Annotated in this window: 199 protein-coding genes, 7 tRNA genes, 13 pseudogenes and 1 riboswitch (2 of these 220 cut by a window edge); of the genes and pseudogenes, 123 read left to right on the top strand and 96 right to left on the bottom strand. The window is 64.2% G+C overall.

Annotated elements, in window-relative coordinates; genetic code table 11:
• A pseudogene (locus NMQ03_RS08355) lies at positions 1-14 on the bottom strand (M56 family metallopeptidase) (it extends 979 nt beyond the left edge of the window).
• A 6-nt stretch (positions 15-20) separates the two neighbouring features.
• On the bottom strand, positions 21-404 hold the full coding sequence (locus tag NMQ03_RS08360; RefSeq protein ID WP_018769682.1) for a BlaI/MecI/CopY family transcriptional regulator: 384 nt from the start codon (positions 402-404) through the stop codon (positions 21-23).
• Positions 405-664: 260 nt separating this feature from the next.
• On the opposite strand from NMQ03_RS08360, the gene NMQ03_RS08365 reads away from it, so the two are divergent.
• From NMQ03_RS08365 to cydD, 3 genes and pseudogenes are all read left to right on the top strand, one after another.
• A complete protein-coding gene (locus tag NMQ03_RS08365) occupies positions 665-2,269 on the top strand; it encodes a cytochrome ubiquinol oxidase subunit I (protein WP_255175177.1) in 1,605 nt (534 codons plus the stop codon).
• Between the two features lie 39 nt (positions 2,270-2,308).
• Positions 2,309-3,358 carry a cytochrome d ubiquinol oxidase subunit II gene (cydB, locus tag NMQ03_RS08370; protein WP_255175178.1) on the top strand — a complete coding sequence of 350 codons (1,050 nt, stop codon included), beginning with the start codon at positions 2,309-2,311 and terminating at the stop codon, positions 3,356-3,358.
• 1 nt (position 3,359) lies between these two features.
• Positions 3,360-6,822 (top strand): annotated as a pseudogene (cydD, locus tag NMQ03_RS08375) (thiol reductant ABC exporter subunit CydD).
• Positions 6,823-6,882: 60 nt separating this feature from the next.
• On the opposite strand, the gene NMQ03_RS08380 reads toward cydD, so the two are convergent.
• On the bottom strand, positions 6,883-7,401 hold the full coding sequence (locus NMQ03_RS08380) for a DinB family protein (RefSeq protein ID WP_255175179.1): 519 nt from the start codon (positions 7,399-7,401) through the stop codon (positions 6,883-6,885).
• Between the two features lie 69 nt (positions 7,402-7,470).
• Between NMQ03_RS08380 and NMQ03_RS08385 the strand changes: the two genes are divergently transcribed.
• Both NMQ03_RS08385 and NMQ03_RS08390 read left to right on the top strand, forming a co-directional pair.
• On the top strand, positions 7,471-8,451 hold the full coding sequence (locus tag NMQ03_RS08385; protein WP_255175180.1) for an ABC transporter ATP-binding protein: 981 nt from the start codon (positions 7,471-7,473) through the stop codon (positions 8,449-8,451).
• Complete coding sequence (locus tag NMQ03_RS08390; protein WP_255175181.1) at positions 8,441-9,241, top strand: ABC transporter permease subunit; 801 nt, start codon at positions 8,441-8,443, stop codon at positions 9,239-9,241. The genes NMQ03_RS08385 and NMQ03_RS08390 overlap by 11 nt, the downstream gene beginning before the upstream one ends.
• A 19-nt stretch (positions 9,242-9,260) precedes the next feature.
• Here the strand turns inward: NMQ03_RS08390 and NMQ03_RS08395 are convergent, their stop codons facing one another.
• On the bottom strand, positions 9,261-11,783 hold the full coding sequence (locus tag NMQ03_RS08395; protein ID WP_255175182.1) for a DNA topoisomerase (ATP-hydrolyzing) subunit A: 2,523 nt from the start codon (positions 11,781-11,783) through the stop codon (positions 9,261-9,263).
• 76 nt (positions 11,784-11,859) lie between these two features.
• Between NMQ03_RS08395 and NMQ03_RS08400 the strand changes: the two genes are divergently transcribed.
• The 5 genes from NMQ03_RS08400 (at position 11,860) to NMQ03_RS08420 (ending at position 18,861) form a co-directional block, all read left to right on the top strand.
• Positions 11,860-14,544 (top strand): GNAT family N-acetyltransferase, encoded by a 2,685-nt coding sequence (locus tag NMQ03_RS08400; RefSeq protein ID WP_255175183.1) that lies wholly within the window; start codon positions 11,860-11,862, stop codon positions 14,542-14,544.
• Positions 14,545-14,585: 41 nt separating this feature from the next.
• The gene (locus NMQ03_RS08405) at positions 14,586-15,329 is read left to right on the top strand and encodes a DUF5998 family protein (RefSeq protein WP_142134246.1); all 744 of its coding nucleotides are present in this window, start codon (positions 14,586-14,588) and stop codon (positions 15,327-15,329) included.
• Positions 15,329-16,555 carry an alkaline phosphatase family protein gene (locus NMQ03_RS08410; RefSeq protein WP_255175184.1) on the top strand — a complete coding sequence of 409 codons (1,227 nt, stop codon included), beginning with the start codon at positions 15,329-15,331 and terminating at the stop codon, positions 16,553-16,555. Before NMQ03_RS08405 ends, NMQ03_RS08410 begins: the two co-directional genes overlap by 1 nt.
• Positions 16,548-17,288 (top strand): thymidine kinase, encoded by a 741-nt coding sequence (locus NMQ03_RS08415; RefSeq protein ID WP_255175185.1) that lies wholly within the window; start codon positions 16,548-16,550, stop codon positions 17,286-17,288. Before NMQ03_RS08410 ends, NMQ03_RS08415 begins: the two co-directional genes overlap by 8 nt.
• A gap of 112 nt (positions 17,289-17,400) precedes the next feature.
• Positions 17,401-18,861: an HNH endonuclease signature motif containing protein gene (locus NMQ03_RS08420; protein WP_255175186.1), complete on the top strand. Its 1,461-nt coding sequence runs from the start codon at positions 17,401-17,403 to the stop codon at positions 18,859-18,861.
• Positions 18,862-18,905: 44 nt separating this feature from the next.
• Here the strand turns inward: NMQ03_RS08420 and NMQ03_RS08425 are convergent, their stop codons facing one another.
• The 3 genes from NMQ03_RS08425 to NMQ03_RS08435 all read right to left on the bottom strand — a co-directional run bounded on the left by NMQ03_RS08425 (position 18,906) and on the right by NMQ03_RS08435 (position 21,568).
• Entirely contained in the window at positions 18,906-19,493 is a 588-nt protein-coding gene (locus NMQ03_RS08425; protein WP_255175187.1) for a dihydrofolate reductase family protein, read from the bottom strand.
• A gap of 124 nt (positions 19,494-19,617) precedes the next feature.
• Positions 19,618-20,949, bottom strand: coding sequence for a septation protein SepH (sepH, locus tag NMQ03_RS08430; protein WP_255175188.1), 1,332 nt, complete (start codon positions 20,947-20,949; stop codon positions 19,618-19,620).
• Positions 20,950-21,079: 130 nt separating this feature from the next.
• A complete protein-coding gene (locus NMQ03_RS08435; protein ID WP_255175189.1) occupies positions 21,080-21,568 on the bottom strand; it encodes a DUF3093 domain-containing protein in 489 nt (162 codons plus the stop codon).
• A 116-nt stretch (positions 21,569-21,684) separates the two neighbouring features.
• Between NMQ03_RS08435 and dut the strand changes: the two genes are divergently transcribed.
• From dut to NMQ03_RS08455, 4 genes are all read left to right on the top strand, one after another.
• Entirely contained in the window at positions 21,685-22,203 is a 519-nt protein-coding gene (dut, locus tag NMQ03_RS08440; RefSeq protein WP_255175190.1) for a dUTP diphosphatase, read from the top strand.
• 108 nt (positions 22,204-22,311) lie between these two features.
• Positions 22,312-23,025 (top strand): DUF3710 domain-containing protein, encoded by a 714-nt coding sequence (locus tag NMQ03_RS08445; protein ID WP_255175191.1) that lies wholly within the window; start codon positions 22,312-22,314, stop codon positions 23,023-23,025.
• A 100-nt stretch (positions 23,026-23,125) separates the two neighbouring features.
• Entirely contained in the window at positions 23,126-23,377 is a 252-nt protein-coding gene (locus tag NMQ03_RS08450) for a hypothetical protein (protein WP_369693209.1), read from the top strand.
• On the top strand, positions 23,374-24,147 hold the full coding sequence (locus tag NMQ03_RS08455) for a DUF3159 domain-containing protein (protein WP_255175192.1): 774 nt from the start codon (positions 23,374-23,376) through the stop codon (positions 24,145-24,147). The genes NMQ03_RS08450 and NMQ03_RS08455 overlap by 4 nt, the downstream gene beginning before the upstream one ends.
• 24 nt (positions 24,148-24,171) lie before the next feature.
• Here the strand turns inward: NMQ03_RS08455 and NMQ03_RS08460 are convergent, their stop codons facing one another.
• Together NMQ03_RS08460 and NMQ03_RS08465 are read right to left on the bottom strand one after the other, a co-directional pair.
• Positions 24,172-24,930: a TrkA family potassium uptake protein gene (locus NMQ03_RS08460; RefSeq protein ID WP_255175193.1), complete on the bottom strand. Its 759-nt coding sequence runs from the start codon at positions 24,928-24,930 to the stop codon at positions 24,172-24,174.
• A complete protein-coding gene (locus NMQ03_RS08465) occupies positions 24,927-25,601 on the bottom strand; it encodes a TrkA family potassium uptake protein (RefSeq protein WP_141160783.1) in 675 nt (224 codons plus the stop codon). Before NMQ03_RS08465 ends, NMQ03_RS08460 begins: the two co-directional genes overlap by 4 nt.
• Positions 25,602-25,719: 118 nt before the next feature.
• Between NMQ03_RS08465 and NMQ03_RS08470 the strand changes: the two genes are divergently transcribed.
• The 12 genes and pseudogenes from NMQ03_RS08470 to NMQ03_RS08520 all read left to right on the top strand — a co-directional run bounded on the left by NMQ03_RS08470 (position 25,720) and on the right by NMQ03_RS08520 (position 40,839).
• Positions 25,720-27,696 (top strand): APC family permease, encoded by a 1,977-nt coding sequence (locus NMQ03_RS08470; protein ID WP_255175194.1) that lies wholly within the window; start codon positions 25,720-25,722, stop codon positions 27,694-27,696.
• A gap of 41 nt (positions 27,697-27,737) precedes the next feature.
• Positions 27,738-29,098: pseudogene (locus NMQ03_RS08475) on the top strand (class I SAM-dependent RNA methyltransferase).
• A 166-nt stretch (positions 29,099-29,264) separates the two neighbouring features.
• A complete protein-coding gene (locus NMQ03_RS08480; RefSeq protein WP_255175195.1) occupies positions 29,265-32,090 on the top strand; it encodes an aconitate hydratase in 2,826 nt (941 codons plus the stop codon).
• A gap of 143 nt (positions 32,091-32,233) precedes the next feature.
• Entirely contained in the window at positions 32,234-34,207 is a 1,974-nt protein-coding gene (dxs, locus tag NMQ03_RS08485; protein WP_255175196.1) for a 1-deoxy-D-xylulose-5-phosphate synthase, read from the top strand.
• Positions 34,204-34,824: a DUF402 domain-containing protein gene (locus NMQ03_RS08490; protein ID WP_159632169.1), complete on the top strand. Its 621-nt coding sequence runs from the start codon at positions 34,204-34,206 to the stop codon at positions 34,822-34,824. The genes dxs and NMQ03_RS08490 overlap by 4 nt, the downstream gene beginning before the upstream one ends.
• Positions 34,821-35,381: a hypothetical protein gene (locus NMQ03_RS08495; RefSeq protein ID WP_255175197.1), complete on the top strand. Its 561-nt coding sequence runs from the start codon at positions 34,821-34,823 to the stop codon at positions 35,379-35,381. The genes NMQ03_RS08490 and NMQ03_RS08495 overlap by 4 nt, the downstream gene beginning before the upstream one ends.
• Positions 35,382-35,391: 10 nt before the next feature.
• Positions 35,392-36,369, top strand: a complete 978-nt coding sequence (locus NMQ03_RS08500; RefSeq protein ID WP_255175198.1) for an aldo/keto reductase — start codon at positions 35,392-35,394, stop codon at positions 36,367-36,369.
• Positions 36,370-36,375: 6 nt separating this feature from the next.
• A complete protein-coding gene (locus NMQ03_RS08505; RefSeq protein ID WP_255175199.1) occupies positions 36,376-37,392 on the top strand; it encodes a nucleoside hydrolase in 1,017 nt (338 codons plus the stop codon).
• A 186-nt stretch (positions 37,393-37,578) separates the two neighbouring features.
• Positions 37,579-38,475 carry an ECF transporter S component gene (locus NMQ03_RS08510; RefSeq protein ID WP_255175200.1) on the top strand — a complete coding sequence of 299 codons (897 nt, stop codon included), beginning with the start codon at positions 37,579-37,581 and terminating at the stop codon, positions 38,473-38,475.
• Between the two features lie 10 nt (positions 38,476-38,485).
• A complete protein-coding gene (locus NMQ03_RS08515) occupies positions 38,486-39,268 on the top strand; it encodes an energy-coupling factor transporter transmembrane component T (RefSeq protein ID WP_255175201.1) in 783 nt (260 codons plus the stop codon).
• Between the two features lie 4 nt (positions 39,269-39,272).
• Positions 39,273-39,419 (top strand): annotated as a pseudogene (locus tag NMQ03_RS21140) (hypothetical protein); the annotation flags it as partial.
• Positions 39,420-39,582: 163 nt separating this feature from the next.
• Positions 39,583-40,839: an ATP-binding cassette domain-containing protein gene (locus NMQ03_RS08520; RefSeq protein ID WP_369693210.1), complete on the top strand. Its 1,257-nt coding sequence runs from the start codon at positions 39,583-39,585 to the stop codon at positions 40,837-40,839.
• Positions 40,840-40,851: 12 nt separating this feature from the next.
• Here the strand turns inward: NMQ03_RS08520 and NMQ03_RS08525 are convergent, their stop codons facing one another.
• From NMQ03_RS08525 to NMQ03_RS08565, 9 genes and pseudogenes are all read right to left on the bottom strand, one after another.
• Positions 40,852-43,017, bottom strand: coding sequence for a 3-hydroxyacyl-CoA dehydrogenase NAD-binding domain-containing protein (locus NMQ03_RS08525; RefSeq protein ID WP_255175202.1), 2,166 nt, complete (start codon positions 43,015-43,017; stop codon positions 40,852-40,854).
• Positions 43,014-44,291: an acetyl-CoA C-acyltransferase gene (locus tag NMQ03_RS08530; protein ID WP_255175203.1), complete on the bottom strand. Its 1,278-nt coding sequence runs from the start codon at positions 44,289-44,291 to the stop codon at positions 43,014-43,016. The genes NMQ03_RS08525 and NMQ03_RS08530 overlap by 4 nt, the downstream gene beginning before the upstream one ends.
• 121 nt (positions 44,292-44,412) lie before the next feature.
• A complete protein-coding gene (locus NMQ03_RS08535) occupies positions 44,413-45,747 on the bottom strand; it encodes an HRDC domain-containing protein (RefSeq protein ID WP_255175204.1) in 1,335 nt (444 codons plus the stop codon).
• A 12-nt stretch (positions 45,748-45,759) separates the two neighbouring features.
• Complete coding sequence (locus NMQ03_RS08540) at positions 45,760-46,452, bottom strand: DUF3000 domain-containing protein (RefSeq protein ID WP_255175205.1); 693 nt, start codon at positions 46,450-46,452, stop codon at positions 45,760-45,762.
• Positions 46,453-46,510: 58 nt separating this feature from the next.
• Positions 46,511-47,608, bottom strand: a complete 1,098-nt coding sequence (locus tag NMQ03_RS08545) for a low specificity L-threonine aldolase (RefSeq protein WP_255175565.1) — start codon at positions 47,606-47,608, stop codon at positions 46,511-46,513.
• A gap of 43 nt (positions 47,609-47,651) precedes the next feature.
• A pseudogene (locus NMQ03_RS08550) lies at positions 47,652-48,400 on the bottom strand (SDR family NAD(P)-dependent oxidoreductase).
• Positions 48,400-49,764 (bottom strand): annotated as a pseudogene (locus NMQ03_RS08555) (DUF6421 family protein); the annotation flags it as partial. The pseudogenes NMQ03_RS08555 and NMQ03_RS08550, both read right to left, overlap by 1 nt.
• A 204-nt stretch (positions 49,765-49,968) precedes the next feature.
• Entirely contained in the window at positions 49,969-50,487 is a 519-nt protein-coding gene (gene msrB / locus NMQ03_RS08560; protein ID WP_255175206.1) for a peptide-methionine (R)-S-oxide reductase MsrB, read from the bottom strand.
• A gap of 14 nt (positions 50,488-50,501) precedes the next feature.
• Positions 50,502-50,993 (bottom strand): hypothetical protein, encoded by a 492-nt coding sequence (locus tag NMQ03_RS08565; RefSeq protein WP_255175207.1) that lies wholly within the window; start codon positions 50,991-50,993, stop codon positions 50,502-50,504.
• 234 nt (positions 50,994-51,227) lie between these two features.
• On the opposite strand from NMQ03_RS08565, the gene NMQ03_RS08570 reads away from it, so the two are divergent.
• From NMQ03_RS08570 to NMQ03_RS08585, 4 genes and pseudogenes are all read left to right on the top strand, one after another.
• A complete protein-coding gene (locus NMQ03_RS08570; protein WP_255175208.1) occupies positions 51,228-52,517 on the top strand; it encodes a S9 family peptidase in 1,290 nt (429 codons plus the stop codon).
• A 1-nt stretch (position 52,518) separates the two neighbouring features.
• Positions 52,519-54,098 (top strand): annotated as a pseudogene (locus NMQ03_RS08575) (succinic semialdehyde dehydrogenase).
• A gap of 36 nt (positions 54,099-54,134) precedes the next feature.
• The gene (locus NMQ03_RS08580; protein WP_255175209.1) at positions 54,135-55,019 is read left to right on the top strand and encodes an SDR family oxidoreductase; all 885 of its coding nucleotides are present in this window, start codon (positions 54,135-54,137) and stop codon (positions 55,017-55,019) included.
• A 266-nt stretch (positions 55,020-55,285) separates the two neighbouring features.
• Positions 55,286-56,866, top strand: coding sequence for a multicopper oxidase family protein (locus NMQ03_RS08585; RefSeq protein ID WP_255175210.1), 1,581 nt, complete (start codon positions 55,286-55,288; stop codon positions 56,864-56,866).
• Between the two features lie 24 nt (positions 56,867-56,890).
• On the opposite strand, the gene ybaK is transcribed toward NMQ03_RS08585, so the two are convergent.
• The 3 genes from ybaK to NMQ03_RS08600 are packed head-to-tail and all read right to left on the bottom strand — an operon-like array spanning position 56,891 to position 58,821.
• A complete protein-coding gene (ybaK, locus tag NMQ03_RS08590) occupies positions 56,891-57,403 on the bottom strand; it encodes a Cys-tRNA(Pro) deacylase (protein WP_255175566.1) in 513 nt (170 codons plus the stop codon).
• Positions 57,404-57,413: 10 nt separating this feature from the next.
• Positions 57,414-57,866, bottom strand: a complete 453-nt coding sequence (locus tag NMQ03_RS08595) for a SufE family protein (RefSeq protein WP_255175211.1) — start codon at positions 57,864-57,866, stop codon at positions 57,414-57,416.
• Positions 57,867-57,894: 28 nt separating this feature from the next.
• The gene (locus NMQ03_RS08600; RefSeq protein ID WP_255175212.1) at positions 57,895-58,821 is read right to left on the bottom strand and encodes a sulfurtransferase; all 927 of its coding nucleotides are present in this window, start codon (positions 58,819-58,821) and stop codon (positions 57,895-57,897) included.
• A gap of 215 nt (positions 58,822-59,036) precedes the next feature.
• Between NMQ03_RS08600 and zapE the strand changes: the two genes are divergently transcribed.
• Positions 59,037-60,074, top strand: coding sequence for a cell division protein ZapE (gene zapE, locus NMQ03_RS08605; protein ID WP_224025730.1), 1,038 nt, complete (start codon positions 59,037-59,039; stop codon positions 60,072-60,074).
• Here the strand turns inward: zapE and NMQ03_RS08610 are convergent.
• From NMQ03_RS08610 to NMQ03_RS08640, 7 genes and pseudogenes are all read right to left on the bottom strand, one after another.
• Positions 60,071-61,291: pseudogene (locus NMQ03_RS08610) on the bottom strand (benzoate/H(+) symporter BenE family transporter). The gene zapE and the pseudogene NMQ03_RS08610 sit on opposite strands and share 4 nt — an antisense overlap.
• Positions 61,292-61,435: 144 nt before the next feature.
• Entirely contained in the window at positions 61,436-61,699 is a 264-nt protein-coding gene (locus NMQ03_RS08615; protein ID WP_255175213.1) for an antitoxin, read from the bottom strand.
• Positions 61,700-61,847: 148 nt separating this feature from the next.
• Positions 61,848-61,919 (bottom strand) — tRNA-Val (locus tag NMQ03_RS08620).
• A gap of 33 nt (positions 61,920-61,952) precedes the next feature.
• A tRNA-Gly gene (locus tag NMQ03_RS08625) sits at positions 61,953-62,025 on the bottom strand.
• Between the two features lie 57 nt (positions 62,026-62,082).
• A tRNA-Val gene (locus tag NMQ03_RS08630) sits at positions 62,083-62,154 on the bottom strand.
• Between the two features lie 37 nt (positions 62,155-62,191).
• A tRNA-Cys gene (locus tag NMQ03_RS08635) sits at positions 62,192-62,262 on the bottom strand.
• 47 nt (positions 62,263-62,309) lie between these two features.
• Positions 62,310-62,382, bottom strand: a tRNA-Gly gene (locus NMQ03_RS08640).
• Positions 62,383-62,721: 339 nt separating this feature from the next.
• Between NMQ03_RS08640 and NMQ03_RS08645 the strand changes: the two genes are divergently transcribed.
• The 14 genes and pseudogenes from NMQ03_RS08645 (at position 62,722) to hisF (ending at position 74,025) form a co-directional block, all read left to right on the top strand.
• Positions 62,722-62,793 (top strand) — tRNA-Val (locus NMQ03_RS08645).
• A gap of 104 nt (positions 62,794-62,897) precedes the next feature.
• The gene (locus NMQ03_RS08650) at positions 62,898-63,752 is read left to right on the top strand and encodes a cytochrome (RefSeq protein WP_255175214.1); all 855 of its coding nucleotides are present in this window, start codon (positions 62,898-62,900) and stop codon (positions 63,750-63,752) included.
• Between the two features lie 77 nt (positions 63,753-63,829).
• Positions 63,830-64,432: a peptide deformylase gene (gene def / locus NMQ03_RS08655; protein WP_255175215.1), complete on the top strand. Its 603-nt coding sequence runs from the start codon at positions 63,830-63,832 to the stop codon at positions 64,430-64,432.
• Positions 64,429-65,349: a methionyl-tRNA formyltransferase gene (gene fmt, locus NMQ03_RS08660; RefSeq protein WP_255175216.1), complete on the top strand. Its 921-nt coding sequence runs from the start codon at positions 64,429-64,431 to the stop codon at positions 65,347-65,349. Before def ends, fmt begins: the two co-directional genes overlap by 4 nt.
• Positions 65,346-66,977, top strand: coding sequence for an RsmB/NOP family class I SAM-dependent RNA methyltransferase (locus NMQ03_RS08665; protein ID WP_255175217.1), 1,632 nt, complete (start codon positions 65,346-65,348; stop codon positions 66,975-66,977). Before fmt ends, NMQ03_RS08665 begins: the two co-directional genes overlap by 4 nt.
• Positions 66,978-67,026: 49 nt before the next feature.
• The gene (rpe, locus tag NMQ03_RS08670; RefSeq protein WP_255175218.1) at positions 67,027-67,704 is read left to right on the top strand and encodes a ribulose-phosphate 3-epimerase; all 678 of its coding nucleotides are present in this window, start codon (positions 67,027-67,029) and stop codon (positions 67,702-67,704) included.
• A gap of 39 nt (positions 67,705-67,743) precedes the next feature.
• Positions 67,744-67,892: riboswitch (FMN riboswitch) on the top strand.
• Positions 67,893-68,063: 171 nt separating this feature from the next.
• Positions 68,064-69,203, top strand: coding sequence for a bifunctional diaminohydroxyphosphoribosylaminopyrimidine deaminase/5-amino-6-(5-phosphoribosylamino)uracil reductase RibD (gene ribD, locus NMQ03_RS08675; RefSeq protein WP_255175567.1), 1,140 nt, complete (start codon positions 68,064-68,066; stop codon positions 69,201-69,203).
• On the top strand, positions 69,203-69,865 hold the full coding sequence (locus tag NMQ03_RS08680; protein WP_255175219.1) for a riboflavin synthase: 663 nt from the start codon (positions 69,203-69,205) through the stop codon (positions 69,863-69,865). Before ribD ends, NMQ03_RS08680 begins: the two co-directional genes overlap by 1 nt.
• A gap of 83 nt (positions 69,866-69,948) precedes the next feature.
• Positions 69,949-70,647 (top strand): 3,4-dihydroxy-2-butanone-4-phosphate synthase, encoded by a 699-nt coding sequence (ribB, locus tag NMQ03_RS08685; protein ID WP_255175568.1) that lies wholly within the window; start codon positions 69,949-69,951, stop codon positions 70,645-70,647.
• Positions 70,644-71,378, top strand: a complete 735-nt coding sequence (ribA, locus tag NMQ03_RS08690) for a GTP cyclohydrolase II (protein ID WP_255175220.1) — start codon at positions 70,644-70,646, stop codon at positions 71,376-71,378. Before ribB ends, ribA begins: the two co-directional genes overlap by 4 nt.
• 33 nt (positions 71,379-71,411) lie before the next feature.
• Positions 71,412-71,900: a 6,7-dimethyl-8-ribityllumazine synthase gene (gene ribH / locus NMQ03_RS08695; RefSeq protein WP_018770776.1), complete on the top strand. Its 489-nt coding sequence runs from the start codon at positions 71,412-71,414 to the stop codon at positions 71,898-71,900.
• A gap of 104 nt (positions 71,901-72,004) precedes the next feature.
• Positions 72,005-72,268 carry a phosphoribosyl-ATP diphosphatase gene (locus NMQ03_RS08700; protein ID WP_009358176.1) on the top strand — a complete coding sequence of 88 codons (264 nt, stop codon included), beginning with the start codon at positions 72,005-72,007 and terminating at the stop codon, positions 72,266-72,268.
• 79 nt (positions 72,269-72,347) lie between these two features.
• Positions 72,348-73,208 (top strand): annotated as a pseudogene (gene hisG, locus NMQ03_RS08705) (ATP phosphoribosyltransferase).
• Between the two features lie 40 nt (positions 73,209-73,248).
• A complete protein-coding gene (gene hisF, locus NMQ03_RS08710; RefSeq protein WP_255175221.1) occupies positions 73,249-74,025 on the top strand; it encodes an imidazole glycerol phosphate synthase subunit HisF in 777 nt (258 codons plus the stop codon).
• Between the two features lie 146 nt (positions 74,026-74,171).
• On the opposite strand, the gene NMQ03_RS08715 is transcribed toward hisF, so the two are convergent.
• A complete protein-coding gene (locus NMQ03_RS08715) occupies positions 74,172-74,816 on the bottom strand; it encodes a TIGR03085 family metal-binding protein (protein ID WP_110544633.1) in 645 nt (214 codons plus the stop codon).
• Positions 74,817-74,928: 112 nt separating this feature from the next.
• On the opposite strand from NMQ03_RS08715, the gene hisI reads away from it, so the two are divergent.
• The 11 genes from hisI to pyk all read left to right on the top strand — a co-directional run bounded on the left by hisI (position 74,929) and on the right by pyk (position 90,291).
• Positions 74,929-75,384 carry a phosphoribosyl-AMP cyclohydrolase gene (hisI, locus tag NMQ03_RS08720; RefSeq protein WP_255175222.1) on the top strand — a complete coding sequence of 152 codons (456 nt, stop codon included), beginning with the start codon at positions 74,929-74,931 and terminating at the stop codon, positions 75,382-75,384.
• A 114-nt stretch (positions 75,385-75,498) separates the two neighbouring features.
• Positions 75,499-77,061: an anthranilate synthase component I gene (locus tag NMQ03_RS08725; RefSeq protein ID WP_255175223.1), complete on the top strand. Its 1,563-nt coding sequence runs from the start codon at positions 75,499-75,501 to the stop codon at positions 77,059-77,061.
• A complete protein-coding gene (locus tag NMQ03_RS08730; protein ID WP_255175224.1) occupies positions 77,061-77,714 on the top strand; it encodes a Trp biosynthesis-associated membrane protein in 654 nt (217 codons plus the stop codon). The genes NMQ03_RS08725 and NMQ03_RS08730 overlap by 1 nt, the downstream gene beginning before the upstream one ends.
• 105 nt (positions 77,715-77,819) lie before the next feature.
• Positions 77,820-78,107: an HGxxPAAW family protein gene (locus tag NMQ03_RS08735; RefSeq protein WP_141160741.1), complete on the top strand. Its 288-nt coding sequence runs from the start codon at positions 77,820-77,822 to the stop codon at positions 78,105-78,107.
• Positions 78,107-78,928, top strand: a complete 822-nt coding sequence (gene trpC / locus NMQ03_RS08740; RefSeq protein WP_255175225.1) for an indole-3-glycerol phosphate synthase TrpC — start codon at positions 78,107-78,109, stop codon at positions 78,926-78,928. Before NMQ03_RS08735 ends, trpC begins: the two co-directional genes overlap by 1 nt.
• A 121-nt stretch (positions 78,929-79,049) precedes the next feature.
• Positions 79,050-80,369 carry a tryptophan synthase subunit beta gene (gene trpB, locus NMQ03_RS08745; RefSeq protein ID WP_255175226.1) on the top strand — a complete coding sequence of 440 codons (1,320 nt, stop codon included), beginning with the start codon at positions 79,050-79,052 and terminating at the stop codon, positions 80,367-80,369.
• Positions 80,366-81,214: a tryptophan synthase subunit alpha gene (gene trpA / locus NMQ03_RS08750; RefSeq protein ID WP_255175227.1), complete on the top strand. Its 849-nt coding sequence runs from the start codon at positions 80,366-80,368 to the stop codon at positions 81,212-81,214. Before trpB ends, trpA begins: the two co-directional genes overlap by 4 nt.
• Positions 81,215-81,216: 2 nt before the next feature.
• Positions 81,217-82,380: a prolipoprotein diacylglyceryl transferase gene (gene lgt / locus NMQ03_RS08755; RefSeq protein ID WP_255175228.1), complete on the top strand. Its 1,164-nt coding sequence runs from the start codon at positions 81,217-81,219 to the stop codon at positions 82,378-82,380.
• 261 nt (positions 82,381-82,641) lie between these two features.
• Positions 82,642-87,255 carry a glutamate synthase large subunit gene (gene gltB, locus NMQ03_RS08760; protein ID WP_255175229.1) on the top strand — a complete coding sequence of 1,538 codons (4,614 nt, stop codon included), beginning with the start codon at positions 82,642-82,644 and terminating at the stop codon, positions 87,253-87,255.
• A complete protein-coding gene (locus NMQ03_RS08765; protein ID WP_159632128.1) occupies positions 87,248-88,705 on the top strand; it encodes a glutamate synthase subunit beta in 1,458 nt (485 codons plus the stop codon). Before gltB ends, NMQ03_RS08765 begins: the two co-directional genes overlap by 8 nt.
• 77 nt (positions 88,706-88,782) lie before the next feature.
• Entirely contained in the window at positions 88,783-90,291 is a 1,509-nt protein-coding gene (gene pyk, locus NMQ03_RS08770) for a pyruvate kinase (protein ID WP_255175230.1), read from the top strand.
• 122 nt (positions 90,292-90,413) lie between these two features.
• On the opposite strand, the gene NMQ03_RS08775 is transcribed toward pyk, so the two are convergent.
• Positions 90,414-91,019: an ANTAR domain-containing response regulator gene (locus NMQ03_RS08775; RefSeq protein WP_009358190.1), complete on the bottom strand. Its 606-nt coding sequence runs from the start codon at positions 91,017-91,019 to the stop codon at positions 90,414-90,416.
• A 201-nt stretch (positions 91,020-91,220) separates the two neighbouring features.
• Between NMQ03_RS08775 and NMQ03_RS08780 the strand changes: the two genes are divergently transcribed.
• From NMQ03_RS08780 to NMQ03_RS08795, 4 genes are all read left to right on the top strand, one after another.
• A tRNA-Leu gene (locus NMQ03_RS08780) sits at positions 91,221-91,302 on the top strand.
• An 87-nt stretch (positions 91,303-91,389) separates the two neighbouring features.
• The gene (locus NMQ03_RS08785; protein WP_255175231.1) at positions 91,390-92,520 is read left to right on the top strand and encodes a site-specific integrase; all 1,131 of its coding nucleotides are present in this window, start codon (positions 91,390-91,392) and stop codon (positions 92,518-92,520) included.
• A 41-nt stretch (positions 92,521-92,561) separates the two neighbouring features.
• Positions 92,562-92,870 (top strand): hypothetical protein, encoded by a 309-nt coding sequence (locus NMQ03_RS08790; RefSeq protein WP_255175232.1) that lies wholly within the window; start codon positions 92,562-92,564, stop codon positions 92,868-92,870.
• A gap of 153 nt (positions 92,871-93,023) precedes the next feature.
• Positions 93,024-93,746 (top strand): HNH endonuclease family protein, encoded by a 723-nt coding sequence (locus tag NMQ03_RS08795; protein ID WP_255175569.1) that lies wholly within the window; start codon positions 93,024-93,026, stop codon positions 93,744-93,746.
• Between the two features lie 497 nt (positions 93,747-94,243).
• Here the strand turns inward: NMQ03_RS08795 and NMQ03_RS08800 are convergent, their stop codons facing one another.
• From NMQ03_RS08800 to NMQ03_RS08810, 3 genes are all read right to left on the bottom strand, one after another.
• On the bottom strand, positions 94,244-94,648 hold the full coding sequence (locus NMQ03_RS08800; protein ID WP_255175233.1) for a hypothetical protein: 405 nt from the start codon (positions 94,646-94,648) through the stop codon (positions 94,244-94,246).
• Between the two features lie 604 nt (positions 94,649-95,252).
• Complete coding sequence (locus NMQ03_RS08805; protein WP_255175234.1) at positions 95,253-95,414, bottom strand: hypothetical protein; 162 nt, start codon at positions 95,412-95,414, stop codon at positions 95,253-95,255.
• 2 nt (positions 95,415-95,416) lie between these two features.
• On the bottom strand, positions 95,417-95,608 hold the full coding sequence (locus NMQ03_RS08810; RefSeq protein WP_255175723.1) for a hypothetical protein: 192 nt from the start codon (positions 95,606-95,608) through the stop codon (positions 95,417-95,419).
• A 71-nt stretch (positions 95,609-95,679) separates the two neighbouring features.
• Here NMQ03_RS08810 and NMQ03_RS08815 point away from each other — a divergent pair.
• A pseudogene (locus tag NMQ03_RS08815) lies at positions 95,680-96,028 on the top strand (ribonucleotide-diphosphate reductase subunit alpha); the annotation flags it as partial.
• 78 nt (positions 96,029-96,106) lie between these two features.
• On the opposite strand, the gene NMQ03_RS08820 reads toward NMQ03_RS08815, so the two are convergent.
• A complete protein-coding gene (locus NMQ03_RS08820) occupies positions 96,107-96,484 on the bottom strand; it encodes a hypothetical protein (RefSeq protein WP_255175235.1) in 378 nt (125 codons plus the stop codon).
• Positions 96,485-96,608: 124 nt separating this feature from the next.
• Between NMQ03_RS08820 and NMQ03_RS08825 the strand changes: the two genes are divergently transcribed.
• Positions 96,609-96,869: a hypothetical protein gene (locus tag NMQ03_RS08825; protein ID WP_255175236.1), complete on the top strand. Its 261-nt coding sequence runs from the start codon at positions 96,609-96,611 to the stop codon at positions 96,867-96,869.
• Positions 96,870-96,972: 103 nt separating this feature from the next.
• Positions 96,973-97,782: a hypothetical protein gene (locus NMQ03_RS08830; protein WP_255175237.1), complete on the top strand. Its 810-nt coding sequence runs from the start codon at positions 96,973-96,975 to the stop codon at positions 97,780-97,782.
• Between the two features lie 375 nt (positions 97,783-98,157).
• Here the strand turns inward: NMQ03_RS08830 and NMQ03_RS08835 are convergent, their stop codons facing one another.
• The gene (locus NMQ03_RS08835) at positions 98,158-98,787 is read right to left on the bottom strand and encodes a GIY-YIG nuclease family protein (protein ID WP_255175238.1); all 630 of its coding nucleotides are present in this window, start codon (positions 98,785-98,787) and stop codon (positions 98,158-98,160) included.
• Between the two features lie 809 nt (positions 98,788-99,596).
• On the opposite strand from NMQ03_RS08835, the gene NMQ03_RS21145 reads away from it, so the two are divergent.
• The 3 genes from NMQ03_RS21145 (at position 99,597) to NMQ03_RS08845 (ending at position 102,325) form a co-directional block, all read left to right on the top strand.
• Positions 99,597-100,094, top strand: a complete 498-nt coding sequence (locus tag NMQ03_RS21145) for an HNH endonuclease (RefSeq protein WP_369693212.1) — start codon at positions 99,597-99,599, stop codon at positions 100,092-100,094.
• Between the two features lie 773 nt (positions 100,095-100,867).
• Entirely contained in the window at positions 100,868-101,251 is a 384-nt protein-coding gene (locus tag NMQ03_RS08840) for a hypothetical protein (protein ID WP_255175239.1), read from the top strand.
• Between the two features lie 375 nt (positions 101,252-101,626).
• Positions 101,627-102,325 (top strand): restriction endonuclease, encoded by a 699-nt coding sequence (locus tag NMQ03_RS08845; RefSeq protein WP_255175240.1) that lies wholly within the window; start codon positions 101,627-101,629, stop codon positions 102,323-102,325.
• Positions 102,326-103,284: 959 nt separating this feature from the next.
• On the opposite strand, the gene NMQ03_RS08850 is transcribed toward NMQ03_RS08845, so the two are convergent.
• Complete coding sequence (locus NMQ03_RS08850; RefSeq protein WP_255175241.1) at positions 103,285-103,644, bottom strand: helix-turn-helix domain-containing protein; 360 nt, start codon at positions 103,642-103,644, stop codon at positions 103,285-103,287.
• Between the two features lie 162 nt (positions 103,645-103,806).
• On the opposite strand from NMQ03_RS08850, the gene NMQ03_RS08855 reads away from it, so the two are divergent.
• Complete coding sequence (locus tag NMQ03_RS08855; RefSeq protein WP_255175242.1) at positions 103,807-104,316, top strand: hypothetical protein; 510 nt, start codon at positions 103,807-103,809, stop codon at positions 104,314-104,316.
• A gap of 11 nt (positions 104,317-104,327) precedes the next feature.
• Here the strand turns inward: NMQ03_RS08855 and NMQ03_RS08860 are convergent, their stop codons facing one another.
• Positions 104,328-104,657 (bottom strand): helix-turn-helix transcriptional regulator, encoded by a 330-nt coding sequence (locus NMQ03_RS08860; protein ID WP_255175243.1) that lies wholly within the window; start codon positions 104,655-104,657, stop codon positions 104,328-104,330.
• A gap of 181 nt (positions 104,658-104,838) precedes the next feature.
• Here NMQ03_RS08860 and NMQ03_RS08865 point away from each other — a divergent pair, with 181 nt between their 5' ends.
• Together NMQ03_RS08865 and NMQ03_RS08870 are read left to right on the top strand one after the other, a co-directional pair.
• The gene (locus NMQ03_RS08865) at positions 104,839-105,738 is read left to right on the top strand and encodes a hypothetical protein (protein ID WP_255175244.1); all 900 of its coding nucleotides are present in this window, start codon (positions 104,839-104,841) and stop codon (positions 105,736-105,738) included.
• A 742-nt stretch (positions 105,739-106,480) separates the two neighbouring features.
• Complete coding sequence (locus NMQ03_RS08870; RefSeq protein ID WP_255175245.1) at positions 106,481-107,602, top strand: C40 family peptidase; 1,122 nt, start codon at positions 106,481-106,483, stop codon at positions 107,600-107,602.
• Positions 107,603-107,768: 166 nt separating this feature from the next.
• On the opposite strand, the gene NMQ03_RS08875 is transcribed toward NMQ03_RS08870, so the two are convergent.
• Entirely contained in the window at positions 107,769-108,563 is a 795-nt protein-coding gene (locus tag NMQ03_RS08875) for an HNH endonuclease (RefSeq protein WP_255175246.1), read from the bottom strand.
• Positions 108,564-108,609: 46 nt separating this feature from the next.
• A complete protein-coding gene (locus tag NMQ03_RS08880) occupies positions 108,610-110,088 on the bottom strand; it encodes an ATP-dependent endonuclease (protein ID WP_255175247.1) in 1,479 nt (492 codons plus the stop codon).
• Between the two features lie 313 nt (positions 110,089-110,401).
• Here NMQ03_RS08880 and tcmP point away from each other — a divergent pair, with 313 nt between their 5' ends.
• A complete protein-coding gene (gene tcmP / locus NMQ03_RS08885; RefSeq protein WP_255175248.1) occupies positions 110,402-111,610 on the top strand; it encodes a three-Cys-motif partner protein TcmP in 1,209 nt (402 codons plus the stop codon).
• On the opposite strand, the gene NMQ03_RS08890 is transcribed toward tcmP, so the two are convergent.
• A complete protein-coding gene (locus NMQ03_RS08890) occupies positions 111,598-112,350 on the bottom strand; it encodes a DUF5131 family protein (RefSeq protein WP_255175249.1) in 753 nt (250 codons plus the stop codon). The genes tcmP and NMQ03_RS08890 overlap by 13 nt on opposite strands.
• Positions 112,351-112,673: 323 nt before the next feature.
• On the opposite strand from NMQ03_RS08890, the gene NMQ03_RS08895 reads away from it, so the two are divergent.
• From NMQ03_RS08895 to NMQ03_RS08935, 8 genes and pseudogenes are all read left to right on the top strand, one after another.
• On the top strand, positions 112,674-112,961 hold the full coding sequence (locus NMQ03_RS08895; RefSeq protein ID WP_255175250.1) for a hypothetical protein: 288 nt from the start codon (positions 112,674-112,676) through the stop codon (positions 112,959-112,961).
• Positions 112,962-113,273: 312 nt separating this feature from the next.
• Entirely contained in the window at positions 113,274-114,335 is a 1,062-nt protein-coding gene (locus NMQ03_RS21150; RefSeq protein ID WP_369693217.1) for a type IV secretion system protein, read from the top strand.
• Positions 114,328-115,824 (top strand): annotated as a pseudogene (locus tag NMQ03_RS21155) (SCO6880 family protein). Before NMQ03_RS21150 ends, NMQ03_RS21155 begins: the two are co-directional and overlap by 8 nt.
• 227 nt (positions 115,825-116,051) lie before the next feature.
• Positions 116,052-117,266: an ATP-binding protein gene (locus tag NMQ03_RS08915; protein ID WP_133247125.1), complete on the top strand. Its 1,215-nt coding sequence runs from the start codon at positions 116,052-116,054 to the stop codon at positions 117,264-117,266.
• Between the two features lie 254 nt (positions 117,267-117,520).
• Positions 117,521-119,080, top strand: coding sequence for a type IV secretory system conjugative DNA transfer family protein (locus NMQ03_RS08920; protein ID WP_255175254.1), 1,560 nt, complete (start codon positions 117,521-117,523; stop codon positions 119,078-119,080).
• Positions 119,073-119,585 carry a hypothetical protein gene (locus NMQ03_RS08925; protein ID WP_141160684.1) on the top strand — a complete coding sequence of 171 codons (513 nt, stop codon included), beginning with the start codon at positions 119,073-119,075 and terminating at the stop codon, positions 119,583-119,585. Before NMQ03_RS08920 ends, NMQ03_RS08925 begins: the two co-directional genes overlap by 8 nt.
• Positions 119,586-119,768: 183 nt before the next feature.
• A complete protein-coding gene (locus tag NMQ03_RS08930) occupies positions 119,769-120,815 on the top strand; it encodes an ArdC-like ssDNA-binding domain-containing protein (protein WP_255175570.1) in 1,047 nt (348 codons plus the stop codon).
• Positions 120,816-120,873: 58 nt separating this feature from the next.
• Positions 120,874-121,365, top strand: a complete 492-nt coding sequence (locus tag NMQ03_RS08935) for a single-stranded DNA-binding protein (protein WP_255175255.1) — start codon at positions 120,874-120,876, stop codon at positions 121,363-121,365.
• A gap of 120 nt (positions 121,366-121,485) precedes the next feature.
• Here the strand turns inward: NMQ03_RS08935 and NMQ03_RS08940 are convergent, their stop codons facing one another.
• From NMQ03_RS08940 to NMQ03_RS08985, 10 genes are all read right to left on the bottom strand, one after another.
• Entirely contained in the window at positions 121,486-121,770 is a 285-nt protein-coding gene (locus tag NMQ03_RS08940; RefSeq protein WP_255175256.1) for a hypothetical protein, read from the bottom strand.
• 654 nt (positions 121,771-122,424) lie between these two features.
• Positions 122,425-125,979, bottom strand: coding sequence for a MobF family relaxase (mobF, locus tag NMQ03_RS08945; RefSeq protein WP_255175257.1), 3,555 nt, complete (start codon positions 125,977-125,979; stop codon positions 122,425-122,427).
• Positions 125,980-126,586: 607 nt separating this feature from the next.
• A complete protein-coding gene (locus NMQ03_RS08950) occupies positions 126,587-127,591 on the bottom strand; it encodes a hypothetical protein (RefSeq protein WP_255175258.1) in 1,005 nt (334 codons plus the stop codon).
• Entirely contained in the window at positions 127,591-128,073 is a 483-nt protein-coding gene (locus tag NMQ03_RS08955) for a hypothetical protein (protein ID WP_134164281.1), read from the bottom strand. Before NMQ03_RS08955 ends, NMQ03_RS08950 begins: the two co-directional genes overlap by 1 nt.
• On the bottom strand, positions 128,060-128,986 hold the full coding sequence (locus tag NMQ03_RS08960) for an oxygenase MpaB family protein (RefSeq protein WP_255175259.1): 927 nt from the start codon (positions 128,984-128,986) through the stop codon (positions 128,060-128,062). Before NMQ03_RS08960 ends, NMQ03_RS08955 begins: the two co-directional genes overlap by 14 nt.
• A 95-nt stretch (positions 128,987-129,081) precedes the next feature.
• Entirely contained in the window at positions 129,082-129,594 is a 513-nt protein-coding gene (locus tag NMQ03_RS08965) for an SRPBCC family protein (protein WP_255175260.1), read from the bottom strand.
• Between the two features lie 273 nt (positions 129,595-129,867).
• On the bottom strand, positions 129,868-130,536 hold the full coding sequence (locus NMQ03_RS08970) for a 3-oxoacid CoA-transferase subunit B (protein WP_255175261.1): 669 nt from the start codon (positions 130,534-130,536) through the stop codon (positions 129,868-129,870).
• Position 130,537: 1 nt separating this feature from the next.
• The gene (locus tag NMQ03_RS08975; RefSeq protein ID WP_255175262.1) at positions 130,538-131,227 is read right to left on the bottom strand and encodes a 3-oxoacid CoA-transferase subunit A; all 690 of its coding nucleotides are present in this window, start codon (positions 131,225-131,227) and stop codon (positions 130,538-130,540) included.
• Entirely contained in the window at positions 131,227-132,426 is a 1,200-nt protein-coding gene (locus tag NMQ03_RS08980) for a thiolase family protein (RefSeq protein ID WP_255175263.1), read from the bottom strand. Before NMQ03_RS08980 ends, NMQ03_RS08975 begins: the two co-directional genes overlap by 1 nt.
• Before the next feature lie 167 nt (positions 132,427-132,593).
• Positions 132,594-133,304, bottom strand: coding sequence for an SDR family oxidoreductase (locus NMQ03_RS08985; RefSeq protein WP_255175264.1), 711 nt, complete (start codon positions 133,302-133,304; stop codon positions 132,594-132,596).
• Positions 133,305-133,452: 148 nt separating this feature from the next.
• On the opposite strand from NMQ03_RS08985, the gene NMQ03_RS08990 reads away from it, so the two are divergent.
• The 9 genes from NMQ03_RS08990 to NMQ03_RS09030 all read left to right on the top strand — a co-directional run bounded on the left by NMQ03_RS08990 (position 133,453) and on the right by NMQ03_RS09030 (position 141,900).
• Positions 133,453-134,397: a LysR substrate-binding domain-containing protein gene (locus tag NMQ03_RS08990; protein ID WP_255175265.1), complete on the top strand. Its 945-nt coding sequence runs from the start codon at positions 133,453-133,455 to the stop codon at positions 134,395-134,397.
• A 252-nt stretch (positions 134,398-134,649) separates the two neighbouring features.
• The gene (locus NMQ03_RS08995) at positions 134,650-135,705 is read left to right on the top strand and encodes a zinc-binding dehydrogenase (RefSeq protein ID WP_255175266.1); all 1,056 of its coding nucleotides are present in this window, start codon (positions 134,650-134,652) and stop codon (positions 135,703-135,705) included.
• A 381-nt stretch (positions 135,706-136,086) separates the two neighbouring features.
• The gene (locus NMQ03_RS09000; RefSeq protein WP_255175267.1) at positions 136,087-137,448 is read left to right on the top strand and encodes an MFS transporter; all 1,362 of its coding nucleotides are present in this window, start codon (positions 136,087-136,089) and stop codon (positions 137,446-137,448) included.
• Positions 137,449-137,472: 24 nt separating this feature from the next.
• Positions 137,473-138,642 (top strand): mandelate racemase/muconate lactonizing enzyme family protein, encoded by a 1,170-nt coding sequence (locus NMQ03_RS09005; RefSeq protein ID WP_255175268.1) that lies wholly within the window; start codon positions 137,473-137,475, stop codon positions 138,640-138,642.
• A gap of 53 nt (positions 138,643-138,695) precedes the next feature.
• Entirely contained in the window at positions 138,696-139,154 is a 459-nt protein-coding gene (locus NMQ03_RS09010) for a VOC family protein (RefSeq protein WP_255175269.1), read from the top strand.
• A gap of 187 nt (positions 139,155-139,341) precedes the next feature.
• A complete protein-coding gene (locus NMQ03_RS09015; protein ID WP_255175270.1) occupies positions 139,342-139,932 on the top strand; it encodes a cyclase family protein in 591 nt (196 codons plus the stop codon).
• A 69-nt stretch (positions 139,933-140,001) separates the two neighbouring features.
• Positions 140,002-140,178, top strand: a complete 177-nt coding sequence (locus NMQ03_RS09020; RefSeq protein WP_255175271.1) for a hypothetical protein — start codon at positions 140,002-140,004, stop codon at positions 140,176-140,178.
• Between the two features lie 25 nt (positions 140,179-140,203).
• On the top strand, positions 140,204-140,959 hold the full coding sequence (locus NMQ03_RS09025) for an SDR family NAD(P)-dependent oxidoreductase (RefSeq protein ID WP_255175272.1): 756 nt from the start codon (positions 140,204-140,206) through the stop codon (positions 140,957-140,959).
• Between the two features lie 131 nt (positions 140,960-141,090).
• Positions 141,091-141,900, top strand: a complete 810-nt coding sequence (locus NMQ03_RS09030; protein WP_255175273.1) for an alpha/beta fold hydrolase — start codon at positions 141,091-141,093, stop codon at positions 141,898-141,900.
• Between the two features lie 43 nt (positions 141,901-141,943).
• On the opposite strand, the gene NMQ03_RS09035 is transcribed toward NMQ03_RS09030, so the two are convergent.
• Complete coding sequence (locus tag NMQ03_RS09035) at positions 141,944-142,582, bottom strand: TetR/AcrR family transcriptional regulator (protein WP_255175274.1); 639 nt, start codon at positions 142,580-142,582, stop codon at positions 141,944-141,946.
• Positions 142,583-142,783: 201 nt separating this feature from the next.
• Between NMQ03_RS09035 and NMQ03_RS09040 the strand changes: the two genes are divergently transcribed.
• From NMQ03_RS09040 to NMQ03_RS09075, 9 genes and pseudogenes are all read left to right on the top strand, one after another.
• The gene (locus tag NMQ03_RS09040; RefSeq protein ID WP_255175275.1) at positions 142,784-144,283 is read left to right on the top strand and encodes an ABC transporter substrate-binding protein; all 1,500 of its coding nucleotides are present in this window, start codon (positions 142,784-142,786) and stop codon (positions 144,281-144,283) included.
• A 69-nt stretch (positions 144,284-144,352) separates the two neighbouring features.
• Positions 144,353-145,294: an ABC transporter permease gene (locus NMQ03_RS09045; protein WP_255175276.1), complete on the top strand. Its 942-nt coding sequence runs from the start codon at positions 144,353-144,355 to the stop codon at positions 145,292-145,294.
• Positions 145,291-146,070 carry an ABC transporter permease gene (locus NMQ03_RS09050; RefSeq protein ID WP_255175277.1) on the top strand — a complete coding sequence of 260 codons (780 nt, stop codon included), beginning with the start codon at positions 145,291-145,293 and terminating at the stop codon, positions 146,068-146,070. Before NMQ03_RS09045 ends, NMQ03_RS09050 begins: the two co-directional genes overlap by 4 nt.
• A 51-nt stretch (positions 146,071-146,121) precedes the next feature.
• Entirely contained in the window at positions 146,122-147,138 is a 1,017-nt protein-coding gene (locus NMQ03_RS09055) for an ABC transporter ATP-binding protein (protein ID WP_255175278.1), read from the top strand.
• Positions 147,135-147,995 carry an ATP-binding cassette domain-containing protein gene (locus tag NMQ03_RS09060; RefSeq protein ID WP_255175279.1) on the top strand — a complete coding sequence of 287 codons (861 nt, stop codon included), beginning with the start codon at positions 147,135-147,137 and terminating at the stop codon, positions 147,993-147,995. The genes NMQ03_RS09055 and NMQ03_RS09060 overlap by 4 nt, the downstream gene beginning before the upstream one ends.
• 44 nt (positions 147,996-148,039) lie before the next feature.
• Complete coding sequence (locus NMQ03_RS09065; protein WP_255175280.1) at positions 148,040-150,520, top strand: beta-glucosidase; 2,481 nt, start codon at positions 148,040-148,042, stop codon at positions 150,518-150,520.
• 305 nt (positions 150,521-150,825) lie between these two features.
• Positions 150,826-151,361 (top strand): annotated as a pseudogene (locus tag NMQ03_RS21160) (alpha/beta hydrolase fold domain-containing protein); the annotation flags it as partial.
• A gap of 27 nt (positions 151,362-151,388) precedes the next feature.
• Complete coding sequence (locus tag NMQ03_RS09070) at positions 151,389-151,535, top strand: hypothetical protein (RefSeq protein WP_255175281.1); 147 nt, start codon at positions 151,389-151,391, stop codon at positions 151,533-151,535.
• Between the two features lie 24 nt (positions 151,536-151,559).
• Positions 151,560-152,726 (top strand): serine hydrolase domain-containing protein, encoded by a 1,167-nt coding sequence (locus NMQ03_RS09075; protein WP_255175282.1) that lies wholly within the window; start codon positions 151,560-151,562, stop codon positions 152,724-152,726.
• A gap of 45 nt (positions 152,727-152,771) precedes the next feature.
• On the opposite strand, the gene NMQ03_RS09080 is transcribed toward NMQ03_RS09075, so the two are convergent.
• The 4 genes from NMQ03_RS09080 to NMQ03_RS09095 form a co-directional block, all read right to left on the bottom strand.
• Positions 152,772-153,128 carry a luciferase family protein gene (locus NMQ03_RS09080; RefSeq protein ID WP_255175283.1) on the bottom strand — a complete coding sequence of 119 codons (357 nt, stop codon included), beginning with the start codon at positions 153,126-153,128 and terminating at the stop codon, positions 152,772-152,774.
• Positions 153,116-153,940 carry an alpha/beta hydrolase gene (locus NMQ03_RS09085; protein ID WP_255175284.1) on the bottom strand — a complete coding sequence of 275 codons (825 nt, stop codon included), beginning with the start codon at positions 153,938-153,940 and terminating at the stop codon, positions 153,116-153,118. The genes NMQ03_RS09080 and NMQ03_RS09085 overlap by 13 nt, the downstream gene beginning before the upstream one ends.
• Complete coding sequence (locus NMQ03_RS09090; RefSeq protein ID WP_255175285.1) at positions 153,937-154,461, bottom strand: VOC family protein; 525 nt, start codon at positions 154,459-154,461, stop codon at positions 153,937-153,939. Before NMQ03_RS09090 ends, NMQ03_RS09085 begins: the two co-directional genes overlap by 4 nt.
• A 112-nt stretch (positions 154,462-154,573) precedes the next feature.
• Positions 154,574-155,149, bottom strand: coding sequence for an NADPH-dependent F420 reductase (locus NMQ03_RS09095; RefSeq protein WP_255175286.1), 576 nt, complete (start codon positions 155,147-155,149; stop codon positions 154,574-154,576).
• 102 nt (positions 155,150-155,251) lie between these two features.
• On the opposite strand from NMQ03_RS09095, the gene NMQ03_RS09100 reads away from it, so the two are divergent.
• Entirely contained in the window at positions 155,252-155,749 is a 498-nt protein-coding gene (locus NMQ03_RS09100) for a MarR family winged helix-turn-helix transcriptional regulator (RefSeq protein WP_255175287.1), read from the top strand.
• A gap of 151 nt (positions 155,750-155,900) precedes the next feature.
• A complete protein-coding gene (locus tag NMQ03_RS09105) occupies positions 155,901-156,353 on the top strand; it encodes a DoxX family protein (protein WP_255175288.1) in 453 nt (150 codons plus the stop codon).
• Positions 156,354-156,428: 75 nt separating this feature from the next.
• On the opposite strand, the gene NMQ03_RS09110 is transcribed toward NMQ03_RS09105, so the two are convergent.
• From NMQ03_RS09110 to NMQ03_RS09145, 8 genes are all read right to left on the bottom strand, one after another.
• Entirely contained in the window at positions 156,429-156,998 is a 570-nt protein-coding gene (locus tag NMQ03_RS09110) for an adenylate kinase (RefSeq protein ID WP_255175571.1), read from the bottom strand.
• 26 nt (positions 156,999-157,024) lie between these two features.
• Positions 157,025-157,774, bottom strand: coding sequence for a maleylpyruvate isomerase family mycothiol-dependent enzyme (locus NMQ03_RS09115; RefSeq protein ID WP_255175289.1), 750 nt, complete (start codon positions 157,772-157,774; stop codon positions 157,025-157,027).
• Positions 157,774-158,598 carry a fumarylacetoacetate hydrolase family protein gene (locus NMQ03_RS09120; RefSeq protein WP_255175290.1) on the bottom strand — a complete coding sequence of 275 codons (825 nt, stop codon included), beginning with the start codon at positions 158,596-158,598 and terminating at the stop codon, positions 157,774-157,776. The genes NMQ03_RS09115 and NMQ03_RS09120 overlap by 1 nt, the downstream gene beginning before the upstream one ends.
• Positions 158,598-159,719, bottom strand: a complete 1,122-nt coding sequence (locus NMQ03_RS09125) for a cupin domain-containing protein (protein ID WP_255175291.1) — start codon at positions 159,717-159,719, stop codon at positions 158,598-158,600. The genes NMQ03_RS09120 and NMQ03_RS09125 overlap by 1 nt, the downstream gene beginning before the upstream one ends.
• A 9-nt stretch (positions 159,720-159,728) precedes the next feature.
• Positions 159,729-161,402 (bottom strand): (2,3-dihydroxybenzoyl)adenylate synthase, encoded by a 1,674-nt coding sequence (locus NMQ03_RS09130; protein ID WP_255175292.1) that lies wholly within the window; start codon positions 161,400-161,402, stop codon positions 159,729-159,731.
• Positions 161,399-163,435 (bottom strand): acetate--CoA ligase family protein, encoded by a 2,037-nt coding sequence (locus NMQ03_RS09135; RefSeq protein ID WP_255175293.1) that lies wholly within the window; start codon positions 163,433-163,435, stop codon positions 161,399-161,401. The genes NMQ03_RS09130 and NMQ03_RS09135 overlap by 4 nt, the downstream gene beginning before the upstream one ends.
• On the bottom strand, positions 163,428-165,002 hold the full coding sequence (locus NMQ03_RS09140) for an FAD-dependent monooxygenase (protein WP_255175294.1): 1,575 nt from the start codon (positions 165,000-165,002) through the stop codon (positions 163,428-163,430). Before NMQ03_RS09140 ends, NMQ03_RS09135 begins: the two co-directional genes overlap by 8 nt.
• An 88-nt stretch (positions 165,003-165,090) precedes the next feature.
• The gene (locus NMQ03_RS09145; protein ID WP_255175295.1) at positions 165,091-165,942 is read right to left on the bottom strand and encodes a PaaX family transcriptional regulator C-terminal domain-containing protein; all 852 of its coding nucleotides are present in this window, start codon (positions 165,940-165,942) and stop codon (positions 165,091-165,093) included.
• 250 nt (positions 165,943-166,192) lie between these two features.
• On the opposite strand from NMQ03_RS09145, the gene NMQ03_RS09150 reads away from it, so the two are divergent.
• Genes NMQ03_RS09150 through NMQ03_RS09160 form a run of 3 tightly spaced genes read left to right on the top strand, consistent with a single transcriptional unit; the run spans position 166,193 to position 170,192 of the window.
• The gene (locus NMQ03_RS09150; RefSeq protein ID WP_255175296.1) at positions 166,193-167,542 is read left to right on the top strand and encodes an aromatic acid/H+ symport family MFS transporter; all 1,350 of its coding nucleotides are present in this window, start codon (positions 166,193-166,195) and stop codon (positions 167,540-167,542) included.
• 59 nt (positions 167,543-167,601) lie between these two features.
• Positions 167,602-169,053 carry an aldehyde dehydrogenase gene (locus NMQ03_RS09155; protein WP_255175297.1) on the top strand — a complete coding sequence of 484 codons (1,452 nt, stop codon included), beginning with the start codon at positions 167,602-167,604 and terminating at the stop codon, positions 169,051-169,053.
• A gap of 32 nt (positions 169,054-169,085) precedes the next feature.
• Positions 169,086-170,192, top strand: coding sequence for an NAD(P)-dependent alcohol dehydrogenase (locus NMQ03_RS09160; protein ID WP_255175298.1), 1,107 nt, complete (start codon positions 169,086-169,088; stop codon positions 170,190-170,192).
• A 117-nt stretch (positions 170,193-170,309) separates the two neighbouring features.
• Here NMQ03_RS09160 and NMQ03_RS09165 read toward each other — a convergent pair whose 3' ends face one another.
• Positions 170,310-170,888, bottom strand: a complete 579-nt coding sequence (locus NMQ03_RS09165) for a TetR/AcrR family transcriptional regulator (protein ID WP_255175299.1) — start codon at positions 170,886-170,888, stop codon at positions 170,310-170,312.
• Between the two features lie 447 nt (positions 170,889-171,335).
• Between NMQ03_RS09165 and NMQ03_RS09170 the strand changes: the two genes are divergently transcribed.
• A complete protein-coding gene (locus NMQ03_RS09170) occupies positions 171,336-172,436 on the top strand; it encodes an NAD(P)-dependent alcohol dehydrogenase (protein WP_255175300.1) in 1,101 nt (366 codons plus the stop codon).
• A gap of 69 nt (positions 172,437-172,505) precedes the next feature.
• On the opposite strand, the gene NMQ03_RS09175 is transcribed toward NMQ03_RS09170, so the two are convergent.
• The 6 genes from NMQ03_RS09175 to NMQ03_RS09200 form a co-directional block, all read right to left on the bottom strand.
• Positions 172,506-173,027, bottom strand: coding sequence for a TetR/AcrR family transcriptional regulator (locus tag NMQ03_RS09175; protein ID WP_255175301.1), 522 nt, complete (start codon positions 173,025-173,027; stop codon positions 172,506-172,508).
• Between the two features lie 318 nt (positions 173,028-173,345).
• A complete protein-coding gene (locus tag NMQ03_RS09180; RefSeq protein WP_369693213.1) occupies positions 173,346-174,656 on the bottom strand; it encodes an MFS transporter in 1,311 nt (436 codons plus the stop codon).
• A 279-nt stretch (positions 174,657-174,935) separates the two neighbouring features.
• The gene (locus NMQ03_RS09185) at positions 174,936-175,544 is read right to left on the bottom strand and encodes a cysteine hydrolase family protein (protein ID WP_255175303.1); all 609 of its coding nucleotides are present in this window, start codon (positions 175,542-175,544) and stop codon (positions 174,936-174,938) included.
• Positions 175,545-175,699: 155 nt separating this feature from the next.
• A complete protein-coding gene (locus tag NMQ03_RS09190) occupies positions 175,700-176,749 on the bottom strand; it encodes a 2,3-butanediol dehydrogenase (protein WP_255175304.1) in 1,050 nt (349 codons plus the stop codon).
• A 28-nt stretch (positions 176,750-176,777) separates the two neighbouring features.
• Positions 176,778-178,088: an NAD-dependent succinate-semialdehyde dehydrogenase gene (locus tag NMQ03_RS09195; RefSeq protein WP_255175305.1), complete on the bottom strand. Its 1,311-nt coding sequence runs from the start codon at positions 178,086-178,088 to the stop codon at positions 176,778-176,780.
• A 137-nt stretch (positions 178,089-178,225) separates the two neighbouring features.
• On the bottom strand, positions 178,226-179,857 hold the full coding sequence (locus NMQ03_RS09200) for an NAD(P)/FAD-dependent oxidoreductase (RefSeq protein ID WP_255175306.1): 1,632 nt from the start codon (positions 179,855-179,857) through the stop codon (positions 178,226-178,228).
• Positions 179,858-180,054: 197 nt separating this feature from the next.
• On the opposite strand from NMQ03_RS09200, the gene NMQ03_RS09205 reads away from it, so the two are divergent.
• Positions 180,055-181,794, top strand: coding sequence for a helix-turn-helix domain-containing protein (locus NMQ03_RS09205; protein ID WP_255175307.1), 1,740 nt, complete (start codon positions 180,055-180,057; stop codon positions 181,792-181,794).
• On the opposite strand, the gene NMQ03_RS09210 is transcribed toward NMQ03_RS09205, so the two are convergent.
• The 8 genes from NMQ03_RS09210 to NMQ03_RS09245 form a co-directional block, all read right to left on the bottom strand.
• Complete coding sequence (locus tag NMQ03_RS09210) at positions 181,774-182,718, bottom strand: LysR family transcriptional regulator (protein ID WP_255175308.1); 945 nt, start codon at positions 182,716-182,718, stop codon at positions 181,774-181,776. The two genes, NMQ03_RS09205 and NMQ03_RS09210, sit on opposite strands and share 21 nt — an antisense overlap.
• A gap of 89 nt (positions 182,719-182,807) precedes the next feature.
• A complete protein-coding gene (locus tag NMQ03_RS09215) occupies positions 182,808-183,674 on the bottom strand; it encodes a 3-hydroxyacyl-CoA dehydrogenase family protein (protein WP_255175309.1) in 867 nt (288 codons plus the stop codon).
• A gap of 2 nt (positions 183,675-183,676) precedes the next feature.
• Positions 183,677-184,483, bottom strand: a complete 807-nt coding sequence (locus NMQ03_RS09220; RefSeq protein WP_255175310.1) for an enoyl-CoA hydratase/isomerase family protein — start codon at positions 184,481-184,483, stop codon at positions 183,677-183,679.
• The gene (locus tag NMQ03_RS09225) at positions 184,483-185,706 is read right to left on the bottom strand and encodes an acetyl-CoA C-acyltransferase (protein WP_255175311.1); all 1,224 of its coding nucleotides are present in this window, start codon (positions 185,704-185,706) and stop codon (positions 184,483-184,485) included. Before NMQ03_RS09225 ends, NMQ03_RS09220 begins: the two co-directional genes overlap by 1 nt.
• Before the next feature lie 49 nt (positions 185,707-185,755).
• Positions 185,756-186,958: an acyl-CoA dehydrogenase family protein gene (locus NMQ03_RS09230; RefSeq protein WP_255175312.1), complete on the bottom strand. Its 1,203-nt coding sequence runs from the start codon at positions 186,956-186,958 to the stop codon at positions 185,756-185,758.
• Positions 186,955-188,250, bottom strand: a complete 1,296-nt coding sequence (locus tag NMQ03_RS09235; RefSeq protein ID WP_255175313.1) for a CaiB/BaiF CoA-transferase family protein — start codon at positions 188,248-188,250, stop codon at positions 186,955-186,957. Before NMQ03_RS09235 ends, NMQ03_RS09230 begins: the two co-directional genes overlap by 4 nt.
• Positions 188,251-188,438: 188 nt before the next feature.
• Positions 188,439-189,227, bottom strand: coding sequence for an SDR family oxidoreductase (locus tag NMQ03_RS09240; RefSeq protein WP_255175314.1), 789 nt, complete (start codon positions 189,225-189,227; stop codon positions 188,439-188,441).
• 289 nt (positions 189,228-189,516) lie between these two features.
• On the bottom strand, positions 189,517-190,038 hold the full coding sequence (locus NMQ03_RS09245) for a PadR family transcriptional regulator (RefSeq protein WP_255175315.1): 522 nt from the start codon (positions 190,036-190,038) through the stop codon (positions 189,517-189,519).
• A 105-nt stretch (positions 190,039-190,143) separates the two neighbouring features.
• On the opposite strand from NMQ03_RS09245, the gene NMQ03_RS09250 reads away from it, so the two are divergent.
• From NMQ03_RS09250 to NMQ03_RS09270, 5 genes are all read left to right on the top strand, one after another.
• Entirely contained in the window at positions 190,144-191,019 is an 876-nt protein-coding gene (locus NMQ03_RS09250) for an MFS transporter (protein WP_255175316.1), read from the top strand.
• Between the two features lie 10 nt (positions 191,020-191,029).
• The gene (locus NMQ03_RS09255) at positions 191,030-191,497 is read left to right on the top strand and encodes an MFS transporter (RefSeq protein ID WP_255175317.1); all 468 of its coding nucleotides are present in this window, start codon (positions 191,030-191,032) and stop codon (positions 191,495-191,497) included.
• A complete protein-coding gene (locus NMQ03_RS09260; protein ID WP_255175318.1) occupies positions 191,490-192,488 on the top strand; it encodes a zinc-binding alcohol dehydrogenase family protein in 999 nt (332 codons plus the stop codon). Before NMQ03_RS09255 ends, NMQ03_RS09260 begins: the two co-directional genes overlap by 8 nt.
• Positions 192,481-193,143: a family 16 glycoside hydrolase gene (locus NMQ03_RS09265; protein ID WP_255175319.1), complete on the top strand. Its 663-nt coding sequence runs from the start codon at positions 192,481-192,483 to the stop codon at positions 193,141-193,143. Before NMQ03_RS09260 ends, NMQ03_RS09265 begins: the two co-directional genes overlap by 8 nt.
• 250 nt (positions 193,144-193,393) lie before the next feature.
• Entirely contained in the window at positions 193,394-194,026 is a 633-nt protein-coding gene (locus NMQ03_RS09270; RefSeq protein ID WP_255175320.1) for a TetR/AcrR family transcriptional regulator, read from the top strand.
• 111 nt (positions 194,027-194,137) lie between these two features.
• On the opposite strand, the gene NMQ03_RS09275 is transcribed toward NMQ03_RS09270, so the two are convergent.
• Positions 194,138-195,166 (bottom strand): DUF4192 domain-containing protein, encoded by a 1,029-nt coding sequence (locus tag NMQ03_RS09275; protein ID WP_255175321.1) that lies wholly within the window; start codon positions 195,164-195,166, stop codon positions 194,138-194,140.
• A 345-nt stretch (positions 195,167-195,511) separates the two neighbouring features.
• On the opposite strand from NMQ03_RS09275, the gene NMQ03_RS09280 reads away from it, so the two are divergent.
• Complete coding sequence (locus NMQ03_RS09280; protein WP_255175322.1) at positions 195,512-197,245, top strand: DUF4236 domain-containing protein; 1,734 nt, start codon at positions 195,512-195,514, stop codon at positions 197,243-197,245.
• Between the two features lie 183 nt (positions 197,246-197,428).
• Here the strand turns inward: NMQ03_RS09280 and NMQ03_RS09285 are convergent.
• The 6 genes and pseudogenes from NMQ03_RS09285 to NMQ03_RS09310 all read right to left on the bottom strand — a co-directional run bounded on the left by NMQ03_RS09285 (position 197,429) and on the right by NMQ03_RS09310 (position 204,154).
• A pseudogene (locus tag NMQ03_RS09285) lies at positions 197,429-198,679 on the bottom strand (IS256 family transposase).
• Positions 198,680-198,773: 94 nt separating this feature from the next.
• Positions 198,774-199,553, bottom strand: coding sequence for an alpha/beta fold hydrolase (locus tag NMQ03_RS09290; protein WP_255175323.1), 780 nt, complete (start codon positions 199,551-199,553; stop codon positions 198,774-198,776).
• 1,077 nt (positions 199,554-200,630) lie between these two features.
• The gene (locus tag NMQ03_RS09295; protein ID WP_255175324.1) at positions 200,631-201,254 is read right to left on the bottom strand and encodes a YoaK family protein; all 624 of its coding nucleotides are present in this window, start codon (positions 201,252-201,254) and stop codon (positions 200,631-200,633) included.
• A gap of 265 nt (positions 201,255-201,519) precedes the next feature.
• Entirely contained in the window at positions 201,520-202,092 is a 573-nt protein-coding gene (locus NMQ03_RS09300) for a flavin reductase family protein (protein ID WP_255175325.1), read from the bottom strand.
• Between the two features lie 2 nt (positions 202,093-202,094).
• Positions 202,095-203,141 (bottom strand): methionine synthase, encoded by a 1,047-nt coding sequence (locus NMQ03_RS09305; RefSeq protein ID WP_255175326.1) that lies wholly within the window; start codon positions 203,139-203,141, stop codon positions 202,095-202,097.
• A 20-nt stretch (positions 203,142-203,161) separates the two neighbouring features.
• A complete protein-coding gene (locus NMQ03_RS09310) occupies positions 203,162-204,154 on the bottom strand; it encodes a DUF1852 domain-containing protein (protein WP_255175327.1) in 993 nt (330 codons plus the stop codon).
• Between the two features lie 123 nt (positions 204,155-204,277).
• On the opposite strand from NMQ03_RS09310, the gene NMQ03_RS09315 reads away from it, so the two are divergent.
• From NMQ03_RS09315 to NMQ03_RS09340, 6 genes are all read left to right on the top strand, one after another.
• Entirely contained in the window at positions 204,278-205,219 is a 942-nt protein-coding gene (locus tag NMQ03_RS09315) for a LysR family transcriptional regulator (RefSeq protein WP_255175328.1), read from the top strand.
• A gap of 1,072 nt (positions 205,220-206,291) precedes the next feature.
• Positions 206,292-207,332 (top strand): ABC transporter substrate-binding protein, encoded by a 1,041-nt coding sequence (locus NMQ03_RS09320; protein ID WP_255175329.1) that lies wholly within the window; start codon positions 206,292-206,294, stop codon positions 207,330-207,332.
• Positions 207,329-208,231, top strand: coding sequence for an ABC transporter ATP-binding protein (locus tag NMQ03_RS09325; protein ID WP_255175330.1), 903 nt, complete (start codon positions 207,329-207,331; stop codon positions 208,229-208,231). The genes NMQ03_RS09320 and NMQ03_RS09325 overlap by 4 nt, the downstream gene beginning before the upstream one ends.
• Positions 208,231-209,139 (top strand): ABC transporter permease, encoded by a 909-nt coding sequence (locus tag NMQ03_RS09330; RefSeq protein WP_255175331.1) that lies wholly within the window; start codon positions 208,231-208,233, stop codon positions 209,137-209,139. The genes NMQ03_RS09325 and NMQ03_RS09330 overlap by 1 nt, the downstream gene beginning before the upstream one ends.
• A gap of 89 nt (positions 209,140-209,228) precedes the next feature.
• Entirely contained in the window at positions 209,229-210,179 is a 951-nt protein-coding gene (locus NMQ03_RS09335) for a TauD/TfdA family dioxygenase (RefSeq protein ID WP_255175332.1), read from the top strand.
• On the top strand, positions 210,176-211,519 hold the full coding sequence (locus NMQ03_RS09340) for an LLM class flavin-dependent oxidoreductase (RefSeq protein WP_255175333.1): 1,344 nt from the start codon (positions 210,176-210,178) through the stop codon (positions 211,517-211,519). Before NMQ03_RS09335 ends, NMQ03_RS09340 begins: the two co-directional genes overlap by 4 nt.
• A gap of 1,744 nt (positions 211,520-213,263) precedes the next feature.
• Here the strand turns inward: NMQ03_RS09340 and NMQ03_RS09345 are convergent.
• The 3 genes from NMQ03_RS09345 to NMQ03_RS09355 form a co-directional block, all read right to left on the bottom strand.
• Positions 213,264-213,842, bottom strand: a complete 579-nt coding sequence (locus tag NMQ03_RS09345; RefSeq protein WP_255175334.1) for a GNAT family N-acetyltransferase — start codon at positions 213,840-213,842, stop codon at positions 213,264-213,266.
• A 26-nt stretch (positions 213,843-213,868) separates the two neighbouring features.
• On the bottom strand, positions 213,869-215,230 hold the full coding sequence (locus tag NMQ03_RS09350; protein ID WP_255175335.1) for an LLM class flavin-dependent oxidoreductase: 1,362 nt from the start codon (positions 215,228-215,230) through the stop codon (positions 213,869-213,871).
• Positions 215,231-215,303: 73 nt separating this feature from the next.
• Entirely contained in the window at positions 215,304-216,188 is an 885-nt protein-coding gene (locus tag NMQ03_RS09355) for a MetQ/NlpA family ABC transporter substrate-binding protein (RefSeq protein ID WP_255175336.1), read from the bottom strand.
• A 248-nt stretch (positions 216,189-216,436) separates the two neighbouring features.
• On the opposite strand from NMQ03_RS09355, the gene NMQ03_RS09360 reads away from it, so the two are divergent.
• From NMQ03_RS09360 to NMQ03_RS09385, 6 genes are all read left to right on the top strand, one after another.
• Complete coding sequence (locus NMQ03_RS09360) at positions 216,437-217,528, top strand: methionine ABC transporter ATP-binding protein (RefSeq protein ID WP_303695263.1); 1,092 nt, start codon at positions 216,437-216,439, stop codon at positions 217,526-217,528.
• Positions 217,525-218,187 carry a methionine ABC transporter permease gene (locus NMQ03_RS09365; protein WP_255175337.1) on the top strand — a complete coding sequence of 221 codons (663 nt, stop codon included), beginning with the start codon at positions 217,525-217,527 and terminating at the stop codon, positions 218,185-218,187. Before NMQ03_RS09360 ends, NMQ03_RS09365 begins: the two co-directional genes overlap by 4 nt.
• A 28-nt stretch (positions 218,188-218,215) precedes the next feature.
• Positions 218,216-219,388 carry an LLM class flavin-dependent oxidoreductase gene (locus NMQ03_RS09370; RefSeq protein ID WP_255175338.1) on the top strand — a complete coding sequence of 391 codons (1,173 nt, stop codon included), beginning with the start codon at positions 218,216-218,218 and terminating at the stop codon, positions 219,386-219,388.
• A 130-nt stretch (positions 219,389-219,518) separates the two neighbouring features.
• Positions 219,519-220,037 (top strand): flavin reductase family protein, encoded by a 519-nt coding sequence (locus NMQ03_RS09375; RefSeq protein ID WP_255175339.1) that lies wholly within the window; start codon positions 219,519-219,521, stop codon positions 220,035-220,037.
• A complete protein-coding gene (locus NMQ03_RS09380) occupies positions 220,034-220,321 on the top strand; it encodes a hypothetical protein (protein WP_255175340.1) in 288 nt (95 codons plus the stop codon). The genes NMQ03_RS09375 and NMQ03_RS09380 overlap by 4 nt, the downstream gene beginning before the upstream one ends.
• Before the next feature lie 14 nt (positions 220,322-220,335).
• Positions 220,336-220,764: a hypothetical protein gene (locus NMQ03_RS09385; protein WP_255175341.1), complete on the top strand. Its 429-nt coding sequence runs from the start codon at positions 220,336-220,338 to the stop codon at positions 220,762-220,764.
• Here NMQ03_RS09385 and NMQ03_RS09390 read toward each other — a convergent pair.
• The gene (locus tag NMQ03_RS09390) at positions 220,731-222,152 is read right to left on the bottom strand and encodes a PLP-dependent cysteine synthase family protein (RefSeq protein WP_255175342.1); all 1,422 of its coding nucleotides are present in this window, start codon (positions 222,150-222,152) and stop codon (positions 220,731-220,733) included. The two genes, NMQ03_RS09385 and NMQ03_RS09390, sit on opposite strands and share 34 nt — an antisense overlap.
• 236 nt (positions 222,153-222,388) lie before the next feature.
• Between NMQ03_RS09390 and NMQ03_RS09395 the strand changes: the two genes are divergently transcribed.
• Together NMQ03_RS09395 and NMQ03_RS09400 are read left to right on the top strand one after the other, a co-directional pair.
• The gene (locus NMQ03_RS09395; RefSeq protein WP_255175343.1) at positions 222,389-223,954 is read left to right on the top strand and encodes an MFS transporter; all 1,566 of its coding nucleotides are present in this window, start codon (positions 222,389-222,391) and stop codon (positions 223,952-223,954) included.
• The gene (locus tag NMQ03_RS09400) at positions 223,951-224,967 is read left to right on the top strand and encodes an LLM class flavin-dependent oxidoreductase (protein ID WP_255175344.1); all 1,017 of its coding nucleotides are present in this window, start codon (positions 223,951-223,953) and stop codon (positions 224,965-224,967) included. Before NMQ03_RS09395 ends, NMQ03_RS09400 begins: the two co-directional genes overlap by 4 nt.
• A 103-nt stretch (positions 224,968-225,070) precedes the next feature.
• Here NMQ03_RS09400 and NMQ03_RS09405 read toward each other — a convergent pair whose 3' ends face one another.
• From NMQ03_RS09405 to NMQ03_RS09435, 7 genes are all read right to left on the bottom strand, one after another.
• Positions 225,071-225,454, bottom strand: coding sequence for a rhodanese-like domain-containing protein (locus NMQ03_RS09405; RefSeq protein ID WP_255175345.1), 384 nt, complete (start codon positions 225,452-225,454; stop codon positions 225,071-225,073).
• Positions 225,455-225,678: 224 nt separating this feature from the next.
• The gene (locus NMQ03_RS09410; RefSeq protein ID WP_255175346.1) at positions 225,679-226,878 is read right to left on the bottom strand and encodes a PLP-dependent aminotransferase family protein; all 1,200 of its coding nucleotides are present in this window, start codon (positions 226,876-226,878) and stop codon (positions 225,679-225,681) included.
• A complete protein-coding gene (locus NMQ03_RS09415) occupies positions 226,875-228,539 on the bottom strand; it encodes an ABC transporter ATP-binding protein (protein ID WP_255175347.1) in 1,665 nt (554 codons plus the stop codon). Before NMQ03_RS09415 ends, NMQ03_RS09410 begins: the two co-directional genes overlap by 4 nt.
• 1 nt (position 228,540) lies before the next feature.
• Positions 228,541-229,395 (bottom strand): ABC transporter permease, encoded by an 855-nt coding sequence (locus NMQ03_RS09420; RefSeq protein ID WP_255175348.1) that lies wholly within the window; start codon positions 229,393-229,395, stop codon positions 228,541-228,543.
• Positions 229,392-230,345: an ABC transporter permease gene (locus NMQ03_RS09425; RefSeq protein WP_255175349.1), complete on the bottom strand. Its 954-nt coding sequence runs from the start codon at positions 230,343-230,345 to the stop codon at positions 229,392-229,394. The genes NMQ03_RS09420 and NMQ03_RS09425 overlap by 4 nt, the downstream gene beginning before the upstream one ends.
• Positions 230,342-230,473 carry a hypothetical protein gene (locus NMQ03_RS09430; protein WP_255175350.1) on the bottom strand — a complete coding sequence of 44 codons (132 nt, stop codon included), beginning with the start codon at positions 230,471-230,473 and terminating at the stop codon, positions 230,342-230,344. The genes NMQ03_RS09425 and NMQ03_RS09430 overlap by 4 nt, the downstream gene beginning before the upstream one ends.
• A 137-nt stretch (positions 230,474-230,610) precedes the next feature.
• On the bottom strand, positions 230,611-230,686 hold the end of the coding sequence (locus NMQ03_RS09435) for an ABC transporter substrate-binding protein (protein WP_255175351.1). The gene runs 1,307 nt beyond the window's last position; only the last 76 of its 1,383 coding nucleotides appear in the window; the start codon falls outside the window, past its right edge; it ends in the stop codon at positions 230,611-230,613.

Raw genomic sequence — 230,686 nt, forward strand, 5'->3', positions numbered from 1 at the left:
GAGGCCCAGAACATGGTGTGTTAGAGGTGACCCAGCAGTTTGCGCAGTGTCTCGGCTTCACCTTCGGAGACTGACCCGATGAAGCGGGCCAGGACGGCCTCGCGGTCCGGGGCTGACCCAAGGACCTCATGCATGAGTTCGGCGGTGTGGTCTGCACGGCTGGACACTGCCTGGTACCGGTGCGGGCGGGTTCCGCGTTCGCGCTCAACCAGCCCTTTCTTCTCCAGGCGGGAAAGTACGGTAAGCACCGTTGTGACGGCCAGTTCCTTGCCTTCGTGGCCCGGACCGCCCTGTGCAGCCGACGTGCGCGCCAGCTGGTCCCGCAGGGTATTGGCCGTAGCCGCTTCCTGGCCCGCCCAGAGCAGGTCCATCACTGCCCGTTCCAGTTCACCAAGACTAGCCATTTCACTTTTCCTTTATTTCCCCGCACCGAACGCTGTAAGGCGGCCGGTGACGTCACGCGGTTGTTCAACTACACAACTAAATTTACCCCGAAACCGCCGAACCTTCTACATCGGGTAGAACATCTGGCGCGCCGCGTCCCGGTGGGCGATCCTAGGGGAGGTGATTGGTTTTCGCCCGCCCTCGACCATGTTCTACACTTTGTAGAAGTTACAGTTCTACGAAGCGTAGAAAACTGCATTGGCTAACAGTAGGGACTGCCATGGACGCCTTGGAAATCGCACGCTGGCAATTTGGTATCACCACGGTCTACCACTTCATGATGGTGCCGCTGACCATTGGCCTGGGTTTGGTGGTCGCCGTAATCCAGACCGCCTGGTACCGCACCGGAAAGCCCGAGTACCTGCGCATGACCAAGTTCTGGGGAAAGCTTTTCCTCATCAACTTCATCATGGGCGTTGCCACGGGCATCGTGCAGGAGTTCCAGTTCGGCATGGCCTGGAGCGAGTACAGCCGCTTCGTCGGTGACGTCTTCGGCGCACCGCTGGCCCTCGAGGCACTCCTCGCCTTCTTTGTCGAGTCCACCTTCCTGGGTCTGTGGATTTTCGGCTGGAAGCAGCTCAAGCCCGCCATCCACCTGGCCTGCCTCTGGGTGGCCGTCGTAGGATCGGCACTTTCCGCCTACTTCATCATCGTCGCCAACAGCTGGATGCAGCACCCGGTGGGCGTGGAAATGATCAACGGCCGGCCCGTCATGACCGACGCCTGGGCAGTGTTCACCAACAACACCGCCCTCGTCGCCGTCCCGCACACCCTGTTCGGCGCCCTCGCCGTGGCCGGCAGATTCCTCCTGGGCATCGCCTGGTACCACCTCTGGCGGAGACGGCACGACGGCATTGACACAGTGGGTGCCGACGGCAAGGTCATCCCGGGTGAAGACGTCCGCATCCCAGGCCGTGACCGTGCAGACCACAGCGTGTGGATCCGGTCCCTGCGGATCGGCGCAGTGGTGGCCATGATCTCCTTCGCCGGCACCGCGGTAACCGGCGACCTGCAGGGCAAGCTCATGTTCCAGCAGCAGCCCATGAAGATGGCCGCAGCGGAGGCCGCCTGCCACGACGGCACCGGCTTCTCCGTCCTGAGCATCGGCAACGTGGGATCCAAGAACTGCGACGACGTCGTGGCCGTGATCGAGGTCCCGGGGATCCTGTCCTTCCTGGCCAAGGGTGACTTCACCACCGAGGTCAAGGGTGTCAACAGCCTGCTGCCCGAATACAAGGCCAACTACGGAACCAACCTGCCGGACAATCCCATTTACGGTGAGCGCGCGGGCCAGGAGATCGAATACGTACCCGTCATGGAAGTCACCTACTGGGGGTTCCGGATGATGATCGGCTTCGGCGGACTCGCCGCCCTGGCGGCGCTGGTGGCACTCTGGCTCACCCGCAAGGGGACGGTACCCGAGGCGCGGTGGCTCATGCGGCTGGCCGTGTTCGGCATCCTGGCACCCTTCGGCGCCAACGCTGCCGGCTGGATCTTCACCGAGATGGGCCGCCAGCCGTTCGTGGTTGCCCCCAACCCCGATCCCAGCGGCATTGACCAGGTATTCATGTTCACTGCAGCCGCCGTCTCACCGGGTGTCTCCGCAGGGGAGCTGATCGCCTCCCTGGTGGCCCTGACCGCCGTGTACGCCGTCCTGCTGGTGGTGGAAGTGAAGCTGCTGGTCAAGTACATCCGCGGCGGTGTGGTCTCCGCGATGCCGGAACTGGGCCACGCACCGGCGGACGAAAACGAGGACCAGACGCCCGGGCCCGGCGGCAACGGGGACACCAAGCCCGCCGACGACGTCCTGGCCTTCGCCTACTAACCGCATCCGGCTCCAAAGACCGACCAGAGGAAACACACAATGGAACTGCTTCCCACCATTTGGTTCATCGCCATCGCGGTGCTGTGGACCGGCTACCTCTTCCTGGAGGGCTTCGACCTGGGCGTCGGCATGCTGATGAAGCTCTTCGCCCGCAACAACACCGAACGCCGCGTGCTGCTGAACACCATCGGACCCGTCTGGGACGGCAACGAGGTGTGGCTGCTGACCGCCGGGGGCGCCACCTTCGCCGCCTTCCCGCTCTGGTACGCGTCCTTGTTCTCCGCGCTCTACCTGCCGCTGCTGGTGGTCCTGCTGGCCCTGATCTTCCGCGCCGTGGCGTTTGAATACCGCGGCAAGGTGGACACCGACAGCTGGCGGAACCGGTGGGACTGGGCCATCGCGCTGGGCTCCTTCTTCGCAGCCTTCGGCGTGGGCGCCGCCCTGGCCCTCACCACCACCGGCCTTCCGCTGAACGCCAACGGCGACCGCGAGGGCGGCCCCATGGCCTGGTTCAGCGGCTACGCCCTCCTTGGCGGCGTGGCAGTGGTGGGTTTCTCGCTCCTGCACGCCCTGGCCTTCCTGGCCCTCAAGACCGACGGGGAGGTCCGGCACCGGGCCCGCCAGTGGTTCGTGCGGCTGCTGCCGGTCCTGCTCCTGCCCATCGCGGCATGGGCCCTCGCCATCCAGTTCATGGACGGCAAGCCCTGGACCTGGGCCGCCGTCGTCCTGGCCGTTGGCGCCGCCATCACTGCCTGGCTGCTGGCACGGAGGGGTTCTGAAGGCAGGGCCTTCCTGGCACTGGGTGCCTTCCTGGTGCTGGGCACCACCGCCATCTTCGGGGCCGTGTTCCCCGTGGTGCTGCCCTCCACGCTGGACAGCGCCTTCGACCTCACCATCTCCAACGCATCCTCCTCGGACTACACCCTGGGACTGATGAGCATCGTGGCAGCCTTCGGGCTTCCCCTGGTCATCGCCTACCAGGCCTGGACCTACTGGGTCTTCCGCCGCCGCGTCAGCGCCGCCCACATCCCGGAAGCCCACAGCTTCCTCCCGGCGGTCGCCGCCAGGGCCTTCACCACCAAGGGCTGACGTGCGCCCAACTTTCCCCGCCGGTCCGTCAACCCGTTCAGCCATCTACTGGCTGGGACTCCTGGCCGCGCTCAAGGCCCTGTCCCTGGTCCTGATCGGGCAGGCAGTGGCCTCCGTCCTGGCGGGACTGGTTGCCGGGAACCCGGCGTGGGGGAGCCAACTGACCGCTGGACTTGCCGGCGTCGTCCTCCGCTCCCTGACCGTGTGGGGCCAGGCCGTCGGTGCACGCCGCGCGGCACTGGGCGTGAAGGAGGAGCTCCGCGCCGAGCTGCTGGAGCGCGCCCTGCGCACCGGCGTCCGCGGCTCCGGCCCCAGCGGCGGCGGCCTTGCGGTCCTTGCCACCCGCGGCCTGGACGCCCTGGACAGCTACTACACCCAGTTCCTTCCCGCGCTGGTCAACTGCGCCGCCGTTCCGCTGCTGCTGGGGGCGAGGATCCTCTTCGCGGACTGGGTCAGCGCGCTGGTCATCGTGCTGACGGTGCCGCTGATCCCGGTGTTCATGGTGCTGATCGGCAGGTACACAGAGGACAGCGTGCGGCAGGCCCAGGCCTCGCTGGCACGGCTGTCGGCGCACATGCTGGAGCTTGCCAAGGGCCTGCCGGTCCTGGTGGGGCTGGGCCGGGCCACCGCCCAACGCAAGGCCCTTGAAGAGATATCGGAGGACTACCGCTCGCGCACCATGGGCACTTTGCGCACCGCGTTCCTGTCCGCGCTGGCCCTGGAACTCATTGCCACCATCTCGGTGGCAGTGGTGGCCGTCTTCATCGGCGTCCGGCTGGTCCATGGCGACATGCCGCTGGAGGCCGGCCTGCTGGCGCTCCTCCTCGCACCGGACTGCTACCTTCCGCTGCGGGAACTTGGCACCGCCCACCACGCCAGCGACGACGGCAGGGTGGCACTCGCAGCAACAGAATCCGTGACCGGGGCCCCCGAGGCTGCACCGCTGCCCGCTGCGAAGGCCGGCAGGCCGGGCGCTCCCTTGGAGATCAACGGGCTCACCGTCACCTATGCCGGCCGGTCCGGAGCCGCCGTCGGGCCGCTCACGTTCACCGCGCCGCAGGACAGGATTACGGCCCTGGACGGCCCCAGCGGCGCCGGCAAGAGCACCGTCCTGGGCGTTCTGGCGGGAACGATCGGCGACGGCGACGGGACCGCTATTACTGGGTCCATCAGCGGACTGGACCGCCGCGCGGTGGCCTGGGTGCCACAGCACCCCGTCATGGTGGCCGGAACCGTCCTGGACGAGGTCCTGCTCTACCTCTCACCGGACCCCGCGCACGGCCCGGACAGGTTCGCCGCGGAAGAGGCTGCGCGCCGCTGCCTGGAACGCGCCGGCGCAGGGCACCTGGCCGCAAAGCACCAGGCCGAATTGAGCCCGGGCGAGCTGCGCCGGGTGGCACTTGCCCGCGGCCTTGCCCGGATCGACGCCGGCGCCACCCTCCTGCTGCTCGACGAACCCACCGCCCACCTCGATGACGCGTCCGCCGTGATCGTCGAGGACGCCATCCGCCGGCTCCGCGGCCAGGCTACCGTGATCCTGGTGGCCCACAACCAGCGCACCCGGCAACTGGCGGACGTGCTGGTACCGGTGGCCCCGGCGGGCGGGGGCGCCGCTGCAGCCCACCAAGAGAGCGCTGCTGCCGCGTTGCTGCCCGCCACCGTACCCACCACCCTCCCAGCCGGCCCGGCAGGAGCCGCCGCCGCAGACGAGGGGGCCCCGGACGGCGCCTCCACGGACAACCCCGCCACACGAAACCCGGCCGACGGCGCCCCTGCACAGGCTGTCCCCGGCGCTGCCCGCCTCCTGGCCGCCCTTCTGGCACCGGTCCGGGGCAAGTTCGCGGCCGCGGCCCTCGTCGGCACCCTGGCGGCCGTCTTCGCCGTCGCGCTTTCCGGCCTGTCCGGCTGGCTCATCATCCGGGCCAGCGAACAACCACCCATCCTGTACCTCCTGACCGCCATCGTGGGCGTCCGGTTCTTCGGTATTGGCCGGGCTGTCTTCCGCTACTGGGAACGGCTGCTGCTGCACGACGCCGTGTTCGCCGCGCTCACGCGCCTCCGCGGCCGCCTCTGGGAGTCGCTGAGCCGCAGGGCCCTGTCGCTGCGGCGGCTCCTGCAGGGCGGCAACGTGCTGGGAACGGTGATCGACGACGTCGACACCGTCCGTGACCTCCTGCCGCGCGTGGTCCTGCCGCCCGTCACGGCGCTCGCGGTGTCCGTCCTGGCCGTTGCAGCCACCGGCATCCTGGTGCCGGACGCCCTTCCAGCCGTGGTGGCCGCAGCCATCAGCGGCCTGCTGCTGGCGCCCGCCGCCGCCCTGTGGGGCGACCGCAAATCCGCCGCCGCCGAGCAATCCCTGCGGTCGGGCGTCCTGCGCCGCGTCACCGCTGCCCTCGATGCCCGGGCCGAACTGCACGCAAACGGCGTGGCGCCCCGCGTGCTTGACGCGCTGCTGGCCGAGGACCAGGAAGCCACCCGGGCATCGCAGCGTTCCGCCTGGGCCGACGGCCTGGGGCATGGGATCGCCACCGCGGCCTGCGGGACGGCGGCACTGGCGGCCGCGTGGCTGGCCGGCCCCGGCGTCATCTCGGCCCAGGTGGCCCCGGCGACGGCGGCCGTGGTGGTCCTGCTGCTGCTCGCGCTGGTGGAACCCTACGCGGCGATGACGACGGCGGTGCGCCAGTACCCTGCGCTGCGTTCCGTCCTGCACCGGGTGGGGGAGTCCGGGGCCCTTGACGGCGGCGCAACCCTCGAGGGAGGGGAAACCCCTGACGGCCTGCAGCGTGTTCCCCCCAGGGCCGGGAAAGCACCCGGCGTTGAGCTGGTGGATCTGGCCGCGGCATGGCCGGGCGGCTCTCCGGTGTTCTCCGGCGTGGATGCGGTGGCAGTCCCGGGACGTTGGCTGGCGGTCACCGGGCCGTCCGGTTCCGGCAAATCCACGCTGCTCTCGGTGCTGCTGGGCTTCCTGCCACCGGCATCCGGTCAGGTCATGGTCACCGGCCGGGCTGCCTGGTGCCCCCAGGAGGCCCACCTGTTCGATTCCACCATCCGGGGAAACCTCCTGCTGGGACGGTACCACGAACGGCGCGCCCCCGGCAGCGGACCACGACCTGGAGGCCGTCCTGGCCGCCGTCGGACTTTCCGCGCTGGTGGGCCGGCTGCCGGCGGGGTTGGACACCCGGATCGGTCCCGGCGGTGCCTTCCTCAGCGGCGGCGAGCGCCAGCGGCTGGCCGTGGCGCGGACCCTGTTGACCGGCGCTGAAGTCATCCTGCTGGATGAGCCCACCGCCCACCTGGATGCCGGGTCCGCGGCCGCCATGCTGGCCGACCTGCGCGCTGGACTGCGGGACCGGACCGTGGTGCTGGTGACCCACAACCCCGCTGACATCCACGCCGGCGACGCCCGGCTGGAGCTTTCAGCCTCCGCCGGGCAGCCCCGGGGATCCCTGGCACCCTCGCGCTGAGCACGCCTTGCCTTACCCCACCGCCTGCCCCAGCGCCGCGCCGGCAACCTGACCCCGCCGTCAGCCGTCGACGTCGTGGAGGTGATGGACTACGTCGTGCAGGAAGTACTGGGAGAGCGTCAAGACGGTGAACTCCGAGCCGTTGCTGCGCAGGCCCTTGCGGGCCCAGTCCTCTTCGGGGACGCCGGCGAAGGACTCGGCGGCCTCGTGGCCTTCCGCAGCCAGTTCCGGACCCACCTCGGACGGGTCGGCGTTGGCGTAGTCCTTTTCAACGGCTGTCTGGTCCTGGTCCCAGTCCGCGAAGCGGGCGCCATCCTCCGCGAGCATCAGGTTCAGGCGCTGGTTGAAAAGGGTGAAAACGTCCCGCACATGGCACGCGTACTCCAGCGCGGACCAGGTCTGCCCGTCGGGACGCTCCGCCGCGTCCGGCCGGCGGAGGACGGCCAGCCACCGGGGAATCATGCTTTCGATGCTTCCGGGAACCGTGGCGGGGGTGGCCGTGGAGGCATGGAAATTGCATTCCGGGCAGGGCCGTGACAGGACCCAGGTCCAGTCCTTTTCATCAGGAACGATAGGCATGGGAGCAGTCTAAGCCGTGCGGGCCAAAAGACTCTGGGGCGGGTGCAGCGGCCCGGCTAGCGTGGCCGCATGAGCCCGGAAGCGCGCCTGGGCGCGGAGAGTATGGTGCAGCTGGCCGGCCTGACGAAGCGGTTCGGCCGGAACACAGCGCTCGACGACGTGACCCTCACCATTGAACCGGGCGAGGTGTTCGGATACCTGGGCCCGAACGGGGCAGGCAAGACCACCACCATCCGGCTCCTGATGGGGATGCTGCGGCCCACGTCCGGCACGGCGTCAATCCTGGGACTGGATGCCTGGCGCCAGTCCCGGGACGTCCACCGGGTGGTGGGCTACGTGCCCGGCGAGCCCGCGCTGTACGACCGCCTCACTGGGCACCAACACGTGGCCTATTGTTCCCACTTGCGGCACCGGGACGACCGTCAGCGGGCGGCAGAGGTGGCAGCCCGGCTGGAACTCGATCTGGACCGACCTGCCCGCACGCTGTCACGCGGAAACCGCCAGAAGCTCGCCGTCGTCCTGGCGGTCATGTCCAGGCCGCGGCTGCTGGTGCTGGACGAACCAACCAGCGGGATCGACCCGCTGGTGCAGCAGGTGTTCCACGCCATCCTGCGTGAACACACAGCCGACGGCGGCTCGGCCCTGTTCTCTTCCCACGTCCTGGGCGAGGTGGAGCGCGTCGCGGACCGGATCGGGGTGGTGCGCGCGGGCAGGCTGGTTGCCGTGGAGCGGCTGCAGGACCTGGCAGCCCGCTCCCTGCACCGGGTGCGTGCCCGCTTTGCCGGGGAGGTGCCGGCGGCTGGTTTTGCCGCCGTCCCCGGCGTGCGGGACCTGCTGGTGGACGGCCGGACGCTGAGCTGCAACGCCCCGCAGTCTGCCCTGGACGCTCTGTTGAAACTTGTCAGCGCCGGGGAAGTGGAGGATTTCGAGTGCTCCGAGGCGCCGCTGGAAGAGATGTTCCTGAGCTACTACGGGATGGACCATGCCGGCAGCGCCGCGCCCAGTCCAGCCGAAAGTGTGGCCGGATCGGCGGCGCACCATGCTGGCTAGCGTCCTGCTGAAGACCCTCCGGGACCAGGGCAGGCTGCTGGTGGCCTGGGCCGTATCCCTTGCCCTTATCGTGGCCATGTACGCAGCCGTCTGGCCCTCAGTGAAGTCCCAGCCCTCCATCAGCAGCTTCATCGAGCAGATGCCGGAGGCGTTCCGTTCGCTTTTCGCCACCTCCAGCGCCGACATGTCCACTCCCACCGGATACATCCAGGTGGAGCTGCTGTCCTTCATGGGGCCGATTGCGGTGCTGGTTTACGCCGTCAGCACGGGTGCGGGAGCAATCGGCGGCGAAGAAGACCGGCACACCATGGACCTGCTGCTCTCCAACCCCGTGGGGCGGGGCCGGGTGGTGGTGGACAAGTTCCTGGCCATGGTGCTGGGCACCTTCCTGCTGGCCGCCGTGCTGGGAATATCGCTGGTGCTGGAGGGCAGCATGGTGGACCTGGTCCTTCCGGCCGACAAGGTGGCTGCCGCCATGCTGCATTTAGCGCTGCTGGGCGTCGTTTTCGGTGCCCTGGCCCTTGCCCTTTCAGCAGGGACCGGACGGACCGGGCTCAGCCGCGGTGTTCCGGCCGTGCTGGCCGTCCTCGCCTACATCGTCAACGCCCTGGCGCCCCTGGTGGACGTCTTCGACCGGATCCAGAAGGTGTCGCCCTTCTTCCAGTACATCGCCCACGACCCGTTGCGGAACGGCACCGCCTGGGACAGTGTGCTGGTGTCCGCGGCCACCATTGCGGTGCTGGTGGCGCTCGCCGTCGCCGGGTTCCGGCGCAGGGACGTAGCCGGCTGAGCAGGCGGTGGCCGCAGCCCTACTCCGCAGCGTCCCCTGCTGCTGCCCCGTCCATCCACGCCATGGCCGGCCCCACCACGTCCACGGCCTGGGAGAGCGGGACGCCCGAGCCGTCGCGGCGGCCATGCTCCTGAGGCAGTGACCGCGCCACTCCGCCGGCGGACGACGCCTTGGCCGGGCCGTGGCCTGCCCAGGCCAGCAGGAGCATGTCCTCGCCCTTGAGGAACCGGTGCGACCGGACCCCGGCAGTGGCGCGCCCCTTGGCCGGATATTCGGAGAATGCCGTCACCTTGGCCGTGCCCGGCGCGGTGCCCGGGAGGGCTCCGTTGGTCCCGGCGATGGTGACCACGACGGCGGCCTCATCCTTGGGCTGCACGGCACCAAAGAAGATCACCTGGTCACCCGCGGCGAGTTTGATCCCGGCCATGCCGCCGGCAGTGCGCCCCTGGGGGCGGACCACGGCTGCGGGGAACTTCAGCAACTGGCCTTCCCGGGTGAGGAACACGAGTTCGGCGTCATCGGCACCGGCGGGAGCCACGCCCACCACCACGTCCTTGTCCTTGAGGGTGATGACCTCCCAGTCCTCCCGGTTCAGCGGGTAGTCCGGTTGGACGCGTTTCACCACGCCCTGCGCCGTGCCGATGGCCAGGACTTCATCCAGCCGCACGAACGCCACCAGCGCTTCACCCTTCACCAGGGTCAGGAACTCCTTGGCCGGAACGCCCCCGGCCAGGTTGGGCAGGCTTACCACGGGCGGCAGGACCGGCATGTCCATGACCTGCAGCCGGAGCATGCGGCCCAGCGACGTGACCGCCGCGATTTCGCCGCGGGCCGATGTCTTGACCACCGAGGTGTACACGTCGTGCCTGCTCCGGGGGCCTGCCTCGGCCAGCGGTTCCTGGTTGCTGGTGCGTGCCACCTGCCCGGAGGCGGTGAGGATGGCCCAGCAGGGGTCGTCCGCGATCTCCAGGGACAGCGGCGCAGCCTTGCCCTTCTTCGCCCCGGCCAGTTCGGCAGCGGCGACGGTGGGGGACACGGCCTCGGACTCCAGGAGGACCGTCCGGCGCGGGGTGCCGTGTTCCTCGGCAATCGCGCCGAGTTCGTCGGAGACCACGGTGCGGAGCAGTTCCTCGGAGTCCAGGATGGCCTGCAGTTCCGCGATCTCGCGGCGGAGCTCGTCCTGCTCCTTCTCCAGCTCGATCCGGGAGTACTTGGTGAGCTGCCGCAGGCGCAGTTCAAGGATGTAGTTGGCCTGGACCTCGGTGAGGTCGTAGATGGACATCAGCCGCTCGCGCGCCGCCGCGGCCTCGTCCGAGGACCGGATGATCTGGATGACCTCGTCGATGTCCACGATGGCGATGAGGAGGCCTTCCACCAGGTGGAGGCGGTCCTTCTTCTTGCCCAGGCGGAAGACGGTCCGGCGGCGGACCACGTTGATCCGGTGGTTGACGTAGACGCTCAATAGGTCCACCAGGCCCAGCGTCTGCGGCTGGCCGTCCACCAGGGTGACGTTGTTGATGCCGAAGGAGTCCTCCATCGGCGTGTACCGGTAGAGCTGCTGCAGGACCGCGTTCGGGTTGAAGCCGTTCTTCAGTTCGATGACCAGCCGCAGCCCGTGCTTGCGGTCCGTCAGGTCCACGATGTCGCTGATGCCGGTCAGCTTCTTGGCGTTGACGGCATCTTTGATCTTCTCGATCACCTTTTCCGGGCCCACCATGTACGGCAGTTCAGTGACCACCAGGCCGGTGCGGCGTGCGGAGAGCTGTTCGATCTCCACCTTGGCGCGGGTCTTGAAGGATCCGCGTCCGGTGGCGTAGGCGTCGCGGATGCCGTCCAGGCCCACGATCCGGCCGCCGCTGGGCAGGTCCGGGCCGGGGACGAACCGCATGAGGTCGTCCAGGGTGGCGTCGGGGTTGGCGATCAGGTGCCGGGCGGCGGAGATGACCTCCACCAGGTTGTGCGGGGCCATGTTGGTGGCCATGCCGACGGCGATGCCGGTGGCGCCGTTGACCAGCAGGTTGGGGAACGCGGCGGGCAGCACGTCCGGCTGGGTCAGCTGGTTGTCGTAGTTGGGGACGAAGTCCACCACGTCTTCGTCCAGGTGGTTGGTGAGCGTGAGGGCGGCCGCCGCCAGCCTGGCCTCGGTGTACCGCGGTGCTGCCGGGCCGTCGTCGAGCGAGCCGAAGTTGCCGTGCCCGTCGATCAGCGGCAGGCGCAGCGAAAAGTCCTGCGCCATGCGGACCATGGCGTCGTAGATGGCGGCGTCACCGTGCGGGTGCAGCTTACCCATGACCTCGCCCACCACGCGGGCGCTCTTGACGTGGCCGCGGTCAGGGCGCAGGCCCATGTCGCTCATCATGTACAGGATGCGGCGCTGTACCGGCTTGAGCCCGTCGCGCGCATCCGGCAGGGCCCGGGAGTAAATCACCGAGTACGCGTACTCCAGGAAGGAGCCCTGCATTTCGGACGTCACGTCGATATCGACGATGTTTTCCGTGTAGCTGTCGTCCACGATGGGTTTTGAACTTTGCCGTCGGGCCATGGGGTTTGGTGAATCCTTCTGCGGTTACTGCGCAGCCATAGGGTGTGCTGCGATAGTTTTTGGCTAGGCTAAGCCTATGGTGGATCAGCCCGGGGACGGCGAATATCCGGAACATTGGGAAGCCGATGTCGTCCTGCGTGACGGCGGGACAGCGCATCTGCGGCCCATCCACCCGTCGGACGCGGACGCCGTCCAGGCCTTCCATACCGGGCAGTCGCAGAATTCAATCTACATGCGCTTCTTTGCGTTCAAAGCCAGGTTGTCCGCGAAGGAGCTCAAGCGGTTCACCGAGGTGGACTACAAGGACCGGGTGGCGTTCGTCATCACCATTGGCGGCGAAATCATCGGAATCGGCCGGTATGACCGGCTGACCGATCCCACCGAGGCGGAGGTCGCCTTCAACATTGCCGACGCCCACCAGGGGAGGGGCATCGGGTCCATCCTGCTGGAGCACCTTGCCGCCGCGGCGCACGAAAACGGCATCCGGAAGTTCACCGCCGAGGTCCTGCCCGAGAACCGCAAGATGCTGATGGTCTTCTCCGACGCCGGCTACGACGTCAAGCGCCACTTCGACGACGGCGTCGTCAGCCTGGAGTTCAACGTCGACCCCACCGAAAAATCCCGTGCCGTGATGGAATCCCGCGAGCACCGCGCGGAGGCGAGGAGCGTCCGGGAGCTGCTGGCGCCGTCGTCCGTTGCCGTCATCGGGGCCAGCCGCCGTTGGGGGACCGTGGGGTACCAGCTGCTCGAGCACATCATCGAGGGCGGTTTCCACGGCCCGGTGTACGCCATCAACCCGGAGGCGCTGGAACTGGCGGGCATGATGTCCTACGGCAAGCTCTCCGAAGTTCCCCAGCCCGTCCAGCTGGCCATCATCGCCGTGCCCTACGAGGAAGTTGCAGGCGTGGTGGAAGAGTGCGCGGCGGCCGGCGTCAAGGGCGTGGTGATCGCCTCCGCAGGCTTCGCGGACGACGGCGAACGCGGGCTCCAGCGGCAGCGCGCCCTGGTGCGCCAGGCCAGGGCGAACGGGATGCGGGTGATAGGGCCGGCGTCGCTGGGCATCGCCAACACCCACCCCGACGTCTCACTGAACGCCTCCATGGCGCCAACCATGCCGCTGCGCGGCAGCCTGGGCCTGTTCAGCCAGTCGGCGGCCATCGGCGTCTCGCTGTACGCCGCCTCCAGCCGGCGCAGGCTGGGGCTGTCCAGCCTGCTCTCGGCGGGCAACCGGGCGGACGTTTCCGGCAACGACATGATGCAGTACTGGGAGGACGACGCCGACACCTCCGCCGTGGGCCTGTATCTCGAATCGATCGGCAACCCGCGTAAGTTCTCCCGGATCGCACGCCGGCTGGCACGCACCAAGCCGGTCATCGTGGCCAAATCCGACACCATGGGGCTCCGCCTGCCACCAGGTCATGCCGTCCGCACCACGCAGGCGCCGGCGGGAGCGCTGGATGCCATGCTGCGCCAGTCCGGCGTGATCCGGGTGGAAACCGTGGAACAACTGGTGGATGTGGCACAGGTGGTGTCGGGAAGGCTGCTCCCGGCCGGACCCGACGTCGCCATCTTCAGCAACTCCCAGGCGCTGGGCAACGTGGTGGCGGACAGCGCTGCGGCACACGGCCTGGGAGTGGCGCAGGTGGTTTCCGGGCTCGACCTGGACGCCGGACAATCGGTGGCCCTGCCTCTGCTCCGGAAGGCCCTCCTTGACGCCCTTGCCTCGGACGCCGTCCACGCCGCCGTCGCCGCACTCCTGCCTGCCCGCGGGCTGACGGTCGACGCGGTGGCCCAGGTCCTCGCAGAATGCTCCGCAAGCGCAGGGAAGCCGGTGGTGGCAGCCTTCACCGGAATCCTGGACCCCGCCATCAACGTGGAGGGCCTGCTGGGAACCGAGGGCTGCACCGTCCCCTGCTTCTCAAACCCCGGCGCGGCGGTGGCCGCTCTCGCCGCGGTGGTCCGGTACGCGGAATGGGCCGCCCGCGACCAGGGGCACTTCGTGGAGCCCGCCGGTTGCGACCCGCGGCAGGCGGCGGCTGAGATCGACGAACTGCTGCGGGACGTCACGGGTGAACAGCTCAAGCAGCTGGACCCGGCGGCAACCGCCTCCCTCCTGGGGCATTACGGCATTTCCGTCCTGCCCTCGGCGCCGTTTACCACCCCTGATGAGGCGGTCGCCGCCGCCGACTCACTGGGCTGGCCGGTGGTGCTGAAGACCACCGAACCTGCCCTCCGCCACCGGCTGGACCTCGGCGGCGTGCGGCTTGGCATCGAGGACGCCGAATCGCTGCGCCTGAATGTGCTGCAGATGCGGCGCGCGCTCGCTGCCTATGGAGATCCGGCCCTCGAAGTCCAGGCCATGGCCCCGGTGGGGCAGACGTGCACGTTCCGGGCCATCGAGGACCCCCTGCTGGGCCCGGTCATCTCCTTCGGCCTTGCCGGTGACGCCGTCAACCTCCTCGACGACTGGTCCCACCGGGTTCCGCCGCTCTCCGCGGCCGACGTTCACGACTTCATCCGGGCGCCCAGGGCGTCCCGGAAGCTCTTCGGCTACCAGGGCCTGCCGGCCGTGGACGTGCAGGCGCTGGAGGACCTCGCGGGCAGGCTGGCATGGATGAAGGACAACCATCCGGAGATCGCGCTGGTGGAATTCAACCCTGTCCTGTGCGGCACCTCCGGGGCCACCATCCTCGCCGCGGACGTGCGGATCGGCAACGCCGCGCAGCGCACCGACAGCGCCCGCCGGGCCATGCTGGGCTGAGGCGGTTAGCAAGTGACCGGCCGATCTGTGAAAATGGGGGCATGAGCTTCCAGCCTCCCGCGTCGGCGCCCGAAACGCCCGGAAACGAAAACCAGGCAGTCCGCCAGCACAGCTCACACAACCACGGAGTCCAGGGCCAGAGCCTGGAGGACGCGCTGCAGAAGGCCGGGTTCTACCCGCGCCTGGTGTCTGATGTTGTTGACGACGCCCTGGACGGCCGGGACTGCGTGGCGCACCTGGTGCACCTGGAAACGCACTTCGACCGGGCAGAAGTGCGCCGCCACATCACGGTCCTGGTCCTCACCGCGGACATGCTGGTCATCACCCATGTGGACGACCAGCAGCTGGATGAGGCGGGGGAGCAGATCGTCGCCCAGATCTCCACCGAGTCCGTTCCCGTGGCCCAGATCAGGTCGGTGGTGCTGAGCTACATGTACGCGCAGCCGCAAAACTACAAACCGTCAGACCCGGTACGGGAACTGACACTGTCCATCGCGTGGTCCGGCGGCCAGCGGCTGGACATGGGTCCGGCCAGCTGCGGCGATCCGCAGTGCGAAGCGGACCACGGCTACACCGGAACCATCGCGCAGGAGGACATCGTGCTCCGGATCAGCGCCGAAGCGGACGGGCTGCAGGCCGTGCAGGACGCCAAACTGTTTGCCCGGGCCCTGCGCGCGGTCAACACCGGTTCCGCCGCCCCCGTATCCCACGCCCAGTCCATGGCGCCGCGGCCGCGCTCCGGAGTGTTCGGCAACCGGCTCAGCCGCGGGCACCAGCAGCGCTGATGCCGGAAGACCGCCACCACGCCGTACAAGCCTCCGGACGCACCCCCGACCTTCCGCCTGCTCCCGCCTACGGGCATCGTTCCATCGCTGAAGTACTGACCAGTGCCACGGCAAGCCTTGGGGTGGAGGGTTTTGCCAATGCCCTCGGATTCCCTGCCGCCTCACGGGTCTGCGTGGTACTCGCGGACGGACTGGGCCGGAACCTCCTCAAGCAGAAATCCGCCCACACCCCGTTCCTCCGCTCTGTGCTTCAGGCCGGGCAGGGCGACGTCCCGGTGTGGCTGGACTCCGCCTTCCCTTCCACCACGGCAGCGGCCCTGTCCAGCTTTGGGACCGGGCTTCCTGCCGGTCAGCATGGCATGGTGGGCTACGACGTCCTGGACCCCGACCAGGACAAGGTGGTCAACCTGCTGGGGAACTGGGATCCGGGCGTAGACCCGTCCGCCTGGCAGCCGTTCCCTACCGTGTTCGAACGGATCGCCGGACAGGTGGATGTCAGCACCGTCAGCCTCTCCCAGTTCGACGGCTCGCCCATGACCCGGGCCGCACTCAGGGGCGGCAGGTTCATTCCGGGGACAACCGCCCATGCCCGGACCGCCGCCGCCGCCGAAGCCATGGCAGCATCCGGCCCGTCCCTCATGTATTTCTACGTCAACGACCTGGACAAGGCCGGGCACCGCTACGGCTGCCGCTCCGAGCAGTGGGAACACCAGCTGGAAGAGCTTGATGCCACTGTCAAGCGGCTCAACTCCACCCTTCCCGCCGGCACCACCATCCTGCTCACGGCAGACCACGGGATGCTGGACGTGGCCGAACCGCAGCGGATCGATTTCTCCACGGACCCTGCCCTGGTGGAGGGCGTCCGCCACACGGCAGGTGAACCACGGATGGTCCACCTGTACCTGGCGGACTCCGATGCCGCCTCTGACGGCGCTGAGCGGCTTATCGCTGCCTGGAAGGCGCGGTTCGGAGACCGGATCTGGGCCTTCACCCGCGGTGAAGCCGTTGCCGGAGGACTCTTTGGCGAGGATGTCCGGCCCGCTGTCGAAGGCAGGATCGGTGACGTCATGATCGCGGCGCGGGACGCCGTCGCGCTTTACGATGGCCGGCGCATGCGGCCGACTGCCATGGAGGTGGTGGGCCAGCACGGCTCGCTGACCAAGGCCGAGCGGGAGGTTCCGCTGCTCTGCTTTACGGCCGAAGGAAGGAACCGCCGGCGTGGCTGAGCTCATCCTCTTCTCCGGCACCATGGACTGCGGAAAGTCCACCCTGGCCCTGCAGATGGACTACAACCACCGGGCCCGCGGCCGCGGCGGGGTCCGGTTCAGCCGCAATGACCGCGCCGGGGAGTCCCGGATCTCCAGCCGCCTGGGCCTGGAGACGGACGCCGTGGAGGTGCTGGACACCACCGACTTCTGGGAGGAAGTCATGATCCGCCGCACCCAGGGGCAGCGTGTTGACTACCTAATCTGCGACGAAGCCCAGTTCTACACGCCCGAACAGGTGGAGCAGCTGGCCAAGGTGGTGGACGAGATCGACGTGGACGTCTTCGCGTTCGGCATCACCGCTGATTTCCGCACCAGGCTGTTCCCTGGTTCGCAACGCCTGATCGAGCTCGCCGACCGGGTGCAGGTGCTCCAGGTGGAGGCGCTGTGCTGGTGCGGCCGCCGCGCCACCCACAATGCCAGGACGGTCGACGGCGTCATGGTCACCGAGGGCGCCCAGGTTGTGGTGGGCGACGTGGACATGGTGGTTGACGCTGCTGTCCCCGAGGCCGGGCACGTGCCTGTTGTGGGGTACGAAACCCTGTGCCGGCGACACTTCATGCGGCGGGTGACGGCGCACGGCGCATCTCTGATGGCACAACAGGACCAACTGCTGCCGTTCGACGTCGATGCCTGCCTCTGGCACGGCTCCGGCGGACCCGGCGAGGGCCGGGGGACAGGCCCGAAGGGCTGACCCTTCCCCGCACGCACCGGCACTTCCGCACCGGCACCTCCATTCCGGGAAGCAGAAGCGCTCCCTTTCGCCTCCGACTCAAAATGTCGTACCCCCTTGTCATGATGGGTTTATGGGGAAGGCAGCGGTGGTGAGGGCTTTTGGGGAAATTCGTGCTGCCCTTGCCGTGCTGAATGCAGAGGTTGGTGCCGTGGTTGATGGGGCCGGTGCGGTGCCTTTTTCTGTTGCGGACCCGTTGGCTGGTTTGGCGGATGGTTGCCTGGAGATTTTGGCCGGGTCCCGTGAGGTTGAGGCCGGGATTGCTGCGGTGAAGGCCAGGGCCGCCGTTGGGTATGCGGAAAGCGCCGCTGCCGTTGCCGGGCCGGACGTGCCGGTGCAGGCGCAGGAGATGGCGGTCGCGGCGGAGATCGGCTGTGTGCTGGCTCTGGGGCCGCGGGCGGCGGGTTCGTTCCTGGCCACCTCGCACGCGGTCACGGCGACGTTGCCGCGGACGTTGGAGGCTTTGCAGGCCGGGGTGATCTCCTGGAGCCACGCGGTGGTGATGGCCGATGAGACAGCGTGTTTGGATGCCGCGGGGGCGGCGGCGTTGGAAGCCCATTTCCTGGACCCGGACGCACCGGACCGGGCGCGGGGGTGCCCGGTGGGGCAGCTTCCGGCGCACCGGTTCAAAGCCAAGGCCCGCACCTGGCGGGAACGCCAGCAGGCCGGGTCCATCGAACAACGCCACGCCAAAGGAGTCGCGGACCGGCGGGTGGAGTTCCGGCCGGACCAGGACGGGATGGCCTGGCTCTCCGCCTACCTGCCCGCGGACCAGGCCCAGGCCGGGTGGAACCGGCTCACGGCGGCCGCCCGTGGCATGCAGGGACCGGATGAAGGCCGCACAATGACCCAGCTCCGGGCCGACACCTTCGCCAACGCGATCCTCACCAACGGCACCACAGTCAACGATGCCAGGCTCGGCGCGGGAACTGACCAGCAATCTCCGATCCGGGCGCAGGTGCTGGTCACCGTCCCGGTGTTCTCCCTGATGGGCCAGACCGACGAGCCGGCGATGCTGGACGGGTACGGCCCCATCCCGCCGTCAATGGCCCGGGAACTGGTGGCCGGTGGTGCGGGGTCGTTCTACCGGGTGCTGGTGGACCCGCGGGACGGGGCACCATTGGAAATCGGCCGAACAAGCTACCGGGTCACCAAAGCCATGCGGTCCTGGCTGCGAATGCGGGACGGGAAGTGCCCGTTCCCGGGCTGCTGCAACAACTCCCTGGACAACGACGCCGACCACATCCTCGCCTGGGCCAAGGGCGGCACCACCGGAATCAGCAACCTGGGACAGCCCTGCCCCAAACACCACAAACTCCGCCACACCACCGGATGGAAACCCACACCCGCCACCAAGAACGAACCACCCGGCTGGACCTCACCCACCGGCCGCCACTACCAAAGCGAACACCAGGACTGGGAACCTACTCAATGGCCTCCGGGGTGGCCGTCGGGGTTCTTGCCCGAGGACCGCAACAAGCCTGGAGAATCGAGCCTTCTGGAAGATGCCCTCCTCCAGCACCTTGCCGTGTGACGCGCCCATTTGCGGCGCACTGCCGGGTTGAGCAGCGCTGATAGCTAGTGGGGCGTCCGCCGGTAGCGGATGTGGGTGGCCAGTGGCGAGTGGAGCACCTCGACCGGTTCGAAGCCGAAGGTTTCCATTCCGTCAAAAATCCGTTCTCCCGAACCGAGTAAAACCGGAGCGATGTCCAGGGTGAGCTCGTCAATCACGCCGGCGGCCAGCGCCTGTCGGACGGTGGATGCTCCGCCGGCGATATCCACTCCCTTGCCCCCGGCCGCCTCGACCGCCGCTGCGTACGCCGCATCGAAGCCGTCGCTGACAAAGTGGAAGGTTGTCCCGCCCTCCATCTGGATCGGATCATGCGGGTAATGGGTGAGGACGAACACCGGTGCATGGTAGGGCGGCTCGGGGCCCCACCATCCGCTCCAATCCTCGTCCCAGTCTCCGCGGACGGGACCAAACATGTTCCGGCCCATCACGTAGGCGCCCCGCGGGCGCATCAGCCAATCAGCCGCGACCCCGTTGGCCTCGTTGGCGCGGGGATCCCCGATGTGCCAGCCGTGGAGTTCCAGCCCCCGCTTGCCCAGCGGGTTCTCGCGGCTTTGGTCAGGCCCGGCGACGAACCCGTCCAGGGACATTGACATGTGGCAGGTGGTGTCCGGCACAGCGAACCTCCAGGGGTAAGTGCAGCTTCTGACCGATGGTGTGCGGGGAGCCTAGCATGCAGCAGTTGGAGGAACTACCCCTGAAGGTGCCGGGAGAGAGCCTTTAGTCGCTCCGTGTGCCGAAGACGATCTCGTCCCAGGACGGGACGCTGGAACGCTTGGGCCGTGCAGGCCGTTCCGGCGCCTCGGCCTCGGGCAACTGCCCGGTAGAGGGGGACGCGTCGTTCTGCTTGGGTGCCGGGCGGCGGGAATTGCTGCCCAGCAGCTCATCCAGCCCGGCGCCGCCGGAGTTGCCGGACCCGGCAGCAGGCGCGGAACCCGACGGCTTCTGCGGGGACGCCGCGATGGTGATTTCCCGGGTGTCGGTGCTGACGCCGTCGTGGAGCCGCAGCGCGTCATCATGGCCGTCCCGGTGCGGCGGAAGCAGGCTCAGCCTCGAGAGCATGGACGGCCTCGCGTCACGGCGCCGGATGAACGAGTCCCCCTGGGCGGCCGGTGCGTCCTGCTGGCCGTCCTGGGATTCGGGGTCCTCCGATTCCGGCTCAGGAGCCGCCTCGGCGGCTACCTCGGAAGGCCGTGGGTGGGCAGCCGGTACGCCGTGGGCCAGGAGCAGCGCCAGGGCGTCGTCCGAATCCTCGTCCACGCCCAGCCGCTGGCCGCGCCGTGACCGGAGCATGTCCAGAAGGCCGTCGGATTCTTTCCCGGCGTCCTGCGCCGCACCCTGGGCCCCAGGGGATGCCTTGGAGGAGTCCGCGTCAGTCTCAAAATCGAAGGGGCGGTCGGAAACCGCCGTGAGGCGGCGGGCGGGAACAGGACCGTCCAAAGGTTCGAGTTCGCTCAGCTGCTGCGCCCAGCGGTTGGTGTTCTGCAGCGATTTGCGTCCGGGGCTGAAGGTCCACAGCGCGGGCGGTTCCTCCCCGATTCCCGAGGTCCCGCCAGGTTTGGCCTCAAAGTTTGCCGAGACAGTCCATGTGCCGTCCTGGCGCCGCCACGAGTCCCATTCCACGGTGGCTGGGTCGATGCCGTGGGCCGAAAGACGGTGGACCACCATGTCGTCCAGCGTCGCCGGGTTGTCGCCGAACGCAGAACGGTAGACGTCGTGGCCGGGGGAGGGTGCCGCGACTTCAACCTTCCGTGCCTGCTGCGCAACGTACTCGCGCTCCGCCAGGACCGGGCCCTCGTAGCGCTCCACCTTGGCCAGCGGCATCCCGGACAACTCCGCGACGTCGGCAGCGGTGGCACCGGCACGGATCCGGGCCTGGATATCCCTGGGGGACATCGGAACAGCAGGCCGCTCCGTCCGCGGTTTCGCCGTGGACCGGCTGGCCGTCCTGAGGGCCTCATCGATCGGCAGCTGGAACATCTCGCCGCCGGCCCCGCTCAACAGGAGATGCGTCCCGTCGTCGTGCACGCCTACAAGCCGTAGATCCTGCATACAAATCCTCCACCCTGGCATTACTATCAACCGAAACTCTGCCACCCGGCGGTGCGGATTTGGCTCAAGAGGCAGGGCGCGCCGTGATTTTCCGCCGGATCAGGGCCCGGGCGGGGAGTTAACGGCAGTGTCAGCGGCGGGCCAGGGCTGCCGTCAGCTGGTCCGGGTGGCGGGTCGAGGCCAACCAGTAGGGGGTCCGGTCGGCCGGGTCGGTGATTTCGATCTTCACCACCGGATCGATCCAGCCGCGGATGCAAAGGTAGGCCAGCCCGTTCAGCCGGGTGCCGCGCTCCGCCGTCGCTTCGCCGGACGTGAACTGCTGCACACCGCCCACAAAGCGGCGTTCGATGGTGGCCCGTCCAACAGTGAGGGCGTCCGGCGTCACCGTGATGGCCGGGGTGGAAAGGACCAGGAGGACAGTGATGATGGCCAGGAGCACCAGTGCCGCGGTGTAGCCCGCTGCCATGCTGATGGGGGCGAAAACCAGGATGCTTACCGCGGAGACACCGGCTGCGATAACCCAGATCCAGGCGTTGGGCCACAGCTTCTCCCGGTAAATAACCGGTCCGCCAGTGGAGGGGGTGCTGGGAACGGACGCGGGCGAGCTTGATTCGGGCATAGCCCAAGCTTTCCACCTTTGGCCCGCTATTTCACCTTGGGGCAAGCCTCCCGGCCGGCGCCGTGGCCGCGGGCTCCTTAGGACTGGTTCGGGGGCGCGGGTTAGAGTGAGTGACTGTGACTGATCATCCCGCCACGGTAGACCTTGTCCCGGACGCAGCATCACCCGCCCCTGCTGCCCCCACCCTGCAGGTCCAGTTGAAAATGCTGGATCCGGAGCTGGAAGCGCCGTCCTACGCACATCCGGGCGACGCCGGCGCAGACCTCCGTGCCCGCGAGGACGTGGTGCTGCTGCCGGGGGAGCGCAAACTGGTCCCCACCGGCGTCGCCATCGCACTTCCGGACGGGTTCGTGGCGCTGATCCACCCCCGCTCAGGCCTGGCCACCAAGCACGGCCTCACGATCGTCAACGCGCCCGGCACCGTCGATGCGGGCTACCGGGGCGAGATCTCGGTGACCCTGCTGAACACCGACTCATCCCAGCCGATAGAGCTGCGCCGCGGCGATAGAATTGCCCAAATGGTCATCCAGCGGGTGGAGTACGCCCAGTTCATTCCTGTCAGCGAGTTGAGCGGTTCCGTGCGCGGCACGGGCGGCTTTGGGTCCACCGGCGGTTTTAACGTTCCCGGAACCTGACACCAGGACGCACCCGCTGCCACGCCAGCACGCACGACGGCGGGACCTCCGCGGTTCCCACCGGCACCATTCAGAACTGGCACATTTTCAGGATTAAGGAGTCACCCCATGGTCTTTGGGCTCGGCAGGAAAGCAAAGAATGAAGAGCCGGCGCAGCCGGTCGACGAGCTGACGGTTGCGGAGGCCGGAGAAGGCGAACCGGGCACTGCTGCCCGCCGCCCGGACGGCCCCTTCGACGAGTCCGAGATCAGCAGCCGCGACGGCTTTGTTGACCTCGGCGCCCTGCTCATCACACCGAGCGAGGGCCTTCAGCTCCGCCTCGAGGTGGAAGAGGCAACGCAGCGGGTAGTGGCAGTCACCCTGGACCTTAACGGCTCCAGCCTCCAGCTGCAGGCCTTCGCCGCCCCCAAGACAGAAACGCTCTGGGATGAGATCCGCGAACAGATCGGCCAGTCAGTCGGCGCGCAGGGCGGCCAGGTTGAAGAGGTTGAAGGCGCTTTCGGCACCGAACTGGTGGCCAAGCTGCCCGCCGGACTTCCGGACGGCAGCCAGGGCTACCGGGTGGCCCGCTTCATCGGCGTCGACGGTCCCCGCTGGTTCCTGCGCGGCGTCCTGGGTGGACCCGCGGCGCTGGAACGCCCCGCCGCGGAACCGCTCGAGGCCCTGTTCCGGCAGGTTGTGGTGGTCCGCGGGGACAGCCCCATGCCGCCCCGCGATCTTCTGCAGCTGAGGCTGCCCAAGGACGCTTCAGCCACTCCTCCGCCCGCCGCACCCACCTTGGAGGAGCCCGAACGTGGTCCCGAAATTACACAGATCGGCTGAGTCCCCACAGGGCGGGCCCACGCAGTCACCGCATGGGATTACGCCGCTGGGCCAACTGCCCGACCGGGGCCGCGTCACCTGCCAGGGACACATTGACTCCGTGACATTTGTACCTGCCGACCGGACTGCCGAATTCAGCGCCATCGTTTCGGAGGATGACGCCGCACGTCCCGCCGCTCCCGGACAGGTCAGGCCACCGCGGCTCCGGGTCGTCTGGCTGGGCCGCCGCCGGGTGCCGGGCATCGAAGCAGGTGCGGAAATCCGGGTTGAGGGGATGCTGGCCCGCGGCAAGGACATGCCCACCATATTCAATCCCCGCTACGAGATACTGTCCCGCCAGGAGAACGAATGACCGCGCACCAGCCCGAACAGCCCACCGGACCTGAAAACCCTGGCAGGAACGGGCAGCAGCAGGGCGGGCCCCAGGCTCCAGGTCCGTCCCCGGTCGCCGGGTTCGCCGCTGAGTATGCTGCCAAAGCCGGGCTCCACCGCACCCACGACGGACGCGTGGACGTCCTGCGGAGCGCCGGGGGAGTGCAGGGCATTGCGGAGAGCATCGTTCCCGGCCTTGTATTCCTGGTGGCGTTCACCATCACCCGCGAGCTCACCCTGTCCCTGGTGGCGGCCCTGGCATCGGCGGCTGTGTTCACCGTGGTCCGGCTGGTACAGCGGCGCCCCCTGACCCAGGCGCTGGCGGGGGTGGCCGGCGTCGGCATTTCCGCCTGGCTGGCCAACACCACCGGAAAGGCGGAGGACTTCTACCTTCCCGGCTTCTTCACCAACGGCGCCTACATCCTGGCGATGGTGCTTTCCATCGCCGTCAAGTGGCCCGTTGCAGGCCTCCTCTTCGGCTTCATCCGGAACGAGGGCGTGGAGTGGCGCAAGGAACCGGCCCGGGTCAAGGCATACCGGCTGGGCACGTGGATCATCGTCGCCGTCCTCGCGCTCCGGCTCATCGTGCAGGTGCCCCTCTACCTCATGGGCACAGACGGCCTGGCCGCTCTCGCAACCACGCGCCTCATCATGGGCGCGCCCCTGTACATCCTCGGGATCTGGGTTGCGTGGCTGGTAACCCGGCCTGCTCCGGCCGACGCTGAAGCCGGCGCAGACCGTACGGCCTGACGCCCAGGCTGCGGGGCGCCCGGCCTAGCCGTCGAAGCCGTCGTCGTCCAAAGCATGGCCGCGGCCGCCCGCGGTGGCCGGCTGACCGTTGCCCGCAGGCTGTTCCCCGGCGTCGATGCTGCCCGGAGCGGAGGAGAGCAGCTCCCGCAGTCCGTCCTCGGCAGCAATGGTGGTGACGAAGAAGAGTTCGTCGCCGCCGTCAATGACGTCGTCCCGGGTGGGCGTGATCGGCGCCTGGTCGCGCAGGATGGCCACCAGGGTGGCGTCCTCGGGCCAGTGGATGTCTCCCACGGTCATGCCGATGACGTGGGAGTCGTGGGGCACAGTGAATTCCACCAGGGACGCCACTCCGGTCTGCAGCGTCAGCAGGCGGACCAGGTCACCGATCTCCACTGCCTCCTCCACGAGGGCGGTCATCAGCTGTGGGGTGTTGACGGCCACGTCGACACCCCAGGAGTCATTGAACATCCAGTCATTCTTCGGGTTGTTCACCCGGCCCACGGTGCGGCCAACACCGAACTCGGTCTTCGCCAGCAGGGACACCACCAGGTTCACTTTGTCATCGCCCGTTGCGGAGACCACGACGTCGGCGTCCTCCACTTTGGCGCCCTGCAGCGTGGAGAGCTCGCAGGCGTCGCCCACCAGCCAATGCGCGCCCCGCAGGCCGCTGCGGCCGATCACCTCGGGTTTGAGGTCGATGAGGAGAATCTCGTGCTTATGCGCCAGCAGTTCCCTGGCGATGGATGACCCGACGCTGCCGGCGCCGACGATAACGACTTTCACTGATACTCCTTGGCGGGGGCTTTGGCGAGGATCTGGGCGATCTGGGCGCTGCGGTCCACCTGCAGCATGGCGTGCACGGTGTCACCGTCCTGGTACGCCGTTCCAGCGTCAGGCAGCAGGCCCTCGCCAAAACGGGTGACGTAGGCCACCCGGACATCGGCGGCCTTCTCAATGCTGCTGATCCGGTGCCCGATCCATCCGGCGTCCAGGTCCAGTTCAGCCAGGACCAGCCGGCCCGAGGGCTCGCGGAAATCACCGGCGAGATGTTGTTCGGGAAGGATGCGGCGCAGCACCTGGTCCGCGCTCCAGCGGACGGCGGCCACCGTGGGGATGCCCAGGCGCTGGTAGATCTCGGCGCGTCCCGGATCGTAGATCCTGGCGACGACATGCGGAACGTGGAAGGTCTCGCGGGCAACCCGGGTGGCCAGGATGTTCGAGTTGTCACCGCTGGAAACGGCAGCGAAGGCATAGGCCTCGCCAACTCCTGCCTGCTTGAGGGTCTCGCGGTCAAAGCCCACACCGGTCACCTTCCGGCCGGTGAAGCCCTGGCGGAGCCGGCGGAACGCGCGGTCATCCTGGTCGATGATGGCCACGGAATGACCGGCATCCTCCAGCGTGTGCGCCAGCGTTGCCCCCACCCGGCCACATCCCATGATCACGAAATGCGCCACCGTATCTCCTTTGTATCTAAGTCAGGATCGTGCAGCTAGAACTCTACCGGCATGGCCCTTGTTAGGCCTGGCAGCGGCCCGTCATGACATCGTCCGCGAATCAGACTAGCTTTGTGGGGTGTTGACAATACTGAACGCCGTCAAACGCGTGCTGGTGGGCAGGCCCTTCCGGAATGACCGACTGGCCCACACCCTGCTTCCCAAGAAGATCGCATTGCCGATCTTTGCGTCCGATGCCCTCTCGTCCGTAGCCTACGCACCGGACGAGATCCTGCTCACCCTGGCACTGGCCGGTGTCAGCGCCGTGGCGATCTCGCCGTGGGTCGGCCTGGCGGTGATGGTGGTGCTGCTGACCGTGGTGGCCTCCTACCGGCAGAACGTGCACGCGTACCCGTCAGGCGGCGGCGACTACGAGATCGCCAACGAGAACCTGGGCAAGTATGCCGGCCTGACGGTTGCGTCGGCCCTCCTGGTGGACTACGTCCTGACGGTTGCGGTGTCCATGTCGTCGGCAGCGGCGTACCTCACCACGGCTGTACCCTCGCTGCACGGCGAGCAGGCCGTCATCGCCACGATCGGCGTCGTCATCCTTGCCCTGGTGAACCTGCGCGGCATCAAGGAGGCGGGCAGCGTCTTCGCCGTCCCCACCTACATCTTCATGGCGTCCATCCTCGGCATGACCGCGGTGGGCATGTTCCAGGCCGCCACCGGGCAGTTGGGGCAGGCGCCGTCGGCTGCGTTCACCATCGTTCCCGCGGAGGGCTTCGACCAGGGCCTGGTGGGCCTGGCCGGCGCCTTCCTGCTGCTGCGGGCCTTCTCCTCGGGCGCCGCGGCGCTGACCGGCGTCGAAGCCATCAGCAACGGCGTTCCCAACTTCCGGCACCCCAAGAGCAAGAACGCAGCCACCACGCTGCTGCTCCTGGGCGTGATCGGCGCCGCCATGCTGGCGGGCATCATCTACCTGGCAAACGCCACCAAGGTCCACATTGTGCTGGACCCCGCCAAGGAATTCCTGCTGAACGGCAGCCCGCTGCCCGAGGGTTACATCCAGAACCCGGCCATCAGCCAGATCGCGCAGACCATCTTCGGCGAAGGGTCCATCCCCTTCTACATCGTGGTGGCCGCCACCGGCGTCATCCTGGTGTTCGCCTCCAACACCGCCTTCAACGGCTTCCCGGTCCTGGGTTCCATCCTCGCCCAGGACGGCTACCTGCCCCGCCAGCTCCGGACCCGCGGCGACCGGCTCGCTTTCAGCAACGGCGTGCTGGCCCTCGCGGCCGGCGCCCTGGTGCTCATCATTTCGTTCGACGCGGACGTCACCAAGCTCATCCAGCTCTACATCGTCGGCGTCTTCATTTCCTTCACCCTCAGCCAGCTCGGCATGATCCGGCACTGGGGGCGCGAGCTGAAACTCGCCAAGGACAAGGCGGTCCGGCGGAAGATGATCAAGTCCCGGACCATCAACAGCATTGGATTCGGCATGACCGGACTGGTGCTGGTCATCGTCCTCATCACCAAGTTCCAGCAGGGCGCCTGGATTGCCCTGCTGGCCATGTTCATCCTCTTCCTGATCATGTGGAGCATCCGGGCCCACTACGACAACGTCGCCAAGGAACTCGCCGTGGACGAGGACTCCTCACCGCGTGCCCTGCCCACCAGGGTCCATGCCGTCCTGCTGGTCTCGCATGTCCGCAAGCCCGTGCTGCGGGCCCTGGCCTATGCGCGTGCCTCCCGCCCCTCCCGGCTGGACGCCATTACCGTGGACATCGACCCGGACGAGACCGCACACACCATCGCGGACTGGGAAAAACTCGAGATCCCGGTGCCGCTGACCGTGCTCGCCAGCCCGTACCGGGAGACGGTCACGCCCATCATGGACTACGTCAAGCAGATGCGCCTGGATTCCCCGCGGGACCTCGTGGTGGTCTACATCCCGGAGTATGTGGTGGGCAAATGGTGGGAGCAGCTGGTGCACAACCAGACCGCCCTCCGCATCAAGACCCGGCTGCACTTCGAACCGGGAGTCATGGTGGCCAGCGTTCCCTGGCAGCTCAAATCCTCCGAAGAAGCCAAGAACCTCCAGGATGTCCAGTGACCGCCAACCCTTCCGCCGCTTTGCCGGCATCCGATACTTCCCTGCCTGCAGGGGATGAAACCGGCCACACCGGTGAGGAGGCCGTCCTCGACGTTGGACCGGTGGCCCACGGCGGGCACTGCGTGGCGCGCCATGAGGGCCGGGTGGTCTTTGTCCGGCACGCCATTCCGGGGGAGAAGGTCCGCGTCAGGCTCACCGACGCCGCGGACGGCGCCAAGTTCTGGCGGGCAGATGTCATCGAGGTGCTGGAAGCATCGCCGGACCGGGTGGAACACTTCTGGCATGTGGCGGATTCCCTGCGCGCCTGGGGCCACGGCCACCCGCCGGTGGGCGGTGCCGAGTTCGGGCACATGACCCTGGCCAGGCAGCGCAGCCTGAAAGCGGACGTTGTGGCGGAACAGCTCACCCGCCTGGCCGGCTTTGACCAGGTGCCGTCCGTATGGACCGGCGGGGTGGAACCCGTGGGGGAAGCGGACGACGGCGGCACCGGCCTGGGGTGGCGCACGCGGGCCAGTTTTTCGGTCACCCCCGGCGGCAGGCTCGGGATGCACGCCCACCGCTCCAACCACATCGTTGCGGTGCGGGAGATGCCCCTGGCAAGCGAAGCAATCAACGCCCTGCGCCTGTGGGACCTGGACCTGCAGGGCATCGAACGGGTTGAGGTGGCCGCGCCACCAACGGTTCCCGGCCCCTGGTGCTCCTGGCCCCTGCGCCGGGTACCAAGGACAGGCGGCTGCGGGCGATCGCCGCGGCCCTGCCGGCGGACGCATCGGTGGCAGCCTTCGATCCGCTGGTAAGCACCGTCACGCAGATCCGGGGACGCACCTGGGTCCAGGAAACCGCCGCTGGACACGAATACCGTGTGACTGGCGAGGGTTTCTGGCAGATCCACCGCGACGCGTCCGGCACCCTTGTGGGGGCTGTCACAGAATTCCTCCGGGAGGGCGACTTCCTGAACCCCGGTGCCGTGGTCGCCGACCTCTACGCGGGGGCCGGGCTCTTCACCGCCGTACTGGCCGATGCGGTAGGGGAGACGGGGTCCGTACTCTCGGTCGAAGGGGCGCCGGGGGCAAGCCGGGATGCCCGGAAGAACCTGCACTCCGCACCGCAGGTGGAGGTGGTCCAGGGGCGCGTGGAGCGGGTCCTGCGCCAGAAACCGCGGAACTTCGACGCCCTGGTCCTTGACCCTCCCCGCGCCGGAGCCGGGAAAGCCGTCGTCGGCCAACTCGTCGCGTCGCAGCCCCGGGCCATTGCCTATGTGTCCTGTGATCCGGCGTCGTTCGCGCGTGACCTCGGTTACTTCCGCCGCTCCGGGTGGGAGCTCGCCGGGCTGCGGGCCTTCGACCTGTACCCCCACACCCACCACCTTGAGACGGTGGCACTGCTGACTCCGGCTCCATGATGCCGCCACGGTTTTCGACTACGATGGCCGTAGTAGTCCCACGTCGCGCCCGAATTCTCGGCCGGTCGTGTGCAAATTTTCGGGCCCTGGAACTACTTAGGGCTTCCTAACTAGCAGGCGGTCAACCGCGCGACAAAGATGAAACTGTTGCGAGAGGAGTCCTGCGATGAGCACTGTGGACAGCTTCGGTTCAAAAGGCAAACTTAATGTAGCCGGAACCGAGTACGAAATTTTCCGGTTGAACTCCGTTGAAGGTGCAGAAAACCTTCCGTTCAGCCTCAAGGTATTGCTTGAAAACCTGCTGAGGACCGAGGACGGCGCGAACATCACTGCCGATCACGTTCGCGCTTTGGCAGGCTGGGATCCGAATGCGGAACCCGATACAGAAATCCAGTTCACGCCGGCGCGCGTGATCATGCAGGACTTCACCGGTGTTCCCTGCGTGGTCGACTTGGCCACCATGCGTGAAGCCGTCAAGGACCTGGGCGGCGACCCGAAGCGGGTCAACCCGCTGGCACCCGCCGAAATGGTCATCGACCACTCCGTCCAGATCGACGCCTTCGGTAACTCCGGCGCACTGGAGCGCAACATGGAGATCGAATACCAGCGCAACGGTGAGCGCTACCAGTTCCTGCGCTGGGGCCAGACGGCGTTCGACGACTTCAAAGTGGTCCCCCCGGGAACCGGCATCGTGCACCAGGTCAACATCGAATACCTGGCCCGCACCGTGATGACCCGCGAAGTGGATGGTGCGCTCCGCGCCTACCCCGACACCTGCGTCGGCACGGACTCGCACACCACCATGGTCAACGGCATGGGCGTGCTGGGCTGGGGCGTGGGCGGCATCGAGGCCGAGGCAGCAATGCTCGGCCAGCCCGTCTCCATGCTCATCCCGCGCGTGGTTGGCTTCAAGCTCAGCGGCAGCATTCCTGCCGGTGCCACCGCAACCGACGTGGTGCTGACCATCACCGAAATGCTGCGCAAGCACGGCGTGGTGGGCAAGTTCGTGGAGTTCTACGGCGAAGGCGTTGCTGCTGTGCCGCTGGCCAACCGCGCCACCATCGGCAACATGAGCCCCGAGTTCGGCTCCACCGCCGCCATGTTCCCCATCGACGACGTCACCCTGGACTACCTGCGCCTCACCGGCCGGTCCGAGCAGAACGTCGCCCTCGTGGAGTCCTACGCCAAGGAACAGGGCCTGTGGCACGACGCTTCCCGCGACATCAAGTTCTCCGAGTACCTGGAACTGGACCTGTCCACGGTTGTCCCGTCCATCGCCGGACCCAAGCGCCCGCAGGACCGCATTGAACTGACCGAGGCCAAGGACGAGTTCCGCCACGACCTGCTCAACTACGTCTCCCACGACGCCAACGCCGGCACCCTGGACGAGTCCCTGGAAGAAAGCTTCCCGGCCTCCGACGCCCCGTCCTTCACGGGCGGAGCAACCCACATCTCGGACACCGACCGCGAACCGCCGAAGTATTCGGCTGCCCACGGCGGCGCCGGACGGACCTCCAATCCGGTTCCCGTGAAGATGGCTGACGGCCGCGAGTTCGAGCTGGACCACGGCGCGGTGACCATCGCGTCCATCACGTCCTGCACCAACACGTCCAACCCGTCGGTCATGCTGGCCGCCGCCGTGCTGGCGCGCAACGCCGTCGAAAAGGGCCTCACCGCCAAGCCGTGGGTGAAGACCTCCGTCGCCCCCGGCTCGAAGGTAGTTACCGACTACTACGAGAAGTCCGGCCTGACCCCGTACCTGGAGAAGCTCGGCTTCTACATCGTGGGCTACGGCTGCGCCACCTGCATCGGTAACTCGGGCCCGCTGGAAGCAGAGATCTCCGAGGCCATCCAGGCCAACGACCTCGCCGTCAGCGCCGTCCTGTCCGGCAACCGCAACTTCGAAGGCCGCATCAACCCGGACGTGAAGATGAACTACCTGGCGTCCCCGCCGCTGGTCATCGCGTACGCCCTGGCCGGTTCCATGGACTTCGACTTCGAGACCGATCCGCTCGGCAAGGATGAGGCCGGCAACGACGTCTTCCTGAAGGACATCTGGCCCAACCCGGTTGAGGTCCAGCAGGTCATCGATTCCTCGATCGACAAGGAGATGTTCGCCAAGGGCTACGAGGGCGTCTTCGACGGCGACGACCGCTGGAAGGCACTGGACACCCCGGCCGTCGACACCTTCGCCTGGGATCCGAACTCCACCTACGTCCGGAAGCCCCCGTACTTCGAGGGAATGCAGGCACAGCCGGAGCCGGTCAAGGACATCTCGGGCGCCCGAGTGCTCCTGAAGCTCGGCGACTCGGTCACCACCGACCACATCTCTCCGGCCGGTTCCTTCAAGTCCGACACTCCGGCCGGTCAGTACCTGCTGGCCAACGGTGTGGAGCGCAAGGACTTCAACTCCTACGGCTCGCGCCGTGGCAACCACGAAGTGATGATCCGCGGCACGTTCGCGAACATCCGCATCAAGAACCAGCTCCTGGACGGCGTTGAGGGTGGCTTCACCCGCGACTTCACCCAGGCTGACGGCCCGCAGGCATACGTCTACGACGCCGCGCAGAACTACCAGGCAGCTGGCACCCCGCTGGTGGTCCTGGCGGGCAAGGAATACGGTTCCGGATCATCGCGCGACTGGGCTGCCAAGGGCACCGCACTGCTGGGCGTCAAGGCCGTCATCGCCGAGAGCTACGAGCGCATCCACCGCTCCAACCTCATCGGCATGGGCGTCCTGCCGCTGCAGTACCCGGCCGGTGAGAACGCTGCCAGCCTGGGCCTGACCGGCACGGAAACCTTCTCGGTGGAGGGCGTCACCGCCCTCAACGAGGGCACCACGCCCAAGACGCTGAAGGTCACCGCCACCGCAGAGGACGGCTCCTCGAAGTCCTTCGACGCCGTGCTCCGCATCGATACCCCGGGTGAAGCGGACTACTACCGCAACGGCGGCATCCTGCAGTACGTGCTGCGCCAGATCTCCGCCAACTAGCGGGAACTGCTGCCCAGGCACCAACCTCCCGAAGCCCCGGCCGGTCACCGACCAGCCGGGGCTTCGGCTTTTCAGCCACGTCCGGCCCTGCGAACCGAGGCGTTAGAGTTAAACGGCACGTCTACCACCCGAAGGAGGGGTCATTGGGAATCTTGGACACCATCCGGAATCCGCAGGACCTGAACGAGTTGACCGAGGAACAGCTGGAACAGCTGGCTTCGGAGATCAGGGATTTCCTGATCACGAACGTCTCCCAGACGGGCGGCCACCTCGGGCCCAACCTCGGCGTCGTGGAACTGACGCTGGCCGTGCACCGCATCTTCGAATCCCCCCGCGACAGCATCGTCTTTGACACAGGCCACCAGTCCTACGTCCACAAGCTGCTCACCGGACGCCAGGACTTCAGCACGCTCCGCCAGGAAGGCGGCCTTTCCGGCTACCCGGACAGGGCCGAATCGGAACACGACATTGTGGAAAGCTCCCACGCGTCGTCGTCCCTGTCCTGGGCCGACGGCATTTCCCGGGCCCGCCAGCTCACCGGCGAAGGCGACCGGCACGTGGTGGCCATCATCGGTGATGGTGCCCTCACCGGCGGCATGGCCTGGGAAGCCATCAACAACATTGCGGCGGACAAGAAACGCCGCGTGGTCATCGTGGTCAATGACAACGGCCGGTCCTACGCCCCCACGGTGGGCGGCTTCGCGGACTACCTTGCCTCCCTGCGCCCCACCATCGACTCCTTCCGCGCCGCCCCCGCGTACGAGGGCGCGCTTGACTGGTGGAAGAAGAAGTTGCAGGACGGTGGCCCCGTGGGGCAGTTCACTTACAAGAGCCTGCACGCCATGAAGAAGGGCATCAAGGACTGGTGGGCGCCGCAGGGCATGTTCGAGGACCTCGGCATGAAGTACATCGGCCCGGTGGATGGGCATAACCTCCAGGCCATGGAGCATGCACTGTCCACCGCCCGGAACTACGGCGGCCCCGTGATCGTCCACGCCATGACGGAAAAGGGCCATGGCTACGCTCCGGCCCGTGCCCATGAAGCGGACCAGTTCCACGCGGTGGGCATCATCGACCCCGAAACGGGCGAGCCCACCGGCGCCGGCGGCGCCCAGTCCTGGACCTCCGTGTTCGCGGACGAGATCGCTGCCATCGCCGACGAACGCGACGACATCGTGGGCATCACAGGGGCCATGCTGATCCCGGTTGGCCTGCACAAATTTGCGGCCAAGCATCCCAAGCGCGTCATCGACGTCGGCATCGCGGAGCAGCATGCGCTGACCGCCGCCGCGGGCATGGCCTTCGGCGGACTGCACCCTGTCGTGGCCGTCTACGCCACCTTCCTGAACCGGGCCTTCGACCAGCTGCTCATGGACGTCGCCCTCCACAAGGCCGGCGTCACGATCGTCCTTGACCGCGCCGGCGTCACCGGCCCGGACGGCGCAAGCCACCACGGCATGTGGGACATGGCCATGGTCCAGATTGTCCCCGGACTGCACCTTGCCGCGCCCCGCGACGCCACCCGGCTCCGCGAGGAGCTGCGCGAAGCCGTTGCCATCAGCGATGCCCCCAGCGTCGTCCGCTTCTCCAAGGGCTCCGTTGGCCCCGCCGTCGAGGCACTGGAACGGCTCAGCGACGGAGTCGACGTCCTGGCCCGCAGGCCGTCAGGCTCCACCGAAAACGACGTGCTGATCGTCAGCGTCGGCGCGATGGCCGAACTGGCACTGGACGTTTCCAACCGGCTTGGCGCGCAGGGCATCAGCACCACTGTGGTGGATCCCCGCTGGGTCCTCCCCGTCCGCCGTTCCATCATTGCGCTGGCTTCACACCACCGCCTGGTGATTTGCATCGAAGACGGCGTCCGCGCAGGCGGCGTCGGCTCGCGTATCCGGCAGGAGATGCGTGCCGCAGGCGTCGACACCGCCCTGAACGAGGTGGGCCTGCCGGTGGAGTTCCTTGACCACGGCACCCGCAACCAGGTGCTGGAGCGTGTTGGGCTGACGGCCCAGCAGATCACGCACGACGTCGTCGCACAGGTCCTGGGAACGAAGGTTCCCTTTGCGCGGCCCCTCCCCGGGCAGCAGCACCCCACCACCGGCAGCCTTCCGATCCTGTGAGGGACGAGGACGAACTGAAGTACCCCGGGCCGGCGGGGGAGTCCGGACCGGTCCTGCACACCACCACCACACGCGTTCCCAACGGACTGGAGCCAGGCCAGCTGGTGGTTTCCAGGAACCGCAAATGGAACGGCAAAGCCCACTGGGTTGTGCCGGGGCGGTACCTGGGCGAGGACCAGCACGGGTGGTGGATCTTCCAGGGCACCAACGAATTCTGTTCCCGCCCCGGCGCCGCGTTCTATACCCGTTCGGATGCTGTCCTGCTGGTGCCGCGCCAGGGCGACTGGGTGGCAACGTTCTACGACTCCGCCCACCCCGGCGGAGTGCGGGTCTACATCGACCTCGCCGTGGGCCATGAGTGGACACACATCCGGCCTGCGGTAACCGAGTTCCATGTCATCGACATGGACCTCGACGTCATCCGCACCGCGGACCGCGGCGTCTTCATCGACGACCAGGATGAGTTTGCGGAGCACAGCGTTTCCATGCACTACCCGCACCGTCTGATTGAGGACATCCAGGCGGCCGCGGACGGGCTTTACCACGCCGTGAAGGCACAGCACGCGCCTTTCGACGGCACCGACGTTGAATGGTTTACCAAAGGACGCACCACATGAGCGGCATTGTCAGGGTCTACAAACGCGACGACGAGGGCGCCCTCCAGTTCCGGGAGGCCTGGTTCGACGAGGAGTACTCCCAGTTCGTGATGAACTTCGGTGCCGTGGGGCACCAGAGCAAGACCGAGGAAACCGACGTCGCCGACGCAGGCGCTGCGGATGGCCTCCTGGACGCCTTTGCCGCACAATGCGCGGAGGACGGCTACGCGGAGATCCCCAACGAGGAGCAGTTTTGGGTGGTGGCACAGTTCGCCCTCAAGACCAGGGAAGGCACCGACCGGGACCGCCGCCTGGAGCAAAAGGCCAAGGACGCCCTCATCAGCCACCTGGCGTGGCGCGGCCTGGGAACAGTGGAGCGGTCCGAATTCACCGACTACAAGCTGAACATCTTCTGCCTGTGCCCGGACGTCAACAAGGCAGTCAACGCCATCAAGGTGTGCGCCCGCGGCGAGGACCTCGACTTCACCAAGCTCAGCATCGGGGCCGCTCCGTTCAGCGACCCCGACCAGTACAAACTCAAGCACTCCGCCAAGCCCGGCGGCAGCTTCAGCCTCTAGGAGAGCTCCCGTGACCACTTACCGCCGCGTTGGAAAATCAGGCCTCACCGTCTCCACCGTCGGCCTGGGCTGCAACAACCTGGGCCGCGCCAACACCGCCACGGAGTCGCAGGACGCCACGGACGGGGTGGTCAACGCCGCCATTGACTCCGGGATCACGCTGTTCGATGTGGCAGACAACTACGGCAGGGTACCGGGACTCAGCGAAACCATGCTGGGCAAGGCCCTCGGCAGCCGGCGCGGGGACGTGGTGGTTGCCACCAAGTTCGGGATGGATGCCAAGGGCGCCAACGGTCCGGACTTCGGCGCCCGTGGTTCCCGGCGGTACATCATCCAGTCGGTCGAGGCCTCGCTGCGGCGGCTCGGTACCGACTGGATCGATCTTTACCAGTTCCACACCCCGGATCCGCTCACGCCCATCGACGAAACCCTGGCAGCCCTGGATACCCTGGTCCGCAGCGGCAAAGTCCGCTACATCGGCCACTCCAACCGCTCCGGCTGGCAGATCGCCCAGGCGGAATACGTGGCCCGGGAACTGGGCACCGCACGGTTCATCTCCTCGCAAAACCACTACAACCTCCTGGACCGGCGCGCCGAACTGGAGGTGACCCCGGCCGCCGAGGAATTCGGCCTGGGTGTCCTGCCGTATTTCCCGCTGGCCAACGGCCTTCTGACCGGTAAGTATTCGCCGGGCCACGCTCCGGAAGGATCCCGGCTCAGCCACACCCGCACCAACATGGTGGACGACGCCGACTGGGACCAGCTGGGAAGGTACAGCGCCTTCGCCAAGGAGCGCGGACTGACGGAGATCGAGGTGGCCTTTTCCTGGCTCGCCGCCCAGCCCTCGGTGGCCAGCGTCATCGCCGGCGCCACCAGGCCGGAACAGGTCCGGCAGAACGCGCAAGCGGCGGACTGGGTCCCCACCCCGGAGGACCTGGCTGCCCTGGACGGGATCTTCCCCGCCGTGCCCAAGGTCGCGCTCTTCTAGGCGACCGTGCCCGCCTACCTCCTTGACGTCGATACCGGCATCGACGATGCCCTGGCCCTCGCCTATCTTGCCGCCCTCCCGGACACGGAGTTCGTGGCGGTCACGGCCACCCCGGGCAACGTTGATGCCGACCAGGTGGCGCGCAACACCCTTGCCCTGCTGGAGCTGTGCGGCCGGCCTGGAGTGCAGGTGGCGGTGGGTGCCCGGAAGCCCCTGTCCATCCCCCTGATCACCACCCCGGAAACGCATGGGCCGCAGGGGATCGGCTACGCGGTGTTGCCTGAACCATCAGGCCAGCCCAGTCGGCAGAATGCAGTGGACCTGTGGATCGAACATGCCAGGGCCAGGCCGGGGGAGTTGACCGCGCTCATTACCGCCCCGCTCACCAACTTCGCCCTGGCCCTGCGGCAGGAACCGGCACTTCCAGACCTCCTGGCCAAGGTGGTGATCATGGGCGGCGCCTTCTACCACCAAGGCAACACCACCCCCACCGCCGAGTGGAACACCCACGTGGATCCGCACGCGGCCAAGGAAGTCTATGCCGCCTACCGCGGCCGGTCGCTGGAGAAACTGCCCATCGTCTGTTCGCTGGACACCACGGAACGCATGGAAATGCACCCGGCCCACGTCAAGGCACTGGCCCGGGCTGCAGGTGCCGCCGTTCCGGAACTGGTACTCCCGGAAGACCCAGAGGGCCGCCGCAGCACTTCCGACAACACGCTGATCAGGCACCTTTCGGACGCCCTGCGCTTCTACTTCGAGTTCCACCGGCTCTACGACCAGGGCTACCTGGCCCACGTCCATGACTTCTTTGCCGCGGGCGTGGCCCTTGAGTACGCCGCGCGCCCGGCCACTGTGGACGTCGAAACGGAATCGGCGCTCCTCATGGGAACGACCGTGGCAGACTTTCGCGGGCTCTGGGGCGCACCACCGAACGCCCGGATCGTGTCCGCCAACAACCCGGAGCAGGCGTTCGGTGAGCTGGTGTCCGCTGTGGGGCGCCTGGCCCGGAAGACGGGGTGAGGCAGGGAATCCACGGCCTGCGCGGCAGGAAGATCCTGCCCGGGACGCTGCCGGAGGATGGCCGGTAGAATGGGCTCCGGACCGGCCCGGCGCAGTTGCCGCCGGCTGCTGCCGAGGTGACATAGGCAGCCACATCCCGGCCCGGTACTGCCGGGCCACTGCCTGCACCCCAAAGGAACAGTCCCCATGTCATCGCCCTCTTTGACGCTTCCGTCCCAGGAACGCCCCGCGGCCCGCCGCCGGCTGCTGGAGATCCTCGGCGCCCTGGCCATTGCCTCCACCTACGTCTACCTGGTCCTTAACCAGCCCGCAGACATCACCGGTGGTCCGGGCAGCGCATCGGCCCTGATCGCCCTCACCGGTTTCCTGGCCGGGGCGGTCCTGCTGATCGTCGCCGTGCTGCCCACCCTTCCGGCCTCCACCCTGGTGCTTATCCCGGTGGCGCTGGTCCTGAACATCGTGCTGGGCCAGTTTGTCGGCAGCACCCTTGTTCCCTTCTACCTCGACGCCATCGGCACAGTGCTGATCGCCGTCCTGGCCGGCCCCGCCGCCGGTGCCGCCACTGGCGCGCTCAGCAGCATTGTCTGGTCCTTCTTCAACCCCACCGTGCTGCCGTTCGCGGCCGGCGCCGCGCTCATCGGCTGCCTGGCCGGGCTCGCGGCACGCTACGGCCTCTTCCGCCGCTTCTACCTTGCCCCGGTTGCCGGCTTCGTCACCGGGATCATCGCAGGCGTCGTGTCCGCCCCCGTGGCTGCCTTCGTCTTCGGCGGAACGTCGGGCGTGGCCACCGGCGCAATCGTCAGTGCCTTCCGGGCCATGGGGGACACCCTCCTGGCCGCCATCACCAAGCAGGCACTCCTGTCCGACCCCATGGACAAGGCCATCGTGTTCACCATCGTGGCCGTCCTGGTCTACGCGCTGCCGCGCCGGACGCGCCAGCAGTTCCCCTTCATCCGCCGCCACCGGGTGCTCGCCGGCAGCAGCCCGGCCCCGGCGCCGCAGGCGGGTGCGCACGCCGACGGTTCGAAGCAGGCACCGGGTACTGCGTCGGGACCGGCCAGCGATTCAGCGCTGAACGGCTGAGCCGGGCACCGTGACAGCATCCCCGGCGGGCAGGACCGCGGCCCCGGCCAGGCGGGAGCGGATTAATCCGCTGACCTTACTCGCCGTTGCCGGCAGCACGGCGGTCATGACGACGGCGGCAGCAAGCTGGGTGCTCTCAGGCACCGTGGTTGCCGCCTGCCTTGGCCTGTCGCTGGCCAGGGGCGCGGCCCGCCGCGTTGTGCCGGCTGCTGCGGCAGTCCTGGTCCCGCTCGGTTTGTCACTGCTGGTGCTGCACGGCCTCTTCTTCCCGGAAGGAAGGACCGTGCTGGCGGAGTGGGGACCTGCCCGCATCACGGCAGAGGGACTGCAATTTGCCGTGCAGCGCATCCTACAGCTGGCCGCCGTGGTCCTGGCCCTGCTGCTGTTTTCCTTCAGTGTCAGCGTGCCGGACCTGGTGGCGGCGTTGTCGGCCCGCGGCGTGCAGGGCCGGTTCGCTTTCGTGCTGGCATCCACCCTGACCCTGCTGCCGGCCATTGCCGGCCGGGCGCGCCGGATCCGGCAGGCCCAGGAATCGCGCGGCCTGGTCGTCTCCCGCGGCCTGCTGTCCAGGATGGCCGCATTCCGGCAGCAGGCCGTTCCCCTGGTCTTGTCCCTGATCGAGGATGCCGGGACCCGGGCTGCTGCCCTGGAAGCGCGCGGACTGGGCAACCCCGGGCCGCGGACCACCTACCGGGAAGTGCCCGATTCCGCCGCCCAGCGGGCAGTGCGGGCCGTCCTGATGGTGGCGGCACTGGCCGCAGTGGTTCTCCGGGTGGTGCAGGCCGGTGCCTGAACGCATGGCGGCTGCTTACCGTGCCGTCCCCTTGAACAGCCCCGTGCTGGCTGCCGGCGTCCGGAGCTTTACCTTTCACGACGGGCATGCCCCCGCCCTGCATGACCTGGCTGTTTCCGTTGCGCCGGGCTCCTTCACGGCCATTCTGGGCGCATCCGGAAGTGGCAAGTCCACCCTGGGCCGGTTGCTGGTAGCTGGCTGGCACCGGGCGGCCACGGCACGCTGGCGGGGTTCCTCGAGCTGGCCGGCACGCGGCTGGAATTCGACGGCGGCAGCGGGGACCCCCGGATCGATCCCGCCCAGTGGGGCGGCACGTGGGTTTCGTGCCGCAGGACCCTGCCGGCGTCCTGTCCACCGTCCGGGCCACGGTGGCCGAGGAACTCGCGTTCGGTCTGGAAAACACCGGCATGGACCGTGCCGGGATGAAAGCCGCCGTGGATCGCACCGCCGGGCTCCTGGGACTTGCCGGCCAGCTGGGCCAGGACCCTGCCAGGCTGTCCGGCGGCCAGATGCGGCGGCTGGCCATCGGCTGCGCGATCATCCCCGGACCTCCGGTGCTGGTCATGGACGAGCCCTTCGCCTCCCTGGACGAGGCAGAGGCCAACGAACTGGCCGTGTTGGTCCGGGACCTCCTCAACCAGGGCACCGCCGTCGTGATCCTCAGCCAGACGGTTGACCCGCTGCTGCTGGAAGCCGGCACGTGGCTGGTGCTGGCGGACGGCACGCTCACCACCGGCGGACCTCCTGCCGCGTTCAGCCCCGGCTCCGGGCTCCTGCCGCCGGCGATCCGGCGCCTCAACCTGGAAGCCGCTGCAACCCCCGTGCCCCGGCCCTCCAGTCGTCGGGCAGGGGAGCTGCTTACCGGGCCCGCAGCGCTGGAGCTGCAGGGGGTGTCCTTTGGATACGCGGAAGCGCCTGTACGCCGCCGCAGGCGTCGACGGCAGGAGCCAGGGCCCGACCGCCGGGCAATGGTGCTCCAGGACATCAACCTGGCAGTCCATCCGGGGGAAATCGTAGCTGTCACCGGCCCCAACGGTGCAGGGAAATCAACGCTCCTGCGGCACTTCAACGGCCTGCTCCGTCCCACCGCAGGCACTGTCGTGGTCCGCGGCGGCGACATCGCGGGAGCTCCGGTGGGAAAGACAGCGGCGTCCGTCGGCCTGCTCTTCCAGCAGCCCCGTGACCAGCTGTTCGAACGCACGGTGCTGCGGGAAGTCGGGTTCGGGCTGGACCGCCTGTTCGGCCCGGCGATGGCGGCCGATTACGCCGCCGCGGCACTGGAAGCTGTGGGACTCGCAGGTGCGGCCCGGGAACATCCTGCCGAGCTGCCGGCGTCCGCCCAGCGACTGTTGGCCCTGGCCACCGTCCTGGCGCGCAGGCCCGCCGTCCTGGCGCTGGACGAACCGACGGTGGCGCTGGACGGCGACGGACTCGCCCTGCTCGACGCAGCCGTACGGTCGGCAGCGGAGGCGGGTGCCGCCGTCGTGCTGGTCACCCATGAACTGGGCTATGCACGCGCGGCGGCACACCGCATCCTGGCGCTCGACGGCGGCCGGCTGGTTCCGGCCTGACCGCCCGTCCGCCTAGTCCCGGGACTTGCTCGACGCGACGCCGGGCTGCAGGAAACGCTTGCCATTGACCCGCTCCGATGCACCCACCCGGTCCAGGTACGGCGTGATGCCGCCCAGGAACATCGGCCAGCCCGCGCCCAAAATCATGCACAGGTCGATGTCCTCGGGTCCGGCGACGACGCCTTCCTCCAGCATCAGGCCGATTTCCTCTGCCAGGGCGTCCTGGACGCGGTGCAGCACCTGCTCCGCCGAGGACGGGCTGGAGCCAAAGGACATCAGCTCAAGTGTGGACCGGGGGATAGCCCGGGAACCGTCCGGGGCGGTCTCCCACAGTGCCTTGACGTTGTTGTCGATGAGCTTCTTGAGGTTGTCGGAAACCGGGAAGCGGTCGCCGAAAGCGGCGTTCAGGGACTCCTGGACATGCTGCGCCACGGGCAGGCCCACCATGGCCAGCAGCGTGAACGGTGTCATGGGCAGCCCCATGGGCCGCAGCGCGGCGTCCGCCACTTCCGCGGGGGTGCCCTCGTCGAAGGCAGCCGTCACTTCGCCCATCAGCCGCAGCAGGATGCGGTTGACCACGAACGCGGCCGCATCCTTGACCAGCACGCCGGTCTTCTTCAGGGCCTTGGCCAGTTCGAAGGCGGTGGCCAGCACGGCATCATCAGTCCGCGGGGCGCGGACGATCTCCAGCAGCGGCATGACGGCCACCGGATTGAAGAAGTGGAAGCCCACCAGCCGCTCCGGGTGCTGCAGGTCCGCGGCCATCTCCGTCACCGAGAGGGAGGAGGTGTTGGTCGCCAGGATGCACTCCGGCGACACGATGCCCTCCAGCTCGGCGAAGACCTGCTTCTTGATGTGGAGTTCCTCGAAGACAGCCTCGATCACGAAGTCGGCATCCACAAATGCTTCCTTTGACACCGATCCCGTCACCAGTGCCTTGGTGCGGTTGGCAGCGTCCTGGCTGACGCGCTTCTTCGCCAGCAGCTTGTCCACCTCGCCATGGACGTAGGCCACGCCCTTGTCCACCCGGGCCTGGTCGATGTCGGTCAGGACCACCGGGACTTTCAGCTGCCGCGCGAAGAGGAGTGCCAATTGGCCGGCCATCAGTCCGGCGCCCACCACGCCCACCTTGGTGACAGGGCGGGCCAGCTTGCGGTCAGGGGCGCCGGCGGGGCGCTTGCCACGCTTCTGCACCAGGTCGAGGAAAGCGTAGACGGTGGAGCGGAACTCGTCCGTCTGCATGAGCCCGGCGAGGGTTTCGCACTCCAGGGCGGCGGACTCCGCCGCGGTCATGGTGCGGTTGGCCTCGAGGATGTCCAGGACTTTGGCGGGGGCAGGGGAGGCGTTGGACGTCTTGCCTTCCACGAACTTCCGGCCGGCATCCACGGCCGCGGTCCAGCGGGCCGCAGCGTCAGGGGAGGAAGGGTCGACGGCGTTTGGCCGCTCCGGGACCACGTCGCCGGAGATGACGCCCGCGGCCCAGGCCAGCGACTGCTCCAGGAAGTCGGCAGGCTCGAAGAGCGCGTCCGCAATTCCGAGACCGAACGCCTGGGCGCCGGAAAGGGTCCGGTTGTTGCTCAGCGGGTTCTCGATCATCACCTTGACGGCGTTTTCGGGCCCCACGAGGCGGGGAAGGATGTACACGCCGCCCCAGCCGGGCACCAGGCCCAGGAAGGCTTCCGGCAGCGCCAGGGCGCCGGCACCTGTTGACACCGTCCGGTAGGTGGACTGCAGGGCGATCTCCAGGCCGCCGCCCAGGGCGGCGCCGTTGATGAAGGCGAAGCTGGGGACGCCCAGGTCGGCCAGGGTGGCGTAGACGTCGTGGCCCAGCTGCGCCATCCAGAGTCCGTGCTCGCGCTTTTCCAGGGACTTCACCGCGGAAAGGTCGGCACCGGCCACCAGGTAGTGCGGCTTGCCGGTGACGCCCACGCCCACGATTTCCCCGCGGGCGGCACGGTCACGCAGGCCTTCCAGCACCGTGCCGAGCTCCACGAGGGTGTTGGGGCCAAGGGTGGTGGGCTTGGTGTGGTCAAAATCGTTGTCCAGGGTAACCAGGGCAAAGGTGCCCGGGCTGGGCTTCTCCGCAGTTCCCGGCAGGGCGATGTCCTGGACGTAGGAGTGGGTCACGGTTTCGTTGGGGAAGAGGTCCGCCAACTTGCGGTAATCTGCGGCGCTCATGCCATGGCTCCTTCGGAAGCGGTAGCAGCGGTCTCCCCGGCGGGAGTTCCACTGTAGTCGGGGTGGTGCGGGTTCTCCCAGATCACGGTGCCGCCCATGCCCAGGCCCACGCACATCGTGGTCATCCCGTAGCGGACCGACGGATCTTCCTCGAACTGGCGGGCCAGCTGGATCATCAGCCGGACGCCGGAGGACGCGAGGGGGTGGCCCACGGCGATGGCGCCGCCGTAGCGGTTCACCCGGGGGTCGTCGTCGGAAATGCCGTAGTGGTCAAGGAAGCTCAGGACCTGGACGGCGAACGCCTCGTTGATTTCGAACAGGCCGATGTCCTCGATCCCCAGGCCGGCGTTCTTCAGTGCCTTTTCGGTGGCCGGGACAGGGCCGATGCCCATGACTTCCGGCTCCACCCCGGCATATGCGTAGCTGACCAGCCGCATCTTGACCGGCAGGCCCAGTTCGGCGGCGGCTTCCGAGGACGCCAGGACGGCGGCGGTTGCGCCGTCGTTCAGCCCGGCGGCGTTACCGGCTGTCACCCGGCCATGGGCGCGGAACGGCGTACGCAGGCCGGCGAGGTCATCCAGGGTGGTGCCGGGGCGCGGCGGCTCATCCTTGCTGTGGACCGTCCAGCCCTCGCCGGGCTTCCGGGCGGCAACGGGAACCAGGTCGGGCTGGATCATGCCGTCCCGGTAGGCGGCTGCCAGCTTGTCCTGGGAAGCCACCGCATAGGCGTCGGTGCGCTCCTTGGTGATGGCGGGGAAGCGGTCATGCAGGTTCTCGGCGGTGTTTCCCATGTTCAGGGCTGCCGGGTCCACCAGCCGTTCGGACATGAAACGGGGGTTGGGGTCGGCGCCCGAGCCCATGGGGTGGTGGCCCATGTGCTCCACCCCGCCGGCGATGACCACGTCGTAGGCGCCGAAGCCGATGCTGCCTGCCGTAGTGGTGACAGCGGTCATGGCGCCGGCGCACATGCGGTCGATGGCGAAGCCGGGAACCGTGCGCGGCAGTCCGGCCAGCAGCGCGGCGGTCCTGCCGAGGGTGAGGCCTTGGTCGCCGGTCTGCGTGGTCGCGGCAATGGCAACCTCGTCGATCCGCTCCGCCGGCAGCGACGGGTTGCGGCGCAGCAGGCCGCGGATGCATTTCACGATCAGGTCGTCGGCCCGGGTTCCGGCGTAGATTCCCTTCTCGCCGGCCCTGCCGAAGGGTGTGCGGATGCCGTCCACAAAGACGACGTCGCGGACAGTGCGCGTGGATGCGCCGCTTCCGTGCTGGCTCACGTGTAACTCCTCATCGAGATGTGGCGCGCCGGGTGCATGCCGGAGGGCGGCAGCAGCCTGGCGTCGGTCACACCGATGTTACTCGTGAGTAACTTAGCCTGCAAGGGGTATCGCGAAGCAGTTACTGGCCGCCGGCTGCGGCAACAGGTTTGGCTTCCTTGGGCGGCAGCGGCTGCGGGTTCAGGAACGCGCCGGCAATCAGCGGTGCACTGAGTTCCACCTGCCACCTGCGGGCCCCCAGCGCCCGAAGCTCAGCGGCAACGGAGTCCTCGGTAAGGTCTGCGGGCGGCCGCCACGCCACGCGCCGCAGGTAGTCGGGCGTCAACAGGTTCTCCAGCGGCAGGTTCAGTTCCTCTGCCTTGGCCTGGAGGAGGGGCCGGGCAGTGGCCAGCCTGGCGGCGGCTTCGGGATCACGGTCTGCCCAGACCCTCGGCGGTGGCGGGGCGTTGGTGGGCAGGTGCAGGGGCGGCAGTTCCTCCAGGTCCCGCGCTGCGGCGATGCAGCGCAACCAGCGTGGAGCCTCGCGCTGGGCCGCGCGGCCGTGGAACCCCTTGGTGCTGAGCAGTTGCGGGACGGTGGCGGGCATGGCCTTCGCCGCCGCTACCAGGGCGGAGTCCGGAATGAGCCTGCCCGGTGCCACGTCGCGTTTTTGCGCCAGCGAGTCGCGTTCCAGCCACAGCTCGCGGACGGCGGCCAGTTGGCGGCGGTCCCGGATCTGGTGCAGGCCGGACGTCTTCCGCCAGGGGTCCACCCGGGGCGGAGCAATGCCGGCTTCGAGGATGGCGGCAAATTCCTGCTCGGCGTACTCCAGCTTCCCGTCCGCCTGGAGCAGCTCAATGAGTTCCTCGCGCAGTTCGGTGAGGACCTCGACGTCCAGGGCGGCGTAGCGCAGCCACGGCTCCGGCAGGGGGCGGGTGGACCAATCAGCGGCGGAGTGTTCCTTCGCGAGCCCGAATCCCAGGAGCTGTTCGATGACGGCTGCCAGGCCCACACGGGGAAGCCCGGCCAGGCGGGCGGCGAGTTCGGTGTCGAAGAGCTTGTCCGGCCACATCCCGAGTTCAGACAGGCAGGGCAGGTCCTGGCTGGCGGCGTGCAGGATCCATTCGACGCCGCGCAGGGCGTCATTGATGATCTCCAGGTTCCCGAAGGGTTCGGGATCGATCAGCCAGGTCCCGGCACCTTCGCGGCGGATCTGGACCAGGAAGGCGCGCTGGCCGTAGCGGAACCCGGAGGCGCGTTCGGCGTCAACGCCTGCGGGGCCGGTGCCGGCGGCAATGGCGGCGGCACAGCGCTCCAGGCCGGACTGGGTTTCGATGACCAGGGGAACGCCGTCCCGGGGTGCGTCAAGATCGATGATTTCGGGGATGGGGCTGTCAAAGCCCTCCACCGTGATATGGGGTGCGGCAGCAGCAGCCGGGACGCCGGCTGTGGTGTTTTCCGGAATGTTTGGGGTCATGATGCCCCCAGTTTACCGGGCTGCCCCATAGCCGTTCTGCTGGCCCCGCCGCCGGGGCGGAAGGGCGGTCACGCCGTCGGGCAGCGGCGGCACCCCCGCAAACGTGCACACCATGTCGGACCAGGCTTCCAGGTGCGCCTGGACATCGGAGGAATCGGGCGTCCAGGAGGCCCGGAGTTCGATGTCGATGGAACCTGGCCGCCCGGCCAAAGTTCCGAAGCTTTCGGACAGGACGCGGGTGGCTGTGCCGCCGGCTGCCCTGTAAGCGGCCTTGTGGTTATCCAGCGCTTCCACCAGCCACGTCCATGCCACAGTTCCCAGCATCTGGTCGTTGCCCATTTCCGGTTCCAGTTCGGCCCGGATGTAGGTCACGATGCGGAACTCGCCGTCCCAGACCGCTGAGCCGTCCGGATCGTGCAGCAGGATGAACCGTCCGGTGGCGAGTTCCGTCTCATCGTCGTCCGCAGTTCCTGCGGCGGCGGTACCGGATGCTGCTGCGAAAGCCAGTGCTGCCGGTCCGTGGACGGGCGTGGAAAGGCTGCCTGTGCCGGGGGCCATGACTTCAGCGCCAAGTGCGACGGCAAACGGAGCCAGCCGTGCGGGGGCAGGGATTTCGGCCAGGTGCAGTTCCTTGCGGCACCGGGCTTTCCTGAGGGTTCCCAAGGCGTGGAGAAAATCCGGGGGAACCTGGTCAAGTGCGTTCACCTTGGCAGATTACGGGGCGGGGCGGGGCGGGGCAGGAAGGCTCGCCGTCAGCGGACGGTCACCCCGCCTGCCCGTCCCGGTAATCCCGGAGTTCACGGCGGATCGCGGCGGCAAAGGCATCAACATCTTCCTCGGTGGTGTCGAAGGAGCACATCCAGCGGACTTCCCCTGCTGCCTCGTCCCAGTCGTAGAAACGGAAGGAACTGCGCAGGCGGTCCGCCACGCCGGGTGGAAGGATTGCGAAGACGCCGTTGGATTCCGTCTTCTGGGTGGTGCGGACGCCCTCAATGGTGTCGACGGCGGCCCGCAGCCGGGTGGCCATGGCGTTGGCATGCGATGCGGAGCGCAGCCAAAGGCCGTCTTCGAGCAGGGCGATGAACTGGGCGGACATGAACCTCATCTTGGATGCCAGCTGCATGTTCATCTTGCGCAGGTATACCAGGCCGTGGGCGGCCTCAGGGTTCAGCGCCACCACGACCTCGCCGAAGAGCAGCCCGTTCTTGGTCCCGCCGAAGGACAGGATGTCCACGCCGGCGTCCCGGGTGAAGGCCCGCAGGGGGAGGTTCAGGTGGGCGGCCGCATTGGCCAGCCGTGCGCCGTCCATGTGCAGCTTCATGCCCTTTGCGTGGACATGGTCGGCGATGGCCCGCACTTCCTCCGGGGTGTAGCACGTGCCCAGTTCAGTGGTCTGGGTGATGGAGACGGCCAGCGGCTGCGCACGGTGCTCATCGCCCCAGCCCCAGGCCTCCCTGTCGATCAGCTCCGGGGTCAGCTTGCCGTCCGGGGCCGGGACCTGAAGCAGCTTCATGCCGCCGATGCGCTCGGGTGCCCCGTTCTCATCCATGTTGATATGGGCGGTGGAAGCGCACACCACGGCACCCCAGCGGGGGAGGAGGGACTGCAGGGACAGGACATTGGCACCGGTGCCGTTGAAGACCGGGAAGCATTCGATGCCCGGGCCGAAGTGTTCAACCATCAGTTCGTGCAGCCGCGCGGTGTAGTCGTCCTCGCCGTAGGAAACCTGGTGCCCCTCGTTGGCTGCAGCCAGGGCTGCCAGCACTTCGGGGTGGACGCCGGAGTAGTTGTCGGAGGCAAAGCCGCGCACGCTCGGATCGTGCAGCCGCAGCGCCGAGCCTGTTTCTGCTGTTGTCGTCATGGGGTTGCTCACGCTTTCAGTTTAGGTACAGTCACGGCGGGGATCAGCCCGCCAGCCGGAGGCGGACACCGTTGAGTTCGGCGGACGGCGTGCCGAAAAGCCGTACGACGGCGCCGGCCAGGTCAGCCACGTCCGTGGCCCCCGGGAATTTCCGCTCGGGGTGGGCGCGGCGCAGTTCGTCGTCAACCAGTGCCTTGACCACCAGGATGCTGGCAGCAGCCAGGTTTCCGCCGTCCCCGGCGGCACGGCGGAAGCCATCCGCCATGGCCATGGTCCAGGCTTCCGCGGCGGCCTTCGCTGCAACGTAGCTGGCCACCGCAGCGGTTGGTTTGTCCAGGGCCGTGGAGGACACCATGGCAAACCTGCGGCCGGAGATGCGGCAATGTCGTCGAAGAAGACGCGTGACACGTTGCGCAGCGTGGTGATGGCCCCGCGCTCCAGGAAGTCCCAGTCGTCGTCGGACTGGTCGGCGATGCCCTTGGCCCCTCGCCAGCCACCCACCAGGTGGATCACGGCGTCAACCGGCCCGACGGCGGCGCTGACCTCCGCCCGAAGCTGCCGGACGCCGTGGAAATCGGCGAGGTCGCACGTGAAGGGAGTGACGCCGTCGCCCGCCTTTTCCGCGGCCGCCCCGATCCTGGCCTGGTCCGAGCCCACGGTGGCCACGCGGTGCCCTGCCGCAGCCAGTGCACGCGCAACGGCGACGCCGGACGCGCCGCTGCCGCCTGCCACCAGGACCTTAAGGGGCCCGGTGGTGTTGTGGGCAGCAGCGGCAGGGCCGGAACCGGTCACAGGGCGGAGTGGCCGGTGATGCCGGCGGTTGATTCAATGACGGGGCGCATCTTCTTCTCCAATGCCTCGTAGAACATGGACAGCGGGAATTCGTCGTCCAGGACCTGGTCCGTGAGGCCGCGGGGTGTTCCCGCCAGTGGCAGCGCGTCCGGCCCCTTGGCCCACACGGAGGCCGGGTTGGGGGTGACGGTTGCGGACACCAGCTGGTAGGCCGCCAGCCAGTGGGCGGTCTTGGGCCGGTCGATGGAGCGCCAGTACAGGTCATCGATGCTGGCTCCCAGGGCGATCACAGCGTCCGCCACCTCATCCCAGTCGATGGTAAGCCGTGTGTCCGTCCAGTGCAGTACGTGCTGCTGGTGCAGCCAGGCGAAAAGGAGCTGGCCGCCCAGGCCGTCGTAGTTGCGGACCCGGCTGCCGGTGATGGCGAAGCGGAAGATGCGGTCGAAGATGATGGCGTACTGCACGAGCTTGGCATGCCGCCGGGCCTCGGGGTCGGCGTCGTCGTCCTTTTCGATCCGGACGGATTCGCGGAACGCGGTGAGGTCGCAGCGCAGCTCCTCGAGCGAGTAGAGGAAGTAGGGCATCCGCTGCTTGATCATGAAGGGATCGAAGGGCAGGTCGCCGCGCATGTGCGTCCGGTCGTGGATCAGGTCCCACATGACGAAGGTGGCCTCGGTGAGGTCCTGGTCGACGAGCAGTTCGGCTGCACCCTCCGGGAGCTCCAGGGAGGTGGTCTCCGCGGCCGCCTTGAGCACGCGGCGGAACCGGGCAGCTTCGCGGTCGGCGAAGATGGCGCCCCAGGTGAAGGTGGGGGTCTGGCTGACCGCTACCGTCTCGGGGAAGAGGACGGCGGAGTTGGTGTCATAGCCCGGCGTGAAGTCGACGAAGCGGATGGGGACGAAGAGCTTGTTGGAGTACTCCCCGGCTTCCAGTCCCGCGATGAACTCGGGCCAGATGACCTCCACCAGCACGGCCTCCACCAGTCGGTTGCTGCTGCCGTTCTGGGTGTACATGGGGAAGACCACCAGGTGCTGCAGGCCGTCGATGCGCTGCTGCTGCGGCTGGAACGCCAGCAGGGACGACAGGAAGTCCGGGACGGCGAACCCGCCCGCGGCCCATGCCCGGAAATCAGCACAGGCGGCCTCAAGGTAGTCCGCGTCGTGCGGGAAGGCAGGGGCCAGTGCCGTGAGAGCATCCACGATGGTTTCCACGTACCGGGCTGCCGCCGGGTGGTCCGCGCTCCCGGGGACGGAACCGTCCTGGACCTGGAGGGCCTGCAGGGCGGTGGCCGCGCCCTTGAGCCGCAGCCAATCCTTGTTCTGCGCGGAAATACCGGTGACGGCGGTGGTCAGGGTCTCTGTCATCGTCGGCTGCCTTTCTGGTTGCTTTGCTTCTCTGGTGAGCGTAACAAGCAACCAGCAGGACTTATGCCCAAAGGGCGGTTGGATAAGAAGTTCTTAGTCTCGGGCCCGGCTGGGGAGGAACGAGACCGGCCCCCGGCTGTGGGAACAGCTGGGGGCCGGTTCTGCCTGGACGGGTTGCGGGGTACTTCCCGCGATGCCTATCGCTTAGCCCTGGGGTCCGTCGCCGGACGCCTCTTTGGCCACGAGCCGGAGGGAGACCGAGTTGATGCAGTAGCGCTGGTCGGTGGGCGTTCCGTAGCCCTCACCCTCGAACACATGGCCCAGGTGCGAGTCGCAGGAGGCGCACCGCACTTCGATCCTGTCCATGCCCAGGGTGCGGTCATGGATGTAGCGCACTTTGCCCTCAGTCAAAGGGGCCCAGAAGGAGGGCCAGCCGCAGTGGGAATCGAACTTCTCATTGCTGGTGAACAGTTCAGCGCCGCACGCGCGGCACTGGTACACGCCCTCCGTATGGGTGTCCCAGTATTCGCCGGTGTATGGCCGTTCCGTCCCCGCCTGGCGCAGGACGTGGTATTCCTCCGGAGTCAGTTCCTCCCGCCACTCGGCATCACTTTTCTGGACAGAGGCCCCGCTGTCCGCAGCCTCCTGTGCGCTGCCATGCTGCGTTTCGGCACCAACGCCTGGTGCCCTGTTGCCGAAGATGCTGTTTCCAAAGATGCTCATAGCTTTCCCAACGCTTAGGAGTCGCCGATAAATCCCGAGCCCGCGTACAGGTGGAGCACGGGGACGCCGAGTTGGTCCTGGGCCTTGTTGGCCCAGTCTGTGTGGAACGTATCGGCCACGGCATGCGGCCGCGTGATCACGACGGCCTGGGAAGCGCCGGTTTCGCGGACCTTTGCCACCAGGCTGTCAACGGCCTTGCCGTCCACCACCTGGCCGGTCACACCGGAGCCCAGTCCCTCGAGCGCCGCGAGGGAGGCCGCCAGGGTGTCGTCGGCGTGCGCCCGTTCGGTGGCGGCATCAGGGTTGCGGGCGGCGAGCTCGCGGAAAGCCTTGGCAACGTCCAGCATGGACAGGTTTTCAAGGAAGTCCACCAGCAGGTGCCGCTCGGTATTCGCCGGGACCAGGACCAGCAGGCGGCTGTCCGCGCCATCCACAAGCCGTTCGATGTTAACGCGGTCGTCCGCGCCCAGGGGTTCTTCAGTCAGGATGACGATGGGATCACTCATGGCCTTAGCCTAGTCCCGCCCGCTGGCCCCCGCACTGCACCTGCCGTTGAACTGCGCTGGCCCTTGAACTGCACCGGTCTCTACACTTACCGGCCCCTGCGCCCGCAGGCCGGCACCGGGTCCCCCGCGTGCCGGCCTGGCGGCGCCGTGCCGCCCGGGTGCCGGAATGCGGGTATCTGCGGCAGGGCCGGTAAGAATAGTCCCATGGCACCTTTCCGGCGAGCGCGCCCTGCAATGACTGCATCCACCGCGGAATCCGTTGGGGTGTCGCCGGGGGCCAAGTGGGCCGTTGGCGGCGCCATCGCCGGCGGCTCGGTGGCAGGCCTGCTGGGAGCGGGTTCCTCGGCGCTCGCCGTGTATTTCGCGCGCCGGGTCATCACTCCGGCACGGCAGCGGGCGGCCGACAAGGAAGTCCTGGCGGTGATCCGGGACGGGCAGAAGCTGCAAGTGATCCTCGCCGCCGATGATGACACCACGGTGGACGGCGTCTACGGGTTCTTCTTCGACGGCGGCAAAGGGCACGCGCGGATCGGCCGTATCGTGTCTTACTCGCCCGCCGAGCGGACTGTCCTGCGCGAGGTCGAAGCCGTGTACAGCGGGGATCTCTCCACGGCCCGCTGGGGATGGTGGAGCGGTGCCACATACCCGGACCCGGCCGCCTTCGGAATCCCTGCCGAGGACGTCCTGATTCCCGTTGAGCGCGGCGAAGCTCCCGCCTGGCTGGTCCGGGCAAAGGGGGCTGCCCGGACCTGGGCCATCATGGTGCACGGGCGGGGCGCCACCCGGCAGGAAGCGCTGCGGGCGGTGGGACCGGCGCTGGAACTGGGCCTGACCAGCCTGCTGGTGTCCTATCGGAATGACGGGCTGGCACCGTCGGCCGATGACGGCCGCTACGGCCTGGGCTCGACGGAGTGGCAGGATATCGAGGCTGCCATCGGGTACGCGCTGGCCAACGGTGCCGAGGAAGTTGTCCTGTTCGGCTGGTCCATGGGTGGGGCCATTTGCCTGCAGACTGCCGATCTCTCCCGCCACCGCCACCTGATCAGGGCGATGGTACTGGACGCACCGGTCATCGACTGGGTAACAGTGCTGGCGCACCACGCGCAGCTGAACCGGATTCCGTCGCTGGTGGGCAGGTACGGCCAGCTGATGCTGGGCCACCCGCTGGGACGCAGGCTCACGGGCCTCTCGGCGCCCGTGGACCTGAAAGTCATGGACTGGGTGTCCCGGGCCGTCGAGCTGCGGACGCCAACACTGATCATCCACAGCGTCGACGACGAGTATGTACCGTACGGGCCGTCCGCCCTGCTGGCCGAGCGGAACCCGGAGATGGTGACGTTCGAGACGTTCAACCACGCACGGCATACGAAGGAATGGAATGTGGACCCCGAACGCTGGGAGCGGCTGGTGAAGGCCTGGCTGCGCCAGCAGCTCGCTCCGCGCCTTAATCCCGGCTCCGGCCCCGGCCCGACCGCTGGACGCATGGCGGAATCTCCGGGCCGTCCCACGCAGGCGGGTGCCTGACATGGTGAAAGCACGCCCGGCAGGAACTGTGACCGGCCGTGGCCGGGAGCTGGCGGCGGAGCTTGCCGGACTGGTGGCGTCGTCGGGCTCCGGCCGGCCGGCGCAGGCCTCGCACGCGCCCTTCGACGGTTCAGTGGTGGGTGAAGTGCCTGTATGCACCCCGGACGACGTCCATGCCGCCGTCGAGACCGCACGCATGGCGCAGCGGCAGTGGGCAGCCCAGCCAACCGCCGAACGCCGAGCGGTGATCCGGCGGTTCCTGGCGCTGCTCCTGGAGCGCGAGCAGGACGTCCTTGACCTGGTCCAGGCAGAGAGCGGCAAGTCCAGGTTGAGCGCCTTCGAGGAGTTCGCGGACGTCGTCCTGACGGCCGGTTACTACGAGCGGACCGCTGACCGGTATCTCCGCCCGCGCCGCCGGAAGGGCGCGGCCCCGCTCCTCACCCGCACCACGGAATACCGGGTGCCCAAGGGGGTTGTGGGTGTCATCAGCCCTTGGAACTATCCATTGACCCTTGCGGTTTCGGACGCCATCCCGGCCCTGCTGGCGGGCAACGGCATCGTCCTGAAGCCCGACTCGCAGACGCCCTTCACGGCCCTGCTCATGCTCAGGTTCCTGCGGGAGGCGGGCCTTCCGCAGGACCTGTTCCGGATCGTCACCGGGCCGGGCACGGAGATAGGGCCTGCCTTGATCGGGCGGGTGGACTTCCTGATGTTCACGGGATCCTCCAAGACCGGCAAGACCGTCGCCAGGCAGTGCGCTGATCGGCTGATCGGCTTCTCCGCCGAACTGGGCGGCAAGAACCCCATGCTGGTGCTCGCGGATGCGGACGCAGGCAAGGCGGCTGCCGGCGCAGTGCACGCCTGCTTCTCCAACTCCGGGCAGCTGTGCGTCAGCATTGAGCGGATCTACGTTCATGCTGACCTTTATGACCGCTTCCTGGCGGCGTTCACAGCCAAGGTGAAGGACATCCGGATGGGGTCCGGTCCGGTATGGGACATTGGCATGGGGTCCCTTATCAGTACGGCACAGGTGGAGCGGGTGGACCGCCACGTCCAGGATGCGCTCGCCAAAGGCGCCCACCTCCTGGCCGGAGGGCGGCGCCGGCCGGACCTGGGGCCGTTGTTCTACGAACCCACCGTCCTGGCCGGGGTAACTGAGGACATGCTCCTTGCCCGGGAAGAGACGTTCGGGCCGGTGGTTGCCGTCTACCGGGCGGCCGACGACGACGCCGCCGTCGCCCTGGCCAACGACTCGGACTTTGGGCTCAACGCCAGCGTCTGGTCCGCCCGCCGCGGGGAAGCAGTGGCCTGGCCCGCAGGCTCCAGACGGGGACCGTCAACGTTAACGAGGGCTACGCAGCCACCTGGGCATCCCATGATGCACCGATCGGCGGCATGAAGGATTCCGGCGCGGGTCGCCGCCACGGCCGGGAAGGCATCCTCAAATACACGGAACCGCAGACCATCGCCGTGCAGCGGCTGCTCCGGGTTGCCCCCGCTCCCGGGATGTCCAACCATGCCTACGCACGGATCATGAAAGCGGCCATCACCTTGATGGGCCGCCTTTCCCGAAACCGCTGAGGACAAAGCCTGTGCCAAGATCCGAGGAGAACTGAGATGGCCAAAGGAACCAAACTTTCCGGTGCAACACTGTTGGTCACGGGAGGGGGAAGCGGACTGGGCCGCCGCATGGCGCTCGGCGCCGCCCGGCGCGGGAGCCGGGTGGTGATCTGGGATGTGGACGCGGCAGCGGGAGCAGCGGTCCGCGACGAAATCCGGGCTGCCGGCGTGCAGGCTGAAGCCCATGCCGTGGATGTCACGGACCGGGAGGCGGTCAAGGCCGCCGCGGCCAGGACGGGGCCGGTGGATGTGCTGGTGAACAACGCCGGGGTGGTCAGCGGGCACCGGCTCCTTGATGCGACGGATGAGGCCATCGAACGGACCATGCACGTCAACGTCATGGCCCTGTACTGGGTCACCCGCGCCTTCCTCGGCGGGATGGCAGAGCGGGGGCACGGCACCGTGGTCACCATTGCCAGTGCTGCGGGGATGGTGGGCGTCGCCCGGCAGACGGACTACTCCGCCAGCAAGTTCGCCGCGTTCGGTTTCACCGAGTCACTGCGGGCCGAGCTCCGGGCGGACCAGACCGGGGTCAACACGCTGGTGGTCTGCCCCTACTACATCAACACGGGAATGTTCGACGGCGTCCAGACCCGTTGGCCCCGGCTGCTCCCCATCCTTGAGGAGGAGGACGTGGCAGCTGAAGTCCTTGACGCGATCGAGGCCGGTCGCCGGAAACTGGTCCTGCCACCCCTGGTGAACCTGCTTCCGGTCCTGCGGATCCTGCCGGTCGGCGTCTTTGACCGGCTCATGGACGTGCTCGGCGTCAACCGCACCATGGACCACTTCACGGGCCGTTCCGGCAGCCGCGCGGGGGAGCCGGTCCGGGAAGGCCCAGAGCAGGTCCCGGCCCTTTCCCCGGAAGGGGACACTCGGCCCTAGCGCTGACAAAGAGAGCTGCCTACCGTCGGCTGCAAGGGGGGAACCATCAAGGCAATTGAAATGGGGCCCACAATGTATCTGACAAGGCGGCAACTCCTGCAAGCGGCGCCGCAGCCGGTGCAGCCGTTGCGACGCAGCCGTATGGACCGGGAAGCGGGCGGGCAATTGCCACGCCAGGGCAGGCTTACCAATTCACCGAGCAGCTTCCAACGCTGGCCGAACTGGGCGTCCTGGACATGAGTGCCGGCGGCACTGCGTCTCTCTGGATGCGAAACGCCCAGCACCGCTTCCAGGCCGGCATGGGCGTGGCCGACACCCTGGCATACCAGGACTGGACCTCCTCCCGTACATATTTGGGCCCGGTCATCGTCGCCCGGAAAGGAACCCCATTTCGCCTCACCGTCCATAACGGGATCGAACGGCATCCCCTTGGCTACGCCGTCGACGCGGAGCTCGTTCCTCCCGGCAGCAACGATGCTGCAGCGCCCAGGACGTCCGTGCACCTTCACGGAGGCAACACCAGGCCAGAGTACGACGGCGGCCCCGGGCAGGCATTCAGGCCCGGCGCTTCCTACACGTACAGGTATGGCAACGACCAGGACGCAGCCGGTCTCTGGTACCACGATCACGCGCTCGGCATTACGCGATTGAATGTCTATGCGGGGCTGGCCGTCGGCTACCTGTTGCGGGACTCAGGTGGATCAGGAATAGATACCGGCGACGGTACCCACCTGCCCCCGCCGCCCTATGAAGTTCCGCTGATCATCCAGGACAAGATGTTCAACCCCGACGGAACGCTTGCGTACCCGCCGAACCCGGACCTTTCCACTGCCGGCGGAACACCGCGTCCCTGGGCGCCGGAGTTCTTCGGCGACGCCGCAACAGTCAACGGTAAGTGCCGGCCGAATCTCGACGTGGCCCGGGGGAAGTACCGGCTCCGCATGTTCAACGGCTCCAATGCCCGGTTCTACGACCTCAAGTTCGCAGTTGATGGCGCGGCGCTCGCCTTCTTCCAAATAGGAACGGACGGCGGCCTGCTCAACGCACCGGTCCGGCTGAACAGGCTGCTCCTGGGGCCGGGCGAGCGGGCGGATGTCGTGATCGATTTCGCCGGACACAAGCCCGGCACGCGGGTTGTTCTGGCCAACAGTGCCCGCGTCCCCTACCCGGACGGCCCCGCCACCATCCAGCTCGGGGGACTCCCGCTGCCGCAAATCATGCAGTTCACTGTGACATCCCAGGCCGGATACACAGCGCCGCTGCCTGGCAGCCTCCGGGACTGTTCCATCACCGATCTGGTGGCCAGGGCCCCGGAGGCCATCAGGCCCATGGCACTGGTGGAAGTGGCCAACGCCGCCGGGGTTCCCCTCATGGCGCTCCTGAACAACCGAAAATTCGAGAGCGAAGACATTCTCCGGGTCCGGAGCGACAGCCTCGAAGAATGGGAACTGATCAATACCACGGGGGACGCCCACCCGATCCATGTGCACTTCACCCAGTTCCAGGTCCGCGACCGGCAAAAGTTCGACGTCGACGGGTACCTGGCAGCCACCGGCTATGTAGACCCAGGGACCGGCCTGGTGACGCCGGGCCGCGGCAGCGCCGTTCCGGTCCAGCCCTTCCTGATTGGACGCCCCAAAGCAGCGCCGGCACATGAGCAGGGCTGGAAGGACACGGTCATTGCCATGCCCGGGGAAGTCACCAGGATCCGTGTTCCGTTCGGGGCAGGGGCGGCGGACGGAGCCCCGCTGGCCATCGGCTCATCCTTCAGTGGCGAGTACGTCTGGCACTGCCATATCCTGGAGCACGAGGACAACGAGATGATGCAGCGGTACATCATCGAGTAGCGGAATGAACCACCCCTGCTGCGGCTAGGGCCGGAGGTTGCCTGCGGCCAGTGAGCTGATGGGAGCCGTGACGGCGTCCGTCAGCCGGACCAGGTCAGCCGGCGCCAGCTCAATGTCCAGGCCCCGCCGACCGCCCGAGACCAGCAGGGTGCCCAGGGCCAGGGCGCTGGAATCCAGCACCGTGGGGGAGGGCTGGCGCTGGCCGAGCGGGGAGATGCCGCCGAGGACATAGCCGGTCCGGCGCTGTGCCGCAGCGGGATCGGCCATGGCGGCTTTCTTGGCCCCCAGCGCAGTGGCCATCGCCTTCAGGTCCAGGGTTCCGCTGACCGGAACAATGCCCACCGCGAGCCTGCCCTCAACTTCCACCATCAAGGTTTTGAAGACGCGGGACGGATCGATCCCCAAGGCCTCGGCTGCCTCCGCTCCGTAGCTCGCCGCCGAGGGGTCATGGGTGTACGGATGCAGCACAAAGGGAACCCCGGCCGCGGTCAAGGCCGCTGTGGCCGGGGTTCCCTGTGCGTTGTTCCTGCGTGCCATGACGGCGGGGTCAGGCGTGGCTGCGGGATGCTGCGGCAACCTTGCGCTTGATCCTGCCCAGCATGGCGGTCATGCCCCGCATGCGCAGGGGGGTGATGGCGCGGGTGAGTCCCAGCAGCTCCGGCATGTCGTCCGGCACCGACAGGATCTCTTCCGCTGTCAAACCGTCCAGGCCCTCGTGCAGCACCCCGGCGAAACCGCGCGTGGTGGGCGCCTCGGGCGGTGCCTTGAAGAACAGGCGGACGGCGCCGTCGTCGTTGGTTCCCGTCTCAATGGTGAGGAACAGCGGCGACTGGCACTCTACGACCTGCTCAAGGAGTTCGGGGTGGTCCTTGAGCCGGTCCGGGAGTTCCGGCAGTCCTTCCGAGAACTCCAGCAGCAGCTGCAGCCTCTCGGGTTCGGACAGGGCCTGGAAATCGTCCACGATCGCCGCCAGGGCGGAAGGCAAAGCTTGAGTAGTCATCGTTCCAAGTCTACGCGGGGGAGCAGGGTCAGGCTCCGACGGCTACGGGAACAGAGCCACGCTCCGCGCCCTTGACGATCGGCACGCGCACGGCGTTGCCCCACTCAGTCCAGGACCCGTCGTAGTTGCGGACGGTCTCAAAGCCCAGGAGGTACTTGAGGGCGAACCAGGTGTGGCTGGACCGCTCGCCGATGCGGCAGTACGCCACGACGTCGTCGCCTTCGGCCAGGCCGGCCTCGCCGAGATAGATGGCCTCCAGTTCCTCCCTGCTGCGGAAGGTGCCGTCGGCGGCAGCGGCGCGTGCCCACGGGATGGAGGCTGCAGTGGGGATGTGGCCGCCGCGCAGGGCACCCTCTTCCGGGTAGGCCGGCATGTGGGTGCGCTGACCGGTGTATTCCTCGGGGGAGCGGACATCGATCAGGGGACCGGTGCCCAGGAGGGCCAGGACGTCATCCTTGAAGGCGCGGATCGGGGCGTCGTCACGCTCAACCACCGGGTAGTTACCGGGAACGGGAGCAGGCCGGTCCCTGGTCAGTTCGCGGCCCTCGGCAACCCACTTGTCCCGGCCGCCGTCCAGCAGCCGGACGTCCTGGGGGCCGAACAGCGTGAAGACCCAAAGGGCGTAAGCGGCCCACCAGTTGGACTTGTCGCCGTAGATCACCACGGTGCTGTCGCGGGAAATGCCCTTGGACGCCGCGAGTTCAGCAAAGGCGGCACCGTCAACGTAGTCGCGGGCCACGTCGTCGTTCAGGTCCGTGTGCCAGTCGATCTTGACCGCGCCGGGGATATGGCCGGTTTCGTACAGCAGCACGTCCTCGTCGGACTCCACCACGATAAGTTCGCCGCGGGCCACGGCACCGCTTTCAACGGCGGCAGCAAGCCACTCAGTGGAGACCAGCCGCTCCGGGTGGGCGTAGGCTGCGAACTTCTCATTCTGTTCAACCGGGTAGGGCATGGCTTGGCCTTTCACTAAGAGCACGGGAAACCGCGGAACATCCATTGGAACCTGTTCCCACACTAACCAGCGCCCGTGGGGTTGTCCGTATTCCGTTAATAGGGCGAAATGTTGCCTTCATCACGCCCCGGGGCGGCAGGACGGCGTCCCGCCCGGGTTGGGCGTGCATTGCCGGTATCCTTTCTGGGGACCAACCACCAGCAGAACGGACCACCTTGGTACAGATCGAACAGCTTGCCGCCCGCACTCCGGCAGTATCGGTGGACGAACTCCTTAAGGGCTTCTACCCCTCGCCCCGGTTTGGGGAGGTTTCCTTTTCGAGCTACCGCCCGGACCCGAAGCAGCCCAGCCAGGCCGCCGCCGTGCGTGCCCTGGAGGGATTTGCCGACGGCGTGGGGTCGGGCAACGGAGGCGGGCTTTTCAAGAAGCTGTTCGGCAAGAAGGACGAATCCAGGGCGGGTATCTACCTGGACGGCGGTTTCGGCGTGGGCAAGACCCACCTGCTCGCCTCCCTGTGGCACGCGTCGCCCGGCCCCAAGGCCTTCGGTACGTTCGTGGAGTACACCAACCTCGTGGGCGCCCTTTCCTTCCGCAAAACGGTGGACGCGCTGAGCAGCTACCAGCTCGTGTGCATCGACGAATTCGAACTGGACGATCCGGGCGACACCGTCCTGATGTCCCGGCTCATGCGCGAGCTGGCTGACGCCGGGGTCAAACTTGCCGCCACGTCCAACACTCTGCCGGGCTCCCTGGGCGATGGCCGGTTTGCCGCTGTGGACTTCCAGCGCGAAATCCAGGTCCTGGCGGACCAGTTCGACGTGATCCGCATCGACGGCGAGGACTTCCGGCACCGTGGCCTCCCGGCCGCACCGGCGCCGCTGAAGAACAGCGAGCTCAACGCGCACATGAAGGCGGAATTCGACGGGAAGACGGTGGCCCAGGATGAGTTCTCCACCCTCATCCACCACCTGGCCGGAGTGCACCCCAGCCGCTACCGCCAGCTGATCCACGGCATTGACGGCGTGGTGTGGCGCAACGTGGAAACCATCACGGAACAGGCTGTAGCGCTGCGGTTCGTGGTCCTTGCAGACCGGCTCTACGACAAGGATGTCCCGATCCTGGCCAGCGGCGTCCCCTTCGACAAGCTGTTCACCGAAGAGATGATGGCCGGCGGGTACATGAAGAAGTACTTCCGCGCCGTCTCCCGCCTCACTGCGCTGGCCCGTGAAGGCCAGAACCACGAGCCCTCCTAGGCGGACTCCTTCCCGGACCGGGCGCGGGGCCGCAGCGCCAGCCGGACCACCAGCCCGGCCAGCAGCGCCCAGAAAGCGGACCCGATCCCGGCGAACGCCAGGCCGGACGCGGCCATCAGGAACGTAACGGCCGGGGCGATCCGGTCGTCCGGTTCCGCCAGGGCTGACGAGACCGCCGAGGCGAGGGTGCCCAGCAGTGCCAGCCCGGCAACGGTCTCAAGCATCCCGGCCGGCGCCTTGCTGACAACCGACACCAGGGCGGCCGAGAAAGCGGCCAGCACCAGGTAGGCCAGGCCGGACGTGAAGCCCGCGATCCACCTCCTGCTCCGGTCCCCGCCCTCGCCGGCGGCCAGGGCAGCACTGAGTGCCGCGAGATTGATGGCGTGGCCGCCGAACGGGGCTCCCGCAACAGTTCCCGCTCCCGTGACCAGCATCGCCGGGCGCCACGGTGCCTCATATCCGAAAGACCTCAGCACGGCCACCCCGGGAATGTTTTGCGAGGCCATCGTCACCACGAACAACGGCAGAGCAATGCCCGCCATGGCCTGGAGGCTGAACGTGGGTGTGGTCCAGGCCAGTGCCGGGACCATGGCTGCCGGTTCAACAGGAGTTCCAGCCGATGCCAGGGTTATTCCGATCACGCCCAAGGCCGCGAGCAGGGCTGCCGGCACCGCCCAGCGCGGAGCGAACTTCATCATCAGCAGCCAGCACAGGATCACCGGCGCTGCAAACGCCGGGACGGAACCGAGGGCCTTGAAGGGTGCCAGGCAGAGCTGGAGCAGGACGCCCGCCAGCATGGCCTGGGCCAGGGAGGGCGGGATACGCGCCATCAGCCTGCCAAGCGCCGGCACCAGGCCGGTCATGGCCAGCAGCAGGCCCGCACCAAGGAAGGCTCCGACGGCGGCCGGTCACCCGCCGTCGGGAACTCCCGATGCCGCAAGCAGCGCCGCGCCCGGCGTTGACCAGGCAAGTGTCACCGGGACCCGGGAACGCCAGGCGAGCACCAGCACGCCGAGCCCGACGGTGAGCGTTACGGCCAGGAGGCCGGACGCAGCCTGGGCAGGATCAGCGCCGACTGCCTTGAGGCTTACCAGGACCACGGCGAAGGATGAGGTGAAGCCCACCAGCGCGGTGACGATCCCTGCGACCACCGGCCGGGAATCGGTCCGGGTCAGTCCGGGCTTGGCTGCCGTGGTGGGGGCGGGGGACTTGGGCATACCGGCAGGTTACCGGCCCAGGTTTGCCAGACGGCAATTCGGGGGGGGGGCAAACGTTGCCCTTAAACGCCAAAGGTGCGGGCGCCGCCTCCCGGCGGGACCCGCACCTCCTTGACGTGCCGGGCAAAGCCCTGGCCAAATCCTTTACGGAGCCCTGTCAACCGGCGGAACCGGATTTCCAGGAGCTGCCGGGGGAACCTGCTCGGCGGCAGGTGCCTGCCCCGGGGTGCCGTTCTTGTCAACGAGCTTGGAAGCGCCATCCTGGATCTTGTCGACGTGGCCTGCGTACTTGCCGCCGGTCCTGGTGTCGACGAAATCGCCGGCCTTGGTGATGCCGTCCTTGATAGCTTGCTCGTTGCCGCGGATGAGACCCTGAGCCTTGCCCTTTAGATCGTCAATCAAACCCACGGGCACCTCCCTTCTATCGCGGAGCCAGGTCGCTCCTTGCGCATTCGATCCTATCCGGGCGCGGAAGGCGTGCCAAGGAAATCACGTTCGCCAGCAGCGGATGCGGCTTAAACGAAAAAAGCAGCTCCGGAGAGCTGCTGTTCGTGTGTGGGCGATACTGGGATCGAACCAGTGACCTCTTCCGTGTCAGGGAAGCGCGCTACCGCTGCGCCAATCGCCCGGAACCGGAAGACCGGCTTATGGGATATAAGAGAGCGGACGACGAGATTCGAACTCGCGACATCCACCTTGGCAAGGTGGTGCTCTACCAGCTGAGCTACGTCCGCATTGTGCAGATTGTTCCGGAAAATCCAGCGGTACTGCCGGCAAGTTGCCTTGCCGAGTGGGCGATACTGGGATCGAACCAGTGACCTCTTCCGTGTCAGGGAAGCGCGCTACCGCTGCGCCAATCGCCCATTGCATCCGGAAACCCGGAAACCATGGTTTTCACCGAGGTGGGTACGGGATTCGAACCCGTGTATACGGCTTTGCAGGCCGCTGCCTCGCCTCTCGGCCAACCCACCGTGTTAGCGTCAATTCCGAAGAATGTTTGCTGTGACAGTGTCCTGCGAGCGGACGACGAGATTCGAACTCGCGACATCCACCTTGGCAAGGTGGTGCTCTACCAGCTGAGCTACGTCCGCATTTTGGAGGCTTGATTCCTTGCCGTTTCCGGCATTTCCTCGCGTTCCAACGAGTAAAAACAATATAGGAGGTTCGGGGAAACTCCAAATCGCCCCGGCGCGGCTGGCCCGCGTGGCCCCTGCAACCGCGGAATTCCGCGGAATATGCGAGTTACAGGCGTGTAATTCCGGTCGGGGTGGGTGCGGCGGCCCCACGTTGTGCTGCCTGCTGCGCTGCTGTCCTTCAGGTGCGGGGCGGGGGCCAACGTTGCTGCGAACCCCCCTTTTAGCGTGCCTTTGCGTGTGGCGCCGCCCGATTTTTCAATTGGGGCAGACGTGGGCTAGCATTCAAATGCATCGGGGCGATTGGCGCAGTGGTAGCGCGCTTCGTTCACACCGAAGAGGTCACTGGTTCGAACCCAGTATCGCCCACCGCAGAGGTCCGTTTCCGCTCATCAGCAGCGGAAACGGACCTTTTTTGCGTGCGGCTCCTGCCGCCGGAGATTTTGTCGGCCCCCTGTGAAAGAGTCTTTTGTATGACTGATCCGCTTCTCGCCCACGCCACCGAATACGGCCGGATGTACGCACGGTCAACGTCTGAGCAGTTCTCGGTACCTTCCATCACCACGGTGATCAGCCAGCAACCGCACGGCCTCGATGGCTGGTTCGGCTATATGGGTGCCAGCAGCCTGGCCAACGATCCGCTGCTCTCCGACTGCCTGGGGAGCCCGGCCAAAATCAAGCAGGCCATCAACCGTGCGGCGAAGGCGGCCGAAACGTACCGGGACGACGCCGCCAGGCGCGGGGACCGGGTCCACAACTACTGCGAGCAAGTGGCTCTGCGGGCGCTGGGACGCCCGCATTCCATGAAGGAAGCCCGCGACGCCCTGGCCGCCAACGGTGAGGAAGCCTTCGCCGTTCGGTTCGACGAGTGGTGGGAACTCTTCCGCGTGGAGCCCATCGCCCCGGAAATCACGGTCTGGAACAGCTCGGTGGGATACGCCGGCACCCTTGACCTCGTGGCCAGGATCAACGGACGCATTTGCCTGATCGACTACAAGACCAAGGGCACAACGCGGGACGGCCAGGTCAAGCCGCTGGATGACAAGGTGGTGATGCAGCTGGTTGCCGGCATGAAGGCGGAAGAAAGCCTCGTGGATCCGGAGGCGGGGATCTGGGAGCCCTGGAAGTACGGCGAGGACCCGGTCCTGCTGGCGGTGGCCATCGGCGAAACGGAGGTCCGCCCCGTCCGGGCCAACCCTGAGGTCCTCAAGCACCACTGGTGGAAGTTCTGCGCCCTCCGCCGGGTCTGGGAACTTTCCGCGGACACCATCAGCGCGGGCACTGCGCTGCTGCCCATCGCACCCCCGCCCCTGGCCCGTACTGCCTAAGGCGACGGTGCACGTGAAGAGACTGCACCTAAACTGGACAGGTTCACTTTCCCGCCAACCGTGAGGACACCCAGCGCATGGCTATTCTGAATATCCGCATCATCGGCGATCCTGTGCTGCGCACAGTTGCCGATCCCGTGACGGAATTCGGACCCGACCTTGCCAAACTGGTCGCCGACATGACCGAGACCATGGAGGACGTGGACGGAGCCGGCCTCGCCGCTCCCCAGATCGGCGTCAGCAAGCGCATCTTCACCTACCGTATCGACGGGGTGGAAGGCCACATCATCAACCCTGTCCTCGAGAACAGCGAGGACTACCAGCCGGACCATGTGGAAGGCTGCCTGTCCATCCCGGGCCTCGGCTTCCCGGTCCGCCGTTTCCGCGCCACCCGCGTCACCGGCGTTGACATGCACGGCAACCCGGTCACCATTGACGGCGAAGGGATGCTGGCACGCTGCTTCCAGCACGAAAATGACCACCTGGACGGGATCCTTTACACCGACCGCCTCGAGGGCGAGGACCGGAAGGCGGCGCTGAGGTCCATCCGCAACGCCAACTACGACGCCGTCGCCGGACGTACCACAGCCAAACGCGCCAAGAGCGTGGGGTCAAGCTTCGGCGGGGCAAGCTTTGGCGGAACCGGCACCCCCGGCTCCAGCTTCGGAGCAGCCGGGTGAGGGTCCTCTTCGCGGGGACACCCGCCGTCGCAGTTCCCTCCCTGGACGCGCTCGTAAATGCCGGCTTCAACGTCGTTGCCGTCCTGACCCGGCCCGACGCGGCGGTGGGCCGGAAACGCGTGCTGACGCCGTCGCCCGTTGCCCAGCGGGCCGCGGAACTGGGCATCGAGGTCATCCGTGCCGCGCGCGTCGATGCCGCGGCCATAGCCGGCATCAGCGCGGTGCAGCCGGACGTCGCGGCCATCGTCGCCTATGGCGGACTGGTTCCCCCTGATGCCCTGGGCATTCCGCGGCACGGCTGGGTCAACCTGCACTTTTCCCTGCTGCCTGCCTGGCGCGGGGCGGCCCCGGTCCAGCGGTCCATCATGGCCGGAGACGACGTCACCGGCGCCGTGACGTTCCAGCTTGAGGAAGGCCTGGACACCGGGCCCGTCTTCGGCACCCTGACGGAGGCCGTCAAGCCCCAGGACACCGCAGGTGACCTGCTGGAACGGCTGGCCCACAGCGGCGCGGTCCTGCTGGCCCAGACGCTTTCTGCCATCGATGCCGGAAAAGCAGCGCCGCAGCCACAGGCCGGCGATGTCACGCTGGCGCCGAAACTGACCCTGGAGGACGGCCACCTGAACTGGGCGCATCCGGCCCTAGCCATCAGCAGGCAGGCGCGCGGCGTCACCCCCGAGCCCGGTGCCTGGACCCTGCTCGACGGGCAGCGGGTCAAACTTGACCCGGTGCGGCTGCGGCCGGATGTTTCCGGGCTGGCCCCGGGAACCGTGGCACTGAACGGCAAAGCCGTGCTGGTGGGGACAGGGTCGCACGCGGTGGAACTTACCCGGATCCAGCCCGCCGGGAAAAAGATGATGGCCGCCCCCGACTGGGCGCGCGGTTTGGCTTCACTGGAGAGCGTGGTGTTCGAATGACCGGGTCCGGAGGCAATACAGGCGGACGGGGAAGTGCCGGGGGACGCAGCAGCGCCGGGAAAGGCGGGCAGGGCGGCAGCGGCGGACCTGCCGGCGGCGGCCGTGGCAACGGCGGTCCCCGGGACGCCAGCCGGCGGAATGCCAAGGGGCGGGAACGCAACCGCGGGCCGCAACGGAGCTTCACCGGGCAGGCGCCGTCCCAGCGCACCAGGCGCGCAGATCCCGCCCGCCTGGTCGCCTTCGAAGTGCTCCGCGCCGTGGCGGCGGAGGACGCCTACGCCAACCTGGTGCTGCCCGCGCGGATCCGGCACCACCACCTGGACAAGCGGGACGCCGGATTCGCCACCGAACTGAGCTACGGAGCCCTCCGCAGCCAGGGCACCTATGACGCCATCCTGGCGCGGTGCGTGGACCGCCCTCTGGCCCAGCTTGACCCGGCCATCCTCGATGCCCTCCGCATCGGTGCCCACCAGCTGCTTGCCATGCGGGTCCCCGCCCACGCTGCACTGGACCAGACCGTAGGGCTGGCCCGCGCGGTCATCGGCGCCGGACCGTCGACATTGATCAACGCCGTCCTGCGCAAGGTCGCCGCCCGGAGCCTGGAGGAATGGCTGGACATGCTGGTGGAAGGCGAAACCGATGCTACGAAGGTAGCCGCGGTGAGGTACGCCCACCCTGAGTGGATCGTCCGGGCCATGCGCCAGTCCCTCGTAGCCCACGGCCGTTCCGCAGCAGAGATCGACGAACTGCTGGAAGCGGACAACGACGCACCTGTGGTTAACCTCGTAGCCCTGCCCGGCCTGGGCAGCCTGGACGAAGCGCTGGAAAACGGCGCCACCCCCGGGGAACTGGTTGAAGGCTCGGCGCTCTCCAGCGGCGGGGACCTGGGCCGCCTGGCCTCCGTCCGCGCCGGTACCACCAGGGTGCAGGATGTCGGTTCCCAACTGGTGGCCAGGGCCCTGGCCGCGGTGGACCTTGGTGCGCCCGGTGGAGTGGGCGGGGCTGGAAGTGCACCCGCGGCCGGTGACGCTGAAACGTGGCTTGATCTCTGTGCCGGTCCCGGCGGGAAGGCAGCGCTCCTTGGTGCGCTGGCACACCAGCGGGGCGCCACGCTGCTCGCGAACGAGCCCGCGCCGCACCGGGCCAAGCTGGTCAGCCAGGCACTGTCCGCCGTTCCGCACGGCAGCTGGCAGGTCCGCACCGGTGACGGCCGGGAAGTGGGCGGTGAGCAGCCCGGGCGGTATGACCGTGTCCTGGTGGATGTTCCCTGCACCGGCCTGGGGGCTCTGCGCCGCAGGCCCGAGTCCCGGTGGCGGCGCTCGCCCAAGGACATTGCAGATCTCGGGCCGCTGCAGCGCGAACTGCTGGCCTCGGCCCTGGCTGCCGTCCGGCCAGGGGGAGTGGTGGCCTACGTGACCTGTTCACCGCATCCCGCCGAGACAACCGCCGTAGTGGACGACATTCTGCGCAAACGCCCCGACCTGGAACTCCTCGACGCCGGTGCGGCCCTGGACGCGGTAAGCCTGACCGGCAGCCTGGGCGCAGGCCACGAGTCAACGGCGCAGCTCTGGCCCCATATCCATCACACCGACGCGATGTTCCTTGCCCTGATAAAGAAGAAGGCCTGACCGGGCAGAACGCCCGAGTTTCCCACCACGCACCTTGAAAGGCACCCCCGTGACGCAATGCTGCATCAACCCGAGCATCCTCTCCGCCGACTTCGTGAACCTTGAGGCCGAACTGCAGCGGATCAGCAATGCCGACGCCGTGCACGTTGACGTCATGGACAACCACTTCGTCCCCAACCTGACCCTCGGGTTGCCCGTCGTGCAGCGGATCCAGGCCGTCAGCCCCGTGCCGCTGGACGCCCACCTGATGATCGCCGACGCGGACCGCTGGGCGCCTGGTTTCGCTGACGCCGGCCTGGCCTCCGTGACGTTCCACGCCGAAGCTTCCATTGCGCCCATCAAGCTGGCACGGGAACTGCGCAGCAGGGGATCCAAAGCGGGGATGGCCCTGCGCCCGGCAACCCCGGTGGAGCCGTACCTTGACATGCTGCCCGAACTCGACATGCTGCTCATCATGACTGTGGAGCCGGGCTTCGGCGGCCAGGCGTTTCTGGACATCACGCTGCCCAAGATCCGCAGGGCCCGCGCGGCCGTGGAGGGCTCCGGACTGGGGGTGGCCATCCAGGTTGACGGTGGCATCACGGAAGAGACCATTGCCCGGGCCGCCGAGGCCGGGGCGAACGTCTTTGTGGCCGGTTCCGCCGTCTACGGCGCCGACGATCCGTCCGCTGCCATCGACCTGCTGCGCGCCAAGGGCAGCCGGACGTTACGCGCGGCGACGGAATAACCGGGAGCCCCTCCCGGTTATGGCACAATAACAACACACATACGTGCTCCGGGGTCGGTGTAAGTCCGAACCGGCGGTGACAGTCCGCGACCCGCGCGCCGTTGTTCTCCCAGGGGGGCTCCGGCAGACGGTTGAACCGGTGGAATTCCGGTACCGACAGTTAAAGTCTGGATGAGAGAAGCACGTACAGCTGTATCTGCGCAGCCTTTTGGCTCCGCAGCGTTCTGCTGTCGTATCCCCGGAGCCATCGCGGTTCGACAGGGAAGGAACGACACACGAATGAACCCCCAGCGATGGCTCTTAAACGCCGCAAGCCCTGCCGCTTCAAAGGCAGGCCACACCTCCGCAACGGCAGCCTCATGACGGGCGCCGTAAAGCTTCAGCCGGCCGCCGGGGTGGTCACTGCCTTCAGCGCCGCCGAAACGGCCGCCATGGAGCAGGCCCTCCAGGCAGCGCTGAAAGGCCCGCGAGGCGCGAATCCCCTGGTGGGCGCCGTCGTCGTAGGCGCTGACGGCAAGCAGCTCGTTGCCGGCTACCACCGCGGCGCCGGCACCGCACACGCTGAAGCCGACGCGATTGCCCAGGCCGCCGCCGTCGGCCTGGACCTGTCCGGCTGCACCATGGTGGTCACGCTGGAACCCTGCAACCATGTGGGCCGCACCGGACCGTGCACGGAAGCGATCATCGCGGCCGGGATCACTGATGTGGTCTACGCCGTGGACGACCCCCACGACCCCGCTGCCGGGGGCGCGGCAACACTGCGCGCAGCCGGTGTCAGGGTCCGCAGCGGCCTGGGTGCCGACGAGGCGCTGGACCTGAACCGGCAGTGGTTCGAGGCGGTGGCTGCCAAGCGGCCGTTCGTCACCCTGCACATCGCGCAGACCCTGGACGCCCGCATCGCTGCCGAAGACGGCACCAGCCAGTGGATCTCCAGCCCGGAGTCCCTGGCCGACAACCACGGGATCCGCAGCCGCATCGACGCCATCCTGGTGGGCACCCAGACCGTAATAGTGGACAACCCCCGGCTGACCGCCCGGGACGCCGCCGGCAATCCCGCGCCCAAGCAGCCGGTCCGTGCCGTCATGGGTCTCCGTGATATTCCGGAGGGCGCCGCAATCCACGGTGACGATGGCCTGGCCGTCCACCTTCCCACCCGCGACCCGCACCAAGCGTTGTCCATGCTGTACTCGTCCGGCATCCGGCATGTCATGGTGGAGGGCGGGTCCAGCATCCTCAGCTCCTTCCTGGCGGCAGGCCTGGTTGACGAACTGATCGTGTACCTGGCGCCCACCCTGCTGGGATCCGGCACCCCCGCTCTGAACGGGCTGGGCATCACCAGCCTTCCCGACGCCCAGCAGTGGGAATGGGACGCGTCCGACGGCGGCGCGGTCCGGACGCTGGGCCGGGACCTCAGACTCCACCTCAGACCGCAACGGCACGTTGCACTTGACCACCCACCAACCCGCACAGCCGCGGAGCCAGCCCAGGGAGGCTACTGATGTTTACCGGAATTATTGCCGAGCAGGGGCAGGTGCTGTCCGTCGAGCGCGACGGCAACACCAGCGCCACCGTCCGGCTGCACGCGCCCGCCTCCACCGAGGGCCTGGCACTTGGGGGCTCCATCGCCGTCAACGGGGTCTGCCTCACGGCAACAGCGATTGACGGCAAGGACTTCAGCGTCGACGTCATGGGGGAGACCCTGGTCCGGAGCACCATCGGCGAGCTCGCTGCAGGCGACTCAGTCAACCTGGAGCGCTGCGTTCCCGCAGGCGGCCGCCTGGACGGCCACGTGGTGCAAGGCCACGTGGACGGCGTGGGCGTCCTGCTCGAACGGGAACCCCAGGGCAACTGGGAGCGGCTGCGCTTCGGCGTCCCCGCCAACCTGGCCCGCTACATCGCAGAGAAAGGCTCCATCGCCATCGACGGCGTCTCCCTCACCGTGACGGCAGTCAGTCCGGCCGCAGAGCAGGAACCCTGGTTCGAAGTGGGCCTGATCCCCACCACCCTCGCCGAAACCGGCCTGGGCACCAAGACCACCGGCAGCCGGGTGAATCTTGAAGTCGACGTCCTGGCCAAATACACCGAACGGCTGCTTGCCTTCCGCGGTACCGCCGCACCGGCCGTCAGCGGCCAAGCTGCCATTGCGGGAGGTGCACGGTGAACGCAGCAGTACGCCTGGAGCCCGCCGTGGCCCATGACCCCGTGACCAACGCCGTGACCGGCACCCCGGCATCCGGTGACCCGGTGACCGGCCGGGCATCTTCGGGGCCCGCCCGGGGACTGGACCCCATCGCGGACGCCGTGCGCGCCATGGCCGCCGGGCGTCCGGTGCTGGTGGTCGACAACGAGGACCGCGAAAACGAAGGCGACATCATCTTCGCCGCCCAGCACGCCACGCCGGCGCTGATGGGCTGGACCATCCGGTACAGCTCCGGCGTGATCTGCGTGCCGTTGACCGGGGAGCGCGCGGACGCACTGGCACTGCCTCCCATGACGGCTGTCAACGAGGACGCGAAGGGCACTGCCTACACCGTCTCCTGCGACGCGGCCGTCGGCGTCAGCACGGGAATCTCCGCAACGGACCGGGCCCTGACCGCGCGCATCCTGGCGGACCCGCAGGCCGGTCCGGCATCCGTGACCCGGCCGGGGCATATTTTCCCGCTCCGTGCAGTTGATGGAGGTGTGCGGGAACGCCAGGGCCACACCGAGGCCGCTGTGGACCTGTGCCGCCTGGCAGGCCTTGCACCCGTCGGGGTGATCGCGGAAGTGGTGTACGACGACGGCGAAATGATGCGCCTGGACGGGCTCCGTTCGTTCGCAGCTGAACATGGGTGCCCCCTGATCTCCATCGAGGACCTGGTGGCGTATCTTGAAGCCGGGACCGGGGGAGCACCGGACGAGGATGCCCGGGCGGTCCCGGGTGAAGAAAAGGAGAAACGATGACGGCAGCGGCAGCCAGCGACGACAGCCAGCACAATGGTCACCGGAAGCCCCACGCGGTGTCCGGTGAAGCGCCCCATCCCGTCAGCGGAGGGCCCGTGGTGAAACTGCCCACCGCCTTTGGCGACTTCGTGGCGCAGGCGTGGACAGACCTCGTAACAGGCGTGGAGCATCTGGCCGTCAGTTCCCCCAATGCTCCCACCGACGGAAAAGCTCCCCTTGTCCGGCTGCATTCCGAGTGCCTCACCGGGGATGTCTTTGGCTCCTACCGGTGCGACTGCGGGGAACAGCTCGCCTTCGCGCTGGAGCTGATCCGGGACAACGGAGGAACCCTGCTCTACCTCCGCGGCCAGGAAGGCCGCGGCATTGGCCTGGCCAACAAGATCAAGGCCTACGCGCTGCAGGAAGCGGGCTTTGACACCGTCGAAGCCAACGAGCAGCTGGGCCTTCCCGTTGATGCCCGCTGCTACAAGGCCGCGGCCCAGATCCTCGCGGAAATGGGCCTGCATGAAGTCCGGCTGCTGAGCAACAACCCGGACAAGCAGAACAGGCTGGCCAAGGCCGGGGTGACGGTCGTGGAAATGGTTCCCACAGAGGTCCCCTCCCGCGAACAGAACATCCGGTACCTGCGCACCAAGAAGGACCGCATGGAACACCGGCTGGTGCTGGACACCCAGGTGGCTCCCGTGCCTGTGACGGCCCCCGAAACACCTTACGACCACGAGCAAGACTGACGTCTTCACGAACGAACGGAACACAAGAAACCCATGAGCGGACACGGCGCCCCCGACATCGACCTCAGCACCCTCAACCCGGCTGAAACCTCGCAGCTGAAGCTGGCCATCATCGCAGCCAGCTGGCACACGCAGATCATGGATGGCCTCCTGGACGGTGCACTCCGCGCCGCCAAGGATGCCGGGATCGCCGAGCCCACCGTTCTCCGGGTTCCCGGCAGCTTCGAACTTCCCGTGGCCGCCGCGCGGCTGGCACCGCACTTTGACGCCGTGGTGGCCCTCGGCGTCGTGATCCGCGGCGGCACGCCGCACTTCGACTACGTCTGCCAGGCTGCGACGTCGGGCCTCACCGACGTCAGCGTCTCCACCGGCGTGCCGGTGGGCTTCGGCGTGCTCACCTGCGACAACGAACAGCAGGGCCTGGACCGCGCCGGCCTGCCCGGCTCCAAGGAAGATAAGGGCCACGAGGCCGTCACCGCGGCACTGGCCACCGCCGTCGTCCTCAAGCAATACCGCAGCTAAGCGGCACCCCGCTGCACGGGCGCGGTGTGTATTCCCTCACATCGCGCCCGTCATGCAACCGCCCGGGAAGCGCCCCCACGGCCGCAGCAAGTAGGCTGGAGGGCGTGAAGAATTTCGAGACGCTGTTCGCTGAGCTCAGCGAGAAGGCAGCCACCCGCCCGGAAGGCTCCCGCACCGTCGCTGAATTGGAGTCCGGTGTTCACGGCATCGGCAAAAAAGTCGTTGAGGAAGCAGCCGAAGTATGGATGGCTGCCGAATATGAATCCGATGAAGCTGCGGCCGAGGAAATCTCCCAGCTGTTGTACCACCTGCAGGTTCTGATGCTCGCAAAAGGCCTGACCCTGGAAGACGTCTACAAGCATCTGTAGCCACCGGTACGCTCTGCCGCGGCCTCCTGTGGCCTGCATTGCCTGATAACCCAGACCTTCCACCCAGAAAGAATTTCCCATGCTGCGAGTAGCCGTTCCCAACAAGGGCTCCCTGTCCGAAGCCGCCTCCGCCATGCTCTCCGAAGCCGGATACCGCCAGCGGCGCGACAGCCGCGAGCTGGTCATGGTTGACCCCGACAACGACATTGAGTTCTTCTTCCTCCGCCCCCGCGACATCGCGGTATACGTGGGCCGGGGAACGCTCGACGTCGGCATCACCGGCCGCGACCTGCTGCTGGACGCCGAGGTGGAAGCCGAAGAACTGCTTCCACTGGGCTTCGCCGCCTCCACGTTCCGCTTTGCGGGCCCGGTGGGCGATTTCAGTTCCGCCGCCGAGCTCGAAGGCAAGCGCCTTGCCACCAGTTACGACGGATTGCTGCGCAACTACCTGGCAGAACGCGGCATCAATGCCAAGGTGGTCCGGCTCGACGGCGCCGTTGAATCCTCCGTGCGCCTCGGCGTCGCGGACGCCATCGCCGACGTCGTGGAAACCGGCAACACCCTCAAGGCCGCCGGCATGGAAATCTTCGGCGAACCCATCCTCAAATCCGAAGCCGTCCTGATCCGGCGCACCGGCGCCGGCTGAGCCGCCAACGGCACGGCCAAGGAGATCGAGGTCCTCATCCGCCGCCTCCAGGGCGTCCTGGTGGCGCGCCAGTACGTCCTGATGGACTACGACATCCGCAAGGAACTCGTGGAGAAGGCCGCCAGCCTGACTCCCGGCCTCGAATCGCCCACCGTCTCCCCGCTGCGGGACTCCGACTGGGTAGCCGTCCGGTCCATGGTGCCCAAGAAGGAAACCAACCGGATCATGGATGAACTGTACGACCTGGGCGCCCGCGCCATTTTGGTCAGCAGCATCCACGCCTGCCGCATCTGATCAACGGCTTCCCCAGCACCACCGAATACCAGGAGTTCCCATGGCAGTAGCAGTACGGGTCATTCCCTGCCTTGATGTCGACGCCGGGCGCGTCGTCAAGGGCGTCAACTTCGAGGGCCTCCGCGATGCCGGCGACCCCGTGGAACTCGCCCACCGCTACGACAACGCCGGCGCCGACGAACTGACCTTCCTCGACGTCACCGCGTCGTCCGGTAACCGGGAGACCACGTTCGACGTCGTCCGGCGCACCGCCGAGGAAGTCTTCATCCCGCTCACCGTTGGCGGCGGCGTCCGTGGGGTGGCCGAGGTGGACAAGCTCCTGCGCTACGGCGCGGACAAAGCCTCCATCAACACCGCGGCCGTGGCGCGCCCGGACGTCATCGACGAGATCACCCGGCACTTCGGTTCCCAGGTGCTGGTCCTGTCCGTCGACGCCCGCCGGACGCGCCCGGGATCCCGGCCCACGCCGTCGGGCTTCGAAGTGACCACCCACGGCGGCCGCACCGGCACCGGGATCGACGCCATCGAATGGGCCAGGGAAGCAGCCGACCGCGGCGTCGGGGAGATCCTGCTGAACTCCATCGATGCCGACGGCACCAAGGACGGGTTCGACCTCGAACTCATCAAGCTGGTCCGGGCCGCCGTCAGGGTCCCCATCATCGCCTCCGGCGGCGCGGGGGAGCCGGCGCACTTCCCGCCCGCCGTCGAGGCCGGCGCGGACGCCGTCCTGGCTGCGTCAATTTTCCACTGGGGCCCGGACAACATGATGTCCCAGGTCAAGGACGCCATCCGCGAGGCAGGCTTCGAAGTCAGGTAGTCCCCACCGCCCCTTAACCTCGCAAGTCCGCACCGCCTCCCTGCCCTCGCAAGCTCGGGCTGGGGCCCTCGCCGGAGCGGCTCCTCGGCCAGGGAACCCCGCGGGCGTGGGCCCACCTTCGCCCACCCTGGTCAGCGACCTTGTTTCTACAGTCCTACTTCGGCTGACTGGAGAAGGGCTACGGCGTCCGGCTGGCCTTCGAACGTGACCAGGGCGTGGCGGGTGCGGCCATGGGCGTGCATCAGCAGTTCGCCCGGCTCGCCGACGATGGCCACCGAAACGGGCGCGCGCTTGGCCACGTGCCTCGGCCCGGACGGGCGGACCAGGACAATGCCAAGGTCCACGCCGCGGTAGAGAATGGCGGCGCGTTTAACCAGTTCGTCCCAGAGCGCGTCCGAGTAGGCCTCGTCCAGTGCCCGGGGGGCCCACCGGTCCACGGCGCGCCGGACGTCCTCCGTGTGCACGAAGTACTCGATCAGGTTGGCGCTTTCGTCCAGCGCCCGGATGCTCATCGGGGAGAGGGCCGGCGGCCCGGCGCGGAAGGTGTTCACCAGCCGGGCGTAGTCCTCGTTGCTGGTGAGCTTGGCGGCCAGCTTTGCGGTGGCCTGGTCCGAGGCCTTGGCCAGGCGCTTGATGATCAAACCGAGCCCGACGGCGGCCTTCCGCTCGCGCAGGTACAGGTGCGCGGCAAGGTCCCTGGTACGCCAGCCCTTGCACAGCGTGGGCGCATCAGGGCCGGCCGCAAGCAGGGTTTCGGCCAGGACTTCTCGGGACGGTTCGACGAAATGCATCACTTGTGAAACTAGCACGAGTGGTGTGGAGTTGGGCAGCACTGCGGCGGCCGGTGGCGTGCCGTTGTTCACAACAGGAGACCGGCCCGGCGGAGGCACTAGACTTGACCCGATGTCTGAGCAGCCAACCCCCGTCCAAACCGCAGGATCCGCCGTGTCCGCTCCCGTGCAGTCCGTGCCGGCGCCGTCCGTTGAATCCGCCCCGCCGGCAAGCCCGCTTCCCGAGGAGGTGGCCGCCGCGCTCAAGCGCGACGGCGCAGGCCTGGTGGCCGCTGTGGTGCAGCAGTACGACACGAACGAAGTGCTCATGCTTGGCTGGATGGACGACGAAGCCCTCCACCGCACCATGACCACCGGCCGCGTGACGTTCTACTCCCGCTCCCGCCAGGAGTACTGGCGCAAGGGGGACACCTCGGGGCACGTCCAGTGGGTCAAATCCGTGGCCATGGACTGCGACGGCGACGCACTGCTGGTGCGCGTCGACCAGGTGGGCGCCGCCTGCCACACCGGCACCCGAACCTGCTTCGACGGCAGGGACCTCGACGTGGTGGCCGGTCAGGCAGGGTAGGCGGCAGCGACAGCCCGGCCGGCGTTTCCACCCGGCGGCGGCCATCCCAGCAAAGCACAACCAAGGTGCCGGCAACGCCGGCCCTTTTTGAAGAACAGGCGGACAAGCACAGCCATGCAGGACCTCGGAACCATCAGCCCAAGCCTTGAGGAGTTCCGGGAACTCGCCGGCCACAGCCGCGTCATTCCCGTCCGGCTCAAGGTCCTCGCCGACGCCGAAACCCCCATCGGCCTGTACCGGAAGCTGGCCCAGGGGCAGCCCGGCACCTTCCTCATGGAATCGGCCGCCGTAGGCGGAGCCTGGTCACGCTACTCCTTCATCGGTGCCAAATCCCGCGCCACGCTGACCACCAAGGACGGCCAGGCGCACTGGCTGGGCGAGCCGCCCGCCGGGGTGCCGGTCAGCGGCAGTCCGGTGGAAGCCATCCGCGACACCATCGATGCCCTGCGCACTGACCGGTTCGAGGGGCTGCCGCCGTTCACCTCCGGCCTGGTGGGCTTCCTCGGCTGGGAAACCGTCCGGCACTGGGAGCGGCTGGTCAGTCCGCCGGAGGACGATCTGCACCTGCCCGAGATGGCCCTGAACCTGGTCACGGACATGGCGGTGCACGACAACGTTGACGGTACGGTCCTGCTGATCGCCAATGCCATCAACTTCGACAACAGCTCCGAGCGCGTCGATGAGGCCTGGCACGACGCCGTGGCCCGGGTCAAGGAACTCCTGGCCAGGATCAGCGCCCCCGTGGTGCAGCCCGTGTCCGTGCTGGCACCTGCTGCCCTGGACTTCGCCTCGAGCGTCCAGGAACGCTGGGACGAAGCCGAATACCTGGCAGCCCTTGACCGCGGCAAGGAAGCCATCGTCGACGGCGAAGTCTTCCAGGTGGTGATCTCGCGCCGCTTCGAGATGGAGTGCAAGGCGTCCGCCCTTGACGTCTACCGCGTGCTCCGCAACACCAACCCCAGCCCCTACATGTACATTTTCAGCCTCGAAGACGCCGAGGGCCGCGAATACTCCATCGTCGGGTCCTCCCCGGAAGCGCTGGTGACGGTCACGGGCGAGGAAGTCATCACCCACCCCATCGCCGGCTCCCGCCCCCGCGGCAAGACGGTCGAAGCGGACAAGGCCCTGGCCGAGGAACTGCTGGCGGACCAGAAGGAACGCGCCGAGCACCTGATGCTGGTGGACCTGTCCCGCAACGACCTCTCCAAGGTCTGCGTTGCCGGCACGGTGGATGTCACCCAGTTCATGGAGGTGGAGCGCTTCAGCCACATCATGCACCTGGTATCCACCGTGGTGGGGCAGCTCGCTCCGCAGGCCAAGGCTTACGACGTCCTGAAGGCCACGTTCCCGGCCGGCACGCTCTCCGGAGCCCCCAAGCCCAGGGCGCTGCGCCTGCTCGATGAGCTGGAACCGCACCGCCGCGGCATCTACGGCGGCGTGGTGGGCTACCTCGACTTCGCCGGGGACATGGACATGGCCATCGCCATCAGGTCGGCGCTGATCCGGGAAGGGCGCGCCTACGTCCAGGCCGGCGGCGGCATCGTGGCGGACTCGGTGAACCCCACCGAGGCCATAGAAACCGTCAACAAGGCCGCCGCCCCGCTGCGCGCAGTCCACACCGCCGGATCGCTGCACAACATTTCCGCGGAATCCCTGCCCGGCGGGACGGACTCCTGATGCCGGATTCCGGAGTAACTGCGGGCAAGGCCGGCAAAGCAGGCAAGGCGCGGAAGAACCGCGGCACGCCGGTGTGGGCACGCAAGTCGACGCTGGTGATGCTGATCGCCCTCCTCGCGCTGGCCGCCTTCGGCACCACCACCCAGACCTGGATGACTGCCACCCTGGACCCCAATCAGGTCGGCCAGGCTGCCGCCACCCAAAGTGCCATCCAGGTGCAGGGCAGCAAGGCCGCCACCACCGTCACGGCCCTGGCCCTAGTGGCCCTTGCCGGGGGACTGGCAGCTGCCATCGCCGGCAGGATCGCACGGTGGGTCATCACCGCCATCATCGTCCTGGCCTCAGCCGGTGTGGTCACCGCCGCGGCAACGGTCCTGGCCGACCCGCTCTCGGCCGCGCAGGGAACCATTGCAGGCGCCACCGGGATCTCCGGCAGCCAGGCGCATGTGGAGCTCACCCCCTTTCCGGTACTCGCCGTCGTCGCCGGCTGCCTGTTGGCGCTGGCAGCCCTCCTGATCCTGCCGGCGTCCCGTTACTGGAAGACGCGCACCAAATATGACGCGCCCGGCGCCGCGGGAACCGCTGCAGCGGCGGGACCGGTGGACGAGATTGACAGCTGGGACCGGCTTTCCCGCGGCGAGGACCCAACGTAAGGCCTGTGGCCGCCACCGCCGGCACGGGCGTCGGGCCCGGCGGTACGCGGTCGGCGGCCAAAAAATGGCAGAATGTAAGCAGTATCCACCCTGAGGAGATTTTCCATGAGCAAAGCACCTGCGTCCGTTTCCAAGTCCGGCACCCGCCAGGTCGCCCCGGGCGCCATTGACCACAGCCAGGAACTGGGCCACGGCAACAGCCCGGCAGCATGGACCTGCGTCATCGTCATGCTCGTCGGCGCGCTCATCGCAGCCATCGCCTTCGTTATCGCCAGCACCCCCATCTTCATTGGCGGCGCCGTTGTCATGGTCATCGGCCTGATCCTCGGTTACGTCATGCGCAAAGCAGGCTACGGCGTCGAAGGCAGCAAGCTGAAGAACTCCGGCCACTGATGGCGACTGTTCTCGACGACATCAACGCCGGTGTCAGGGAGGATATGGAGGCCAGGAAGCGGCTCGTTTCCCTGGCTGAGCTGAAGGACCTGGCCCAGGCAGCGACACCCGCCCGCGACGCGTGGGCGGCCCTCGGCGGAACCTCCCCAACCCGGGAACAGCTGAAAGTCATCGCCGAAATCAAGCGCCGCAGCCCCTCCAAGGGCGATCTCGCCAGCATCGGAGATCCGGCGTCGCTCGCCCGGCAGTACGCCGACGGCGGTGCCTCCGTCATCAGCGTCCTCACCGAACAGCGCCGCTTCAACGGGTCGCTGGCCGACCTCGACGCCGTGCGCGCCGCCGTCGACATCCCGCTGCTGCGCAAGGACTTCACGCTCGACGAGTACCAGATCTGGGAGGCCCGTGCCCACGGTGCCGACCTCATCCTGCTCATCGTGGCCGCGCTTTCGGACGCGCAGCTCACCGAGTTCAGCGCCCTCAGCCGCGAGCTCGGCATGAACGTGCTGGTGGAGACGCACACGGAGGAAGAAATCGAGCGGGCCATCGCGGCCAACGCCCGGATCATCGGCGTCAACGTGCGCAACCTGAAGACGCTCGACGTCGACCGTTCGGTTTTTGCCTCACTGGCAGGAATGATCCCCGCCGAGGCTGTCGTGGTTGCCGAATCAGGCGTCCGCGACGCGGACGACGTCACGCACTACGCCGCCAGCGGCGCCAACGCCATCCTGGTGGGCGAGGCCCTGGTAAGCCACGCCACGCCGCGGGAACGCATCGCCGAGTTCACTGCCGCCGGCGCCGCCGCCATCGCTGCCCGCAGCTAAGGCACGCCCCATCCTGCCTCCTGCTGGGCAGCAGTACGTTGCCCCGCAGGACAGGCACCCGTTCCGGCCCGGTACCGGAAATGCACACTTTTGACCACCAACTTCGAACAGGACAGGACTGATGGCTGAAGCATCCTCAGGAAACGCTGACAACACCACCGCGGAAGCATTCCTGCAGGGGGGATCCCTCCGCCACGCCCCGGGGCCGTACTTCGGCAACTACGGCGGCCGATGGATGCCCGAGTCCCTCATCGCCGCCCTGGACGAACTTGAAGAGACCTTCAACAAGGCCAAGGACGACCCCGACTTCCGGGCCCAGATCGCCGACCTGAACAAGAACTACTCCGGCCGCCCGTCCCTGCTGACGGAAGCCAAGCGGTTCTCCCAGCACGCCGGGGGAGTGCGGGTGTTCCTCAAGCGCGAGGACCTCAACCACACGGGCTCGCACAAGATCAACAACGTCCTGGGCCAGGCCCTGCTCGCCAAGCGCATGGGCAAGACCCGCATCATCGCCGAGACCGGCGCCGGCCAGCACGGCGTGGCCAGTGCCACCGCTGCCGCCCTCATGGGCCTGGAGTGCGTGGTGTACATGGGTGCCGAGGACTGCCGCCGCCAGGCGCTGAACGTTGCCCGCATGGAGCTGCTGGGGGCCAAGGTCATTCCCGTGACCAGCGGCTCCCAGACCCTCAAGGACGCCATCAACGATGCCCTCCGGGACTGGGTAGCCAACGTTTCCACCACCCACTACCTGCTGGGCACCGCCGCCGGAGCCCATCCGTTCCCCGCCATGGTCCGCTACTTCCACGAGGTCATCGGCGAGGAAGCCCGCGCCCAGATCCTCGAGCAGGAGGGCCGGCTCCCGGACGCTGTCTGCGCCTGCATTGGCGGCGGCTCCAACGCCATCGGCATCTTCCACGGGTTCCTGGATGATCCCACCGTGAAGATCTACGGGTTCGAGGCCGGCGGCGAAGGCGTGGAGACAGGCCGGCACGCCGCGACCATTACCCTGGGCAAGCCCGGGGTCCTCCATGGCGCACGGTCCTACCTGATGCAGGACGACGACGGGCAGACCATCGAGTCGCACTCGATCTCCGCCGGACTGGACTACCCCGGGGTCGGCCCGGAGCACTCCTACCTGGCCGACATCGGGCGGGTCAGCTACGAGCCCATCACCGACGGCGAAGCGATGGACGCCTTCCGGCTCCTGTGCCGCACCGAAGGCATCATCCCCGCCATCGAGTCCTCGCATGCGCTGGCCGGAGCCATCAAGGTGGGCCAGCGGCTTGCCGCCGAGGACGCCGCTTCCGCCGCCGAAAAGATCATCATCGTCAACCTTTCCGGACGCGGTGACAAGGACGTAGCCACCGCCGCCGAATGGTTTGACCTGTTGGACAAAAATTCCGCCGAATCGGAAATCGGCAAAGAGGGGGAGCAGCTGTGAGCAGCGCAGACATCGCCAACCAGGCAGAGACGGCCAGCAAGTCGGCAGCAGCGATCGACAGGGCCCGTTCCCAGGGGCGCTCGGCGCTCATCGGCTACCTTCCCGCCGGCTACCCCAGCGTGGAGGAAACCATCGCCGCAGGCATCGCCCTGGCGGAGAACGGAGCCGACCTGATCGAAATCGGCATCCCCTACTCCGATCCGGTCATGGACGGCCAGGTCATCCAGGCCGCCACCACCGAGGCCCTGGCCAAGGGCTTCCACGTCAGCCAGGTCTTCGACGTCGTCGCCGGCATCACCAGCAGGACCGACGCCGCCGTCCTGGTCATGACCTACTGGAACCCCGTGGTCCGCATGGGCGTGGATGAGTTCTCGCGCCGGCTCGCCGAAGCCGGTGGCGCCGGGCTCATCACCCCGGACCTCATTCCGGACGAGGCCGCCGAGTGGATGGCAGCCTCTGACAAGTACGGCCTGGACCGGGTGTTCCTGGTGGCACCGTCCTCCACGCCGGAGCGCATGCAGCGCACCGTGGACGCGAGCCGCGGCTTCGTCTACGCCGTGTCCATCATGGGCGTCACGGGCGCACGGACATCCGTCAGCACGGCCGCCAAGGATGTTGTGGCAGCCGCGCACGGTGCAGGCGCCGAACGCGTCTGCGTGGGCCTTGGCGTCTCCACCGCGGACCAGGTCCGCGAAATCGCAGCCTACGCCGAAGGCGTCATCGTGGGCACGGCACTGGTGGCCGCCCTCCGCGACGGGGGAGTGGACGCCGTCGGCGCCCTCACCAAGGACCTCGCCACCGGGCTGGCCCTGGAATCCGGCCTCAAGCAGGAAACCGGGGCGTAGCCGTGCAGCCGCTCCTTCAGGCAACCGCCCTGACACCCACGTTGGTGTCCGCCAGCATCCCCAGCCCGGACTGGTCCGGCTTCGACATCCCCCTCCCATGGGGCAGCCTGCGGATCCACGCCTACGCGTTGTGCATCCTGGTAAGCATCGTCGTAGGCCTTTGGCTGACGTCCGTCCGCTGGGCCAAGCGTGGTGCGCCTGAAGGCAGCGTCTGGGACATCGTCATCTGGGCCATCCCCTTTGGCATCATCGGGGGGCGGCTGTACCACGTGGTCTCATCACCGGACGCCTACTTCGGCCCCGGCTTTGACGGCACCGGAGACCTCTCCCTGATCCCGCAGATCCAACGGGGCGGGCTGGGAATCTGGGGCGCCGTCGTGCTCGGTGCGGTGGGTGCCTGGATCGGGTGCCGCCGCAGCGGCGTCAAGCTGAGCGCCTTCGTCGATACCGCAGCGCCGGGCCTGCTCTTGGCACAGGCCATTGGCCGGTGGGGCAACTACTTCAACCAGGAACTCTTCGGCGGCCCCACCACCCTGCCGTGGGGCCTGCAAATCGACGCGAACAACCCCAACTTTCCGGTAAGCATGCCCGCCGACACCCTCTTCCACCCCACGTTCCTCTACGAGTCGCTGTGGAACCTGGCCGTCGTCCTGATCCTGCTCGCCCTGGACCGGCGCTTCAACTTCCGCCGGAGCAGGCTCTTCTGGCTGTACGCCATGTACTACACGCTGGGCCGCGTCTGGATTGAAGCCATGCGCATCGACGATGCTGAGCAGATCAGCATCTTCGGCATCACCACCAGGCTCAATGTGTGGACCAGCATCTTCGTGTTCCTGGCAGCCCTGGCCGCCTTCATCCTGCTCGGCCTCAAGGGTACCGGACCCGGACACCGTGTACCTCGCGGCCGTGAACCGGACAAGGCCGTGACAACGGGACCACATGCCGGGACAGTCACAGAGGTCCGTGATCCGGACACTGTTGTCTCAGATAGTGATTCGCGTGGTAATCTCCCTGATAACCACAGCGGTTCCAGGCATGCTTCCGACCCCACGGAAGAAGCCGCGGCGGCACCGGCCGGCCCAAAGCCCGGAGCGGATGCGACGGCTGCCGGACACTCCGGCAGCACAGCCACGGAACCCGCACCGGAGGCCGGCACCGGCAAGTAGGGCGCCGGCCAGGCAGGGCAGTAGAGCCACCGCTCGAAGAGCCCGAAACCACAACGTCGTGGCATGGGGCACCGTCCGTACAGCGTGAAGCTGCTGTCCGGTGTTGCCCCGGGCAGGGGCCTGCGTAACCGTTAGTTCAGCAGGCTGCGCTGACCTACAATTTCCAGTAATCAACACTTTGTTGTGCCCTTGCAACGGCGCCGACGAGTGGGGCCAACGGTGTCCCTTCCATACGCACGATCAGGAGGAAGGACGTCTCCCATGACCCAAACTCTTAACACTCCCAGCTGGTCCGAACCGGATCAGCCCGGGGCTGCCCTGTCGCCGTTCAAGCGCTTCGCCGCCATGCCGGAGGCCGCCGGGCTGTACAACCCGGAACAGGAAAAGGACGCGTGCGGCCTCGCCATCATCGCCACCCTTCGCGGCGAACCCGGGTACGACATCGTCGATGCCGCCCTCACCGCGCTGCGCAACCTTGAGCACCGCGGCGCCGTGGGCGCCGACGAGGGAACCGGTGACGGCGCGGGCCTGCTCATGCAGATCCCCGACGAGTTCTTCCGGGCCGTCACCGAGTTCGAGCTGCCGGCCCCAGGCCAGTACGTTGCCGGCACCGCGTTCCTTCCTGCCGAGCAGCGGGAGGCCGACGCCGCCAAGGCAGGCATCGAGGGACTGGCCGCCGACGAGGGCCTGAAGGTCCTCGGATGGCGCGAAGTGCCGGTAGTCGCCGACCTCGTGGGCGCCATGGCCCGGGCCTGCATGCCTTACTTCTCCCAGCCCTTCCTCGCATCCGCCAACGGTGAGGAACTCGACCGCAACGAACTGGACTCCCGCGCCTGGCGGATCCGCAAGCGCGCCCAGAACAAGTTCGGCGTGTACTTCCCGTCGCTGTCCTCGCGCACCATCGTCTACAAGGGCATGCTGACCACCGCCCAGCTGGAGCCGTTCTACCCGGACCTGTCAGACAAGCGCTTCAAGACCAAGCTCGCGATCGTCCACTCGCGCTTCTCCACCAACACCTTCCCGTCCTGGCCACTCGCGCAGCCGTTCCGGACCATCGCCCACAACGGTGAAATCAACACCGTCAAGGGCAACCGGAACTGGATGCGCGCACGCCAGTCCCAGCTTGCCAACCCGCTGCTGGGTGACTCGCCGGAAGAGCTGTACCCCATCTGTACCCCCGGCGCCTCCGACTCGGCCTCCTTTGACGAGGTAGCGGAGCTCCTGTGGCTGTCCGGCCGCCCCATCACGCACTCGATCATGATGATGATCCCTGAGGCCTGGGAAAACCACGCCACCATGGATCCGGCCCGCCGCGCCTTCTACGAGTACCACTCGCTGCTGATGGAACCCTGGGACGGCCCCGCCGCCGTCTCCTTCACCGACGGCAACCTGGTGGGCGCCACCCTGGACCGCAACGGACTGCGTCCCGGCCGCTTCTGGATCACCGAGGACGGGCTGATCGTCTTCGCCTCCGAGGTGGGCGTGATCGACGTCGAACCCTCCAAGGTGGTCAAGAAGGGCCGTGTGTCCCCGGGCAAGATGTTCCTGGTGGACACCGAGGCTTACCGCATCATCGACGACGAAGAGGTCAAGGCCGAAGTGGCCGCGGCCAACCCGTGGGCCGAGTGGGTCAAGGACAACCTGATCGATCTCAACGACCTGCCCGAGCGCGAGCACGTGGTGCACACCGCCGCGTCCGTCAACATCCGCCAGCGCACCTTCGGCTACACCACCGAGGAACTGAAGATCCTGCTGGGCCCCATGGCCCGCACCGGCGCCGAGCCCCTGGGTGCCATGGGTTCCGATACCCCGGTGGCTGTGCTGTCCAAGCGCCCGCGCCTGCTCTTCGACTACTTTGTGCAGTCCTTCGCGCAGGTCACCAACCCGCCGCTGGACGCCATCCGTGAAGAACTGGTCACCTCGCTGACCTGCGCCATCGGACCCAACGGCAACCTCCTGGACACCAAGCAGGTCCGCCAGCCGCAGGTCCAGCTGCCCTTCCCGGTGATCAACAACGACCAGCTCGCCAAGATCGCCAACATCGAGGACGCCGACGGCAACCGCGTGGCCATGAAGGTCCGCGGCCTGTACCGCCCTGAGGGCGGCGAGAACGCGCTCCGGGCCCGCCTCACCGAAATCTGCGAGCAGGTCTCCGGTGCGATCAACCGCGGTGTCCAGTACATCGTGCTGTCCGACCGTGACTCCAACGCCCAGTGGGCGCCCATCCCGTCGCTGCTGCTGGTCAGCGCCGTGCACCACCACCTGCTGCGCAGCGCCAACCGCACCAAGACCGCCCTGGTGGTCGAGGCCGGCGACGTCCGCGAAACCCACCACGTTGCAGTCCTGATCGGCTATGGCGCCTCCGCCGTCAACCCGTACCTGGCCATGGAATCCGTGGAGCAGCTCATTGCGGCCGGCGACGTCACCGGGGTGACCCCGCAGGACGGCGTCTACAACCTCATCAAGGGCCTGGGCAAGGGCGTCCTGAAGATCATGTCCAAGATGGGCATCTCCACGGTGGCCTCCTACACCGGCGCCCAGACCTTCGAGGCGCTGGGCCTGGGCCAGGAACTGGTGGACGAGTTCTTCGCCGGCACGCACTCCCAGCTGGGCGGCGTGGGCCTGGACGTCATCGCTGCCGAGGTCTCCGCCCGCCACCAGATGGCCTACCCGGAGGGCGGCATCGAACAGCCGCACCGTCCGCTTTTGGGCGGCGGCGAGTACCAGTGGCGCCGCGACGGCGAGCCGCACCTGTTCAACCCGGAGACCGTCTTCCGGCTGCAGCACGCCACGCGTGAGCGCCGCTACGACATCTTCAAGGCGTACACCAGGGGAGTGGACGACCAGTCCACCAACCTCATGACCCTCCGCGGCCTGCTCAAGTTCAAGAATGAGCGCCCGTCCGTTCCCCTTGAGGAAGTGGAGCCCGTCTCCAGCATCGTCAAGCGGTTCTCCACCGGGGCGATGAGCTACGGCTCCATCTCCCAGGAGGCCCACGAGACGCTGGCCATCGCCATGAACCAGCTGGGCGGCAAGTCCAATACCGGCGAAGGCGGCGAGGATGTGGACCGCCTGCTCGACCCGAAGCGCCGCTCCGCGGTCAAGCAGATCGCGTCCGGCCGCTTCGGCGTGACTAGCCTCTACCTGACCAACGCCGACGACATCCAGATCAAGATGGCGCAGGGTGCCAAGCCCGGTGAAGGCGGCCAGCTGATGGCGCAGAAGGTCTACCCGTGGGTTGCCCGCACGCGGCACTCGACCCCCGGCGTCGGGCTGATCTCCCCGCCCCCGCACCACGACATCTACTCGATCGAGGACCTGGCGCAGCTCATCTACGATGCCAAGCGTGCCAACCCCTCGGCCCGTGTCCACGTGAAGCTCGTCTCCGAAGTGGGGATCGGCACCGTGGCGTCCGGCGTGACCAAGGCGAAGGCCGACGTCGTCCTTGTCTCCGGACATGACGGCGGCACCGGCGCCTCGCCGCTGAACTCGCTCAAGCATGCCGGTGTTCCCTGGGAGCTTGGCCTGGCCGAGACCCAGCAGACGCTCATGCTCAACGGCCTGCGCGACCGCGTGGTGGTGCAGGTGGACGGCCAGCTCAAGACCGGCCGCGACGTTGTCATCGCTGCCCTGCTGGGCGGCGAGGAGTTCGGTTTCGCCACTGCCCCGCTGGTGGTGGAAGGCTGCATCATGATGCGCGTCTGCCACCTGGACACCTGCCCGGTGGGCGTCGCCACGCAGAACCCCGAGCTGCGGGCCCGCTTCAGCGGCAAGCCGGAGTTCGTGGTCAACTTCTTCGAGTTCCTTGCCGAGGAAGTCCGCGAAATCCTGGCCGAGCTTGGGTTCCGGAGCCTCGAGGAGGCGATCGGCCACGCCGAGGTCCTGGACACCCGCGACGCGGTGGACCACTGGAAGGCCGACGGCCTGGACCTGGACCCGATCCTGCACGGCCTGGAGTTCGACGACGACGCCCCGCTGCGGAACATGACCGGCCAGAACCACGAGCTGGACAAGCACTTTGACCAGCGCCTGATCACCATGGCCACCGAGGCGCTGACCGACCGCAGCCCGGTGAAGATCACCGTGGACGTCATCAACACCGACCGTTCGGTGGGCACCATGCTGGGCCACGTGGTCACCAAGACCTTTGGTACCGATGTCCTGGCCACGGACACCATCGACGTCACGCTGAACGGCACCGCGGGCCAGTCCCTGGGCGCCTTCCTGCCCGCGGGCATCACGCTGCGGCTGTACGGCGACTCGAACGACTACGTGGGCAAGGGCCTGTCCGGCGGCCGGATCATCGTCCGCCCGGACCGGACCAACGTGTTCAAGGCGGAGACCAACGTCATCGCCGGCAACGTTATCGGCTACGGCGCCACCAGTGGTGAGATGTTCCTGCGCGGCCAGGTGGGCGAACGCTTCCTGGTCCGCAACTCCGGTGCCACCGCCGTCGTCGAAGGCATCGGTGACCACGGCTGTGAGTACATGACCGGCGGCCAGACGCTGATCATCGGGCGCACGGGCCGCAACTTCGGCGCGGGCATGTCCGGCGGTACCGCCTACGTCCTGGACCTGCGGACCACCCGCGTCAACAAGCAGGCGCTGGAGTCCGGCGAACTGCAGTTGCGCGAGCTGGACTCCGAGGACCGCGACATCGTCCACGGCCTGCTGGTAAAGCACGTGGAAGAAACTGACTCCCAGCTGGCGGCACGCCTCCTCGAGAACTTCGATGACACCGCCGCCCGCATCACCAAGGTGCTGCCGCGCGACTACGCGGCTGTGCTGCAAACCCGTCTCGACGCCATCGAAGAGGGCCTTGACCCCGACGGCGAAGAAGTATGGTCTCGAATCCTGGAGGTTACCGGTGGCTGATCCACGCGGATTTCTGAAAGTACGCCAGCGTGAAACCCAGCCACGCCGCCCCGTTCCCGTCCGCATCATGGACTGGAAAGAGGTCTACGAGGCGCAGGAAAAGGGCACGCTGAAAGCCCAGGCCGGACGCTGCATGGACTGCGGTGTCCCGTTCTGCCACCAGGGTTGCCCGCTGGGCAACCTCATCCCCGAGTGGAACGACCTCATGTGGCGGGACAAGGGCGATGAAGCAATCGAGCGTCTGCACGCCACGAACAACTTCCCTGAGTTCACCGGCCGGCTCTGCCCGGCGCCCTGCGAGGCGTCCTGCGTGCTGGGGATCAACCAGCCCGCCGTCACCATCAAGCAGGTGGAAGTTTCGATCATCGATGAGGCCTGGGACAACGGCTGGGTCAATCCGCTGCCGCCAGCGCGCCTCACCGGCAAGACTGTTGCGGTGGTCGGCTCCGGCCCCGCCGGCCTGGCCGTCGCCCAGCAGCTCACCCGCGTGGGCCACACCGTTGCCGTCTATGAGCGGGACGACAAGATCGGCGGCCTGCTGCGGTACGGCATCCCCGACTTCAAGATGGAAAAAGAGCAGGTGGACCGCCGCGTCGAGCAGATGAAGGCGGAAGGCACCCGCTTCCGGACCGGCGTGTCCGTGGGCACCGACGTTACCTGGGAGCAGCTGCGCAGGCGCTATGACGCCGTCGTGGTGTGCACGGGTGCCACCGTTCCGCGTGACCTGCCCATCCCGGGCCGCGACCTGGACGGCGTCCACTTCGCGATGGACTACCTGGTGCCGGCGAACCGCGCGGTGGCCGGGGAAACCATTGAGAACCAGATCAACGCCCACGGCAAGCATGTGGTGATCCTGGGCGGCGGCGATACCGGTGCCGACTGCCTGGGCACCGCGCACCGGCACGGCGCCGCGTCCGTCACTACCCTGGCGATCGGCAAGCAGCCGCCGGCTGAGCGTGCCAGCCACCAGCCGTGGCCGACGTTCCCCACCCTCTTCGAGATGGCCAGCGCACATGAGGAAGGCGGCGAACGCACCTACCTCGCCTCCACCGTCGAGTTCGTTGGCGAAAACGGCAAGCTCACCGGGGTGAAGGTGGCCGAGACGGAGTTCGTCGATGGCAAGCGGCTCCCGAAGGCCGGCACCGAGCGGATTATTCCCGCGGACCTGGTGTTCCTGTCCCTCGGCTTCACGGGCGCCGAACCCGCCGGGATCACCGAACAGGTGCACGCCGAATTCGACGGCCGCGGCAACGTGGCGCGCGATGGCTACTACATGACCAACACCGAGGGCGTCTTCGTTGCCGGTGACGCCGGGCGCGGGCAGTCCCTGATTGTGTGGGCCATTGCCGAGGGCCGCGCCGCCGCAGCCGCGGTGGACAAGTACCTGATGGGAAGCACCATCCTTCCTGCACCCGTCGCGCCGACGGACCGCGCCATCGCCGTCCTCTGACCGCTGTCCCGGGGGATGCATCGAGGGTTCACCTCGCAGACAACTTAACCAATGCAAGAGACCAATAGGGTAGGTATATGAGACGCGCAAAAATTGTGGCTACGTTTGGCCCGGCAATTGCCAGCTACGAAAACACCCTCGCGGTGCTGGAGGCCGGCGTTGACGTCGCCCGCATGAACATGAGCCACGGTGACTACACCGTGCATGACAACACCTACGAGAACGTCCGCAAGGCCGCGTCCGACCTGAGCAAGGCAGTGGCCATCATGGCCGACCTGCAGGGTCCCAAGATCCGCCTGGGCCGTTTCGTTGACGGTCCGCACGCCCTCGCTGTTGGCGACATCTTCACCATCACCACCGAGGATGTTCCCGGCACCAAGGACATCTGCTCCACCACGCTGAAGAGCCTCACCGAGGACGTCAACGTGGGCGACGCCCTGCTGATCGACGACGGCAAGGTGGCACTTCGCGCCATCGAGGTCGACGACGTCAAGGTGGTCGCCGAGGTAACCGTCGGTGGCATGGTGTCCAACAACAAGGGCATCAACCTCCCCGGCGTGGCAGTCAACGTCCCCGCGCTGAGTGAAAAAGACGAGGATGACCTCCGCTGGGCCATCCGCCGCGGCGTGGACCTGGTGGCGCTCTCGTTTGTCCGCGACGCCTCGGACATTACCCGCGTGCACGAGATCATGGACGAGGAAGGCCGCCGCGTGCCGGTCATCGCCAAGATCGAGAAGCCGCAGGCCGTGGAGCAGCTGCCCGAGATCATCGACGCGTTCGATGCCATCATGGTGGCCCGTGGCGACCTCGGCGTGGAACTGCCGCTGGAGGAAGTGCCGATCGTCCAGAAGCGCGCCGTCGAACTGGCACGCCGCTGGGCCAAGCCGGTGATCGTGGCCACCCAGGTCCTGGAATCCATGATCGACAACCCGCGCCCCACCCGTGCAGAGGCGTCCGACTGCGCCAACGCTGTCCTGGACGGTGCCGACGCTGTCATGCTGTCCGGCGAGACCAGCGTGGGCAAGTACCCCATCGAGACGGTCAAGACAATGGCCCGGATCATCGAGTCCACCGAAGTGCACGGCCTGGAGCGCGTTCCCCCGCTGGGGACCAAGCCCAAGACCCGTGGTGGCGCCATCACGCGTGCCGCCGTCGAAATCGCCGACCAGCTGGATGCGAAGTACATCTGTACCTTCACCCAGTCCGGCGACTCCGCCCGGCGCCTCTCCCGCCTGCGGCCCATCAAGGCCGTGTTCGCCTTCACCCCGGTGGAGCACGTGTGGAACCAGCTGGCACTGACCTGGGGCATCCAGCCGGTGCTGGTCCCCATGGTGGGGCACACCGATGAGATGACGTCTCAGGTTGACCGCAGCCTGCTGGAAATGGACCTGGTGGACGACGGCGACCTGGTGGTCATTGCCGCCGGTTCCCCTCCCGGAAAAGCCGGCTCCACGAACATGCTGAAGGTCCACAAGGTGGGCGACCTCGCCGATGCCGGCAGCCAGGGCGGCGAGCCCGGCAGCAACCGCGAGAAGCTCGGCCCCTGGCCGGAGAAGAAGAAGAAGAACCAGGCCGCACAGGGCTAGGCTTCAACGAAAAGGACCCCTGCCGGCTGGCAGGGGTCCTTTTCGTTGTGTTGGCTTTTTGGTGACCGTTTGCGGCTTGTGGCCGGGCCGTCGTCGTAATCCCGCCGGGCCCGGCCGGGGCGTCAGTTGACCTGGTTGATGATGGTTTCGGCGACCTCGCGCATGCTGAGGCGGCGGTCCATGGAGGTCTTCTGGATCCAGCGGAAGGCTTCCGGTTCCGTCAGGCCCATCTTGGTGGTCAGCAGGCTCTTGGCGCGTTCGACGAGCTTGCGGGTGGCGAACTGCTCCTGGAGGTCGGACACTTCGCTTTCGAGGGCCTTGATTTCCTCGTGGCGGGAGAGTGCGATCTCCAGGGCCGGGATCAGGTCAGCAGGCGTGAACGGCTTGACCACGTAGGCCATGGCGCCGGCGTCGCGGGCACGCTCCACCAGTTCCTTCTGGCTGAAGGCGGTCAGCAGCACCACGGGGGCGATGCGGGCCTTGACGATCTTCTCAGCCGCCGAGATGCCATCCATCACGGGCATCTTCACGTCCATCAGGACCAGGTCCGGCTTCAGTTCTTCGGCGAGCTGGACGGCCTTCTCGCCGTTGTCCGCCTCGCCCACGACGTCGTAGCCTTCGCCGCGCAGGATCTCGATGATGTCGAGGCGGATGAGGGTTTCATCCTCTGCCACAATGACGCGGCGCGCCGGCTGGGACGTGGGCTTGGACTCCGTCTGTTCAGTCACGGGATCTCCTTGAAAAGGTACGGCGGGACATCACTATCTTAGGTGCCACCGCGGCTGTACTTGGCTTGCAGGGGTTCGTTTGCGGCGACGGCGGCGCGATTCTGGAATTCAGCCTATCTGCATGTAGAGTAATTCCGCGTACGTGAAGCGATCGCGTTGCTCACAGTCAGCTGTGGGCGTACTTCGTTCCATGTAATCCGCGCCCGAGTGGCGGAATTGGCAGACGCGCCGCACTCAAAATGCGGTATCGAAAGGTGTGTGGGTTCGAGTCCCACCTCGGGCACAGTGTTTCCGCAGGTCAAGGGCCTGTTGAAGAAATGTGCGTGTACAAAATCCGCCAAAGTGTGTACACGAGCGTACCGTTTTGTTTGTGGCCAGCATCAGTACTCGCACCAAAAAGGACGGTTCGAAGTCCTACATGGTTCGCTGGCGGGACAAGAAGACCAAGACCGCCCAGGGCCTTACAGTAGCCAGTCTTACCGAGGCGGAAACCCTTAAGCGGCTGTTGGACGCCAACGGACAGTCATTTGAGATTGCTCAGCACGCCATCCTGAGCAATGAGAAACGTCCGCCCACTGTGGCGGACGTCATCCAGGAACACATCGATCTGCTGGTCCGCCCATCGAGCGGAACGGTCAAGACATACCAGACCATGCTGGACCTCCATATCCGGCCAGTCATCGGTCACGTTCCCGTGGACAAACTCGACTACCGCGTCATCGCGCACTGGGTGAAGTCGATGATGGCCAAGGGCAAGGCACCCAAGACGATCCACAACATCCATGGTCTGATCTCGGCTTCGATGAACACGGCCGAGATGCTCGGCTACATCAGCCGCAATCCCTGCCGGGGCGTGCAGCTGCCGAACATTGAAAAGGCTGAAGATGAGGCCATGTTCCTGACCCATGCCGAATACAGGCTCATCATGGAGGGGATGGGGGAGCGGTACAAGGCCTTCACGGACTTCCTGGTCATGACCGGCACCCGCTTTGGTGAAGCGACCGCATTGACGGTGGCGGACGTGGACCTGCTGTCCAAACCGCCGACTGCGCGTATCAACAAGGCATGGAAGCGGGATGGGCAGAACCAGTTCTACGTTGGCGCGACCAAGACCGGAGCTGGCAAGAGGACTATCGGGTTGAACCCTGCGCTGGTGGAGCTGTTGATCCCGCTCGTGGCAAGCAGGCCAGGAAAAGATCTGGTGTTCACGACACCTACGGGCGGCCGGATCGTTCATAAGCTCTACTGGGCGGACTACTGGGTGCCTGCCGTTCGCACGGCACAGGCAAATGGCCTGACCAAAAGCCCACGGATCCACGACCTACGCCACACGCACGCGTCCTGGCTGATCCAGGACGGCGTGCCCTTGTTCACCATCTCGCGCCGGCTCGGGCACGCGTCTACAAGGACTACTGAACAGGTATATGGGCACTTGATGCCGGAGGCACTCCAGGCCGGTGCTGACGCTACTGAGCGCTCGATTACGGCCTTCCAGAGGTGACCGGGCGGCCTAAGGTCATGTCGGAGGGTCTTCCTGCTGGCATGAACATGGAAACAGGTCCCATTCTGTCGGAGGTTTCCGTGGATATCGAGTTTTTTGAACCGGCCGAAGCTGCTGCTCTCATGCGCTGCACCGAGTCATGGCTTCGGGACGGCGCAACCAGCGGACGCTTCCCCCACGCGTGCTGGGGCAAAGGAAAGATCATCTTCACCTCCGAGCACATCCTCGAAATTGCGAAACTCAGTGAGATACTTCCCGGCAGCACTGGTTCGCTTTCTGCCAGTCTGCCCGTGTCAAAGGAACGGTTGATCGGTACCCGCTCTAAAGTCAGGCTGGCTACGGCCAACTGAATATGCGTGATTGTTTCCTGCCCAGGATGTACGCAGCGCTCCAGAGCGGATGCTCCAGGATGGTAATGGGCGCAGGGTGTGTGGCAGGCGCCACGGTGATGGTTACCCGTGGCAGGCGTAGGTCGAAGTTAGCGTGGAACGACCCAGATGACTATGAAGACCACCTGCCCGCCGGTCAAAGTTCTGACCGCCGCCACCGCCTTGATGCTGGCTGCGTCATTAGTAGGTTGTGACGCCACAGCCCACGCCTTCGAAGCGGTCGGTTCTGCTCCATGCATCCCCGGTCGACCGACGGCAGATCCGGAAGCTACCGGGGACGCGGCCAGTGCGCTCGTCCAACTGGAGACCATCCCGGTGAAAGGCCGGGCTCCAAAGACAGGCTATACCCGCGATGAGTTCGGGCCTGCCTGGGCGGACGTTGACCACAACGGTTGCGATACCCGCAATGACATTCTTGCCCGGGACCTCATCGACAAAACCTTCAAAGCTGGCACCAACAACTGTGTAGTTGCCAGCGGCACCCTAGCCGACGAATACACCTGCACAACGATCACCTTCGTCCGCGGCCAGGACACGAGCTCGAAGGTCCAGATTGACCATGTCGTACCGCTGAGTGATGCGTGGCAGAAGGGTGCGCAGCAGCTCAGCGGCGAGCGCCGTGAGGAGCTCGCCAACGACCCGCTGAACCTCATGGCTGCGGATGGACCGACCAATGCGGCCAAGGGCGACAGTGACGCAGCGACGTGGCTGCCGCCGAACAAAGCTTTCAGGTGCGAGTATGTCGCCCGCCAAACTTCCGTCAAGGCCAAGTACAGTCTTTGGGTCACCCAGGCGGAGCATGATTCGATTGCCGGCATCCTCGAGGGCTGTAAATAGAGGACGTACGTCCATCTCTAGCCAGCCTGTTTCGTCGGCTCCCGACCGACCGGGGGCTGCCACTACAGATATTGGCGGCCAACGATGTGTGATGAACCGACACCTAAGCTCCGCTCCGTGAGCCGGTGGCTGGCGCGAATGGACGCCGCCGGCGAGGTGGACTGGGACGGGGTCGCTTGGATCGATGACGTCCTCGGGCCCGACGCCAGGGAGTGGACCTACACCAATCGACAGGCGCGGTGCTGCTGCAGAAGCCGGACCCGGACCAGGAGCTGACCGAGGAGCGTGTGCGGTGGACGACCTAGCCCGATCCGGCCAGGTACTTCTGATGCCCTCCCTCGACCTGTGGGCTGACGGCCAGCTATACCGCGACGCGCACAACGCCGACGTGGCCGCCAAATGGAAAGGCCGGCTGGACTCAGGGCCAAGCTGTGGGCCTTCACCGAGGAGACCTACGCCAGCGGGCTCGCCTTCTAGGATGCGGCAGCGGGGTCCGGTCAGCGCGGTGCTGGCCGGACCCTTTTGTGTGCCTGGTGAGCAAGCTCGACCTGCCGGGACCAGAAGGCCAGCTCCGGCATTGCCGGGTCGTAGAGGCCCCTTTCCCGGGCAAGTGTGAAGGAACCCTTTCCGGGGTTGTTGTCGCTTTTCAGCTTCACTGAGGACGTCAGCATATGCTTGTTCCCCTCCTCCCAGTCCAGGTCGTGGATCATCACCAGCAGGCGGCTGATGTCCGCACGACCGCGGTCCGTGGACAGGTCAAAGGCCGGCAGGCCGGTGGCCTCGGAAAGGTCAGCGTTGACCTTGCCGTACTCAATCAGGTCGCCGTTACGGGCGACACCCCACGGGATGCGCCGGCCCTCTGCCGCCAGTTCGTTCCACTCCGATGCGTTGCGCTCAGCCATACCGACCCCTCGCGATTTTCTCGAAGCCTATCAGCGGGCCGGAGGAGAGCATGGGTTTCATCAATGGCTGGCCCGTCCCTCTTCCCAATGGCTGCTCAGCGGGTCATCATCGGAACAAGCAGGGGCGCCGGCGTGAAATGAGGGGTGGGATGTTCAGGCTCATCATGCAACCCTGACCTGGGGACGTGGTCCGACTGCTGGCCGGTAGACCTGTGGTCGACGACGGTCTGCAGGCTGAGTGGTTGAGGCGAGGACGAGCGTTCCTGCAGGCGTTCAGGGACCTCGAATCCTCGAGTCCATATGCAGGTATGAAGATGCCTGATAAGCCGTGGGTGCGTTCGAACGTGAGCGGCCTTGATATCGAGGGCACCACTCCTGCTTCCATTAGGGAAAGTGCATACCGAGTAGAAGCGCGACGATGCATCTTGCGATCGCTGGCAGCCTGGTCAAAGGCCGGCGTGTTCGCCGTGGCACTCACGGGCCTTGCTACCTCAGCCACTTCGAGCTTATGGATGGGAGGAACGATCACGATCGCCGGCTTCGTAGCGGTCGGACTGGTGCACGCGTGGGGCCTGCGGATGAGCAGACGCGCTGTGCCGCTTCATCAGGGGCTTGAGCCGCTGGTGTGGGCTTTGTACTGCACGGCGGACCTGCCAACGATCTGGAGACTGCCGTCCACCGGCAGGCCCACCACTACGTACTCGGGTTGGTTGATGGGGCCGATGACTGCACCACACAGCACCTCCTTGACATCCCCGCGCTTCACCTTCAACCACGGTCGTTGATCCCGGTGCGGCCGTGGGGGCCGCCATCCAGGCTGGCTGTGGAATTCATCGTGCGCACCGGCGCCGGCGCAGCAGTGCGTTCCGGCTGCAGGACGTTTGCGTGTAGGTGCTCGATGTAGCCGTTTGTCTCAGACGTGGAGTTGTTGATGTAGGAGATTGAGCCGGTCGGAGGCACAGCCTGCAGGTTCTGGTTCTAGATGCCGTACTCCAGGACGGAGGCTTTCGGCTGCTCCCAGTCGGCGACGGTCTGCAGGTTACCCGATCGCTTCCAAGATCGAAGTCCGCAAGGAAGGCAAGCTCGGCCGCGTATACTGCCCGGCGCCGTACCTGACGGACGACAGCGAGGAGTACTACGCCGACACCTACGAGATCGGCTACGAGAAGATCATTGACACGTACGCCGCCGCGACCGGGCACCTGGACTAGGGCCTCTCACTGATGCTGTTCTCCAAGGACACAGCCACCCACCCGCGACATCAACAAGGCCCGGTCTACGCCTGGAAGAAGGGCATCAAGACGATCTACTACATCCGCCTCCGCCAGCTTGCACTGGAAGGAACGGCAGGTCGACAGCTGCGTCTCCTGCACCTTGTGATGCAGTAGGCGTGCATGAGCAAGCGCCCCGGCAACCGAAAAGCTGCCGAGGCGCTTTGCTGTCCGCTAGGGATGCTGGTCAGTAGCTGAACATCTCCAGCCCTGGCCGTCCTTCGAATTCCGGATCTAGGGTTCCTGTACCCTTCAGGTCTGTGATCTCCTTGGCTTCCTGGACGGAGTACGCGAAGCCGATGCCCTCCTCCCGCGATTGCCATCCGAGCCGCTCCTGGTACTTGGCCACCACCTTGTTCGCAGGTTCGTCGAACGATTCGCCGCCGATCCATTGGCCGGCGTCGTCATAGAGGGCCGTGATGTAGACCCGCGGGAACTCGAATTTGGTGGTAATCCACTCCTCCAGGATGTGCCAGGTGAAGAAGGATGCCTTCGGTTCCACCTTGAGGATTTCATCGGACATCTCACGCAGAATCGGTGCGAGCTCGGCTGACGGTGCAGGCATGGGTTTCCTTCCGGTTGTTGATGCTGAAAACCCTAGCCTTCGGCGGTCCGGCTACGCGTGAAGAGCGGCAGTGGACATTCCGTACACATGGGGCCGGAACACTCCAACCGTCCGAAAGTACGCAATGACAGCACTGTTCGCGGTGGGCGCCGGCGGTGTTGCGGTCCTGGTTGTCTCCGTCCTCCTGGGCGCCCTGCTGGGATTCTTCGACAACGGTGACGGCCTCATCTCCAGCGCATCCATCGGCGCCGCACTGACCTTCTTCGGGCCGGCCTGGTGGCCACCGCGATTCGCCTGGCAGGCATGCCGCTTTGGTACATCAGCACCCACTCCACTCCGAGGTCTCGGGCGCGCGGGGATCGTCGAACCGCCGGACTGGGTATGAAGGCGTTGTCGCCGCGCTACACCACGGAGTGGAATGAGCTGCTGATCGTCAAGGCAGCGTGATCTGTGCCGATTCGCCTATACCGGGTTGTAGCGTTATTGCCATGGTCTATGCGCTGGATACAACCGAATCCGAAGAGGAAGTACAGGCTGGATTGTGGCTGATGCGGAAGGCCGGTGAGCGCATCGAAGCGCTGCTGGAGGAACCTGGCCTGAGGGACCCGGAACAGGGCAGCCGGATGGCTGCAGTGGATAAACTGACGCCTTACCAGCCCATGTCTAACCAACTGTCCATCTTTGACATGGTTGCAGTCGACAACCTGCGCGCATCGGTGAAGTACATCGAGAAGGCCAACGATGTGCCAATGACCGCGCTGTACTCGATGATTCGATCAGCAGTAGAAGCAACCTCTTATGGCCTCTGGCTGCTGCTAGCGGGGAAAGTCGATAAACAAGCCTTCCTGTCCCTGCGGATCTCCTACGAGAACAATGAGGATCTCGCCAACCTGGGCAAAGTGTTTGCACCGGAGCACGAATCCGGGGACGCCGTCCGCAAACGACTCCGGGAGCTTCAACAAGCCATCCCTGCCTACAGGAATCGTGATCTCTCAGCGCGCGCCACCACAACTGACGTCATATCGAATGCGGACAAGGCAGTACCCAAGAGGGACGGCTTTTCAGGGCTCCAGGTGTGGAAGTCTTGCAGCGGTCTGGCCCACGCCAACAGCGCGGTGATTCCTCACATCCTAGAGCGGAAGTTTGCCGGCGACGTGGAAAACGGCAAGATGTTCCGCCTCACCTCACGGATGACAATGTTAGGTGCCTTCTTGATCGCGGGCGTCGAGAACGTCGAGACGTTGCGGGCCCTGCACCAGCACGCCACGTCGGCACCTGCCTGGGCCAAGAAGGGCTGATGCCGCTGCTGCGGGCGGGACGGCAGCCCGTACTTACCAAGGGCTCTGCACTTTCTGAGTGATCTTCGCTATCTGGTAGCTGTCCGGGCGTAGCTGTCGTATGCCAGGGGTCCTTCACCGGAATGAACCCATACAGGGCATGAAAAAGACCTGCAGGTTGGAGGCAGAGGCGTTCTTCGGGTCGGCCGCGGACATTCCCGCTGCCGACGATTCGCTTGATCGGATGAACACATGGTTTTAGGGTGCGACTGGCGTGATGGGTCGGAAGGTCTTGGCAGATGCCCAAGCCAAGGCCGCGATCCACGAGCTCGAGGCGCGGTTCAAGGCCCGCCAGCCTAACCTTCATCGAAGCGGACACCACCGACGTGCTGGGCGTTAGCTCTCCCATGCCTTATCCCCCGAAGACTGGAAGATCCAACCCACAATCTCTCTCACTTCATTGGGATTGGAGTTGAACCACTCCGTGCCAGGTGCGTCCTCAATTTGCTGCCCCCGGTAAAAGAGGACCGCCTGCATAAGTCTTTCCAGCTTGAGCGGAGTGTCTGTTCTCCGTACGTACGCGACCACCGGTTCCTCCGGCATGACCGTTCGTTGCTGATCAGTGATGCGGATTGAAGCTCGGCTGAGTGATGTCATCCCAATCTTGATCGGCCATCTCACATCGCCTTTCAGGTCCGCCAGCTTTTTATATCCCGGGAAATAGTAGGCGTAAACGCTGCCACTGCCTTCTCCCTCCTCGATGGCATCCTCTGCGACGTCCAGCTCCTCCGAGTCGTCCTCTGGGTCCAGTCCGGTGGGAGCCTCGGCCAGGGGGTCGGGAGCCACGAGCCAGCGCCAGATCCCAGGGACGCCTGTGGACTCAATAGCGCCGTCCCGAGCCATATTGGAGAGAGCTCTTTTGGTGGCTGTAGTGAGATCGGCCTTGCCATCAACTCCACCGTTACCTCGGTGATACTCCTGGACCGCTGCGATCAACTCAGACCGTCGAAACAGGGGCTTGGGCATCACCGTTGGAGCGAGTCTTGCAATGACCTTCGGTGTTAACGGTAGGTCTGCGTAATGGTAGCTTTCGCCCTGTTCCAAATCGGTCATGTTCCGTGCCCCCTGCGATCGCTTCTGATGCGTTGATGCTACTGGGCTGTCAGACCTTTGTCCGCCAGTCGCTGAGAGTCTAGACGTAAAGGGGACATCACCTGATACATTCAGGGCAACCAAGCGGAGGGGGACCATGTGGCGCATCAGCGTATCTATAAGCCCTGCGAGCAGTCCGGTGAATCCTTCACCATGAAAGGCACGTCAAAAGCTTGCCCAGTTCTGCTCCGTCGCCTGCCGTAGTGCCGCCGGTCGCCGTGACGTCGTCTGCGAGCATTGCGGCACCACCTTCAACCTTAAGGCCAATCTGGCTATAGGTAAGCACTTCTGCAGCCGGGTCTGCATGTTCGCAGACTGGGGCTGCGCTGTCTGTTCGAAAATCAGACCTGAGGAGCGTCGCGCAGCAGATGACCCTAATTGCTCAGATCGGTGTACTCTAACCCTTCAGCTCGAGCAGCTGAAGGCGGAAACGGGGGAGTCGCTAGCGTCATGTGGAGTGTGCCGACGCATCCTGCCGGAGGAGCAGTTCACGCGAGAACGGAAGAACCGCAACGGACTCTCCAACGACTGCAAGGAAATGCAGCCGGAGATACTACGAGGAAGACAAGGGCGCCTACCAGCGCCGCCGCTACCAGTACCAGGCGGCGCCTGGCGGGATCATTGTCGACTTCACGCCGACCCAGAGAGAGGCGAGGTTCGCGATTTGGGGCGCGCACTGCTGGATGTGCGGGATCGCTGACGCGACCGAAGAGGACCACGTAAAGCCAATTTCGAAGGGTGGGTCCCATTGCCTGTCCAACCTCCGGCCCATTTGCAAGAGATGTAACACGACGAAACGGGGTGCTTGGCCGTTGCCCCCTGAGTCGATTTCTGCCAACTTCCGACACCCTTCGCCCCGTGAAGGCAGCGCCCGTGACGAAGTTACTGAGCGCCAGCCTCGCGTCTATTGGACCTGCCCCCAGTACCGGTGGACAGATCTGATCCGAGCCTGCGACGCCAGGAACCGCAAGCACTGCTCGCGTGAATGTTCGCGAGCGGCCCGCGCAGGTGGAACGGTCGACAGGATCTGTCAGAATTCGCTGTGCGCGAAGACCTATACATTGCCGGACCAGAAGTGGAAGCAAAACCGGAAGTTCTGCTCGATCGAGTGCGCTTGGCTGGCTCGTGACCGGTCGGCACATTGGAAGGGTGTCTCCGAAGGCCAGCTCACTCTCTTCTGAGGGAGGGGCAGGAAACCCGAGCTCAACCGGACTTCATGACTTCTCCGGAAGCTATTGAGCAGTCACGGGGATGATCTCACGTCAGTGGCAGTCAGCTGGGAATGGTTATCCTGCGAGAGCCAGCCGGTACCTCATAGGATTCTCCGATGAGGTACCGGCTGAGCGTCGCGGATAATTGGTTGATGGCGAAGCCCCCTGCCGCATGGTCGAGGCCACGACGGCGGTATGGCACGGAACATGCGTCATCGGTGAGCAACTGCCTGGCTTCCGGGTGATCCGCTCCAGCTGTCCGACACGCCAATAACGGCCGCTTGCCCTAGGGGCGGACTTGCGGGTACATCGGCACTTTCGGTCCGACACCAGACAGGCGGCCTGGGCACGACGTCCAAGAATCTGTTTGGGATCCTCGCCTGTCTGGCTGGCGAGGCCTGGGTGTTGCCGGCGGCTATCATCCGTTCACCTGTTTTGGTCGCTCCAGGTGGGCCAGTCGGCCGACTTCGCGGTAGGTGGCCCAGCAAGTAACCCCCTGTCGGGTGACCATTTCCAGAACCTTCAGCGTCTGGAGTTTGCTCTGCGTCTCAATGCCTTCGGCCACAACGGTTGCGTCGGGCCGGTGCGCGAACACCTCGGCGGGAAGACCTTCGGGATCAAGGACCGGTACATCTCGGTTGACGCCTTCGTCGCAGGTCTCTGACCGCAGGAACTACCTGAGCCTCAAGAGCGGAGCGCAGGTGCTGGTACGATCGCCAAACCGAACTACATGGGGGATATGAATGAGCAATCTGGGCGCCTACCAGGACGTGGTGACGATGATCAAGAAACTTGGCGGACCCCGTGTGGCCCTGCCCGTAGTTATGGCCACCAGCTATGCCGTCGGACGCGGACTTGAAGCGGGGGTCAAGAAGACCGTCAAGGAGATCAGGAAACGGAACGCCCACTGTGCCACCAAGGACCGAGTCTTCACGGTCGTAGGTGAAGGGCAGGCCGACGAGGGCCCGAGACTCCGGACAGGCGATAAGTACCGGGTTCTGGAATGCGACGGGGATGCCGTCCTCATTGAAGTGCTGGAGGATCCCAACAACCCGTACTTCGTGTCGGGTAAATTCCTTGCGACAATTTCGGACTTCCCGGCCGAAGTGCCGGGCCAGCACGAATAGGCGCAGGATCCCGGATCGCGATAAGCCGCATCGGCGATATTCTCATTTTCCGTCGGCACCAACGCGTGGGAGGCTTTGACGTTCTTCATAGACTGATAAGGGGTGGAATTATCCTCTTTGTTGTACTGCCTATGGGCGAGCAGGTTTCCACCGGGGGCCAGGCTGAAGTAGTAGCCAAAAACGAGTACCGATATCTCAACGCTCTTTGGAGCCGAGAACCACTTTGGATCAGCCGCCGTCGGTACAGTTTTTAGCTGAGTGAGTAGAGCGACTGGCGCTGATTACCGGGCGGCAGAGCTATTGTCTATAGCCCAATCCGTATACCGTCCTGCTCGCTGTTTCAGCAAGCTGCGCGCCATCGGGCAGGATTATTCCATGACTTCAACTGACGACGAGCACGAGCTCGATCCCCAATCCGGACCGGCCTGGATACGGTACGAGATGGACATACAGGAAGCCCTCAATGAGATGGACGACTCGGAAGTCGCCCACAACGTGACCATGAAGGGTGCGCTCAGCGAGGTCGACCGCCAGGTCGACGTGCTTATCGAGCGCCAGGTCACCGGTTCTTCCATTCGAATTGCGGTGGAATGCAAGCACTACCGGAAGCCACTAGGTATCGGAAAGATAGATGAATTCGCGGGCAAGCTTGCCGACCTTCAGGTAGAGCGGGGTATTTTGTATGCCCTAAACGGACTTACGTCAGGTGCTCGAGCGCGGGCTAAGCGAGCATTCCCCATCATCGAGGTGAGAGACCTCCGTGTGTCAGCGCCGCCACCTCTGCCGTGGGCTGAGTACGTCGAGACTGCCTTGAAGTTTGGTGATTGTGGGAACCCGAACTGCCCTGCCGGAGACGTTAACTGGTCCGATTGGGAACAGGCGGACGGAGGACCTGTATCCGCCGGTCAGTGCCCGATGTGCGGCTACTGGAATGTCGAGTGCCATTGCGGCGAAGTTACCTGCTTTGTATTCCATGAGGAGACATGCGTATCCTGCGGCAGGATACTCACCCTGGTAGCGAGTAATGACGGAGGCATTGAAGCCGTCACTGTGGAAGGCGATGCTGAAGACTGAGCAGCCTCCACAGGGCCAACAGCAACGAATCTCTGTTGTCGGGAGTGAAAAAGGGCTGTGAGGGAGCGCCTCCGGTAGCCCGGCGGGCAGCCGACAAATACCCGAACGTCCCGACATCTAACCCTCCTCGTGTTCAGAATCATTCCAGGCGACGGGATGACGAGTGTTGCCAGGATCCTTTGGAAATCGTCTGGCGACTCGCCGCAGTCGTGGCGTCTTCGCTGTCCGTGGTCGGGCTCGCCGAGGTGATCTGGGCCCGCGGGTGCCGGCAGAGGGGAGTGCGCGGCAGACTGGTTCTGGGGGAGTGGGGCAGGTTTTCCGGAAGCGACTTCACGGGAACCGCTGAAACAACCGCAAGGGGGGCGGCCGTTCGATTGTGTGAATCTCGACCGCCGCTTTGGATAGGGACGTTCTTTACAGACTACCCAGTACCTCGTCTCCTGAGGGGTTAAGCCGGAGCGAGGCGATGGGCGCCGGAAACATGGCGATGAGCTGCATTCCCGTCGAGCGAATGCAGCCCCTTGTCTCGATCATTTGAGGCTAACCGCTGGTATCACCCAAACTGTGGCGCTGCGGGGAGCTGCCGCGCGGCGAGGTCTCGTAGAACCATGGAGCAGGTGCTTGGCACTGGCTGGATGATTTCGGCGCGGCCTGCTGCAAATGTAGTTTTGTCGGACATCCAGTCCGTCATGGAGACTGTCTCACACAAAAGTTCTTGCTAAACCTCGCCAAGCTTTATGATAGCGACCAATCTGGCATTCTGGAGCTGGTCGCCGCCCACAGTCGGCCGCTGCTCGACGGTGCATACTCAACGGCTGAGGTGCACGTCGTGGTTGCACTACCCATGATGCTGTCGCGAATACTTGCAATTTCCGTCGCCGGTGGGGATTGATGGCAAGCCGTCGCCCCGGCCCGGTTGGTGCCTTGGGATGACTTAAGTCCGGCCCCTTTCACTCGCATCACTTCGATGCTCCGGGACGGCTTTCGGAGCGGGATGGCGACATCGAATGGTGAGAAACTTCGGCGACGACATTCTTGCCGTCCGTGCTCGAAGGTTGAAGCTCAGCTGCAAAGCGCGCATGCTGCCTTTGGATCTCCTCCACTTCGGCCTCATACCGTTCTGACGCAAGTGTCAGGATGCCCGCTTCACGAAGGAGGGCCAGGTGACTGTGCAAGGAAGGCGAAGGAACATCCAGAGCGGCAGCCACGTCGTGGCACGTTGCCGGCCCATGGGCAATCAAGAAGCGGATGATCTGGCTTCGCGTCCGGTGCATCATAATGTTCGCCATGGAGACCATAACCTGGTGATGAAAACTCACTTCCGGGGACCATGCTGTAGACGGGTCTACAGCAGAACAATACGCCCCTAGGTGAGCCCGCGGAAGACGTTGAAGGCTCTCGTTGCACACGAGGTAAAGCAACGGAATACTGAGCATCACGTAATGTCTCAATGCGGTATCGCAGTGGAGGGGAGGTGGGCGGTGTCCGGCAACGACGAACGCCCTTCTGGTACTGCCTTGTCTCCCCAAGCTGAGCTGGCCCGGCGCCTGAATCTGCTTCTCGACGTCGCCGTGGCAGAACGAGGGCAGCCAATTACATTCCGCGAGGTTCACGAGAAGCTGGCGGACAGAGGAATCAAGCTCTCCAGGGCACGCTGGTTCTACATGAAGGACGGGACCGGGCGATTGGTGAGCGACCCCACCTTACTGCGCGCATTATCCGAAATTTTCGGCGTGGATCCTGCGTATCTCTTGGACGCGGATTCTGGGGAGTTGCCCCAGCACATCGATTCGCAGCTGGAGTTCGTCCGATCCCTGCGGGCTGCGAGGGTGAAGACTTTTGCGACCCGAACCCTTGGAGACGTATCGCCGGAGACACTGCGAGCTATCACGGAGTACCTGAACAGGGACATCATCCGGCGGCCGGAGGGCGAGCGTGCAGCGGCTTCGTCCCAGGCCGAACCGTCACAGCCGCCCGAGCAGTCCGGCTAATCGCTTTTCGGCTACTGGTGTTCCTCCAGCAAGTACTTTAGGTGTGCGTCAAGCAGCTCCTTGATTCGGGCAGGGTTTGCGGAGTACCGAGGTGATCGTCCATGCCTTCGCCCGGGCTCGACGTCGACCATCACCACACCCGTTTCCTCCAGTGCTGCGAGATGTTTGGCCACGCTGGGGTCGCCCGCGCTGACAGCCGCGACGATGTCGCCGCGGGTTGCAGGCCCGCTGGCGGTAAGGAACCGGAGGATCTCGTTGCGCGATCTGTTGCCGAAAGTCGCGACGGCAGCCTCGACGTCGGCCGACCAGGCTGCGTCGTGCGGTTGCGTAATTCTCGGCATAGCGCCATTCTTCCCGAAGAAATCCGAAAAAGTAAGATCAGCACTCTTGACGATACTTTAAGTATCTTTGACAATAAATTCCATAGCTTCTACTGATCGTTGTTGGATCTACGAATCCACGCACCGGAGCCGCCTGCACGGCGCCGCCCATACTCGATCTGAACATCAAAGCGGTGAAGCCATGGAAATTGAATCCGAGGCGCATCAAATCAAGCGTCACCCAACGACTACTGCCGGAGTGGATGTCTCATTGCGAGGCGCTCCTCAAGCGGGGGAGCCCGTCGTCCCAATCGACCGGATTCTGGTCGCCGTGGATGGCGTGAACCGCTACGTCATTTCCCGGCTGGGACGAATCGGACGATCCTGCGATGTTGACGACGTCATGCAGGACATCCGCGTCGCCGTCTGGGACGGGGTAGCAAAGGGAAAATACCGAGAACTTCCCGGAATTCCATTTGAAGCCTGGGTTCAGGGTGTCTGCAACAAGATCTGTGCTGCGCACATCCGGCGAGAACTAAGTCACCGGACTTTGCCATTGCTCATAGATTTCACGACCACGGAAACCTCGCCTGAGGTTCTCGCAGCCATCGATACTGGCTCGCTTTTGGGCAGCACCGAAGGCTGTGTCGACCAGGCGTGGGCGCAGGCGATGTTGGATCTGGTCCACCGGAGCGTGACTGAGGAAACCTGGAATCTCGCTGTGTTCAGTCTCGTCGGGCCGCGCCACTATGGACCTCCGACTCCCCAAGACCGGCGCCGGTGGCACGCCGTGACGGTCGTCCGGCAGACCGCCCAGACAATTAGCACGGCATTGAACTGCCGTCCCAACCCTGAGATCGACCTTGATGACCTTTGCCAAATGGCCGCCGACTGCCTTCCCACCGCTGTGCTTCGGCGAGTTGCTGCCTCCATTGTGCGTCCCGGATTGCGGGGACCCGACCGATCCACGCAAATGGCAGCCCTGGCGGGTGAGCTGGGCGTGACCGAGAGATACATCGCCGTGAATATCGGCTTTGCCCGGCAGTTGTATCGTGCCGCTTGGCGTGTCCTCCAGCACGAAGCGAACAGGCCCGCGGTGTAGGCCATGATTGTCGTCATCGGAGCTGGGCGATGAATTCGATTCGAGAGTTTGGCCGTCAACGTTGGTTCGCTGTGGGGATCGTTGCATTGCTTATAGGCGGCGCACTCTTCCTGCTTTGGCCGTCTGATCGCTCTGGTAGGGAAGCGGCGCCGTTGACGCCAGCAACGGTTCCAGCAGCGGGGACGCCGTCGGCTTCAGCGCCACTTCACGTCCAATCCACCGCAGCTCCGATCATTGAGGAATCATCGACCGCCGCAACGGATGGCAAGCTGCCGAGCACAAGGGATTACCGGTCACTTGCTTTGGCGGCGGCGCAGGGAATCTACACCTGGGACAGTCGCTCGTCGTCGTATTCCGACGTGTATGCGCGGGTGCGGTCCTGGTGGGCGCTTCTCCCTGATGGGTCCAATCCATTGTCCGCACTGGTGCGGGAGTTCGAGGGGACTGGCGTGACCGCAGGGAGCTTCACTGTCCTGACAGGACAGTCTGCACGGCGAACCGGTACCGCTGAAGCCGTCCGTTGCGACCGCGAACTGGCTAAGGTCAAGGAGTACCCGGCCCCTTGGGAGGGCCTTCACGTGTGCACGGTGACCGTCCAGGTTGTGGACGAGTCGACCGCGGGCCAGAATGCTTACGCAGCGCCAGTTACCGTGATGGTCAATTGTCCGCCAGCGGTCACCGCTCCGGCTGATCGATGCGCCATGGTTGGTTTTTATGCGACCGCCGAGCGGATCGTCTACTGATGCCAGCTCTGGCAGCGATTGCCGTCGTGGCACGACGACGGGCTTTACTTAAGATCGTTACCGCCGTTGTAGCTGTCGTCGTACTCGGCGGGCTGATGGCCTTTGTTGGCGTCGTGGCTGTACTTGCCGAGGCGACTGGAGAGCGTGCTGTTGCTTGTACTCCGGGTAGCGCGGACAGTCGTGCAGTGACCGCGGGAACTACTGGGGGCGTGGAAGTCCGCGACGCTGGCAAGCTGCTCTACGTATTGACGCCTCGTCAAGAGGGCGTGGCGCGGGCTTACATTTCGGTGGGGAAGCAACTGGGTGTGCCGCGTTCCGGACAAATCATCGCAATCATGATGGCGCTTCAAGAATCGGGCCTTCGCATGCTTGCGAACCCGGCAGTGCCTGGTTCCCTTACCCTCCCCAATGACGGTATCGGGACGGACCACGACTCAATTGGGTCGGCGCAACAACGCCCGGCTGCGGGGTGGGGCAGTGTATCCGAGCTAATGGACGCCTCATACAATGCCCGCGCGTTCTACGGCGGACCGACAGGTCCCAACCATGGAAGTCCACATGGGCTGTTGGATGTCCCCGGGTGGCAGGCCATGGATAAGGGGCGGGCTGCGCAGGCGGTTCAGGTCTCTGCTTTTCCGGAGTTGTATGCACAGTGGGAGCCGACAGCGACAGCAATTTTTGCTGCCTTGGAAAGCGACACAGCTCCTGCATCTTGTTTGAGACCTACTGCAGGGAATCAAAATGTCGGACAGGTGGGGAACCTAAGCCAGCTGCGCCAGAACATCTTGCGGTTTACACAGGAAGGCCTCGGCGGCCGGTATGTCTGGGGCGGCACGGCTTTCAAGGCCTGGGACTGCTCCGGGTATGTTCAGTGGGTCTACAGGCAGGCCGGTATCGAACTGCCAAGGGTGGAACAGTGGCGTGTGGGTGTCCGAACAGATGATCCAGAACCTGGAGACCTGGTAGTGCAGAATCCTCAGGGTCCCGGTAACTGGGGGCACGTAGGCATCTACGCCGGCGACGGCACGATGTGGAGCGCCCTCAATCCTGCCGCGGGCACATTGCTGCATCCGATTAGCTGGAATACCGGCACAGCTTATTTCGACCTGTTGGGGAGCTGAAGAACTGTTCCGAACCTCATGCTGACAGCTTCGCTCCCGCACGCCCGTCCAGCTGGTGCGTGAAATAGCGGCGCGGTCTGCGTCCACGTAGGCTCTGACTGATTATGCAAGCGTCCTAGCAGTCACCGATCTCGGAAAAAATATTCCGTAACTAGAGCGCGGGGCGTCACTTTAATTTCAAGTAACTGGAGAGATACCACTCGCTATCGAGCATCGCCGAGTGAGTTGCTCCTTCCCATGAATTCACACGGCCCCCAGACTGTTGCAATGCCGTCACATGAAGCTGCTCACGGGCTCGCTCCAGCGTCATGGATTGTCCGTAGGGGGTCCTCAGGAGCATATCGAAATTGTCCAAGGCTTGTGCGGCCCATGTTCCAAACCTTTTCCAAAGCTTGAAGATAGTCATGTGCTGGTTCAACCGTGCCTCAAGTTCTGGGTAAGGGTTCTGGAGGCAGACCCCGAAATCGACGACTGGGGTCCCGAGCGGTCCGCTGATGACACTTGCGGTCAACCAAGGAATGCCGAAGGCTGTATCGAAGTATGGGTGAAGTACTGCAGGTTTATCAGGACCCGGCTTATAGGTACGTTTTTCGAAGTTGCAGTCGCCACAGGCGGGTACCAGATTCGCTCGGTGTACGGTTGTGCCCGCAAACTTGGTTTTTGGTAGATAGTGATCTAGCTCTGTCGCGTAACCCTCACCGCAGTACGGGCAGAGCGCATTCTTTGCCGCATTTTTGATCCCATCACGAATCGCCTCCGCGCCCTGATTGCGACTAAATTGTTTGTCGTAAAGCTCGACCATTGCCGAACCAAGGAGTCCGGTTATATCGAAGGCACTGCTCTCTGCTAGTTCAAACTGACCGTTTCTAGCGAGGAGTTCGAAGGCATCGCACTTCGCTTGGACCGTCGCTGCTGCAGCAGTATAGGGCGCGCGATCGACCTTCTTCTTGATAGTCTCCACTGCGGCGGAATAGGCGTCCGAGGCGGTGGTTGACGGAGGACTCAGGCTATACACGGTCTTCCTCTCGTTGGTAGCCGAGGGCGCTCAGAACGAAGCGTCCCTCACTGCCCAGATGCCCTCCAAGAGCGTCCATGACTAGTTCCGCCGAGGCGTTGTTTTGTTCGAGCAATGTGCGGAGTACCTGGTTGTATCCGGTCCGATTAGCGTCGAGATGGAAGACTTCAGAAGTGAGGCGGGAGACTGACTCACCGAACGTCTCGGTACCGAGCCGGGAGGCACGAAGATCATGGCCACTCCGCTGGAGCATCCACGTGCATGAGCGCGGCACTTCCTGCAGCACTACAGGTGAATGCGTGGCAATTATGGCAACTCCATTCCGGTCAACGACGAGATCCGAGACTGCTCTCGTCAATGCCGACAAAAGTGGGGGGTGCAAGTGGGTTTCGGGCTCGTCAACGAGTATGAGGGAACGCTCCTCAACAAGCTCGACCAGTCGCGTTACCGTCAGGAGGACGATCTTGTGGCCGGAACTCATCGCGGCGAATGCTGCTTCAGCATCCTCAGAACCGATAAGACGGTCGAGATTCGCATCGGCAAGTATCCCATCGGCCACGGCCAGCGTTCTTACGGCCGTAAGCCAGCGATTTCGTCGAGGACCCCGGGCACAAATGCGGAGGCTCTTGGCGAACTGGGTGTCGAGCGACTCGTCAGCCGCGCTTGCCAAGCCAACAGAATGAACGTCCAAGGAGCTGTCCTGCGGATCCAGGATGTCGCGGTCAAACGCAGAAAAGGCTACGTGTACGACGTTTGCAAACGGAACCGCTTTCTTGTCCTCGGAAAAGTCTGACGCCGCCAGGTCATGGAACGTCCCGGAGGCACCGGTTGAAGCGCTTACCGCTTGAACAAAATCGCGAAGCAAGCTCGACTTGCCTACTCCGTTAGCGCCGATGAGAACGTGCACATTTGTTGATGGCATGGCTTCGAGGTGAACCGCGAAATCGAGTTCAAGAGGGGGAGAGGCCGAGTCATGCGGAAATGAGTAACTGAACCGGTAGGGCGTTAGTGGGGCTCGCCCCTCAATGATCCGATTAAATTGGACGGCCACAGTTTGTTTCGGGACCGATCGAAGAAGCGAGGTTTCGAGAGCGGGCTCGTCCTGCACATCGTCGAAGATGTCAAGATTTTCGGCGAGGTCTCTGAGCGCGCGAAGCGCTGGGCGGCCGACGCCGTTCGGAAGGTTTGCCAGCGCTTCATAGTATTCGCGGTCCTGTCCGAGGGAGTAGAAGTCGCCGGTGAGTTGGCTGAAGCTGCTCGGCAATTTCGTATGAGGGTCTCCTTTTCTCATCCCTCTAGACGCAATCTTCACGGCGCCGATCTCAGTTGTCGCGCTTCCGGTGCCGTAATAGAGCATGTAGCTGGTCCGGAAGCGGAAGTCGTCCCACATGTCGATGACCAGGGTGAACGTACCCCGTGTCTTTATGGGCCAGGCGTCTCTGCTCGCGACCACAAAGCGAGGAGTCACCATGCGCCGACGCTTCCACTCCACTTGCAGCGGAAGCGGGCATATCGTACAAATGGGCAGCCGCTTGAGGGTTCACGGGGTGGGGTCGTCTTACTCATCTCCGCCTTACTATGAATCGTCTGCACAATTGTTGCATGGTGTAACGGAGCAAAGTCTTCACCAAATGGGGTGCTCAGGTGGGGCGACTATTCAGCTCAAGGGCAACACGATATTCCGGTGAGAAATACTGTCCGGCGATCTGGCAGGATTGGTTGTATGTCGATGTCCTCCTATACGAAGGGCGAGAGCAAATACCTGAGATGCCATCTACTCGAATTTGACAGCCGCAGCCAACGGACGGAGAGCATTGGGGAACAGCCGAGAGTTTTTTAGAGAGAAGAAACCCGCTGCAATTTTCAAGCACAAATTGCTCGAAGATTACCTCACTCCTTGGGCTGCAAAGCTCGGATCGTTCAATCCCCAAGGGGTCGCCTTCGTCGACGGATACGCCGGTAGTGGCCGCTACGACGGGAGCGAGGACGGGTCGCCGGTCATAGCCATGCGTGCAGCGCTGAAAGTACCTACGTCCAAACTCCGTTGCGTTTTCGTCGAAAAATTGGCGACGAATGCGAGCCGTCTGTCCGAAGTGGTTTCCGCGGAAGGTGAAGGCGTAGACGTAGTTGGGCCCCTGCATGGCACATTGGAAGACCGGATGGACACGGTGCTGAACGCCATTGAGGGGCGCCCTGCACTGATCTTTCTAGACCCTTTTGGGACGGCGCTGTCAGCAGACCTGTTGATTGACAAAATCCTGCGCCGCCCCGGTGCTGCTTCAACAGAGGTGTTGCTCAATTTCAATATCGAGGCCGTGTGGCGTTTTGGGGGCTTTCTCAACTCCGCCAGAGCGATGGATGGCGCCAACGGTAAGCACACGCTAGAGACGGCTGACCGTTTCCTTGGGGGCGACTGGTGGCACGAAAGCTTTCGGACGGCCCGAAAGGCGATAGACGACCAGGGTGAATATCGGTCGGCCGCAGAAGCAGCTATGGAGGTTGCAGAGCGCTACGCACAAATCGTTTCAACTAGGGCAAGAGTGAATGCTCTGTCCGTGCCAGTGCGTCGGGAACGTACCACACAACCCTTCTTTTCCCTGATGCTATTTCATTCCCATGATGCTGCGAAGCTTCCATTTATTGATGCAGCCGCACGAGCGCATAGGAAGTGGAGGTACGCCCATTGGGAGCGATATGCCGAAAGGCATAGCGATCCGATGGCTTTGTTTGATCTAGATGTGTTCCCAGACCGTGAATCGGAGGACAGCCGCTTGTCCGCTGAAGCTGTGAAAACTATTGAAACGAACTTGCGATCTTTGCTGTCCGAGCGTTCAAGTCTGGCGCTAGGGGAATACATGGAAGCAGCATTCGGACTGACGCTGGGCACCGCAGGCGCCCGGGAACTCAGGAAAGCGGTGGCAAATCTCCACAGCGCTCGTCTGATTCGAAAACCTCCAGCCCGCTTGGATAGAGGTTGGCTTTACAGGGCCTGAGGCACGTTGGAGGGCATCGCGTCCCATATGCGCCCCCCTAAAGTTCTTCCATTCTGCTTGGGAGTTCTCCCACCCCATTGCTTAAAGAAGAATGGCACCTCTGCTTCAAGGCATTGGTCGCGGATACTTTCCACCCACCCTGATTCCATGGGCCGATGGTTAGGCCCCGATTCACCTCCAACGATGACCCAGTGAATGCCATCCAGGTTTAGTGCTTCAATCGGGCCTATAAGCGGTTCGCACGACAGAAAACGGACGGCGGTAAGCACCTGTCGCAGATGATCAATTCGGTCCACTACATCCTGATTTTCGACGGAGACACCCATCCAGAGATTTTGTGGCCAGTCTAACTGACTAGCTATCCGAGCCATTCTGTGCGACCGCTTTGTCAGAACCTGATAGGTGTGCTGGGGCGTAGCGGCTATCACCTCAAAAATGTCCCTCACGAAGGAAATTGGAACCTTGGCGTGGAACAAGTCGCTCATTGAGTTCACAAACACGACCTTCGGCGCCTTCCAAGAATAGGGCTGGCGTAGGGCTCGTGGATGAATGGTGACACCAAAACCGGGTCCACTAGTGATAGGTGAACCGTCGTGTTGGTACTTCTCTGCACCCATTGCCTTCAATCGCTTCGATAGCGTGAGTGCATAGCAGTTATCACAGCCAGTCGCTACGCGGTCGCAGCCCGTGACGGGATTCCATGTTGCCCCCGTCCACTCGATTTGGGACCTTGCACTCATTGCCGTTCCTTCGGTTTTGCGGCCACTTTGCTAACTTGCAAACCCTACAGTTCGAATATATCTTCGATTAGAGTATTCAGGTCGCATCTCGTTGGGTGTGTTTGCATCCGATGTCCCGAATTACCTGCAATGTCCGTGGCCGATCATCCATCAGTTCGGGCCAGACTCACTGCGCAATTGAATGAACATTGGAGCTTTGCATGTCCAGTGCTTCTTGGCTGCACCTACATATTTGAGAATCAGTCATGTCGCTCCCTTCCGCTCTTCCCATGAACGTGTGAGCTCATCTGCTCACTCCATGGAATACGACGGACGGAGCACCCATGTTTCTGGCAGCGGTGGACCCAGGAATCACGCCGAACGCGAGTTTCCCCTTCCTTGAATCGCTCAAACAAATTGGCGGCGGCATCCTGGTCGGCGCTTTCATCATCATCGCCATCGTGGCGATCATCGGCGCAGCCCTGCTGCTGGTAAGCAAGCTGAGCCAATCGTCGCGCCTGGCTTCCAGCGGAGGCGTGATCCTCCTCTGGACAGGGCCCGTGGCTGCCATCCTTGGCGGCATCAACGGCTACATCCTCTGGTCGCAGACCGCATTCCCTCTCGGGTTCTAGGTCATGCCCGTTGAGTGCGATCTCAATGGATGGTGGCCGCCCGGATGCGGCTTGGTGTCACAGGCAAACGACAACGCCCTTGGCGCGGTCACGTCACTGTTCGCAAACATTCTGCAGAACATGGCGTCGTGGCTGTGGGCCTTCATCACGGGTGCCTTCACTGTGTCGAACGTCGACGACTCCCAGTGGCTGTCCATCGAGGGACTCACGAGCTGGTGGGTGGTTGTAATGCTGACTCCACTCGCCGTCGTAATGATTATGCAGCTGCTCTCGGGGCTTATCAGCCAGCAACCCAGACGCATTGGAAGGGCGATGATAGGCGGGGCCGTCGCCATTCCACTGGTGGGCGCCGCCGTTTACCTTGTCCGTCAGTTGACGCGGGCAACGGACCTGGCATCCGCCGCCCTGCTCCAATCGATTGGTTCCGACCCCTATCTCGTCTTCATGCGGCTCTTCGGCTTTGAACGAGCGCCTCAGGGAAGTGGCCGGGAATGGAACCTGGTCTCGTTGGCTCCGGGAAACACCGGCGGCCCTGCAGGCGCGGCGGTGGTGACCATGATGGCCGTAGTAGTCGTCTGGATACTCGCCTTCATCCTGATGTGCTCGATGATCTTCCGCTCGTTTGCCGTCGTTGTACTCGCCGCCGTCGCGCCAGTGGCCCTCATGCTGCTGCCCTGGGACAAGACAAAATCCTGGGCTCGTCGCTGGTGTGAGGTCGTCATCGCATTGGTTGTGGCCAAGCCCTTGGCTGCAACAGTTTTGGCCGTCGCCGTAAAGCTCTTTGCCGATTCCAAGTCCTTCGCGGGCTTGGCAGCCGGAACCGTAGGCATGGCCCTCGCATGTGGGGCACCCATGATGGCCCTGCGCCTCGTGAGCTTCGCTGGAGGGGAACTGGCTGCAGCCGCGCAAACGGCTGGCGGCGGCCACGTTCTGTCGCGAAGCACCAGTGTTGCGGCCCGGCAAATCAGTCGGCAGGCAGGCGGCCGACTGACTCTCGCGAACATGGTGAGTCGTTCCGCCATGACACGGCCCATCAGTTCGAGCCGTAACGTCTTCCCGACACAGGTGTCAGCTCCTCCTGTGCCCGCCGGGTTGACCTCACCGGGCCCCGATGGAGGACAGAGAGCCTTGAAGACAGGATCGTCAACCGGATCACCGGGTGCAGCGCAGTCCGCGGAACCCACAGGGTTCGTGCGTGAGAGTCCGAGAAGCCAAGGCGGCGCTGCTCCAGCGCCAGCCCGGCAGAGCACACCTACAGAACCGGGACCGCGAGGGCGGCCTCCCGCTAACACCCCCGGACCGTCGAGCCCGCAACCTCCGAAACCCCAGCCACCAAGAATTGACCCTCCGAAGGGAGGCACCCCTCATGTCTGAAGACGGGCGCGCGTTGGAAGCTGTCAAATTCCCAAGGTACGAACGCCGAGGCTTCTTCCTCGGGCTCAAGTGGTACCAGTTGCTCATCGTCGCCGGGGGAGTTGCCGTCGCCATCGTTGCCTCGGCGAGCCACGGTCCAGTCGGGTTGTTCACCACTGGGCCCATCTGGCTTGCGCTCATTCTGCTCGGTATCCTGCAGTACTCCCGTGTCCCATATCCAGTCTGGGCACAACAGATCGCGACGTTCTTTTATCGCGCAGCTGCGGGCCAGACGAGGTTTCTCGCAAAGCCTGAAGCTCCACGCCTCGTAAGCCGACTTGCCCTTCCGGGTGGGTTGGGCAGTCTGGAGATTCGAACGACCGTCCGTGGGGAATGCTTCCTGGTCGATGGACACGGCAAGGAGGTAATCGCGGTGCTGCGGTGCAGTACGCGGTCGTTCGCTCTCCTGGATGCTGACGATAAAGCGTGGGCAGTCCAGGCTTGGTCACGCGTTCAGGCCGGCATGGCCCAACGGCAAAGCGTTGCCCGCATCGCCATCCAGGACTACACGGTGCCCTACCCGTCATCGTCCCTCTGGGACTTCTACAGGGAGAATGCTCTGCCGGCGCGAGACAAGGAAGACTCTGGATGGGGTCAACGTGCATACGAGGACTTACTGGGGGCCGCCGGCTAAGCCATGAGCCATGAGCTGGTCGTCGCGGTTGTCCTGGACACGAGCAAGGCGCGACGGCGGATCAGGGAGTCGGGCGGGGGCGTCACCGGCCTTGAACACGTCCTGCGGCTCGAAGTCGATGCGATACGAACGTCGCTGGGTACTCACAACGTCAAAGTCGAGGAATGGTTCGGCGAGGCGGGGTTGCTTGCCATCATTCGCGGCGCTTTCGATCCTGCCCTTTTGCCCGACGGCAAAGCGATGGCCGCGACAGCTTCGGCGTCGAGTGCACCAGCGGCAGAGTCTACGGATGATCTCACGAGACGCGGCCCGATGGGCGTTGAGGAGCACTGGACGTACTTGCGGACGGATTCCGGCTTCCACCAGACCTTTTGGATTGCTGAATGGCCGCGGCAGAAAGTTTTCCCGGGCTTCCTCCACCCTCTGATCTATGTGGGCGAATTCCGCCACACCTTCACCGAGGTTATTCGGGCGGTACCTACTGCTGAAGCCCTTCGCGACATCCGTTCAGCCCAGGAAGCCCATGAGACCCGTCGCCGCATCAACGCGCGCTTCGACAGGCCGCTCACGCGTGAGCAAAGGGCCGAGGAAGAAGAGGTGACACAGAGGGAGGAAGAGATTGTCGCCGGTCACGGTGACGTCCGTCCGGCCGCGTACATGACCGTGACAGCGACTTCACTGGAGGACTTGGCGCGGCACCGCCTGGAGCTTGAGTCCGCCGCCGCCGGAGCATTCGTGGAACTGCGCCTTCTGTACGGACAGCAGTGGGCGGCCTTTGTGGCCAGCGGCCTGCCACTGGGAAGAGGACTGCGATGAAAACGACCAGGGCCACTTTCGAATACCTTCCATCTGACAAGAACTGGAACGAGCGGAAAGCACGACGCCGGCCGGCACCGCAGGAGTCCGGGCGGGCGAGTGCTCCGTCGGAGCATGAACAGCCGGGACTTCAGAAGTTTCGCTTGACGGGCGATTGGGGGAGTAGAGAACCGAACTCGCTCCGGGGCCCGCACCGGTTACGTCCAGCGCCGCACCGCGCCTCCACCATGACTTTCGCGGCCGCTTACCCTTTTCTTACCGAATCGGGGCTGGGGCATGAAGGCACCTACATCGGAACCGACGTCTTTGGGTCAGGAGCCTTCTCCTACGATCCCTGGATCCTTTACGACAAAGGGATCATCAGCGGCCCATCCATCGTCGTAATCGGAACCGTCGGCACAGGCAAATCGATGTGCGGCAAGTCGCTCGTGGCGCGGTCCATTACGTTGGGCAGGAAAGCCGCCGTCGCCTCTGATCCCAAGGGTGAGTGGGTCGCCGTCGCCAAAGCTGTCGGTGGCAAAGTCATCTCCGTTGGTCCCGGCCGTCCCGCACGAGTGAACCCGCTTGATGCGGGGCCGCGGTCGAGCGCCCTCACTGAAGCACAGTGGCAGGCTGTTGTTCGCCAGCGGCGCCGGTATCTCCTGGTGGCACTTGTCTCCCTCATGCGTCAAGGAATGCCGCTCCGACCCGTCGAGCACACGGCCTTGGATATCGCCCTCATGGAAACAATGGCGGAAAACTCCAACCCCACGCTGCCCATGGTGCTTGACCATTTGCTGCGACCGTCGAAGGAGATGGTAGCTCTCGTCGGGGTCGAGGGCGGAACCGCCGTCAGCCATTCCCTTAGACGCACGGTGTCCGGTGATCTCGAGGGCATGTTTGATGCTCCGTCCACCGTAGCCTTCGACGCGGACGCCCCAATGATGGTGATGGACACTTCGGCGCTCATTGGGGCTTCGGAGCAAGCCCTGTCATTAGCGGCCGCTTGCGGCGCTACCTGGCTGGAGGCGGCGATCACCAATCCCGACGGCGGCAAGCGCCTTGTCGTCTACGACGAAGGTTGGCGGATGCTCGCTGATCCTTACATGCTGGCGAAGATGAGCGAACAGTGGCGTTTGGCCAGAACTTACGGCATCGCCAACCTGCTGATTATGCATAAAGTCGCTGACCTCAACGAGATTGGTGACAGCACCAGCGGACATCGGCAGAAAGCCCTGGGTCTCCTCACCGAAGCCGACACCAGGATCATCTACCGCCAGAAGCACGACGCAATGCGGCTTACCAAGGAAGCGCTGGGCCTTACCGAAGCCGAGTGCGAGCACGTTGAGAATCTTCCGAAGGGCGTCGGTCTCTGGAAGGTCGGCAACCGCTCCTTCATCGTTGCCAACCGGGTGACAACGGACGAGTTGGACGTTTTCGGGACTGACGGCAGGATGCTGTGAGACAGCCAGTGAGTTCCCGGGCTGCCATCGACAATCCGCTCTGCACCGCTGCTCTCGTTGGAGCGGCGGCTTACGTATGTCTCTGCGCGTTGGTGCAGGCCGCGGCGCAGCTCGCGACCTCTTGGCACTGCGGCGCCTTGCCGCCGTCGCCCTTCAACCCGGGTGCCGTCGTCGGACTTTTGGCCAACAGGATGGACTGGATAGTCATCCGCAGTGGGGACTGCGCAGTCGGCACGGACAGCGTTTGGTGGATCTTGGCTCCGGCCCTGCTGCTGGTCGGAGCGCTCGCCGTGGCTGCGCTGGTTGCGTGGAGGCGGTGGAAGCAATCGGGGGCATGGCTCCGGCAGGACATCCTGAACCGGGACGGCGTTGCCCGTCGCGCCGAAATCGTCCACGACTTTGGGGCGAGGGCGGTGCAGAAGCGGGGGAAGTTCACGCGCCCGGGACTGGTGAAGCCTTCGGTGCAGGATCTGTCCTGGACCCTGGGTCGATCCCGCGGCGTCACGGTCCACGTTTCCACTGAAGAATCGATGGTGATCCAGGGTGCTCCCCGGTCCGGCAAGGGCCTCTACGTGGTCATCAACGCGATCCTCGACGCGCCCGGTGCCGTCGTAACGACGTCTACGCGGGCTGACAACCTTGTAGTGACCATGAAGGCAAGGGCTTCTGACGGGCGCCCGGTGACGGTGTTCGATCCCCAAGGCATGTCAGGCTTGCCGTCGTCCCTCCGCTGGTCACCGGTGCGGGGATGTGAGGACCCGGACGTTGCCACCCGGCGAGCGCTGGTCATTACCGCGGACACGGAGATGAAGGGCGAAAACGCTGCGTGGCAGAAGCGCTCGCTGATCGTCCTCCAATGCCTGCTCCATGCTGCTGCCCTGTCCGGCGAGGGAGTGGCTGCATTCCGACGCTGGTCCTCCAGCCCTGTGCTTGCCCGGGAAGCGCTGGAAGTCCTGGGCACGCCAGGCGCGGCGCTTGGTTGGCAGTCAGACCTGATGGGAATCCTGGAAGACGACCCGCGGAATACCTCGAACTCCTGGATCGGTGTCTCGGCAGCGGTTGCCCCGCTGTCTTCACCGAAGGTTTTGGCTGCACTGAACCCGCAGGATGAGTCCGAGGAGTTTGATCCGAAGGCGTTCATTCGGGAACGGGGCACGCTCTATTTGATCGGCACGCGCGCAGGCGCGGCTGCTGCCGGTCCATACCTGTCCGCCCTGATCGACGACATTGACAGCGCGGCACGCGAAATGGCGTTCGTTTCGCCAGGCGGCAGGCTTGAGCCGCCGCTGTCCCTCATACTCGATGAGATCGCCAACCTGGCTCCCTGGCCGGGCCTCCCCGTGGCGCTGGCTGATGGCGGCGGCATCGGCATCTCCACCCTCGTCGTCCTCCAATCCCTTTCTCAGGCCCGTTCGGGCTGGTCCATCGATGAAGCGTCAACAATATGGGACTCCGCCATCATTAAGGTGATTTTCGGAGGCGGATCTGACGAACACGACCTCCGATCGCTCGCCGGTCTGCTCGGCGAGCGCAGCTTGACGCTCACCACGCGTTCCTGGTCGTCACAGGGCCGGCAGGACGGCGAACAGCTTCGCGACCGTCCGGTGATCGCCTTGGACGAGATTCGACGCCTCCCAGCTGGCACCGCACTCATGCTGGGTCGGCGCACGCGGCCTATTCTGTTGGATCTCCTGGAATGGCACAAGCGCAAGGACGCCGGGGAACTGCGCCGCCTGAAGGCTGAGATGGAGCGCCTGTTGGCCGACGGGCACAAGCAGCGTCAACAGAAGACCGAAGGGGCTCCTGATGCATAGCCGTGACAACGTCGACGAGTTTGATGTTCCCTCCTCGGGTTCCTTTGGGGACGACGAGATTACTGCACAACTTTTCAGGTCGGCATTTGCCGGACAGGCTGGGCCCAAGTCCGTGACCCGCCGCTGGCGGGAGATGACGACCGAGCAATCACAGGAGGCATGGCGATCGCTATTTGCGTGGGTGCGATGGCTCGTGGCCACCTACCAACTGACGACGTCGGTCGTCCCGGACTGCTGGTGGCGTCACCCTGAGATCGTGGCTGAGTTGTACGCGCTTCACCGCGCGGAGTTGGCCTCCTACACAACGGACGATCCTGGCTTCGGGCCGCTCGCCTTCCATGAAAGGCTCCCACACGCAGTCGAACGTCTTAGGACGCACACCAGGGCGGCCGGATGCGTAGGACTGCAGGCACACAAGGATCCCGCACCGCGCATGCTTGCGAACGACGATCCGGCCTTCCTCGACTGGTGCAAGGCGGCCCATCAATTGGTTCCCGAATTCTGAGTCATGTCGCTCCAATGACCTGGTCGCCATGAACTGGTGTCTGCGCAGCTGAGCTGCGGTCCAAGAAACAGAAGGGTGGCTGTCGTGGCCGCTGCACCCGAAGTTCCGTCAAGCCCCTCCGCTGGCCCGAACTCCCCGTTGGAGCCTCAGCGACTGGCGCCCGAGGAACGTGTTGCTGCCTTGATGGACGGACTGCACTCGATTCTTGAAAAGGCTGTCGAGTCGCCATCACATTGGCAGGTTCTCCTTGACGCTTCCGCCAGCCTGTGGCGCTATTCCGGCGGGAACGTTGCCCTGCTGATGATGCAGATGGCACAGCGCGGTACCGACGAGCCCACGCTCGTGGCGGGCTTCAAGGAATGGGAGCGGCACGGGCGGAATGTTCTTCGTGGTGAGCATGCCTTGTGGGTGATTGCGCCAAGGACGGCCCGCGTTCAACAGGTGCTCTTGCCGGACGGCACGCGTCACCGCATCCCTGTTGGCGACAAGGCTCCCAACGGCGCCGTTGACGAGGGGAAGAAGACGCTCATCACTGGCTGGCGGGGCCAGGCTGTCTTCGACGTCTCCCAGACCGAGGGTACCCCGCTGCTGGTTCCTCGATCAGCTGGGCTCACGTCAGTCGAGGTGCCGCGGCTGTGGGAGTCGCTGGCTGGAGTTGCCCGCGCTCACGGCTTCTCAGTGCAAGTCACGGACTCGCAGTTCGGGCTCACAAGCGGCTTCACGGACTTTGCCCAGCATCGCGTTCAGGTGGGTGGCTGGCTGAACTCAGAGGAACGCGCAGCGGTGCTCGCGCATGAGCTCGGGCACGTTTTGCTCCACGGCCCGAACGACAATGTGGGCAAGTTGTATGGAAGCAGCGTGGACCACCGCGGGCTGGCCGAAGTCGAGGCGGAGTCAGTGGCCTACACGGTGCTTAAGGCGCACGGAATTGATAGAGGGCCTCAATCAGCAAGCTATCTGTCGGGCTGGGCTGATGCAGTTATCGAAGCGGAGCAGTCAGCAGCCGGAGCTACGTCGCGGAAGCCCGCCTCACGCGTGGATATTGCCAAATCAGTGCTTGGCCGGGTGACGGCCGCAAGTAAGGAAATTCTCGAAGTGACCGATCCGCCAGGACTGGGCGGGAAGGTTCCGGCTGCGGAAGCCTCCCTGCGGGTTGAAGGCCAGCAAACATTCGCGGGCGTGAAGCCGGCAGAGGGACCGCCGCAGGGCTTGGAAATGTCTGGCCCGTGAGGCCAGTCGATAAAGCGTTGGATGGGAAAGCCCCGTCCGCGAAGGAAGGACGCACGATATGAGCACCAAGATACCGATCAATATCGCCGGCAACCTCGTGGCAGATCCGGATCTGACCTACGGTGAGTCGGGGGTAGCCCACGCCAAGCTCCGCGTTGCGGTGAACCAGCGGGTCCAAGGTCCAGACGGATCCTGGCATGACGGGGAACCTGTTTTTCACAACGTCTCCGCGTTCCGGGCGCTCGCCGAGAATGCCTCCAATTCGCTGAAGAAGGGCGACCCCGTCACCGTTTCGGGTGAGCTGGAATTCCGTTCATTCGAAAAGGATGGGGAGCGGCGCGAGGCTCGTCGCATCGTCGCCGAGACCATTGGCCCGGACCTTCGCTTCGGTACCGCTGCATACCAGCGTTCTGCGCGTGCCGCTGGGCCGGGCGCTTCACCAGAGGCAGGCCTGCAGGCGGCGCCGGAGCCCGCCTACAACATCGCAACCAAGGGGCCGGTGTCGGTATCCCCTTTCGGCGAGCCGGCGCGGAATGAGGTTAGTCTCTGACCCTGCGCCGTTGGGTGGGGCTGCTGAGCTTGCCCCCTAGCGAGACATGGCAATGGCCTGGTACTTCCGTGGAGGACCAGGCCATTGCCATGCTGTCTCGCTGATGGACCGAGGTGCCTGCTACAGCCGCGAACTGCCCTTCCACTCGTCCGGTTCCACCCGCTTGATGCTCGAAGAGTGAGCCCAACCCATGTGGTACTTGCCGGAGGAATCCAGCCACTCGATGAGACCGTACTTGTGGGTCCAGCCGACGGCCCTGCCATAGATTCCGCCGACATACACCAACGGTAAGCCGTACTTCGGGAAGTCCCGAATAGGCGCCGGATCATCTATTGGACGGCTCGACTCAGCTTCCATCCGGGCCATCATGCGCTCGAGGTCTTCAGGCGAGCCGGATTTGATCACGCAAATAACTATAGAACACATGTTCGAATGCGGACTGCCGGGGAGCGGTCAGCGAGAGGAGCTTCGGGTATTGGGTGCATTCAGTGCGGATGGCGTTACGGCACTCACGGGACGCCCTTCGGCAGGTGCCCAAGCCAAGCAGTCGATCGCCTGAATGAAGTACGTGTCCGGCCATGGCGCGCCAGGCATAACCTGGGCAGGGTCCGGGGAGATAAGCAGGACCGATCCGGGCCAGATGGGTTCCGGCAGCGACTCCAGCCAGGCCCGCTGAGTATGGTTGAAACGGTTCCACCGGATTGTGACCCATGAGCCCGTGGGTTGTACTGCGTCAACGCTTACCAGCGTCACCTCCGCTGTTGTGCGGCCGAGCGCTCTGGCATCGCTGAAGGATCTCCACTGTTCCGTCGCCTGTTCCAGCCAGGCACGCCGTTGCGTGGTCCGTCGCCGCCATTGCCATCCGGTAAGCAGTGCAGCCGCGAGCAGCGTGGCCCCGCCCATTGACTTTGCAAAGAAAGGGATGCCGGCGGAGGGTAGGAGAACCAGAGAGAGGGCAGCCGCGGATAGAACAACCGCGCTGGCCAGTACCAACCCGGCTGTCGCAACTCTCGGTTTCACCGCTGGGTTCACGACCAATGTTTTGCCTCTTCAACCAGCTTAGATCTGCCAGCCGGAACTCGTAAGGACGACTTGCTGCGACCGGTGCACGTCAGATGGGCTCATCGCTGGGTGAGGGGCGGCCTGACAGCTTCCGGCGCTTTCAATTGCTTCCTGAATTTCTTCCCGCTGCTGCAACTGTTCCCACTCGTAGTCCGCCGGGGGAGCTCCCAATGGCAGGTGGGAATCGTAGATTCCCCATCTGTCCCTGAACAGGGCAACGTCGCGAATCAGTCCGCCCAAGGATTCTGTCGCACCCACGGCGGCAGTCAGCTCGTCCTTCCACGGAACATCCTGCGTCAGGGCAGCCCAGGCGACGGATTCCATCCTTTGCCGAATGCGTTCGCGGACCTGGACGATCATGTCTGCCAACTCGGGTCCCAGCGCAGAGAACGATTCGCGCAAAGGGCCTATCGCCGACGTGGGTGTTCCTTTTGTGTAGCGACGAAGCCGCGCGCTGAGGAGGGCCATCGGGTCGTGCACTGAATGGCCGTCCTGCACGGTCCGCTCCATGATGCGCTCTGCGCCGTGAAGGCCGACCGCTGTAGCTTTTCGCCAGGCGGCAACTGCAGCGCCCCACGACGGTGACGCGCTTAGTTCCTGCACTGCGAGCGGGGCACGCTTTCCCAGACAGCGTCTGAGGTCCTCACCGGCAGCAATCTGCGCGAGGTAATCGTACTCGGCAGACAGCCGTTCAAGGTTGTCCGCCTTCCTGCTCTCTGCTTCGCGGACCTCGTGGGCAGTCCGCTCGGCACCTTCTGCGGCTAATATCTCAGCGAGGATGCTGCGCCACGACAGCTGCTGCGAGGGGTCGATGGCTTGGTGTTCTGAGTCGTCGCCCTGGCTGACATATGCTGCGTTCTCGGACCGGCCGCGCGTCATGCTCACGTAGAGCAGCTCGCGGGTCAACCGGCCTTGTGTGACCACTGTGTGCCCGGTATCGACCGTAAGGCCTTGGGATCGGTGAGCGGTAGTAGCGTAGCCGAGCTCAACGGACGTCTCAAGATAGGCCCTGGGGAGTACGACGCTCGCTCCGGTCTCCCGCCGCACTGCGAGAACTGAGCCGTCGTGCCTATTGACCGCTCGGACGTCGAACATCGTGCCGTTTCGGACAAATTCGCCTTGACTGTCGATGAGTCGGCGATTGTTTCCGCGGGCGATGATGGTGTCACCGGAACCGGCCTGCAAGCCGTCGGTGAGTTGAGTTGCAAGCTCTGCGTCTACAACTCCCTGGGACACCAGGTCTGCTCGGGCGCGTTCGTTGAGCATGTTCACGGTCTCGTTGTCTGCGGCGATCAGGATGGACGACTTACCCGACCGCATGTCGGCCTGCCATGCAAGATACGCCTGGTCCAGCATGCTTAGGTAGGAACCGTGCCGGATCCGCCGATGCTGCTCGTAGTCCTCGATCGCCGAGTAGTCTCCCGCCCTCAGCTTGAGGGACGAAGTGCGCTCCCACACCTCATTGAATCTCCAAATGGTGCTAAGGGGCGTCGTCAGTCGCTGGCGGTCCAGCCAGCCGAGGACGCCGCCAGCGTCGATTGCGTCCAACTGGCCTGGGTCACCCACCAGAAGGATTTTCGCGCCGGCTTCCTTTGCTTGTTGCACGAGTGCAGCAAGCTGGAAGGTGGACACCATGGACGCTTCGTCAATGATGACGAGTTGATTCGGGTGGAAGCGCCACCGCTGGTGAGTCGCGGCGAGCCGGGCAGCTTCCTGGGCAAATGCAATGCTCCGGCGGTCGCTGTACTTGGACGAACTCAGGAGTTCCTGAACGTGAAAAAAGCGCCCAGCCCGGGTGGCCGCACCGTGTCCCATCGACTCGTGCAGCCACTTGGTAACGTTCTCGGTGACCATGCGAAGTTCCTGGCCCAGCACCTCTGCGCTCGCCGCAGCAGGGGCCAGCCCGACGACACTTCCGGGCCCATACTCTGCCTCCCAAACCGCCTTCACGGCCCCCAAAGTGGTGGTTTTTCCCGTTCCTGCCGGCCCGACGATGGCGTCCAGTCGGTTTCCGCTGAGGACGACGTCGGCAACGGCCGTGCGCTGATCGGCATGCAGCCTCGGCACCCGCAGCTGGGGGCCACTGTCCAGCGAGTCCATGATGACGGCTGGGCGGACAGTCGGTCCGCCGCCATCCTTCCTTGCTGTCAAGATGGCGTCCTCGCAAGCGAGTGTTGATGCGTCTGTGTAGAGGCGTGACCCATGGAAGTCGAAAACGCTCCGGTGATTGAGCTGCAAGTCCGGGCCAGCGTTGGATGGAAGGGAATAGCGGTAGTCGTTCAACGGCACTGATTGTTGTTCGGCAGCGGTGGCGACTGCGTCTATCAGGGCGGCCCGGTCTGAGGGCGTGCGACAGCGGATTTGGGCGCAGACTCTTTCCGCTTCGGCGAGCAGGTTCCAGCGGTTCCAGGTTGAGCGTTTTCCGGCAACCCGTTCCCTGGCGATGGTCGCGGCAGCGGAGGTCCAGTCGGGAGTGAAGTCCAGGACGGCAAAAGGGGCGACGCGGGAGCGGTTGATGGTGTGGGCGAGGACGTCAGATGGCTGAAAACCTTTGGCAATTGCTCGAGCCTGCCATTGTTCAGAGAGCTGGTGCAGTGGTGTGGGACTCTCGGGCTTCGGGGCGCGAGTAGAAAGGGTTGCCTGCTGGCGGAGTTTGATGGTGGTCGTAGCCGATGGAGTCTGGTCGTGATCCTTGGTCCACGCTGCCACAAGACGATCAGTTTCCAGGTCGATGAGGCGGGAGCGATTGGAGAATTCGCGGATGAGTTCTTCATCGATCCCGCTGAGCTGTTGGCTGGGGTTGTGCGTTGTGGTGAGGGGAGTGCGGATCTCGGGGTCGCACCCAAGGTCCCGTTGGAGGGCGTCGAACAGCAGGCCGTTGTAGTGTTCGCTCGCCGCGACCGCTGCTTTGTACAGAGCCCGGGAGTCGAGGGTGACCCAGGCTCCGTCGGTGACACGTTGTGTGCGGTTGGCGATAACCAGGTGGGTGTGGAGCTGCGGATCCCCGGTTCGTGACTCCCAGTGGTCGAACGCGGCGGCAACAGCTCCTTGCGTGCCGATATGGGCGACTCCGTTACGGTAAGCCCTTGTGTGGATGACGTTCTTTTCCAGCCACGCAAGGGTCGCCTCGACCGCTTCGTGGTGGGTTCGCAGGATCTGCTGCTGCTTGCTGTGTGGGCTCAGCGCCCAGAGTACGGACACCGACTTTGGCACGCTGAACGTCAGGTCGAAGCCAATGACCGCATGCCGTTGAGCTGATTGGCCGGTCTTGTTCTCGACAGCGGCAGATTGGGCGTGCGGCCTGCCCAGGGGAGTGCCGGTCAGCGGATGCACCGCCATGTCAAATACCGCTCTTGCGTCGGTTTCCGTGACGGCGTCACCCAGCGTCTTACTGATGCCGTTTAGTCCGCCGCCAATCCAACGCCCCTGGGGTGTGCCCGCCTTCATGTAGTACGTGGTGGGGTCCGGGGGAGAACCGGAAAAGTCATCCATCATCGTTGTCTTGAACAGGTAGCGCAGACCCGACCGGGCAGACAGACGTGCGATAGACATGGTCACAGTCGGGGCGCCCCTGCCTGCTGTTTGCTTGGATCCCAACCCCGCCGGCGGAGGATGTCCAAGGTTCGGACGTCAAGAGCCACTCCCTTGGCACGGGAGATTGAGACAAGCAAGGCCGCGGTGTGCGCCAGGTCCTGCACATTAGTCCGTTGAGCTCGTTTAAGGCGTGCGACCTCCGACTGGAGGAGGTTGATGCTCAGCCGCTGTTCCGAACTCTCGGCTTCGAGCCGGTCGATCTCTGCGGCTTGAGAGCGGAGCTTGGACTGAACCACTTGGCGTTGGTGCTCGCAGGATATCCTCTCGGACTCCAGGCGACGCTTCGTAGCCTGCAACTGCGCTTTGAGGTGCGGCGAGCTCAAAGTTGTTGCCGTCACTGTAGAAGGTCGAATTGTGGCTCGGTGGCGACGACTCCGGTGCCTGTTCGCGCAACGTTGGGAGCAGAACCGGTGGCTCCTCCGCGTCGCTTCGAAAGTGGTACGGCACTCTTCGCAATTCTTCTGGTTCACGTTGATTCATCAGCGAGGCTCAGCGGGGCGACATGACTGGCCGTGACAGCATCTAACGCTGGCGCCTTGGATGCCAGAGGTGTGAGGGCTGGATTCTAACGAGGAAGGTGGGGCGTGGAGCGGCTCTCGAGTAAGAGCTCGGCGCGTTCGACTACCGACAAGTGGTGTTCGTTGAGGCGCTCGCGGGCTAGGGGACTCGCCAATTCACAGTCTAGGATTTCGACTAGATGCCGGTGAAGCTGGGCTTCCGCGTGGCGGGAGAAGAACACGAGTAAAGCGGGGCGGTGGTCCTGCAGGACCAGCTCACGCTGGCAACTTGTAACGTCATTCCAAATTGGCTTGATCTGCATGAGAAGTAGCCTTGCCCGCAGCGCGAAGATGCCCTGCCGGAGGCGTCCCGCCATGCGGGGGAGAAGTAGTCCAAGACTGACCAGGAGCACAGCAGCCGTCTCTCCGATCCAGTAGAAGCCTGTCAGTGCGGCAGCTGTTTGACTGTCGGCGCCTTCAGCTGCAATCACAGCGCCGTAGATCAGCCGGTCCAGCAGGACAAGTGCGAAGAGGACGCATCCCCCTGCGATGAGGGAAAAAGCCGACCGGAAGGCCGGTGCGTGCATTTGCGGGACGTTGCTGCGGCACACCCGGGCTATGTCGAGGCAGACCCACATGATGAAAGCGGAGCCTGTCCAGAGGAAGACTGCCATCCCGGGCTGGTCAGCGTAGGTCAGCGGCAAGTTGGGATCGGTGCCATCCACGCGGCTGGCGAGAAACCCGGCCGTCACTGTGGTGCACACGGCGGCAGCAGCGAATCTGCCCAAGACGAGCTGCCGCCGTCGTACTTCTGTATCTGTAACCGCTGCCAGCAGAATCGCCGTGCGAAACTGCCAGAACCCCAGGAGCAAGGACAAGAGGGTAACCAGCCCGACGCGGTTGTGTCCGCCAAGTAATGGATCGACGGTGTAGTAGACCGCTGGGACATAAAGGGTACAGGCGATCGCAGCGAGGATAGTCGCGCGGAAGACGCTTCCGCGGTGAGCATCGAGCGCTGTTGGAAGCCTGAGAACGGTCAGGACCCAGAGTGCGGCGGCAGGGACCGCTTCCATCAGCCGAATACTTGTCGAAATGCCAAGGGCTCGGGCATGGCATCGACGTCGCTGTTGATGATCCGAGTAGCGAGTTGGTCGGCCAAGACTTCAGCCATGAGTTCTGCGCCGTCTGTGTAGCTGCTGCGTCCGAGCACGCGGAGTACGTCCTGGCTCAGGTCAGGCAGGAAGGTCGCGGCAAGGTCTGCGCTACTTTGTTCGAGGTCATGACAGAGAATCATGTGGCTGAACTCGTGAAGGACGATCTGCTGCCGGTGCCAGGCCGACTTCACGGGGGCATGCAACACGATGTCCCGGTCAGCGCAGATGAGCCAGACCCCGCAGAGTTCCGATCCGGATAGGCCGGGTAGTTCGTCGACAATGATGGGGCGGCTTCTTTGCCGTTCCAGCTTGTCCTGAATGAGCTGGAGCGTTGGCGCCTTGGGCAACCCAAAGCCTTGCTCGGCCTTGCGGGCTACTTTTCGAGCTTCACGATAGTTCATTGCTTTGGAAGGTTGACGGGTCAGGGACCTTGACGGGGCCGATTTGATCGAGCGAGTAGCCGCCCGGGTACAAAGACGAGCCGGCCTTTCCTGGCGTGAAATGAGGCTTTCGCTGCAACGGCAGCCGGCGGTGGAGGGCGTTGCGGACTGCCAGAATAATTCCCAAGGTGGCTCGGGAGCCTCGGCCGCTGCGGGGGAGCCCGAGGGCGCCAACGAGCCGGTCATCAGCGAGCATTACACTGATCATTCTTGCAGCGAAGGGTCGTAGAGGAAGCGGCAGACGGCTCTGAAAGACCTGAACTGTCGCGTCCATCAGCTTTTGGCCTTCAATCGATGCAGAGACATGGGTTGCCTCGTATTGGTCGAAGAAACGCTCCGCTTCGGCATAGGTCTCCGGCATACCCTGTACGTTCATCCGGGCCCCCAGCTCAGCGAAGAAGCGCGATGCAGCGGCCAGCTCTGCTCCTGTGGGCTGGCGCCACGCATGGTGCTGGACCCACCGGATCGGGACAACCAGCAGGGTGAGGAGGACGTAGAGGTAATCGTCAGGGCTACCGGGGACGTTGCGGTGAGCGCGATTGAGTAGGGCGACCATGCTCTGTCCACGGTCGCTGTCGAGGCCGCTTGCGATGAGCTCGTAGATGACGATTGCAGTGTCGTAGGAGCGCTTCATGGGACGCTCTTGGATTTCGCCGTTCCGGTAGAGAGTGGCTGCGATGCTTGGGATGGCAAAATTCCGGTAGTACGAGAGGAAGAAGCCGAGCTCCATATCTGCTGCCAGGTCGTAAAGGACCATCGTGCGGAAGGTGGCTTCCCAGTCGTTCGGGGAAGGGCTCTCCTGGCGACGGAGGCTGGCCGCGAGGGTGGGATGAAGGTTCACCGTAGCCCCCGCTCTTAGTACCTGCTTTTGCACGCTCGAACTGTGGGCTGCGAAGGCTCCCCAGCTCGGCTAACTTGCTTACATCCTAGAACTGTTGTCCTCAGCTGGCTAGGTGAATGTAGACGGGTCTACGCAGGTTTCTTTGCGCGGTTGTTGGCCAGTTCTCGCTGCAAGCCCTTTTCCCCCTGGCGCATCATCAGGGCATGTGCTGCGACGAAGGCCGGAGCGGCAATTGGTGTCAGTACGTTCATCCAGCGCCGGGTAGGCCGCACGCGCCACTCTATGTCCATACGGGTCGTCTTGCCCTGTTCTTGGGGGACAAGGGTTACTCGGCCCGTGCCCTGCAAGTGACCGCCGGCGTCGAACTCTATCTCACGAGGCGCGGAGACCTTTGTAGGGTGGATGGTGATGGTGAGCGTGTAACCCAGGAACGCCTTGAAGTTCAGGTGGGCCGTGGTGGCCTTCAGGATTTCCTCCGGGGCTCCGCTCGCGGCTTCGGTTCGCTCCAATGGCGCAGCGAAGGTGCAATGCGGCCACCACTGGGGCCAACTCATATCGACGTCTGCAATCACCGCCCACACCTTCTCGGGCGAGGCGGGAAGCTGCCATGTAGAACGGAGATCGAAGAGGCGCGGCTTCATACAGTTATCTTGGCATTCCTGTGATGATTTGAGGTTCTATCTTGCTCATCTTGCTCATCCGCAGGGACAGTTGGGAGTCGGAGGCAACCTGTTGGAGCATCAGGGATGCTTCAAGGGCATGCTCCATAGCGCTACCTGGAGGCAAACTTATCTCCTCCGGTCATGCCGGATCAGATAGGTTGCGAAAGCCGGAGAGGCAGTAGGCCAAGTACGTGGTGACGGCTTGGTAGAGCGCCGGGTGGGCTCGGGTCCTTGGCCGACGTGGGGACGGTATCAAGCGGCCTTGAGGGGGACGGGGACGAGTTCCTGGAGTTCTTCGAGGGTGCAGCCGAAGGTCTCCCGGACGGTGACACCGTGGGGGCCGGTGAGAAAGACGGCTTTGTCGGTGTAGACGCGGGTGACGCAGCCGACGCCGGTGACCGGGTAGGTGCAGGCCTCGACGATTTTGGAGGCGCCATCGCGGGTGAGGAGGGTCATCATGACGAAGACGTCCTTCGCGCCGGTGGCCAGGTCCATGGCGCCGCCGACGGCGGGGATTGCCCCGGGCGCCCCGGTGTGCCAGTTGGCGAGGTCACCGGTGGCCGAGACCTGGAAGGCGCCCAGGACGCAGATGTCCAGGTGCCCGCCGCGCATGATCGCGAAGGAATCGGCGTGGTGGAAGTACGATGCGCCGGGCAGTTCGGTGACCGGGATCTTGCCCGCGTTGATGAGGTCCTCATCAATCTCCCCGCCCGTGGCTTCGGGTCCCATGCCGAGCATTCCGTTCTCGGTGTGGAGGGTGATGTTCTGTTCCTCGGTGAGGTAGTTGGACACCAGGGTGGGCTGGCCGATCCCGAGGTTCACGAACGAGCCCGGGGCGATGTCGCGGGCCACGAGCCGGGCCAGGTCATCACGGCCCAGGGGCGTCTCGGAGGTCTTGATGCTGGTTTCGGTGAGGCTCATCTCAGGCCACCTTTTCTGCTGCGCTGCCGCTGCGGGCAACTCTTACCACGGTGTTGACGTAAATGCCGGGGGTGACCACGTTTTCCGGGTCCAGCCCGCCGGTGGGGACAATCTCGGAGACCTGGACGATGGTGTGCTTGGCCGCCGCGGCCATGATGGGACCGAAGTTCCGGGCCGTCTTCCGGTACACCAGGTTGCCCTTCCCGTCCGCCTTCAGGGCCTTGATCAGGGCCACGTCGGCGTGGATAGGGGTCTCGAAGACCTGCCCACGGCCGTCGATGATGCGGGTTTCCTTACCCTCGGCCAGCATGGTTCCGTATCCGGTGGGGGTGAAGAACCCGCCGATGCCGGCGCGGGCGGCGCGGATGCGTTCGGCGAGGTTGCCCTGCGGCACCAGCTCCAGTTCGATTTCGCCGGCCTTGTACTTGGCGTCGAAGTGCCAGGAGTCGGACTGCCGCGGGAAGGAGCAGATCATCTTCCGCACCCGGCCTTCCTTGATGAGCAGGGCCAGGCCCTGGTCGCCCTGGCCGGCGTTGTTGTTCACCACGGTCAGGTCCGTGGCGCCGCACTCCAGCAGCGCATCGATCAGTTCGAACGGCTGGCCGGCGTTGCCGAACCCGCCGATCATCACGGTGGAACCGTCCTTGATGCCGGCCACGGCCTCCTGGACCGAATCAACAAAAGTCAGCATTACTGGTCCTTTCCAGCGGTGACGTTCTCGAGTACCACGGCCAGGCCCTGGCCCACGCCAATGCAGATCGCGGCGACGCCCCAGCGCTGCCCGGAGGCCTGCAGGGACCGGGCCAGGGTGCCCAGGATCCGGGTGCCGGAAGCACCCAGCGGGTGGCCCATGGCGATCGCCCCACCGTGCTGGTTCACGATTCCGGGGTCAATCCCCCAGGCGTTGATGCAGGCCAGGGACTGCGCAGCAAAGGCTTCGTTAAGTTCGACGGCGCCCACCTGGTCCCAGCCGATCCCCGCCTTGGCGAGGGCCTTGTTCGCCGCCTCCACCGGGGCGTAGCCGAAATACTGCGGATCGTTCGCGTGCGCGCCGCGCCCGGCGATCCGGGCCAGCGGGTCCAGCCCCAGCAGCCCGGCGGCCGCCTCGGACCCGATCCAGGCCGCGGAGGCGCCGTCGGACAGCGGGGATGCGTTCCCCGCAGTGACCGTGCCGTCCTCGGTCCGGAAGACGGTCTTCAGCCCGGCAAGTTTCTCGGCCGACGAACCCGCACGGATGCCCTCATCCCGCGCCAGGTCCGTCCCGGGCACCGGGGCGACCAGGTTGTCATAAAACCCCTCATCCCACGCCGCGGCGGAGAGATTGTGCGAGGCAGCGGCGAACTCGTCCTGCGCCTCGCGGGTCACCCCGTACTTCTCGCGCAGCCGCTCGGTGGCCTCACCCAGGGAGATGGTCCACTCCTTCGGCATGGCCTTGTTCACCAGCCGCCACCCCAGGGTGGTGGAGGCCAGGGTCATGTCCCCGGCCGGGTAGGGCTTCTCCGTCTTCGGCAGCACCCACGGGGCACGGGACATCGACTCCGCCCCGCCCACGAGCATGAGATCGGCGTCGCCGGCGTTGACCTGCCGGGACGCGATGATCGCCGCGTCCAGCGACGACCCACACAGCCGGTTCACCGTAGTCCCCGGGATCGAGACCGGCAGCCCGGCCAGCAGGGTCCCCATCCGGGCGATGTTGCGGTTCTCCTCACCGGCACCGTTGGCGTTCCCGAACACCACCTCATCAATCCGCTCAACATCAAGCCCGGGAGCCCGCTGCACAGACTCCCTGATCACATGCGCGGCAAGGTCATCCGGCCGCACCCCGGCAAGACCGGAACCGAACTTGCCAAACGGGGTACGCACAGCGTCGTACACAAAAGCCTGGTTCATAGGGTTTTATCCATTTCAATCTGTTTCTGTCATTCGGGGCTGCGCGGTTTAAGGCAACAGTCGGCACCGCGGTGCCTGCTACAAAATTGGCCGTGTCCAATGCAGTCAACGCATGCACCATTTAGCGGGACTGCCCCGGCATGTGGCTGGGTTGCGCGAGGCGCGTGTTAGACAGGATTTGTTCCGACCGTGAGTCCACCGCATACGTAGAGGGTTTGCCCCGTGATGAATCCGGACCGCTCGTCCAGGAAGAACCCTGCAGCGTTGGCAATGTCTTCCGGCTGGCCGAGCCTTCCCACAGGAACGGAGGAAATGATGGCTTTTGTCCGCGGTGAGTCTTCCGGGTTTGCTTTCATGAAGAGTTCCGTGGCGATGGGCCCGGGTCCGATGGCATTAACTGTGATTCCCTCCCGACCCAGTTCCAAGGCCCAGGTGCGGGTCAGTCCGATAAGGCCCGCTTTGGCGGCCGCATAAGCAGTGCGCAGTTCCTTACCAAGTGCTGCTCGCGATGACATATTGACGATCCGGCCGAACCCGGCCTGCGTCATGCCGTCAAGAACAGCCTGGGTGCACTGGACGGCGCAACGGAGGTTAAGCGCATGTGACTGATCGAGCTGGGTCAGGGACTGTTCGCGGAGCGGGGCGGGGAAAACTGCACCAACGTTGTTGACCAACCGTGTGATTGGACCCTCGGACAGGGCGGCTTCGAGGGCTTCCGCCGTGCTGTCGACGTCCGACAAATCGGCTGTGATTGAACGGCCGAGGTCCGCGGGTTGCTTGTCGATGACCACGACCTCCCACCCCTGCTCCAGCCCGCGCGAGGCGATGGCACGACCGATTCCAGAGGCACCCCCGGTAACGAGGAGACGTTCTACCATGACAATTTTCCTTCCTCCACGCACGTCGGCATGCACGGAACTCCGTTGCGGCGGTGCAACACGTTCTTTTCAGTATGCCCGGAAAGAAGGACAGATAACGTGTCCATCCGATACCAATACCGAGTAAACTGATCTGAAATTCAGAACAATGGAGCGGCTGCGTGAGGATGACGAAGTGGAAGTAAAGGATCTTGAGGCCTTTGCCGTCGTGGCCGAGGAACTGCATTTCGGCCGGGCGGCCGCGAGGCTGCATATGTCGCAACCGCCGCTAAGTGCACGCATCAAGCAACTTGAACAAAGTTTGGGCGTTCAGCTCTTCGAACGAAGCACCCGTACGGTTGCACTGACGGATGCAGGATCGAGGCTCCTGGTACCGGCGCGAAAGGTACTCAGTCAAGTGTCTGCGGTCCAGAACCTGGCCGAGTCAATTGCTGCGGGGGAACAGGGACGCGTCAGAATCGCTTTCGCCGGCGCCTCGAGTCAGCGCGCCCTACCGATTCTGACCCGAGCTGTGCGCGAGTCCCACCCGGGGATCGAGTTGCAGCTGGAGTCCCAGACCTACGTCTACACGGCATTGGACAAGCTTCTTGAGGGATCACTGGATCTCGCTTTCGCGCGACTTCCCACCCCCCAGAAGGAACTGGAGTCCCGCGTTGTCGAAGTCGAAAGAATTTTGTGCGCCCTGCCGGAAGGCCACCCTCGCGCGGCCCAGCCCAGTCTTTCCTTGGCGGACCTTCACGACGAAGAGTTTGTCAGCCTGCCCGCTGATACAGGTTCGATTCTCCAGGCCACCATGTATGCGTTATGCATTACTGCCGGATTCAGGCCGAAGATCGTCCAAGTGGCTCCTGACTCCTCTACTGCTCTTGCCCTCGTTGCCGCCGGCGCGGGCATCACCATCACACTCAGTTCGGTAACTCCGTCGCAATCCGTCGGAATCGTCTACCGGGAATTGGACGACATTCACCCCAGCCACATGTTTGCCACTTTGACGTGGCGAAAGGATGACACATCTCCTGCACTTGCTGCGGTGCTCCAAGTCTCGGAAGTCGCATTGCCCACCCCCGACCTTTCCGGCTTCGCTATCAGATGAGCGTGAATCGGTATTTCTGCCGGGCTGACTCTCAAACTATCTTTGGAGGCGCACCAGTTGCCCTCCAATCCTGCCCAAGCCAATTCAACGCAAGCCGGTCCAGCCTCTCCGCCCTTGGTCCAACGTAGCGGAGTTGCGGGCGGCAGTCGCACGGGCATCGACGAGATGCTGATTCTCTTGGGCGCAACAGATAGGTTCACAATGACGTCCCTTAGTGCTTCTGAACGAGAATCCGCTACTGCCCTCCGCACCATGCGTGCGATAGTCAAGGCCTGTCCTGAGCGGGGAGTCAAGTTCCACGCTTCGTATGCTGAGCCGCATGTTTCCGCGGACAAAGTGAAGATTCAGGTCGCCGCAGCCTCGGTTTGTGGAACTGACCGGGCCCTCTACGAGTACTCACCCATGGCGCAGGCGTTCAATCTCAAAATGCCGGTTGTTCTGGGCCATGAGTGCGCCGGCACCGTCATCGAAGTTGGTTCAGCTGTCGAGTCGCTCAAGGTGGGGGACCGGGTTGCCCTGGAATCCCATGTTGCCTGCTGGGATTGCTATCCCTGTCGAAACGGTGACGCCCACAATTGCCTGAACATGGAACTACTCGGGCTTCATCTCGATGGTGGTTTTGCCGAGCGGCTTGTTGCGCTTACCACGGCATGTTTTAAATTGCCGGCGGACTTTCCGTTGGAACAGGGCGCCCTTCTCGAGCCGGCGGGGGTCGCCATGCACGCCATTCAACGGTCCAGGGTTGAGCTTTCCGGGGCTGACGTTGTGATAAGCGGTGGTGGTCCAGTCGGCCTGTTTATTGCTGCAATTGCCCGGGCCTTGGGTGCCAGCCGAGTGGTCGTCGTGGAACCCAATGCCTACCGGCAGGGTGTTATCGAAGCACTGGGAGCAATAGCGTTATCTCCCGACGGTGATGTCATCAGTGTTTGCCGGGGGCTCTCGGGGGAGAAGTCCGGTTTTGATGTGGCCTTCGAAGCTTCTGGCGTGCTTACCGCACTGCCGCCGCTGCTGGAAGCGGTCCGCCGGGAGGCGACGGTTGTGACCGTCGGAATCCCCGGTAAGCCAATCGAGATCGACGTCGCGGCGTACCTAATCAAGAAGGGTCTGACTCTCACGGGCAGCTTCGGGCGGTCCCTTTGGCAAACCTGGGATCGAATTGCTGCGCTCGTGGCGAATGACGAACTAGACCTCTCCAAATTCATTACCCACCGTCTTCCCCTGTCGGCTTTCGAGGAAGCCATCGAGCTTCTCTCCCAAGACGCCTGCAAGGTGCTGCTGGTTCCTGGCCTTCCCGACCGCCGCCAATAACGACGGGCTGACGGGCGCCGACGAGAGGTTCGCGAGGGCCGGCGTGGCATGGCCGCGCCCTTTGCATCCGATGTCCGTTTTGATTGTTGGCCGCCTGGAGGGCGCCGTCGCGATCCGTCACGCAGGTCTTTATAGAACCGACGACGGCGCCACCCGAGGTCCCGACGTTCGTCGAGTGATCTTCGAGCGTGCCTGCTATTTAGCCCGAGCTGACCTTGGGGTCGGCTGCGCATGGTGAGCCCACGGGCCTAAGTAGCAGGCGAGGATCTTTCTGCTTTGCCTATCAAAGGAAAGAGAATTGGTATTTCTCTTCGGAACAATCTCTCACTAACCTTTTTCAAGGCGGCACCAAACCCAGAGCCCCCTCAACGAAGAGAGGTCATGATGAAAACAAACACCACCCCGATAGATCTGAGCGTTGAAGCTCGGGTCTTCCGCAAAGTGACCCTGAAGGTCCTTCCAATCCTCATGCTTGGCATGTTCATTGCCTACATCGATCGAGCCAACCTTGGGGTGATCGCAGGGCCCCTGTCCAAAGATTTGGGCCTTACAGCAGCGACATTCGGCCTTGCCGCGGGTTTCTTCTACATCGGTTACTTGCTGTTCGAGATCCCCTCGAACATGTTCCTTGCGAAGGTAGGGGCGCGCATTTGGCTGGCCCGCATCATGATCACCTGGGGCCTGGTGACGATGGGTATGGCGTTCATGCAGGACGAAGTCAGCCTTCACATCATGCGGTTCCTTCTCGGACTTGCGGAAGCCGGCTACTCGCCGGGGACCGCGCTCTTCCTGGCGCTTTGGTGCCCAGCCCGGCTGCTGCCCAAGGCGATGTCCTGGCTGAACCTCGCTGTTCCGGTCGCCTTGGCGGTGGGCTCCGTCGTGACCTCGTCGATCATGCTCATGAACGGCGTAGCTGGCCTTGCCGGATGGCGTTGGGTATTCCTGATTGAAGGTGTTCCGGCAATTATCCTTGCAGTTGTCATCTTCTTTGCTCTGCCCTCCACCCCGGCGAAGGCGGCCTGGCTCGATGACGAGGAAAAGGCGTACCTGGCGGAGAATGTCACCCAGCGCTCGGGCTCCGGAGCACACGAACTGAAGCAGCTTCCCGCCGCGCTCCGCCGGCCGTCGCTGTGGGCTTTCGCCATCACCTACTTCTTTATCCTGATCGGCTTCTGGTCGATCACGTACTTCCTTCCGACGATCGTCAAAGAGCAGTTCCACTTGGACGTCGTCGGGTCCGGCTACGTCTCGGCGATCCCGTGGGCATTCTCCGCCATCGTCATGTTTGTCATCGTCCGCAGCATCTCCCGAACCGGCGAACGGCGCTGGCACCTCACCCTGCCCATGGTTGCCGCAGCACTCGGACTCCTCATTGGCGTGCTCTCCGGAAACCCGTTCCTGTCACTTATCGGTATCAGCATCGCCGCTGCGGGCTTCTTCGCGACTCTGTCCACCTTCCAGGCGACCGTTGCCCAGGTGTATGCCGGGGCCCTCGCCGCAGTGTCCATCGCGCTCGTCAACTCTGTCGGAAACGTCAGCGGCCTCGTAGGCCCTTACATTCAGGGTTGGCTCACTGACCTCACCGGCTCAAGCTCCGCCGGCCTTCTGGTGATGTCGGGCTTCTTCGGCCTCGCTGCAGTGTTCGTCTACATCCTCATCGGGTGGGCTGACCGGAAGACTGGCGGGCTCCGTGGGACTACCAGTCTCGAAACAGATGTTGCCGGGGCACACGCCCGGGGATGACCTCCACCAAAGCCACACCAAAGGATGAGCAAAATTTTGTTACTTCAACCAGCCACTCAAACAACACCCGCGGGTGAGCGTGCAGTTGCACCACGAATCGTCGAAGTACGGACCGTCCCGTACGCGATTCCTTACCGCAAGCCCCTGCGTTTTGCCAGCGGATCGATTGATGTAGCGGACAATGTGCTTGTGGAAGTGGTCACCAGCGATGGTGTGGTCGGGTTTGCCGAAGCCCCTCCGCGGCCTTACACCTATGGTGAGACGCAGGCATCGATTGTCGCCGTTATCGAGAAGATTTTCGCCCCTGCCATCATCGGGCTCTCCATCCTCGACCGCGAGGCGGTGCGGTCGCGCCTGGCTCGAACGGTAGGAAATCCCACTGCCAAAGCCGCCATCGACATGGCAATGTGGGACGCCTGGGGCAAGACGATCGGCACGTCGGTACATCGCCTTCTTGGAGGCTTCGCTGATGGCTTGCAGGTCAGCCACATGCTGGGGTTCGATGATCCGGACACAGTTGCCGCCGAGGCTGTCGAGCTAAGGGAGACGTTGGGCATTTCGAGTTTCAAGATCAAGGTCGGACGGCGCCCCGTCCACCTGGACGTGGAAGTGTGCAAGGCAGTCCGGGAAGCCCTTGGCCCTGACGCGGAACTGTACATCGATGGGAATCGGGGTTGGACGGCGGCGGAATCGGCCGGGGCACTTCGGGATCTCGAAGCTGTGGGACTAAGTCGCGTGGAAGAGCTCTGCCCCGCCGACGATGTGTTGAGCAGGCGCTGGCTTGTTTCCCAATGTCCTGTGCCGTTCGTCGCGGACGAAAGTGCGCCCACGCCGGCTGACGTTACCCGCGAAATCCTTGCAGGAGCAGCGACCGCTGTGAGCATCAAGACCGCCCGAACAGGGTTCTCAGGTTCGCTGCGCGTTTCCCACCTTGCCGAAGGGCTGGGCCTCGAAGCGGTCATCGGCAACCAGATCGATGCGCAAGTCGGAACCGTTTGTTCCCTCGTCTTCGGTGCGTCCCAGGAAATTACCTCGCGTTCGGCAGCTGAACTGTCCAACTACCTGGACATGGCCGATGATCTGCTGGATCAGCCGCTCATTGTTGAGAATGGATACATGCGCGTTCCTGAGGGCCCCGGCCTCGGCATCCAGCTCGACCCGGAGAAAGTGGCCCGCTATCGGGTCGACCTCTGACTCCGGTCACTCTTGTCCGCAATAACCAACCCATCACATCAAAGGAAAAGTCAATGGCATACCTCCGCCTCCACCACGTGAATGTCACTTCAGACAACATGTCGATCCTGACGGACTTTTACGGAAAGGCGCTGGGGCTGAACCAGCTCCCCTCGCCCAAGATGATCGCCACGTCCAAAAATGCAGACAACGACATCGACGGCGACGCCGAGTGGGATACAGCCGCCAAGTTCTACGAAGCCGGCGACCCCAACGAACTGCAGATCCACGCCACCCAGCGCCAGCCGTACCTCGCAGCCCAGGAGGGACACTCGGTCAACCCGCTCATCGGAGGACACTTTGCGTTCCGGACCGATGACATCGAGGCCATCAAGGCACGCCTCACCGAGAACAACATCCCGTTCGACGACTGGGGCGTCTGGTCCGTCGAAGGCTGGCACCAGATCTTCCTCACTGACCCCGCCGGCAACATGATCGAGATCCACCAGGTCATGACGGACGGCGAAGCCTAATCACCCGATGACCACTCATCAAGCTTCACGCCGTTCCCCGGCCGGGGAATTTCCCCGGTATTACCAGCTGTTTGATCGCCCCGACCGGCTGCGGGGAACGGCCTGGGGCCTGTGGGGCCCGGCCGACCAGCTGGGCACCCTGAACCACCTCACACCGGCCCGTGTCCTTGAAGCCCGTGAGAGTATTTTGACGGGCGAAGTCATACCGCTCAACCTGCCGTTGACGGAATTCGAGCCGCCCATCATTGCCCACCGCGGTTCGATTCAACACACTGTGTTCGGCCTCAACGATTTCCACCGCGACGACCGGATCGACAATCTGTTCCTTCAGGCGTCGACGCAAATTGACGGGTTGCGACACTTCGGGCATCCGGACCACGGCTTCTACAATGACGCGGATCCCAACGGGCTGGTGGCGGGAAAACCCGGCCTCGGAATACAGGCCGTGGCCGAACGGGGGATCGCCGGCCGTGGCCTGCTCATCGACGTCGGTGCCTACCGGGACGCGGTCGGCCGCCCGATCGACCAGGCCACCAACGAACAAATTCCGGTGGCTGATCTGGATTCAACGCTTGAATGGCAGGGGAGCACCATCCGGCCGGGCGACATCATCATGATCCGCACAGGATGGCTCAAACACATCCGGGCGGACGCCAACCGCTCGGACGGCGCCCTCCGCTCGCCGGGCCTAAGCCAAACCGAAGAATCGGCCGCGTGGCTTTGGGACCATCAAGTAGCGGTGGCGGCGTCCGACAACATCGCGCTCGAAGCCTGGTAAGCAACGGATTCCAAACTCACCGTCCAGGCGGAACTATCAGGTGCGATGCCTGCCTCCAGCCACACGGGGATGCTGCACCGTATCCTGATCCCGTTGCTTGGGCTGAGCATTGGCGAGCTTTGGGCGCTCGATGAGCTGGCAGCTGCCTGCGCCGCCCGACGCCGATATGACGTCTTCCTCACGGCCCAGCCGCTGAACCTGCTGGGCGGAGTTGGCAGCCCGGCCAACGCAATGGCGATCCTCTAAACATGAATCTTCAGGAGTAATTGACGTGAATGACCACGAATCCGGGACAGCTGAAGCTGTCCTCATAACCGGCGGTGCGTCCGGCATCGGCCTCACCTGTGCCCGCCAGGCTGCGGCCCGGGGCGCACGCGTAGCTATTGTCGACGTGAACCCGTCAGCCGCGGCAGATGCAGTGGCGTCGTTGGACGGAGAAGGTCATGTCGCCGTGGCCGCTGATGTCACGGACGCTGGGGCCATGCGCCGCGCAGCCGACGAATTCGCGGCAGGTGGCGGACTGACCGGGGTTGTGGCCGCTGCCGGGATAGTCAGCCGGTCGGCGCTGCTGGACATCGATGCTGCCGAATTCCGGCGGGTACTCGACATCAATGTCATCGGAGTCCAGAACACGATCTCGGCCGCAGGGCCCCACCTTCTACGCGCAGGCCGTCTCGGGTCGGTGGTCGTCCTTGGCAGCGCCGCAGCTTTCACAGGAGGCGGGCTCATGGGTAACGGTGCGTACGCCACCTCAAAGGCCGCGCTCATCGGCTTGGTACGCGGATACGCCCGTGAGCTCGCGCCCCATCAGGTGCGCGTGAACATGGTTGCTCCCGGGGCGACTGAAACACCGATGACTGATGTTTTGAACGATGCAGATCGCGAGCGAATCGCCGGGATGTCCCTCCTCGGAAGGCTTTCCAAGCCTGAGGAGATTGCCTCAGCCATCGCGTTTCTCCTGGCGCCGGGCAACGGCACAATTACCGGACAAGTGCTCCACGTCAACGGCGGCGTGGTCTTCGGCTGAAACGCCACTTCCGGGCTGAAAGCGCCGGATGTTCCTGAGGCCGGGCTGCCCGCGAATCAGCCCGGCCTTTGGAGTCTCCTTTTTAGAGCTACAACCTCATCACTTTCGACCGATTGCCCAAGGAGGCAGCAATGACTGGTCAAACAAGGTCCTTTCGAACCTCAGACGGCGCACAACTGGTTTACGATGACTTCGGCTCCGGTCCGGCGGTGTTACTTGTTCACGGATTCACCTGCCAGGCGGCACACTGGGCCTTCCAGCGCCAGGCTTTGGTCGCCGCAGGTTACAGGACAATTGCGCTCGACCTTAGGTTCCACGGCCGCTCAGACTTCCCGGGCAGCGGTCAACGTGTCTCCCGCCTGGGCAAGGACGTCGGGGAATTGCTCGAGCATCTGGAGCTTGGCGAGGTAGCCCTCGTTGGGCATTCCTTGGGCGTCTCCGTCTGTCTCGCATATTTCGACCTGTACGGAACGGACCGCGTTCGCGCGTTCGTAGCAATCGATCAGTCGCCAAAAATCGTTAACGACGAATCGTGGGCCTGGGGTGTCCGGTCCGTCGAATGGGCCAATGTGTGGGATTCCGTTAACGGGCGCTTTCAATGGGGCAATCCGGCACTTGAGCCTCCAGCGCCGCCCCACGTAGCGCAACTCTTTTCCGAGGTGGGCGGCCTCACGCAATTTCCCGATGGCGCTGTACTTCCGCTCCTGGTGGATCACTTCACAGCAGACTGGCGGGACGTTGCACCGACCGTGAATGTTCCGTCCTGGGTAGCCACGGGCCGCTTCTCGCCGTCTTTCCCGCTTGAAGGCATGCAGTGGCTGGCAGATACCATGCCCAAATCTTCCCTTTCCGTTTTCGAAAACAGCGGGCACTGCCCCCATTGGAACGAGCCGGAAGAGTTCAACCGCGAGCTGCTCACCTTCTTGAGGGCAGCCCTGTAAAACGGTGTGGTTCCCCGGCAGGAATACGTTCCTGCCGGGGGCACTAAAACTTTTCGGTAGTGATGGAACCCAGGAAGTTCTTTAACTCATCGGCCATGTCCACGGACTCGTTGTCCAGCAACCACTGCACCTGCAGCCCGTCCATGAGTGCCACCAGTTGCCGTGCGGCTGCCCCGGGCGTTACCCCGTGCCGCAACTTACCCTGCCGTTCCAAATCTGAGAAGGCCTGCCCACCAACTTCCCGCACCCAGTCGTAACGTCGCTGGAAGTACTCGTGGGCGGGGTGTGTGGGGTCTGTTGATTCGGCCGACAACACACAATGCAAGGCAACAAGTCCCGGCACAGTGGTGTTGTTGTGCACGAGCCGAACAATGCCATTCAGCGTTTCCATGCCGTTGTCGGTGACGATTCCGGCAGCCGCCCACGAGTCTTCATCACGAAGGGTCAGGACGGCCTCGAGAAGGGCCTCTTTGCTGGGGAAATGGTGGAGGAGGCCCGTCTTCGTCAGACCGATCTTGTCAGCGATGTCCTGGATCGATCCTGCCCGATAGTAAGCCGTGGAAAAAACCTCGAAGGCAGCCGTCAGGATTTCCTGCCTGCGTGCTTCTGTCTTGGCGTAGGTTCCGCGCGGCCGGTCGCGCCGCGGTTCCCGTGCGGCGGCAGTGGTCGCTGTTTCAGTCATCTTGAAACTCTAACAACCTTGGACAAGGCACGCCGGGGCGGGCGTCAACAGCTGTGCGGCGCGTCACATTTGGCGAAAAATCGATAGCGGCAGCGAAAACATACCGCATGGTCTGTTTTCATGTTACGGTCTCTTTCAATGGCTGTCCATGGTGGACGCCACTGACCGTGAAAGGGACCAATGATGTTCCGACCTACACGCATGGCCGCACTTGCTGCCGCCGTTGCCCTGAGCCTCACCGGCTGCGGTGGAGGGGGGGAAAGCTCTGCGGAGCACTCCTCGCAAACGCTCACGCTGGGCACCCTCATGGCGCCGAAATCTTTTGCTGCTGCCGACTCCGACTTTGCGAACGTTTCGCCCTTCTACCAGGCCGTGTATGACACCCTGCTCCGCATGGAACCTGGCGGAAAGCTGGTACCCATGCTGGCAACCGAGTGGAAGTACAATGACGACAAAACCGTCCTGACCCTGAAGCTCCGCGACGACGTCAAATTCACCGACGGCACCCCCTTCAACGCGGACGCAGCCAAACAGAACCTGGAGCGATTCAAGGCCGGAACGTCGGCAGACGCCCAGTTCCTGGCAGCACTCAAGACAGCCACTGCTGTGGACAGCACGACCCTGGAACTGGCCCTCTCGGCCCCAGACCCCGCATTCCTCGGCTACCTGTCCAAGGATGCATCGTTCATGCAGAGCCCGGCATCCTTCGGGAACGCGGACATCGCCACCAAACCTGTCGGATCCGGCCCCTACATCCTGGATACCGCAGCCACAGTCACCGGGACCTCATACTCGTACAAGAGCAATCCTGACTACTGGAACAAAGGCCTGGTCCATTACGACAACATGGTGCTGAACGTCTACCCGGAACAGACGTCACTCCTCAATGCCGTCAAGGCCGGAACGCTCAACGGTTCCCTCATTGACATTTCGATGATCCAGGAGGCCGAAGCGGCGGGCTACAAGAACAACACCTTCGAGGGCAACTGGACTGGACTGATCTTGTTCGACCGCGCCGGCAAGACCAACGCCGCCCTCAAGGACGTCCGGGTCCGGCAGGCGTTGAACTACGCCTTCGACACAAAGGCGCTGCTGGATGCTGTCAACCAAGGCCGCGGAACAACCACGACCCAGGTCTTCCCGCCGTCCTCGGACGCTTACGACGCTTCCCTGGACTCCCGCTATGCCTATGACCCTGCCAAGGCCAAAAAGCTTCTGGCCGACGCGGGCTACGCGAACGGCTTCACGCTGCAAATGCCGTCCACACCGCTCGTCAACAGCTCAATCTTCACCTTGATCACCCAGCAGCTCAAGGAAGTGGGAGTCACAGTGGAGACGGTCGACGCCGGCAACAACTTCATTGCCGATCTCCTGGCAGCAAAGTACGCCGCGAGCTACATGATCCTGGAGCAACAGTCGGACTGGCAGCTCATCAACATGAAGATTGCCCCGAATTCAGCGTGGAATCCCTACAAGTATGAGGACCCGACGGTTGACGGCTTGATCAACAAGATCCACCTGGGTTCCGGGGACGAGCAGAAGTCGGCAGCAAAGGAACTGAACAAGTACATCGTGGAGCAGGCTTGGTTTGCCCCCTGGTACCGTCCGCAGAACAGTTTCGTAACTGACGCGAAGACCAAGGTCGAACTCCAGACCGGCAACGTTTACCCCTACATCTGGTCGTTCACACCCGCTTCGTAGCGGAGGGTTGCCGGTCCGGCGACATTGCCCGGGCCGGCAACCTCAGCAACGTTTTCAAAGGATTTTCGAATGTACCGATTCGTGCTGAAGCGCCTGGTTTCCGGCGTCCTCCTGCTGTTCGTCATCACCACGGTCGCCTACCTGCTGCTGTACTCAGGCAGCGGCGACATCGCCCGCCGCATCGTGGGCCCCACCGCCACGGACGCCCAAGTTGCCATGAAGGCAAGCCAGCTGGGTCTCGACCGTCCCCTCGTTGTCCAGTACTGGGACTGGATTACCGGAGCCGTCACCGGCGAACTCGGCCGCTCCTGGTTCAATGGCCAGCTCGTCAGCACCGGTGTCAGCAGCAGGGTTTGGGTCACGCTTTCCCTCGTCCTCGGCGCCACCATCGTCGCTGCGTTTATCTCGGTAGTCGTGGCTGTTTGGGCAGCAGTCCGCCGCGGCTGGATCGACCGCGTAGTCCAGTTCGTGGGTGTCCTCGGCTTCGCTATCCCCGGGTTCCTGATCGCGCTGGGTCTGGTCTCCCTGTTCGCGCTCAACCTCAAGTGGTTCAAGGCCACAGGGTATGTGCCCATTACGACGTCGTTCGGCGGCTGGGCGGCGACGGTCACCTTGCCGATCATCGCCCTCTCCATCGGATGCGTCGCCGCCGTGGTGCAGCAGATCCGCGGTTCACTGATTGATGCGCTCCGCAAGGACTACGTTCGCACGCTGCGCGCCCGCGGATTGTCCTTCAACCGCGTTGTCTATAAGCACGTGCTGCGCAACGCGGGCGGACCGGCCTTGGCTGTACTTGCCGTTCAGTTCATTGGACTGCTGGGGGGCGCCGTCATCGTGGAACAGATCTTTGCCCTGCCCGGCCTCGGGCAGATCACGGTCGCCGCCACCGGCCAGGGTGACATCCCGGTCGTGATGGGAGTCGTGCTTGCAACCGCTGCCATCGTGGTGACCGTCAACCTCATCATCGACCTGGCCCAGGGCTGGCTCAATCCGAAAGTTCGGCTGTCATGATCGACGCTCCTCCCGCACTGCCCGTCACGGCAGCCAAGATTTCCCTCTTCCGCAAGCTCGTAACACACCCGACAGGTGCGGCATCGCTGCTTGTCCTGTTCCTGGTGGCACTGGCCTCCCTCCTGGCCCCAGTGCTGGCAACGCACGATCCCAACGAGGCCACCCTCAAGGATGTGCTGGCCAAGGCCGGATCCGGGCATCTACTGGGGGCCGACAGCGCCGGACGCGATGTCTTCAGCCGCCTGCTCTTCGTAAGCCAGTTCAGCCTCGCCGGCGCCGTGGTGGCTCTCGCCGTGGCGCTGGTCATCGGCGTCGCGGCTGGGCTCATCGCCGGGTACTACGGCGGCTGGTTCGATGCGGTCTCCTCATGGCTCACCGGACTGTTGATGGCCCTGCCGGGAATGGTGGTCCTGCTGGCGGCCCGCGCAGTAGTTGGCCCCTCCATGTGGTTGTCCATGATGATCTTCGGTGTGCTGCTGTCGCCGGCTTTCTTCCGGCTTGTCTATGCGTCCGTTACCGCAGTCCGCAACGAACTTTATGTGGACGCGGCACGGGTTTCCGGCTTAAGCGACTTCAGGATCATCGGCCGCCACATCCTCACCGTGGTCCGGGCACCGGTCATCATCCAGTCAGCCATGGTCTTGGGCATCGCCATCGCCATCCAGGCCGGACTGGAATTCCTGGGGCTGGGCGATCGGAGCATCCCCACTTGGGGCAGCATGCTCAACGACGGCTTCATCAACATCTTCAAAGCACCCGCGCTGGTGCTGTGGTAAGCCCTGGTCATCGGTCTTGTCTGCATCGCCCTGACGTTGCTGGCCAACGCCATGCGCGACGAGCTGGAGCGCAGCAGCGGTCCGGTGAAGAAGGGCCGCAAGGCCGCGGCAGCGACTGCAGCAGCCGACGCCGAAGGTGCCGCCGGGAAGCGCGGGGACGCCGCCGTCGTCCATCCCGAAGAGCCGGGCACAGACACGGGCGAATTGCTGCTGGAAGTCACGGACCTCGGAGTCGGCTACGACCAGCCCGACGGGTCCACCACCCACGTGGTGAACCACGTGGGCCTGACAGTCCGGCGCGGTGAGGTGCACGGCCTGGTCGGCGAATCTGGTTCCGGCAAGACACAGACTGCGTTCTCCATCCTCCGGCTCCTGCCCCAGGACGGGCGCATCACAGGTGGTTCCATTTTCTTTGAGGGCAAGGATCTGGCGCACCTCTCCGAGAAGGAGATGACCAAGGTACGCGGGAAGCGCATCGCGTACATCCCGCAGGAACCCATGTCCAACCTGGACGGCGCGTTCACCATCGGCAGCCAGTTAATGGAACCCATGCGGGTGTGCCTGGGCATCTCCAAGGCTGAAGCCCGCAAACGTGCCCTGGTGCTGCTGGCGAAGGTGGGCATCCCCAACCCGGAACGGACCTTCAACTCCTACCCGCACCAGATCTCCGGCGGCATGGCCCAGCGCGTCCTGATCGCCGGCGCCGTGTCCTGCAATCCGGACCTGCTGATCGCCGACGAACCCACCACCGCCCTGGACGTCACGGTGCAGGCCGAAGTGCTGAACCTGCTTCGCGAGCTCCAGGATGAACTGAACATGGGCGTCATCCTGGTGACCCACAACTTCGGGGTGGTTGCCGACCTCTGCGATCGCGTCTCCGTGATGCAGACCGGCCGCGTCGTGGAAACCGGTCCTGTCCGGGCAATCTTCAACGATGCCCAGCACCCGTACACCCGCCAGCTGCTAGACGCGATCCTCGAAGACACCGCCCCCCGCGGGCAGTACATCCCGGCCACCGGCACAGCGCAGTTAGCCAAGCCCCAGGAATTGAAAGGAGTGACGTCATGACCGACACCCTGCTCGACGTCAAGGACGTCGTCGTCGAATATCCGCTCAAGGGCTTCCGGAAGGAACCGTTCAAGGCGCTCAAGGGCGTCTCCCTTGACATCCGGCCGGGTGAGACTGTGGGCCTCGTAGGGGAGTCCGGCTCGGGCAAGACCACCTTGGGCCGCGCCGTGTTGGGGCTGGCGCCCGTTACCGGCGGCAGCATCAAATACCGCGGCGAGGAGATCTCCAAGGCCCCCCGCGCCCAGCGCAAGGAACTCAGCAATGAGATCCAGGTGGTTTTCCAGGACCCGTACACATCGCTGAACCCCTCCATGACCATCGAGCAGATCCTCACCGAACCGCTCACCGTCCGCAAAGTGGACCGCAAGGCGGCCAACCAGCGCGTGGCCGAACTGCTGGACCAGGTCCGGCTGCCGCACGGCGCCGCGCACCGGCTGCCGCGGGAATTCTCCGGCGGACAGCGCCAGCGCGTCGCCATCGCCAGGGCCCTCGCCCTGGATCCAAAGCTCATCGTCTGCGACGAGCCCGTGTCCGCCCTGGACCTCTCCACGCAGGCCCGCGTCATGGAACTCTTCATCGAGATCCAGGAACTCACCGGTGTCGCCTACCTCTTCGTCTCCCACGACCTCGCCGTGGTGCGGCACCTCAGCCACCGCGTTGCCGTGATGTACCACGGCGAGATCGTCGAATGGGGCGACGGCGATCAGGTCACCGGAGCACCTGAACACCCCTACACGCAGCGGCTGTTCATGGCCGCTCCGATTCCCGATCCCGACCGTCAGGCCAAACACCGGGCCGACAGAGTACGCCTCCTGGAACTCCAGCACCAGCAGGACCTCCAGGCCGGCGTAGCCTGAAAAACAGCAAGAACATCAACGCAAGAACAGCCAAGAAAGCCACCATGGAATTCCTCACCGACGCAGCAAAAACCGACCACAGCACCGACGCACGACTGAAGTCCCTGATGGCTGAACTGACACTTGCGGAAAAGATCCAACTGCTGACGGGACGTGATTTCTGGACTACCTGGCCACTCGAAAAGATCGGGCTGCGGCGCATGCTCTTCTCAGACGGTCCGACGGGCGTCCGCGGTGAAGTCTGGGACGAGCGTGAGCCGTCCATGAACTTTCCATCAGCTGCCGCCATCAGCTCCTCGTGGGATCGGGCCATCGCCGACCGGCTTGGGGCGGCGTCGGCTGTTGAAGCCCGGCGCAAGGGAGTGGACGTGGTCCTGGGGCCGACGATCAACCTGCACCGTTCCCCGCTGGGGGGAAGGCACTTCGAAGCATTCAGTGAAGACCCGGTGCTGACAGCCGAGCTGGCGGCCGCCTACGTGTCAGGTGTGCAGCGCAATGGTGTGGGCGCCACCCCCAAGCACTACGTGGCCAACGATTCTGAAACTGACAGGTTCACCGTCGATGTCAAGGTGGGGGACCGGCCACTGCGGGAGCTTTATCTTCTCGCATTCGAAAAGGCCATCGTTGAATCGAAAGCGTGGCTGGTGATGAGTGCGTACAACTCCATTAACGGCATCACCGCGACCGAAAACGACCTTCTGGAAACCCCCTTGAACAGCGAATGGGGTTTCGACGGCGTGGTCATCAGCGACTGGACTGCAGTCCGCAGCATCGACAGTGCCGCCGCTTCCCAGGACCTCGTTATGCCGGGGCCGGATGGCCCCTGGGGTGAAGCCCTCGTCGTGGCGGTGAAAGCCGACCGGATTCCGGAATCCGCGATCGAGCGGAAGGTGTTGCGGATTCTGCAGCTCGCCGCCCGGGTGGGTGCCCTGGAAGGCTTCGAGGCCGTCCGGCCCGAACCCGCGGACCGGGAGGACCTTGTCGCGTTCGCCCGGGAAGCCTCTATTGCGGGTACCGTGATGGTGAAAAACGACGGCCTGCTTCCACTGGATCCAACCGCGGTCCGAAAGGTTTCGGTCATCGGACACAACGCACGCTACGCCCGCACACAGGGCGGCGGCTCCGCCACGGTGGTTCCCGAAAGAATAGTCACGCCCCTGGACGGGATCCGCGCTGCTTTCGGTCCAGACAACGTCAGTTACACAGTGGGAGCGGTAGTGCAGGAAGGGATCGCGGAATTCCCCCTGGAACAAATCACCAATCCGGTCACCGGAGCCCCCGGCATCAGAGTTCGCTTTTTGGACGCCAACGGTCACGAGCTCTTCACCGAGGACCGACGCTCTACAGCGCTGGTCTGGTTCGGAGGAGACGCACCCATCTCGACAGCATCGACGGTTCAGTTCCACACCATCTACACACCGCACGAGACCGGCACCATTCGGCTCGGCTTCTCCAGCGTGGGGCATGGCCGTATTTTCGTGAATGGCGTACTTGTCCATGACGCCACGGTTGAAGCTGTTGGAACGGACCTGGGGGCCGCATTGCTCGCGCCGCCAGCAGCCTCGGTTCCGGTGGACGTGGTCGAGGGCACCCCACTCAACGTACGGGTAGAACTCACCAGCAAGACGGCAGGGGCACTATCGAACACGCTCGGAATCACGATTGGTACCGAAGCCGACAATGCGGACCCCGACGGCCTCATTACCGCAGCGGTGGAAGCTGCGCGCGCTGCCGACGTTGCGGTCGTCGTAGTGGGCACCAATTCCCGCGTTGAGTCCGAGGGATACGACCGTTCCTCCCTCGAACTCCCCGGCACGCAGGACCGTTTGGTCCACGCCGTGGCGGCTGCCAACCCCCGCACTGTCGTCATCGTGAACTCCGGTTCGCCTGTCCTGATGCCTTGGCGCGACGAAGTAGCGGCGACCTTGATCGGCTACTTCGGCGGTCAAGAGTTCGGCCATGCACTTGCCGACATCCTGACGGGGGAAGCCGAGCCCGGGGGCCGACTGCCCACCACATGGCCCGCACGCCGGGAGGACGTGCCCGTCATCAATGTCACGCCCGAGGCCGACGGGACCCTCACCTACGACGAAGGGATCCATATCGGCTACCGTGCCTGGCTCAAGGCCGAAAGGACGCCGACATACGAATTTGGGTACGGGCTTGGCTACACGCACTGGAACCTGGATTCCGTGGATGCCCCGGCCACAGCCACGGCGGATACAGCTCTTCCAGTCACCATCGCACTTACGAATAGCGGCGCCCGCGCCGGCAAGAACGTCGTGCAGGTATACGCGGAAAGGCCAGACTCCGCCGTCGACCGCCCTATCCGATGGCTTGTCGCCTCCGTTCCTGTATGGGCAGAAGCCGTCGAAACCGTTACAGCCAGTGTGGACGTCCCCACCCGGCTCCTTGCGTACTGGGACAACGGCTGGACCTACGAGCCGGGCATGTACACCCTCCGCATCGGCACCTCCGTCAACGAACTCCCGCTGCAGGCAACGCTGGAACTTGTCCAGGACTAGGGCCCCTCAAGAGAAGGAACGACAAAGACATGGCCGATACAGGCACGCAAGTCCCGAGTACATCAATGGTAAGCCAGCTGATCCGCGGCCTGGAGCTGAACGGGCCCTTCCCGGACCCCAGAACTGACACAGACCACCAGTCACTTGTGTCCATCTATCCGGAGTTGGTCGCTGTATCTGCAGTCGACATTGATGTCCCGACCCCCGAGGGCCGGGTCCCCGGACGCCTGTACCGTTGTCCCGGCGAAGCCCTGGCTGGACTCGTCTGGGTCCACGGTGGGGCCTTCATTGCCGGCGACCTGGACATGCCCGAGGCGCACTGGGTCAGCCTCTACCTCGCCTCGCACGGAATTTCAGTGCTGTCACTGGACTATCGCAAGGCCCTTCACGGCGTGAAGTATCCGGCCCCGTCAAACGACGTACTCGCCGGTTGGCGCTGGGCAAGTGAGAATCTTGAATCTCTGGGGTTGCAGACTGTGGGAGACCTTCATCTTGGCGGGGCAAGCGCCGGCGCCGCGCTGACTGCCGCGCTGACGGGACGGCTGAGGGACGAATCCGGGCAGATGCCTGCTTCCTTGCTGCTCGCATACCCTCTCGTCCACGCCGAGCTTCCCCCGCTCAACGAGGATCTGCGCGGGAAGATGGCCGGCGTTCCCGCTGACCTTGCCTTCGGGCCGGACTTCATCCGGGACATCAACCTGAATTTCGCCGGCAGTGAGGACACGTTCAAGGACGCGCATGCGTTCGCCGGGGAGGGCGACGTCAAGGGTTTTCCCCCGTCTACATCATCAATTCCGAATCTGACACCCTGCGCGCCTCAGGGGAACTCTTCGCAGCCCAACTGGAAGCCGCAGGAGTGCCAGTCCGCATGGAGATGGAACCGGACAGCATGCACGGACACCTGGACCATCCCCACACAGGACCAGCCAAACACTCCGTTGAGCAAATGCTCGCCTGGCTCCGCGGTGCCGCCGGGACGGCAGCACCGGGCAGCCAGTCGCCGGTCCACCACTAGTTTCCAAGGAAAGGTCCGAAGCATATGTCAGCCGTCACGGCTCCTGCCAAAAGCCAGTCCACAGGCACCGTCGCACCCGGGTTCGAGGACGTACAGGCCCAGTTTGATGCCTATCTCGCCGAGGACCTCAATTACAGCGCCCAGCTGGCCGTGTACTGGAAGGACCACCTCGTGGTTGATCTGGTCGGTGGAGACGGCCTGGAACGCGACACGTTGACGGGAACGTTCTCGGCGACAAAAGGCGTCGCCGCAATAGCCCTGGCGACGCTGGTCAGCTCAGGACAGCTGGACCTTGATCAAACGGTGGTTCACTATTGGCCGGAATTTGGCGCCAACGGAAAAGAACGGGTGCTTGTCCGCGAGCTCTTGTCGCACCAGGCTGGACTGATCAACGTGGACGCGGGGCTGGAAACCGCGGACATACTGGACTCCCGCCGCGCGGCACCCAAACTCGCGACGCAACGGCCGTACTGGCGCCCGGGATCAAGCTTCGGTTATCACGGCCTGACCATCGGATCCGTCATCGAGGAACTGGTGCGGCGGATTACGGGCCTGACCTTGCAGGAACTCTACGAGAACACCGTCCGCGCACCCCGGGACATTGACTTTTGGCTCGGCCTGCCGGAATCAGAAGAGGATCGGTTCGAAGCAGTACGTCCCGCGCAACCTACGACCGAACAGCTTGAAATCATGTCCGCAAGCCAGATGTCGCCGGATGGTCTTGGCGCCCTGATGTTCAACGGTGTCAACAGCCTTGTACCGCCAAACCTGGGTCCCTACTCACCCAATCGCCGCGAAGTGCGGGCGGCTGGCCCTGCCGCAGTTGGCGGTATCGGATCGGCAAGGGGGCTGGCGCAGGTTTACGCAGCAGCCATTGGCCTGACGGGGGATGCCCTCGTAGACTCCGATACTGTTGCGGCAATGGGGCAGCAGCAGGTGTGGGGAGTGGACAGGGTCCTGAATTTCCCGGCGTCGTTCGGTGTCGTTTTCATGAAGCCCCACCCAGGCTCTGATTTTGGCAGCTACCAGGCGTTTGGCCATGATGGTGCCGGTGGGGCGCTCGGGTACGCTGACCCGCTGTACGGCATCAGCTTTGGCTATATCCCGCTCCAGATGCAACTGCCGGGCGGCGCGGATGCCAGGGCGATCCACCTCTCGCAAACCGTGAGGGCTGCTGTCCGCCAGAGCTAGGCGCAAGGGAGCCATGGCCGTCTCTGGCCATGGCTCCGCGGAATGTCAGGCGTTCCCGCTGCCTGCGGGGAGCGTGGCGTAGGCGTGGCTTGTCTGCAGGATTCCGGTGACGACATCAAGCTCAGCGTCGTTCCGTGGTCCATAGATCATGACCATTCCCCGGGCAAGCCGGATCCCGGCCAGGGGATGAGCCACGCCCCAACCTTTGGCTATGGCCTCGCGGGCAAGGGCCGGAGGCAGGGCCGTATGCAGTGATCCATCGTACTCGGGGTGGAGGTGCGCAAACTCTCCGGCCTGTGGAACGAGGAATGCGTCAAGCGGCGCCCGTGCGTCGCGTTCGACCATGAACCCGGATGCACCGGGCACGGAGATGGCTGACTGGCGTGCAGTTACCCCGGGCAAGGCGAGGACACGGTCCAGGAGCCGCTCCCGGACGTGGCGCGGGCTATTGTCGGAGCGCTGCTCCTGCGGTATCGACCAGGAAACATCGGGGCGAGCGCCGGAACGAACCGGGAGCGCGCCGTCGGGAAAGGCGTTCCAGGTGCCATCGTCGGACGGCAGAGTGCCGCGGGAGGCGAGGAAGTGCAAACGCTCCGCGATCCAGCCGCCAAGCTCCGCAACAGTGTCATTGGTGAGGCCGTGGCCGCCAAGCCGGGATCGCGGCGGGCGTAGCTGGGTGCGCCGGAATCACCGAGCAGGTAGGTCCACGTTCGGTCCAGGAGCTCGCGGGGGATGACAGTGTCGGTCTCGCCTTGGGCAACGAAAACCGGCACCCCGGCCAAGCGGGCAGGTGAAGTTGGGACGCCGGCGTCGAACGGTAATGTTCCGTTGAGGATGGCAGCGCCTGCGAAACGCTGTGGATCGGACAGGAGCAGACCTCCTGCAAAGGCTGCGCCGCCGCTGAAGCCGACGAGTATCACCTGGCGACCCGGAGGTGCCACGTTGTCGAGCCACTTGCGGAACCAAGCCATCGTCTGATTGAGGGACTCCGCCACCGGACGGCCGATTCCACGGTTGGCAAACCAGGCGTAGCCCCCTCCGGCCGGAATCGGTGCGCGGACAGCGGCATACGACGGGCCCGCTGGCAAGTGTCCGGCCAAACCGATGATGCCGGTCTCGTCCGCGCCGCGTCCATGCAGCAGCACCACCAGGGGACGGTCGGTGGTGTCAGGGGTGTGCCAGACAACCGTGGGTTCGTCGAAGGCGTTATTCATTGGTTGTCCTCATCAGGATTAGTTTCGGTGATTCGGCCAGCGGTGGGTACACCGGACCATCTGCGCAGTTCGTCGTCGAGCTCCAGCGGCTCAACGGGCGCGGTGTTCGCGTACTCGCCCCAATGCTGGCGGGGAAGCATCCACATAAGTTCGAACTCGTTGCCGTCCGGATCCGCCCCGTAGACGCTTTTCGTGGCCCCGTGGCTGGATTGACCTGTGTACGCGCCGGCTTCTTCCAAGGTCCTTCGGGCTTCCGCTAGCTCTTCGATGGTGTCCAGCTGCCAGGCAAGGTGGTAGAGCCCGACGGCGCCACGCACCTTGGGCGGCGCGGTATCGCCTACCCCGAAGAGGCCGAGGTCGTGGTGGTTACCGGAGCGCGGAAGCCTCAGGAAGGACGCGTTGGCGCGCGGTTCGCGGGCGACGACTTCCATTCCGAAGAGCTGGGTATAAAAGCGTTCGGCCCTGGCAAGGTCGGTGACGAAGAGTACGGCATGGTTCAGCCGGACGGGTGAGACTGGCATCGGAAGGTGGTTCTTTCTCGGTACGGAAGCCGCGCCCGTGGTCCGGGAGCCGGCCTATTAGCCGACCGGTTCCCGGAAAGTACGGTGGTGCGGAGTCGGGTTGACTGCCTGTTTAGGCCTTGACGGCGAAGCCGCCGGTCCAGGCGATCTTTTCACCGGCGGCAAGGGCGATCTGCAGGAAGCCCGTTGCCTCCAGCTCCCGTGCCCGGCGCAGCGATCCGGCGTCGATGGCGCGCAGCCCGGCGGCGGAGATGAGCCCGGCGAGCCGGGTCTTCGCGTCCGCGTCGTCCCCGGCGATCAGCACTGTAGTGGGCTGCCCGGCGATTTCGCCCGAGGCCAGGGTGGCTGCGAAGGTGGTGTTGAACGCCTTCACTACGCTGGAGTTGGGAAGCGCGGCCTGGATCTGGGCGGTGGCTGAGGAATCGGCCGGCACGGTCAGGGAGTCGAAGGTTTCGAAGTTCAGCGGATTCGTGATGTCAACAATGATCTTGCCGGCGAGCTGCTCGCCACGCTGGGCCAGGATCTCCTGCACGGCCGGGTAGGGAACGGCCAGAACGACAATCTCTCCGGTAATGGTCTTGTCGGTGTCCCCGCTGCCGAGGACCTGGACGGTATTGCCGCCCTTCTCTGCGATGCCGGCGATAGCCGAGCCCATGTTGCCTTGTCCGAGGATGCTTACTGCAGTCATAACGGTCTCCTTTGTGTGCAGGCCCCATTGGTTGAGGCTTCAACTAAATAGTAGCGCCCGAAGTTAGTTGTTGCAACAACCAATTTGGGGAAGAATGAAGGCATGGAGACACGATGGCTTACAAGGGATGAATTGGCCGCCTGGGTGCGGCTGTATACGGTGGTCGAGCTGCTGCCGAATGCGCTTGACTCCCAGCTCCGCCGCGACGCGGATCTGACGAACTTCGAGTACTACGTGCTCGCCATGCTTTCGGAAGCTCCGCGGCAGACGCTGAGGATGACAGATCTGGCAGCGCAGACGAGCGCCACGCTGGCGCGCCTGTCCCACGTAGTAAAGCGTCTTGAAGCACGCGGCCTGGTGGAGCGCTTTCCGTGCCCCGAGGATCGGCGTGCAACCAACGCCCGCCTCACCGCCGGGGGGCAGCGCAAAATTGTCGAGACCGCGCCCGGGCATGTGGAAAACGTGCGGCGGAACGTTATCGATGCACTAACTCCGGAGCAGCTCGGTCAGTTGCGGGGGATTGCCGATGCCTTGTTGGAGAAGCTCGACCCTGACGCAGCGATGGCCCCTCTGTACCGCCGGCATGACGGGCCTGAGTGAGTTTGGCTATAGGGGGCGGCGCCAAAGCGGGCCCCGTGAAAATAGTTGACGCGACAAGTAATCTGCCATAGGCTATTACTTGAAACATCAACTTATTCCTTTTGAAGACCGCTACTGCAGGCTTCAGAAGGCGAGAAAAGAGGACCGCACCATGACTTCTCCGATTCAGCCCGCTGCCACCCAGTCCAACATCGCCCGCACAGTCCTGCGCCTCGTTGTGGGCGTTATCTTCTTCGCCCATGGCTGGCAGAAGATCTTCGACTACACCATCCCCGGCACCCAGGCAGCGTTCGCACAGATGGGGGTACCGGCCGCGCAGCTGGTTGCTCCGGCGATCGGCTTCCTGGAACTCCTTGGGGGCGCCGCCATCATTGTCGGCGTGCTGGTTCGTCCCGTGGCCATCCTCCTGGCACTGGACATGCTTGGCGCCCTCTTCCTGGTGCACGCCCCGGCCGGAATCTTCGCTGACAAAGGTGGTTACGAACTCGTACTCGTCCTGGCGGCCGTCGCCGCAGCCCTCGCCATCGTCGGGGCAGGCCGATTCTCCGTCGACGCTTTGCTCTTTGGTCGTAACGGTAACCGTACCCTGGCAGCCCTGGCCTAAGCGGCAGCCAAACTCATAAACGACGAATGGCGCCGGCACCCGCATAAGCGGATGCCGGCGCCATTTCGCTGAAGGCTAGATGGCCTGTACTGCCTTGATGGCCTGCATCACGCGGTTGGTGACCTCGTCGATGCCGCCGACGCCGTCGACCTGGGTGAGTATGCCGCGCTCGGCGTACTTCGCCACCACGGGTTCGGTCTGCTCGTTGTACAGGTCCAGGCGGTGGCGGATGACGGCTTCGTTGTCGTCGCTCCGGCCCGTTTCCTTGGCACGGCCCAGGAGGCGGTGCACCAGCTCTTTGTCGTCGGCGGTGAGCTGCAGGACTACGTCGAGCTTCTCGTCAGCGTCAGCGAGGATCTCGTCCAGGTAGTCCACCTGCGCGGTGGTGCGCGGGTAGCCGTCCAGCAGGAAGCCGTTCTCGACATCGGACTCGTTCAGGCGGTCACGGACCATCATGTTGGTTACGCTGTCCGGGACGAAGTCGCCGTTGTCCATGTACTTCTTTGCCTTGACGCCCAGCGGGGTGCCACTCTTCACGTTGGCACGGAAGATGTCGCCGGTGGAGATGGCCACAACGCCGAGGCGCTCTGAAATCCGCTCCGCCTGCGTTCCTTTTCCTGAACCGGGAGGTCCAATAATCAGCATTCTCGTCATCGCAAAAGCCCCTCGCCCTAGATCCATTTCGGTGCTGCGGGGGTGCCTTCGGTGGTGCCCGGGCCGGTGGCGGTGACGCCGCTGTTGCCGCGGCCGGCGGCCCATTCGGCGACGGCGGGGAGCGGCCCGGTGATGATCGTTGGGTCAGCGGTGCCCGCATCGCCAAACGCCAGGTCCGTACCGTCCACCGTGACGAGGAGTCCGGTGTCGGTGCCGCGCGTGTGCCAGGCGCCGGTGATGTCCTTGATCAGGCGTTCCAGGACCGGTGCGGGGATGTCGCTGAAGCTGGCTCCGTTGTCCAGGTCCACGGCGTGCATCCAGACTTCGCGGGTGCGCATCCAGACGGTTTCTTCGGCGGGGACGGTTCGGCCCTGGGCGGTCTTGACCTTGTGGTGCCAGTTGTCGGCGGGCAGGTCGCGCCATTCGACGTTGAGGTGCACGGCGGAGTGGTCGAAGAGGTGCCGCAGTGCGATGGGGGAGAGGGTGGCGCCGAAGTCGATTTCATGGTTTCGGGCCTCGGGGGAGGGGTACATGGGTGTTTCCACGCCGGTGGCCGCCCATTCCACCAGCCGCGCGATGGCCCGGGCGTTGTAGCCCACGTGCGCTACGACGTGCCGGCGCGTCCACCCCGGAAGGCGGGTGCCGCCGTCGAGCTCTGCATCGGAAAGCTCGTTGAGCTTGCGGGCGAAGAACGCGGTGCCACGCCGCGCCTGCAGGAGGTCTTCCTGCAGGCGCGGGTCTGTGGTTTGGTCGTGGCGGGCGACCATCAGGCTTCCTTGACCACGCGGTTGGTCAGCTGGCCCAGGCCCTCGATGGTGGTGACCAGGACCTGGCCTTCCTGCAGGTAGCGCTTGGGGTCCTGGGCGTGGCCCACGCCGCCGGGGGTGCCGGTGGCGATCACGTCGCCCGGGTTCAGGGTGATGATGGTGGAGATGTAGGAGACCAGGTATTCCGGGGTGAACACCAGGTCCGAGGTGGGGGTGCTCTGCTGGACTTCACCGTCCACGGCGGAGGTCATCAGCGGGCTTACCGTGAACTCGTCCTTGGTGACCAGGGCCGTCCCGAACGGGGTGGACTTCTCCCAGGTCTTGCCCTGCAGCCACTGGATGGTGCGGAACTGGTAGTCGCGCATGGAGACATCGTTGAGCACGGAGTACCCGGCGATGTGCTCAGCGGCTTCGGACTCGGGAATGCGGCGGTAAGCCTTGCCGATGACGACGGCGAGTTCGGCTTCCCAGTCCACGGTGTCCGATTCCTGCGGCAGGGCCAGGTCGTCATTGGGGCCGATCAGGGACTCGGCATACTTGGCGAACAGGGTGGGGTGCTCGGGAACCTCCCGGCCCATTTCCTTGATGTGGTTGCGGTAGTTGTGGCCCACGCAGATGATCTTGCCGGGGGCGGGGACGACGGCGGCGAGGTCGGCGCCGTCCAGGGCATGCGTTGCGCCGTTGCCCGCCTTCGCGGTGGTTTCCCAGTTGGGGTCCTTCAGCAGGGCCCCGACGTCGGAGAACCCCGGGATCTCGGTCAGGGTGTCGCCGTCCTGGCGGACCGCCTTGTTGCCGGCAGGAGTGCGGAGGGTGAGGAGTTTCATTACTTGGTGCGTCCTTCGATGTGGGTGCGGTTGAAGTTCAGGCGCTCAAAGATGGGTGCGTCGCTGAACCGGAACAAATCAAACTCGGATTCGGCCTGCAGGGACCAGGCGGCCCAGGACGGGACCACGAACAGGTCGCCCTTGGCCAGGACCCTGGTTTCGCCGTTCAGGGTCACGGTGCCGGTGCCCTCGAAGACCTGCCAGACACTGGAGCCCACCTCGCGGACCGTCTCGGTCCCGGCGCCGGTGCGGAGCCGGTGGAACTCGGCCCGGATGGTGGGCATGACATCCCCGCCGGTGGTGGGGTTGGTGTACCGGATGGCGGCGTGGCCCTGGGACACTGTGGCGGGGTGGCCCTCGTCCTCGAGGAGGAGCTGTTCGCGCAGGGCGGCGTCGGTGTACTTCCACCGGTAGGCGGCGATGGGGGAGTTGGTGGTGTTTTCCAGGCCGGAGAGCGGGCGCAGCCCGGGGTGGGCCCAGAGCCGCTCGGAACGGGAGATGTCCGGGGTGGCCTCGTCCGTGACGCGCTCGGTGCCGAACTCGAAGAACCCGGCATCGGCGTAGTGCACGAACGGGATGTCCAGCCCATCGATCCAGGCCATGGGCTCATCGGTGTCGTTGTGGTGGCCGTGGAAGTTCCAGCCCGGGGTGAGCAGGAAGTCGCCGCGGGACATCCGGACCGGGTCACCGTTCACCACCGTCCACACGCCCTCACCCTCGACGACGAAACGGAACGCGTTCTGCGAGTGCCGGTGCTCCGGGGCTGTTTCGCGGCCGCCCAGGTACTGGATGGCAGCCCACAGCGTGGGGGTGGCATACGGGGTGCCGCCCAGGCCCGGGTTGGCCAGCGCGATGGCACGGCGTTCCCCGCCGCGACCCACCGGCACCAGGTCCCCGGCACGGGCGGCCAGCGGGTACAGGTCATCCCACCGCCATACATGCGGAACCGCCTTCGGTGACGGGACCATCGGCATCAAATCACCGATCTCCGTCCACAACGGAATCAGGTTCTCTTTATCAAAGTCCCGGTACAACTGCTCAAGCTGGGCAGCCTCCTCCGGCGTGGGCTCAGGCACGGAGTGGCTGGCAGCAACGGATTCATGCGTCAGGTTCTCAGTCATGGCAATCCTCTACTTTGAGTTGGCGCTGGCAGTCGCCAGCCGCTCGGCGATATCGGCTCGGAGTTCCTTTTTGTTGATCTTGCCGACCTTGGTGGCAGGCAGCTCGTCGACTACAACGAGGTGCTCAGGGATCTTGAAGGCAGCCACTCCTGTATTTCGGAGGAGCTCCTGGATTTGTTCAAGAGTCACTTCCGTTCCCGGCTTGACGGTGATGTAGAGGCACAGTTTTTCGCCCAGCACCGCATCCGGCATAGCGACAGCGGCAGCCATGGTGACGTCCTCGAGCCGGTAGACGAGGCTTTCAATTTCCTCTGCAGAGATTTTCTCGCCACCGCGGTTGATCATGTCCTTGTCGCGGCCCTGGACAATGAGGTTCCCGTCCGGGCGGCGCTCCACGATGTCGCCGCTTGCGTACCAGCCGTCAGGGGTGAACGCCCTGGCATTGGCTTCGGGCGCACGGTAGTAGCCTCTCGGGGTGTAGGGCCCCCGGGTCAGGATTGAGCCCGGGACTCCATCCGGGAGGTCATTGCCCGCCTCATCCACAATACGAATCTCGTCTGCTTCGGAGACTGGACGCCCTTGGGTAGTACAGATCACCTCTTCAGGATCGTCCAGACGGGTCATGTTGATGAGCCCTTCGGCCATGCCGAAAACCTGCTGCAGCGTAGCCCCAAGTACGGGTTTGACCTTGTGGGCGATCTCATCGGGCAGACGGGAACCTCCGACCTGAATCACCTGCAGGGTGGTGAGCTGGTCCCCACCCGTCTCCTCCTGGTGCTCGATCCAGCGCTGCGCTACGGCGGGGACTGCCGTGGAAAGCGTGACGCCCTCCCGCTCAATGGCGGCAAACGCCTTGCGCGGTTCGGGGCTCGGCAACATGACCACCCGGCCGCCGGCAAAAAGGATGCCCAGGATCCCGGGGCAGGCGAGGGGAAAGTTATGGCTCGCCGGCAGAGTGCCCAGGTACACAGTGTCCTCGGCCACAGCCGTAGGTACGGATGTGGCCTTGATGTTGTACGCGTAATCGTTGTGGGTGCGCGTGATGAGCTTGGGCAGTCCCGTGGTGCCCCCTGATAACAGGAACAGGGCAGGTGAGTCTGGGGATGGGGCAGCCGCATCCAGGCGGGCCCTGGCGCCGGCGGGGTCTGTTCCCGGGGCCAGGATCTCTTCGAGACGTACGTTGAGGGGGTTGGCGGCGCCGGATACGAGGATCAGTTCCAGCGAGGGTATCGCTTCAGCCAGCTCCTCGGCCAGCGACTGGTGGTCGAAATCCTTGATAACGTCGGGCACGGCGATAGCCCGGGATTCGGACAGCTCAGTGAGGAACGACAGCTCGTACTTTCGGTGCGCGGGCAAGGCCATGACCGGCATGATGCCTGCACGGAAACAAGCCAGGGTGAGTATGGTGAACTGCCACCCGTTCGGCAACTGGATCATGATGCGGTCGTCCGCTTTAAGCCCGAGCTGCAGCAGCCGCTCGGCGGCCGCGTCCATCCGATTGACGAGCTCAGAGTAGGTGATACGAACATCGCCGTCTACGAGCGCAACTTTGTCGGGTAGGCGGTCGGCAGTCTCGATGACGTAACTGCCGAGAGCACGGTCTTCCCAGTAGCCCTTGGCACGGAATGCGGCTGCAAGGTCTGCGGGCCAGGGGGTGGTTCCCTCACTGGTATGGCTTGTCATTTCATGTCCTCCTCGACATTGATCACTACTGCGTCCAGCGCCAACAGCCCTTGGTGGGTCAGGCGCAGGGGATTAATTTCGATTTCCGCGATGGCCTCATTGGAGACGAGCGCGTCTCCCAGCCGGACCAGGAGGCCCGCCAGTTCTGCTGTATCCAGCATTGGACCGGAACGGAAGCCGTACAAGAGGTCCCGTGCCTGCAATTCGGTAAGCATTCCCTCGGCTGCCCTCGGTGCCAGTGGCGCAGTCCGGATGGAGATGTCCGCAAATACTTCCGCAGCGGTGCCGCCGAGGCCCAAAACCACGATCGGTCCAAAGACGGGGTCGCGCCGGACGCCGACAACAAGGTCGACGCCGGAGGGCGCCATCGCCTCAACGAGGAATTCACGCGCGCCGGCGGCCTCAAGTGCTGCCAAGGCGTGGTCCATCTCCTCTAGGGACTTAACGCCGAGGTGCACGCCGCCGATCTCCGTTTTGTGCAGAATTGCCGCGTCCAAGAGCTTCACAGCCACCGGACCGCCAAGTTCCGCCAGCGCCTCCTGCGCTGCGGTGCGGCTGCTGCACACGCGGCGTTCCGGCGTCGGAATGCCAAGCGCTCCCAGGAGTTCTTTGGAACGGTTCTCATCCCACGGGCCATCAATGTTCGGCCATGTGACGGTGCCGGCAGGTTGTTCGGCCTTCTCGAACTGACCCCTGGCATCGTGCACGAGGGCGGAAATGCCTTGGGCCAGCGACGTCGGCCCGGAGATCAGTGGAAGATCGTGCTGGCGCGCGGATTTGCGGGCCCGCTCCTGGTCCCCCTCAGGGCCGTCCACCCCTACAAGAAACGGCATCGTGTCGGCTACACCGGAGTTGGCCACGGCGAGCGGCAGGTCGGTCACGGGTTCGGTCAGGCCATAAAGAGCGACGACGTCGATCGACGGGTCTTGTGCCACGGCGGCAACTATCTGCTCGTACCCTGGTCCGGGGCGGCCAGTGTCAACAGGGTTTGCCTGGAACGTCAGTGGCGGGAGCAGGGTGCTGATGGTGTCCTGGCTGCTTTGTGCAAGCCGGGGGAGCGCCACGCCGGCGCTGTGCAAAGCATCCGCGATCAGCAAGCCGGGTCCCGCTTGCCCGGTGATGAGGCCTACTCCAGGGTCCGCAGAAGGCTTCAACCGGCGCCCGGCCAATGCGGTGACGGCGGCAACCAGTTGAATCTCGTCGTCGACGATTACCGCGCCTGCCTGCTTGAGGACCGAACGCGTGGTGCGCCAGGATGTAGCCAGCGCACCGGTGTGGGACTGGGCGAATTCCGAAACATCGTTGCGGCCCACCACCAATGCGACAACAGGCTTCACGGCGCTGAGGCGGGAGACGGCGTCGATCAGGGCAGGACCATCTGAAACGGTTTCCAAGTGCAGCGCAACTGCCTTGGTCTGGTCATCAGCTATCAGGTAATCCAGCACATCGGGAGCGGTGATGTCGGTACCTGCACCGATTCCGGCCGCAAGGCTGACTCCGGCGCCGGAGTGCTCGAGGTGGAACGCAAGGACGTGGTTGACGCCGCCGCTGGCCGCGACGACAGCAACCGATCCGGGCTCCAGCTCGGCTACTCCAGGAACAAAGCTGGCTCGGAGATTGCGGTGGGGGACGAAGAATCCGGAGGTGTTGGGACCCAGCAAGCGGATACCTGTTTCCCGCACCGCGGCCTCGACCTGGGCCGCGTACTCGAGACCCGGGCCGCCGGCTTCAGCAAAACCCCCAGCGCACACTAGCGCTGCTTTGGCACCGCTTGCTGCACTGTCCCGCAGCGACTGGGCGGTAGCTGCGGTAAGCACACAAAGCACTGCGAGGTCAGGGCCGCCGGGTATCGCAGCAGCGGCAGAGGCGATACTGGTGTGCATGCCGTTCTCGCCCCTGCTGTTCACCAGCTCAACGGGGGCGCTGTAGCTTGAGAGTGACTGCGCCATCACAGCGCCGAGCTTCTCGGGGCTGCCCGACGCCCCGACAACGATGATGCCCTGGGGAGCGAAAAGGGCAGACAGGCTATGCATCGGTCGCCCCCACGTTTGCCTCAGCAACGGCGTCAGTACGGCCTGAGAGCACCAAAGTCAGGTTGGATGCCGTTCCTCGATCATCAACGATGATACTGGTCAGGCCGCGTCCGAGGCGTGCCTCTTCCGACAGGAGGATCCGGGTGAATGCATTGCCGCCCTGGATCACAACAGCCGCAGCTTCTGCAGGCAATTTCGTGAAGGCGGCCGCGAGGCCAGCTTCCGTTTCCGGCGCCGTGAGCAGCAGGGCAGTGTTGATGTTGGCCTGAGCCGGATCCGTAACCACTGCGATGCTTCCGCCCGGTCCGGACAACGCAATGTCCGTGCCCTCGGTGGAGAGTGTCAGCAAGCGCCCGCCAAGCTCTGTCGTTCCCGCGCGAAGCGGAGTTTCAAGGGGCGCATGCCCGTGCCTGTCCAGCCAGTCCTGTTCAGCGGAGGCAACGAGCTCCGGATCCCGCAGGCGGATCTTATCGATGTCGATGCTGCGCGAGAAGAAATGGAAGGTGAACTGGGTGGGCTCGAAGGAGTTGTAGTACCTTGCGAAGTGCTCCCACCAGCTCAGGCCGCCACGGGCCTGGTTTTGGATCTTGGCCACCTGCGGTTGGCGTTCTGCCTCGTAATTGGTGAAGGCCTGCTCAAGGTCATCCTGGTGGGCAGCCACTTCACGGACCAGGGTGATGGCGTCCTCCATGGCCATCTTCGTGCCCGAGCCCACGGAAAAGTGTGCCGTGTGGACAGCATCCCCCAGCAGGACGACGTTGTCTTTGTGCCAGGTCCGCGTCCGCCGGGTCCGGAAGTTGGCCCACCGGGAGTTGTTAGCTACCAGCGGCTCCCCGGCGATGTCTTCGGCGAACAGCTTTTCAAGGAACCGCTGCGTCTTCAGGTCCGAGGGGCCTGGAGGCTGGCTCGCATCGAACTCGTCCAGGCCTGCCTTCCGCCACGTGTCTTCGTCCGTTTCAACAATGAAAGTGCTGAGGTCCTCGCTGATCGGATAACCGTGTACAGCGAAGTTGCCAAATTCGCTTTGCCGATGAACGAAGGTAAGTCCGTTGAACATGTACGTTGTACCGAACCAGATGAACTTGGCGGTTGCTGTCTCGGTGGTGTGACCCAACGACTCGCCCAATTGTTCGCGAGTGGACGAATTGGCGCCGTCTGCACCGACGATGAGGTCGAAGTCCGCCAGTTGCTGCAGGTCGGGGACGTACTGGCCAAAGCGCATGTCCACACCAACTTCGGCGGCGCGTTCCTGCATTAGCTTCAGCAACGTCTTGCGGTAGATGGCGGCCATGCCGTTGCCGCTGAAGGACTTCTGTTCACCTTTGAGCCAGACTTCGATGTCCTCCCAGTGGGTGCCGTAGTCGCGGAGGCCGTCCCGAACCACGGGGTCCGCATCGTTTATGCGGTTGAGCGTGGCGTCGGAAAACACCACGCCAAAACCGAAGGCGTCGGTGGCCTGGTTGCGTTCAAAGAGTACGACCTCGGCGTCCGGGACGGTCTGCTTGAACAGGGTTGAGAAGAACAGTCCGCCGGGACCGCCGCCAATGCAGGCTACGCGAAGTGCCATCGATGCCACCTTCTAAGGATTGGGAATTCGGTGAGAGAGGTCTCGGCAACAAGTATGTAACCAATCGATGCGCACCGTCAAGTATTTGTTACATGTCAGCAGCCGCCATCTCCTGAACCTCCTGGCCCGGGCCAACTGAGTGCCCCAGGATTCGCGAAACGTACTCGGTGGCCTTGGGACCCAATTGCCTGTGGGCGGCTCCGAAGAGCCGGTACGCATCACTGCTTGGCCAGTTTTCGGGCTGGAGTTCTGCCGGCAGGTATGGGTCCCGGAAGAGGAAGCGGCGAAAGTCTCCGATGATGCGCGTCCGGTCGATAAGGGCCTCGCGCCCATCTTTTGCAGCATTGCCGGCCTCGTCGTTGAGGGGTGCATAGGTCGCCATGAACCGCTCGTAGTCGCTTCCGAGTTGACCCAAGTCCCAGCATCTCGCGGCCAGCTCGCGGTCTTTTGCAGGATCTCCGGTCCCGCACCAGAGCGCGTCGACTTTCGCGGATGGGTTTTCGTCGGCAATCTCCCGGACTTCGGTCATCAGGTCATGGGGGCTGAGCCATGTGGAGGGTGAAAGCTGGCCGAAGCCATGCCAGGCGAGCTGCTTCCGCAGTTGCTCCCGGACTGAACGTTCTGATTCTGGAACCTGGTAGATAGCCATCGTCCACCGGCCATTCCAGCTGTCATCCCGGCGACGGAAGATCCGCTCACGCCCCTCGTCGAGGATGTCGAGCATATGCGGCGTGAGTGCATAGACCGTCTCCCGGCCTACGCGCCGGGTGGTGAACCAGCCTTCCTTCCGCAGGCGGGAAAGGTTGACCCGTACGGTCGCAGGCTCAATGTCGAAAACTGCCAGCAGTGCCGTGATATCAGCGAGCTTGACCTCGCTGCCTGCGTATCGAAGGTAATCCCCAAAAAGGTCGAGGATCAGTGCTCTGGGTTTCCACTGCATGGAACCCTCCATATCTTTGCGCCGCGCTCAACGGGCGGCTCGAGCCAATGTGAAACAAGTATAGGAAGGTGCGGCCGCGCATCAGCCCCGCGGGATCGTCACGTTTCCGGGCGGTGGGCGTGTCAAAATTTATGCAACTTCATCTTGACGCCCAACGGTTTAATGTTACATTTATTTGTGGGTCAGGTCACAACTGGCCCCCACGTTCTCTGGAACCACCACAACGTCGTGTATTTCACCTGGAGTCCTCATGGCTTTTCAATCGCCAGCCCCGTCCTCGGTTCGCCCCCGCAAGTCTGCGGGTATTGTCATTTTTCTTTGCTTCCTGGCCATTGTTTTCGACGGCTACGACTTGGTCGTCTATGGCGCCATCGTTCCCAAGCTTCTGGCATACAAGCCCTGGGGGCTCTCGCCAGTAGAGACGGGAGCGATCGGCAGTTACGCTCTTGCCGGAATGTTCATCGGCGCGATCCTTATCGGTTACCTCACTGATATCGTTGGCCGCCGCAAGGTCATGATGGCTTCCATCGCAGCCTTCTCACTCCTGATGTTGCTGACCGCTTGGGCCCCCACCCCGGAACTGTTCGGCCTTTTCCGCTTCCTGGTAAGCCTGGGCCTGGGCGGTGTCATCCCGACGGCCATTGCGTTGACGGTCGAGTTCTCCCAGTCCCACCGCCGGAATTTCAACAACGCCCTGATGTTCTCCGGGTACGCCGTGGGCGGCATCCTGGCTGCTCTGCTGTCGCTTGCTTTCCTGTCGTCATTGGGGTTCCAGGGCATGCTCGCCCTCGGCGGCATTCCCTTGGTTGTGGTTGTTCCGCTGCTCTTCAAATTCCTCCCGGAGTCGCCGGCCTACCTTGCAGCGAAAGGCGACAGGGCGCAGGCCGAGCGAATCGTTGCCGACTACGGCCTTGACCAACTGCCGCCCGTCCGGATTGGGGGAGACACGCCTGAGAAGGGCAGGTTCCGCACCCTGTTGACGGGTAAGCTCCTCGCCGCAACAGTCCTTTTTTCATTGGCTGGCATCTGCGGGCAGACCCTCGTGTACGGCTTGAACACCTGGCTTCCGCAGCTCATGGTCATTGCTAAGTACTCGCTGGCTTCGTCGCTGACCTTCCTGCTCACGGTCAACATCGGCGCCGTCGTGGGCGTGCTCGTATCGTCCCGGATGGCCGACAAATTCGGGCCCCGCAATGTAACCGCCATTTCGTTTGCATGCTCCGGCGTCGCACTGGTTCTCATGGGCACTGGAATCATGCCGTTGGTCGCGATGTACTTCCTCGTCGCGGTGGTGGGCTTTGGTTCAGTTGGCGCCCAGATCCTCGTGAACGGCTTTGTAGCCACGTATTTCTCTGGCGCCACACGGGCGACTGCCTTGGGCATCACACTGGGAATCGGGCGCATTGGGGCCGTCTTGGCCATCTCCGGCGGTGGCGTCCTGGTGGCTGCCTCCCTGGGCAACTTCATCAATTTTTCCATCTGGGCGGTAGCGGCAGCGATCGGCGTCGTCGCCGTCCTGGCGGTTCCGCGCCGGGGCGCCACCCAAGCAGAAAATGCAAGCGCCCCGGCTGCAACGTCCGCGAATACCATTCATCACTAACCGCCGTCATTCAGGCGGCCCCGCCGCTCGTGCCGAAATACATCTACTAAGGAGTCATTTTGCAGACGCAACTCATCATCGACAACCAGCCCCGGGATGGCCGTGAGGGCAAGACATTCGAACGCCGGCACCCTGTAACCGGTGCTCTCGTGACCGAGAGCGCAGCAGCGGACGTGAACGATGCACTGGATGCCGTGGAGTCGGCGTCGAAGGCCTTCAGTACCTGGTCCACCTCGGGACCGAGCGAGCGCCGCGCAGTGATGTTGAAGGCTGCTGAGATAATGGAGCGCCGCGGACCGGAATTTATCGAGACCATGATGTCCGAGGTTGGCGCCGCAGGGCTTTGGGCAGGTTTTAACGTATTTCTGACCGCGCAGCTGTTCCGCGAAGCCGCAGGACTTGCAACCCAGATCCAGGGCGAGACCTTGCCGACGGACAAGCCGGGAACCCTGTCGATGACTATTCGGCAGCCGGCTGGAGTTGTCCTCAGCATGGCGCCGTGGAACGGTGCCGGAGTGTTGGCAGCGCGTGCCATCGCGTATCCCATTGTCTGCGGTAACACGGTTGTTTTCCGCGCCTCGGAGACCAGCCCCAAAACCCATGCGATCATTGCCGAGGTCCTGCATGAAGCCGGTCTTCCCGCGGGCGTCCTGAACTTCTTGACCAGCACCGCTGAAGACTCCGATCGGGTAGTTGAGGCAATCATTGCCCACCCTGCGGTTCGTCGAATCAATTTCACGGGGTCAACGGCCGTGGGCCGCATCATTGCCGAGAAGGCCGCCCGGTATCTGAAGCCTGTCCTGCTCGAGCTCGGGGGTAAGGCCCCGTTCGTGGTGCTCGATGATGCCGACATCGATGGTGCCGTCAACGCAGCAGTCTTTGGTTCATTCCTGTACCAAGGCCAGATCTGCATGTCCACTGAGCGTTTTGTGGTTGACGAGAGCGTTGCCGACGAATTCGTTGAAAAGTTCGCTGCCCGCGCTGCCCAGGTTACAGCCGGTGACCCACTTACGGATGAGGCATGCATTGTTGGCCCCATGATCCGCGAAGAATCCGGCACCAGGATCAACGGTCTCATCGACGACGCCCTCGCGAAGGGTGCTGAACTGGTGGTTGGTGACCGCGCCAACGGCGCCTCAATGCCTGCCACGATTGTCGATAAGGTACGGCCCGAGATGGACATTTATGACCAGGAGACGTTCGGTCCCATTACCACTGTGGTTCGCGTTTCCGGGGTCGAAGAGGCAGTCCAGGTTGCCAACGATACCGAGTACGGCCTGGCAGCTGCGGTCTTTGGGAAGGACAGCACGCGCGCTCTGCAGGTAGCTATGCGGATCCAGGCAGGCCATGTCCACGTGAACGGCGCCACGGTGCAGAACGAGGCACAAGCACCGTACGGCGGCATGAAGAACAGCGGATACGGGCGGTTCGACGGCCGGGCAGTCATCAACGAATTCACCGAGCTCAAGTGGATCACCGTTGAGCAGTCCGACCAGCAGTACCCGTTCTAGGAATCCCCAATCGAAGGAGAAGAAGCGAAACAATGCAGGTAACCGCAGCGGTGGCCAGAGAGCCACATCAGCCACTGAGCATCGAGAATCTCGAACTGGATGAACTTCGTCCAAACGAAGTTCGGGTCAAGATGGCAGCGTCAGGTGTTTGCCACACCGATGCCATCGTCCGGGACCAGGTATATCCGACTCCGCTCCCGGCCGTGTTGGGACACGAAGGTGCAGGCATTGTGGAGCAGGTGGGCAGTTCCGTCACGACGGTAAAGCCGGGTGACCACGTTCTGCTCGCCGCGGCATACTGCGGAAAATGTGACCGGTGCCGTTCCGGTCAGATGGCCTACTGCGAAAATCTCTTCGCCGCCGACTTTGGAGGCCGGCGGACGGACGGAACTACCGCGTTGAGCAAGGACGGGGAAGTCATTTCCTCCCATTTCTTCGGTCAGTCGTCCTTCGCTACCTACGCGAATGTCGTCGAGGAAAGCGTCGTCCGGATTGGCGCGGACGTCCCGCTGGACATCGTGGCACCACTCGGTTGCGGTATCCAAACTGGAGCAGGGGCAGTCCTCAACGAGTTGAAGCCAGCTTTGAACAGCACGCTCGTTGTGATTGGTACTGGTGCGGTCGGGTCCGGCGCCATTATGGCCGGGAGGGTGGCGGGCTGCGCCCGCATTATCGCCGTGGACATCCACGCCTCCCGTCTTGATCTCGCAAAGGAGCTCGGTGCGACAGACGCGATCAACACCAAGGAACTCGACCTTACGGACGAGATCCTTCGCCTGACGGACGGTCGCGGCGCCGATTATGTGGTTGACACCACGGCGCGGCCGGAGTTGCTTCGCAAGGCGGCAGACGCCTTGGCCCTGCGGGGCACGCTTGCCCTGGTGGGCGCAGCGAAACCGGGAACCGAGGTTACTTTCGAGATCGGGCTGTCACTCGTCAAGGGCTGGACATTCAAAACCATAATCCAAGGCAGTTCCGTGCCCCAGGTGTTCATTCCCAAGCTCATCGAACTGTGGAAGGAAGGCCGCTTCCCAATGGACAAGCTTATGCGTAACTACGCCCTGGAAGAGATTAATCAGGGCTTCGAGGACTCCGCCCAGGGCTCGGTGATCAAGCCCGTCATTGTGTTCCAGCACTGATGAGCGGTTCTGCTGCCTGAGCTTCGTCACCTCGTACAGGAGAGGTCGACGGCGGGTGCCCACCCGGCGTCGACCTCTTCTGTGTTCAAGCAGGTCCCGGCAAAACTTAGGCCATCCCTAGCTCACGCCCGAAGTGTCGCGTGCGAGGAGTTCAGTGGTCCGCATGATCGCGGAGCGGCGCCGGGCCTGATCGGGCGTGCCCGTGATAACGACATGAACGTTCTGGCTCGTCATCCAGGCGTGGCACAAGGTGATGATGGTGAGCAGGAGATCTTCCGCGAGAGCCTCGCTTATGCCGGAAAGTGCGGTGCGGATCTCCATTACCTTGCCGTCCGCATGTATGGCCCGTTTCTCTGCACCGACCGGATTGTCCCGCTCCAGGCCCTCCCAGGCGGCAAGGCGCGCCAGGCATGGATGGCTCGTAACAAAGTCGAAGTACCGTCCTGCGAACTCGGCAACGGCCGCTGGTCCAGACTCACGTATGGGTAGATCGCCCAGTGCTGAACCGAGCTCCCGTGTAAGTGCGGCCTCAAAGAGTTTTGCCTTGTTCCCAAAGTAGAAATAGATCCGCTCTTTGTTGCATCCCGCCCTTTTGGCTATGTCGTCCACACGTGCACCCGAAAAGCCGCGTTCGGAAAACTCGGATACAGCTGCGTCGAGGAGCTTCGCCTTTGTTGCGTCCGTGTCCCATGCCATACGTCAATCGTAACTCCAACTGACCGTTTGCAATTTCACGGGGGTAGGCCTACGGTTAGTCCAACCGAACGTTTGGAGACTGGATGGAACACGAGGGCAGGGCTCTTGCCGCCGATGAAACGGACATGCATCACCGTCACGCAACCGGCATTGCATCCGTGCATGTCCGTGCGGTCGTAACGTGGCTGGCCATATTTCCGATGGCCGCAGCAGGCATGTGCGCCCTGGGGGCGCTGGCTCCGCAACTGCACCCTGTGCTGCGCGCGTTCGTTCTAACCCTGGTGGTGGTCCCCATCGCGGTGTACTTCGCGGTGCCCCGGCTCCTCCTGCTTCAAACACAACTCGGAAGGGCGAGGCGCACCAGAGTGCAGCGCCGTGCGAAACGCATATAGCGGTTCCGCAACCGGGGATGCTTGCCATCCCCGTGACCATGACAAGGAGATTGCAGTGCAGATAACTGCTGCTGTAGCACGTGAGAACGGCGCTCCATTCACGATTGAACAGCTCGAGCTGGACGATCTGCGCCACAATGAAGTCCGGGTCCGCATGGTGGCGACCGGAATATGCCATACCGATACCCTTGTCCGAGACGGCGTCTACCCCACCCCGCTGCCAGCCGTCCTGGGCCACGAAGGTGCGGGGATCGTCGAGGCAGTCGGTGACTCGGTCATTTCTGTCGCGCCTGGCGACCATGTGGTTCTGGCGGCTGCGTACTGCGGCCACTGTAAGCGGTGCCGCAACGGCCAGATGGCCTACTGCGAGAATTTGATGGCTGCGGACTTCGGTGGGCGCCGTGCCGACGGTGCGACGTCCCTGAGCAAGGACGACGAGGTTATTTCATCCCACTTCTTTGGCCAGTCGTCCTTTGCCACGTATGCAAACGTCGTCGAAGAGTCTGTCGTCCGCGTGGACAAGGACATCCCCCTGGAGCATCTCGGCCCGCTGGGATGTGGAATCAACACCGGTGCAGGCACCGTCCTCAATGAACTCAAGCCGGAAAGCGGATCCTCGCTCGTTGTCTTCGGCACAGGCGCAGTAGGTTGCGCTGCAGTGATGGCAGCGCAGGTGGCGGACTGCGGTGTCATTGTCGCCGTCGACATCCACGACTCTCGTTTGGAACTCGCCCGGGAACTTGGTGCAACACACGTCATCAACTCGAAGACCGAGGACGTGGCAGAACGGTTGCGTGAAATCACTGCAGGAGCCGGCGTGGACTACGTTGTGGATACCACTGGAATTCCGGCACTGCTCCGGCAGGCAGCCGACGCCCTGGGGGTCCGCGGAACGGTCGCGCTCGTCGGCGCGGCGAAGCCTGGTACTGAAGTCGCCTTCGAAGTAGGCGCTTCGCTGGTGAAAGGCTGGACCTTCAAGACCGTGGTTCAGGGTAGTTCTGTGCCCCAGGTGTTCATTCCGCGGCTTATCCAGTTGTGGAGGGCAGGACGCTTTCCATTCGAGAAGCTCGTTGGCGACTACAGCCTCGAGGACATCAACCAGGGCTTCGAGGACTCCAAGAGCGGCAAGACGATCAAGCCGGTCATTATCTTCTGACCCGGATTGTGCCAAGTGGGTGGCGACGCCAACGACTTCGTCGTCACCCACTTCCGTTTGGTGCCAAAGCTAGTCCTCCTGGGCGTGCCCCAATCCCCATTGGTGGCGAATTGTGGACACCAACATCTCAAAGTCTTCGGCCATGTCCGGGTAGTCCGGGTCAGACAACCACTGAATCTGGAGCCCATCCATTGCAGCTATGAGGCTGCGGGCAATCGAATCGACGGGGGCGTCCCCGCCCAGGGTCCCGTCCTCCATGGCTTCGACAAGCGCCTGCCGGATTCGCTGGGCCGAGCTTTGATGGTGGCTGCGCAGCCAGGCATTCGCTGGGTGATTGGGGTCCACGGCCTCGGCCGCGACGGTGGTAAACAGCCGGACAATTCCTTCCTGCTGCTGATTGAGCCGTACGAGTTCGACGAGGGACTCCAGATAGGCCCATCCCCGCGGGCGGGCTTTCCCAGGTTGTGCAATTCGGGCCTGGTCCACATCATCGCGACGTTCCATGGTGGCCTGCAAAAGGAGATCCTTGGTAGGGAAGTAGTGCACCAAGCCGGAGAGACTCATTCCGCAGCCCCGGGCAATGGCGCTCATTGTTAGCCCCCTGTAGCCCTCTACGGAGAACAGCTGGGTGGCCGCCGTGAGAATCTCCTCACGTCGAATGGTGCCATCAGCTCCCTTCGGACGGCCGCTCGGGCGGCGTGACGGACGAGCAGCGGTGGCAGACTGCATGATCTCTCCTGGATGTGCCGCAACGGCGACGGTCCGCTACTGCAGCGGACCGTCACCGTCTTTGGAATGGACTGGGGTTGCCGCGCGCGAGGCGCCGGAAAAGCTTTCAAAGAACATCCCGTACGCGTGCGACCCATATCAGCCTACGGCCGGGAGGATGCCAAGGCGTACAGGGCGGTGCTACCTAACTCCCTTGATGGGCAGGATGACGAGTGCTCCAGCGAGCGCCGCAGCTGCAGCAGCACCCAGCAGTAGGCCGTAGTTGGGCGTTGCCGCTGCCCCGACGGTCAGGAGCCAGGCGCCTGCAAAGGGCGCCAGGGACTGCGGCGCTGCATTGGCCATGTTGAAGACGCCCAAATCCTTGGCGGTGCTGTTGGCGTTAGGGAGGACTTCCAGCACCAATGCCATATCCACGCTTGCGTAAATGCCGAAGGCCACACCCAGCAATGCCTCGACCAGGTAGAACTGTTCAACACTTTCTACGTGGACGAGAACATATGTGCCGACGGCGAAAAGAGCGGTAGCCAGGGCGACCGGGAGCTTCCGGTGGCCCGTGCGGTCGGACAACCATCCGGCCAGGTAGCTCGCCGGCACGAGTGCCACCGTGTACACGAGCACTCCCATGAACACCGCGCCGGCTGCCTGTGCCGTCTCAAGGTGCAGCCGGTCCACGATGAAGGGAAGGCGGAACGAGGTAAACATGAAGCTGGACAGGAAGATCAGGAACCTTGACCACCAGGCAAACCCGTAGTCGCGGTGCTTTATGGGGTTGACCCAAAAGGACTGGACAAGCTCCTTCACGGTGAACTTGGTAAGCCGTGTCTCTAGCACGGGATCTGGCAGGACGAGTGCATAGATCACCATGCCGACGACGCCGACGGCAGCAGGGGCCATGAAAAGCAGCAGCATGTCAGTTGCAAACAAGGATGCAAACCACGTGGCCGCCAGGATGCCGACGTTCTGCATCACGCCGATGGTGGCCGAAACACTGGCGTACTGCTTTTCGGGCAGCTGATCTGCCAGGGTGGCGACAAAGGGGCTGATGGCTGCGTTGGCTCCGAGTTGTGCCACGAACCAGCCAATCATGAGGACTTCGGGGCTGGTGGCCTGGCTGATGACGAGCAGTGCTGCGGCCATGACCAGGGTGCCGCCGATCAACCATGGCCGTCGGCGCCCGAATCGGGAGGTAGTTCTGTCAGAAAGCCGCCCGAAAACCGCGTTGCCGATTACGGCCGCCAGGGCACCAATACCCAGGACGGAACCGACGATGCTTGTCCGCGACGTGGGATCTTCAGTAAGTGTTGAAACTTTAAGAGCCATCGAGACCATGACGGGTCCCAGGAGGGCAATGAACAGGGTCAGTTGGGCAAGGGCTAGGGCTGCAATGAACAGTGGACCTTTGGGTTCTGTAGGCCTTTCTCCGCATGCGAGGCCGGTGGGACGTTGCCCGCGCGTGCGCGGGGCAAGAACGTTGTGGTTTCCGATGGACATCTATGTCTCCGAGATTTGGGCGCCAAAGGGGCGAAGTGCGGGGTTCGTCAGCTAAATAGCTAATAGTGACTATTCATTATTACTGGACTGTGCGCCCCGCCACAAGCCCCTGTCCCCGGGGGAATATTTGTGACGCGTCTAGGGGTACAAAGAAGCGTGGCCAGCCCCTGCTGGCCACGCTTTTCGTTCCGTCGATTTGGGATTACTGCCGTCAGTAGCTCTTGCTTCGGGCGGGCGTTCGGAAATCCCGCGGCGGCCGTTGAAAGCTCATATGCGGAGTCAGGCAGTCGACCCGGTGATTTCCGCGGTTGTTTGGAGCTCGGCGATGTTCGTCAAGGCATACGATAGAGCCGCCTCGTGCCAGTCCCCGTTGATGCTCGACGTCGCATCTGTCACGAGTACCGCTCGATAGCCGTGGTCCGCCGCGTCACGCACCGTATGTTCCACGGCCATATTGGTCCAAACGCCTGCCACAATAACCGTGCTAACCCCCGAATTCCGCAGCAGCACGTCCAGGCCGGTGCCGTTGAAGCTGCTCATGCGGTTGCGGATCAGGACGGGCTCGTCCGGAAGCGCCTCCAAGCCTTCCAGGGCATCGGCGCCCCAGGAGCCGAGTTTCAGCGACTCCGGGCCGATCATTCGGAAGATAGGGGCGTTGGTGCCGCCATAGTTGCCACCGGGGTAAAACACGATCCGGTTGTGGATGACCGGCATTGAATTGCTTCGTGCCCACTCGAGCAATTGCCGCACGTGGGAAACCAGGCCCTGCTCACGCGCGTGGTCGGCTGCCCCGAATGAGGCGAAAGCGCCCTCTGGGTGGGCGTTGTCATTCTGAAGATCTACCAGCAGTAGTGCTGTATCGCCGGCAGCAAGGGGAGTGTTGGCCATGGAGTCTCCTGTTTCATATGGCTAAGGGAATCGAGCGGAAATGCCCTAAGCTGTAACCCTCGGTTCGAGGTATTCTATTCCCGCACCAAGAAAGGCTGGGCCCGCCACTGCGGGCCCAGCCTTTGTTCATGCTGCAGCAACGGGTCGCCCTGGGGTCAGTTGGCGGGGTCGATGAGCAGTTTCATCTTCTTGCCTGCGCGGAGTTGTTCGAAGCCGTCTTCGATGAGTCCGGTGAGGGGGATGTCCTCGACCCATCCTGTGGTGTTGTAGTGGTCTTTGGCCATGAGGTCGATGACTGCGCTGTAGTCGGCGCTGGTGTAGCAGATGGTGCCTTGGATGCGGCGTTCCCTGAGGACGAGGTTGATCAGGGGCGTTGGCAGTGGCTTTTCGTAGATGGCCACGCTGATAAGGGGCCGGCGTTCCCCGAGGCATTCGAGGGCTGACTGTACTGCGGGGGCGACTCCTGCAGCGTCGAAGGCGGCGTCTACACCGTCGCCATTGGTCCGGTCGGCTATGAGGGACGTGACGTCCTCCTTTGTTGGGTCCAGGGTGCGGGCGCCGAGGGCCTCGATGGACTTGCGGCGGGTCTCGGTGGGTTCGACGACGTCGATTTCTGTGAGTCCCATTCCGCGCAGGGCAAACCAAAGACCGATGCCGATAGGGCCGGCTCCGTAGATCAGTGCCCTGCTTTGATCGTTGACTTCGCCCAGGGTGGCTGCATGATAGGCCACGGACATCGGCTCGACGAGTGCGCCCATCTCCAGCGAAACATTGTCGGGAAGCTTGTGGACTTGGTTGACCGGGACGACGGTGTATTCGGCCATGCCACCATCTGCCATCAGCCCGTGGAAACCGATCACATTGCAAAGGTTGTAAAGGCCCGTCCTGCATGGGCGACACTCGCCGCACCGATAGATGGGCTCCACGACAACCCGGTCGCCTTCCCGGATAGTGGTGACACCCCGCCCGATGTCCGTGACTACTCCGGAGAATTCGTGGCCCAGTGTCAGGGGAAGGCATTTCCCTGTGAGCGGGTGCGGCTCGCTGGGCGGGATGAAGATCGGGCCGTCGTAATATTCGTGGAGGTCGGTGCCGCAGATGCCGTTGCGGCTGACTTTGATCTTTACTTGGCCCTCTCCCGGTGTGGGTTCCGGGACGTCTTCGATTTCGACTTTGTTTTTGCCGTAGTACACCGCTGCGCGCATGGCGCCTCCTCGGATGTGTGTTCAGTATTTAGATAGTGCGGACGAGCTTTTTGTTGGCGAACTCGTTCAGGCCGTACTTGCCCAGTTCCCGGCCGATTCCCGAGCTCTTGACGCCGCCGAAGGGCAGGTCTGGGGCACTCTTGATGGTGGTGTTGATTCCCACCATGCCCACTTCCAGGCGGTCCGTGACGTAGGCGGCCTGCTTCTCGTCGTCCGTGAACACGGCGCTGCCGAGGCCATAGGGCGAGTCGTTGGCGAGTGTGATTGCTTCGTCGACGGAGTCGACCCGGTGGAGTACGGCTACTGGTCCGAAAAGTTCTTCCCTGTACGCGCGCATGTCCGGTGTGACGCCGGACAGTACTGTTGCGGGGTAGTAGGAACCGCGGCCCTCGGGGATAAACCCGCCAAGGTGGACGGTGGCCCCCTTGGCTACCGCATCGTCGACCTGTTCGGCCAGTTCCGCCCGTGCTTGGAGCGAGGACATCGGACCGAGGCGGGTGTCCTCGCTCATGGGGTCACCGATTTGCCATTCCGCTGCCTTTGCCAGGAACGCGTCAAGGAATGAATCCCAATTGCAGGAGTCTACGATCAGCCTCTTCGAGGATGTGCACGCCTGGCCGGCGTTCCCGAACCGGCCCGCGGCCGCCGCGCCGGCAGCCTTTTCCACGTCGGCTGCGGGAAGCACCAGGAACGGGTCCGACCCGCCGAGCTCGAGGACGCATTTCTTCAGGTGCTGTCCAGCCAGTGCGCCGATGGCGCTGCCTGCCTTTTCGGACCCGGTGAGGGATACGCCTTGCAGTTCCGGGCTGGCAATGAGTTCCGCCACCTGTCCCGACGTGGCGAAAAGGTTCTGGTAGACCCCTTCAGGTACCCCGGCGGCACGGATGATGTCCTCGATGCGCAATGCCTGCTGCGGGCAGTTGCTCGCATGCTTGAGCAGAATCGTGTTGCCCAGCAGCAAATTGGGGGCGATGAACCGTGCGGCCTGGTAGTAAGGGAAGTTCCACGGCATGACGCCAAGGAGCGGTCCAATGGGTGCTGTTCGGACCAGGGCCCGGTAAGCCCCCGCGATATCGAGTTCCTCGTCTGCGAGGAGCTGTTCTCCAGAGGTGGCGTAGTACTCAAAAATCGCTGCAGACAGTTCGACTTCGGTTCTTGCCTGCGAGATAGGTTTGCCCATCTCCAGCGTCATGAGCTTGGCAAGCTCAACGGAATGCTGCCGGTGAAGATCTGCTATCCGCTGCAGGACGGCGCAGCGTTCGGCAAGGTCCTTCCTGTGCCAGGACCGATATGCCTCGTAGGAGCGCCCCAGGGAAGCCGCCACCTCCGAGTCGGTCATGGTGTCGAATTCCTGGACTACGTTGCCACTTGTGGGATCAACAGTTGCATATTTCTTCATTGAAAGACTTTCATCATGTCGGGGCAGTCCGGGAAGGGCGGCTGGCCTTGCCCTTCCCGGACTGCCGAGCGGCCATTTCAGGCTGGAGTCAGGATGTCCGCATTGGTTGCAAAGTTCGGGTACTTGTTCGAAGCTTCCTCCGAGAGGATGGACCGGTACTGTTTGATGCCGCCGAGGTAGAACATAACGGTCCGCTTTTTGCCCGGGATGTTTGCGCCGAAGATCCACGATGCTGCCTGGGGGAAGAGGGTCTGGTGGGCAATATCGGAGCAGGTTTCAGTCCAGTCAGACTCCGTCTGGGCCTTGGCCTCGATCCATCCCGTTCCCGAGGTCGAGACGTGGTTGATGGTTTCGCTGATCCACTCGACCTGCGCCTCGATTGACGGCGGCAGGTTGGTGAAGGGGCCGTTCGGTCCCAGGATCATGAACATGTTGGGGAAGCCGTTGGTTGCCATGCCGAGGTAGCTGGTTGGTCCGTCAGCCCAATGTTCCTTGAGTGTTTCGCCCGCACGTCCCCGGATATTGACGCGCACGTAGTTGCCGTCCACGGCGTCAAAGCCCGTCGCGCAGATGAGTACGTCCAGCTCGTGAAGGACGCCATCAGCTGTGACGATGCCCTCTTCAGTTACCCGCTCGATAGGGTTTTCCTTGACGTTGACAAGAGATACGTTCGCTCGGTTGAACGTTTCGTAGTAGCCGGAATCGCACAATGGCCTGCGGGCGTAGAGGTCGGTCGGCGTCAGCTTACGGCGTGTTTCCGGATCCTTGACGATCTCGGCAATCTTGCGACGAATGAATTTCGCGGCTTCTTCGTTGGCCTCAGGGTCCGTGGCAATATCCGAGAAGGTCTCGAACATGAAGCGGAAACCGCCTCCTTCCTCCCAGACCCGCTGGTAAATCCGCTCCCGTTCTTCGGGGGAAACGCTGAAGGTCGGGACCGTGCTTTCTTCGAAGCCCATGGCAACGGAAGAGTTCCGGACCTGATCCCAGTTGGCCTCGAAGTTCTCCCGGTGGGCCCTCTGCTCCTGTTCCGTGAGCTTGCGGTTGCCTGCGGGAACGCTGTACTGCGGCGTGCGCTGGAATGACGTCAGATGAGCTGCGATCGGAGCCGTGGCCGTGATGACCTGGTTGCCTGTGGAGCCGTTGCCGATGACACCTACCCGCTTGCCGGTGAGATCCAGGTCCTCGGGCCAAGCGCCCGTGTGTACCAAGCGGCCTTTGAAGGTTTCCATGCCCGGAAACTTCGGCAGGTTGGTGGCAGAGAGCAGGCCCAGCCCCGTGACAAGGAATCGCGATCGGAAGGTAACCCCGCGGTCCGTGCGAACCGTCCAGATTCCTGCAGCCTCGTCGAACTCGGCCTCCGTCATTCCGGTTTCAAGCTGGATATGGCGGCGGAGGTCGTACCGGTCGACGACCCCGTTCAGGTATTTGAGGATTTGGGCCTGGGGCACGTACTTGGTGTCCCACGGAGTCTGCTGGTACAGCTCACGGTCGAAAGAGTATTGGTAGACGAAGCTTTCAGAGTCGGAAAGGGCTCCCGGGTACTTGTTCCAGTACCAGGTGCCGCCAACCCCTCCAGCCCGATCAATGGCTACAGCATTCAAGCCGAGCTCATTACGAAGCTTGTGCAGCATGTAGATGCCGCCAAAACCTGCTCCCACGACGAGTGCGTCGAGCTGCTGGGTCTCGTTGGGGACGACTTTGTCCATGATGGTGCTCCTCCGGCTAATAGGACGGTGTGAGATAATTCACTTCGTGTAAACCAGTCTGCGGCTGCGGAAGAGCGGCTGAGTGTTTCAACTTGAAACACTGGGACGGGGCCCGAAATACCGGCTTTGATACCCGGAAAGCAAGAATTGTCACTGCTTTCGCTTGCCCGGGAGGGATGAAACTGCAAAGGTGCAACATGACTGATCCAGTGCGGGAGGCACGTGAAAAACTAATTCGTGCCGGACTAACGGGGGTCTACCAGGCAGACGAATCGGTTCCGGACCTTATCGTCCGCAGTTGGCGCCGATCGATCGGCAGCGCAGTTGAAGCCTCAGGGCCTGCACAACGGTACCGCGACGTAGATACCGACACACTCCTGGGCAGGGCTGCTGTGCCGGTACTTGACCGGTGGCAGCATCAACTGGAAGACACCGGAACTACCCTGTTCCTGAGCGATCGCGGCGGCAGCATCGTCGACAGGCGGACGAGCGACAGCAGTGAGCGCCGGCGCTTGGATAACATGCATGCCGCAGAGGGGTTCGACTACTCCGAGGACGCCATCGGTACAAATGCACTGGGCACGTCGATGGTGGAAAAGCGGCCAGTGTTCGTCAAGGGAAGCCAGCACTACAGCGACGCGTTGGCAACGAACGCCTGCGCGGCCGCGCCCATCTATACGCCGGCTGGTCTTGTGGTGGGTTCGATCGCCTTAGGTGGGCCAATACAATCGGCAAATCCGATCATGCTTTCGCTGGCGCGGGAGATCAGCCAGCAGATCGAGGAGAGGCTTCGAACGTCTGCGCGGCCCCAGGACCTTGCGCTGGCTATGTCGTTCATGCGCTTTACCAGTTCCCAGCGGCCCACGGTCGTGCTGGACCACGAATCGATCCTCGCCAATACCCCGGGCCTGCCGTATGTGAATGTTGCTTCCCACGTCATGCTTTGGGAAGTGCTCAACGCCCATAACTGGTCTTCCTCGCCGACGCTCAGGCGTGAACTCGAGGGAACGATGCTCGAAATTACGGCACGCAGGGTCAGTGACGGGCCGCGGGTTCATTTTGTTGTTCACTTCTCTGAGATGGAGCCATTACTGCGCGGCGGACCAGCTGCGCCCGGCCTGTTGAATATCGGTGCGCATTCCGTGTCCGGTCCCCTCGTGGCCGCCCCAGGGCAAGCGATCGCTGTCGTCGAGGGGCCAGTCGGCACCGGACGGGCGACGGCAGCCCTGGACCTTCGAGCCACATGGGGCAAATCGGGCCCAGTCGAAGTATTCGTCATGTCAGCCGGATTGCCGACACCCTGGGATCGGGTCGAGTCACTTTTGAAGCAAGGCAAAGATGTCCTCCTACGCAGGCTTGAACACGCCGGCAGCGACGACTTCAGTGTGTTCTCCAGGATCGTGGACGCGGTGCAGAGGAGATGGACAGCTGGTGATCGTTCCGGAAGCCTTTTGGTCACGGTGTTCAGCGAAGACGCGTCCCAAGGAGTCCAGGCCTTCATAGACGCCTTGGGGATTAGTGTGCGGACGGCGCCACTGGCTCAAACTCCGGAACGCATTCCGGGGATGGTGACAAGGATTCTCAATGAAGTCGACGCTGGGTCGCGGCACACGATGTCCCCGGCTGCGCTGCAGTCCTTGGTTCAGTGGAACTGGCCCGGCAATGTGGCCGAGTTGGCAAGGACGGTCACCGATCTGGTTCGGTCGGTCAATGCTTCGGTCATCGAAAGACGGCATCTGCCAAAGCATCTTCAGCAGGCGCCTCCCCGGCGCCCCCTGTCGCTGATGAAGACTGCTGAGCGCGATGCCATTATCAAGGCCCTTGATGCCACCGGTGGTAACAAGTCGGAGGCAGCGGATTTGCTGGGAATGGGCAGGACGACGCTTTACCGCCGTCTCCGTCAGCTCGGTCTCGATTCAGGCGAGGCGACCATGTGAGTAGTCCGCATCACCTGCGGTGACCTGGTTCCTGGAAACCTTACTCAGGTTCATGACTTCGTGCAGAACAGCCTTGACTGCAGGATTCGTATCGTTCGGGCGCCAGGCGGCTCTGAGGTCGACGTCTGCGGTGGCGTCCGCCAGGGGAACGAAGACTACGTGTGGATCGGTCGCACTGTCTGCCACCGATGCCAACGTCAGGTGGCACCCTACTTCCGCGCTGACAAGAGCCAGCGCTGTCTGGGTGTCGGGTGCCACCTGGATGACATTGGGAACAAAGCCGTTGTCTCGTGCGAGCCGACGAAGCCGGTCGGGCAACACCGCGCCTTCGTAGGACGGCAAGGAGATGAACGCTTCCGCGGCCAACTTTGCGATCGCTAACCGGCGCGCTCCCGCCAGCGGATGCGTGTCGGGGAGTGCGATCACCAGGGAGTCCCGCAGCACAACTTCCGATGCGATTTCGGCCGGAATCACATCCCACCGTCCGAAAGCGACATCGGTCTCGTCCTGCACCAGCTTTGTCATGGCGGGTTGGGCGAAGTTTTGGCTGGAAAGGTCCAGCTGTATGCCTGGCCGTTGTGCCCTCACCAAACGTGCCAAGCGCGCAACCAATTGATGCGTGGAGGCGCCCGCGAAGGCTATGCGAACGAGCCCGGATTCCCCGCCATCCGCCGATCGGACCGCGTCTTCGGCGCGGCGCAGGGCATCGAGGACTTCCGTAGCCGGACCCACAAGCGCCCGACCGCTGGACGTCAGTTTTACAGATCGGGTTGTCCGGTCCAACAGCCTCGTATTCAGCTCATTTTCGAGTTGCTTTATGGTCCGGCTCAGGGGCGGCTGCGCGACGTGGAGCCTCTCCGCGGCCCGGCCGAAATGCAGTTCTTCCGCCACGGCAAGAAAGGCGACTAGCTGGTTGATTTCCACAGCATCCCTTCCCTCATTATTGAGTTTAGAGTATCACTCGAGCTTACCCAGTTAGACGGGAAGTAAGAATCGAGCGGTGAAACGGTTCTCTAGCTCCAGTTGAAGAACCCCGTTCCGGTCTTGCGGCCGAGCTCGCCGCGGGCCACCTTCTCGCGCAGGATCTGCGGGGGTGCGAACCGTTCTCCGAGGATCTCATGCAGGTATTCGGCGATGCCGAGCCGGACGTCCAGGCCCACGATGTCCGTGGTCCTCAGCGGCCCGGTGGGGTGCTTGTAGCCCAGCACCATAGCGTTGTCGATGTCCTCGGCGGAGGCCACGCCTTCTTCGACCATCCGCATCGCTTCCAGGGCGATGGCCACGCCCAGGCGGGATGAGGCGAACCCTGGGGCATCATTGACGACGACGGCGGTCTTGCCGAGTGCCTCCACCCAGTCACGCGCCGCGGCCGCCAGCGGCTCGGAGGTCTTGTTCCCCACGACCACCTCGATGAGCGTGGAGGCCGGGACCGGGTTGAAGAAGTGCAGCCCGAGGAAGTCCTGCGGACGGTCGAGTTCGTCAGCCAGGCCGTTCACGGACAGGGATGACGTGTTGGAGGCCAGCACGGCACCGTTGCCGAGTTCGGCCTCGACGGCGCGCAGGGATGAGACTTTGAGGTCCCACAATTCGGGCACGGCCTCTACCACCAGTTCCCGGTCGCCGAAGGAGGCGTAGTCCGTGGTCACCGACAAGCGGGAGGTGTAGTCGGCCGCCCTGCCTGCTAGGCCGCGGGCCAGGGACTTGCCGACGGCGTCCTCGACGCGCCCGCGGGCCGCGTCCGCAGCTTCCTGGTCACGCTCAACGACAATGACGTCGGAACCCTTGACTAGGAAGGCGTGGGCGATTCCGGCGCCCATCCGGCCGCCGCCGAGGACACCAACCTTTGGGGGGAGTCCGGCGGGAATTGCAGGGATGCTCATGTCTACTTCTTCTTCCGGTCGAGGAATGCCTGCATGCGGTCAAACTTGGCCTGGGATTCGAAGAGCATGCCCTGGGCCAGGGTGTCGATGACGGGGTGGACTTCCCGCGGGGTGTGGAACACGGATTTGGTGATGCGGACTGCCAGCGGGTCCTGGGCGGCGATGGAGTCTGCCAACGCGTGCGCGGCGTCCATCAGGGTGTCCGGATCAACGAGCTCGGTGACCAGTCCAACGGCAAGGCATTCCTGGCCGGTGAGGACCTTGCCGGCGAGCAGGATGTGCTTGGCGAGCGGCTCGCCGACGAGTTCCTTCAGGCGCCAGGTGGCGCCCGCGGCTGCAAGGATGCCCAGGTTCGTCTCGGGATTGCCCATCCTCAAATCTGGCGTGCCGATGCGGAAGTCGGCCGCGTAGGCAAGTTCGGCGCCGCCGCCAAGGGCGTACCCGTCCAAGGCGGCGATGACGGGCATGGGCAGTCTTGCGATCCGGTCGAAGATGCCGGAGTTGATTCCGGCCAGTGCGTTGTCCCGGCGGCGTTCACGCAGCTGCGCGATGTCGGCGCCGGAGGCGAAGATGCCTTTGGCTCCGGTGTCCGGGTTCCCGGGCGTGCCTGAAAGGATCAGGATTTTCGGGGTTCGCTCCAGGTACGCGCACACCAGGTGCAGCTCATCCACCATGGCCTGGTCGATGGCATTGCGGACGTCCGGCCGGTGGAGCCGCACCGCTAATCGGTCTTCCCGCTCCTCAATCTGCAGCGTTGAGAAACCCGCGGCACCCAACTCCGTGCCGACGTCGTACGTCAATTCCGTCATCACAGCCCCTCCAGCAGCAGCGCCGTGCCCTGCCCGACACCCACGCACATGGTGGCGAGGCCCAGCTTCCGGCCCTCGGTGACTTCGCGTTCGAGGCGCCCCAGGAGGGTGATGACCAGCCGCGACCCGGACGAGCCGAGGGGATGTCCCAGGGCGATGGCGCCCCCGTCGTTGTTCACGATGCCGGGCTCAAGCTTCAATTCGCGCAGGCAGGCAAGCGCCTGCGAAGCGAACGCTTCATTGAGTTCGACGGCGGCCAGGTCGCCCACAGCGAGACCGGTCCGGTCCAGGACCTTACGGGTTGCCGGGACCGGGCCGATGCCCATGATTTCCTGACCCACGCCTGCTGATGCGCAGTCGAGGATGCGCGCCCGGGGCATGAGGCCGTACTTCTGGACGGCGGCCTCGGACGCGACGATGATCGCGGAGGCGCCGTCGTTGAGCGTGGAGGCGTTGCCGGCGGTGACCACGCTGCCGCCCTTCACCACGGGCCGCAGCCCGGCGAGGACTTCGCGGGTGGTTCCGGGGCGGGGGCCTTCGTCCGTGTCCACGATGGTTTCGGCGCCCTTGCGGCCCTTGACCGTCACGGGGACGATCTCGTCGGCGAAGTGCCCGGCGGTGATGGCGTCCAGGGCGCGCTCGTGGGAGCGGACGGCGAACTCGTCGCAATCGTCGCGGGAGATGCCGTAAACCCGGGCCACTTCTTCGGCGGTTTCCGGCATGGAGTAGGTGGCCTTGCCGTCGCGTGAGAGTTCGCCGGAGACGAAGGCGGGGTTGGGGAAGCGCCAGCCGATGGAGGTATCGACGACGGCGCCTGGCTTGGCGAACGCCTTGTGTGGCTTTTCCATCACCCACGGTGCGCGGGACATGGATTCGACGCCGCCGGCCACCACGATGTCCGCCGCTCCTGCCTTGACCATGTGGGACGCCATGATGATGGCGCTCAGCCCGGAGGCACAGAGGCGGTTGACGGTGATGCCGGGGACGGTGTCCGGGAACCCCGCGAGGAGCCATGCCATGCGCGCCACGTTGCGGTTCTCCTCGCCGGCGCCGTTGGCGTTGCCGAGAATCACCTCGTCCACGGCGCCCGGGTCAATGCCGGCGCGTTCGACGGCGGCGCGCAGGGTGAGTGCGGCGAGGTCGTCCGGGCGGATGGAGGACAGGGTGCCGCCGTAGCGGCCGACGGGGGTGCGTGCCCCGCCGATCAAGAAGGCCTCAGGCATGGGTGTTCCAATCATGTGTGTGATGTGCTGTCTTGTGCCGGATGACGGTCTAGTTAAACGCGGAAATTCCGGTGATATCGCGGCCTACGATGAGGGCCTGCATCGAGTCGGTGCCTTCATAGGTTGAGACGACTTCCATGTCGGTCATATGGCGGACAACATGGTTTTCCAGCAGCAGTCCATTACCGCCCAGCAAGTCCCGTGCTTCGTTGCAGATCCACTTGCCCTTTTGGGCGGTGGCCATCTTCACCATCGAGGCCATGGCGTTGGTGAGCTTGTCCTGGTCGGCGAGTTCGGCCATGCGGGTACAGAGCAGTTGCATGGTGGTGAGTTCACTGAGCATGTTGGCCAGGCGGTGCTGGACCAGTTGGTAGGAAGCGATCGGTTTTCCGAACTGGTGGCGGCTGAGCGCGTAATCCGCTGCAATCTCGAACGCTGCCATGGCGTGGCCCACCGCCTCCCATGCCGCGCCGCCCCGTGTTGCCTGGAGCACCCGGGAGACATCGCGGAAGGAATGGCACAATTCCAGCCTGTTGGCGTCGGGGATCCGCATTTCCGTGATTTCGATGTCGGCCTGAAGGATGGCACGCTTGCCAACCTTGCCAGAGATGACTGTGGGGGAGTAGCCCTCGGGGTACCGGCCTGCAGCGTCCTTTTCGATAACGAATGCGTTGACGTTTCCATCTGCCGTGTTTCGAGCGAACAGGACGATGACGTCAGCGGCGTGGCCGTTGCCGATCCAGCGTTTGCGGCCCGTGAGCACCCAGGAGTCTCCGTCGCGCCGGGCCGCGGTCTCCAGAGCCACGGAGTCCGAGCCGTGTTCCGGTTCGGTTAGTGCGAAGGCGCCGGTCTTTTCAATCCTGGCCAGGGGCGGGAGCCAGCGTTCCCGCTGCTCGGCGCTGCCCAGGAGGTTAAGGGCGCCCATGCAGAGGTTTGAATGGATGCCGAGGAACGTGTTGAGGCTCCCATCGGCGCGGGCCATTTCGCGTGCCACCATTCCGGCGGCTTTACGGCTCATACCGGGGCAACCGTAGCCCTTGATTGTGGTTCCTATGACACCCAGCCTAGCCAATGGTTCGAGCAGTTCCTCGGGAAATTCGGCTTTTTCCCAGTAGGCGTTGATAACCGGAAGTACACGGTTCTCGGCGAACGCGCGGACCTTGTCGCGGATAGCGATCTCGTCAGCAGTGAGATCGTCGTCCAAACGGAAGTAATCAGAGGTTGCCGTCTGCCGGTCGGCTGTGGTGGTCATCGTTGAACCTTTCGTTGTGATGCGGATGCAGGCCGCCGCTGTGCCTTGGTTTGGTTTCCCGTCTCAAGCCAGGCAAGAACCTGGTCACGGTTTCCGTCATGGGACGGGGGAACGAGGTCGTAGCTGACGGGTGTCTTCGAGAAAGTGATGGGATTCCGGACGGTGGGGATGGCATCCCTGCCTTCACCGATGGTGACGACGGGCTCCAGTCCAATGCGTTCAGCGAAATCGAGCCCCTGGCGAACGTCGTTGATCGGAGCGCAGGGAATTCCAGCCCCGGTGAGAACGTCAAACCACTCGGTAGAAGATGCTTTGCCAAGGGCCGCCTGCAGCACCGGCCGGAGTTCTTCGCGGTTCAGGCTGCGGGCCGGAGCCGTTGCGAACCGGGGATCGAGGCTCAACTGCGGGAGGTCAAGGGTTTGGCACAGCTTGCGGAACTGGGGATCGTTACCGATGGCAATGACAATGTCGCCTTCGCCCGTGGGCAGCGGCTCGTAGGGGTAGATGCTTGGATGTTCATTTCCCAGCCTTGCCGGGACGGTGCCGCTCAACAGATAACCGGCGGTCTGGTTGACCATGCCGGACAGCGCGGATGACATGAGGTTGACTTCGATGTGCTGCCCCCGGCCCGTTTGCGTCCGCTCATGAAGGGCCGCGAGTATTCCTATCGCAGCGTGAAGGCCTGTGATGACGTCGAAAACGGCAACGCCCGAGCGGTATGCCGGTGTATCGGGTGCACCCGTAAGGCTCATCAGGCCGGACAGCGCCTGGACAAGCAGGTCATATCCCGGAAGTGAAGCCCCTCCCGCCGTACCGAAGCCGGTGATGGATGCGTACACCACTTCTGGATTCGCTTTTGCCACGGAATCGTAGTCCAGGCCGTACCGTTCCAGGCAGTTTGGTTTGAAGTTTTCGACCATGACATCGGCCCGCTGCGCGATTTCCTGGGCAATCCTTCGGTCATCCTCGTCCCGGAGGTCCAGGGCGATGGATCCCTTGTTGCGGTTGATCGACAGGTAATACGTGGATTCGCCGTCCCGGACGGGAGGCTTCCACGCCCGGGTTTCGTCGCCGTCAGGGCTTTCGATCTTGACGACCGTCGCGCCCATGTCCGCCAGCAGCATGGTGCAGTAGGGGCCGGCAAGCACACGGCCGAAATCAGCAACCAGTACACCGGAAAGGGGGCCGCTTCCCTTACGGCCGAAGACGTCGGAAGCCGGAACCTCGTCAAGGGACGTATGGCTACCGGCCATCTCGGGCCAGTCGAGGTTAGGGCTGGTTTGAATCGTCACGGCTCTCCTTTGAATGCTCGTCGATGCATCAACCATCCCACTACGCATTACCTCTGGTCCAATACTTATTCCGGGCTATATTGATGTCTTGTTAGGAATAATTGATTGCCGCTTTTAACGACAGAGGCATCACCGAACCGTGGCTCGGTGATGCCTCTGTCTTTAGTGCGTTGGCTTGCTCCCGGAAACTACACGAGGACCATGCCGCCGTCGATCATGACGACCTGGCCTGTCATGTAATCGGAATCTTCCGATGCCAGGTAGAGCGCCGTTCCAGTGACGTCCTCGGGCGTACCGGCGCGGTAAGCAAGTATCGACCCTGAGAACTCGTTGAAAGCCTGCCCTGGCGCGGAAGTGTCTCCGAGTTCCATGATGTCGAGGTCGAGCTTGCGCCACAGGGGCGTGTCCACCACGCCCGGCGCAAAGGCGTTGCACGTGATGTGGTGTTCGGCCAGTCCGCGGGCTGCTGCCTGTACCAGCGCGTTGACCGCAAACTTACTGGCGCAGTAAGCGGCGAAGTTTGGGTACCCCTGGCGGCCTGCGATCGATGACGTGAGGACGAGCTTGCCCCCAGTCCCCTGCGAGATCATTTGTTTAGCCGCTTCCTGCTGGCAGATCAGTGAGCCGAGGCCGTTGACGTCGAGGGTAGTCCGCCAGTTTTCCTCCGTCACATCCAGGAAATGGAGGGGTTTGATGATCCCTGCGATAGCGAACATGACATCCAGACCGCCGTAAGCCTCCACGCCCGCTGCTACTGCGGCTGCAACGTCCGTCCGGTGGACTACGTTGCCGGAGGTCGAAATTGCTGTACCGCCTTTGGAAACGATTTCGTCCCTTGCGTCATTGGCCGCCTCAGCGTTGAGGTCAAAGATCGTCAGCTTGGCACCCTCTTCCGCCAGGCGCCTGGCAATCGACCGGCCCATTCCGCTGCCTGCGCCGGTGATCAATATCCGTTTGCCGTCAACTCGTCCAGTCATTGCTCAAAACTCCTTTGTTTGGGTGTCCGTGACTTGCGGGAGTCCTTCCCCGGCTTGTCCGTAGTAGCTGCAACAGTCGTGCCGCTGGCCTCGGAACCAGGAGGGAGGCCCACCGGAATCCCCACCTCGATGTCGGTCGCCGTGGGTGAATCCGATTGCGTATCCCGCGAGTCTTCACGGTATTGCGCCAGGTTACCCAAGGGGAAATACCAAAATTGGCCCTATTGATGCATGTGAGGCAATAAACATGACAGTCAGTGAGCAGTAGAAACGCCCATCGTGAGGGATCCTACTTCGCGGAGGCGCCAAGGGTGTGGCGGAGCCAGGCTATTTCTGCCCGGCTCGCCGCTTTGCCAATTGTCAGCATTCCTTGGCGGTAGATGTCCTGGATATCCGCGCTTCGCAAAGGTCTGCCGTTTTCGTAGAAGAAGCTGGCGGGTGCCTCGAGGAATTTCAGCCGCCGCTCGAGTACCTCGTGCTGGTCTTCGACGTCGGGAAGTCGGGACAGGAAGGCAAGGATCACCATAAACCGCCCCAGGTCGCTGACATCTCCGCCTGAAGCGCTGCGAAGCCGTTGCTCAAGGTCTTCCCGGCCCTTAGGCGTGAGTTCTAGTGTGTGGCGCTGGGCCGCGCGCCCGTTCTCGATGCGCTGCACAATGGCACCCGCTTTGATGAGCCTTTGAATGGCGGGATACAGGCTCCCGTCACTGATCTCCTTTGCGAAACCGTAGAGTTCATTCATCTTGCGCCGGAGTTGGTAACCATGGAGGGGGCCTTCGGCGAGGAAGCCCAGGATCATCAGTTCGAGCACGACAACAATGCTAGCGGATGGGAATACATCGAAACGAGGTAACGTTCCCTAATGCATACCTCGTTTAGAGGTATCGCTCCGTTTTCGCCGTCGAAGGATCCTCCCATGCTGTCTTCGCCCATGCCCCTTGCGGCTCAAGCCACCGTTCCCCGGGGCCGGCTCGCTATCGCCGTTGTCTCCACCGTGGTGGAATGGTACGACTTCACGTTGTTCCTTTACCTCAGCGCCGTCCTTTCACGGGTGTTCTTCGGTGACAGCCCCACGGGGGTCCTTATGACACTTGCAACGTTTGCCGTTTCCTACCTCCTCCGGCCGATAGGCGGCCTCGTCTTTGGATACGTGGGGGACCGTTGGGGCCGTAAGCCCGTTCTGCTGGCATCCATGGCGTTGATGCTGCTGGCCACACTGGGCAGTGCTGTCCTGCCGACCTACGCGCAGATTGGTGAATCCGCCGCGGCCTGGCTTCTCGCACTGAGATGCCTGATGTCATTTTCGGTGGGTGGTGAATACACGGGCGTCATGACCTATCTCCTGGAAAGCAGCAGCCCGGGAAAGCGTGGGCTCGTCACCTCACTGGCCGCCGCGGCGAGCGAAATCGGAGCGCTGCTCGCTGCCGGTGTCGCAGCGGCCACCATCGCTGCCCTTCCTGCGGCACAGATGGATGCGTGGGGTTGGCGAATACCATTCATTGTCGGCGGTCTACTCGCTGCCTTGATCCTCTTGCTGCGCACCGGCCTCCACGAAACCCCGCTCTTTGCGCAGAGCCGCGCAGAGGAAACCCGGGAATCGATTCCACTGGTTGTGGGGCGGCAATGGCGGGCCATTATCCGCACATTCGTCATCTCCGGGCTTGTTTCCGCAACGTACTACGTAGGCATTGTCTACCTGCCCACATACCTGGTTTCCGTTCAGGGCTGGGCCGAATCTTCCGCGCTTGCCCTGGCAACGCTTTCCGCCGCCGTCGTGGTTGTTGCCTCGTAGCCGCCGCTGGTTGTCCGACCGATACGGGCGTCGCCGGACCCTGCTCGTCCTGGCGGTGGCGGCCGTTCTTCTGCCCGTTCCCATGTTCGCTGCCGCCGGTTACTCCACCGCACCCTTGGCCATTGCCGCCGTCGTGGTTCTTTCGTGCCTGGTAAGCAGCCTGAGCGCAGTGGGCGCATCAGCAATTCCGGAGCAGTTTGTCGTCAGGGGCCGCCTCACCGCGCTGGCAATCGGCGGGACGATTGCCACCACCATATTCGGCGGCATCGCGCCCTATGTGGTTCAGTCGCTGACTGAAACCACCGCGTGGCCACTGGTACCCGGAGTACTGATTGCAGCCGTCGGCGTTGCCGCGATACCCGCAATTCGCCGCGGGCCTGAAACCGCGGGAGGGCATTCCGACATTTCGGCGGCGGACAGTTCACCTGAGCTGGGTGACCTGCAAACCGAATCAAAGGGAGCACACAACCATGCCTGAGCACATGCACGCAATCGTCCTTGACGGCCCGGGAGCGCCCGAAGCTCTCAAGATCCGGGTAGTGCCCCGGCCTGTTGCCAGGCCTGGTTGGGTGCTGATCAAAGTCCACGCTTTTGGCCTTAACCGCTCGGAGCTTCATTTCCGCAGGGGACTGGGCTCATTCGGATCCTTCCCGCGCATCCCCGGGATTGAAGCAACCGGTGTTGTAGTAGAGGCTCCGGGCGGTGAGGTGGCCGAAGGCACTCAGGTCGCCGCGCTGATGGGCGGCATGGGCAGAACTTTCGACGGCGGCTATGCCGAGTACGTGAGCGTGCCGGCCTCCAGCGTGGTCCCGTTTAGAAGCAGCCTCGCTTGGTCTACTTTGGGTGCCGTGCCGGAAATGCTGCAAACCGCAAACGGCTCCCTGACAATCGGAGTAAACGCCGCGCCTGGCAGCACCCTGTTGATCCGGGGCGGCACTTCATCCATTGGGATGGCCCTGGCTGTCCTCGCAAAACGCCAGGGCATCACGGTGGTCTCCACCACCAGGAATCCAGCCAAAAGGCAGGCACTCCTGGACACTGGCGTGGATCATGTGGTGATTGATTCCGGTTCCATTGCCGAACAGGTACGCGGAATTTTCCCGGAGGGGGTCGGCGGCGCAGTGGAGCTGGTCGGCACGCCGACACTTCAAGACACACTGCGGGCCACGGCTGTCCATGGGACGGTCTGCTTCACCGGAATGCTCTCCGACGAGTGGACCGTCAAGGACTTCTATCCGATCGACTTTATTCCCAACGGTGTCCGGCTGACTGCCTACTCCGGCGGGGCGAGTGACCTTCCAGCGCCTGTTCTGCAGGAATTCGTCGACGCTGTTGAAGCTGGGCGGGTGAGCGTCCCGATCGGCAAAGTGTACCCGTTCGACGAGATTGTCCAGGCCCACCAGGACATGGAGGACGGATCCATTTCCGGGAAGCTCGTGGTAACTGTGGAAGGAAGCATTGATGCCTGACCTTAACACTGCGGGGAGAGTTCTCCTGCGGTTGAACGAACTGCCGGTTGGTGCGTCCTTGAGATCCGTCACGGCACAGCCCAGCGAAGTTGCTGGCCGGAAGGCCCTTAGGGTGGCTTTGACCGGCGAGGCCGCAGCTGGGGTTCCAGGAGTCGATTACATCGACCAGCCCACCTTTGTCCTACTTCCCGTTGAGTTCCAGAACGGCGTCATCGAGGTTGACATACTGAGCCGCCTGACTGCGGACGCGCCGGACTACGCGCGTGCATTCGCTGGCATTGCCTACCGAATTTCCGAAGACACTGACCGCTTTGAGTCTGTTTATGTTCGGCCGCTCAACGGGGTGAAACTCAATCCACCAGGGCCGCGGGTGAATCGGGGGCTGCAGTATTTCGCCTATCCCGAGTGGGACTTTGAACGTCTTCGCGTTGAATATCCCGACGGCCGCTTCGAGGCCCGGGCCGACATCGGCCCGGACGAGTGGATCCATATGATCATCGAAGTGCTTGGCCGTCGGCTACGCGTCATTATTAATGGTGGAGAGGTCCTGACTGTGTCCGAATCCAAGGGCGTGCCGTTTCCCGGCATGGTTGGCTTGTGGGTTGACATCGGAACTGAGGCGTTCTTTTCCAACCTGAGCATCACGCGCGGCTGAGATTCGGGACGCATCCTGGGGCCACATCAATGGTCCTTCATTAGTGGGTGAAACCCCTGTGGATCACCGCGTGGATTGATGATACACACGAAAACTTACAGCTGTATATATTTTCAAGTAAGATTTCTGGAAACGCTTCGTTGCTTGGGAGTCGTACGCTTGATGCTCGCGGCGCCGGATGGAACGGCAACTGTGGCTGTGGCAACGGCCTCAAGTTGTGGGGCCGTCCGAATGATGGGATGTTGGTGCAATGTTGGAGACAGCTGCCAAGAAGGGCGGAGCCCGTGGGCCCTACGCGAAAAGTGAATGGCGGCGTGCCCAGATCCTGCAGGCCGCTTTCGATGCCTTCGCGACCGTGGGCTACCGAAATGCAAGCATGCTGCAGATGGCTGCTGATTGCGGAGTGAGTCGCACAGCTCTCCTGCACTACTTCCCCACGAAGGAGGCCTTGCTGGAGGCCGTACTCGAGGAACGAGACCGCAAGGATAACGAACTCTTCTTCGCAGGCGCGCCGGAGGAGAGCTCTGATGGAATCGAATACTTCAGCCGACTCATCAGAGTCATAGAGCACAACGCAAGAAACCCTGGCATCGTGAGTCTGTTCGCCGTCTTGTCCACTGAGGCTTCCGATGCAGGGCACCCTGCTCATGACTATTTCGTGGCGCGATATGAGAGAGCTCTAAGACGCACCAAAGCTGCCCTCGGAAACCTGGCAAGCCGCTCGCTTATAAGGCCGCACATTGAATTGGAAGGCTTGGAAACGGACATCATCGCGCTAGTCGATGGCCTGCAGGTCCAGTGGCTGTTGATGCCGGTCCATCTGGACATGGTAAGCCGTCTCAGGGCGAGACTCCGAGAGCTGACTACAGCGGATATACCGTAAAAAGTCGAACTGCCGCTCCGATTTCAGGAGGGCGCTCCAGGGGGAAGTCTTGCTCGTTGGCCAGAACCTGCGTGCGCGTGGGAGCGGGTGCTCCTGCGCTTTGGAGAACTGTTAGTCGAAGGGCAGGCTTTTGTAGGCGGTGTCTTTGTTCATGTTCCAGCCTGCGACCACGCCGGCGCCGATCATTTGGTCGCTGAGGCGGGCGAGGCGGTAGGCCGGGTCTGTATCGAGGGCGAGTTGGAGGAACTGGTGTGCTTTGCTGCCTCTGCCTTCCCACCAGTTGATGTAGCCGATGGCGGTGAGGACAGGTGCCGCGTGTTCGGGGGAGGTGCGGGTATAGGCGTGGAGGAGGAGTTGTTGTGCCCACTCGATTCGTGACCATTTTGGGGGCTGTGTGGTTTGGGCGAACAGGATGTGCTGCATGGGTTCGTCGACCCCGGGGATGTCTGCGATGAGCCGGTCGCGGATGGCGGGGAATTGCAGGTTTGCGACGAGGGCGTGACAGTCGTCGTCGCTCGGGAAGTCTGTGGCGCCGAGCATGTTGCCCCAGAGTTCCCGCCCGTGCAGGAGGGCCGTCTCGGAGGTTTGAGACCCGATGGAGTGTATGTGGTCTTTGACGGCGGCCGCTTTCGCTGCATCGTGGCCGCTAGGTGGAAGGGTGATGTGGTCTGTGGGTTCGACGAAGCTGCCGCGGTAGATGAATTCGGCGTTGATCGCGCTGGTTTCGGTGGAGCTGACGGGCATGGCGAGGTTGGTGCCTGGTTCGCCGTCGTATGGGGAGAAGGTTTCGTTCCCGACGAAGAGACCGTCGCGAATGGTGATGCCCTGCTCGGCGAGGACCCCGGTGAGTGCGGCGATGGCCCCGGCTTGGGGTTTGGGCTGTCCGGGTTGGGTGGTTTCGCTGGTGTAGACGGCGAAGAGGATGGACGTGGCGGTGGTGTCGCTGGTGAGGTAGTGGGCGACGGTGCGGGCGTAGGGGAGTTCCTGGCCTGGTTGGTGAGGAAGGTCGATACGTAGGGTGGCGCCGATGTTGTTGTCGTTCATCGTGATGCAGACCAGGCTTTCCTGGGGCCAGAAGCCGAGGGTGTGTCCGATGAAGCTGAGGACATCTGATGGTGTTTTGATGGTGAGCTTTTCCATGATCCCGTGATTCCCCTGACCGGTTGTGGTGCCGTGTTTCTGCGGTTGTTGGTGGTGGGCGTCGTTCTGATAGGGGACCATCTGCTGGGTTGAGGGGCCGGAGTGCAACTTGGGGGACCGGCGCCGGGGCCGAAAACTTCGTCGAGAACCAAACGACTCTGGCTTGGGAAGTTTTTGGTCCCGGGTCGGCGCGTAGCGCCCTGGTTGCGTGGAGGGCCCGCCCAGCGATCATGGGACATATCAGAATGACAAGCAGCGATGAGTTTTGCTTTTCCATGGGTTTACAAGAATGTGACCGCATGACTTCGGCGGTTATTAGGGGCGCTGAGGCGGCTTTGCAGCGGCGTGAAAATTGCACTCGGTGGCCGTTTGTTCCTGCACCAATTACTGATGCATACAATCTCTCTTACGAGGAGAAATGGCTTCTCGTATGCCAAATATATTGGGGGTACGGGTTTGGGGTTTCGTTACCGCAAGTCAATGAGTTTTGGGCCGGTGCGGATCACCGCATCGAAGCGCGGATTGGGCGCAAGCGTTGGAGCGGGCCCCTTGCGGGTCACGAAGTCGGCAACGGGTCGCACAACAACTACGGTGAGGGTCCCCAAGACTGGGATCTCCTATTCGACCAGCAGCTCCACCCGCCGTTCCACCCAGAACGCTGGCGTTGGGCGATCTAATCCTTCGCGTGGCCGCATCGACCATCGAATCATCAGCGACGAAGCGTGGCGGCAGCTCCTGGTGCCGGATGGAACGCCGGCGGCCACGAAGTTCCAACGGAACTTCGTGCGTGCAGTCGTCGCCCGCGCAACCGGAACGCGCCCCAGCCTCATGCACCTGACCCAGGGACAGGCAGCAAACGTCCTTACCTTCGTCGGTGAAAGCCCGGCGAGGTTGAACGCGGGCGGCCGCGGCGTGGCACAGCTTGAGAAGGCCGGGACAGTTGCCCAGTGGACGATGCTCGGCTTGCTGCTGCTTATTGTCACAGTCTCTTCGCCTGCAGGGTTTGTGCTGGCAGCGGGCATTGTCGGGCTAACTTTAGTGCTGCGAAAGCGCCGTCGTGACCGCCAGGCGTGGGAGGACGCCACCTGGTCAGCCAGCCTCAGAGAACCTGTCAGGTCCTCTACCGACGGTATCGAAAGATTGGCTGCTGACGCTCCGCCCCATCAGGATCCGTCATACGCGGTGCCGCTGGAACCAAGTGCAGCGGTAAATCTGGCTGCCTCCTCCCATAAGCGCTCGTATCCTGTTTCCCTTGGTCGTGCGGAATGGCCGAACGTGGAAGTCGTTGGTGAGCACGCCTATGGCAAGGCAATCAAGGCGGCGCTCCGCGCCAATGGGGCCTTCTCCGCTCGAAGGACCGACGGTGAAGCTGAAGGCGTTCAGGTGGAGTTGGTTGCCGAGCCGGACAACCCGCACGACTCCAATGCCATAAGTGTTCGGTGGAGAGGCCGGGTGCTTGGTTATCTCAGTCGTGAGGACGCTCCTCGCTATAAACAACCAATCAGGAGAATCATCGCCAGCGGACTCGTCGCCGCAACCACGGCTCGCATGTGGGGCTACGACGGCGCCAAGTTTCGTGCACGCGTCACCGTTGCGCTGCCAGAACCGGAGCTGATCACTCCGCTCAACGAGGCCCCCACGGGCGTGACCACTCTCTTACCGTGGGGATCAGGAATTCAGGTCCTGAAGGAAGAGAACCACTTCGACATACTGTCCAGCCACGTCCCAACTGACGGTCGAGGCCTCCTGCTGGTCAGCCTGCACAAAGAGATCAACACGTTGAAGAACGGCACGCAGCGCCCGTTTGTCGAGGTACGTCTCGACGGCACACGGGTCGGGGAACTCAGCAACGTCACCTCAGCACACCTGCTCCCGCTCCTCGAACACACCGAGGCAGTCGGTGAGACCGCCGTAGCCTACGCCAAGATCACGGGTTCTGCCCTCGCTGCACAGCTCGTCCTCCACGCCGCTAAAGCCACCGAGATCAGCAACGATTGGCTTTCCGAGGGCCCGCACCCTGCCCCGAAGCTCCTCCCGCTGGCTGCGAACTACAAAGTCCCGGCCGCCTACGCGAAGTAGGGAAACCAAGCAAAGAAATCCCGAAAGAGGAGTGTGGACAATGTCCACACTCCTGGCCTCGGACTAGCCCGTACTGTCTCTGAATGGGCCACGGATTCCGCATATTTTCGCGCGTACCGAGTGTTTGCAAGGGCTGGAATGGGGACTGTCCGATAAACGGTGTGTGTAGTCCGGCCGGTTTCATTATTGAGTGGTTCTTTCGAACCGGTAAGCGAAGGTAATCGCGAACGCGTTTAGAGCAGGCTTCCATCTCATCACCCAGCGTGCCCTACCGCCGCCGGTCGGATCACGAGCCCTGGTGACGAGATATAGGCATTTCAGGGCAGCGGTCTTGTTGGGGAAGTGCCCGCGGGCCCGTACTGCCCTTCGGTAGCGGGCGTTGATCGACTCGATCGCGTTCGTCGTGCAGATAACCGGCCGGATCTCCGCGTCGTACTCCAGGAACGGCACGAACTCAGCCCACGATGACTCCGAGAGCCGCACAATGGCCGGATAGCGCTGGCCCCATTCGGCCGTGCACTCGGCAAACCGGTCCTTTGCCTCTTGCTCGGACGGGGCAGTTTAGACGGGCTTGAGCGCCTTGACGATACCTTCGCGGTGCCGGCGTCCGGCGTAGCGGAAGCTGTTACGGATCAGGTGAACGACGCACTGTTGCACGACCGTTCGCTCCCACGTGGTCGTGATCGCCTCGGGCAGGCCCTTGAGCCCGTCGCAGACGGCGATCAACATATCGTCGACGCCCCTGTTCTTCAGCTCGGAGAAGACCTGCAGCCAGAACCGTGCACCCTCGCCGCCGTCGCCGGCCCAGTTGCCCAGAATCTCCCGCTCCCCACCAGTGGTGACTCCAATGACGACGTAGAACGGGGTGTTGCGCACCTGCCCGTCACGGACCTTGACCACGACCGCGTCAACGAAAAGCACCGGATAGATCGGGTCCAAGGACCGGGCAGACCATTCGGCCAGCTCCCCAGCGACCTTCTCCGTGATGCGGCTGATGGTGTCCTTGGAGACCTTGGCCCTGTAGACCTCCTCGAAGTGCGCGGCAATTTCCCCGGTCGTCAGCCCGCGCGCGGAGAGCGAGACCACGATCTGGTCGATCCCGTCCAGGCGTCGTTTGCGCTTGGGCACGATGACCGGTTCGAACGAGCCGTCCCGGTCCCGGGGGACTTCAATCTCGACCGGACCGATTTCGGTTAGCACGGTTTTTGATCTGGTGCCGTTGGGCATGTTGGCCGCGACCGGTGTCTGGCCGTGCTCGTGCCCGTGGTGTTCGGTCAGCTCGGCTTCCAGCGCGGTCCCGAGCACGTTCCTGGTGAGTTGGTTGAGCAGCCCGCCGGGACCGACCAGGCTTACGCCCTGTTCCTTGGCCTGCGCGAGCAACCGCTCCGCAAGTTCCTTCTGATCGATGATCTCTCCCGTCACAGGATCGATCATCACCCCTGTCATCTCGGTCGTGGACTCTGACACGGCCGTCTCCTTTCGGATCAGGCCGGACCCTCTCACACCGTTTTTCTTACAGTCCCGCAGTTCAGGCGGTGCTGTCGAGGATCAGGCGCAGCGTTTCCGCGGGTTGGTCCCAGTGCGGGAAATGACCGCAGTTGTCGAACCAGTGGAGCGTTGCATCCGGGAACAGCTCCATGGCCCGCGCCGCCTCACTGGGAGCGGTGACCTTGTCCTTTCGCCCCCATCCGATGACCACTTTTGCCTTGAGTGAACCGGCCGGTGCGCCTTCCTGGCGGGGTCCGTGAATCAGTGCGTTGAGGGCCGGGTCCAGACTGGTCGATGTCTTGAACCCGCGAAGTTCATGCAGGACCAGGTCCTGCGGCAGCTTCCAGGGGTGGGCGGAGAACTGAGCCAACAGGGCCGTGCGGCCCACGGGGTTGCCCGTGAGGAAGGGGAGCGCCGGCTGGATGCGGCGCACCAGTGCGACGGAGGCCTTGATGCTTGCACCAAAGATTGCTGCCTGGCGGTCATTCCAGAATCCACCAGGGTCCAGTGCGATCGTGGTGCCAGCGTGCCCTCGCCGTGCCATTTCCATCGCCATCCGTGCGCCCATGGAGCTGCCGACCAGGTCAACGTCACCCAGTTCCGCGTCGCGGATAAAGGCTTCGACGGCATCGGTCAGCGTGGCAATTGTGGTTTCTCCGGTTAGCGGCGCGGATTCGCCGCATCCGGGGAGGTCGACGGCGATGACATCGCGTTCAGCGGCCAGCGCCGGGATTACCGGGTTCCAGTTACCAATACTGGAACCGAGCCCATGGATCAGGAGGAGTGGCTTACCGGAGCCTTGCCGGGTTGAGTGCAACATGACTTCACTGTAGTGGGCGGTTCAACATCTCTGGCCAGGGGTCACCTGTCGAAAGGCCCGACGGTGCAGCGATACGCGGTCAGGCAGCGCATCCAAACGCCTCAGGTCGAACACATCTCAGGCAGGGCGAAGAGTCCAACCGCCACGTTGTCGAGGGCCCTCAATTCCGGGACGTAACCGGCGCCGAGGCAGCCTGGTTTGGGACGCCGAACTGGGCAAAAGCGAGGGTGTGCACAATGTGCACACCCTCGCGTTCGGATTGAGTCTTACTGGTGCCGGACCGGGCCGGATTGTTGAGGCTTTCGGGGGAGTGGCGGAAACTCAAGGGCCGGAACGCGGTTCGAGTCCCACCTCGGGCACAACAGGTCGCCTCGTCAGGGGCGATTTTGCTTTAACGTGTTGACAACCTTGCGGTCGCGTCGCCTGACGGGTTGGGTCGCGGGCTGTAGCCTGGCCGCCGCGGGGGGTATGCAGGTGTGTGGGGTGGCGGGGTCAGTGCCGTGGCTGGTGGGCGCTCCGCGTGCTGTTTGCTGGGGTTATACGGTTCCTCGCTTCCGGTCTTGTCGGGTAGGCCCCGTGGTGGCCTACACCTATTCATGGGCCGGGGGAGAGACGACGACATGACCGCAGCGCGGTTGATTCGCGGCCTCCGATGCGAGGTTTCGACGACCCAAAAGCACCTTGCGTTCATCGCAGCCAGAGTAGGTGTGGACACTGTCTACACTTACGTCTAATTTGATGCTCTGCCCGGCGCCGGCCGGGAGTTCGAGTCCTCGCATTCCCGCTTGCCGTGACTCAGCACAGGGCCGCCAGATGAAAGACTGTTGGACTCGGCGGTGTGCCCCTTTTCCCCGAGGCAGGTGGGAGGGTCAGCTTGAGATATATCGCTGCTGGGAGTCGGTGTCCAAGGGCCGTAACCCGGCTCTAACCTGACGCCGTCGGACGGTCAGACTGACGTCAGGTTGGGGTGAAGTGCACTCGGATTCGCGCCCTTATCGGATTTGCTTCTGGTTGAGCCGAGGTTGGCCTCCCGGATGCTTGTCCGCTGCGCAGGCACGGCCGGTGGAATGTACCGCATCAATGCCAGCGTCTCCCCAGGAACGTCACAGCGGCGGTGATCGCGATGCCGAGGGCGATCGGGACGCTGAGATGGATCTGGAGCAGGAGTACTCCGATGGCGGCCCCGGCGAACATAGCGAGGACAGCGCCCAGCCGTCGGTTGAGTAACCGGGGCCGTTGCTTGCCCACAAGTGACTCTCCGGCGAGGGAGGTCATGGTGGAAGTAATGACCACTGTGGTCATGTCCCGTACGCCCAAATGCCGCGCAATCAGGGCCTGGGAGCCCATGTGCATGGCGATAAGGGCGGCAACAATGACACGAATGGACTGGTGGCCGACGTCTTCCACGATGAGCGAGATGGCGGCGGTTCCCGTCAACGCGATACAACCCGCTGTGAGAAGGAGCGTGACCCTGCGGTTCCAGCCTTTCGGGCTTGACTGGAGCGTAAATCCGGCAACCGCCGCGCCGAGGAGAAAAGCGCCGAGTGCTACCAGTGGGCCCAACGTTGGCAGGTTCGCGGCCCCGGCCAGCGCCATCGCAAGAATCACCACGTTGCCGGTCATGTTTCCGGTGAAGACGTGATCGAGTCCAAGGTAGCCGACCGCGTCAACCACACCTGTAACGAGCGTGAGGGCCATCATGAGCATCAGTCGGAACTTTTCCGGAGACGACGCATTTTCTTGTGGGGTAGAGGCGGTTTTGATACCTGAGCCGTCTACAGCTGATGTCATGGTTTAAGGGATCCTTCATCATGAGGGGTGGTCTCTATGACCACCCCTCGGACATGCTTGTTGGTGGTTTTGATGGACTGGCAGGCAACTAAGGCGCTGCCAGTCCTCCGGGGATCTGCGCCGGCGACTAGGGCGCCATCGTAGCGGCGACGCGCAATCATTGTTGGCGCGGCGCTCAGGCTTCAAGCTTGGAATGCTCGCCCAGGCGGTGCCATGAACGGTTGTGGTAGACCAGGGCGTCGCCGGGTTCGCCCGCTTGGACGTCACGCATCACGTGTGACTCCAGGGCGTGAACGGCGACGATGGTGGAGGTTCCCACCTCCATCCGGTTGATGACGGCGCAGCGCACCCAGGCGCGCACATCCTCATAGACCGCTTCGCCGGTCGCCAGGGCCGACCAGCGGTGCGTCTGGTCAAAGCGGTCGGCGCCGGGGGTCGCGCCAAACTTGGCCAGGTCGACGTCGTGCGCGTCCAGGAGGTGCACGACGACGGTTTCGGCGCGCGACAGCACCGCGGACGCAGAGGACAGTGCCGAGACCGAGAAAATGAGCAGCGGAGGTTCTGCGCTCACTGACACGACCGACGAGACCGTCAGCGCCACCGGTCCGTCGCCTGCATCCGCCGTCACGACGGCGACACCTCCCGGGTGGCCACGGAACAGTGCTTTGAAGTCGTCGGCCGACAGGGAGGACGGGAAGCTTTGCTCCGGGCCCCCAAGCCACGTGTCCGTAGGGTAGGCGTGAAACATCCCTATGACGCCGTGGGGGCGGAGCGGCGGAGTTCCCGGCGGACGATGTCCGTCCCTGCACTGAGGGCACTCAGCTTGGCGAGGGCGACATCCCGGGGGAACGGGGCCATGCCGCAGTTGGAGCTGGGGATGAGCTTGTCCGCATCAACGAACTGCAGTGCCTTGCGGAGGGTGTCGGCGACCTCCTCCGGCGTCTCGATGGCCTCGCTGGCGACGTCGATCGCGCCCAGCATGACTTTCTTGCCGCGGAGGAGCTCGATGAGGTCCATGGGCACGTGGGAGTTCTGGGATTCCAGCGAGATGATATCGATGCTGGAGCTCTGCAGCAGCGGGAACGTTTCCTCGTACTGACGCCACTGTGAGCCGAGCGTCGCCTTCCAGTCATTATTCGCCTTGATCCCGTAGCCGTAGCAGATATGCACGGCGGTCTCCGCACGCAGTCCTTCCGCCGCCCTCTCAAGTGCAGCCACGCCCCAGTCCTTGACCTCATCAAGGAAGACATTGAACGCGGGCTCATCGAACTGGATGATGTCCACGCCCGCGGCCTCCAGTTCCTTCGCCTCCTGGTTCAGGATCGTGGCGAACTCCCAGGCCAGCTTCTCGCGGCTCTTGTAGTGGTCATCGTAGAGTGTGTCCACCATCGTCATCGGGCCGGGAAGAGTCCATTTGATCGGCTTGTCGGTGGTAGCGCGGAGGAATTTTGCGTCGTCGACGAATACCGGCTTTTCGCGGTGCACCGGTCCGACGACGGTCGGCACGCTCGCGTCGTACCGGTCACGGATGCGCACGGTCTTGCGCTGTTCAAAGTCGACGCCGCTGAGATGCTCGATGAAGGTCGTGACGAAGTGCTGGCGGGTTTGCTCGCCGTCGCTGACGATGTCGATGCCGCGCCGGCTCTGCTCGTGGATGGCGATGCGCAGCGCATCCTGCTTGCCCTCGAGCAGCGCATCTCCCTCCAGCTTCCATGGGGACCAGAGAGTTTCCGGCTGTGCGAGCCACGATGGTTTCGGCAGGCTTCCGACAAGGGTGGTGGGCAAGAGTGTGTTCATGATTGGGAATTCTCCGTTGGTCAGTTGACGAGAGCGGGGTAGTTGGCGGTCCACTGGTCCAACAGGTCCTTGTGGGGCGTGATGAAGTGCTCCTCCGTGTACTTCGCCTGCGTGACCGCGAGCTGGCTGCGCTCGACGCGGTCGTACGCGATCTGGGTCCGCGAGTAATCCTGCTCTCCCAGGCTCGGCTGGTAGACGGCGGCGGCGGCCGAGTTCGCGTTGTAGACCTCCGGGCGGTAGATCTTCTGGAAGGTCTCCATGGTGCTGATCGTGCCGATGAGCTGCAGGTTGGTGTAGTCGTTGAGCAGGTCGCCGCGGAAATAGAAGGCGAGCGGAGCCACGCTGCCGCGCGGCATGAAGTAGCGGACCCGCAGCCCCATTTTCGCGAAGTACGCGTCCGTCAGGGAGTAATCGTCCTGCTGGTACTCGACGCCCAGGACCGGGTGACGGTTCCCGGTTTGCCGGTATGTCTTGCTCGTGGAGACGCTGATGCAGACCACTGGCGGCTGCGGGAAGCGTTCCTGGCATTCCGGGGAATCGAGGAAGTGCTGGAACAGCTTGCCGTGAAGGTCGCCGAAGTCCTCGGGGACGGTGGGCTTGCCTGAGTCCCCTGCTGCCGCCGGCAGTACGACGCTGAAGTCGAAGTCGCGGACGTAGGACGAGAAGTTGTTCCCGACGATTCCTTGGTGGCGGACCCCGTTCAGCAGGTCGACGATCTGGATGTCGAGAACCTCGAACAGGGGGAACTGCTGATCCGTGCCGTCCGAGGTGAGCTGTATCTGCACGGAGACGATATTAAGCTCGAGCGTGTAGCGGTCCCGGTCCGGGTTGTCCCAGTCTGCGAGATCGTTGAAACGGCGCCGGATCATGGTCAAGGCGTTGCGGAGGTTCTCCTGGCGGTGCTCGCCCCGTGCGAGGTTGGCGAAGTTCGTCGTGATCCGGGAGCCTTCGGACGGGGAGTAGTCCTCGTCGAAGCGGGTCGTGGTGATACTGAACGTAAAGTCGTCTGCCATGTGCTGCCAATCCGTTGTCGATGGGCCGGAGACGGCCTTCCAGAAGGGGTTGAGTCCATGGTGCAACCTTTCCGCTGGTATCGGGTAACTAGGCGCTGCTATGCATTCATATAGACTCTTCCTATGGCCCAAATTTCGAGCGGACTGACCCTGCAGCAGCTCCGCTACTTCATAGAAGTTGCAGCCGAGGGATCGATCTCCGCGGCTGCCGATCTTCTCTACGTAGCGCAGCCAACGATGTCCGCAGCGATGAAGGACCTTGAGGCCCGGGTGGGCCGTGCGCTCCTGGTTCGCTCCGCCCGCGGGGTCACCCTCACCGCAGACGGGGCAGAGTTCCTCGGCTATGCGAGGCAGGTCGTCGAGCAGTTCGCTCTCCTCGAGCAGCGCTACCTCGGCAGGCCGCCGATGCGACGTCTGCTCGGGGTGTCAACGCAGCACTACTCGTTCGCGGTGGACGCCTTCGTCCGGATGGTCAAGGCCACTGAGGTGGCCGAATACGAGTTCTCGCTCCGTGAGTCCCGCACCTGGGACATCATCGAGGATGTCCGGACGCTCCGCAGCGAGATAGGCATCCTCTACCGGAACGATTTCAACCGGAAGGTCATCGACAAGCTGCTCCGGGAATCCGGGCTCGCGTTCACTCCGCTTTTCCTCGCCGATCCGCACATTTTCATTGCACGGAATAACCCGCTCGCCTCAAAAGAGCGTGCGACTCTCGCCGATCTCGCCGGCTTGCCGCGCCTAACTTTCGATCAAGGTGCGAACAACTCTTTCTACTTCGCCGAGGAGATTCTCTCCACCTTGTCCAGCAAGCAGGAGATCCGGGTCTCTGACCGGGCGACGATCTTCAACCTCATGATCGGGCTCCACGGCTACACGATCTCGACGGGCATCATCAGCGGGCAGCTCGACCCGGAGATCGTGGCCATCCCGCTCGACGTTGACGAACGCATCGAGATCGGCTGGATCGGTCACGCCGCGATTCCGCTTACCGACCAAGCGCAGGGCTACCTCAGGGAATTGCGGGCCGTCGTCGCCGAGTTCGGCGTAGCGCTACTCGACTGACCGCAGATCACACCCTGACATCCCCACGGCGGAAACCGGGGTGGAGGCACCCGTCAACTGAGGGAAAGATCGCCCAAGAAACCGCACCTTGCGGTGCTTCGTTGGGGCAGGGGGACGTCGAAGTCCCCCTGGGTCAGTCTAGGCGTGTGGCGGCTGTCCAAAACTGCATCCATGGGCCGTATTCTCCGTTGTCAGACCGCCGGACGTCAGGTTGGGGTGTAGGTCAATCTGCAGTAAGAATCCCCAGCGCTGTTCCTTCACGACAAGCTGCCGACACAGGAATTCTTAGTAGCTGTCACGAGTCGAAGCACGCGATTCTACGTAGCTGGCTACTCGTGGGGAACTTTTGGACGATGCAAAGGTTGAGGCCCCAGCAGGCCCTCGGCAGTGAGAGCAGCTACTCAGCGTTACCCAGTGACGTGCCGCCAATGACTGCGAAGTTGATGCGGGCAAGGGGACGAGCATCGCCTTCATCCAGTCGGGGCCGAGTTCGGAGGCGGGGAATGCTTCGAGCCACCGTTTGGCTCATCGTGGTCCGGATCCTGACAGGTTTCACATTCGAGTCGTGGATGCGGTTGGATGACCGCGGATGGGGGACCACACGCGCCCGCCCAGCGCCCGCTGATGATGATGATTCCGTGCGAGATGTTTGTAACAACGTCTCGACTTTTAAAGAAACTTTCTTCCTGCCATTGGTGTTGGCAGTCCCGCCCAAAGCATCATCAAACTCGCCTTCCCCGGTGTCCTCTTCATAATTCACTTGAAAATGTGGGTCGTCGGCTTGTACCCGGGCTTATCGAGGGACCAATGATGACGCCGCGCAACGGTGTACCGGTGGGTAGATGTCGCGCGGTTTCGCTGGCTTGCCTTGAATTTCGCTACTTTCCGCAGCATGTCCTTGTGCGTCGGGTTTGCTCCGCGCGACGCCGTGTGATCTGCCGGTTACTCCCGGTTTCCCCGGATGAACGTCGCTCTTCTGCGGCGGTTTCTTCTCTGCTCTCATGGTGGACACAAGCCAGCCGGGCTAAGCGCCAGGCCCCCAACCCATCCCCGAAGCTCAGAAAGTCCGTCTATGAGAAACCCGCAGATATCCCGAAGAACCTTCTCCGTCCTTGGCCTGGCCGCGGCCATGTCCGTCTCCTTGGTGGTGTCCGGCTGTGGGGGTCCGGCGACCGCGCAGGGCGGTTCCGGAGCGCCCGAGGTCACGGAATTGCGTTATGAGGGCTCGGCCAACAGCGTCAGCCTTCCCGAGCTCGCCGAGGACCTCGGCTACCTGGGGAACGTGAAGCTGAACTGGGTGGGAAACACCATCAGCGGGCTTACCAGCATTCAATCGGCTGCCACGGGTGCCACCGACTTTGGCGGTGCGTTCTCTGGTGCGGTGGTCAAGCTCATTGAGGCAGGTGCCCCGGTCACGGCGGTTATTAACTACTACGGGGAGGACGAGAAGACGTTCAATGGCTTCTACGTCAAGGACGACAGCCCGATCCGGTCCCCGCGCGATCTGATCGGCAAAAAGGTGGGCGTCAACACCCTGGGCGCGCACTCCGATGCAGTCTTGAACAGCTACCTGAAAAGGAACGGCCTCAGCCAGGAAGAGATCAAACAGGTCCAGCTCGTGGTCGTTCCGCCAAACGACACCGAGGAAGCAATCCGCCGCGGCCAGGTCGACGTCGGAGTCCTGGGAGGCGTGCTCCAGGACAACGCCGTCGCCAAGGGCGGCCTCCGTTCCCTCTTCAGCGACTTCGAACTGTTTGGAACGTTCGCCGGCGGCCAGTACGTCCTGCGGAAAGACTTCATCCAGCAGAACCCCGAGACCGCGAAGATCTTCACCACCGGCGTGGCCAAGGCCATCGAATGGGAACGCACCACACCCCGCGAGGATGTCATCGCCCGCTTTACCAGCATCATCGAAAAGCGCCAGCGTAATGAAAGCACCGCGACGTTGAAGTACTGGAAGAGCGTCGGAGTGCTTACCAAGGGAGCTATCACCGATCAGGACTTCAGCCGCTGGTCAGACTGGCTGAAGGACACCGGCATCGTCACCGGGGACATCACACCGTCCAAGTACTACACCAACGAATACAACGGATTGCTGAAGGCCTCATCATGACACAGACCGCCGCACCCAAGATCAGCCTGCAGAACGTCGGAAAGTCCTTCACCGTCAGGCCCACCAAGGACGCCCCGCTCGGTTCCACACTGACGGCCCTGGACGGGATCACCCTCGACGTCGCCGCCGGTGAGTTCCTCACCTTGGTGGGTCCCAGCGGGTCCGGGAAGACCACTCTCCTGGACCTCCTGGCCGGGCTTACCCGGCCGGATACTGGAAAGGTCCTGCTGGATGGCAAAAAGGTCACGGGGCCGGGCAAGGACCGGGCTGTCGTCTTCCAGCAATACGCACTGTTTCCCTGGCGCACGGCAGCAGCCAACGTCTCCTTCGGGCTGGAAGGCCCGGGACAGGACGGCAAACGCCTCAGCCGCAGGGAACGCGCAAAGAAAGCCCGAACCTACCTCGACCTTGTGGGCCTCGCCGGCTTCGAAGACCGCTACCCCCACGAACTATCCGGAGGAATGAAGCAGCGCGTGGCAATCGCCAGAAGCCTCGCCTATGAGCCGGATGTCCTGCTGATGGACGAGCCTTTCGCTGCCCTGGACGCCCAGACCCGCGAACAGTTGCAGGAAGAGCTGCTGCGGATCTGGCGGACCACCGGCAAGACCATCATCTTCATCACCCACGGCATCGATGAGGCGGTCTACCTGGGCCAGCGCGTCGCCGTGCTCAGCTCACGCCCGGGCCGGCTCAAGGAAATCGTCCCCATCAACCTCGGCGACCGGACCGGCGACCGAGACGTCCGATCCGACGCGGTCTTCGTCGAGCACCGGCACAAAGTCTGGGCGCTCCTTCACGACGAAGTCCTCAAGGCCCAGCAGGCTTACCACGCCAAGATTCTCCCCGATGGCACCGCACCCGATGAAGCCCCGCAACCTATCAGTGGAAAGGCAGCCTGATGAGCGCACCAACTCTGACCTCAGACGCACACTCCACCACCCAGGCCTCAACAACTCCCCAGGCGGGTGACGCGGCACCGCGCAGACACGCTGTCCCTGCAACGGGTCTTTCCCTGGTCAAACGCGGTGCAGTGAACGGCGGCCGTGCCCTCTGGAGGGCCGGCGCGGTCCTGCTGTTCCTGCTTTTATGGGAACTCGGGCCCCTCTATCTCGCCCCCGACTCCACCCGGGTGTTCCTGCCGCCCTTGCACGAAGTCCTCTCCGCCCTTGGCGCACTGATCGCCAAAGGCCAACTGCAAAACCACCTCGGCGCCAGCCTCACCCGCTCCGCGTCCGGATTCGGCATCGCCGTGGTTTCCGCCGTCGTACTGGGACTGCTCGTTGCCTGGTACGGAGCTCTTGACCGGTTTCTGAACCCCCTGCTGGAGGTCTTCCGGAATACCGCCGCGCTGGCCCTGCTTCCCGTGTTTACGCTGCTGCTCGGGATCGGTGAAACCTCGAAGATCAGCATCGTGGCGTACGCCGCTTTCTTTCCGGTGCTCCTGAACACGATCGCCGGGGTCCGGACCGTGGACCCCTTGTTGATCAGGGCGGCCCGCTCTCTGGGGCTGTCGAACTTCACGCTGTTTCAGAAAGTCATCCTTCCGTCAGCGGTACCGACCATTTTCACCGGCATCCGCATGGCAGGGACCTCATCCATCCTTGTCCTCATCGCCGCCGAAATGGTCGGGGCCAAGGCCGGCCTGGGCTACCTCATCGTCAACTCTCAAAGCAGCTTCCTCATCCCGGACATGTACGCCGGCATCCTGACCGTGTCGCTGCTGGGTCTGGCCGTGAACTACCTGTTGGTCGGCGTCGAACGCCACTTTTCCCGCTGGCGCACCGCCGTCGGCTCAGGGAACGGCTAGCAAAACCGCAAGCACCATCGCCCTCCACCGCAAAAGAACTGCACCGTAACGCACTGAGCTGCACAAATCGAACTGCAAAGGAAACCATCATGTCCGTCATCACTGAAACCAAGCTCGAATTCACCAAGCTAGGCTCCCGCATCGGCGCCGAAATCCGCGGGCTGGACCTCAGCGCGGAACTCAGCGAGGGCACCACCGCCCAGATCCGCGAAGCGTTGAACGAACACAAAGCCCTCGTCTTCCGGGAAGCAAACGTGCTCGACGACGAGGCCCAGGTCCGTTTCGCCAGCCGTTTCGGCCCACTCACCAACGCCCACCCCACCGTCGCGTCCGTCGACGGCAAACCGTCGGTACTGCCGGTAGACAGCGAAAACGGCAGCGCCAACAACTGGCACACCGACGTCACGTTCGTGGTCAACCCGCCCCAGGCCTCCACCCTGCGCAGCATCACCCTGCCGGCCTACGGCGGGGAAACCCTCATCGCGTCCTCCGCCGTCGCCTATCAGGACCTTCCGGAAGAGCTGCGCAACTTCGCGGACACGCTCTGGGCCATTCACACCAACGACTACGACTACTCCGTACCCAAGAACCTCGAACACGCCAACGCCGAGGAACGACGCAAGGAATTCACCCGCATCCACTTCGAAACCGCCCACCCCGTGGTCCGGGTCCACCCGCTGACGGGGGAGCGGGGCCTGTTCATCGGCGGGTTCGCCCAGCGGCTGCGGATCGTCGGGCTGTCCAACACTGAATCCAAGGACATTCTCCGGCTCCTCCAGGCATACATCACCCGCCCTGAAAATGTGGTCCGGGTGAACTGGGAACCGAACCAGCTGGTCCTCTTCGACAACCGCATCACCCAGCACTACGCCCCCGACAACTATGACGGACAGCCTCGCAAACTGAACCGGGTCACCGTCGCCGGTGACATCCCGGTCGGAGTGGACGGCCGCCACAGCACCGCGATCAAGGGTGACTCGTCCTCCTACTCCGAAACCGTCGTCCTCGACGAGTCCGCGTTCGCCGGGGCGCGGCGATGACGACCGGGCAGAGGCAGTTGCACCTCAACGCCTTCCTGATGAGCACCGGCCACCATGAGGCATCATGGCGGCTACCGGAAAGCGACACCCGGGCAGGGACTGACGTGGCCCATTTCCAGAAGCTGGCGCAGACAGCCGAACGCGGGAAACTGGACTCCATCTTCTTCGCGGATTCCCCGGTCCTGCACGGTGACGTCACCCAGCGGCCCTACGGAAGTCTCGAACCCACCGTCCTGCTGGCGGCGATTGCAGCCGTCACAGAACGGATCGGGCTGATTGCCACCGCATCAACCACCTACAACGAGCCCTACAACCTCGCCCGCCGCTTCGCCTCGGTAGACCAGATCAGCGGCGGCAGGGCGGGATGGAACGTCGTCACCACCGCCGGGGACGCAGCGGCGAAGAACTTCTCCCTGGCCGGTCAGCCAGCCCATGCGGAACGCTACGAACGGGCGGCGGAGTTCCTCGACGTCGCCAAAAAGCTCTGGAACAGCTGGGAGGATGACGCCATCGTGGCCGACAAGGCTGCAGGCGTCTGGGCGGACAACACCCGCGTGCACCAGGCCAACCACGACGGGCCGCACTTCCAGGTCGAGGGCGCCCTGGATGTTCCAAGGTCCGCCCAGGGACACCCTGTGATCGTGCAGGCAGGCTCTTCGGAGAACGGCAAAGACTTCGCCGCCCGCTACGCCGAAGCGGTCTTCACCGCCCACCAGACCCTGGGCGACGCGCAGGCCTTCTATTCAGATCTGAAGCAGCGCACAGCAGCCGTCGGCCGGGATCCGGAAGGGATCAAGATCCTGCCAGGTATAGTCCCCGTCATCGCGTCAACGGAACAGGAAGCGCGGCGGCTCGAGCAGGAACTTGACGACCTCATCCTGCCCGAATACGCCCGTGGCCAGCTCGCCGGGGTACTGCGCGTTCCGGCAGAATCCCTGAAGCTCGACGAACAATTGCCGGTCGAGCTGCCCTCCGAAGACCAGATCGAAGGCGCCAAAAGCCGGTATACCCTGATCGTGAACCTCGCCCGTCGCGAACACCTCACGGTACGGCAGCTCATTGGACGGCTCGGCGGCGGCCGGGGGCACAGGACCTTCGCCGGCACCCCAGAGCAGGTGGCTGACGCGATCCAGGAATGGTTCGAGGCCGACGCCGCGGACGGGTTCAACATCATGCCGCCCGTGCTGCCCTCCGGACTGGACATCTTCGTGGACCAAGTTGTACCCATCCTGCAGGATCGCGGGCTCTTCCGGCGCGAGTACACGGGACGAACCCTCCGGGAGCACTTTGGACTAGCCAAACCCGCCAGTACGTCCACCAAACTGCCGCTACTGGTTTAGAAGCAGGAAGAGAACAACCCTTCGCTTCCCAAACAGCACCCCTCTCGCTAGATCCTTCCTGACAGCCCGAGAGGCCGAAGAAATGGAAGGGGAGACACTGACGACCTGCACCTCCGGACGCTGGACTCGACAATGCGAGTTAAGTTTCCGGAGGCGCGGTCCGCTGTGGAGTTTCATGTCAGAAGCAAGGCAGCGGCCTTACAGCAGAAGCGGTCACAGCTGTGAAAGGAGATGCCCTCCAAGATGCCCTCCACGCCGTGCGGAACTCGTCCATGGTTGCAATTCCAGGGTGCACAGTAAACCACGCAGGTGCACCAGCCACGGAGAACTCTAGCAATCCACCGCAGCCGAGCGCCTGCTGGGGAGGCTACCCAACCCCTAGCATGGTGACGCGAGGGGCTCTAGCAGAGGGGTCCCGGAACAGGGGAAACGGCATGAACGATATTGCAGGCTTTTTGGCGCGTGCGTCACTGCAGGAACCAATCGACACCGCAAACGGCCGGGAGAACCCCCCGCTGTGGGGCAGCCGTTTAAGGGAGCGCGTTGAACCAAGCCTCGCCGAACTTGTCTGCACCGCGGTGGCATTACTCCGGACCTCTGGATTCCCCGCGGCGCCGGTGAGATCCCCAAGGAAGGCAATGGCCAAGTGCGTGTATCTTGGGCGCCCTTCGTCCGCAGGTGAGCCTTGGTTCTCCCGCGTCCGGAATTGCCATCGCCGAAGTGGTCCTAGACACGTGCGGGCGCCTTGTCCGAAACCATCCCGTCCACGTAATGCGTGGCGAGCAAAGTCTCGTGCCCGCCAGTTGCACAAGCCTTGCCTACCGTTACGAGCAGTTCATTCTTGCAACAAGGGTTTCAGAAGAACCATACGATCAGGCCATGGCCATGGCCAATGGCACGACAGGGCAAGCTATTGATTTGCGACGGCAGTTCGCGGATTGTCACTTTGGCTGACTACCTCAACAATCTTTGCCGGAGCGCCGTCGGCCGCACTCCAGGGCTTTAGCGACCTCAGCCCTGGGGTATGAAAGCCCGCCATGACCCGCAACCTTCTCAAAGCAGCTGGAAGAGAGGAACCGGCAGCGCTGGACGGATGGTTGGTTGACCGGAGCGGCAACAGGGCGAACCGGCAGGATCCGCGCACACTGATCTCCCTGTTTCCTTGTGAACGTCACGGGACGTCATCCATAGTTGCAGCTACTGCACGGACACGCTATCCATAGTTGCAGATTACGTCAGCGAGTTCACGCGGCGAGCCCGCCAGGAGTATCCATGCATAAGTTCACGCAGCATGTGATTGTGGCCGCGAGACAGCAGCGCGGAGAGCTGTCCCAGATTCAACAGTCTGCGGCATGGACGTTGATCCAATACTTTTCCTTGGCACGGGGATGGCCCCCTGACTCCCCGGCTTGGACCGATGCGTCGGTGAGGGAGTGGTGGGATCTTGCCAGCTCGTCAATGTACAGAAAGGTCCAGGAGGCTTGGGACCATCCCGGAATGCGTGCTCACATTAGTCAGCTGGCCGAACTGTACGAACTGAGCTGGAAACTTTATCCTTCAGCTGACCGTGACCAGGAGCGGAGAGAGTTCCTGGTCTCCATCTGTAACGATCTCGGCGTTTGGAAGGCGTGGCCCGGGCTCCATGACGTGCGGGTCCTCTTACCTCTCCCGACAGCGTTTGCCCGAAACCTCAGGAAGATGGGGCCTGCTGGTCCTGGCAGCGACTAAAAAGTCTCAGTGGCGCCTATCGGTTGGCGGATGGGTTGGTGTTGGTTGCTTCGAGGTGGTCCCCGGTCAGGTCAAGTGTGTAAACCACGAGTTGGACCTTCGGTGCGGGGCGTGGTTTCTCACGCTCAGGCCGCCTGATGTAGCCGAGCCGTCGGTACAGGCTCTGGGACGGTTCATTGTCCACGGCGGTGTCCAGGACCAGGCGCTTGGCACCCTGGGTAGTGGCGAGTCGAGCAGCCTCGTCCATAAGTCGCTGCCCGAGCCCGGTCCGGCGGGTTTCGGGCAGCACGGCGAGCAACCTGAGCTCGGCTTCGCCTTCCTCCGCCTGCCGGCTTAGATGCGATATAAACGGCAACAGGCTTGCAGTACCCACCAGTCGACCTGTCTCCGTGTCTTCGGCAACCAGCAGGACACCTTCACGCGCACGGGCTGCCGCGTCAAGCAGCAACTGCAGTCGCTCGCCGTCAGGCTGATGGGCGCCGGGCAGGTGATGGCCGAAGCCTTCGTACGTGAGCCGCCCCACGGCGTCGTGCTCTTCGTTGCGGGCCTCACGGATCACATAGGTCCCGGTTGCGGCGGTTGCTTGGGTGGTCATCTTTGTCCTTTCGACGACGACGGCGGTCAGCTGGCGCGGTCCGCGGCGGGTTCCGGCCGGGTAGCCAGGCCAAGGTGCGATTTCAGGGTGGTGCCGGTGTATTCGGTACGGGCCAGGCCGCGTTCCTGGAGGATCGGGATGACCCTGCTGGCGAAGCCTTCCAGGTCTTGGGGGAGGAGGGAAAACATCAGGTTGAAGCCGTCGGCGGCTCCTTCGGCATGCCAACGCTCCAGGGAATCAGCGACGTGTTCCGGGCTGCCGATGAAGTCGTAGTTCCTCTTGTCTCCGGTGAGGATGGAGTAAAGATCCTTGAGGCTCACCTCGTGTTCCCGTCCCCGGATCTGTTCGCCGGCGGAACGGAAGTCCGTGCGCGGGTTGGCGATGCCGGGAATGCCGGACTGTTCAACGGTGGTGTCCGGGCCCAAGCCCGTGAAGTCGATGTGCCCCGCGAAGTACTCCTGCAGGAAGTCCAGCACTTGCCGGTCTGTGATGAGGTTGTCCAGTTCGCGGATGCGTTCCAGCGCTTCCTTGCGGCTGTCCGCGACGACTGGTGAGATGGCCTCGTAGACGTATAGCTCGTCGGGGTTCCGGCCGAATGCCGCTGCCTGGGCCCGGACCGACTCCCGATAACGGCGTGCCTGCGGGATATCCGGGTGGCTGGCGAACAAGGCGTTGGCGAAACGGGCCCCCAGGCGCTGGCCGGGGCCGGACGTACCGGCCTGCGCCAAGAGCGGGGAGTGCTGCGGGGACGGGCCGATATTGAGTGGGCTTACCACTTTGAAAAATTCGCCCTCGTGGTGGAGGCGGTTGAGCTTGCGGCGGTCGAAGAATTGCCCGCTTGCCTGGTCATGGACGAACGCGTCCTCGTCCCAGGAGCTCCACAGGCCCTGCGTGACTTCCACGAATTCCTCGGCGCGCTGGTAGCGCAGACTGTGTTCGAAGTGTTGGTCCGCGCCGAAGTTTCCCGCCGTGCTGTTGGTCAGGTCCCTCGTGGTGACAATGTTCCAGCCAACCCTGCCGCCGCTGATGTGGTCTGCGGTGAGGGCCGCGCGGGCAAAGTTATAGGGCTGGTCGTAGGACGTTGAGGAGGTAGCGATCAGGCCAATCCTGTCCGTCACCGCACCGAGGGCCGTGACCAGGCCGACAGGATCGAAGCGGTTGAGGATGCCCGGGTTGGAAGTCTCGTCGATGGCCAGGGAGTCACCCAGAAAGATTGCATCGAACTTCGCATCCTCGGCTGTTTTGGCCAGTTGTACCTGATGGGCAAAATCGATGCTGGCCTGCGGCCACGCCGTTTCGTGACGCCACGAAGCCAGGTGGATGCCCGTCCCTACGAGGTAGGCGAAGAAGTGGATCTGCTGGCGTTCATTTGCGAGGTGCTGGTTCATGCTGCTTTCCCGGGTCCTGACAATGGCTGAGGGGCGGTCCACTGTGTGGCGCAGCGGGCCGCCCCTCAGACGATTACTTGGTCTTCTTGATGGCTGCTTCTTCGGCGGCCAGGACTTCCTGCAGCTTTGCAGCGGTCCAGTCGGCCTTGAACTGCAGGTTTCCGTCGTTGAGCTTGGTGACGGAGGCTTCAACTTCGGGGGTGTGGTAGGCGTCGACAATTTTCCTCCACAGGGGATCATCCTTGCGGTCCGCCTTCACCACGAACCCGTTGATGTAGGGGGCCAGGGCTTCGGAGTTCAGGTCTTCCTTGAAGATAATCCGGTCATCGCCCAGCCCGCCTTTCTGGGCCTGCGTGTTATTGACGACGGCGGCCTGCGTGGTGCCCTTGAGTGCGTTGACGGTTTGATTACTGTCCACGGGAACCACTTTGATCTTGCTCGAGGTGATTTCCGCAGGCGTGGACAGTGAATTGCCGCCGTCTTTGAGCTGCAGCAGTCCTGCCGTCTGGAGGTTCAGCAGCGCACGCGCCTGGTTTGTCGGGTTGTTCGGGATGGCAATCTGGGCGTCGGCGGGGAGTTCGCTGACCGACTTGTACTTTTCTGAGTACAGCGCCAGCGGATAGACCGCAGTGGCACCCACTGGGACCAAGGTGCCGTTGCTGTTCACGTTGAACTGCGACAAGTACTTGAGGTGCTGGAACAGATTAATATCCACCTGGCCTTGCTGGGTGGCGGTGTTGATCTGTGCACCGTCGGTGAAGTTCTTGACCTCCAGGTCAATACCCTGGTCCTTCAGTTTGTTCTTCAGGATGGTCCAGTGCTCCTCCGCGCCGTCGTCCACGCCGATAACCACCTTGGTGTTTCCGGGGGCGGAAGTCCCTCCTGCTGCACCTCCGCATGCCGAGAGGGACAGGGCGGCTACAAGGCCGACAGCGGCAACTAACAGGCGGTTCTTCATGATGCGACTCCGTGCAAATGGTTGATGCGAATTGAAGGTGCGGGCTATTCCCGGGGCTCACGCTAGGCATTGTCATGGGCGGCAAACCAACGCGAACGAAACACGCCGTCTTGGATCTTCTTCAAAGGAAACCGCAGGTCACAGGCCTTAACCGGGCTGGAGAGAGCCGGCCTGCACTGTTGGAATAAGCACTCAAACCAAACCCAAAGCGACCCCTGCAGGTCGCTCCCAAGGAAAAGGAGGCGCCGGTGGATGCGATCGTTTCACTGCGCGGCGTCAGCAAGGTGTTCCCCGTCCCGGGGAACAAGCGGGCCGAGCCCGTCAGTGCAGTCGACAACGTCACGCTGGAGATAGAGAAGGGAACGGTAGTGGGCGTCGTCGGCTACTCCGGTGCCGGCAAGTCAACCCTGGTACGGCTCCTGAACGGTCTGGAACGTCCGAGCAAAGGCCACGTCCATGTCAAAGGCCAGGACATCAGTTCCCTCTCCGAAAATGACCTACGGAAGGTCCGCGGCGGCGTCGGCATGATCTTCCAGCAGTTCAACCTGCTGAAATCACGCACTGTTTTTGGAAACGTCGCCTACCCGCTCAAAGTGGCTGGCTGGCCCAAAGCGAGAATCGGTCCCCGCGTGGAGGAACTGCTCGAGTTTGTGGGCATTGCTGACAAGGCGGGAACCTACCCACGGCGCCTGTCCGGCGGCCAGCAGCAACGGGTGGGCATCGCGCGTGCCCTGGCCACTGCACCTGACATCCTGTTGGCTGATGAAGCCACGAGTGCCCTTGACCCGGAAACAACCCGCGATGTCCTTCGCCTGCTCCGCAGGATCAATAAGGAACTGGGTACCACGGTTGTCGTCATCACCCATGAAATGCACGTGGTACGGGAGATCTGCGACACAGTAGTGATGATGGAGTCCGGCCGTGTTGTCGAGTCCGGTCCCACCTATTCCGTTTTCGCCAACCCGCAAAGCAGTTCCACCCAGCGGTTCGTCTCCACCGCAGTGCACGGAACCCCGGAACCCGAGACGGTCCAGCGCCTCTCCGCCGCCCATCCGGGACGATTAGTCTCGATTGGCATCTCCGAAGCTGCACCCACTCCGTTGGTGGCTGCAACGTTCGAGCGCCACGGCGTCGGCTCCAGTGTCGTCTACGGTGGCGTCACCGAAATCCAGAACCGCATCCTGGGCACGCTCACCTATGAGCTCACTGGCAGCGACGCTTCGGTTAACGCGGCGCTTGCCGAACTGGGCGACGTCACCGCCGTCGAACGTCAAATGCCGACGGCGCAACCCTCCGAAGGTGCCGTCCCGCACCTGGCCACCGTTGGAGAAAAACCATGACCACCAACTGGACCACGCTTTTGCCCGTTCTGGGCGAATCTTTTCAGCAGACCATTTATATGGTTGCGGTGACGGTTGTCCTCAGCGGTGCAGCCGGGCTGGCCCTCGGCGTGACGCTGTACGCCACCCGGCCGGGTAACCTGTTCGCCAACAAGGCTGTCTTCACTGTCCTGAACTTCATCGTCAACATCGTCCGGCCCATCCCGTTCATCATCTTCATCACGGCTATTGCCCCAGTGACGCTGATCATCATGGGTACCACCATTGGCACCACTGCCGCGATTCTGCCCATGGCGCTGATGGCAGGAGTAGTCATCGGACGTGTTGTGGAGCAGAATCTGGTCGCCTCAGACCCCGGCGTCGTCGAAGCGGCCCGGGCAATGGGAGACAGCCGGTTGCACATTCTCTGGTCGGTGGTAATTCCCGAGTCCCTGGCACCGCTGATCCTTGGCTATACCTTCATGATCATTGCGATCGTGGACATGTCGGCCATGGCCGTCTACATCGGCGGCGGCGGGTTGGGCAACTTCGCCATCATGTACGGCTACCAGCAGTTCAACTGGGAAGTCACACTCGTCACCGTGGTGATCATCATCGCCATGGTCCAGGCCGCCCAGCTGGCCGGCAACTGGCTGGCCCAGCGCATCCTGCGCCGCTGATCCCGGACCACCACCACAGGAGCAGACAGTGCCTATTGAATTCCTCGGCATGGGCGCCGGAAACGACGCCACTGAAACCACGCCGCCATCCACCGCCCAATTCGATCCCGCCTACGCGGTCCACATCGCAAAAGTCCATGAAGAGAACAATTGGGACCACGTCCTCTTCGCCTATAACTCCGCCACCCAGGACCCTGTTGTCCATGCTTCCTGGGTAGCGGCCAACACCGAACACATCAAGTTACGCCTTGCCCATCGGCCGAACGTATCCCACCCCACCCTTGCCGCACGCTCGTTCCTGACGCTGGACCACGTTGCGGCCGGACGCCTGACAGTCCACTTCATAACCGGGGGCAGCCAGGCAGACCAAGCCAGGGAAGGTGATTACCTGGCCAAGGACGACCGCTACCGCCGTACCCAGGAATACATCCGGATCGTTCGCCGGGCGTGGGAAAGCCCCGAACCGTTCGACTGGGAGGGAGAGTTTTACCGCTTCGAGGGATTCACCAGCGACGTGCGACCCTACGAGGGCCGGCGGCCCGGCATTTCCTTCGGCGGGTCCTCTCCGGCCGCATGGTGCGTGGGCGCTGAAGAGGCGGACATTTACGCCCTCTTCGGTGAACCCCTTGCAGATGCTGCCGGGCAGCAGGAACAAGTCCTGCAACGGGCCGCCGCTGCCGGACGTACGCAACCCCTCCGCTGGCAGATCGCCTTCCGCCCCATCGTTGCCTCCACCGATGAGTTGGCGTGGGAAAAGGCCCGCTCCATATTGGCGAAACTGGAAGCCCGCCGGGTGAACGGGGAAGTAATTGACCGGGTGCGGCATTATGCGGGCAAGCCGGAAGCCGCCGGGACCCAGCGCCTGCTGGCCGCAGCGGAAAGGGCAGACCACCACGACCGGGCGCTCTGGACAGCACTGGCAAAGGCGGGGGCCGGCGGCGGGGGAAGCGCCACTGCGCTGGTGGGAAGCTACGACACCGTCACCGCGGCCCTGCTCGACTACCACGCCCTCGGCTTCGAAATCTTCGGTCTTCGCGGATACGACTTCGTCCCGGACGCCATTGAGTTCGGACGAAACGTCATCCCGCAGCTCAAAGCAGAGGTCGCCCATCGGGAAGCCCACACGACGAAGGCTGCGCAGTTGCAGCGCCAAAGTGCAGCACGGGCGCAAGTGACCACTTCTGCCAGGGCAACCGGTTAGTACTGGGTTCATTACCCCGCGCTTCGGGATATGAACGCTTGTTGCCCAGGGCGTCAGCGCATTTCACCGCTGATTGAACAGCACGCTTACGGGTGGTTGGTTGGAGACACCGACCACGAAAGGAACGAACATGACGGAACATTTTGACATCAGTCCGCAGCGCCTGCGCCACGTCCTGGGCCACTTCGCCTCCGGCCTGACGATCATCACCGCCGCCACGGAGAACGGTCCTGCCGGATTTACCTGCCAGTCCTTCTCTTCCCTCTCCCTTGACCCGGCCCTGGTAACGTTCAGTCCGGCCCGCAGCTCCAGCACGTGGCCCCAGTTGCGCGAGGCCGGCCGTTTCACCGTCAACATCCTCCCCGCCGGCCACCAGCACCTGGCAGCCCAATTCGCCCGGTCCGGGACCGACAAGTTCGCAGGAGTTACATACTCCGCTTCACCGCTGGGCAATCCGGTGCTGGACAAGTCACTCGCGTGGGTGGACTGCGAACTGCATGAGGAATACGACGGCGGTGACCACACCATTGTGGTGGGCGCTGTCCGCGCCCTGGAGGCCCGGCAAGACACGGAACCACTGCTCTTCTTCAAGGGCAACTATCACCAAGGAGTTGAACGGCGCATCAGGGACCTGGAGGGCGTCGCATGACACCGGTCAAGTCCGGCTCGCGCCGGCGCGTCCGACGCCCGGCCCGGGACGGCGCCCCTGGCGATTCCACCGGCGACTTCCAGCCCTATTCTGCACAGGACTGGACCCTCATCGACGTCGGGTCAGCTGTCGAGGTTATCCCTGCCGCGGGACCGGCTTACCGGGGCCGGGTTGATGCCAAGACTCCTGACTCCACCATCGTATGGGTTGTCAGCCTGGACGGTACGGGCCGTCAGATGCACGGCAACCGTGAGGGCGTACATCTGAGCGCAGCCGAAGCGTGAGGAGCATGATCGACATGCTTACCCGCAGAATCCAGGTCACCTGTCGTGAAGAGCTTTCCTTGTTCCGCCGGCAGATGTACTCGCTCGCATGGCAGGAGATCCGTGAAGGCTGCTTGGAGGGCGCTGCCACGGCCATGGCCCGCAAGCCGTCCTGCCTGACCAATGGCGTCAGCATCGACGTCGTCTGCTTCGCACACGAGGCCGCATTCGAGCACGCTTCGTTCGTGATTTCAGTTGCCATGCACGTGCACCCCGACAGCCGGGCCGGGCAGGTGTTCTGGGAGGAAGCAGATGCCTGGGCCCACGCTGTGGCCGGGGACGACGGGTTCATCGTTGAACCCCGCGGCGCCCTGGAGACCCCCAACGGCCGGGTTTTCCACTATGCCCTGAGCGAGAAGGTCCGGGAAGGTCAGATAATTCCCCTGGAGGCAGCAGGCTCCTGAGACCGGTCAGGGCCAGCAAACGGCTGCCGGGCGGTCGCGGCAATCCTGCCATCCACGAGGACAGCAAGCAGCTGACCTGGGTGCTGTGCGAGGTCCGCCACGGCGGTTCCGATGCCCACGGATGCGAAGGGCTCACCCTGCTGTGCGGCCGGAGAAAATGCCGCCCGGGGATTGCTTTCCACGGCAGCAGCCAGGGAACGCAAGGTCACTGCAGCCGACACTTCACGTGGATGAACGGCACCGAACGAGGTGCCCCGATCCAGCGCCAGGAATGCAGGCAAGCTGCAATCTGCACCGCGCCGGACCAGCTCCTGGATTGCTTCGCCCACGGTCAGGCCCGCCGGCAAAATGGGAACCCCCGCCGCCGGTCCGGGCAGCAGCGAGCCCACAGACAGGGCTGGTTCAGCCGGATCGCTGAACCCGGCGGAAGTGAGCCATTCGTCGTCGAAGTAGGTTGAAAGGTAGTTGCGGCCCGAATCCGGAATAATCACCACCACGGTGTGGCTCTCATCAAGCTCCTCTGCCAGGCGCAGCGCGGCGGCCAGGGCCGTGCCGGAGGTCCCGCCGATCAGCAGGCCTTCCTCACGGGCAGCGCGGCGCGCGGTGAGGATGGAGTCCCGGTCGGTAATCCGGATGTATCGGTCCACCAGTACGGTGTCGAACGCCTCGGGCCAAACGTCCTCCAATGACTCCGGATGCAGGGCGTGGCCCGCGCCTTCGACATACTTGGCGCCGCCGTCTCCGCCGCCGTAAACGGAGTGGTCCGGGTCAGCTGCAACGACCTGTACTGCGCCGCTGCTGGCCTTCTTGAGGAATTTCGCTGTCCCGGAGATGGTCCCTCCGGTGCCGACGCTGGCCACGAAGTGCGTGATGCCGCCAGCGGTGTCACGCCAGATTTCAGGGCCCGTAGATGCCTCGTGCGCAGCCGGATTGGCAGGGTTGTCGTACTGCCGTGCGAGCCACGCGCCCGGTGTTCCAGCCGCAAAAGCCGCCGCACGGTTGGCCAGGTGGCCCGGATGGCTGCGGGGCACATAATCGCCCACCAGGTGAACCTCGGCACCGTACGCGCGCAGCAGTCGGATTTTCTCCGTGGCGGTGGCGGCAGGGGCGAACACCACCGACCGGTATCCGAGGTGCGCGGCCACCAGGGCCAACCCGATTCCAGTGTTCCCGCTGGTACCTTCCACCACCGTGCCGCCAGGGGACAGCAGGCCCTCCTGTTCCGCGGCGCGGATCATGGAGAGTGCAGCCCGGTCCTTGACGCTGCCGCCGATGTTCTGGAACTCAAGCTTGGCGTAAATCGTCGGCCGCAGCCCTTCACCGAGGCGGCGCAGCCGCACGAGGGGGGTATACCCGATTGCGTCCAGCACGGACTCACGAACTGTCATGGGCATACGGTAGGGCCGGGAAACTTCCGGCCACAAAGCCGTGTCATTGGCATGTCGCGCGGTGTCGGTTTGTGTCCGGGGGTGTCCCACTTTCACGCGGTCTAGGACACATTCGGCCGGGGCTGAATTGGCCGTCGTCACGGACAGTAATGGCGGTTAACCGGCGGTCGCACAATATGCTTCAAATCGGAAAGCCGCCTTAGAGTCCCGATATGGGGACGGCAACACGGACGAGCATGGCGGCGACAACATCCGGAGGAAGGCCGCCGGAGTCCGAAGACGCCGGCCTGGGTGCCTCGGCTACAGCCCCCGCAGACAGGGAACTTCGGGGCGATGTCGATACCGGCAAGGCCCGCGCTGTGCTGTGGCTCTGCCTGTCCGCGGGATTCATCACACTCCTGGACCAGTCAGTATTCATCCTGGCCGTACCCGCCATGGCGTCAGACCTGGAGGCCGGCGCTGCGGAGGTGCAATGGATCCTGGCCAGTTACTCTTTGGCCTTCGGCATCGCACTGGTCCCGTCAGGCCGGTTGGGGGACCTCCTGGGGCGCCGGGCGCTGTTCGTCACAGGGATTCTTGTATTCGGCGTCTTCAGCCTGGTGGGCGGCCTGACATCCGCCCCCTGGCTGGTCATCGTCGCCCGGCTCCTGCAGGGCCTGGGTGCCGGCTGCCTCAACCCCCAGGTGCTCGGACTCCTGCAGGACCGCTTCACGGGGGCGGAGCGGGCAAAGGCCCTGGGCTACTACGCGGCCGCCGGCGGATCCGCGGCCGTCTGCGGTCCTCTGATTGGCGGGGTCATCCTGTCCGCTGCCGGACCAAACACCGGATGGCGCCTCCTCTTCCTCGCCAATGTGCCGCTGGTTCTCGTCCTGGTCCCGCTCGCCATCAAACTCCTGCCGAAAGGCAAAGCCGCCGAATCCCAACCAGTGGAGACTACCCGCCGTCGTACTTCCGTTGACGCCCTGGGGGCGCTTCTGCTCGGCGCCGTCGTCACAACCTTCCTCGTCCCCACCGTTTACGGGACCCAGGGGGCATCGGCCCTCTGGCTGGCGGCAGGGCTTACCAGCATTCTTTGCTTCGCCGCTTGGGAATTCCTGTACCACCGCCGCGGGCGCACGCCCCTGCTCAGCCCTGAACTGGTGCGGTCAAAAGGCTATCTGCTGGGCACGGTGGTGGCACTGTGCCAGTTCGGCGTCGGCGCCGCCATGGCAGCATTGACCGCCTTCTACTTCCTGTCCGGGACAGGACTGGCTCCGTTGGCCGCCGCCGCAATCCTCGCTCCGCAGGCCGCGGGCATGCTGCTGGCGTCCAGCCTTAGCTGGCGTTTTCTGGGCCGGTTCGGCCGGGCAGGCGTGGTGCTCGCGCTGGCGGCGTCACTGGCCACGCTTATCGCCAAAGACCTCGCAGTGCAGGGGCTGGACGACGCCGCGGCCGCCGTGGTGGTTGCCGCAGTTGGACTGGTACAGGGAGTGACCACCGGACTGGTGGTAGCACCGAACCAGGCGCTCACCTTGGGTCACGCCCCCACCGGTGCTGCCGGGGTGGCCGCGGGCTTTTACCAGCTCAGCCAGCGTTTCTCCGCGGCGCTGTGCTCTGCAGCGATCGCGGGGTTGTTCCTCAACGCCCTGCCGGACACTGGTTTCAGGGCTGCCTTTCGTGACGGCATCATCCTGTGTATGGCACTCACCGCCGCCGCCATCCTGGCCGGAGCCGTCGACTGGCTGCGGGTGGCCGCCGCTAAAAGGAGCGCCCCAATAGTTTCCAACTTGCCATCCAGTAACCGCACCACGGAGATCCAATGAAATCGATCAGCTTCCTGACCCCCGGCAATTACCTTGACCACGCACCCGGCAGAGGCCTTGAGGAAACGCTGCAGCTGTTCGAACTCGCCGAAGAGCTTGGCTACGACGGGGCCTGGGTACGCCAGCGCCACCTCGAGCACGGCATCTCCTCCGCCACCGTCTTCCTCGCGGCAGCATCGCAGCGGACGTCCAGGATCGAACTGGGCACGGGAGTCATCCCCATCGGCTACGAAAGCCCGTTCCGCCTGGCAGAGGATATATCGACGGCCGACGTGCTTTCCGGAGGCCGGCTCCAAATAGGGCTGAGCGCGGGAGTCCCTCCACATGCAGAACTCCTGGCGGCCAAGGTGTTCGACGGCGACTGGCGCACCTTCGATTTCTCGCACCGAAGGATCGAGCGTTTCCTGGAGAACCTGGAGGGCCGGTTCCTCGGTGACGAGAACACGGTGATCCACTCGCCGGGCAATACCCAGCGGCCGCGGCTGCAGCCCTACAGCGAGGGCCTGCGCGACCGTATCTGGTACGGGGCCGGATCCGCCCGGTCAACGGACTGGGCGGCCGCCAGCGGAGTCAACCTCGTGGTGGGGAACATTGTTTCCGGTGAAGCCAGCAGTGTCTTCGCGGACGCGCAGGCCGCCAACCTGGCGCGTTATTTGCGCGATTTCCGCGGCACTCACGAGCCGCGGGTGGTGGTGGGCAGGGTGATCCTTCCGGTCGACGGCGCTGACGCCGAGACGCGGGACAGGTACGGGGCCTACGCCGCCAGCCGGCACCAGCGGACGCTCGCACCGCAGGGGGAACGGCAAACGCTGTTCGCCCCCGACCTGGTGGGCAGTTCGGAGAACATCGCAGAGGCCCTGCTGGCCGATCCGGTCACGGCCTCCGCGTCCGAGCTTCAGATCAACCTGCCGTACGAGTTTTCCATCGGGGACTACCGGCAAATCATTAGCGACTTCGCCACCCTCGTGGCTCCCGCCCTGGGTTGGCAGCCGCGGCACCTCGCAGCGGTCTAACGACAAAGCCCCGCCCGCCGCCGTCGGAATCCCTGCAACGATGGAATCACGACGGCGGCCGCCGGGGCTTTTGCTCTGGTCCGGACCTTCGGGCCCGGGGCCGCTAAGCAGTGACCGGTAACTCCGCCGGGCCGGTCGTGGCCACGCCGGCATCGCGCAGTGCAGTGAAGCCGCCGTCAACGTGCACGGCCTGGGAGTAGCCCAGCAGCTTGAGCTTGTGCGCCACGGGACCGGACCCGTTCACTGAGCCGCAGAAGACTACGATCTTCTGGTCCGGCCCGGTGATCTGGGGAAGCCGGGAGGCCGATTCCGGGCCGAAGTCCTTTGCCACGTTCGCGCGGTCCACCACGACAGCGCCGGGCACGCTTCCGGTGCTGGCTCGGCCGGCGTTACTGCGGACATCGATCAGCAGAACGCCTTCCTCAATCAGGCGGGCGGCCTGCTGCGCGCTGACCAACTGGTTGTCGGGGATGTTTTGCTCGCTCATCGTGTGCTCCTTCTATCGGGTGTGTTGTGGTGGTCTGGCAGCGTCAGGCAAGGCCCCATTCCGCGGCCAGAAGTTCTGGGCGGCGGTGGTGCGCCCGGCTGTGGGTGATGCTGGTGATGCGGTTCCTCGGCTTATGGAGCCTTTCGCATGCCCCCTGGATTCCGTCGCAGGCCATGAGGCAGAATGCGAAGGACCGGCTTGTGCTGCTCTTTCGCTGAAGGCGACTACCTCCATTGGCGCGAAAGTGCCCGTCCCAGACGGACCGCTGCTTGTTCCAGTTTTGGTTCATCGACGTCTCCGTAGGCCAGGCGCAAGTGGCGGTCTGCATCGGTGCCGGGGCCGGACGGAAAGAATGAGCCGCGCTGGTATTCGACACCCTCGGTGCTCGCATCCGCAGCCAGTTGGTCTGCATCAATGGCCGCATCGGCAAGCTTGGGCCAGAGGAACAGTCCGCCTTCGGGAAGCACTATCTCGAATGCTCCGGGTGCTTCGCGGTGCAGGGCAGTAACCAATGTTTCTGCACGGTTGCGGTACAGGGCACGTGCCTTGTTCAGCGTGGCGTCGAAGATTCCGGGGTCGGACGTGACGAGCTCGCCGATGATTGCCTGGACCAGGGTGGAGCTGTGCGAGTCCTGGCGGCTGCGAAGCGCCACGAGGTCGCGGGCCAAGTGCTCGGGAGTCACGGTCCATCCAAGCCGCAGTCCTGGACCGAGTGTCTTGGTGAAGGTGTTGATGTGCAGGACGTGGTCCGAGTTATTGAACTCCGCCACGCTTTCCTGCTCTCCGGCAAAACGCAGCTCGCGGTAGGGATTGTCCGCCAGGATCACGAAGCCGTAGTGCTCCGCGAGCCGCACGAGTTCCGCGCGGGATTCACCTGGCAGGGTGCCCTGCGAGGGGTTGTGGAAATCCGGCACTGTGTAGAGGGCGGATGGACGGGCGCCGCCCCGCAACAGGTCACTGAGCTGGTCGACGTCCAGCCCGCGTGGACCGACGGACACTGGGAGGGTCTTGGCGTCCGAGAGCTGCAAGCCGCGCAGGAACAGCGGGAAGATCGGGTTATCCACGGCCACCAGGTCGCCTCGTTCCACCACGGCCTGGATGGCCAGGGAAAGGCCGTGGAAGCCGCCGTTGGTGATCAGGATGCGGTCAACGGACACCCCTTCACGTTCCGCGATCCATTCGCGTAGTGGTGAGATGCCCTCTGTCCGCGAATACTGCAGGGCCGGAACTCCGGGTGTGGCGAGCACGCGGGCCGTTGCTTCCGCGATCTCCGCGGTGGGGAGGACGCCCGGGTCCGGGATCCCGCCCAGGAGTTCGATTGCGTCCGGACGCTTATCGCGCAGGGTCGCATCACCGAAACCCTTGGGCGCTGTGAAGGCCTCGATCAGGGCAGGCCTGCGGGTAGTTGTCAGATTCACGGTCATGCTGATGCCCTCGCTAGTTGTTTGGTTCCGGATACAGGCGCGGCCAACGGGATCGCGTCCAAGAGTGACTGTGTATAGGGATGCTGCGGTCGCAGGAAGATGTCCTCTACAGCGCCGTGCTCCACGACCTGGCCGCGCCGCAGCACGGAGACTGTGTCGGCCACCTGCCGTACCAATGCGAGGTCGTGGGAAACAAAGAGATACGTCAGGCCAAGCTCGCGCTGCAGCTTGGACAGCAGTTCCAGGATTCCCGCTTGGACGCTCACGTCGAGTGCGGATGTCGGTTCGTCCAAAACCACGACGTCGGGACGCACCACGAGCGCGCGTGCGATGGCGACCCGCTGCCGCTGGCCGCCGGAGAGATTCGCAGGCCGGCGTGACGCCACGGATTCGGGAAGGCCCACGGCTTCCAAAGCGTCCCGGACACGTTCTGCGCGTTCCACGTTCGTCCCCACGCCAAATTGGTCCAGCGGTTCCCGGATAATCCTGCTGACCTTCCAGGTGGGATCCAGGGACGTGAACGGGTTTTGGTACACGAGCTGGAGGTGGCGGCGGATCTCGCGGACTTCGGCCCGCGACCGGCCCGACGTCGATTCGCCGGCTACTGCAATCTCCCCGCCGTCCGCCTGTTCAAGACCGAGCAGCAGCCGCACAGCCGTTGTCTTTCCCGATCCTGATTCCCCAACCAGGGCGTGGGTGCGTCCGCGTTGCACGGAGAAAGAGACACCGTCAACGGCAAGAACTTCCTTGCCTCCGGCGGTGAAGCGCTTGGTGACCTCGCGCACGTCAATTTGTGCAGGCGGAACGGAAGGTGAGTAAGCAACGCCAGGCCGGGAGCCGCCGTCGGGCGCTGCATCAGCGGTGACCCGCTGGTTGCGGTACCTGTCCGGGTGCAAGGCTGGGACGTCTGCTTGGAGATTCCTTGCGTACTCGGTCTTGGGTGTCGCGAAGATTTCGCGGGACGTGCCGCTTTCCTGCACCGCTCCATCCTTCAGGACCACCAGGGAATCAGCGCGCTCGGCGGCGATCGCGAGGTCGTGCGTGATGAGGAGCAGGCTGATGTCCAGCTCGCTGCGCAGTTCCGTCAGCATGTCCAGGATCAGCTTCTGCACTGTGACATCCAGGGCTGAGGTGGGTTCGTCAGCCACGATGAGAGACGGCCGCGGCAGCACCGTCAGGGCAATGAGAACGCGCTGCAGCATCCCGCCGGAAAGCTGGTGAGGATAGGAGTCGTATACCCGGGCAGGATCCGGCAGGCCCACCTGCTTCAGCACCCGAAGGATTTTTTGGCGCCGTACCGCGGGCTCGGTTTCGCCGAGCAACGCGGCTGCTTCGTGCGCTTGTGCGCCAATGGTACGGACCGGATTGAGCGCCGAAGCCGGGTCCTGCGGGATAAACCCGAGTTCCCGGCCCCTGTACTGCCGGAACTGCTTCTCCGGCAGGGACAGGAGATCTTTGCCGTTCAGCTCCACCGTGCCGGTGGCAGACGAACCGTGGGGAAGCAACCGGAGGATGGCTTTCGCGATGGTCGACTTGCCCGAACCGGACTCGCCGATCAGCGCGAGGCTCTCGCCCTTGGCGAGTGAAAACGACACATCATGGACGACGGCGGCACGGTCATACGCGATCGACACATTTTGCACTGTTAGTAGGGAGCTCATGTCACTTCGCCTTTCGCAGCCAGCGGCTGATGCGGTTGACGGATAAGACAGTAATGACGATGACCAACGCCGGCGCGTACACGAGCCACGGCGCGGTGACGTAAGTCTTGCCGGAGGCCACCAGCAAACCCCAGTCCGAGGCGGGGGGTGGATCGCCGTAGCCGAGGAAAGCCAGTGACGCGATGATCAGGATGGACGTGCCGAACTGGAGCACTGCCAGGACCAGCACGGAGCGGTAGGCGTTGGGCAGGATGTGTCCCAGCAGGGCGTGGAGGCGGTTGCCGCCTTCCAGATAGGAGGCTTCGACGTACGTGGCCCCGCGGACGCGCATCACCTCCGCACGCATCAGCCTGGCGAAAACCGCGACGGCGGATACACCGGTTGCGATGGCCGCGTTGATGGTCTGGAAACCCAGGGAACTGACGATGACCACGGCCAGGAGGAAGCCCGGAATGGCAAGAAGCACGTCGACGAAGCGGCCAAGGACGGAGTCGGTCCAGCCGCCGCGGAACCCGGTGGCGAGGCCGATGATGCCGCCCACCACCAGGCCGATCAGGACCGCGACCAAGGCGCTCGTTACCGAGGAGGCGGTCCCGGAGACCACGCGGGCGTACTGGTCCCGGCCAAGGTAGTCTGTCCCGAACCAGTGTTCTGTGCTGGGTGCGGCCAGTTTGCTCGCGGTGTCGCCGGCAATCGGACTGTAGTGCGTGAAGATACCCGGTAAGAGGGACCACAGGATGACGAGGAGAACCACGGCAAAGGACAGGATCACTGTGACCGGCGGAAGGCCGTCCGTCAGTTTGCGCTTCGTGGGTTCTGCCTGGTTCAACTGGGGGTTGCTGAGGAGGGCGGTCATGCGCTTACCTTCTCCCGGAGTTTGACGCGCGGATCCAGCAGCGGCGAGGCGAGGTCTGCCAGGAGGTTGAAGACCACGAACACCACGGCCGAAAGGGATACGACTGCTTGAAGAACGGGCTGGTCCTCACCCGTCACGGCCTTTTGCACCACGGTTCCGATCCCGTCGCGGCCAAAGATGGTTTCCGTGATGACCGAGCCGCCAAGGAGTTCGCCCACGATCAGTGCCACCATCGCCACAGACGGAAGGGCCGACGGCTTCACCAGGTGCTTGGCGAAAAGCTTGGCTTCCGTCAGTCCACGGGAACGGGCCACGACGGCATACTCCTGCCGGGATTCGTGGTCCAGACTGGCAATCGACACTTCGGCCAGCGGAGCCGAGACGGGGATTGCCAAGGTGATGGCGGCGAAGAGTGTGGCCACGGGACTGTTCGGATCCGTGGTGGTAAACGAATGGAGCCGGAAAGCGAAGAGCTCGATCAGGACCAGGCCGATCACGAAGTTCGGCACGGACAGGAAGAACGACGGGATGGAGCGGACAATCGCAGCCCATTTTGCGGGAAGGTACTGGGCGCCGTACGCGATGGCTAGGGCGAAGACGATCGCGATGACCAGTGCACTCGACGCCAGTGTGAGGGTGGAGGGCAGGGCATCCGCGACGATCTGGCTCACCGGGAGGTTGGACTGCAGCGAAAACCCTAGTTCACCCGTCAGGAACCGGCTGAGTGACAGGAGGAGCTGGACGATCACCGGTTGATCGAGTCCATAGAAGGCCACGATCCGCTGGATGTCCTCCTCGCTGAGGCCGTGCTGCGGGTCCCGGAGTGTGTTGGTGATCGCGTCACCGGGAAGCACGCTGATGATCAGGAACGTCAGGACGTAGGCGAGGAGGACAACGAGGACCGCCTGACCCACACGTGTGAGGGCAAAGCGCTTGTAATCGCCGGTCACTGTGAAATCCAAGCGGTGTAAAAGTTCGCGTAGGCCAGGCCGTTGTACTGGACATCCTTGAGCTTCGGGCTGATCAGGTACAGGCGCTGGACCAGCTGATTAAGGGGAACAAAATAGGCCTGGTCCAAGACGTACTTCTGCAGTTCGTCGGCAACCTTCTCACGGGAAGCCCTGTCCGAGGCGGTGGCGATCGCCGTCGAAAGGTCGTTCAGCTTCTGGTCGCTGGTGCCAACGCTGAACCAGTCCTCGCCCTTGTTCTGGCTCGTCAGGACACCAGCGACCGTTCCAACATCGACGAAGCTGCGCGAGGTCTGGAACAGCGGCGGCTTGCTGGCCTGGAT

The sequence above is a fragment of the Arthrobacter sp. DNA4 genome (assembly GCF_024362385.1).
Lineage (GTDB): Bacteria > Actinomycetota > Actinomycetes > Actinomycetales > Micrococcaceae > Arthrobacter.

Excerpts from the sequence above, each read along its gene's own strand:
- NMQ03_RS09355 (WP_255175336.1), bottom strand. The coding sequence starts at position 216,188 with ATGAAGAACCGCCTGTTAGTTGCCGCTGTCGGCCTTGTAGCCGCCCTG.
- NMQ03_RS09105 (WP_255175288.1), top strand. The coding sequence starts at position 155,901 with ATGACTTCTCCGATTCAGCCCGCTGCCACCCAGTCCAACATCGCCCGC.
- NMQ03_RS09070 (WP_255175281.1), top strand. The coding sequence starts at position 151,389 with ATGGAGATGGAACCGGACAGCATGCACGGACACCTGGACCATCCCCAC.
- NMQ03_RS08510 (WP_255175200.1), top strand. The coding sequence starts at position 37,579 with ATGTCATCGCCCTCTTTGACGCTTCCGTCCCAGGAACGCCCCGCGGCC.
- NMQ03_RS09405 (WP_255175345.1), bottom strand. The coding sequence starts at position 225,454 with ATGAGCGAGCAAAACATCCCCGACAACCAGTTGGTCAGCGCGCAGCAG.
- NMQ03_RS09010 (WP_255175269.1), top strand. The coding sequence starts at position 138,696 with ATGGCATACCTCCGCCTCCACCACGTGAATGTCACTTCAGACAACATG.
- NMQ03_RS21145 (WP_369693212.1), top strand. The coding sequence starts at position 99,597 with ATGTGCGGGATCGCTGACGCGACCGAAGAGGACCACGTAAAGCCAATT.
- NMQ03_RS09075 (WP_255175282.1), top strand. The coding sequence starts at position 151,560 with ATGTCAGCCGTCACGGCTCCTGCCAAAAGCCAGTCCACAGGCACCGTC.
- NMQ03_RS09220 (WP_255175310.1), bottom strand. The coding sequence starts at position 184,483 with ATGACGGAATTGACGTACGACGTCGGCACGGAGTTGGGTGCCGCGGGT.
- NMQ03_RS09165 (WP_255175299.1), bottom strand. The coding sequence starts at position 170,888 with ATGGCATGGGACACGGACGCAACAAAGGCGAAGCTCCTCGACGCAGCT.
- NMQ03_RS08425 (WP_255175187.1), bottom strand. The coding sequence starts at position 19,493 with ATGTCAATGTCCCTGGACGGGTTCGTCGCCGGGCCTGACCAAAGCCGC.
- NMQ03_RS09145 (WP_255175295.1), bottom strand. The coding sequence starts at position 165,942 with ATGCAGTGGAAACCCAGAGCACTGATCCTCGACCTTTTTGGGGATTAC.
- NMQ03_RS09385 (WP_255175341.1), top strand. The coding sequence starts at position 220,336 with ATGCTTACCCGCAGAATCCAGGTCACCTGTCGTGAAGAGCTTTCCTTG.
- NMQ03_RS08410 (WP_255175184.1), top strand. The coding sequence starts at position 15,329 with ATGCCGGAAGACCGCCACCACGCCGTACAAGCCTCCGGACGCACCCCC.
- NMQ03_RS08390 (WP_255175181.1), top strand. The coding sequence starts at position 8,441 with ATGCTGGCTAGCGTCCTGCTGAAGACCCTCCGGGACCAGGGCAGGCTG.
- NMQ03_RS08600 (WP_255175212.1), bottom strand. The coding sequence starts at position 58,821 with ATGCCCTACCCGGTTGAACAGAATGAGAAGTTCGCAGCCTACGCCCAC.
- NMQ03_RS08420 (WP_255175186.1), top strand. The coding sequence starts at position 17,401 with ATGGGGAAGGCAGCGGTGGTGAGGGCTTTTGGGGAAATTCGTGCTGCC.
- NMQ03_RS09305 (WP_255175326.1), bottom strand. The coding sequence starts at position 203,141 with ATGAACACACTCTTGCCCACCACCCTTGTCGGAAGCCTGCCGAAACCA.
- NMQ03_RS09250 (WP_255175316.1), top strand. The coding sequence starts at position 190,144 with ATGCTGTCTTCGCCCATGCCCCTTGCGGCTCAAGCCACCGTTCCCCGG.
- NMQ03_RS09200 (WP_255175306.1), bottom strand. The coding sequence starts at position 179,857 with ATGGACAAAGTCGTCCCCAACGAGACCCAGCAGCTCGACGCACTCGTC.
- NMQ03_RS09295 (WP_255175324.1), bottom strand. The coding sequence starts at position 201,254 with ATGATGGCCCTCACGCTCGTTACAGGTGTGGTTGACGCGGTCGGCTAC.
- NMQ03_RS09195 (WP_255175305.1), bottom strand. The coding sequence starts at position 178,088 with ATGACCGACTCGGAGGTGGCGGCTTCCCTGGGGCGCTCCTACGAGGCA.
- NMQ03_RS09060 (WP_255175279.1), top strand. The coding sequence starts at position 147,135 with ATGACCGACACCCTGCTCGACGTCAAGGACGTCGTCGTCGAATATCCG.
- NMQ03_RS08925 (WP_141160684.1), top strand. The coding sequence starts at position 119,073 with ATGCATAGCCGTGACAACGTCGACGAGTTTGATGTTCCCTCCTCGGGT.
- NMQ03_RS09410 (WP_255175346.1), bottom strand. The coding sequence starts at position 226,878 with ATGACCGTGAATCTGACAACTACCCGCAGGCCTGCCCTGATCGAGGCC.
- NMQ03_RS08730 (WP_255175224.1), top strand. The coding sequence starts at position 77,061 with ATGCCGGATTCCGGAGTAACTGCGGGCAAGGCCGGCAAAGCAGGCAAG.
- NMQ03_RS08865 (WP_255175244.1), top strand. The coding sequence starts at position 104,839 with ATGGAAATTGAATCCGAGGCGCATCAAATCAAGCGTCACCCAACGACT.
- NMQ03_RS09050 (WP_255175277.1), top strand. The coding sequence starts at position 145,291 with ATGATCGACGCTCCTCCCGCACTGCCCGTCACGGCAGCCAAGATTTCC.
- NMQ03_RS09290 (WP_255175323.1), bottom strand. The coding sequence starts at position 199,553 with ATGTTGCACTCAACCCGGCAAGGCTCCGGTAAGCCACTCCTCCTGATC.
- NMQ03_RS09230 (WP_255175312.1), bottom strand. The coding sequence starts at position 186,958 with ATGACCACCACAGCCGACCGGCAGACGGCAACCTCTGATTACTTCCGT.
- NMQ03_RS08455 (WP_255175192.1), top strand. The coding sequence starts at position 23,374 with ATGACCGCGCACCAGCCCGAACAGCCCACCGGACCTGAAAACCCTGGC.
- NMQ03_RS08435 (WP_255175189.1), bottom strand. The coding sequence starts at position 21,568 with ATGCCCGAATCAAGCTCGCCCGCGTCCGTTCCCAGCACCCCCTCCACT.
- NMQ03_RS08845 (WP_255175240.1), top strand. The coding sequence starts at position 101,627 with ATGACTTCAACTGACGACGAGCACGAGCTCGATCCCCAATCCGGACCG.
- NMQ03_RS08380 (WP_255175179.1), bottom strand. The coding sequence starts at position 7,401 with ATGCCTATCGTTCCTGATGAAAAGGACTGGACCTGGGTCCTGTCACGG.
- NMQ03_RS08820 (WP_255175235.1), bottom strand. The coding sequence starts at position 96,484 with ATGCCTGCACCGTCAGCCGAGCTCGCACCGATTCTGCGTGAGATGTCC.
- NMQ03_RS08595 (WP_255175211.1), bottom strand. The coding sequence starts at position 57,866 with ATGACTACTCAAGCTTTGCCTTCCGCCCTGGCGGCGATCGTGGACGAT.
- NMQ03_RS08950 (WP_255175258.1), bottom strand. The coding sequence starts at position 127,591 with ATGGAAGCGGTCCCTGCCGCCGCACTCTGGGTCCTGACCGTTCTCAGG.
- NMQ03_RS08840 (WP_255175239.1), top strand. The coding sequence starts at position 100,868 with ATGAGCAATCTGGGCGCCTACCAGGACGTGGTGACGATGATCAAGAAA.
- NMQ03_RS09270 (WP_255175320.1), top strand. The coding sequence starts at position 193,394 with ATGTTGGAGACAGCTGCCAAGAAGGGCGGAGCCCGTGGGCCCTACGCG.
- mobF (WP_255175257.1), bottom strand. The coding sequence starts at position 125,979 with ATGTCTATCGCACGTCTGTCTGCCCGGTCGGGTCTGCGCTACCTGTTC.
- NMQ03_RS08890 (WP_255175249.1), bottom strand. The coding sequence starts at position 112,350 with ATGAGTGCAAGGTCCCAAATCGAGTGGACGGGGGCAACATGGAATCCC.
- NMQ03_RS08985 (WP_255175264.1), bottom strand. The coding sequence starts at position 133,304 with ATGGTAGAACGTCTCCTCGTTACCGGGGGTGCCTCTGGAATCGGTCGT.
- NMQ03_RS08400 (WP_255175183.1), top strand. The coding sequence starts at position 11,860 with ATGGTGGATCAGCCCGGGGACGGCGAATATCCGGAACATTGGGAAGCC.
- NMQ03_RS08565 (WP_255175207.1), bottom strand. The coding sequence starts at position 50,993 with ATGAGTGATCCCATCGTCATCCTGACTGAAGAACCCCTGGGCGCGGAC.
- NMQ03_RS08935 (WP_255175255.1), top strand. The coding sequence starts at position 120,874 with ATGAGCACCAAGATACCGATCAATATCGCCGGCAACCTCGTGGCAGAT.
- NMQ03_RS08860 (WP_255175243.1), bottom strand. The coding sequence starts at position 104,657 with ATGCCGAGAATTACGCAACCGCACGACGCAGCCTGGTCGGCCGACGTC.
- NMQ03_RS08990 (WP_255175265.1), top strand. The coding sequence starts at position 133,453 with ATGGAGCGGCTGCGTGAGGATGACGAAGTGGAAGTAAAGGATCTTGAG.
- NMQ03_RS09395 (WP_255175343.1), top strand. The coding sequence starts at position 222,389 with ATGGCGGCGACAACATCCGGAGGAAGGCCGCCGGAGTCCGAAGACGCC.
- NMQ03_RS08650 (WP_255175214.1), top strand. The coding sequence starts at position 62,898 with ATGACTGATCCGCTTCTCGCCCACGCCACCGAATACGGCCGGATGTAC.
- ribD (WP_255175567.1), top strand. The coding sequence starts at position 68,064 with ATGACGGGCGCCGTAAAGCTTCAGCCGGCCGCCGGGGTGGTCACTGCC.
- NMQ03_RS09120 (WP_255175290.1), bottom strand. The coding sequence starts at position 158,598 with ATGAAACTCCTCACCCTCCGCACTCCTGCCGGCAACAAGGCGGTCCGC.
- NMQ03_RS09090 (WP_255175285.1), bottom strand. The coding sequence starts at position 154,461 with ATGCCAGTCTCACCCGTCCGGCTGAACCATGCCGTACTCTTCGTCACC.
- NMQ03_RS08665 (WP_255175217.1), top strand. The coding sequence starts at position 65,346 with ATGACCGGGTCCGGAGGCAATACAGGCGGACGGGGAAGTGCCGGGGGA.
- NMQ03_RS08800 (WP_255175233.1), bottom strand. The coding sequence starts at position 94,648 with ATGGCTGAGCGCAACGCATCGGAGTGGAACGAACTGGCGGCAGAGGGC.
- ybaK (WP_255175566.1), bottom strand. The coding sequence starts at position 57,403 with ATGGCACGCAGGAACAACGCACAGGGAACCCCGGCCACAGCGGCCTTG.
- NMQ03_RS09375 (WP_255175339.1), top strand. The coding sequence starts at position 219,519 with ATGACGGAACATTTTGACATCAGTCCGCAGCGCCTGCGCCACGTCCTG.
- NMQ03_RS08995 (WP_255175266.1), top strand. The coding sequence starts at position 134,650 with ATGCGTGCGATAGTCAAGGCCTGTCCTGAGCGGGGAGTCAAGTTCCAC.
- NMQ03_RS09400 (WP_255175344.1), top strand. The coding sequence starts at position 223,951 with ATGAAATCGATCAGCTTCCTGACCCCCGGCAATTACCTTGACCACGCA.
- ribH (WP_018770776.1), top strand. The coding sequence starts at position 71,412 with ATGAGCGGACACGGCGCCCCCGACATCGACCTCAGCACCCTCAACCCG.
- trpB (WP_255175226.1), top strand. The coding sequence starts at position 79,050 with ATGGCTGAAGCATCCTCAGGAAACGCTGACAACACCACCGCGGAAGCA.
- NMQ03_RS08570 (WP_255175208.1), top strand. The coding sequence starts at position 51,228 with ATGACTGCATCCACCGCGGAATCCGTTGGGGTGTCGCCGGGGGCCAAG.
- NMQ03_RS09310 (WP_255175327.1), bottom strand. The coding sequence starts at position 204,154 with ATGGCAGACGACTTTACGTTCAGTATCACCACGACCCGCTTCGACGAG.
- NMQ03_RS09055 (WP_255175278.1), top strand. The coding sequence starts at position 146,122 with ATGCGCGACGAGCTGGAGCGCAGCAGCGGTCCGGTGAAGAAGGGCCGC.
- NMQ03_RS09020 (WP_255175271.1), top strand. The coding sequence starts at position 140,002 with ATGCTGCACCGTATCCTGATCCCGTTGCTTGGGCTGAGCATTGGCGAG.
- NMQ03_RS09420 (WP_255175348.1), bottom strand. The coding sequence starts at position 229,395 with ATGACCGCCCTCCTCAGCAACCCCCAGTTGAACCAGGCAGAACCCACG.
- NMQ03_RS09415 (WP_255175347.1), bottom strand. The coding sequence starts at position 228,539 with ATGAGCTCCCTACTAACAGTGCAAAATGTGTCGATCGCGTATGACCGT.
- NMQ03_RS08480 (WP_255175195.1), top strand. The coding sequence starts at position 29,265 with ATGAGCACTGTGGACAGCTTCGGTTCAAAAGGCAAACTTAATGTAGCC.
- NMQ03_RS09315 (WP_255175328.1), top strand. The coding sequence starts at position 204,278 with ATGGCCCAAATTTCGAGCGGACTGACCCTGCAGCAGCTCCGCTACTTC.
- NMQ03_RS08715 (WP_110544633.1), bottom strand. The coding sequence starts at position 74,816 with ATGCATTTCGTCGAACCGTCCCGAGAAGTCCTGGCCGAAACCCTGCTT.
- NMQ03_RS21150 (WP_369693217.1), top strand. The coding sequence starts at position 113,274 with ATGATAGGCGGGGCCGTCGCCATTCCACTGGTGGGCGCCGCCGTTTAC.
- NMQ03_RS08870 (WP_255175245.1), top strand. The coding sequence starts at position 106,481 with ATGCCAGCTCTGGCAGCGATTGCCGTCGTGGCACGACGACGGGCTTTA.
- NMQ03_RS09125 (WP_255175291.1), bottom strand. The coding sequence starts at position 159,719 with ATGACTGAGAACCTGACGCATGAATCCGTTGCTGCCAGCCACTCCGTG.
- pyk (WP_255175230.1), top strand. The coding sequence starts at position 88,783 with ATGAGACGCGCAAAAATTGTGGCTACGTTTGGCCCGGCAATTGCCAGC.
- NMQ03_RS08725 (WP_255175223.1), top strand. The coding sequence starts at position 75,499 with ATGCAGGACCTCGGAACCATCAGCCCAAGCCTTGAGGAGTTCCGGGAA.
- gltB (WP_255175229.1), top strand. The coding sequence starts at position 82,642 with ATGACCCAAACTCTTAACACTCCCAGCTGGTCCGAACCGGATCAGCCC.
- NMQ03_RS08535 (WP_255175204.1), bottom strand. The coding sequence starts at position 45,747 with ATGACCCCAAACATTCCGGAAAACACCACAGCCGGCGTCCCGGCTGCT.
- NMQ03_RS08970 (WP_255175261.1), bottom strand. The coding sequence starts at position 130,536 with ATGAGCCTCACCGAAACCAGCATCAAGACCTCCGAGACGCCCCTGGGC.
- NMQ03_RS09275 (WP_255175321.1), bottom strand. The coding sequence starts at position 195,166 with ATGGAAAAGCTCACCATCAAAACACCATCAGATGTCCTCAGCTTCATC.
- NMQ03_RS09215 (WP_255175309.1), bottom strand. The coding sequence starts at position 183,674 with ATGAGCATCCCTGCAATTCCCGCCGGACTCCCCCCAAAGGTTGGTGTC.
- NMQ03_RS08585 (WP_255175210.1), top strand. The coding sequence starts at position 55,286 with ATGCGAAACGCCCAGCACCGCTTCCAGGCCGGCATGGGCGTGGCCGAC.
- NMQ03_RS09380 (WP_255175340.1), top strand. The coding sequence starts at position 220,034 with ATGACACCGGTCAAGTCCGGCTCGCGCCGGCGCGTCCGACGCCCGGCC.
- NMQ03_RS08830 (WP_255175237.1), top strand. The coding sequence starts at position 96,973 with ATGGTCTATGCGCTGGATACAACCGAATCCGAAGAGGAAGTACAGGCT.
- NMQ03_RS09000 (WP_255175267.1), top strand. The coding sequence starts at position 136,087 with ATGATGAAAACAAACACCACCCCGATAGATCTGAGCGTTGAAGCTCGG.
- NMQ03_RS08360 (WP_018769682.1), bottom strand. The coding sequence starts at position 404 with ATGGCTAGTCTTGGTGAACTGGAACGGGCAGTGATGGACCTGCTCTGG.
- NMQ03_RS09160 (WP_255175298.1), top strand. The coding sequence starts at position 169,086 with ATGCAGGTAACCGCAGCGGTGGCCAGAGAGCCACATCAGCCACTGAGC.
- NMQ03_RS08580 (WP_255175209.1), top strand. The coding sequence starts at position 54,135 with ATGGCCAAAGGAACCAAACTTTCCGGTGCAACACTGTTGGTCACGGGA.
- NMQ03_RS08930 (WP_255175570.1), top strand. The coding sequence starts at position 119,769 with ATGGACGGACTGCACTCGATTCTTGAAAAGGCTGTCGAGTCGCCATCA.
- hisF (WP_255175221.1), top strand. The coding sequence starts at position 73,249 with ATGGCAGTAGCAGTACGGGTCATTCCCTGCCTTGATGTCGACGCCGGG.
- NMQ03_RS09100 (WP_255175287.1), top strand. The coding sequence starts at position 155,252 with ATGGAGACACGATGGCTTACAAGGGATGAATTGGCCGCCTGGGTGCGG.
- NMQ03_RS09185 (WP_255175303.1), bottom strand. The coding sequence starts at position 175,544 with ATGGCCAACACTCCCCTTGCTGCCGGCGATACAGCACTACTGCTGGTA.
- NMQ03_RS09110 (WP_255175571.1), bottom strand. The coding sequence starts at position 156,998 with ATGCTGATTATTGGACCTCCCGGTTCAGGAAAAGGAACGCAGGCGGAG.
- NMQ03_RS08395 (WP_255175182.1), bottom strand. The coding sequence starts at position 11,783 with ATGGCCCGACGGCAAAGTTCAAAACCCATCGTGGACGACAGCTACACG.
- NMQ03_RS09065 (WP_255175280.1), top strand. The coding sequence starts at position 148,040 with ATGGAATTCCTCACCGACGCAGCAAAAACCGACCACAGCACCGACGCA.
- NMQ03_RS08965 (WP_255175260.1), bottom strand. The coding sequence starts at position 129,594 with ATGAAGCCGCGCCTCTTCGATCTCCGTTCTACATGGCAGCTTCCCGCC.
- NMQ03_RS09300 (WP_255175325.1), bottom strand. The coding sequence starts at position 202,092 with ATGTTTCACGCCTACCCTACGGACACGTGGCTTGGGGGCCCGGAGCAA.
- NMQ03_RS09085 (WP_255175284.1), bottom strand. The coding sequence starts at position 153,940 with ATGAATAACGCCTTCGACGAACCCACGGTTGTCTGGCACACCCCTGAC.
- NMQ03_RS09345 (WP_255175334.1), bottom strand. The coding sequence starts at position 213,842 with ATGACCACCCAAGCAACCGCCGCAACCGGGACCTATGTGATCCGTGAG.
- def (WP_255175215.1), top strand. The coding sequence starts at position 63,830 with ATGGCTATTCTGAATATCCGCATCATCGGCGATCCTGTGCTGCGCACA.
- NMQ03_RS08880 (WP_255175247.1), bottom strand. The coding sequence starts at position 110,088 with ATGGTGACTCCTCGCTTTGTGGTCGCGAGCAGAGACGCCTGGCCCATA.
- NMQ03_RS09240 (WP_255175314.1), bottom strand. The coding sequence starts at position 189,227 with ATGACTGGACGAGTTGACGGCAAACGGATATTGATCACCGGCGCAGGC.
- NMQ03_RS08795 (WP_255175569.1), top strand. The coding sequence starts at position 93,024 with ATGAAGACCACCTGCCCGCCGGTCAAAGTTCTGACCGCCGCCACCGCC.
- NMQ03_RS09115 (WP_255175289.1), bottom strand. The coding sequence starts at position 157,774 with ATGGTCGCCCGCCACGACCAAACCACAGACCCGCGCCTGCAGGAAGAC.
- NMQ03_RS09335 (WP_255175332.1), top strand. The coding sequence starts at position 209,229 with ATGTCCGTCATCACTGAAACCAAGCTCGAATTCACCAAGCTAGGCTCC.
- NMQ03_RS09150 (WP_255175296.1), top strand. The coding sequence starts at position 166,193 with ATGGCTTTTCAATCGCCAGCCCCGTCCTCGGTTCGCCCCCGCAAGTCT.
- NMQ03_RS08365 (WP_255175177.1), top strand. The coding sequence starts at position 665 with ATGGACGCCTTGGAAATCGCACGCTGGCAATTTGGTATCACCACGGTC.
- NMQ03_RS09225 (WP_255175311.1), bottom strand. The coding sequence starts at position 185,706 with ATGCCTGAGGCCTTCTTGATCGGCGGGGCACGCACCCCCGTCGGCCGC.
- cydB (WP_255175178.1), top strand. The coding sequence starts at position 2,309 with ATGGAACTGCTTCCCACCATTTGGTTCATCGCCATCGCGGTGCTGTGG.
- NMQ03_RS08915 (WP_133247125.1), top strand. The coding sequence starts at position 116,052 with ATGACTTTCGCGGCCGCTTACCCTTTTCTTACCGAATCGGGGCTGGGG.
- NMQ03_RS09135 (WP_255175293.1), bottom strand. The coding sequence starts at position 163,435 with ATGCATAGCCTGTCTGCCCTTTTCGCTCCCCAGGGCATCATCGTTGTC.
- NMQ03_RS08445 (WP_255175191.1), top strand. The coding sequence starts at position 22,312 with ATGGTCTTTGGGCTCGGCAGGAAAGCAAAGAATGAAGAGCCGGCGCAG.
- NMQ03_RS08495 (WP_255175197.1), top strand. The coding sequence starts at position 34,821 with ATGAGCGGCATTGTCAGGGTCTACAAACGCGACGACGAGGGCGCCCTC.
- NMQ03_RS08680 (WP_255175219.1), top strand. The coding sequence starts at position 69,203 with ATGTTTACCGGAATTATTGCCGAGCAGGGGCAGGTGCTGTCCGTCGAG.
- NMQ03_RS08955 (WP_134164281.1), bottom strand. The coding sequence starts at position 128,073 with ATGAACTATCGTGAAGCTCGAAAAGTAGCCCGCAAGGCCGAGCAAGGC.
- NMQ03_RS09030 (WP_255175273.1), top strand. The coding sequence starts at position 141,091 with ATGACTGGTCAAACAAGGTCCTTTCGAACCTCAGACGGCGCACAACTG.
- NMQ03_RS09390 (WP_255175342.1), bottom strand. The coding sequence starts at position 222,152 with ATGACAGTTCGTGAGTCCGTGCTGGACGCAATCGGGTATACCCCCCTC.
- NMQ03_RS09180 (WP_369693213.1), bottom strand. The coding sequence starts at position 174,656 with ATGTCCATCGGAAACCACAACGTTCTTGCCCCGCGCACGCGCGGGCAA.
- NMQ03_RS08735 (WP_141160741.1), top strand. The coding sequence starts at position 77,820 with ATGAGCAAAGCACCTGCGTCCGTTTCCAAGTCCGGCACCCGCCAGGTC.
- NMQ03_RS08895 (WP_255175250.1), top strand. The coding sequence starts at position 112,674 with ATGTTTCTGGCAGCGGTGGACCCAGGAATCACGCCGAACGCGAGTTTC.
- NMQ03_RS09040 (WP_255175275.1), top strand. The coding sequence starts at position 142,784 with ATGGCCGCACTTGCTGCCGCCGTTGCCCTGAGCCTCACCGGCTGCGGT.
- NMQ03_RS09330 (WP_255175331.1), top strand. The coding sequence starts at position 208,231 with ATGAGCGCACCAACTCTGACCTCAGACGCACACTCCACCACCCAGGCC.
- NMQ03_RS08980 (WP_255175263.1), bottom strand. The coding sequence starts at position 132,426 with ATGAACCAGGCTTTTGTGTACGACGCTGTGCGTACCCCGTTTGGCAAG.
- NMQ03_RS08835 (WP_255175238.1), bottom strand. The coding sequence starts at position 98,787 with ATGCCCAAGCCCCTGTTTCGACGGTCTGAGTTGATCGCAGCGGTCCAG.
- NMQ03_RS09205 (WP_255175307.1), top strand. The coding sequence starts at position 180,055 with ATGACTGATCCAGTGCGGGAGGCACGTGAAAAACTAATTCGTGCCGGA.
- ribA (WP_255175220.1), top strand. The coding sequence starts at position 70,644 with ATGACGGCAGCGGCAGCCAGCGACGACAGCCAGCACAATGGTCACCGG.
- NMQ03_RS09325 (WP_255175330.1), top strand. The coding sequence starts at position 207,329 with ATGACACAGACCGCCGCACCCAAGATCAGCCTGCAGAACGTCGGAAAG.
- msrB (WP_255175206.1), bottom strand. The coding sequence starts at position 50,487 with ATGAGCATCTTTGGAAACAGCATCTTCGGCAACAGGGCACCAGGCGTT.
- NMQ03_RS08825 (WP_255175236.1), top strand. The coding sequence starts at position 96,609 with ATGACAGCACTGTTCGCGGTGGGCGCCGGCGGTGTTGCGGTCCTGGTT.
- NMQ03_RS09005 (WP_255175268.1), top strand. The coding sequence starts at position 137,473 with ATGAGCAAAATTTTGTTACTTCAACCAGCCACTCAAACAACACCCGCG.
- NMQ03_RS09365 (WP_255175337.1), top strand. The coding sequence starts at position 217,525 with ATGACCACCAACTGGACCACGCTTTTGCCCGTTCTGGGCGAATCTTTT.
- NMQ03_RS09260 (WP_255175318.1), top strand. The coding sequence starts at position 191,490 with ATGCCTGAGCACATGCACGCAATCGTCCTTGACGGCCCGGGAGCGCCC.
- NMQ03_RS08975 (WP_255175262.1), bottom strand. The coding sequence starts at position 131,227 with ATGCTGACTTTTGTTGATTCGGTCCAGGAGGCCGTGGCCGGCATCAAG.
- NMQ03_RS09095 (WP_255175286.1), bottom strand. The coding sequence starts at position 155,149 with ATGACTGCAGTAAGCATCCTCGGACAAGGCAACATGGGCTCGGCTATC.
- hisI (WP_255175222.1), top strand. The coding sequence starts at position 74,929 with ATGTCTGAGCAGCCAACCCCCGTCCAAACCGCAGGATCCGCCGTGTCC.
- NMQ03_RS08405 (WP_142134246.1), top strand. The coding sequence starts at position 14,586 with ATGAGCTTCCAGCCTCCCGCGTCGGCGCCCGAAACGCCCGGAAACGAA.
- NMQ03_RS08790 (WP_255175232.1), top strand. The coding sequence starts at position 92,562 with ATGAACATGGAAACAGGTCCCATTCTGTCGGAGGTTTCCGTGGATATC.
- NMQ03_RS09265 (WP_255175319.1), top strand. The coding sequence starts at position 192,481 with ATGCCTGACCTTAACACTGCGGGGAGAGTTCTCCTGCGGTTGAACGAA.
- NMQ03_RS09035 (WP_255175274.1), bottom strand. The coding sequence starts at position 142,582 with ATGACTGAAACAGCGACCACTGCCGCCGCACGGGAACCGCGGCGCGAC.
- sepH (WP_255175188.1), bottom strand. The coding sequence starts at position 20,949 with ATGCAGGATCTACGGCTTGTAGGCGTGCACGACGACGGGACGCATCTC.
- NMQ03_RS09340 (WP_255175333.1), top strand. The coding sequence starts at position 210,176 with ATGACGACCGGGCAGAGGCAGTTGCACCTCAACGCCTTCCTGATGAGC.
- NMQ03_RS09045 (WP_255175276.1), top strand. The coding sequence starts at position 144,353 with ATGTACCGATTCGTGCTGAAGCGCCTGGTTTCCGGCGTCCTCCTGCTG.
- NMQ03_RS09175 (WP_255175301.1), bottom strand. The coding sequence starts at position 173,027 with ATGAGCGCCATTGCCCGGGGCTGCGGAATGAGTCTCTCCGGCTTGGTG.
- NMQ03_RS08545 (WP_255175565.1), bottom strand. The coding sequence starts at position 47,608 with ATGACGACAACAGCAGAAACAGGCTCGGCGCTGCGGCTGCACGATCCG.
- trpC (WP_255175225.1), top strand. The coding sequence starts at position 78,107 with ATGGCGACTGTTCTCGACGACATCAACGCCGGTGTCAGGGAGGATATG.
- NMQ03_RS08525 (WP_255175202.1), bottom strand. The coding sequence starts at position 43,017 with ATGAGCGCCGCAGATTACCGCAAGTTGGCGGACCTCTTCCCCAACGAA.
- NMQ03_RS09350 (WP_255175335.1), bottom strand. The coding sequence starts at position 215,230 with ATGAACCAGCACCTCGCAAATGAACGCCAGCAGATCCACTTCTTCGCC.
- NMQ03_RS09130 (WP_255175292.1), bottom strand. The coding sequence starts at position 161,402 with ATGACAAGCCATACCAGTGAGGGAACCACCCCCTGGCCCGCAGACCTT.
- NMQ03_RS09190 (WP_255175304.1), bottom strand. The coding sequence starts at position 176,749 with ATGCGCGCAGCGGTGTACTACGGCAAAAACAAAGTCGAAATCGAAGAC.
- NMQ03_RS09320 (WP_255175329.1), top strand. The coding sequence starts at position 206,292 with ATGAGAAACCCGCAGATATCCCGAAGAACCTTCTCCGTCCTTGGCCTG.
- NMQ03_RS08385 (WP_255175180.1), top strand. The coding sequence starts at position 7,471 with ATGAGCCCGGAAGCGCGCCTGGGCGCGGAGAGTATGGTGCAGCTGGCC.
- NMQ03_RS09140 (WP_255175294.1), bottom strand. The coding sequence starts at position 165,002 with ATGGCACTTCGCGTAGCCTGCATTGGCGGCGGTCCCGGCGGACTGTTC.